This window comes from Caulobacter sp. FWC2, assembly GCF_002742625.1.
Classification (GTDB): domain Bacteria; phylum Pseudomonadota; class Alphaproteobacteria; order Caulobacterales; family Caulobacteraceae; genus Caulobacter.
Map to the genome: position 1 here is coordinate 4,212,839 of NZ_PEBF01000001.1, position 225,483 is coordinate 4,438,321.

Genomic DNA, 225,483 nt, shown 5'->3' on the forward strand with positions numbered 1-225,483 from the left:
TGAGGACAAGCCGACTTTCTCCTCCCTCGCTTGCGGGGGAGGTGGATCGGCGCCGATGGGCGACGAGACGGAGGGGGCGCTCTAAGCCGAGTCCGCCCTCAGCGCCGCCGCGATCTGCTCGTCCGTCCGGCGCAGCGCCATCATCAGCGCGCCGGCCACGATCAGCGGCAGCACAGCCCAGACCAGCCAGCCGGCCACGGCCAGCGCCGTTGACACGCCGATCAGGGCGGCGATGAACAGCTCGGCGAGGGTCGCCAGCAGCGAGCCCCCGCGCCGACGGCGAAAGTCGGATCGCTTGCCGGGCTTCTGATACCAGACGCCGATCAGGCCCGTGGTCCAGGCCGACAGCGCCGCGCCGATCGCGGTCCATAGTCCGGCCAGCGGCGCGTACCAGGCCAGCACGGCGATCGGCACGGCCAGCAGCACGGCCACGGGCAAGAGAGCGGCAGTCAGCTTGGCCTGGCGCAGCACGCTCATGGGCGCGGGCGCGATGGCCAAGAGGTCGGGCGTGTCCTCGGCCGAGACGGTGATCCAGACCAGGCTCCCGGCCACCTGCCCGGCAAGGAAGGTCACGGCGGCGGCCGGCCCGGCCAGGGCCCAGACCGGCATGTGCGAGGCGCTGCGGGCCAGCACCAGAGCCAGGGGCAGCATGTACAATACTCGCAGCAGCACCTGCGACAGCAGGGCCGCGTCTCGACTGATCAGGCGCAGCTCCTTGCGAACCGTGGCCTGGAACGGCCCTGCGGCGAAGGCTCGCGTCGGCCCCTTGGCGCCCTTGCGGGTCTCGGCCCCTTGCGTAGCGGCGGCCGCGTCGGCGAAGCTGCGGCCCAGGGTCTGGGCGGCGAACAGGAAGATCCCCGCGCCCAGCACGACCAAGATCAGCAGCGGGACCGGCTCGCCCAGCGCCGCGCGCAGCGGCAGGTCGGCGAACGGCGGCGGCTGGATGCGGCCCTCGCGGGCCTCGGTGGCGACGCGGGCGAACAGGCTCTCGCTGGCCTGCTGGCCCATCAGGTTGCGGTACTGGCTGGCCAGGAAGAAGGCCGCGCCGATCAGGGCCGCCATCACCTGGGCCACCGTGCGCGTGCGGCGCGGACCGATCAAGGCGAACAGCGCCATGGCCAGCAGCAGCCCGACACCCGAAGCGCCGAGAGCCGCGGCGGCCAGCACCACGAACACGCCCAGCCAGGCCGGATGTCCCAGCACGATCGACGGCGTCAGCAGCAGCACCGCCGGGATCATGAACCAGAGGCCGGCATTGACCGCCAGCCCCAAGGCCCGGACAAACAGCACCTTGCGCGGAGCCAGCGGCGAGGAGAACAGCAGATCCAGATCGCCGCGCTCGTAGAGGGCGTCGGCCGAGGCGGCCAGGGTGGTCGACAGCATCAGCGTAAGGATCACCGCCAGCGCCAGGTCGACAATGACCACCGCCAGCGGGACCACCGGAACCGCCTGGCCGCGCAGGGCCAGGCCCATGGCCACGCCGCCGGCCACGATCAGGCCGCCCAGGATCACGAAGGCGATCAGCGCGCCGGGGCCCCGCCCCTTGCGGCCGGCGCGAAAGCCCCGCCAGGCCAGGCGCAGCTCGTGGGCCAGCAGCCACAGCGTGCTGGCGGGCTTGAACGGCAGGCTCACGCGCCGATCCTCGCGGGGGCCGCTTCCGAGGTCAGTTGCAGGAAGACGTCTTCCAGGGTGCGGCCGCTAGCCTCGCCGGCCTTGCCGCGCAGCTCGTCCAGCGTGCCCTCGGCCAGCAGGCGGCCGCCGGCGATGATGCCGATACGGTCGGACATGCGCTCGGCGACTTCGAGAATGTGGGTGGTCAGGATCACCGTGCCGCCGGCGTCGACACGGGCCTGCAGCATGTCCTTGACCAGGCGCGCGGCGGCGGCGTCCAGGCCGGTCAGCGGCTCGTCCAGGATCAGCAGCTTGGGATCGTGGATCAGCGCCCCGGCCAGGGCGACCTTCTGCTTCATGCCGCGCGAGAAGCCTTCGCACCGCCGCCGCGCCTCGCTGGTCAGGCCCAGGGTCTCCAGCAACTGCTCGGCCTTCGCCTTCGCCGCCTTGGGCTCTATGTTCCAGAGGCCCGCGACGAACTCCAGATATTCAAGCGGGCTGAGCTTGTCGTAGATCATCGCCTCGTCCGGCGCCCAGGCCAGCAGGGCCTTGGCCCCCGCCGGATCCTTGCGGGCGTCGACGCCGAAGATCGCCACCTCGCCGCTATCGGGCTGGGTCAGGCCGGCGACCATCCGCAAGGTGGTGGTCTTGCCGGCCCCATTGGGTCCCAGCAGCGCATAGAGCTCGCCCGCGTGGACCGTCAGGTCGAGGTCGGACACCGCGGGCTTGGCGAACGTCTTGTTCAACCCGCGAACGATCAAGGCTTCCGTCAAATCCGCCCCCAAAACACGCAATACGGCGGCATGTGACGCGATCGTCCGGGCGGTGACAAGTCTTGCTAGGCGCCGCCGAAGATGAAGTCGGCCTTGTAGTAGCCGTTGGCCGGATCGAGGATATTGATCGCGAAAGGCGCCGAGCCGTCCGACAGATCGGTCAACCAGGCGTCGTTGGACTTGGCCATGACGCCAACATCCTCGGTCGCGGCGGCCGCCAGCAGGAACCCGACCATCGCCGCCTTGGTACCGACGCCGTTCGGGCCATCGCCGCCGTAGTACGCCAGGTAGTCGATCCGCCCATCGATCAGAGCGTGAGCCTTGGCGTCGGTCGGGCTCGCGCCGAAGATCGTCTTATAGGCCTCCTTGGTCGCATCGATCAGGCTGAGCGATCCGTACTTGGCCGCGAAGCTGTCCTTGGCCTCGCCATTCTTGCCCAGGTTCACCGCGAAGTTGATGTAGCGGTTCACCGTGTCGAACTGGGCGTAGTAGACGCTGTTGAGGTTCGTCGCGTTGGGCCCGGTCGGCGAGATCAGGAAGTCGATGCCGCCAAGGCTCGGAACCTTACCGGTGAAGAACTGGTAGTTGATTGACGCCACCGAAGTCGTAGAGTCGGCCGTCGCGAGGATTTGGCCCATCGCCTGCGCGCTGTTGATCTGGCCTTTGCCGACGCGCAGCGAAAGGTCGGCGATCGCCAGGTGCGTCATCTCCACCCCGGCGGTGCGCAGGAGGGATCCGTAAGCGACCTTCAAGGCCGGGAAGGCGCTCAGGTACGCCTTCTGCTCAAAGCTGTAGAGGCTGTTGGCGAACTCGGCGAACTCGACGTTCTGGAAACCCCAGAACTGGCTCTTGCCGTCGGCGCCCACGCCGTTGTTCACCCACGTCGTGATCGTGCCATCCGTGTTGTTAGAGGTCGAGAACGCGGAAGCCGGCGCCCCGGTCGTGGCGATAATCACGATGTCCGCGCCGGCGCCGGTGGTGAAATAGGCGTTTTTGCCGCTGGTGAAGACCAACTCCGCGCCCTTGCCGCCGTACACGTTTGTGTCGCCAGCCGAGACGATGATGTTCGTCCCCAGCGCATTGCCTCCGACGAAGGAGCCACCGGCCCCGAAGGTGAAATGGCTGGTCTGATCGGTCTTGAGGCCTCCCAGGGTGGTAGTGATAACGAAAACGGACGAGCCGTCCCCCACCTTCACGTCGGCGAGGCCCGCATTGACGTTCACCGAAGCCTTCGCGCCGGCCGTGATCTCCAGGCCATGGATGTAGTTGTCGGCGTAGATCTTGGCTAAGTCGCCCGCCGTCACAGTCGACTTGATCAAGGCGTTCGGCGTTGCGTCCTTAAGGAAAGGTAGGAATATCTGCGCGTTGGCGCCCGCCGTGATCGAAAGTGCATTGGCGTATGTATTGCCGTTGACCTTCCCGTCCGCCCCGATCGTGATCTTCACCGACGCATCGGGATTGGGCGCTGCGGTGGTCGAGGCAGCGGGTAGGAAAATGTCGGCGCGATCGCCGGCGGTGATCCTCAGGGAGCCGTTATAGTTGGCGGTGTTGATCTTGGCGTCCGCGCCCATGGTGACGACGCTGCTCGCCCTCTTGGCATCGGTGTTCCACTGAAAATCGACCGTGCCCTTCTGCCCGGTCGCAATGACGTTGGCTCCCGAGCCGGCGGCCACGACGGCCTCGTCGCCGACGGTGATCACATTGTTTAGGCCAATCCCATGTATTGCGGCGTTCGCGGCGGTGTTGGTCTGGGTCATGGTCAGGGTGACCGCATCCCACGACCAGCTCCAGGGGACCGGCGCGCCCGGCGCCCCGTAGAGATAGGCGATGGCAGCCCGGTCGATATCGCCCAGCACCGAACCGTTCGAGCCGCCCGAGGTGTAGCTCATGACCGTGTGGCTGTAGTTGTCGAGCGCGGTCTCAAGGGTGGGGTCGCCGTCGAACGGATGCTTCAGGCCCAGCGCGTGTCCAATCTCGTGCAGAAACAACTGCATGCTCTCGTAGCTGGCCTTGCCGACGAAGACGTCGCCGCCCAGACCGCCGCCAGGGCCGTGGGCGTAAGCGGCCGCGTGCTTCGAATCGTTAGGTCCGCCAACGTCGAAGTCGTAGACGCCGAAGCGGATGTCGCCGACACCGCTGGGGACCTCGATGAAGACAAGACCGCTGGCCGCCGCCCAGGCGTCGAGGGCGGCTTTGGCGGCGGCCTTCTGCTTGTCCGTCAGCGGCTGGAAACTATCCCAGAACGCCTGGTTGAAGTTGCCGATCGCCCGGACGTCCGGTGACGGCCAAGTCTCGAACGAATAGGTGACGATGGTAGGCAGACTCGCTGGCTTGAAAGTCTGATTGGTGTTGGACCAGTTCCAACTGCCGGACGCTAGCGCCCTGTAGTCGTTCACGACCGTCATTGTCGGATCTCCAGGACGCACAGCCCGACGACTATCCAGCGAAGACGGGCCGACATGTCAATCTCAGGAGGACGATGATCCACGTCACAGCCATTCCGTGCGGCGGACTTAAGCGCCCTACTCCGCCGCGATCGGGGCGCGGAGGGCCTCGACGTCGCGGGCTGGGGGTAGGCCGTAGAGGCGGCGGTACTCGCGGCTGAACTGCGAGGGGCTCTGGTAGCCGACCGCGAAGCCGGCCGCGCCGACGTCCAGGCCCTCGACCAGCATCAGGCGGCGGGCCTCGTAGAGGCGCAGCTGCTTCTGGTACTGCATCGGCGTCATGTTGGTGACGGCCTTGAAGTGGTGGTGCAGCGAGCTTTCGCTCATGCCCACATGGTCGGCCAGCGCCTCGATGCGCAGGGTCTCGGCGAAGTGCTCGCGCAGCCAGGCGACGGCGCGCGTGACGCGATGGCCCTGTCCCTCGGCCCAGGCGATGTGCAGCAAGCGAGCGCCACAGGGGCCGCTCAGCAGATGATACAGAATCTCCTGCTCGATCAGGGGGGCCAGGGCGGCCACGTCCTTGGGACGATCCAGCAGGCGCAGCAGCCGCAAGGTGGCGTCCACCAACTGTGGCGCGGCGCGCGCGACGGCGACCCCGCGCACCCCGTCGGTCGGAGCGGCCGTCTCGGGCGGCAGCCGGCCCATTAGTTCGGCCAGCCGGGTCGGATTGATCTCCACGCCGACGCACAGGTGAGGCTCGGTTTCGCTGGCGTGGGTGATGCGCGAGGTCATCGGCATGTCCAGGGCGACCAGCAGGCAGTCGCCGACGCCGTAGTGCAGTTCCTCCTCGCCGACCGTCACGCACTTGCGGCCCTGGGCCACCAGCCAGAAAGACGGTCTCTGATGGGCGTGCAGCGGCAGGGTCGGCGAGGTGCGCTTGACGATGAAGAGGCCGTCGATCGGCGACTCGATGGCCTCGTCCTTGGCGTAACGGGCGACGATCCGCGTGATCTCGGCATAGGCCTCGGAGAGGGTGGAAGCGCTCAAGGGTCTGGTTTCCAAGGCTTTCGGAACACCGAAGTTCTACGCCCGCGCGCGCGCGGCGAAAACCGCCCCAGCCCCTTTTTGCAGGATCGTGCAGGAGCTTTGCAGGATCGGTGTAACGCCCTCGCGCCGGCGCGTGGCAAACCTCCGGCTGTTCGATCCTCCCCCGATCGCCCCCACAATCAAGGACATATCCCCATGGCCACCGCTAAAGGCTATGCGGCTCCCGCCGCTGGCGCGCCGCTCGCGCCGTTCACCTTCGACCGCCGCGAGCCCAATGCCGACGACGTCGTCATCGCGATCAAGCACTGCGGCGTCTGCCACTCCGACATCCACATGGTCGACAACGGCTGGGGCCAAAGCGTCTATCCGATCGTGCCGGGCCACGAGATCACCGGCGTGGTCACCGCCGTCGGCGCCAGCGTCACCAAGTTCAAGGAAGGCGACCGCGTCGGCGTCGGCTGCTTCGTCGACAGCTGCACCACCTGCGCCGCCCGCGACCTGGACCGCGAGCAGTACATGCCCGGCCTGGTCCAGACCTACAGCAGCCCGCAGCCGGGCAGCGACCTGCCGACCTATGGCGGCTATTCCGACCACATGGTGGTCAAGGAAGGCTACGTCCTGTCGATCCCCGACAACCTGGCCCTGGACGCCGCCGCGCCGCTGCTGTGCGCGGGCATCACGCTCTATTCGCCGCTGCGCCACTGGAACGCCGGTCCGGGCAAGAAGGTCGCCATCCTGGGCATGGGCGGCCTGGGCCACATGGGCGTCAAGATCGCCCACGCCATGGGCGCGGAAGTCACGGTGCTGAGCCAGACCCTGTCCAAGCAGGCCGACGGCCTGAAGATGGGCGCCGACCATTACTACGCCACCAATGACCCGAAGACCTTCGAGACCCTGGCGGGGACGCTGGACCTGATCGTCTGCACGGTCTCGGCCGGCATCGACTGGGGCGGCTATCTGAACCTGCTAAAGGTCGACGGGACCATGGTGCTGGTCGGCGCGCCGGAAGAGCCGGTGTCGCTGAACGCCTTCGCCCTGATCCCTGGCCGCCGCACCCTGGCCGGCTCGATGATCGGCTCGATCAAGGAGACCCAGGAGATGCTCGACTTCTGCGGCCAGCACGAGATCGTCGCCGACATCGAGACCATCGCGATCGACCAGATCAACGAGGCCTACAAGCGCATGCACAAGAGCGACGTGCGCTACCGCTTCGTGATCGACATGGCGACGCTGTAGGGGAAATTCCCTCTCCCCTTGCGGGAGAGGGAAAATCTCTAGAACCGCGTCTTGCAGCCCTGGCGCAGGTGCACGCCGCGCAGGAAACCGCGACGGGCCAGGCCGGCGTCGACCACCGCGTTCATGTGGCGGTCGGCGGGCGCCGCGCCCGTCATTTCCCGGACCAGGCCGCGGAACGGGATGATGCTGTTGATGATCGTCTTGCCGCCGGCCTCGGCCAGCTTGCCGGCGCGGTTCTCGGTATACTCGTTGCCGACCGAGTAGTCGGCGCCCAGCACGGCGTTCAGCTCGGTGACCTCGCCGGCGATCGCCTTGCAGGTCTTCAGGCCTTTAAGGCTGTAGGGGTCGTTGAAGGCCTTCTCCAGGATCGGCGGGATTTCGCGCTTGGACGCGCCGATGTCGCGCGCCGGCTGGCTGCCGATGTCGACGGCCTTCTTCTTGGCCTCGCCCCAGCGACCGCCGGGCTCGTCCGGCTTGGACGGCGGCTTCATCTGGGCATGGGCCGCCGGCGCGATCGCCAGGGCGACCACAGCTCCGATCATGACCAATAGCTTCCGAGACATGGCAACGCCCTCCAACCGCGAGTGAACACCGATCAGGAACGACAAGCTTGGCCGGTGGTTCCCTTCAGCCGCGAGACTTCCGTCCTAGTTAGGCGGCGTCGCCGCTTCCAGGTCGAACGCGGCGTCGAAGGCGTCGTCATTGGGCACCACACCCTCAAGCGCGCTCTCGAACAGGCCCTCCAGCGCGTCCCAGATGAAGGTCATCTGCTCCAGCACGGCCGGGACCTTGGCGGGGTCGAAGCCCGGATAGAGGTCCTCGACCAGCCACAGGCCGGTTTCGATGTCATAGCCGAACCGGCAGCCGATCAGGCGGAACTGGGCCTTGGCCACCGTCTCGAACAGCGCCGTCAGGTCACGGGCCTCGGCAAGGTCGTCGGGATCCAGCACCAGGCAGCGCGTCTGCAGCCAGCCATGATCGGGCAGCAGGTAGTAGGCGCCCTCATCCTCGCCGCCGGACACTTCCAGCCCGCGATCGATCGCCTCGACCACATAGCCGGCGTCGCGGCAGGTCTTTGTGAGGTCGGCCAGCAGGGCGGCTTCCTGGTCGGGGGTGAGGTTGGTCATGGGGGGCTCCGTACTTGCGCGAGGCGGTTCTAACATGAACGAGCGCCGTACTTCTCCCCTCGCGGGAGAAGGAAGCGCTTTTCGACAAGCGCCGCGCCTAAAGCCCCGCTAAACTCGGCGCACCCTTGCCGGAGCGCCCCATGATCGACCTCGTCTTCGAAGCCCGTCGCCGTGATCTCGGCAATTTCGAAGTGGGCCGCATCCTGCCCTTCCACGCGCACCGCATGGTCGGGCCGTTCACCTTCCTCGACCACATGGGTCCGGCGGCCTTCCAGCCTGGCTTCGCCAAGAACGCCGACGTGCGCCCGCACCCGCATATCGGCCTGTCGACCCTGACCTATCTGTTCGAGGGCGAGATCACCCACCGCGACAGCGTCGGCTCGCTGGCGGTGATCAAGCCCAACGAGGTCAACTGGATGACCGCCGGCTCGGGGATCACCCACTCCGAACGCTTCGAGGGCCTGCGCGAGCACGGCGGGCGCATGGACGGCATGCAGGCCTGGATCGCCCTGCCCAAGGAATATGAGGAGATCGACCCCAGCTTCACCCACCACGAAGGGCCCGCGGACCTTCCATACTACGAGGAAGGCGGCCTGAAGGCGCGGCTGATCGCCGGCGAGGCGTTCGGCGCAAAGTCGAACGTTCCGGTCTATTCGCCGCTCTTCTATGTTCACTGGGAGCTGGAGCCGGGGACCACCGCCGCCCTGCCCGCCGAATATGCCGAACGCGCCGCCTATATCGCCGCCGGCCGGGTCGAGGTCGCCGGCCGCGAACTGGTAGAGACCCAGATGGCGGTGTTCGCGCCGGGCGACACCATCGTCTTCAAGGCCATCGAGCGCTCGACTGTCATGCTGATGGGCGGCGAGCCGGTCGGTCCGCGCTTCATCGAGTGGAACTTCGTCTCCTCGTCCAAGGACCGCATCGAGCAGGCCAAGGCCGACTGGAAGGCCGGCCGCATGAAGCTGCCCGACCTGGACCACGACGAGTTCATCCCCCTGCCAGAAGGCCCGCCGCCTCCGCCGCAGCCGCTGTAGCGCGCGCGCAACCGAACGCCACCATTCGGATTATCTCCTGACCCGGCGCCAAGGCCGGAGAGGGAGAAGACGCTCATGCGTATCGTGACGATCGCGGCCGTGGCGCTCTGGGCCTGACGGTCATGGCCTGCGAGAACAAGGCCGAGAAGGCCCAGGAAGCGACCACCGAAAGCGCCGCCGCCGCCAACCAGGCCGCCGCCGCCTCGCAAGCCGCGACCGACGCCGCCAACGCCACGGCCGACGCCGCCGCCGCGCCGACTGAAGCTTCCAAGGAAGCCGCCGGCGATGCGGCAGCTGCCGCCGGCGAAGCCGCCGAAAAGGCTGGCGACGAAGCCAAGAAGGCCGCCGACAAGGCCAAGGACGCCGCGCACTAGATGACGTGACCGCCGGCCGTCCTACTGGGCGGCCGGCGGCTACATCGCCCGATGCCTGGCCTTGGTCGCCTCGTCCAGTCGCAGGAAGCGGGCGGCGTTGTTGTACAGAATGTCCCGCTTCTGCTGCGCGGACAGGAAGGGTGCTTCCTCGATCACCGCGATGGAACGCTCTATGGCCTCTGGCCAGACCATCTGGTCCGATCCGAACATGACCCGTTCGCCGAACCCTGCGTCCACCAGCGCCTGCAGGTAGCGATAGAAGGCCGGGCGGGGCTGGGTATAGACGATCACGCCGGTGTCCAAATAGACCTGCGGATGGGCGTAGAGCAGGGCCAGGGTGTCGTCCAGCATCGGAAAGCCGGCGTGCATGACGTTGATGCGCAGCTTGGGATGCTTGACCAGCACATCCTCCAGCAAGAGCGGACTGCTGAGCCGCGCGCGATAGCCGGCGCCCGGGACATAGGCCATGCCAGGCGGGCCGGGTCCGACGTGGATGGCTACCGGGATATCCAGTTGCTCGGCGGCGGCCCAGAGGTTTTCCAGGCGCGGATCGTTGGGCGCGACGCCCTCGTACTGGAAGCCCAGCTCGCCGATCACCGCCAGCTTGCCGGCCGCCTTGGCCTGGGCGAACTCGTCAAGCATCACCTTGGGCTTGGAGAGCTCGGCGTCGGCCGGGATCAGGCCCGGCAGCACCCGGTCGGGCGCCAACGCCTGCCACGCCATCACGCGCTTATAGGAGCCGCTGACCACCCCGATGATGTTGCGCTTGCGCATGATAGCCAGGGTCTTGTCGCGGATCTCATCCTCGCTAGTCGGCGACCAGATCGGGTCGGCGCACGTCGGGTGCTTGAACATGCCCATCAGGCCGTCCGTCCAGGGCTGGCGCTGGTCCCAGGTCGGCATGGGATTGATCGGCGTGCACATGGCCAGCGGCGGCGGCCCTTGGTCGTCGGCGGCCATGGCATGCAGGTGCATGTCGATGATCGGGTCGGCGGCGCGGGCGGGAGCGGCCAGCAGGACGACGCCGGCCAGCGCCATCAGCATGGATATGAAGCGCATCGCCCCCCCCGAAACGGCGCGAACGGGTCGCGCTCCGATCTGGAGGAACACCGTTCGACGAACCAGTCGCCAATGAAGCCGAACCGCGCGCCGCTGTAAATCCCACCGTCCATGGCGTGGACATCCGCCCGAGACCGCGCCAGCCTGGCCATCACCGCCTTGACCCCGCCGCGCGCACGCCCGATGACATCCCAATGACCGACACCGCCTCCACCGACTTCGCCTTCACCGAATTTGTCCGCGGCCTGCCCAAGGCCGAGCTGCACATGCACATCGAGGGCAGCCTCGAGCCCGAGCTGATGTTCGAGCTGGCCCAGCGCAACGGCGTCACCCTGCCCTTCGCCTCGGTCGAGGCCATCCGCGCGGCCTACGCCTTCTCCAACCTGCAGGACTTCCTGGACATCTATTACCAGGGCGCGGGCGTGCTGCAGACGGCCGAGGACTTCAAGGACCTGGCCCTGGCCTATTTCAAGCGCCTGGCGGCGGATGGCGGCACCCACGCCGAGATCTTCTTCGATCCCCAGACCCACACCGACCGCGGCGTCGCCTTCGGCGTGGTGATGCAAGGCCTGCTGGCCGGCATGGACGAGGCCGAGAAGACGCTGGGCGTCACCAGCAAGCTGATCCTCTGCTTCCTGCGCCACCTGTCGGAAGAGGCCGCCTTCGAGACGCTGGAACTGGCCAAGCCCTGGCTGGACAAGATCGCCGGCGTCGGCCTCGACAGCTCGGAAGTCGGCCACCCGCCGGCCAAGTTCGCTCGCGTGTTCCAGGCCGCCCGCGACCTGGGCCTGAAGATCGTCGCCCACGCCGGCGAGGAAGGCCCGCCGGAATATGTCTGGGAAGCCATCGACCTGGTGAAGGTCGACCGCATCGACCACGGCAACCGCGCCCTGGAAGACGAGGCCCTGACGGCGCGCCTGATCGCCGACGGGACCACCCTGACGGTCTGCCCCTTGTCGAACCTGAAGCTGTGCGGCGTGCCCAGCCTGGACGTCCACCCGCTGAAGAAGATGCTCTCCCTGGGCCTGAAGGCGACCGTGAACTCCGACGACCCGGCCTATTTCGGCGGCTACCTGTTGGAGAACTACATGGCCACCGCCGGCGCCGTGGGCCTGACCCGCGAGGAGATCGTCACCCTGGCCAAGAACAGCTTCACCGGCTCCTTCCTCGACGCGGCCGAGAAGGCCCGGCGCGTGGCGCAGGTCGAGGCCTACGCGGCCAGCCACTGACCGCGTGAGCCTCTCCGTATGAGCGTCGTCGCCGCCAGCGCCTATATCGACGGCCAGGTCGTTCGTCCGCTCAGCCTGGACGATCCGGACAGCCTGCAACCGCGCGAAGGCGAATTCGTCTGGATCGGCCTTGTCGAGCCCGACGAGGCCGAGCTGCGCGTGCTGCAGCAGGCCTTCCGCCTGCACCCGCTGGCGGTCGAAGACGCGCTGAGCGCCCGCCAGACGCCCAAAGTCGACGTCTATGGCGACCAGCTGTTCGTCGTCGCCAAGACCGCGCGGCTCGACAACGATCGGATCGAATATGGCGAGACCGACTTCTTCGTCGGCCGCCAGCACCTGATCACCGTCCGCCACGGCTCGGCCCGGGCCCACAGCGAGCTGCGCGCCCAGCTGGAGGCCGCGCCGGGCCTGCTGTCGCACGGCGTCGACTATGTGCTGCACGCGGTGCTGGACTTCATCGTCGACGGCTACATGCCCGTCGTCGACGCCATCGAGGAGGAGCTGATCAGCTTCGAGCGGCGGGCGCTGGACGCCTTTCTCAGCCGCGCCGAGATCGCCCGCATCTTCAATCTTCGCCGGGCGCTGATGAAGTTCAAGAAGCTGCTGGGTCCCATGATCCAGGTGGTCAGCGCGCTGGAGCATCACGACCTGCCCTGTATCGACAGCGAGGTCCGGCCCTATTTCCGCGACGTCCGCGACCACATCCAGCGCACCGAGATCCTGGTCGACAGCCTGCGCGAGGTGCTGACCTTCGTGTTCGAGATCAGCAGCCTGCTGGAACAGCAGCGCCAGGGCGTCATCACCCGCCAGCTGGCCGCCTGGGCCGCCATCCTGGCCGTACCGACGGCCGTGGCCGGCATCTACGGCATGAACTTCGAGCACATGCCCGAGCTGAAGTGGGAATACGGCTACTACGGCGTACTGGCCGTGATCGTCGGGGTCTGCGCCGTGCTGTACCGGCGCTTCCGCAAGACGGGCTGGCTTTAGGACCAAACCCCTCTCCTTTAGGGAGAGGGCGGGGCCCGCCGCGAAGCGGCGGGAGGGTGAGGGGTTACGAGGTCCGACGGCGTGCCGGCACTCCGTCGAGGCTGTAACCCCTCACCCCAACCCTCTCCCTATGGGAGAGGGAGCGTCTCCAGGATCTCCCGGTGCCGCGCGGTGTCGATGCCGTCGCGCTGGTCCTGGGCCAGGCGGCTCTTGTCGCCATCGAGGAGGATCAGGGTCGGGCGCTCGTCGGGGGTCTGGAACTGGATCAGCAGGCGGGTGCCCAGCGTCGTGCCCGGATAGGGCGCGAGGCGGTTGGCCAGTTTCGCCGGGTGCGGCGGCTCCTCGCGGCCGTCGGCGTCATAGAGGTCGAGATAGCGCTCGAAGACCTCGGCCTCGACCTCGGCCCAGGCGCCCCAGCCGAAATAGTCGTCCGTCCCCTTCAGCGGCGTGGGCAGGATGCAGCGGATGAAGACGCGGTCGCCCCACTGGCAGAGGTCGTCGTTGTAGCGGGCTTGCGCGTCGCGCTCTTCCTCGGGGATCGCCCAGACCTCGTCGGGCAAGGTGAAGCCCCAGTCGAGGGACAGGGATTCCAGGGACTGGGGCTCTTGAGACTCTTCGGCCATCGCAACCTTCGGCGTGAATACGCTCCGATGCTTAGGCCAAGTCGCCGACCGGCTCTAGGCCACCGCGTCGCGCAGGACGTCGCAGAGATGGTCCAGGCCCTCGATGTCGAGGTCGGGGTCCAGGGCGATGACCACGGTCGAGGCCGCCAGGTGGTCGGCGGTCGGGGTGTCGTCGGCGGCCAGGGCGCGGTCGCGAACCGAGCAGCTGGCGGCGATCCCGGCCGCCTGGAGCTTCCAAGCCACGGCCCCGGCGTCGTCGGTCGGCAGGGACAGCGCGCAGGTCCGCGAGATCCAGCTCATGCCCCAGCCCGGCTGGAAGCCGACGCCGCTGTCCAGCAGCAGGACGCGCAGCTGCTGGGCCGCGCCGCACAGGCGCTGGCGCAGGCCCGGCCAGGCGGCGAGGCCGTCGTCGCCCGTGAACGGCGCGGCGTCGATGGCGTTGATCGGGGTGGCGTCCTCGCAGGCGACGAAAACGCCCGACCCAGCGGGGAGGCCCACGAGAACAGGAACAGGCGCGGCGATCACCACGTCGAAGGCGCCGGCCGCGTCGATCAGGATCGGCAGGCCGGTCTCGGCGCGGAAGGCGGCCCAGGCCCGCATGTCGGGGGCGCGGCCGTGGGCGGCGGCGGGCACGATCGCTTCCAGCGGCCCCGGCGCGTCGGGCAGGCGCTCGCGCAGGTGGCCGGTGTCGAACATGGCGCTGAACGGGTCGACATCGACCAGCCAGGGCTTGAGGCCCGCGGCGGCGATGCCGGCCAGGGTCTCCGGATCGGCCAGGGCCGAGACGACGCAGACGCCGCCTTGGCGCACGCCCAGGGCCTTCAGCGCGCCGGCCGTGGCCTCGACGCGGTCGGCGAAGGCGCGCACGGCGACGGGACGGGCGAAGCGGGCGGCCAGGCGCTGCTGAAGGTCCGCGCCGTGTCCGACGGTGTTCAAAGCGGCGGCGACGGCGTCGAAATCGATCGGCGCGCCCGAAGCACGGAGGAACGGCTTCGCCCCATTCCCTTCTTGAGTGGGAGCGGCGATCGGAGCGGCGGCGGCGGGCTTCGGGAGCATGGGTCTAGAACGCATTCCACGACGAACCGGGCGACCTCAATGGCCGCACCATATGGTTAAGCAACCGTATCCATCGATTCCGGCAGGCCTAATGCGGCGCGCCGTCGCGGCAAAAAGTTCAGTGACTAGGCGAAACTTGCCCCTAAACCTGCCCAGCACCTTGCCATGAGTCGCGCAGTTCGCGCTTCAGCACCTTGCCGATGTGGCTGCGCGGCAGGCTGTCTACGATCTTCACGTCGGCCAGCCGCTGGGTCTTGCCGACCTGGCCGTTGACGAAGGTCTTGATCGCCTCGGCGTCGGCGTCGCCCTTCACGGCCACGAAGGCCACCGGGGTCTCGCCCCAGGCGTCCGACGGCACGCCAACCACCGCCGCCTCGACCACCGCGGGATGCTGCACCAGCACCGCTTCCAGGTCGGACGGATAGATGTTGAAGCCGCCGCTGATGATCATGTCCTTCTTGCGATCCATCAGGGTCAGGAAGCCCTGCTCGTCGAAGCGGCCGACATCGCCGGTGCGGATGAAGGTCCAGCCCTCGGGCGAGGTCCAGATGGCCTCGGCTGTCTTGTCCGGACGGCCGTGATAGCCGTTCATGGTCGCGGCCGAGCGGCCGACGATCTCGCCGACCACGCCGGGGCCGACCTGGACGCCGTCCTCGTCGATCAGGCGGATGTCGTGGCCGGGCGCGGGCTGGCCGACCGTGTGCAGCTTGTCCGGATGCTCGTGGGCGATGAGGATGCAGGTGCCGCCGCCCTCGGTCATGCCGAAATACTCGACCAGGCCGCCGGGCCAGCGCCGCAGCACCTCCCCCTTCAGTTCAGCCGCGAACGGGGCGCTGGTGCAGAACTTCAGATGGGTCGAGGACAGGTCGTAGGTGTCGAAGTCCGGCCGCTCCATCAGGCGGCGGTACTGCACCGGCACCAGCATGGTGTGGGTCATGCGGTGCTTCTGGGCCAGTTCCAGATATTTGCCGGCGTCGAACTTCTTCATCAGCACGACGGTCCCGCCGCCGGCCAGGGTGGGGAAGAAGCAGACGAGCGTGGTGTTCGAATAGAGCGGCGTCGACAGCACCGACACCGCATTGGGGCCGTAGCCGACCGCGTCGCCCCGGAAGACGTGCTTCCAGCGCATGCCGTGCGACTGGACGATGCCCTTGGGCGTGCCGGTCGTGCCGCTGGAATAGATGATGTTGAACGGGTGGTCAGGCGTGATCGTAACCGGGCGCGGCGTCGCGTGTTCCGGGGCCAGCCAGGCGTCGAAGGCGTCGCCAGCCGAGGAGCCGTCCAAGGCGATGTGGCGCACGGCGATCGGCGCGGGCGCCTGCGCTTCGGCCACGCCGGCGTCGAGGAAGAACACCTTGGCCCCGCAGTCGGCGACCATGCCGGCGATGGCCTCGGGCGTCGAGGACGGGGCGATCGGGGCCACGGCGATGCCGGCCCTCAAGCCGCCAAGGAACACCGCCGCGTAAGCGATGGACGACAGGGCGCAGACCGCGACGGCCTCGCCGGGGGCGATCCCGTCACGCTGCAGGGCGGCGGCGACGCGGTCGACCAGGGCGTCGAACTCCGCGTAGGTCACCGCCTCGCCGGTCTCCATGATCACGGCCGGATGGTTGGGGCCTTCCTGGGCGCGCTGGCGCAGGATGTCGCCCATCACGCCGTAGTCGGCGGACATCATGGCGGCGATGGTGGTCATGGGGACGCCTTCTTCTCCCTTCCCCCTTGGATGGGGAAAGGGTCGGGGATGGGGGTGACAGCGTCGGACGTGGGAGCGGGGCGTTGCCGCCGCATCACCCCCACCCCTGCCCCTCCCCCATCAAGGGGGAGGGAAGAGTTCTAAGCGTCCTTGAAGCCCTTGCCCTCGGCCACCAGGCGCTCCAGCAGGGCCGACGGCTTGAAGTCGTCGCCGTGCTGGGCGTGGAACTCCTGCATCTTGGCCAGGATCTTATCCAGACCGACCAGCTCGCCCCAGAACATCGGGCCGCCGCGATAGACCGGCCAGCCGTAGCCGTTGATCCAGACGATATCGATGTCGGACGCCCGGATGGCCTTGCCCTCTTCCAGGATCTTCGCGCCCTCGTTGACCATCGGATACAGGCAGCGCTCCAGGATCTCCTGGTCCGTGATCTCCCGGCGCTGGATCTGGCGCTTCTCGGCGAAGTCGCGGATCACCTGCTCGACCTCGGCCGACGGCTTGGCGTTGCGGTTCTCGTCGTAGTCGTAGAAGCCCTTGCCGTTCTTCTGGCCGCGCCGGTCCATCTCGCACAGCACTTCGCGCACGGTGGACGAGCTGGTCTTGGCCGGGTCCCAGCCGATGTCGAGACCGGCCAGGTCGCTCATGGCGAACGGGCCCATCGGCAGGCCGAAGTCGTACAGCACCCGGTCGACGTCCCAGGGCATGGCGCCTTCCAGGATCAGCTTCTGGGCCTCGCGCTGGCGCTGGGCCAGCATGCGGTTGCCGACGAAGCCGTGGCAGTTGCCGACCAGCACCGCGACCTTGCCGATCTTCTTGCCGATCTGCATCGAAGTGGCGATCACCGACTTGTCGGTCTTGGCGCCCCGGACGATCTCCAGCAGGCGCATGACATTGGCCGGCGAGAAGAAGTGCAGGCCGATCACGCTCTCGGGCCGGCTGGTGCTGGCGGCGATCACGTCGATGTCCAGGTACGATGTGTTCGAGGCCAGGATCGCGCCCGGCTTGGCGATCTTGTCCAGCTTGCCGAAGACCTCCTTCTTGATCTCCATAAGCTCGAACACGGCCTCGATGATCAGGTCGCAGTCGGCCAGATCCTCGAGGTTCATCGAGGGCGTCAGCAGCGCCATGCGCTTTTCGACGTCGTCCTGGGTCAGACGACCCTTCTTGGCGGTGTTCTCATAGTTCTTGCGGATGATCCCGACGCCGCGCTCCAGGTTCTCCTGTTTGGCCTCGATGATCGTCACCGGGATGCCGGCGTTGAGGAAGTTCATCGAGATGCCGCCGCCCATGGTGCCGGCGCCGATGACGCCGACCTTCTTGACGGGTATCAGCGGGGTGTCGTCCGGCACGTCGGGGATCTTGGCGGCCTGGCGTTCGGCGAAGAACACATAGCGCTGCGCGGCCGACTGGCTGCCGGTCATCAGCTCCATGAACAGCCGGCGCTCTTCCTTCAGCCCGTCCTCGAAGGGCAGGTTCACCGCCGCCTCGATGCACTTGATGTTGTTCTCCGGGGCCATGAAGCCGCGGAACTTCTTGGCGTTGGCCTTGCGGAAGTCGGCGAAGATCTCGGGCTTGCCGCGCGCGGCCTCGACCTTGTCGTTCAGCTCGCGGACCTTGTTCAGCGGCCGGCCCTCGGCCAGCACCACGCGGGCGAAGGCGATGGCCCCGTCGCGCAGGGCGCCTTCCTCGACCAGGGAGTCGAACAGGCCCATCGCAAGAGCCGCTTTCGCCGGCACATGCTGGCCGCTGGTGACCATCTCCAGCGCCTTCTCGACGCCGACGATGCGCGGCAGGCGCTGGGTGCCGCCGGCGCCGGGCAGCAGGCCGATGTTCACTTCCGGCAGGCCAGCCTTGGCCGAGGGCACGGCGACGCGGTAGTGGGCGACCAGCGCCACTTCCAGGCCGCCGCCCAGGGCGGTGCCGTGGATCGCCGCCACGACGGGCTTGGGCGAGTTCTCGATCACCGCCTGCACGTCCTGCAGGGACGGGCCGGTCATGGCCTTGCCGAACTCGGTGATGTCGGCCCCGGCGATGAAGGTCTTGCCTTCGCAGATCAGCACGATCGCCTGCACGGCCGGATCGGCGATGGCCGCGTCGAACGCGCCCTTCAGCCCCTCGCGGACGGCGGCCGACAGCGCGTTGACCGGCGGCGAGTTCAGCGTGACGACGCCAATGTCGCCTTCGACGGAAAGATCGGTGACGGCGTTGATCGCGGCCATGGCGTTTCGACCCCTATTTTCGTTTGAACGGTTGTTTGAAGCCAGCCTGCACGCTCCCGCGAAGATGTCCAGACCTCCGCGACGGCACGAGCTTTCCCGGCGCTTCGAGACAGGGCGCCGTTGACGAATTTCGCCGCATACTACAAATTCGAACTCACGGTTTCAGCCGAGATCATCCGTGGGGGTGGATGCGGCGTCGAGGGGCTGATCGACGCCGCATTTACCTGAAATCCAGAGAAAATGATCCGTGCTGGGGAGGGCGTTCGCGGGAAATCACAGTCTTCGGATGCGCCTTGCACGCGTCCCGATAGTTCGAAGCCGGTGAAATCCGCGAGCGTGGCGCGTTGCCCGCAATGCGTCGGACTTTGGTAAAGCGCAACTCGGCGCGGGAGCTGTCTCCCGCGCCGCTTTCTTTGGGGGAGGCCCTCCCCGCGTCGCGCGAACAGCGCCCGAGGATCGTGCAACCCGCATGACAACATGGCTGCTCGGTCGCGGCGTTTATCCTCGGTACGACCTTCGGTCGGTCCTGGAGGGCCAGCCACCTCCGATGCGGAGGAGCACCTTCGCGCCCCGCACCCGCCTTCTTGCGCGCCTGGCCAACTTGCCCTCGACAAGCGGGGATTAACGCCACAAACATCCCGGCTTCTCGTCGCGGGAGCACGCCCGCGCGCCGCATTGGGGTGTTTCGTGAAAGCGCTGTTCTTCTCGGTCTCCGTCCTGTCCCTGGTCGCCACGGCGGCCATGGCGCAGACTTCTCCGCCGCCGGAGTCCGCGCCGCCCACCCCGCCGATCGAAGCCCCGCGCGATGTCCCCTACGCCGCCGGCACGCTGAAGGTCGCCGTCGACGCCACCGACCTCGACCGCAAGATCTGGAACGTCACCACGACCATGCCGGTCAGCAAGGCCGGCGACTTCGTGTTCCTGTATCCGCAGTGGGTTCCGGGCGGTCACTCGCCGCGCAACGACCTGGACAAGGTGGCCGGCCTGGTGGTCACGGCCAATGGCAAGCGCATCCCGTGGACCCGTGACGTGGTCAGCGTCCACGCCTTCCACGTCGACGTCCCGGCCGGCGTCACCGAGCTTCAGATCAGCTACCAGTTCCTGACCGCCGTCGAGGGCAAGGTCGGCCGCATCGAGGTCACGCCCGAGATGCTGAACCTGCAGTGGCTGCAGGTGACCATGTATCCGGCCGGCTACTACACCCGCCAGATCCCGATCGAGGCCAGCGTCAAGCTGCCGGAAGGCTGGAAGTTCGCCACCGCCCTGGAGACCGCCAAGACCGACGGCCAGGTCACCACCTTCAAGCCGACCACTGTCGAGATCCTGGTCGACTCGCCGATGATGGCCGGCAAGTACTTCAAGTCGATCGAGCTGGACCCGACCGGCCCCGCCCCGGTGCGCCTGAACCTGATCGCCGACCGCCCTGAGAACCTCGAGGCCAAGCCGGAACACATCCAGATCCACAAGGATCTCGTCCAACAGGCCTACAAGCTCTACGGCTCGCACCACTACGACCACTATGACTTCCTGGTCGCCATGTCCGACAACCTGGGCGGCATCGGCCTGGAGCACCACCGGTCGAGCGAAAACCGCGTCGCCCCGAAATACTTCAACGAGTGGGACAAGAACTTCGTCGGCCGCGACCTGCTGAGCCACGAATACACCCACTCGTGGAACGGCAAGTTCCGGCGCGCCGCCGACCTGTGGACCCCGAACCTGAACGTGCCGATGCGCGACAGCATGATGTGGGTCTATGAGGGCCAGACGCAGTACTGGGGCAACGTCCTGGCCGCCCGCTCGGGCCTCCTGACCAAGCAGCAGGCGATGGAATCGCTGGCCGCCACGGCCGCCGTCTACGACAACCGTCGCGGCCGCGACTGGCGTCCGGTGCAGGACACCACCAACGACCCGATCATCGCCAACCGCAAGCCTCTGTCGTGGCTCTCGTGGCAGCGCAGCGAGGACTACTATTCCGAAGGCCTGCTGGTCTGGCTCGACGCCGACACCCTGATCCGCGAGAAGACCGGCGGCAAGAAGTCGCTGGACGACTTCGCCAAGGCCTTCTTCGGCGTCGACAACGGCTCGTACAGCGAGAAGACCTATGTGTTCGACGACGTGGTCAGCACGCTGAACGGCGTCTACGCCTATGACTGGGCGACCTTCCTGAAGACCCGCATCCAGGAGGTCCAGGAGAAGGGTCCCCTCGATGGCTTCGAGCGCGGCGGCTACAAGGTCGTCTATACCGACACCCCCACCGAGTTCATGAAGTCGGCCGAGACCCGGGCCAAGAACACTCCGCTCAGCTACTCGCTGGGCCTGACGGTGGGCGCGGACGGCGTGCTCACCGACGTGCAGTGGGGCGGCCCGGCGTTCAAGGCCGGCTTGACCCAGGGCCTGACGGTCGTGGCGGTCAATGGCGAGCAGTTCGACGGCGACAAGCTGAAGACCGCCGTCAAGGCCGCCGCCAAGCCGGACGGCCAGCTGGTCGAGCTGCTGATCAAGGACGGCGGCCGCTACAAGATGGTCAAGATCGACTATCGCGGCGGCCTGCGCTACCCGCGCCTGGAGCGGATCGCCGGGACGCCGGACCGCCTCGGGGACATTCTGACGCCGCGCAAATAGTTAACCAAGTTCGCCGCCAGGTTGCGACCCGCTCGCAGCCTGCGACGATTTGGGGAAGAGCGGGAAGGCGACGCTTGTGTCACCTTCTGATCGTTCAATCCCTCTGAACGCGTACCGAAAAGGGCCCGCCCCCTCTCCCAAGCGGGCCCTTTTTTGCGTCTGGTTTGGACCTGCCCCATTTTTTCGCTCCGACATTGACGCTCGCGTGACAGCGAGGGAACGATGCGACCCGCCGGGCTTGGGGGCCGCGGCGTTTCAGCGTCAGGGATCGCCATGCTCGACCGTCGTCAGATCATGATGGGGACGGCCGCCGCCGCCCTTACCACCGGCTATGGGGCGACCGCTCTTCCGGCTTCGGCCGCGACGCCCAAGGAACAGCTCTACGCGCTGTTCGACGCCTTCTTCGACCAGGACCTGAGCGACAGTCCCGAGCAGGCCACGAACCTGGGCCTCGACAACGGCAAGCACGCCGACGCCCGGTCGAAACTCTCGGACCGCTCGATCGCCGCCTGGAAGCGCGACCGCGCCGAGCCCGCCCAGCGCATCGCCCGCCTCAAGAAGATCGACCGCAAGGCCCTGACCGGCGAAGACGCCATCAACTACGACACCGCCCTGTTCAACTACGAGGCCCGCGAAGGAACCTCGCGGTTCGACTATGGCGGCGGCTCGCGACCGTTCGTGCTGACCCAGTACTACGGGGCCTATATCTCGACGCCCAACTTCCTGGACAGCAAGCACAAGATCGAGTCGGCCGCCGACGCCGACAGCTACATCGCCCGCATGAAGGCCTTCGCGGTCGTGCTCGACCAGGAGACCGAACGGGCCAGCAGCGATGCGGCCAAGGGCGTGATCCCGTCGGACTTCATGGTCGACAAGGCCATCGCCCAGTTGCAGCAGTTCCGCGCCATCCCGACCGACAAGAACGTCATGGTCGCCTCGGCCGCCCGCCGCGCCAAGCAATACGGCGACTATGACGTCCAGGCGGCAAAGGTCCTGACCGGCGAGATCCAGCCCGCCCTCGACCGCCAGATCGCCGCCTTGCAGGCCATGCGGCCCAAGGCCGTCCACGACGCCGGCATCGGCCGACTGAAGGACGGCGACGCCTTCTACGCCGCCCTGCTGAAGATCTACACGACCACCAACAAGACCCCTGACGAGGTCCACCGCCTGGGCCTGGACGAAGGCGCCGAGATCCAGGCGCGCATGGACGAGATCCTCAAGAAGCGCGGCCTGACCCAAGGCAGCGTCGGCGCGCGAATGGCCAGCCTGGGAACCCAGCCCGACCAGGTGTTCCCCAACACCGACGAGGGCCGCGCCCAGATCCTGGACTATTGCCGCGGGCGGCTGGCCAAGCTGCAGCCCGAGCTGCCCAAGTGGTTTGGCCTGATGCCCCAGATCCCGGTCGAGGTCCGCCGCGTGCCGACCTACACCGAGGCGGGTTCGTCGGGCGCCTATTACGAGCGCCCGGCCCTGGACGGCTCGCGCCCCGGCGCGGTCTATATCAACCTCAAGGACACGGCCGAGTGGCCCCGCCTGTCGCTGGCGACGCTGATCCACCACGAGGGCGCGCCCGGGCACCACTTCCAGCTGGCCCTGGTCGCCCAGAGCAACCTGCCCAAGCTGCGCCAGAACATGGGCTTCTCGGCCAATACCGAGGGCTGGGCGCTGTATGCCGAGCAGGTGGCCATGGAAATGGGCATGTACGAGGGCGATGACCTGAGCTTGCTGGGCATGTACCAGGCCCGCCTGTTCCGCGCCTCGCGTTGCGTCGTGGACACCGGCATCCACGCCAAGGGCTGGAGCCGCGAGAAGGCCATCGCCTACATGGTCGACACCGGCGGCGACTCCCTCGGCAAGATCTCGCGCGAGGTCGACCGCTACTGCGCCAACCCCGGCCAGGCCTGCTCCTACAAGGTCGGCCACACCGTCTGGGCGGCGTCGCGCGAGCGCGCCAAGACGCGCCTGGGAAGCAAGTTCGACATCAAGCGCTTCCACGACACCGCGCTGATGGTGGGCCCCGCGCCGCTGACGGTGCTGGAGGGCGTCATCGACCGCTGGCAGGGGTGAGGGAACACCTAAATAACTCCGTCATTCCCGCCCTTGTGGCGGGAACCCCTGGGTCAGCTAACACGTGAGACGCAAGCGGACTGCTCAGCAGTCCGCCCCCTCCGCACCTGCGTGCGGATAGAGGGGTTCCCGCCGCTAAGGCGTGACCAACCAAACAGATAACTGCTGCTAGTTTTTGAGCCCCCGAGGAGCGAGCGCTCGCAGCGCGTTACAAAAGTGGGCGCGCGGCGCGGATATAATAGCGCTTGCTCTCCCAAACGCCATCGAACTGGTAAGCGTGACCATCTCGAACCGTAACGCCATGTGCGAGCTGGAGCGGATTGAGGACTCCCCCCTCGCCCTCCAACCGAACGTACCACTCGCCCTTCACGTCAAAGACTGTTCCAAACTTCCCTTCGAGCGTCAGCAGATTTGGTGACGAAGGCCTAGCAGCGATAGCTTTTTCGTCTAGTGACCTATAGGACGCCTCAAAAGCATCACGCTGTTTCTGGTCGCGATGTGTCTGCATGAGTTGGATCGCATCGCGGTCAATGTTCACGACATTACCATCGCCAACAATGTACAGATTCACCTGCTGAGCACCGCCCTTGGCGATGGGCTTTTGTATAGCCTCAATCAAACGCAGGTCGCTCGGCTTAGCCTTACCCTCTGAGAGGCCTTTCGCGATCGATAACGTGTCGGCGATGAACCCAATGAAGTCGTACAGCACTTGCCGATGAAGAAACGCCGCCTGCGCAGATGCGACCCCCATCACAACTAAGTCGGCGACTAGGCTGCTAACCTCGACGCTTGCCACTGCAAGCCTCAGCGTTCGATAGCGCGGTTGTGGCTTCACGTATCGCTCGAAGGCTGTTGCGACCTCCTTGAGCATTGCCGCAACATCGACGGCCGGTATCAGTCCATCGATCTCATACTTAATCCGGAGAGTAGCTGTTTCGTCCGTCGACACCGGCACCATAGCGAACCTATCGGTTAGAGCTGAGCTATTATGCAGGGGCTTTGGGTTGCAGCTAGTGGGCAGGACGACCATAGCGGCGACGCCTCAGGCTGGAGCGACGGCCACTCAGGATAATGAGACCGGTACCATTTCTGACTTGAGTGGTCAGACAACCGCCTCCATAGTGCCTTGACGAAGGCGGCCCCAGAGCTGCCGGCCATTGCGCACCTTCGGGGAAACAAACGGATGACCACCACCCTCACCCGCCGCCTGTTCGGCGCGAGCCTCGCGGCGCTGTCGGCCGCCGCCATGCCTGGCCTGGCGCAGGCCGCCGACAAGGTCGCCAAAAAGTCCGGCGACAAGCCGCTCTACAAGGACGCCGCCCAGCCGATCGACGCCCGGGTCAAGGACCTGCTGGCGCGCATGACGCTGGAAGAGAAGGCCGCCCAGCTGATCGGCATCTGGCTGACCAAGAACAAGATCCAGACCCCCGAGGGCGAGTTCTCGCCGGAGGAGGCCAGCAAGAACTTCCCCAACGGCCTGGGCCAGATCTCGCGTCCGTCCGATCGCAAGGGCGCCAAGCCGGCCACGGTGATCGACGCGGCGGCCGGCGCCGACGACGGCGCGGTCAACCGCAACGCCGTCCAGACCGCCCGCTACACCAACGCCGCCCAGAAGTGGGCCGTGGAAAAGACGCGCCTGGGCATTCCGCTGCTGATGCACGACGAGGCGCTGCACGGCTATGTCGCCCGTGACGCGACCAGCTTCCCGCAGGCCATCGCCCTGGCCTCGACCTTCGACACGGACCTGACCGAGAAGATCTTCGCCGTCGCCGCCCGCGAGATGCGCGCCCGCGGATCGAACCTCGCTTTGGCGCCGGTGGTCGACGTGGCCCGCGACCCGCGCTGGGGCCGCATCGAGGAGACCTATGGCGAGGACCCGCACGTCTGCGCCGAGATCGGCCTGGCCGCCATCCGAGGCTTCCAGGGGTCGACCCTGCCGCTGGCCAAGGACAAGGTCTTCGTCACCCTCAAGCACATGACCGGCCACGGCCAGCCCGAGAACGGCACCAATGTCGGCCCGGCCCAGATCGCCGAGCGCACCCTGCGCGAGAACTTCTTCCCGCCGTTCGAGCGCGCGGTGAAGGAACTGCCGGTGCGGGCGGTCATGCCATCGTACAACGAGATCGACGGCGTCCCGTCGCACGCCAACCACTGGCTGCTGACCAAGATCCTGCGCGAGGAGTGGGGCTACAAGGGCTCGGTCCAGTCGGACTACTTCGCGATCAAGGAGCTGATCGCCCGCCACAAGCTGACCACCGACCTTGGCCAGACGGCCGTGATGGCCATGCACGCCGGCGTCGATGTCGAACTGCCCGACGGCGAGGCCTACGCCCTGATCCCGCAACTGGTGAAGGACGGCCGCATTCCGCAGTTCGAGGTCGACGCCGCCGTCGCCCGCGTCCTGACCATGAAGTTCGAAGGCGGGCTGTTCGAGAACCCCTACTGCGACGAGAAGACGGCCGACGCCAAGACCGCCACGCCGGACGCCGTCGCCCTGGCCCGCGAGGCCGCTCGCAAGGCCGCCGTGCTGCTGAAGAACGACAAGGGTCTGCTGCCGCTGGACGGCAAGAAGATCAAGCGCCTGGCGCTGCTGGGCACCCACGCCAAGGACACGCCGATCGGCGGCTATTCCGACATTCCGCGCCACGTGGTCTCGATCCACGAGGGCCTGACGGCTGAAGCGAAGGCCCAGGGCTTCACGCTGGACTACGCCGAGGCCGTGCGGATCACCGAAAAGCGCATCTGGGCCGCCGACGAGGTCAAGCTGGTCGACCCGGCCATTAACGCCAAGCTGATCGCCGAGGCCGTCGAGGTCGCCAGGAAGGCCGACGTCGTGGTCATGGTGCTGGGCGACAACGAGCAGACCAGCCGCGAGGCCTGGGGCGACAACCACCTGGGCGACCGCGACAGCCTGGACCTGATCGGCCAGCAGAACGACCTGGCCAAGGCGATCTTCGACCTTAACAAGCCGACGGTGGTGTTCCTGCTGAACGGCCGCCCGCTGTCGATCAACCTGCTGGCCCAGCGCGCCGACGCCATCGTCGAGGGCTGGTATCTGGGCCAGGAGACCGGCAACGCCGCCGCCGACATCCTGTTCGGCCGCGCCAATCCGGGCGGCAAGCTGCCGGTCAGCATCGCCCGCGACGTCGGCCAACTCCCGATCTACTACAACCGCAAGCCCACCGCCCGCCGCGGCTATCTGCTGGGCGACACCAGCCCGCTGTATCCGTTCGGCTTCGGTCTCTCGTACACCACCTTCGACATCTCGGCCCCGCGCCTGGCGAAAGCGAAGATCGGCCAGGGCGAGAGCGTCAAGGTCGAGATCGACGTGGCCAACACCGGCAAGGTCGCTGGCGACGAAGTGGTCCAGCTCTACATCCACGACGAGCAGGCCTCGGTCACCCGTCCGGTGCTGGAGCTGAAGCACTTCAAGCGCGTCACCCTGGCGGCGGGCGCCAAGACGACGGTGAGCTTCGAGATCAAGCCGTCGGACCTGTGGTTCTGGAACCTCGACATGCAGCGCGTCGTCGAGCCGGGGGACTTCTCGATCCTGGTCGGCCCGAACTCGGTGGACCTTAAGAAGGCGACGCTGACGGTGGCTTAGGTCAGTTGAACGCCCCCTCCGTCACGATGCTGCGCATCGCGCCACCTCCCCCGTTTCACGGGTGAGGAGATCGTCTCCTCCCCTGCGAAGCGGGGGAGGTGGATCGGCGCGAATACGCGGCGAGACGGAGGGGGCGCACTGCCCCCTGTAAGACTCCGAAGTCAATCTTTACCGCAGCGGGACTTCAGTCGCGGCGTGTAAAAGCCCATGTTCCCCGCCATGGCCGCACCGCCCCCACAGTTCACCGACGCCGAGATCGACGCCCTGGTCGAGACCTTCTACGCCCGCGTTCGTCGCCACCATCGCCTGGGCCCGATCTTCGAGACGGCCGTAGGCCCGGACGGCTGGCCCGCGCACATGGCGACGCTGAAGGACTTCTGGTCGTCGGTGCTGAACACCACCGGTCGCTACAAGGGCCAGCCGGTGACCGTCCATCAGCACGTCGAGGGCCTGACAGAGGGCCTGTTCATGCCGTGGCTGAACCTGTTCCATCAGACCTGCGTCGAGCTGTTCGACGCCCCGCGCGCCGCCATCGTCGGCCAGAAGGCCGAGCGCATCGCCCGCAGCCTGAAGCTCGGCGTGTTCTTCAAGCCGGACGCGGTCGCTTGAGCGGCCTGGCCGCCGAGGGTTTCGTTCGCTTCGAGGCTGGCGAGACCCACACCCTGCTTGGCGACGAGGCCGTGGCCCAGTGGCCGACCTTCGCCGACAGCTGGAACGACCTGCCCCTCGACGGCTTCATGGCCGACGGCGGACGCTATCGTCGCCGCCGGTTCGCGGCCTTCTCCGCACTCCCGCGCCATGTCGAACGCAAGCCGCACCAGCCGCACTGGCAGAGCCGCGACTACAACCCGCTGAACGGCGGCGTGCAGCGCTGGTTCGAGCCCGTCACCGACGCGATCGCCGCGCACCCGGTGACGCAGGGCGTGATCCGCGCCGGCCTGGAGCTTTTCCACCCGTTGTCGGGATCTCCCGCCTCGCCGTGGCATGTCGAACTGCACCAGTTCCGCATCGAGGCGCGGGCCGACGAGGCGGGTCAGCCGACGCCCGAGGGCGCGCACCGCGACGGCGTCGACTGGGTGATCGTCATGCTGGTGGACCGCCAGAACGTCGACAGCGGCGTCACCGACATCTACGCGCCGGACGGAACCAGCCTGGGCTCGTTCACCCTGACCACCCCGGGCGACGCGGTGTTCCTGGACGACCACCGCGTGCTGCACGGCGTCACCCCGATCCAGCCGCACGACCCGGAGCAGCCAGCCCTGCGCGATGTGCTGGTCGTCACATACCGACAGGAAGAGGTTGCGTAGCGATGTGATCGTCGCATGAGCTGCACATGCGACCGTTTGCCTCACCGCGCCCTGGTTTAGACCACAGTCGCGACGTGACACGGTGAGGCTTGGCCCTTCGACAGGATTGAGCGTCCGCGTATGTCTCAAGACGACCAAGGCCTGCCAAGCTATCCGCCGCAGGCCAAAGCGCTAGGGGAAAGACGCGCCGTCCTGTCCAGCGCGATGGCCGACGCCGTCCCGATCCTGATCAGCTATGTCGACCGAGAGCAGCGCTATCGCTTCGTCAATCGCGCCTACGAGCACTGGTTCGGGGTCGATCGCTCGCAAATCGAGGGCAAGACCCTGGAGGAGGTGCTCGGGGCGGAAGGCTATGGCCGGGTGCGCGACCATGCGGCCCGCGCCCTGTCCGGCGAGAGCGTCACCTTCGAGGCCGAGTACGACTATCAGGGCGCGGGGCCCCGGCACATAGAGGCCCAGTACGTGCCCGACATCGCCCGCGACGGCGACATCCCCGGCTATTACGTCCTGGTCAATGACATCACCGACCGCAGGCGGGCCGCCGCCGAGCTGGAGCGGGCGCTGGCCGGCGAGCGGCGGCGCGGCGCGTTGCTGGACCTGGGCCAGAAGCTGCGCGACGAGGCCGATCCTGTCGCCATCGCCCGCATCGCGGCGCGCACCCTGGCCGAGCAGTTGAGCGTGGCCCGCGCCGGCTATGCGGAGATGGACGCCGATGTCGATGTCGCCGAGATCGTGGCCGACGACGGCGCGCTGGCGGTCGGCATCATCCCTCTGAACGGCCAGCGGTTCCGCATCGACGACTTCGGGGCCTCGATGAGCGCCGACATGCGCGCGGGCCGCACGGTGGCCGTCGGCGACGTGGCGCTGGACCCCCGCACCAACGCCCCGGAACCTCTGGAGGCCTACGCCGAGATCGGCATCCGCGCTTTCGTCACCGTCTCACTGATCAAGACCGGCCGCCTGTCGGCCTATGTGTTCCTGGCCCACGACGAGCCGCGCGCCTTCTCGGTCGACGAGCTGGCTTTCGTCGCCGATGTCGCCGAGCTGATCTGGATCTCCCGGGAGCGGGCTCGCTCGGACCAGGCCCTCCAGCGCGCCGCCGAGACCGAGCGCCTGTTGATCCGTGAGGTCGACCACCGCGCCAAGAACGTGCTGGCCGTCGTCCAGTCGCTGGCTCAGCTGACCCCGTTCCACAGCAAGGCGCAGTATGTCGAGGCGCTGTCGGGCCGCATCGACTCGCTGGCCCGCGCCCACAGCCTGCTGTCGAACGCCCGCTGGAGCGGCGTCGACCTGCATGACCTGCTGCGGCTGGAGCTGGACCCCTATCGCAGCGCCGATGGCGTGGAGGGCGCCGAGCAGCTGGTCATCGACGGCCCGCCGGCCCTGATCGACGCCCAGAGCGCCCAGTCCCTGGCCCTGGTGCTGCACGAGCTGGCCACCAACGCCTCGAAGTACGGCGCGCTCGCCCGGCCGGAGGGCCGGCTCTCGGTGACCTGGCGCTGGAACCAGGACGGCGCTCTGCATCTGGTCTGGCGCGAGGCGGCCGGCGTCCGGATCGCCCCGCCCGAGCGGCGCGGCTTCGGATCGACACTGATCGAAAACGCCGTCAAGCAGGCGGCCGCCCACGTGGCCCTGGACTGGCGCCCCGAGGGCCTGGAGGTCCGCCTCGACATCCCGACCGGCGCCCAGCCGCGCGCGGCCGAGAGCGTTCCGGCCTACCGTCCCGGCCTCGCCATCGACAACGCTCTGACTCTCCGCGGCCAGCGCGTGCTGATCGTCGAGGACGAGGCCGTGGTCGCCATGGAGCTGGCCCGCGTCCTGACCGAGGCCGGGGCCACGGTCGTGGGTCCTGTCGGCGCCATCGAGGCGGCGCTCGACCTGCTGGACAGAGGCCAGCCGATCGACCGCGCCGTGCTGGACGTCAATCTGGGCGGTCGCCTGATCACGCCGGTGGCCAGGGCCCTGGCCGATCGACGCATCCCGTTCGTCTACCTGACCGGCTATCAGGAGCCCGATGTCGACGGCGGCCCTGTTCTGAGGAAGCCCGTCGCCCCCAGCGCCCTGCTGGGCGCCCTGGCCCGGGGCGCGCCGACCTTGATGCGGTGAGGTCTCCGCTTTCTTTTGAACGCCCCGCCGAGTCTTGTGGCTTGAAATTGCAATTCGTTCTCAAGTAAGGACGAGCCTCCATCGCCAAGGTTCGTCAGGACGCCGTGAAATCCGCCGCCGATCAGCATCGCCGATCCTTCTGGCTGAAGCAGTTGCACCAGTGGCACTGGATCAGCGCGGCCCTCAGCTTAATGGGCATGCTGCTGTTCGCGATCACCGGCTTCACCCTGAACCATGCCGGCCAGATCGAGGCCAAGCCCGTGGTGGTGAGCCGCAAGGCCACCCTGCCGCCCGAGCTGCTGGCCTTGCTGGCCAAGGGCCCCGAAGAGGGCAAGCGCCCCCTGCCCATCGCCCTTGAGCCCTTCCTGGACAAGGCCGTCGGCGCCGAGGTGGCGGGCCGCGAGGGCGAATGGTCGGCCGACGAGGTCTATGTCGCCCTGGCCCGGCCGGGCGGCGACGCCTGGGTCTCGATCGACCGCGAGACCGGCGCCGTCGAGCACGAAAAGACCACGCGCGGCGCGATCTCGCTGCTCAACGACCTGCACAAGGGCCGCAACGCCGGCAAGGCCTGGGGCTGGTTCATCGACATCTTCGCCGGCGCCTGCGTGATCTTCACGGTCACCGGCCTGATCCTGCTGCAGTTCCACGCCCGCGCCAGGCCCCTGACCTGGCCGCTGGTCGGGCTGGGCCTGGTCGTCCCCGTCATTCTCGTCATCCTTTTCGTCCACCTTTAGAGGCAGACCCCGTGAAGCGTTCGATCTCCCTTCTGACTTTCGCTGGCGCCGCCGTTGGCGCCGCGCCGGCCCTGGCCGCCGACCTCAACGTCACGGTCGAGGTGCCGAAGCTCACCGTCGCCGAGTACCACAAGCCCTACGTCGCGATCTGGATCGAGAACCCGGCCGACAGCGCCGCCGCCGGCACCCTGGCCGTCTGGTACGACGCCGACTCTAAGGAAGACAAAGGCGTCAAGTGGCTGAAGGACATGCGCCAGTGGTGGCGCAAGGCCGGCCGCGAAATGAGCTTCCCGGCCGACGGCGTCTCGGGCGCGACCCGCGCTCCCGGCCCGCAGAAGGTCGTGTTCTCCGCCGCCAAGGGCCCGCTGAAGGACCTCAAGCCCGGCGCCTATAACCTGGTCGTCGAGGCCGCACGCGAAGTCGGCGGCCACGAGGCCGTCCGCGTTCCGTTCGTCTGGGGCAAGCCGGGCAAGCCCGCCACGGTCAAGGGTTCTTCGGAACTCGGCGCCGTCACTGTTTCCGTGAAGTGAGAAAAGCCATGACCTTCAAGAAGCGCCTTCTGGCCGCCGCGCTGGGCGTCGCCGCCCTCGCCCTGCCCCTCACCGCCTCGGCCCACCGCGGCTGGATTGTGCCGTCCGCCACCGTGCTGTCGGGCGACGTCTGGGTGACGTTCGACGCGGCCATCTCCAACGAGCTGTTCTATCCCGACCACAACGCCATGCGCCTCGACGGCCTGGTCGTCACCGCGCCGGACGGCGCGATCGACAAGGTCCAGAACGGCGCGACCGGCAAGTACCGCTCGACCTTCGACGTGGCCCTGACCAAGCCGGGCACCTGGAAGATCGGCTCGGCCAGCCAGAGCGTGATGGCCAGCTACACAGAGAACGGCGAAGTGAAGCGCTTCCGGGGCTCGCCCGAGGACTTCGCCAAGCAGGTTCCGGCCGGCGCCGCCGACCTGAAGACCATCAAAAGCTTCAACCGCAACGAGGCCTTCGTCACCCGCGACAAGCCGACGACCGAGGTCTTCAAGCCGACCGGCAAGGGCCTGGAACTCGTGCCGATCACCCATCCCAACGACCTGGTCGCCGGCGAGGCCGCCAGCTTCAAGTTCCTGGTCGACGGCAAACCCGCCGCCGATCTGGAAGTGACGATCGCCGAAGGCGGCTCGCGCTACAGCCCGCGTCCCGACATGAAGGTGAAGACCGGCGCCGACGGCGTCGTGAAGTTCACCCTGCCGGAAGCCGGCATGTACTGGATCAACGCCACGGTCCGCACCGGCGCGACGCCGGGTCGTGGTCCCGGTCCGGGCGGCCCCGGCGGTGGGATGGGCGGCGGCCAGCAGGGTCCGGCCACGCCGCTGGCCGGCGACGGCTACAGCGCCAGCTACACCGCCACGATCGAAGCCCAGCGGCCGTAAGGTCGACGGCTGAATGCTCCCTTCCCCCTTGGATGGGGGAAGGGTCGGGGATGGGGGTGGCGCCACGTCAGGACTAGCGACGTCGCGTCAGCCCCACCGCCGCATCACCCCCAACCCTGCCCTTCCCCCATCAAGGGGGAAGGGCTCGACCTGAATGGCCATGCCCCGCGTCCTCGTCCCCGCCATGACCACGCCGCCCGCCCGTCCCGTCGGCGGGAGCGTGCGCGCGTTCGGCGGCGCGACCATGGGGACGAGCTGGGCGGTCAAGGCAGTGCTGCCAGCCACCACCGACCTCCCCGCGCTCGAGGCCATGGTCCAGCGCGCCCTCGACGCCGTCGTCGCGCAGATGAGCCCGTGGGAGCCGGTGTCGGACCTGTGCCGCTACAACCGCGCCGCCGCCGCAAGCTGGACGACGCTGCCGGCCGCGACCGCCACCGTCCTGCGCCGCGCGATCGCGGTGGCGCAGCAGTCGAACGGCGCCTTCGACCCGACCCTGGGCGCCCTGACCGACCTGTGGGGCTTTGGCCCGCGTCCCTTTTCCGGAGGGCCGCCGCTGGAGGGTGACATTGCCCCACTGCTTGGCGCCGCCGGCTGGACGCGCCTGACGCTGGACGGCGACGCCCTGTTCCAGCCGGGCGGACTGAAACTCGACCTCAACGGCATCGCCAAGGGCTTCGGCGTCGACCAGGCCGCCGCCGCCCTCGATCGAGCCGGCGTGAAGAGCTATCTGGTCGAGGTCGGCGGCGAGCTGCGCGGCGTCGGCGCCAAGCCCGACGGCCAGCCCTGGTGGGTCGAGCTGGAACGCCCGCCCATAGCCAACGATACGGACAAGACCCTCGTCGCCCTGCACGACCTGGCCGTCGCCACGTCAGGCGACTACCGCCGGTTCTTTGACCACGACGGCCGCCGCTACGCCCACACCCTGGACCCCGCCACCGGCGCGCCGACCACCCACGCGACCGTCAGCGTCACGGTGCTGGCCAAGGACTGCATGAGCGCCGACGCCTGGGCCACGGCCCTGACCGTCATGGCCCCCGAGGCGGCCCTGGCCTTCGCGGCCGCGCATGACCTGGCCGCCCTGATCGTCAGCCGTGGCGCCGGCGGCCTGGAAGAACGCCTGTCCCCCGCGCTGCAGGCGATGCTGGACTGATGCTCGACCTCTCAGCCTTCGCGCCCGAGACCCGCCGCCTGATCGAGGCCGGCGCCGTGGCCGGCGTCTACGCCCTGTTCTGCGCCGGCGTCGCCCTGCGCGAGGCCCTGCGCCGCCGCGCCACGCGCAAGGCGGCCCAGGCCCTGTCGGAAGGCGCCGGAGAGCCGGTGCTGGTCGCCTATGCCAGCCAGACCGGCTTCGCCGAGGAACTGGCCAACGCCACCGCCCAGGCCCTGGCCGAGGCCGGCGCGCCGGTGACCCTGCGCGAGCTTTCCGCAGTCACCGCCGCCGACCTGACCGGCCGCGCCCTGTTCGTGGTCAGCACAACCGGCGAGGGCGACGCGCCCGATCCCGCCCGCGCCTTCATCCGCGACGTCATGAAGGACGGGCTCGACCTGCCCGACCTGCGCTACGGCATGCTGGCCCTGGGGGACTCGACCTATGCCGAGTTCTGCGCTTTCGGGCGTTCGCTGGACGGCTGGCTGGCGCGGTCCGGCGCCGCGCCGCTGTTCGACCGGGTGGAGGTCGACGACAGCGATCCGGCCGCCCTGCGCCACTGGCAGGGGCAGCTCAGCCTGCTCACCGGCGTCACTGACGCGCCCGACTGGAGCCGTCCCACCTATGGCCGCTGGACCCTGGCCGAGCGGACCTTGCTCAACCCCGGCAGTCCCGGCGGCGAGGCCTGGCATGTGCGCCTGGTCCCAACAGACGGCGCGACGTGGGAAGCGGGCGACATCCTGGAGATCGGCCCGCGCAACAACCCGGCCGAGGTCGCCGCGCTCACGGGTTCGTTGGACCTGCCCGCGTCGCTCGCCGACACCCTGTCGGGCCTGCGCCTGCCGCACGAGCCCGCCGAGATCGAAGCCCTGCGCGGCCTGTCGGCCGAGGCCCTCGCTGAGCGCCTGACGCCGCTGCCGCATCGCGAATATTCGATCGCCTCCCTGCCCTCCGCCGGCGGCGTCGAACTGATCGTCCGGCTCCAGCCGCGCGCCGACGGCCAGCCGGGCCTGGGCTCGGGCTGGCTGTGCCGCTTCGCCGAGGTCGGCGAAACGGTCGAGGCCCGCGTACGGACCAACCGCAGCTTCCACGCCCCCGAGACCTCGCGCCCGTTGATCCTGATCGGGTCGGGCACGGGCCTGGCCGGCCTGCGCGCCCACCTGAAGGCGCGGGCGGCCCTGGGCGTCCGCTGGAACTGGCTGGTCTTTGGCGAGCGCACGGCCGCCCACGACTACTTCCATCGCGAGGAAATCGAGGGCTGGAAAGCTTCGGGCCTGCTGGACCGCGCGGACCTGGCCTTCTCCCGCGACCAGGCCGAGCGCGTCTACGTTCAGCACCGCCTGCGCGAGGCCGCCGACGTGCTGCGCCGCTGGGTGGCCAATGGCGCGGCGATCTATATCTGCGGGTCGCTGGAAGGCATGTCGCGCGACGTCCACGCGGCCCTGGTCGAGGTGCTGGGCGCCGAGATGCTGGAGCGCCTGACGGACGAAGGGCGCTATCGGCGGGACGTGTACTGAGCCTCCAAGGGAGATGGGGCCTGGAGAGCCCTAGACCCGCCGATACCCCAGCACCCCGCCCGTGGGCGTCGCCTCGATCCGGGTGATCGCTTCGGCCAAGGGCTCGATCGCCGTGGCCATGTGGTGGGCGTTGGCGTGGAGGATGGTGTCGGGGTCGAGCAGGATGGCCACGTGGCCCTTCCAGAATACCAGGTCGCCGCGCCGGCGGTCGGCCTCGGCGATCTCCGGGAAGAAGCCGCGCTGCATGTCGGTATCGCGCGGACAGGCCCGGGCGCAGGCGTAGAGCGCCTGTTGCACCAAGCCCGAACAGTCCAGGCCCAGGCTCTCGCGGCCGCCCCACTGGTAGGGCGCGCCGAGGAAGCGTTGGGCGACGGACACGTAGTCCCTCTCGCCCCGGCCGATCGGCGTCAGGTGCCCCTCGACGAACCAGCCCGTGCCGACGCCCTTGGCGAAGCGGCCTTCGCGCGCCTCGATCGTCACGAGGCTGTTGAGGCTGTAGAGCCCCTCCGGCCGCGACTTGATGTCGGGCTTGCTGAAGGCGTAGGTGCGGATCGCCGACACCGCGTGGGTCGGCGGGTGGCCCTGCTCGACCAGGTCGCCGGTCGCGACATAGCCGACATAGCCGTCGCGCGGGGCCTGGCCCCAGGCGAAGCCGTCCTTCTCCTCCAGCACCCGGAAGACCTCGCCAAACAGCAGTTGGTCCCACTGCTCGGCGTCGGGCGCGGCGGCGGCGCGGATAGCGGCGGCGGGCGCGGCGCAGACCATAACGCGGCTGGCGGCGTAACGCTCGGCCGGGACCAGGCCTTCCAGGCGCTGGTCGGCCAAGTCGGGCCGGGCCAGGGTGATGCGTGTATCGAACGTCATGCGAAACGGCCCTTGAGCATGGCGAAGGCGGCGCGGATGGCCTGGACTTCACCGCCTACCGGGAATCCAGGGCGTCCCTTGGGGTTCCAGGCGAAGACGTCGAAGTGGACCCAGGGTCCCACACCTTCACCGCTCTCTTTGTCAGACTTGGGGGCGAAGCGTTGCAGGAACAAGGCCGCCGTGGTCGCGCCGGCCTGGGCCCAGCCGTCAGGATCATTCTTCAGGTCGGCGATGTCGCTGTCCAGGGCCTCGCGATAGGCCTCGGTCAGGGGCATCCGCCACAGGGCGTCGGCGACGGTCTTCGAGGCTGCCTCGAGCTGGACAGCCAGCTTGTCGTCGGGGGTCCAGAACGGGATCACGAACGGCCCCATGGCCATGCGCGCCGCGCCGGTCAGGGTGGCGAAGTCCAGGGTCAGGGCGGGCTTGAGCTCGGCGGCGCGGGTCAGGGCGTCGGCCAGGATCAGCCGGCCCTCGGCGTCGGTATTGCCCACTTCCACGGTCAGGCCGGCGCGGGTCTGCAGCACGTCGCCCGGGCGCATGGCGTCGCCGGCGATGGCGTTCTCGACCACCGGGGTCAGCACGACCAGCCGCACCGGCAGCTTGGCCTCCATGACCATCCGGGCGAGGGCCAGGGCGTGGGCGGCGCCGCCCATGTCCTTTTTCATCAGCCGCATGCCGGCCGAGGGCTTGATGTCGAGGCCGCCGGTGTCGAAAACCACGCCCTTGCCGACGAGGGCCACGACCGGGTGCGACGCATCGCCCCAGCTCAGTTCTATCATCCGGGGCGCGCGCGCCTCGACGGCCGCGCGGCCCACGGCGTGGACGGCGGGATAGCCCTCGGTCAGCAACGCATCGCCCGTGATCACCGAGAACGCCGCGCCGTAATGCTCGGCGATCTCGCGGGCGATGGTCTCGATCTGCAGCGGCCCCATGTCGTTGGCCGGGGTGTTGACCATGTCGCGGGCCAGGGCGCAGGCGTGGGCCGTGGCCGTGACGGCGGCGGCGTCGACGCCCTTGGGCGCCACGAGCCGGGCGATCGGCTCGCCGCGCTTCTTGTAGCGGTCAAAGCGGTAGGTCCCGAGGGCGAAGGCCAGGGCCGCCTGCTCCGGATCGACGCCGCGCGGCAGCTTCGACAGCGCGTACTCGCCGGCCGGCAGCTTGCCCGCCAGCGTGCGGAACAGCGACAGATCACCGCGCCCCGCTCCTGTGCCCAGCAGTACCTGCTCGACCGCGCCGTTGGATCCGGGGACCGCCAGCACCTGGCCGGCCTTGCCTGAGAACGTGTTGGCGGCGGCGTAAGTCCTGACCGGCCCGCGCTTTCGGGCCAGGAAGGCCTCAAGCTCGGCCTCGCTGACCGGATGGACCGGGATCGCCTGCCCCTTGGCCTCGGCCAGGATCGGATGCGTCGCGTCGGACATCGACGAAGTCCTTTAAAATTATGCTTAACGATTCCTTGAGGGCCGCGCCCGGACAATGGGCGAACCTTCTGGAGACATGTCTTTCATGTGTCGCAAGCGCGCGCTCGTCGCAACCCTGCTCGCCCCGGCCATCCTGCTGGGCGCCCCCGCCGCCTTCGCCGCCGACGCGGTCAAGCCCGCCCAGGTCGAGGCTCAAAAGGCCGCCGCCGCGCCGGTGAAGGCCTCGCCGCAGCAGCGCGCCGAGGCCCGGCGCCTGGACCCGCTGGCCCGCGCGGCCTTCTGGGGCGCCGAGTTCGACACTGATCCGGCCGACGCCGAGGCCGGCGCCGCCCTGGCCCAATCCCTGCGCGCCCTGGGCCGCAACGACGACGCCGCCGAGGCCGCGACCAAGGGCCTGGTCTCCCGTCCCGACGACGAGGCCCTGCTGCTGGAACTGGCCCGCGCCCATATCGCGCGCGGCCAGGGCTTCTACGCCATCGAGCCGGCCCGCAAGGCCGCCGCCCTCAATCCCCGCGACTGGCGTCCGCTGACCCTGCTGGGCGTGGCCTATGAGCAGGCCGAGCGCGACGACGAGTCCGAGGCCGCCCACCGTCAGGCCCTGGCGCTGGCGCCGACCGAGGCCGCGCCGCTGGCCAACTACGCCATGCACCTGGCCGCCAAGGGTGACCTGACCGGCGCCGAGGCCCAGCTGCGCCGCGCCGCCGCCCTGCCCACAGCCAGCATCCAGGTGCGCCAGAACCTGGCCCTGGTGGTCGGCCTGCAAGGCCGTCTGCCGGAAGCCGAGAAACTGGCCCGCGCCGACCTGCCGCCCGATCAGGTGAGCAACAACCTGGCCTATCTGCGCGCCGCCCTCGGCCAGGCCGGGTCCGGCCGCAGCTGGGACGCGATGAAGGCCGGCGGCGGGCAATAGCCCCCGCTCAGAGCTTTCCGCTCTCAAAATACGCCGTCAGCAGCAGCACCAGCTGTCCCTGCAGCCGCGCCTCGAAGGCCGAGGTGGCCTGGCCGTCGAGGATCGAGCGCACCGGCCCGACCAGGGCGTTCAAGGCGATCGACGCGGTCATGGCCGGGTCCTCGAACCTCGCATCGGGCGCGGTAGCCAGCAGGGCCGTGACCGCTGTCTCGATGCGCTTGTAGACGCGGGCCGCCAGCTCGAACCCGCCGCGCTCGCCCGCCACCGCGTAGAGCGCCTTGGACTCGCCGGCGTCGCGCAGCTTGGCGGCCATGTAGCCCTCGACCAGAGCCTCGGCCATTTGGGCGACCGGCAGGCCCCGGCTGTCGAGACAGACCTGCTCCATCGCGTCGGCGATATCGCCGAGGTGCCGCTCCAGCACCGCAGCCAGCAGGGCGTCGCGGTTGGGGTAGTATTGATAGACGCTGCCGACCGACATGCCCGCCCGCTCGGCGATCCGGGTGGTGGTGCAGCGGCTGAGCCCCTCGCGGGTCAGAACCTGAATCACGGCGGTGTGCAGGGCCTCGATCGTGGCGGCCGACCGGGCCTGGACCGGTTGTTTCCTGGGCTTCAGGGGCGCTGCGAGGGCGGTCATCGAAAGCGAATTCCAAAACTGAAGGATTCTTCAGATGCTCTGTCTCGCGTTCAGACGCAAGCCAGGGAAATCAGCATGACCAGCATAGATCGAGCCGGAACCTTCAAACTCGGCGACCGCGCCGTCCGGCGCCTGGGCTACGGGGCCATGCAGCTGGCCGGCCCGCACGTGTTCGGCCCGCCCAAGGACCGCGCCGCCGCGGTGGCCGTGCTGCGCGAGGCCGTCGCCCTGGGGGTCAACCACATCGACACCAGCGACTACTACGGCCCGTTCGTCACCAACGAGATCATCCGCGAGGCGCTGCATCCCTATGCCGACGACCTGGTGATCGTCACCAAGATCGGCGCGCGGCGGGGCGACGACGCTTCGTGGCTGCCCGCGACCTCGCCCGCCGAGCTGCGGTCGGCGGTGCACGACAACCTGCGCCGCCTGGGCCTGGAGGCGCTGGACGTGGTCAACTTCCGCGCCATGTTCGGCATGATGGCCCCGGCCGAGGGCTCGATCGCCGAGCATGTGGGCGTGCTGGCCGACCTGAAGCGCGAGGGCCTGGTGCGCCACATCGGCGTCAGCAGCGTCACAAGCGCCCAGATCGCCGAGGCGCGGAGCATCACCGACATCGTCTGCGTCCAGAACATGTACAATCTGGCGCACCGCGAGGACGACGCGATGGTCGACGACCTGGCCAAGGCCGGGATCGCCTATACGCCGTTCTTCCCGCTGGGCGGCTTCTCGCCTCTGCAATCCTCGGCCCTGTCGGCCGTGGCCGAGCGGCTGGGCGCGACGCCGATGCAGGTCGCCCTGGCCTGGCTGCTGCGCCGCTCGCCCAACATCCTGCTGATCCCGGGGACGTCCTCGGTCGCTCACCTGCGCGAGAACCTGGCGGCGGCGGCGCTGGAGCTGTCGGACGAGGTGATGGCGGAGCTGGAGGGTGTGGCGGGCTAAAAATACCACTCATTCCCGCGAAAGCGGGGACCCAAGCCGAGTCAGCGGATTTGATTCCGGCCCTGGCTCACCCTAAACGCCGCTTGGGTCCCCGCTTTCGCGGGGATGAGCGGAATATGGACAGGCCTTGCCTTCGCCCAAATGGTGGCGCTGAAACCTCCACCGTGATCGTCCTCCCCGTCCCCATCCCCGACCCGATCGTCGTCGACCTCTCGGCCGGCAAGCCGTTGAACGTCTTCCGGCCGGATGAGGCGTTCGGCGGCGGGCTGGACGGGATGGGCCGGGACGAGGTGGCGGCGACCTATACGCCGCGCAACATCAAGGCCATGCGCCAAGCGGGCCTGCGCAAAATCACCTATCGCCTACGAACCGAGCTGGGCAACCAGGTCTGGCACTGGAACCCTGACGGGCGGTGGAGCGATCCGGCCCACGCCCAGGGCTACTGGACGTCCAGTGACAAACCCGGCGCGCCGATCCGGCTGTCGCACGGCTATGACCTGCCCCGGCGCGGCATGACCAACGACAACGCCAACAACGCCGGCTATTCGCGGCTGGACGACGGCGACGCCAGCACGTTCTGGAAGTCCAACCCCTATCTCGACACCCGCTACACCCACGCCCCGGCGCGGCCGCAGTGGCTGGCGGCGGAGCTGGGCGAGACCAAGGCGATCGACGCCGCCCGCCTGACCTGGGCCACGCCCTACGCGGTCGACTACAAGGTGCAATACTGGACCGGTCACGACGACTGGGACCCAGACGGCCGCTGGGTGACCTTCCCGCACGGCGACGTCACCGGAGCGACCGGCGGCGTCGCGACGCTGAAGCTGGCCGACGCGCCGATTTCCACCGTGATGGTGCGGGTGCTGATGAGCCGGTCGTCTGGGACCGCGCCGAAGGGCTCGACCGACGTCCGCGACGGCCTGGGCTATGCGCTCGCCGAGGTCGGGTTCGGGACGCTGGACGCGAACGGCTTCCACGACGAGATCCGCAAGGGTCGTTCGCGCACGACCCAGAGCGTCATGCACGTCTCCTCGACCGATCCCTGGCACCGGGCCGTCGACAGAGATCCCGAGCTGGAACAGCCCGGCCTGGATCTGGTCTATCGCAGCGGCCTGACCAGCGGCCTGCCGATGATGGTCCCGGTCGGGGCGCTGTTCGATACGCCCGACAATGTCGCGGCCGAGATCCGCTGGCTGAAGCGGCGCGGCTATCCCGTCGACCAGGTCGAGATCGGCGAGGAGGCCGACGGCCAGTACAACGCCCCCGAGGACTACGCCGCCCTCTATGAGCAGATGGCCGACGCCGTCCACGCCGTGGATCCGAAGATCGTCACCGGCGGCCCAAGCCTGCAGAACGCCGTCGCCGACATGTGGGGGCCGGACGCCGGCGAGGACCGCTCGTGGACCCGCCGGCTCATTGACGCCCTGGCCGCTCACGATCGCCTGAAGGACCTGGGCTTCGTCTCGTTCGAGCACTATCCGTTCGACGACGTCTGCGGGCCGGTCGAGGACAAGCTGCTGGACCACGACGCCCTGCTGGACGCCGACCTGCAACGGCTGCGCGATGACCACGTGCCGGCCGCGACGCCGCTGGTGATCAGCGAGTACGGCTTCTCGGCCTATTCGGGACGGGTGATGTCGGAAATGCCGGCGGCGCTGCTGAACGCCGACATCGTCGGGCGCTTCATGGCCAGGGGCGGCAAGCAGGCCTTCCTGTTCGGCTACACGCCGAACCAGCCGATCAACCAGCACCAGGCCTGCGCCGGCTACGGCAACATGATGACCTGGCAGACGGATGAGAACGGGTCAGCCAAATGGCCCAGTCCGACTTTCTACGCCGCCCGCCTGCTGACCCAGGCCTGGAGCCAGCCGGGCCACGGCCAGCACGGGGTCTGGCCGGCGGCCTCCAGCGTCCGCGACGCCAAGGGCCGGGCGCTGGTCAGCGCCTACGCCGTCCATCGCCCCGACGGCGCCTGGGCCCTGATGCTGGTCAACCGCGACGCCAAGGCCGCCCACGCGGCCGCGATGACGTTCAAGGGCGCGGACGGTCACACGCAAGGCTTCGCCGGCCCGGTCGAGGTCTGGCGCTACGACCGCTCGCGCTACGCCTGGAAGGACGCCGGCGAGAAGAGCCGGCCGGTCCGCGACCTGCCGCCGCTCAGGCTGCGCCAGGACGGGACGAAGTCGGTGCTTCTGCCGCCCTGGTCGGTGGTCGTCGTGCGCGGCGTGATCAGCCCGCCAGCGCCTGGCTGAGCACCTTGCTGGCCTTGGTGAAGACGCTAAGCAGCGGCATGGCCAGCATCTCCTTCATGGTCAGCGCCAGGATCGCCGCCAGGCCCGCCACCACCGCCAGCTCGATGGCCGCGTTGCCTTCCTCGTCCGCCGCGAACGCGCGGATCGGAGGGTCTTCGCCGATGTTCTGATCCATCCCACTGTCCCAAACCGATACTGAACGGCCGGGTGCGCGCAAGCCGCGCGCCAATCATGCGTGGGTTGAGCACGCGAGGCTGGGAAGCCTCAGTGCTTGCCGACGATGTCCTGCACCCGCATGACCGCCGGGCCCAGGATCATGACGAACAGCACCGGCAGGAAGAACAGGATCATCGGCACGGTCAGCTGGGCCGGCAGGGCCGCGGCCTTCTTCTCGGCGGCCGAGAGGCGCAGGTCGCGGTTTTCCTTGGCCATGACCCGCAGGGCCGCGCCCAGGGGCGTGCCGTAGCGCTCGGCCTGGATCATGGCGGTGGCCACGGACTTGATGCCCGGATGGTTGGTGCGGCGGGCGAAGTTCTCATAGGCCAGGCGGCGGTCGGGCAAGTACGACAGCTCGGCGGTGAGCAGCGACATTTCCTCGGCCAGCTCCATCGAGCTGGAGCCGACCTCGGCCCCGACCTTCTGGATGGCGGCCTCGATCGACATGCCGCTTTCCACGCAGATCAGCAGCAGGTCCAGCGAGTCCGGGAAGGCCGCCACGATCGACTCGCGGCGCTTCTGGGCGATGTTGGAGATGTAGACATTGGGCGCGTAGTAGCCGAGCACCAGGGCGGCCATGCAGGCGCACAGCTTCTGGATCGGCAGGAGGCCGAAGTCGTTGACGACGTTGAGGTACAAACCCACCACGGCGGCGAAGACGAACGGCGCCACGAAGCGGAAGAAGTAGAAGGTGCTGACCGGGCGCGGGCCTCGGAAGCCGGCCTGGGCCAGGTTTTCGACAACCTTGGGATCTTCCAGCAGCCGTGACAGCTGCAGCCGCTCGACGACGTTCTTGTAGAGGCCCTCGTCCTGGTGACGCAGGGTGCTGGCGCCGCTGGTCGCTCCGCCGCGCTGGGCGATGTTCTGGCGCGCGCGACGCCGCAGTTCCTCGCGGCGGTTGGCCACCGACTTCAGGCGGCCCTCGAGGTTGTTGTCGCGCAGCGCCGGCGAGGCCAGGGTGATGATCGTGGCGAACGTCACCAGGGCGATGAACGCCGTCAGGATGTTGGAGGGATTGGTGAGGGTGGCGACAATGCCCATGGCGGCGCGCCCCTAAAACTTGAAGTTGATCATCTTGCGCATCACCACGATGCCCAAGGTCATCCACACCGCGCCGGCCAGAAGCATCAGGTGCCCGCGCGGATCGGTGAACATCGGCTTCATGTAGGACGGCGAGGTGACGCTGATCAGGGTGACGACGCCGGGCGGCAGGCACCCGATGATCGAGGCCGAGGCGACCGCTTCGGCCGACAGCGCCTTGATCTTCTCCTTCATCAGCTTGCGCGCGCGCAGGACGGTGGAGAGGTTGCCCAGCGCCTCGGCCAGGTTGCCGCCGGTCTTGGCCTGGATGCCCAGCACGATCGCGAAGAAGCGCAGCTCGCTGGTCGGCATGCGCTCGTACATCTTCTCCAGCGCCGCTTCGACCGGCACGCCCATGGCGATGTTCTCGGTCAGGGTGCGGAACTCGCCGCCCAGGGGCTCGGGGCTCTCCTTGCCGATGATCTTCAGGCAGTCGTGGACCGGCAGGCCCGACTTGATGCCGCGCACGATGATGTCGATGGCGTCCGAGAAGGCCTCGGTGAACTTCTTGGTGCGGCTCTTGGCCAGGAAGCCCAGGACCCAACGCGGCAGGCCCAGGCCGGCGGCGAAACCGCCCCCCAGCGCGATCAGCGGATTCTGGCTCAGCACCAGCAGCACCAGGGCGACGATCAAGGCCAGCGCGCCGCTGACGATCCAGAACATCTTGACGTTCTCGCCCAGGCCGGCGGCCAGCATCCGCGCGCTGATGCTCAGCGTGGCCTTCTTCTGCTTGCGCTCCTGCTCCTTGAGCGCCTTGAGGATGTTCTGTCGGCGGGCGTCGGGGGTGTTGGCGGCGGCCTTGGCGCGCACGGCGACCTGGCGCTCGCCGCCCCCGGCGATCATCTGGGCGCGCTTGGCGGCCTTGGCCTGGCCGCTGTCCCCGCCGGCGAAGGCGAAGCCCAGGCCCGCGATGGTGATGAAGCCCAGGATGCCGGCGATCACGAACAGCATCGTCTACTCCGCCGCGTCGAGGGCTTCGGCCAGCTCGCGCTCCAGGCCGTAATAGCGGGCGCGGTCCCAGAAGCGCGGGCGGGCGATACCGGTCGAGCGGTGCTTGCCCACGACCTTGCCGTGCTCGTCCTCGCCGGTGATCTCGTAGACGAACAGGTCCTGGGTGACGATCACGTCGCCTTCCAGGCCGACCACCTCGGTGATGTGGGTGATGCGGCGACTACCATCGCGCAAGCGCGCCGCCTGGACGATGACGTCGACCGAGCCGACGATCATCTCCTTGATGGTCTTCGAGGGCAGGCCGTAGCCGCCCATGGTGATCATGCTTTCGATACGGCTGATGGCTTCGCGCGGGCTGTTGGCGTGCAGCGTGCCCATCGAGCCGTCGTGGCCGGTGTTCATGGCCTGAAGCAGGTCGAACGCCTCCGGGCCGCGGACTTCGCCGACGATGATGCGTTCGGGACGCATCCGCAGGCAGTTCTTGACCAGGTCCCGCATGGTCACCGAGCCGGAGCCTTCCAGGTTCGGCGGACGGGTTTCCAGGCGCACCACGTGCGGCTGCTGCAGCTGCAGTTCGGCGGCGTCCTCGCAGGTCACGACCCGTTCGGTGGGGTCGATGAAGGCGGTCATGGTGTTGAGCAGGGTGGTCTTGCCCGAACCCGTACCGCCCGAGATGACGATGTTGCAGCGACAGGCGCCGATGACGCCCAGAACCCGCGCCCCTTCCGGGCTGATGGAGGCGTACTCCACCAGGTTCTTCATGGTCAGCTTGTCCTTCTTGAACTTCCGGATGGTCAGGGTCGGACCATCTAGAGCCAAGGGGGGCGCGATGACGTTGACGCGGCTGCCGTCGGGCAGACGGGCGTCGCAGATCGGCGAGCTTTCGTCGACGCGGCGGCCGACCTGGCTGACGATCCGCTGGCAGATGTTCATCAACTGCATGTTGTCGCGGAAGCGGACATTGGTCAGCTGGACCTTGCCGCCCACTTCGATGAACACGCGGTGGGCGCCGTTGACCATGATGTCGGCGATGTCGTCGCGGGCCAGCAGGGGCTCCAGCGGACCGTAGCCGAGGACGTCGTTGATGATGTCCTGGACCAGCGTCTCCTGCTCGGCCACCGACATCGAGACGTTCTTGATCGCCACCAGCTCGGCGACGATGTCGCGGATCTCCTCGGCGGCCTGCTTCTGGTCGAGCTGGGCCAGCTGGCTCAGGTCGATGGTGTTCAGCAGAGCGTTGAAGATAACGGTCTTGGTGGCGTGGTAGTAGTCGCTCTGCTCACGGACGATGTTGGTCGTCTGGGCGGCGGCGACCCCTTGCGCGGCGCGCAGCTGGTCCAGGCCTGGCGTCGCCTTGGGGGCGGGGCCGGCTTTGGCGGGGCTGACGACCTTGGGCGGAGGCGCGGTCGGAGCGGCGGCGGGCTCGACCCGCTGCGGACGCGTGGCGATGGCCGCGCCGCCTGTCGGAGCGGGGGGCGGTGCCTTCTGTTCGGCGGGGGATGACCGATCACGCTTGCCGAACATCTACTTCTTCTTGAACAGGCCCGAGAGCATGGAAGACTTCTGCGAGGGCGGCGGCTCGCGGCGGCTGATCAGGCGGGCCAGGTGCTCCAGGCCCTCGGCGGCCTTCGACTTGGGCGCCACCTCGGCCAGCATCTGGCCGTTGTTGGCCGCTTGGCCGTAGGGCTTGGGATCGAACGGCAGCACCAGCGAGGGCTGGATGCCCAGGGCCTCGCCGAAGTCCTTCACGGGGATCTCGGGACGACCGGGCACGCCGACCTGGTTCAGAACCAGGCGCGGCGGCGCGTCGTTGGGACGCGAGCCCCTGACCAGGTCGATGATGTTCTTGGCGTTGCGCAGGGACGCCAGGTCCGGCGTCGCCACCACGACCAGATCGTCCGAACCGACCAGCACCCGGCGCGTGGCGGCGTTCCAGGTGTGCGGGATATCCAGCACCACGAAGGGCGCGGCGCCGCGAATCTTCTGGGTCGCCTCCTCATAGGCGTCGGCGCCGATGTCGTAGTCGTCGTCCAGCGTGGCCGGGGCGGCAAACAGGCTCAGGCGATCGCCGCAGCGGACCATCATGCGGTCCATCAGCACCGGGTCCAGGCGATCGGGCTGGGTCAGGGCGTCCAGGACGCCTTGCAGCGGATCCTGGTTGAAGTCGAGGCCGGCGGTGCCGAAGGCCAGGTCCAGGTCGACCAGCACCGTGGCCGTCTGCATCTTCTCGGCCATGGCCCAGGCGAAGTTGTGCGAGAGCGTCGAGGCGCCCACGCCGCCCTTGGCGCCGACGAAGGCGATCTGGCGGCCGATGAACGGCGCAGATGGATCGGCGTAGAGGCCGCCGACGGCGCGGATCATCTGCAGCGGCGAGAGCGGCTGGGTCAGGTACTCGCTGACCCCGCGGCGCATCAGCTCGCGATAGAGGGCGATGTCGTTGGTCTGGCCCAGCACGACCACCTTGGTGCCCGGGTCGCAGACCTGGGCCAGGCTGTCGAGCAGGTGCAGCAGGCGCTGGGCGCCGTCGATCGCCTCGACCATGACCAGCGAGGGGGTCGGCTGGTTCTGGTAGTAGTCGACGGCCGCTTCCAGCCCGCCGTCGCGGACGATGGTCGAGGTCCGGGCCATCCGACGGTCGGCGGCGGCGTGCTCGACCATGGCCGCCGTTTCCGGCCGGGCGCAGAAGGCGTGGATGGTGATCCGCGGAATCGTCGCGTCACCCAGGCCGCCGTCCGAGATCGGCTCGTGATAGACCGGCGCGGCCGGCGGCGCGATCTCGGCGATGCCGAGGTCGTCGTCTTCAAAGGCGGCGACGGCCGGTTGCGGCGCGCGCGGCGGCGCGGACGGGCGCGGCTGTTGCTGAGGCGGCGGGGCGGCGCGTTGCGCTTGCGGCTGGGCCTGCGGGGTCGGACGCGTGGCCTGGGGCGCACGCGGCTGCGCGGGCTCGGGGCGGGCCGGCGGGAAGTCGGCGAACGGGTCGTCGAAACCACCCACCGTCGGGTTCAGCGACGGCGGCGCGGACGCGCGCCAGGGATCGGACGCCCCGGTGGTGAACTCGTCCGCGGCGTCAAAGCCCAGGTCGAAGGGATCGTTGTCGGACGGCCGCATTACGGGATCGCCTTCGAGATCGAGCCGCTGGCCTGCTCGTCCTTCTTGGAGCTCGTCACATCGCCCTTGCGATAGAGCCCGAGCACGGTCTCGCGACGGCCGTTGTCGATCGGCGTGGTGTCGCGCGGGCGGATCAGGTCCTCGGGATTGGCGACCTGGGCGGCCAGGTTGGCGGCCAGGGCGCAACCGAAGTTGTCATACGGCTGGTTGTTGCGGGTGGCGGCCAGGTTTTCCCAATGCTGGCCGCACTTCAGCTTCTCGGCCTCGTAGCGCAGGAAGCCGACGCGGATGGTGTCGTCGTCGGGACCGGTCGGGTTGAAACCGACGACCCGCACGCGCGAGCCCGGCGCGCCGAGGGTGACCAGGCGGTCGCGGATCTGGGTCGCCATGGCGCCGGCGGTGTTGGGCGAGGTCACCACCAGCTCGCGCGCCTCGGCCTGCAGCCAGCGGCCCATCAGGGCTTCCAGCGCGGCGGACTGATTGGACGACAGGCCCGTGGCGTGGGGAGCCAGCACGATCTCGTCCGGCGCGGAGGTGACCTTGATGCGGTCCATCCACTGCTGGGTATCTGTGGCGGCGGTCTTCGACGGGCCCTGGTCGGGCGGCGTCGAGGCGCAGGCGGCCAGGCCGGACAGGGCCAGGACCATCAGGACGGATTTGACGGAGAGGTTAAGCGTCATGGCTGCGTCCTACTCGATCACATAGCCGACGGGGCCCTGGTACGCGCGCCCCGCGTTCGCGCCGACCGGCGCCTTGACCACCTTGTTGAGACGACCCAGCAGGACCGTGCTCATGTCGTTGGCGAACTCCAGGCCGTCGGCCGGCGTCTGCAGGTTCTGCGGACGGGTCGGGTCGACGATGTACGGGGTGACGATGATCACCAGCTCGGTCTGGCCGTTCTGGAAGTCGCGCGACCGGAACAGCGTGCCCAGGATCGGCATCGAGGTCATGCCCGGGATCGAGTCGATCGTCTGCTTGGTCGTCTGCTGCAGCAGGCCGGCGATCATCAGCGAGCCGCCCGACGGGATCTCGACGGTCGTCTCGGCGCGGCGCACCGACAAGCCGGGAACGACCAGGGCCGCGGAACTTCCGCTGCTCAGCGAGAACGCGCCCAGGCTGGACAGCTCGGAGACCTCGGTCGAGATCTTCAGCGAGATGCGGCCGCCCGACAGCACCACCGGGGTGTAGCCCAGGCCCACGCCATACGGCTTGAACTCAATGGCGATCCGGCCGGTCTGGTCGCTGCCGGTCGGGACCGGGAATTCGCCGCCGACCAGGAAGTGGCCGGCCTCGCCGGACACGGCCGTCAGGTTCGGCTCGGCCAGGGTGCGCACCAGGCCCACACGCTCGAACGCCTGGACCATGCTCTTGGCCTGGTTCAGGCCGGTGCTGCCAGCGACGTTCCGGATCGTCGACAGCGGATCCTTGGGGTCGACGAAGTCGTAGGCCTTCAGCGTTTCGGAGGTCGTGCAGACCCCGTTCGAACAGCTGGTCAGCGGCACCTTCACGTCGCGCGAGATCACCGGCGCCTTGGTGGTGTCGCGGCTGTAGCCGCCGGTGACGCCGCCCAGCAGGCTGCCGTTGACGCCATAGGTCGGCGTGATGCCGAACGAGAACTGGTCCTGGCCCAGCTGGCCCATGATCGCGTTGAGGTCGAAGCCCAGCTGCTTGATGACGTTGCGCTGCACCTCGATGATGCGAACCTGCAGCATCACCTGGTCCTTGCCAGCGATGGTCAGCATGTTCAGGACGTTTTCCGGCTTGCCGGCGAACTGGGTGGCGATGCGCGTGACCGCGTCGGACTCCGCGGCGTTGCGCACGGTGCCGGTCAGGATGACGCTGTCGCGGATCGGCTGCACCTGGATCCGGGCGTCGGGCAGGACCCGCGCCAGGGTGGCGGAAAGCTGCTCGACCGGCTGGCTGACGCGGATGTTCAGCGACACGATCCGGCGGCCGGCGGCGTCGAAGAAGGCCGCGTCGGTGACGCCCTCGGTCAGGCCGACCACATAGATGCGGCGCTTGTCGCGCAGGACGGCGTCGGCCACGATCGGGTTGGTGACCAGCAGGTCGCGGACGTCGCTGGGCAGCTCGATGACCGCCGACTTGCCCCGGGCCAGTTCGACCGTCGCGGCGCTCTGATCGGCGGTCAGGACGATGCGGGTCACCTGCTCGCCGGCCGGCGCGGGGGCCAGCGGCATGACCGGCGGCGGCAGCGGAGCCGGACGCGAGACGCGCGCGGCGGGGCGATAGACGTGCGAGCCGCCGATCGGACCGTCGGCGAAGGCCGGCGCGGTCGAGGACAGGCCCAGCAGGACGGCCAGGTGGACCGTCGCGATACGACGCTTCAGGGACATTTCTGCTTTCACCGGGCGGCTCACGGGCGCACCGAGACGTTGGAGGTCTGGCCGCCCCGATTGATGCGGACGGTGGAGTCCACGGCCGTCCTGCCGACGACGCCCGAGGGGCCGCCGAGATCGGTATAGGCGCGCAGGGCCAGGGTCACCGGACCGCCGGCCTTGGCGCGGGTCAGGGCCTCGGCCTCGGCCGGGCCGACCTCCAGGGTGGCGGTGGCCGCGACGATCGACTTGGCGTCCTTGTCGGCGGACGTGGACTGGTCGAGGGCCAGGACGCGGATGTTCTGCAGGACCGTCTCGGCCACGACGACGCGAGTGCCGGCGCCACTGTCGCCCGGAGCGGCGGCGGGGCCATCGTGGGTCACCAGCACGTCGACGCGGTCGCCGGGCAGGACGAAGCCGCCGGCCGCGGTCTCGGACGTGACCGGCACGGCCATGGCGCGCTTGCCGGGGGTCAGGACGACGGACAGGTAACCGCCCTCGCCGCCCCGCACGATCTTGCGGTTGGTGATCGGTTCGCTGGCCAGGATCGGGTCGCGAACGATCGCGCCCTCGACGATCTTGGCGGGGTCGCCGCCGATCATCTGGTCGGCGGCGCCGCTGACGGCGGCCTTGGCGGCCTCGACCTTGCCGTTCGGCGCGGTCGGAGCGGCGCCGTTGGTGATGAAGGCGGGGCTGATGGAGTCCGAAGGCCAGGCCTGCCAGGCGACGTCGGCGGCCACCAGGCGCGTGCCGATCGGCAGGTCGCGCTTGGCCACCAGGACCTGGGTCATCGGCTTGCCCGGCGCGGCGGGCGCGGCCACGGCGGCCGGAACGACCGGCTTGCCGCCCAGCGCGCGCTGCAGGACCACGGCCAGGCCAATGGCCGAGACGGCGGCGATCAGGACGATCAGGAGGCGAACGGGGCTCATGCGCGGGCTGGAACTCTAGGGTGAGCCGCACGGCCGCCGGTCCGGCGAGCACGCACGATTCGTCAGTCAGCCTTTCTGGCCACGCTCCATGCTCACCCGCGCATGGTTAACGGCTGCTAAAAGTTTTCACCGTTCGGTAGGGACTGCGCGTGGCAGGGTGTCGCGGGATGAGTCAGCGCGCGGCGCGGCTCAACCCGAACGAGTCTCAGGTGAGGGCGGCGGCGGCCAGGGCGCCATGCGGAAACGCCCACAGGGCGCCGGCGGCGATGGCGACGCCATACGGCAGGTCGCCGTCCTTGGCCGCCAGCTTGCGCAGCCAGGCGGGCCCGCCGGCCACGGCCGGGACCAGATAGCCCGAGCGCAGGGTCAGGATGGCCAGGGTCAGGACCCCGCCCGCCAGGCCGGTATAGACCAGGAACATGAAGGCTCCGGGCCAGCCCATCCACAAGGCGCAGACGGCGAACAGCTTGCCGTCGCCCCCGCCGATCCAGCCGGCGGCGAACATACCCATTCCGAGGACGAGAGCGCCGAGGCCCACGGCCAGGCAAAGGCCGATCTGGGCCAGGGGCGCGCCGCTGACCAGGGCGGCCGGAACGAAGGCCGCGATCAGGGCCAGCGAGATCCAGTTGGGGATCGTGTAGCTGATCAGGTCCTTCAGGCCGCCGATAATGGCCAGGACCGGAAAGATCAGCAGCAGCGGGATCTGGATAGCTTGCATGCTCTGGCGCCTTCTCGAATCCCCGTGGGGGACCCCTTCCGTACGGTTCATTCTGGGACGGACGGATGAAGCAATCGTTTCCCGCGAACCCGACCTTCCAAACAAAGAAAAGGGCCGAGGCTTGCGCCTCGACCCTCTTCTTTTCGAGTGTGTAGCTAAGGATCAGGTGCCGCCGGCGGCCGAGACCTTGTCGGCCACGCTCTTGAACTTCGAGTTCAGGTTGGTGCCGAGGACGCTGACGCCCGAGATGATCACGACGGCGATCAGGGCAGCGATCAGGCCGTATTCGATGGCCGTGGCGCCCGATTCATCCTTCAGAAAGCGAGTGACAAACTTGGTCATGAGTAGATCTCCTAAAGTCAGAGCTGGTTGATTTGAGGCTTCAAGCCGGCTCGACTTGCTAACCCCCGAAAACACGATCAATTTGGCCCACCTCACTTAATGGCCAGTAAACACCGAATAGTTTTCAGAGATTTTCTTTTGGTTTATTTGTATTTACCGTTATCTGCTCTTAACCATGGACGCGGCAAACGCGATCAAACCCTTCTGAATCAATGACTTTCTCAAGCGACGCTTGGACGCGGACGGCCCGGCTTTAGTCTTTTGTTGACCAAACTGACCGATGTTGAGGGACGTTCGGATCCCAGATCGGAAACCTCATGCGCCGCCTATCCCTCGCCATCGCCGCCGTCCTGACCCTCGCGGGCGGGGTCGCCAGCGCCCAGACGGGCCTCCTGCCAGTGAAGGCGACCTCGGCCGACCTGTCGCTGGCGGCGGGTGAAGCCACCTCCATGAGCGTGGGCGGGGTGGTGCGTGACGTGGTGATCGCCGATCCCACCATCGCCGATGTCAGCATCGTCAACGAGCGCACCCTGGTCGTGATGGGCAAGCGCCCGGGCGTCACCACCGTGATGGCTTTCGGAGCCGGCGGCGCGACCCTGACCAGCCGCCATGTGGTCGTCTCGGAGATCGGCGACGGCGGCGTGACGGTCTATCGCGGCGCAGCGGCCAACAACTACGCCTGCGGCGCGGCCCGCTGCACGCGTGTCGGCGGCGCTAGCGCCTCGGGCCCGACCTCGGGCACGCCGTAAGCCCCCTCACGTACGCGGGCGCGCGCTCTAACCAGTTGGTAGGATCGTTCGGCTAGGGTGGCGGACGATTGTTTCGAGGTCCGCGCGCCGCATGGCCCACCACCACATCCTCGCTCGCGCCCGACGCCGGCTGGCCCGCTTCGCCAGCCGCTTCACGCGCGCCGAGCAAGGAGCCACGGCGGTCGAGTTCGCCCTGGTCTTCATGCCGTTCCTGATGCTCATCTTCGCGATGATCGAGCTGGGACTGGTGTTCCTGGTCTCATTGCTGCTCGAGAACGCCATCATCGACGTGGGCCGCACCATCCGCACCGGCGAGCTCCAGACCACCGGCGGCACGGCGGCCACCTTCAAGACCGCCGTGTGCAACAAGATCGGCGCGATCGGCTCGACCAGCTGCGCCAGCGCCCTGCAGCTCGACGTGCGCACCTACGCCGATTACTCCACCAGCAGCACCTCGGGCCTGGCCACCGCCACGGTGCCCACCACCATGCAGTGGAATCCCGGAACCTCCGGCTCGATCGTCCTGATCCGCGCCTACTACACCTGGCCGCTGGTCACGCCGCTGCTGCAGACCGGCCTGCAGAACGCCAACGGCAGGCGGATCATCTACGCCGCCACCGCCTTCACCAACGAGCCGTACGAACCATGACCCGGCGTCCGCCCCGTTTCCGGAAGACGGTCTCCCTGGGGAGCTTCTCCCTGAAGTCCTTCTGGCGCGACCGCCGCGGCGTCTCGGCCATCGAGTTCGCACTGATCGCCCCGGTGCTGGTCCTGATGTACTGCGGCTTCGCCGAAACGACCCAGGCGATGATGGCCCAGCGCCGGCTGTCGAACATCACCTCGCAGATCGGCGACCTGGTGGCCCAGGGCACCCAGACCGGTCCGTTGAAGATGACCGACATCTTCAACATCGGGAACCTGATCATGGCCCCCTACCCGACGGCCTCGCTTAAGATGTGCGTCTACAGCGTCATCTCCGACGCGACCGGCAAGGACACGGTCGACTGGGTCCAGACCAATCCGGCCGGCGTCGGCATGACCAATTGCCCGGCCAAGAACGCCATCGTCACCAATATCGACGTCGGCGTGCTGCCGGCCAGCCAGAGCGTCATCGTCGCGCGCGCCAGCTACGACTACACCTCGCCGATCAAGCTGGTCATGCCCACCACCATGACCTTCAAGCGCAGCTACTATCTGCGTCCGCGCCGAACCGACTCGGTCTCCTGGGTCAGCACACTGTAGCGAACCGCTCGACCTGCAGGTTGGGCGCGAAGACACGGTCACCCAGCCGCGAGAGCGGGCGCACGCCGATCAGGCTGTTGGTCAGGAAAACCGCCTCGGCCCGGTCCAGCGCCTCGATCCCGACGGCGACCTCCTCCACAGCCTCCAGCGCCATCACACGCGCCCGGGTGATCCCGGCCAGCACGCCGCAGTCCAGGCGCGGGGTGAACAGACGCCCGTCTTCTATCCAGAACAGGTTGGCCGCCCCGGCGCAGGCGATCTCGCCGCGATTGTTCAGCATCACCGCCTCGTCGGCGCCGGCGGCCTTGGCCTCGGCCCGGGCCAGGACATTGTCGAGATAGCTCAAGGTCTTCAGGCGCGAGGCGGGCGAGCCCTCGTTGCGGCGCGTGGCGGCGACGATGGCGCTGGCCGGCGCAGCGGGCGGCGTCGAGGGCGCGGCCGCGGCGAACAGGCGCGGCAGCGGCGCGGCCGGGCGATCCAGCCCCCGGCCGCCAGAACCGGCGGTCAGGGTCAGCCGCACGGCGAACCGGCCAGCGGCCGGAGCCGCCTCGCGAACACACCGCTCAGCCTCGTCGCGGTCGAACGGCAGGCCCAGCACGGCGCAGCCGGCGGCCATGCGGTCGAGATGGGCGGCCGGATGCAGCAGCGCGCCGTTAAGAGCCAGCATTGTCTCGAACAGGCCATCGCCCAGCAGCAGACCGCGATCATCTAGAGGCAGGGCGTTTTGGGGGATCATTCCGTCAGGGCCCTCTTCAACGCGGCGATCTTGGCCTCGGTCTCCAGGCGCTCGCCGCGCGGGTCGCTGTCGGCGACGATCCCCGCCCCCGCGCGCGCCTCCAGGGTCCAGCCTCCGCCGTCCTCGACCAGGCCGACCGTACGGATCAGCACGCTGGAGTCGAACGCCCCGTCGAAGCCGGCCCAGAACAGGCTCCCGCAATAGGGTCCGCGCGGCGGCTCCAGGCCGGCGATGACCTTCATCGCCTGGACCTTGGGCGCCCCGGTGATCGAGCCCGGCGGGAAGCTGGCGCGCAGCAGGTCGGCGACCGTGCGTCCGCCGGCCAGCTGGCCGGTCACCGTCGAGACCAGATGGTGCACGTTGGCGAAGCTTTCGACCTTGAACAGCTCCGGCGCGCGGACGCTGCCTGGCGGGCTGACCCGGGCCAGGTCGTTGCGCATCAGGTCGACGATCATCAGGTTCTCGGCCCGGTCCTTGTCGCTGGCCAGCAGCTCGGCGACCAGGGCCTTGTCTTGGGCGGCGTCGCGGCCACGCGGACGTGTGCCCTTGATCGGCTGGGTCAGGATCGCGCCGTCCGCCCCGACCTTCAGAAAGCGCTCCGGCGAGTTGGAGACCAGCGCCCGGCCCGGCTGGCGCAGATAGGCCGAGAACGGAGCCGGGCTCTGGCTCCGCAGCCGCGTGAACAGGTCGAACGGATCGGCGCCGGCGGCGAGCAGTCCGGTCCAGGCGCGGGCGATATTGGCCTGGAAGATCTCGCCGGAGAGCACGCGCGAAACCACCTCGGCCACAGCGGCCTCATAGGCGTCGCCGTCGGAGGCGGTGAGGTCGGGGCACAGCGGCCCTTCGAACGGCGGACGATCGGCCGACGCGTCCAGCCAGGCCAGGGCCTCACGGGCGCGGGCGCGCGCCTCGGCGTCCGTCTCGCCCCGGCCGACGGCGACGACCTGCCGGGCGTGATGATCGAAGGCCAGCAGGGCCGGATAGCGGGCGCAGCTCAGGTCCGGCCAGGCGGAGCGGGAAAGGCCCAGGCGCTCAACGCGGTCGCCCAGTTCGTAGGACGCCAGGCCGACGACGCCGCCCTGGAACGGCGGGCCGTCAGGGTCGCTCGGCTGGCGGGGACCGGTCAGGTCGGCGAGCGCCGCGAACGGGTCGGCGGCGTCTTTGGCGGTAAGCTCGAAGGTCGCGTCGGGCTGGCGCAGCAGATACGACCACCGCCCCGCTCCGCCCGTGATCAGCGCACAGGCGTATGGCTCATCCCGGAACGGGGCCAGCGCCCACACCGGCTCGCGCCAGGGGGCGGTGATGAGGGCGACGCGGCGCATGGAGGCGGTTTAGCGGCGCCGCGCAGCGCTGGCCAGATGCTCCCCCACATCGTGGGGGAGCCCCCTACTCCCGCTCCCCGCCCTTCACCGTGAACAGCCCGACCAGCCCCAGGGCCAGCAGCCCGGCGATCGGGATGAAGCCCGCCACCTGGCTGGCGAACACCTTGGTCGCCAGGGCCACCAGCAGCGAGCCCAGCCACATGGTCGCCGTGCCCGACAGCGAGAACAGTCCGAAGAAGGCGGCCATGCGGTCCGGCGGGGCCAGGCGCACCAGCAGGGTGCGGCTCGAGGCGTACTGGGCGGTGACGAAGACCGCGATCAACAGGCCCAGGGCCAGATAGATGATCTCCGGCAGGGTGCGGAACAGCGGACCGTTCCACACGGCCGGATGGGTCGCCGCGTCCCAGGTCCAGAAGTACAGGATCTTCTCGCGGCCCATGCCCAGGGTGCCCAGCAGCACCAGGATGCAGATGCCGACCTCGACCTGGATCGCCCGCCGGGGACCCAGGGTCCTGTCCAGCCACGGCGCGATCAGGCCGCCCAGCACGCCGAAGATCGACAGCGAGATGCCGTAGGCCAGCATCTCCAGCTCGCCCCATTTCATCAGCCCGGCCGCGAACAGGCCGCCGAAGATCAGCAGGGCGGTCATGCCGTCGCAATAGAGCATCCGCGCGCCCAGGAACTTGGCGACGTCGGCATGGCCCTTGAGGTTGCCGAAGGTGTCGAGGATCAGCTTGATCCCCTCCTTGATGGCGGCGAGCAGCGAGACGCCGGTGCGCGGGGCGTCGCGGGTCCACAGGAAGAACGGGATCGCGCCCAGCAACATGACCGCCGCCGACAGCGGGCCGACGATGCGGCTGGGCTCGTGCTCGACCTGGCTGAGGCCGAACAGCGGCGCGGACGGCACGAACGACCACGGCACCACGCCCGGCAGCACGAAGGCCCACATGACGAAGATCAACAAAGACACCGACAGGCCGTTGGCCAGGGCGTAGCCGAGGCCGGACAGCAACGGCTCCTGGCCCTTCTCGGACGCGCGGGCCAGCAGCGAATTGTTGAGCACGTCGCCGCAGTTATAGGCCACGCCGAGGATGATCAGAACCACGCCGACCAGGTCGATCGGCAGGCCGCCGGGCTTGGCCAGCCACAGGAGAAACAGCAGCGGCGCCATGATCGCCAGGATGCCGGCCATGAACGGCTTGCGCGGCCCGAACCGCTCGATCGAGGCGCCCAGGATCGGCGCCAGGGCGGCGGTCAGCAGGCCATAGACGGTGGAAATGTCGGCGACGGTCGCCTGGCCCCGGACCGGATCCCCGACCAGCACCCGCGAGAAATAGGGCGAAAAGACATAGATGGTGACCAGGATCACATAGGGGTCGCGCGAGCCCTGGTGCAGGATCCAGCTGAGGGCGCTTCGCGAGAGCTTCTGCTTGGGGGCGGGGACGAGGGTGTCATCACCCGCGACGTCGCTCATGCCCGGAGGCCCACCCGCCAACTCACTCATACCGCACCCTGATGACGCTCGGCCCTCTGTTGGGACCGTAGGGTGAGGCTGGACCTTAAACGAGCGTTTGTCACCTTACGGATTGAGCGGGGGAGCAAACGCAAATCCAACCGTCATTCCCGCTCTTGTGGCGGGAATGACGGAAGTTGGGGATGGGATAGTGCAAAGACCCTACAGCAGAATATGAGCCCGCACCTGCTCCCGCGTATCCGCGTCGATCCCCACCGCCTGCTCCAGATACCCGTCCAGGCTCCCGTGCTCGGCCTTGATCACCTCGAACGCCGCCGCGAGATACCGCGCCTCGACGCCCATGGCCGCGCGCATGGCGGCTTCGTCCGGACGCCGGCCGGTGATCCCCTCGATGTGGTCCATGAACATCGCCCCGCGCCGGTCGAAGCGGGTCGGGTCGTTGGTCAGCAGGTAGTCGTCGATGACGTCGTCATCGGCCACGCCGGCGATGTGGTGGGTCAGGGCCGCCAGCACGCCGGTGCGGTCCTTGCCGGCCGCGCAGTGGATCAGGGCGGGGCCCTTACCTTCGGCGAGCGCCAGGAAGAAGCGGCGGAATAGGTCGATGTGCCGTTCCTTGAACGGCAGGCGGCGGTAGTACTCGTCCATGTAGTCGTGGACGGTTTCGACGGTGAGGTCGGTGCTGGTGATGAACTCCAGCCACGGATCCGTGCCGGTGACGCCCAGGTCGTTGTCGATCACCTGGGCGGAAAAGCCCGTCCAGCGGCGCGAGGGCGAGCGCTCGCGCTCATTGGGCCGGCGCAGGTCGACCAGGGTGACGATGCCCATCGCCGCCAGGGTCTCCAGGTCGGCGTCGGTGGCCTCGGCCTGGTGGGCGGCGCGGAACAGCACGCCCCGCTTCAGCCGCCCCGCCCCCGCGGCGTAGTCGCCGAAGTCGCGGAAGTTCTCGACGCCTTGCAGCGGGATGTGGCGGGTCATTCTACTTCCTCAGCAGCGGCTGGATGCGATCCTGCAGCGGTTGGTCGACATAGGTGTGAAACAGCCACGCGAATCCGTAGGCGATTGGGAAGCCGGCCAGCCACATCAGCCACTGCCAGCCGATGCCGATCGGCACCGTCTCGATCAGCTTGTGGACCGCGCTCCAATAGATCACGCCGACGAAGATGTGGGTGATGAACAGGGCGAAGGACAGCTTGGCGCCCTCCTCGATCCAGGCCTTCGGGCGCTTGACCGGCAGACGGCCGGCGCCCAGCACGATCATGGCGATGGCCAGCAGCGAGGGGCCGTCGAACAGCCAGGTATCGGGCAGGGCGTAGCGGTCCAGCGGCTGGGTGACGACCAGCAGCGCCACGCCGCTCCACAGCAGGATCTTGGCCGCCTTTTCCGAGGGCCAGCGCATGTCGACGGCGCGCGCCAGGCAGACGCCCAGGATGAACAGCGGCAGGGCCCGCATGACGCCGTACTGGAACTGCAGGTCCGGCAGGGCGTGGTGGAAGACGTGGCGGGCGATCACCTCGAACACGCCCAGGATCGCGGCCGCGCCCAGCGGTAGGATCCAGGCGTGGCGCACCTTGCTGACCGTCTTCCAGAAGAACGGGAACAGGGCGTAGCAGACGATCAGCGCCGACAGCGACCAGCTGGGCAGGTTCCAGCCGTCGCTGGTGAAGCCCCAGGCGTGGACCAGGAAGGCCTGGGCCGGCAACTGGTCCCAGGCGAAGCGGCTGGGCTTGTGGGCGTCGGTGCCGACGGTGTTGAGCAGCAGCACCAGCACGGCCAGGAAGCCCAGCACCACCAGGTGCCCCGGCCACACCCGCGCCGCTCGGCGGGCCCAGAAACGCGCGGGCGAAAGGCGCCCGGTCAGCACCGAGCCGCCATAGGCCCGGCCCAGCACATAGCCCGATAGCATCAGGAAGAAGTCGGTCGCCAGAAAGCCGCGCGAGAACACCTGGCCGAAGCGCTCGATCCGCATCGGGCTCTCGGCGCCGTAGTGGTAGACGACGATCAGCAGCGAGGCGAGGAAGCGCAGAAAATCCAGCGCGCCGCCCCGCACGTTCTCCTTGCCGGGACGGACGGTGTCCGAAGCGGGCGTTTCGGCCGAGACGGGGGTCTCATCCGAGGGATTCGGAGAAAGCAGAACGGTCACAGGGGCCGCCATACCAAAGGCCGTCCGTCGGTTAAAGCCGTACAAACAAGGTCGTCTTGCGGTATGGCGTCGCGGCCACTATCTGTAACTCCTGTTGTATCTAATGGGTTCAATCATGTCCCGCATGCCCGTCCTGTTCGTCGGCCACGGCTCGCCGATGAACGCCATCGAGGACAATGCCTGGAGCCACGACTGGCGCCGGCTGGGCGAGACCTTGCCGCGTCCCAAGGCGGTGCTGATGGTCAGCGCCCACTGGGAGACGCGCGGCGCCTCGGCGGTCAGCGCCTCGCCCGCGCCCGAGACCATCCACGATTTCGGCGGCTTCCCGCAGGCGCTGTTTGACGTCCAGTACCGCGCGCCGGGCGATCCGGCCCTGGCGGCGCGGGTCGCCGAACGCCTCTCCCCCGACGTCGTGGTCCAGCACCCGACGCGCGGCTTGGACCACGGCGCCTGGGGCGTGCTTAAGCCGATGTACCCGGACGCAGACGTGCCCGTCGTTCAGCTCAGCATCGACCGGGGACGGCCGGACCACTGGCACTACGAAGCCGGCCGGCGCCTCGCGGCCCTGCGCGACGAGGGCGTGCTGATCATGGGCAGCGGCGACATCGTCCACAATCTGCGCGCGGCCGACTTCCGCCGGCCCGAGGCGCCGGAATGGGCGGATCGCTTCAACGAGACGGCCAAGGCGCTGATCCTGGCGGGCGACCATGATCCGCTGATCGACTGGCGGAGCCTTGGGCCGGACGCGGAGATCTCGATCAACAGCGCCGAGCATTATCTGCCGCTGCTCTATGTGCTGGGCGCCCAGACGCCGGGCGAGCCAGTGAGCTTCTTCACAGATGATGTGTTCGCGGCGATTTCCATGACGGGGGTCCGGGTGGGGTGATTTCTCCCTTCCCCCTTGATGGGGGAAGGGTCGGGGATGGGGGTGACGCGGCGGTTCCGCCTGCACGGCTCTGCTCACCCCCACCCAACCCTCCCCCATCAAGGGGGAGGGCTCCTATAAAGCCGCCGCCGCCTTCTCCGCCGCCGCCAGCCGCTCCTCCATCCCCTTGCCGTACATCCCCGAAATCCGCCGCAGCACCTCCGGCGGCGCGGTCTCTGGCCGTCCCGCATCGAACGGCGGGGCCGGCGCGTATTCGACCGCCAGCTGGATGCCCTGCGCCACCGCCTCCCCGGCCAGCTCAGCCACCACGGTCAGGGCGAAGTCGATGCCCGCCGTCACCCCGCCGCCGGTGATGTAGCGCCCGTCGCGCGCCACCCGCGAGGGATCCGGGATTGCGCCGAACAGCGCCAGTTGATCCCGCCAGGCCCAGTGGCACGCCGCCCGCTTGCCCTTCAGCAGCCCCGCCGCGCCCAGCACCAGCGAGCCGGTGCAGACCGAGGTTACGTACCGCGCCCCATCGGCCAGCCGCCGGATCTCCGCGATGAAGTCCCTGTCGCCCATGGCCTGCGTCGTCCCGAACCCGCCCGGCACCAGCAGCACGTCGCAGGCCTCGATGTCCGACAGCTTGGGCAGGCGCGCGAACACCAGGCCGTCGGCCTCGATCTCGCCGCCAGCCAGGCTGGCCACGGTCACCTTGGCGCCGGGCAGGCGGCACAGGATCTGGTGCGGGCCGGTGAAGTCCAGGTGCGTGACGCCCGGGAAGATGGCGATCACGATTTGCAAAGAAGGGCTTTGGGACTGGCTCATGCGATGGTCTCCGTCATGATTGCGTGGAGACCATGGTTCGGTTAGCGTCTGGCTGAAATGACATAGTTCCCACGGTTTCAGCCAAGGCCTTCGTCATGCCACGCGCGATCGGCTTCCTGGTCTATCCCGGCTTCCAGCTGCTGGACGCCACCGGCCCCATCGCGGCCTTCGAGATCGCCGGGCGGTTCTCGCCGGGCGCTTACAGCCTGCATTTCCTGTCGCTGCGCGGCGAGCCGACGCCCAGCTCGTCGGGCGTGACCATCCACACCACCGCCCTGGCCGCCGCGCCGCGCCTCGACACCCTGCTGATCTCGGGCGGTGACGGGGTGAAGGTCCCAGCGACCTGCCCCGAGACCCTGACCTTCGTGCGCGAGGCCAGCCGCACCGCGCGCCGCGTCGCCTCGGTCTGCTCGGGGGCCTATGTCCTGGCCGAGGCGGGCCTGCTGGACGGCAAGCGCGCCACCACCCACTGGAGCCGGACAAAGGACTTCCAGCGCCGTTATCCGAACGTGCGGCTGGAGCCCGACCGCATCTGGATCCAGGACGGGGCGGTGTGGAGCTCGGCCGGCATCACCGCCGGCATCGACCTGTCCCTGGCCCTGATCGGCGCAGACGAGGGCGAGGCCATCGCCCGCCGCACGGCCCAGCAGTTGGTCGTCTATCACCACCGCCCGGGCGGCCAGTCGCAGTTCTCGGCCCTGATCGACCTGCGCCCCGGACGGTTCGACGCCCTGCTCTCGTGGGCGCGGCAGAACCTGGCCCAGGCCCTGTCGGTCGAGCAGCTGGCCGAGCGCGCCGCCATGAGCCCGCGCAACTTCGCCCGCCTGTTCGCCCAGGAGACCGGCGTCACCCCCGCCAAGGCCGTCGAGCGCCTGCGGGTCGAGGCCGCCCGCGCCCTGCTGGACAGCCAGCCGCTGCAGGTCGAGGACGTGGCGCTGGAGACCGGGTTCGGCGACTCTGAGCGGATGCGCCGGGCCTTCATCCGCGCCTTCGGCCAGCCGCCCCAGGCGCTGCGTCGCTCGGCCAAGACCGTGTGAACACAAAGCCCCTCCCGCTCGGGCGCGACCAAGCAGGGCCGTACATTCGGGACATCGCCCCGCAACATCGGGGCCGCATCGTGCGTTTCGGGATCGAGGGACTATTCGATCTTGGAGCCCATCATGCCCGTCGCGAAACTGCTAGGCGTTACCGCCCTGGCGGCCGCCACCCTGGCCCTGACCGTCCCGTCGACGGCCGGCGCCTTCGACCGCTACGATCGTCATGATCGCTATGACTATCGCTACGACCGCCAGCACGCGCGCCACGACCGCGTGCGCTACGATCGCGGTCGCCACTATCGTCCCCACAAGGTGCGGGTGTGCCGCCCCGAGTGGCGTCACCACCACCGGGTGACCATCTGCCGCTACGTCTGGCGTTAGGGTCGAGAGCCGCCCGCCTCATCGGCGGGCGGCTTCGCTCTTCCTCAGTCTGGCGCGCCCTGCGCCTTTTCCAGGGCCTCATCGACGCGATGGGCGGCCGCCGTGCCGCCCGCGTCGTCGGCGGCGATGTCGCCCTGGTCGTTCAGGTCGGTATTGGCCTTGGTGATAGCCTCAGCGGCCTTCTCTTCGGAAATCTTGTCGGTATCGGGCATCGGGACACTCCTGCGGGGGTGTCCGGACTCAACCCCAGCCGCGCGGGCCTGTTCCGACGGTCAAGCCTTCGCTCCTGGCCGGCTCGCCCTTGGCCCGGGCGCCGGATCGGTCCAGGCTGGACGACATGCTTTATCTCGTCATCAAGGCCGCCGTTTCGGGGGTAATCGTCGCCGCCGTCTCGGAGATCGCCAAGCGCTATCCCGGCCTGGGCGGGCTGGTCGCCTCGCTGCCGCTGGTCTCGGTGCTGGGGATGATCTGGCTGTGGCGCGACACCCACGATCCGGTGCGATTGGCGGCCCATGCCAGCGGCACGTTCTGGTTCGTCCTGCCCTCGCTGCCGATGTTCCTGCTGATCCCGGCGATGCTGAAGCGCGGCGCGCCGTTCTGGGCCGCGCTCGTCACAGGGTGCGTGCTGACCATGGCGCTGTACGCGGCGATGGTCTGGGCCGGGCCGAAGCTGGGCCTGAAGCTTTAGCTCAACCTCTGGACGCGCTGGACGCTCGTCTATAGCCTTTCTCCGTTCGCGGAGGGGTCATGCGCGGTCAGAAACACTTCCTACCGGCGCTGGCGGCGCTGGCCCTGCTGTCGCTCGGCGGCCTGGCGCGCGCCGCGCCGTGCGAGCAGCGCTCGCCGACCGTGTTCGTCCTGAGCGGCGAGACCACCCAGGTCATGGCCGATTGCGTGGCCGCCAAGCTGCAACCGACCACGACCGAGTTGGTCGTCGACAGCCCAGGCGGTCCCAGCGGCGCGGCCATGGACATCGCCGAGCGCCTCTCGGGCCTGCGTGATCTGACGATCCGGGTCGACGGCGAATGCACCTCGTCCTGCGCCAACTATTTCTTGCCGCTGGGCCGCCGCCTGCTGGTCGGGCGCCAGGCGATCATCATGGTCCATGGCGGCATGGATCCCGCCCAGGTCGCCAAGGTCGCGCCGAGCGAAAAGGCCGCGATCCGGGCCCTGGCCGACAAGCAGTTGGCCTTCGCGCTCAAGCACAAGATCCCGCCTGGCTGGCTGCTCTACCGCACGGCGGCGGCGCCCACGCGGGTCGACGGCCTGGACGGCGCCTATCGCTGGCGCACCAAGCCGGAGGCCGAACTCTATCTGGTCGAGGCGCCGATGCTGCGCTCGTGCCTGCCGGGCCTGGACGTCACCGCCTACGAGACCTGGCTGAACGGCCAGCTGTCCCCGGAACGGATCGCGCGCCTCAAGAATAGCCGCATCGCCGCCACCGGCACGGTCTTTTGCAACGGGCAGGGGTGGTAGGCGGCTAGAGCCCCGTCCGGTCCTTCGACCTTGGATCATCCACCAAGACCCCCGAGTGCAGCACCCCGTCGACGGCCCGGTCGCGCCAGGCCAGCGTGCTGTCGTAGATGTCGGCGGTCAGGTCGACCTCGGACAGCAGCAGGCCTTCGGTCTCGGCCTCCAGGGCCCCGGTGATCACCCCGTCGGGCCGGACGAAGAACGACGGCCAGCAGCTTCTCGGCGCCGATGAATTGGGACAGCTGATCCACAGGTTGTTGTTCGAGGCGGCCGCGATCATCCCGGCCGGCATGGTGATGGCCGGCAAGGTGGTCCCGCCGGTCAGGTGATGGACGCCGACGCCGGCCTCCATCTCTGCGAACCGCTCCACGGACAGACCGCCCGCGTGGAAGCCGTGGAACATCATCCGCGCGCCCAGGCGATGATAGGCGCGATAGAGCTCCGGATAGCGGTAGTCGTGGCAGACGAGCACCCCGCAGCGCACGCCGGCGATCTCGAACACCGCGAAGTGGTCGCCGGGCGTGTAGTGGGCGAGATCCCCGGTCAGCCCCGCAGCGTCGCCGGCGCAGAAACGCTTGTCGTAACGGTCGACCAGGGCGCCCGAGGCGTCGATGACATGGACGCAGTTGTGAGGCTTGCGGCCCTGCGACAAGCGATGGGCCGAGCCGAGCACGGTCCAGAGATCCAGCGCGCCGGCCAGCGCCATGACCCGCCGCGTGGCGGTCTCCAGCCCCGCCCAGTCGAAGCCGTCGAAACCCGCGAAGTCGACGCCGGCATAGCCCGACAGCGCCGCCTCGCAGAAATGCACGACATCGGCGCCCGCCGCCCGCGCCTGGCGCATCAGCCGCTCGACCGCCGCAAGGTTGGCGGCGATGTCGGACGAGACGGCGAACTGGGCGGTGGCGACCTTCAGAACCATGCCGCCTACCCCTTGGCCTCCAGCCGCGCCGTCAGCGCGGTCATCTGGGCCTCGAGGCGGCCCAGCGCCTCGGCGTGCTGCTTGCCCAGCTCGACGATGTCGCGCTCGCGCAGGGCGTCCAGCTTGTCGTGCAGGTGCATGATCTCCAGCTCGGCCCGCAGGTTGACGACATAGTCGTGCTCGGCGTTCTGGCGATCCTTCAGCGCCTGGCGGTTCTGGCTCATCATGATCACCGGGGCCTGCAGCGCCGCCACCGTGGACAGCAGCAGGTTCAGGAAGATGAATGGATAGGGGTCGAAGGCCAGGTTCAGCGGCTTGAGCGCGACATTGACCGCCGTCCACACCAGCAAGGCCGCGCTGAAGCCGCCGATGAAGGCCCACGAGCCGCCGACCGCCGCCACCTTGTCGGCCAGCCGGTCCCAGAACGAGCGGTCGTCATTGACCAGGATCGCGTTCAGGCCGGTCGGCGCCTCAGCGCAGATCAGGTCGATGACGCTCCTCTGGACCTCGTTCAGCTGCCCATAGGGGACAGACAGAAGTTCGCGGGACAGCTGGTCGAGGCGTTCGTCGATATTCATGGGCGGACTCTTGGGCGGGTGATGGCCGGATCATCGGCTGGGCCGGCGTGCGACGCCAACTTAAGCGTCATGTCCCGGCGATTGACAGGCCCGCCTTGTTGAGGCGACGCTCAATCAGGTCGGGTGGGGCCGACTTCAAGTCAACCGATCGATGGAGACGACCGATGGCCCATAAGTTCGTGATCAAGAAGAACAAGGCGGGCGAGTTCGTCGCCTACTTCACCTACAACAGCGAAACCATCTTCTGGACGGAAGGCTATGCGTCCAAGGCCTCGGCCAAGAACGCGATCGAGTCGATCCTGAAGAACGGCCCGGGCGCCGAGATCGACGACCAGACGGACTGATAGATGCTCCCCCGCGATGCGGGGGAGATGTCGCGGAGCGACTGAGGGGGCCTTCACCGCGTAGGCCCAGTTCGCCCCCTCCGGCCCTCTGGGCCACCTCCCCCGCAGCGCGGGGGGGGATCTTTCAGAGACACCTTGACCCTTCCCGCTCCTGGCCTTCTGATCATTGATAACAATGATACGGGAGGGAGCCGTCATGCCGGCCAACGGGCGCAAGAGCATCTTCATCACCGGGGCCGCCAGCGGGATCGGCCTGGCCTGCGCCAAGCGCTTCGCCAGCGCCGGCTGGTTCATCGGGCTGTCGGACATCGACAAGACCGGGCTGAAGGCCGCCCTGCTGGCCATCGGACCGGACAACGGCTCCATCCATCCGCTGGACGTCCGCGACCGCGACGGCTGGGCCAACGCCCTGGGCGAATTCGGGCGGGAGACGGGCGGCAAGGCGGACGTGCTGCTCAACAACGCCGGGGTCGCGCGGTTCGGGGTGCTGGAGGATCTGTCCGACGCCGACTGCGACATCCAGATCGACGTCAACATCAAGGGCGTGATCAACGGCGCCCGCGCGGGCCTGCCGCTGCTGCAGGCGGCCGGCGGACGGCTGATCAATATCGCCTCGTGCGCCGGGCTCTACGGCTCGCCGAAGCTGGCGGTCTATTCGGCCACCAAGTTCGCGGTGCGCGGCCTGTCCGAAGCCCTCGACGTCGAATACGCCCGCCACGGGGTCAGCGTCGCCTGCGTCATGCCGTGGTTCGTCGAGACGCCGATCCTGAACGCCGGGGCCTCAGGCTCAAACGAGCACATGGCCGACGCCCTGCGGGCGGGCGGGATGGAGGTCTATCCCGTGGAGGACGCCGCCCAGGCGGTCTGGGACGCGGCGCACGGCAAGCTGCTGCACTACTTCGTGGGCAAGCGGGCGAAGCAGATGCGCTTCGCCACCAGCCACATGCCGAATGCGGTCAGGAAGCAGCTCCGCTCCCGGCCCCTACTGTCGTCTTGAGGCCTTCCAGCGGCGCGCGGTCGGACGAGACCGGGATCGCCTTGGTCGACGCCGGAGCCTTGGCCGACGTCGCCGAGGCCGGCGTCGTCTTGGCGGCCGTGGCGATCGGGGCCGAAGCCGGCTCGGTCACCGCCGCGCCGATCGGGCCGCCCATGCCCGGAGCGTTCGTCGAGGCGGGCTCGACGCGACCCAGGGCGCTAGCGGCGTAGACTACCGGCGGACGACCGTCAGCCGTCAGGCTGGCGATCTCGGACGGCGCGATGTCGTCGGCGCTCGGCAGGCGCGAGGGCGCGTAGTTGGAGACGCCGCCGCGACCGAAGCGATAGAAGATGTGCATGCCGACCTGGGCGACGCGCAACAGGCGCGGACCCCAGCCGGGCGAGACATTGGTCGTGTGGAAGTGCGTGGCCGAGCCGACCTCGCTGGGCATGGCGCCCGCCAGGGTGCGCGAGGCGATCTTGCGGGCCCGGGCCCAGGCGCCGACGTCGCGGGCGCGGCGCATCGAGCCGTCGCAGGCGAAGCTGAACTGGCAGCCGGTGCGGTTGACCGCGCCCTGGAAGACCACGCCGCAGATCGACTTCGGGAAGGCCGGATGGCGCACGCGGTTCATCACCACCTGGGCCACGGCCGCCTGGCCGCTGGGGGTCTCGCCCCGGGCTTCGTAGTAGACGGCGTCGGCCAGGCATTCGAGCTCGCGCGAGCTCTCCAGGGCGTTGCCCAGCTGGAACGGGGTGCTGCCGCCGACATTGAAGGCGGAGCCGAAGCTGGCGCGCAGCATCAGCGGACCGGTGCGGCCGCTCTGGCCGGGCATCAGGCCCGAGCCGGCGCCTTCGAGGCGGGCGGCCAGTTGCTGGGTCTGACGGTCGCTGCGTTCGACGGCGGCGAAGAGATAGGGATCATGACGCTTGGCCACGGCGAGGGCGCCGGGGTCCATACGCGTAGAAGCGCTGAGCATCGCCGCGTCGGAGAAGTTCCCCGAAGCGCCTTCCGCCAATCGGGCGACGCGGGCATGGGTTGAGGCCGATTGAGCCAGACCACCCAGAAGGTAAACACCGCCCAGAGCCAGACCCGTGATGGATCCGACCAATACGGCGCCGACCAGCCCGCGCGCATCCGCGCGCGTCTGCGACTTGATATACAAAACTCGTGTCCTGCGCGGCGAGGGCGCTCGGGCCCCCCGACAAAAACCGCCCCGAAACCCCCGGTAAATCCACTGCGGGGAACGCTTCGAAGCGGAGACCCGGCCGTATCACGATGTGGCCAAGGTCCTGCTTGTAGCGGCTTATGACGTATCCGTGACCGACTCGCAAGCACTTGCTGCGCTGCAACATGCCCGCTGCGCCCAGAAGTCGCACAGTTGAAAGGTTAACGCGTTGAATCATCGCGAAAAGCTGGACGATCAAGAGCGTCGTTTTTTTGGGGACCGAAACGCCGCGCCGCACCTGTGTTCGCCGATTTCTGAACCGTCTTCGGCGGCGCCGCATCGTTACTCGACGACGACATAAACCTTAATATTCGGGGCGAACGAAGACTCTGAACACGGAGCTTCGAAGGTGCGTGGCGGCGTTGAAGACGGGGGCTTCTCGCCGCCTCACCCAACCCGTCATCCCGCGCCTTGTGCGCGGGACCCATGGCTCAGCTTTCATGTGGGAACTTAGCTGAGCACTTCACTTGCGGCGGACAGATGGGTCCCGCGCACAAGGCGCGGGATGACGGTTGAGAGAGCGTGGGGATAGCAGCCAAGTGCGCGAACCGCCCCCTACTTCCCCCTGACCAGGCGCCGCCCGTCGACGAACAGCTTGATCAGATAGACGCCCGCCGCGACGACCATCATGACCTTGAACGTCAGATCGACGGTCCGCTGCAGATGGGCCAGATTTTCGCCCGGCGCATCGGGCAGCATCAGGGTGATCAGCGGCTGGGCCGGCCACAGGATGGCCACCAGGGCCAGGCCGCCCAGCGAACAGATCAGCTCCAGGCTGGCGCGCGGCCGCACCCAGCCCGGCTTGACCACCAAGATCAGGGACGAGAGGGCCTGCACCACCGATAAGGCCAGGATCGGCCAGTACAGCGTCGTCAGCACCGGGCTCAGCGCGATGCCGACGTCGCCGCCGTCATGGACGAGGGCGCCCATCGGGAACGGCAGCAGCCGGGTCCACCAGGCGATGAACAGCAGTGTGACGATCAGCTCGAACAGCCCTTCGAAGCGGCTCTTCACGAACAGCCCCTTGCCTTGCGGGATGTGCGGCAGGTCGCTGGCCTTCCACTGGCTGAAGTCGCCCAGCTTGATCCAGCCGCGCTCGACCGCCGCGCCGACCAGGGTGGCGCAGCCGATCAGGGTCAGCGCCGAGGCGATGAAGTCGTTGATCACGCCGCTGATCGTGTGCGGCCCGCCGTGGCCGGTGACCAGCAGGATCCCCGCCGGGACGATCGCGGCGATCGCGGCGATGGCCAGCAGCACCTTCACGCCGAATTCCCAGAACGGATACAGCTCCGGCCCGATCAGGGCGGTGCGCGGGCCATAGCGGCCGGCCACGGCGATCGGGTGGCCGATGTCGCGCAGCAGCGCCTCGATCTCGCGCTTGTCGAGCGGACGGCGAAGAACCGCCTCCTGCTCCTCGACGCGGTTCATGATCAGGTCGCGCAGCTCGGCGATGATGTCCTGGCGCTGGTCCTTGGGTAGCAGAGCGGCCACGGCCGCCAGATAACGATCGATCAGATCGCTCATGGTCTTGTCCCCTTGAGAGTGAGAAGCCGGCTTCACAGCAGCGGCTCGAGGGCGGCGTTGATCGCGCGCCATTCGTCGGCGAGGCGGGCCAGCACGCGCCTTCCCTCATCCGACAGTCGGTAGAAACGCTTCTTGCGCTTGTCTTCCTCGCGCCATTCGCTGGCCAGCAGCCCCTGGGTCTCCAGCCGACGCAGCATCGGATAGAGCGCGCCTTCGTCGATCTCCACGCCCACGCCCGAAAGCGCCTGGCGAAGGCTGTAGCCGTAACGCTCCTCCCGCAGCTGGGCGAGGACGGCCAGGATCAGGCTCCCCCGCCTCAGCTCCTGGCGGAGCGATTCAAAGATGTCGGTATCGGTGGGCATTGAGTGTGCGTCGCATAGTGTGTGGCACATGGTGTGCGATACACACTGTGTGACATACAGTATAAGCGGGAGTCAACCTCACGGAACGCCGGTCACGCTCGCGCTTTCTCTCCGGCGAACGAGACGGAGGTTCCATGCTGGGAGATCGCGACGCGCAGGCGACCGTGGCGGTGAAGGACCTGAAGGTCGCGCGGCCGTTCTACGAGGAGATCCTGGGCCTGACGCCCCTGCCCAGCGACACGCCCTCGGTGCAGGGCTTCAAGGCGGGCGCCTCGGTGGTGCTGGTCTACGAGTCCGACTTCGCCGGAAGCAACAAGGCCACGGTCCTGACCTGGTCGCTGGGCGAGGCGTTCGAGGACGCAGTCCAGGCGCTGAAGGCCAAGGGTATTGTGTTCGAAAGGTACGACCTGCCGGGCATGAGCCGCGACGGCGACGTCCATGTGTCCGGCGGGATGCGGGTGGTCTGGTTCAAGGATCCGGACGGCAACATCCTTAGCCTCGGCAACTACTGAGCTCCGCTATGACGGACCTCGGCCGCTTCGTCGAAGCCCAGACCGCCGTCTATGACACCGCCCTGGCCGAGTTGAAGCGCGGCCGGAAGGCCAGCCACTGGATGTGGTTCGTGTTCCCGCAGATCGCCGGCCTGGGCCACAGCCCGACCGCCAGCTTCTACGCCATCGCCGATCTCGACGAGGCCCGCGCCTATCTGGCTCACCCCGTGCTGGGGCGCGCCTGATCGAGGCGGTCGAGGCCATCCTGGCCCTGCCCGGCCGCGACGCCCACGCCGTGTTCGGATCGCCCGACGACCTGAAGCTGTGCTCGTCCCTGACCTTGTTCCACGCCGCCGCCCCGCACGAGCCGAGCTTCCAGCAGGCGCTCGACAAGTACTTCCCCGGCGCGCCCGACCCGCTGACGTTGGAACGACTGCAAAAACATCTCTGAGTTGACACTCGAAGAAATTCGCGTCAGCTTCGAAACCGTACCGGGGGCGTAAATTCTGATGTGTCGACGGACGCACGACGTCCGCGCGCGCGCCTCTTCCCGCATGCCTCTTTGTCTTGTCGCGTAGGCCTTCAACCGGGGCGCACATGTCGCTGAAGCCGATCGCCGACTATGCCGAATACGGCCTGCTGATCTGGCTGGCCGTGATCGCGGGGGTGTTGCTGCTGAAGGGCTTCTCCGGGGGCGACATCCGGGGGCTGATCGTCAATCGCAAGACCGGCGGCGTCTCGCCCGCGCGCGTGCAGGCCCTGGGCGTCGTGGTCGCCTTCGCCGGCTGGTACGCGACCCTGGGACTGCAGGCGATCTCGGCCCACGCCGACAAGCTGCCCGAACTTCCGACCGAGGCGCTCTCGATCCTGGCCGCCAGCCTCGGCGTGCACATCGGCGGCAAGTTCTACGAACGCACCTGAGGGGGAAGCATCATGATCAACACGCCCTGGGGCCTCTTGGCCTACATCGTCGGCATCGGCGTCGTCGCCATCATCCTGGGCTTCGCGGCCGTGGTCGCCTGGCGGCTGGCCACCAAGCGCGGCGAGCTGGACGGACTGATCGCCGAGATCCCGTCGGAGACGGCGCTGAAGGCGGCCCTGGTCGCGGCCGTCACCGCCGCCGGCGGCCAGGCGCCGACCGCCGACGCCGTGGCCGCCGCCGTCCGCCGCGTGCCGGTCAAGGCCAGCCTGTCGCGCTTCCAGTTCCTGATCTTCACCTTCGTGGTAGCCGGGCTGTTCCTGCTGCTGTCGATCGAGGCCGGGGCCTTCGTCGAGGTGCCGCCGACCGTGCTGGGCCTGATCGGCATCAGCGGCGGCAGCTTCATCATCTCCAAGGGCATCTCCAGCAACAGCAGCGGCGGCACGGGCGGCCAGGCCAACCCCGGCGACACGACCCAGACCTGATCCCTCGAAGGGAGGAGACCGACATGATCCGCTCGCTCTTGGGCGCCGCGATCCTGGCGCTGGCGCCCGCCCTCGCCCTGACCCTCACCCTGGCCCCAAGCGCCGCGCGGGCCCAGGCCACGCCGCCGGGTACGCCGCAGAAGGGCGCCCGGGCCGATCCGGCCCCTGCGGCCTGCCTGGCCCGCTTCGCCCAGGTCGGCCTGCCCCGGCATCGCGGCGACGACGAACTGGCCAAGCAGATCCTGATCTGCCGCGACGGCTACGCCGTGTCGTTCAACAAGGAGACGCGCAATCCCGACTGGGTGATCGAGCGGCTGTCGCCCGCCGCCCTGACCGGAACCGCCAAGCGCGCCGACAACTTCCGCGCCGATCCAGACGCCAAGGGCTTCAGCCCGACGCCGCAGGACTATACCGACCCGGCCAATCCCCGCGACCGCGGCCACCAGGCCCCGGCGGCCGACTTCAAGTCCAGCCAGCCCCTGACCGACGACAGCTTCTATATGAGCAACATGTCGCCGCAGGTGGGAGCCGGCTTCAACCGCGCCCAGTGGCGGTTCCTGGAGGAGGACGTGCGCGCGGCCGTGCTGTGCGGCGGCCACCAGGACGTGATCGTGATCACCGGCCCGATCTACGGCTCCAGCGCGCTGTGGATCGGCAAGGGCCCGTACAAGATCCTGTCGCCGGCCGCCTATTTCAAGGTGCTGTACGACACGCAGCGCGGCCGGGCGATCGGCTTCCGCCTCGACAACAAGGCCTACAAGAAGACGCCGTCCGACAAGTTCATCGTCCCGATCAGCCAGCTCGAGGTCGAGACTGGCCTGGACTTCCTGACCGCCCTCCCCCGCCGCGACCAGAACATCCTGGAAAGCAGCAAGGGCAGCTTCTGGGGCCATGGGCAGGGCTGCGCGAACGCGGTGAAGGACTGACCCTTCCTGAACGGACAGAAACGCGCCGACGGCGCGGGAGACGACCATGATCCAGTTCGACATCAGCGTCAGCGGCGCGCCCCAGGTGAAGGGCAGCAAGTGGACCGCCAAGGTCCAGGGCTCGACCGAGCCGGCCTTCCTGGTGGGCCAGACCGTGGCGTTCCAGGACGGCGATGGACAGCATCGCGGCCTCCATCAGCCCAGCCTGAGCAAGCTGCCCAAGCTCTATTACGATCGTGAGGCGGCGGCGGCCTCGATCGGCCTCTGGGCGCACTTCATGTGGCCAACGGTCACCGCGGAGGGCGGCGGGCATCATCTGGTGCTCAACACCTATGACCGGGCCCGCTTCACCTTCGGCTTCTACCAACTGGCGGCGCACACGCCCAAGGACAACCTCATCCTGCTGTTCCGGGCTCTACTGAAGCTGCCCAAGGCGGCGGACTATTTCCCCGACCTGCATCTGCTCGACGGCAAGGTCTGGCGGACGGAAAACGGGACCTCCTATTCGCTCGAGACCGAGACCCAGGTCCATCGCCCCAACGGCAAGGTCGAGACCCAGCTGGTCGGGTTCATGAGCTATCTCAACCCCGACACCACCACGGCGGGCGAGGCCGAGGCCCGCAACGGCGCCAAGCTGATGCACTGGCTGCTGAACGACCCTCTGGCGATCGACGCCTCGGTCAAGGTCGCCTCAGGCATCATGCGCCGCAAGGTCCAGGCCGCGGCCAGCCGTTACGGCCTGGTCGGCAAGGACCCCCGGCTGGCCATCTGGACGTCCGACATCACCCACCAGGGCCGGGGCGTGGACAAGATCCCCGCCGCCCTGGCCAAACCCACCCTGGCGGCGCAGCTGACCGCCCTGTCGGTCATCGGCTCCGACACCTATCCGGCGCGCTGCACGACCGTCGCCGCCAAGATCGCCCAGTTGCACACGGAGGCGGTGTTCGACGGCGTCACCCTCGGCGACGCCCAGCTGCCGCTGAGGGACTAGGGAGGGACGAGGCTTGCGGCCTGGGGTGCTGACTTGGTTGCGCGAGGAGCCGACGTTGAGCTCACTCCAAAAACCTGAAGTTCGCCCGTGCGGCGGCGCTAATTGGCGTGGGCGCCGTCTGAACGGCTAAGAACGAACATCGCTGGACGACGACTGTGACGGCTGCGGGCCGCGCCACAGGTTGCGCCCGCCGATGAAGATGAGGACGCCGACCACGATCGGTATCCCCGCGACGACCGCCGCAATGACCAGCAGGCCGCCGGCGGAGCTCGGGTCGCTCTTGCCGGTCATGACCACGAAGCCGGCGGTGCATAGGCCGCACAAGCCAACGATCAGCCCGCCTACAGCCATCAACAGCGCCCCGAACAGTTTGGCGACCGGGCGTCCGCCGCCGCTCTCGTCCGTCATTCGGCCAGCTCCCCGCGACCGCGCCGCAGCGCTCCGTTCCCGGGCGCGCCGGGTCGATAGAAGGTGTTGTAGGTGTCGAACGGAATGATCCGCCCGTCCGGCTCGACGAAGTGGACGCACGAGCGCTTCACCGTGCCGAGGTCGAAATTGTAGCGGTCCAGGAACTGCGAGATCACCACGCGGAACGTGTTTTCGTATGATAGGTCCTTGGGAACCGCCGCCTCAGGCAGGCAGCAAAGCAGGCTGGCCAGCTTCTCGGAGGTGTCCACCTGCGCCGTCGACAGCGACATCAGCTCGAACATCCCTCGCCGCAGCTCCGGATAGGCCTCGAAGGTCACGGTATTGGGCACTGCTGCGACGAACAGCTCTCGTGGCAGCATGGCCGTGACAGGCATGACCTCGGCGCCGTTGCGCAGGCCGTAGCCGATACAGATCTGGTCTGGATTGCAGGGTAGCGGGATCAGGTCCTCCAGCGCAAAAACCCCCGCCTCAGCGATCCTCCGCCGGATCTGGGTCAGAACGATGCGGTCGCGTCGGGGCTCGAAGCCGTCGTTGCGGCCGGCGTCCTGGATCGGCTGGAAGGTGACGCCGCGAACGCAACGCCACGCCAAGGCGTGGCGCACGATGTCGGGGATCTCCTCATCATTGAGACCCTTCTTCAGGGTCACGACCAAGGTGGTGGAGATGTTGTTGCGTTCCAGCGCCTCCAGCGCCTCCTGGCGCACCCGAGTCAGGTCGGCGCCGCGCAAGGCCATCAGCGGCTCGCGCTTTAGACTGTCGAACTGCAGATAGACCTCGAAACGAGGCATGAACTTCGCCAGGCGCTCGGCGAAGCCTGGCTCGCGAGCGATGCGCAGGCCATTGGTGTTGATCATCAGGTGGCGGATCGGTCGCCGCCGCGCCGCCTCCAGAATCTCGAAGAACTGAGGGTGCAGAGTCGGCTCGCCGCCCGAGATCTGTACGAGGTCCGGCTCGCCCTCGGACTCTACCAGGATGTCCAGCATCCGCTCGATCTCAGCCAACGGGCGGTGGGCCTCGCGCTTGACCGAGGAGTCGGCGAAGCAAACCGGGCACGATAGATTGCAGGCCTCGTTCACCTCGATGATCGCCAAGCACGAGTGCTGCTCGTGATCGGGACATAGGCCGCAGTCGTAGGGACAGCCATGGTCGGTGCGGGTCTGCGCGTTCAGCGGCCGATCGCCAGGCTTCAGCCAGTCCTGCTGCGATTTCCAGTACGACAGGTCGTCGGCGATCAGGGTCTTCTGCACGCCGTGCTCGCGACAGCGCTTGAGGAGGAAGACCTCGTTATCCTCGGCGATGATCTTGGCCGGGACCAGGGCCAGGCAGTCTTCACACAGACTGGTGGTCTGGCCCAGAAACAGATACGGCGCCGACTTGCGCACGCTCGCGACGCCGCTCGCGCTGGTCGTAGATCCATCCATAAGCCAGCAACCCTAAGCACAACAGATGGAAGAGATTAAACGGCCCGATCAACTTGGGATAGGGCTTGAGGAACTCCCAGACGAACCTTTGCGCGCCGTAGGCCATGCACAGCGCGTAGAACCCGCGCCGCATCGCCCAGTCGGCGCGCACGGCCAGACCGCTGAGATAGGCGGCCAGAAAAAGCGCCATCGACAAGCTCTCGTACAGCTGCACGGGATGGCGCGAGACCTGGTCGCCTAGGTCCACGCCCCAGGGCAGACGCGTCGGCGAGCCATAGGTGCCGTCTGCGATCCCGGCGAAGAAGCAGCCCAGCCGCCCGACAACGACGCCTAGGGCGAAGGGGCCGGTGAAGACCCCGCCCGTCGAGCGTTTCACCCCTTTCACCGCCTTATAGATCTCCACCGCGACGATGGCGCCGACCAGCGCTCCGACGACGCTGTGCGACAGGGACGGATTGGGGCCTCGCAGGCTGTTCAGCGAACCCGCCATCCAGGCGCCCGGCAAGGCGCCCATTGCCAGGGCGACAAAGTAGCCGCCGCCCACACGGCCGGCCACGCTCTCGGCCAACGCCTTCAGGCGCCAGCGATACAGAACCACGCTCAGCGCCAACCCGCTCAGCCATCCGCTGAGATCGAACGCGACATGGGCGAAGGGCGAGGTCGAGACCGAAATCATGCAGCGACATGGCCACGTCCGATGCTCTTTCGCAATTTGGAGCACGAGCGCTGGCTACAAATAGGTCCGGAGCCATTCCGCGACGAGTCACGAGCCCCCTCCCGCCACTCTGCTGCCACTCCCCGTCAGCAGGCCCTCTAGCCGTGAGCCTCGCGGGTCCCTAACTTGGGGCCATGCCTCGCACCCCCAATAGCGGCGTTTCCGACGTCTCCACGCCCTTCGTCATGGACGTTGTCCAGGACGTCGCTGACGCGACCATGCCCATGCTGTGGACCCCGCACCGCCCCGCGCGGCCGGACAAGTCCGAGGGCGGCAAGAAATTCAAGCTCGTTTCCGACTACCAGCCGGCCGGCGACCAGCCGACGGCGATCAAGGAGCTGGTCGACGGCATCAACGCCCGCGACCAGGACCAGGTGCTGCTGGGCGTCACGGGCTCGGGCAAGACCTTCACCATGGCCCAGGTGATCGCCGCCACCCAGCGCCCGGCGCTGATCCTGGCCCCGAACAAGACCCTGGCCGCCCAGCTTTACAGCGAGATGAAGTCGTTCTTTCCGGAGAACGCGGTCGAGTACTTCGTCAGCTACTACGACTACTACCAGCCGGAGGCCTACGTCCCGCGCACCGACACCTATATCGAGAAGGACAGCTCCATCAACGAGCAGATCGACCGGATGCGCCACTCGGCCACCCGGGCGATCCTGGAGCGCGACGACGTCATCGTCGTGGCCTCGGTCAGCTGCATCTACGGCATCGGCTCGGTCGAGACCTATACGGCCATGACCTTCACCCTGACGGTCGGCGACCGGGTGGACGAGAAGCAGCTGATCGCCGACCTGGTGGCCCAGCAGTACAAGCGCAACGAGGTGGCCTTCGAGCGCGGCACCTTCCGCCGCCGGGGCGACACCATCGAGATCTTCCCCGCCCACTATGAGGACCGCGCCTGGCGCGTGACCCTGTTCGGCGACGAGGTCGAGGCGATCTCCGAGTTCGACACCATGACCGGCAAGAAGACCGCCGACATGGAGACCATCAAGGTCTACGCCAACAGCCACCACGTCACCCCGCGCCCGACCCTGCGCCAGGCGATCATCGCCATCCGCGCCGAACTGAAGGAGCGCCTGGCCTGGATGTACGAGAACGGCAAGCTGCTGGAGGCCCAGCGCCTGGAGCAGCGCACCAATTTCGACCTCGAGATGATCGAGACCACCGGCTCGTGCGCCGGCATCGAGAACTACAGCCGCTACCTGTCCGGCCGCCAGCCGGGCGAGCCGCCGCCGACCTTCTTCGAATATATCCCTGACAACGCCCTGCTGTTCACCGACGAGAGCCACCAGACGGTTCCGCAGATCGGCGCCATGTACAAGGGCGACCGCAACCGCAAATGGACGCTCGCCGAGTACGGCTTCCGCCTGCCCTCGGCGCTCGACAACCGCCCCCTCAAGTTCGAGGAGTGGGACGCCATGCGGCCGCAGACGGTGCACGTCAGCGCCACCCCCGCCTCGTGGGAAATGGAGCGGGCCGGCGGCGTCTTCGCCGAGCAGGTCATCCGCCCCACCGGCCTGATCGACCCGCCGGTCGAGGTGCGCCCGGTCGCCAAGGACGGGGCCAGCCAGGTCGACGACGTGGTCGACGAGATCCGCCAGACCATCAAGAAGGGCTACCGCACCCTGGTCACCGTCCTGACCAAGAAGATGGCCGAGGACCTGACCGAATATCTGACCGAACAGGGCATCCGCGTCCGCTACATGCACTCGGACGTCGACACCCTGGAGCGCATCGAGATCATCCGCGAGTTGCGGATGGGCAATATCGACGTGCTGGTCGGCATCAACCTGCTGCGCGAGGGCCTGGACATCCCCGAGTGCGGTTTCGTGGCCATTCTCGACGCCGACAAGGAAGGCTTCCTGCGCTCGGAGACCTCGCTGATCCAGACCATCGGCCGCGCCGCGCGCAACGTCGACGGTAAGGTCGTGCTCTATGCCGACAGGATCACCGGCTCGATGGAGCGGGCCATGGCCGAGACCTCGCGCCGCCGCGAGAAGCAGCACGCCTATAACCTCGAGCACGGCATCACGCCCGAGAGCGTCAAGCGCGACATCAAGGACATCCTCAACAGCCCCTACGAGCGCGGCGACCGCGTGCTGGTGCCGATGGGCATGTCCGAGACCGACGACCGCCCGTTCAGCGGCGACAACTTCAAGGCCGCGCTCAAGGACCTGGAGGCCAAGATGCGCGAGGCCGCCGCCAACCTGGAGTTCGAAACCGCCGCGAGACTGCGCGACGAGATCAAGCGCATGAAGCTGATGGACCTGGAATTCGCCAACGAGGTGCTGGCCGCGACGGGGGACGAGGTCGACAAATCAGCGCCGAAGCGCCTACGCGCGGAGATCCGCCAGGAGAAGGCGGAAGAGTTCCGGAAGAAGCGGAAGTAGGCGACCGCCCCTCCCCCCCTTTGGGGGAGGGGGACCGGCGAAGCCGGTGGAGGGGGTAAGCGCCCGCCTACCAGCCCTTCATCGTGTCGTAGTTGTCGCTGAAGATGATGTTGTAGACGATCCACTTCGCGCCATTGTCATAGGCCTGGAAGCGCATGAACAACGGCGCGCTCTCCAGCCGCGCCATATAGACCGCCACGACGAAGCCATCCGCCGGCCTGCTCGTCCCTACCAGCTGCCAGTCCCGCAGCGCCCCATAGTAGCGCAGGCCGTTCTCGGTCCCGGCGACGGCCTGCTCAAGCTCCGCCTGCTTCTTGCTCATCAGGGTGCCGGCGAAGGCCTGCGTGTAAGCCTCGGATACCTTGCCGGCCTTCAGCGACGTCATGAACGCATCGACCTTGGCCTGAACCGCAGCCGGCGGCGCGTCGGCGGCCTCGGCCGCCCGCGCGGCGACGGGCGCCATGCAGAGAACAGCGGCCGCGATCGCGGCGGCGGGGGAAACAAGACGAAACATGGATAGCGCCCTCGACTGAAGGCTCAGCTTAGGCGGCTTCGGGGGAGAGACGCAATCTTCGGAAGAGTCGACGCGACCGCCGACCCCTTCGGCGCTGGGGGTTAGGGGCGACCTAGCCCGCACGCCCGCGCTAACCGTCCCTCCGCCGGTGGCTAAAACTCATCCCAACCGGGATCCTGCTGCGACGCGCGACCTCCGCCCATGGCAGCGGCGACCCTGGCTTGCTGCCGCGCGACCGGGTTTTGGCCGGGGCGATCTCGTCCCGGCTGGGCCACCTGCGGTCGCCGCCCGCCGCGAGCGCTGGTCTCGAACTGGGCCACCAGCTGCGCGAGTTCCCGCGAGCCCGCCTTCAGATTGGCCGCGGCGGCAGTGGCTTCCTCGACCATGGCGGCGTTCTGCTGCGTGACCTGGTCCATCTGGTTGACGGCGGTGTTGACCTCGTGAAGGCCCGTGGCCTGCTCCTGCGAGGACTTGGCGATCTCCGAGATCAACCCATCGATCTGGGCCACCTTCTCCACGATGCCGGTGAGGACGCGCCCCGTCTCGCCGACAAGCTTCACGCCGCGTTCGACCTGGGCGCTGGAGGTGGCGATCAAGGCCTTGATCTCCTTGGCGGCGTCGGCCGAGCGTTGGGCCAGGGCGCGCACTTCCTGAGCGACAACCGCGAACCCGCGACCGGCGTCCCCCGCCCGCGCGGCTTCGACGCCGGCGTTGAGGGCCAGCAGGTTGGTCTGGAAGGCGATCTCGTCGATGACGCCGATGATCTGCGTGATCTGCCGTGAGGAGCTGTCGATTTCCCCCATCGCGGCGACAGCCTCGCCAACGACCTGGCCGGATGTCACCGCGTCCGCGCGCGCCGAGGAGGCGGCGACCGAGGCTTGCTTGGCGCCCTCGGCGCTGCGCCGCACCGTGGCGGTGATCTCGTCGAGCGCGGCGGCGGTCTCTTCCAGGCTTGCGGCCTGCTGCTCCGTGCGGCGTGACAGGTCGTCGGACGCCGCCGCGATCTCCTCCGCCCCGCTGCTGACGCCATCGGTCGACCCCGACACGGCGGTCATGGTCTCATCCAACATGCCCATGGCGGTGTTGAAGTCGTGGCGAACCTTTTCGAAGGCCGGGTCGATGGCCGCCTCGATCCGGTGCTTCAGATTGTTGCTCGCCAACTGCTCGAGTCCCTTGGCGACTTCCTCGACGGCGCGGACGCGGGGCGTGACGTCGGTCGCGAACTTGACCACCTTGATGACGCGCTTCTTGGCGTCGAAGATCGGGTTGTAGGACGCCTGGATCCAGACCTCACGGCCGCCCTTGCCGATGCGCTTGAACTCGGCGGCGACGAACTCACCATTGTTCAGCGTCTTCCAGAAGTCCTGGTATTCGGCCGACCGAGCCAGCGCCGGCTCGACGAACATACGATGGTGCTGGCCCTGAACCTCCGAAAGGGCATAGCCCAGAGCCTTCAGGAAGTTCTCGTTCGCGGTGACGACCTGTCCATCGGGCGTGAACTCGATCACCGCCTGTGCGCGTGAAATCGCCTCGATCTTTCCTTCGAACTCGGCGTTGCGCAGCTTCTCGGCCGTGATCACCGTCGCGACCTTGACCACCTTGGTCACGACGCCCTTCCCGTTCCGAACGGGATTGTAGGAAGCCTGAATCCAGACCTCCGCGCCGCCCTTGCCGATACGCAGGTACTCCCGCGCATCGAACTCTCCACGCCCGAGCTTGGCCCAGAAGGCCGTGTACTCCGCGCTGCGCGCATAGTCGGGCTCGACGAACAGGCTGTGATGCCGCCCTTTGATCTCGGACAAGGCGTAGCCCATGGCGGCGCAGAAATTCTCGTTCGCGGTGAGGATCTTGCCGGCGGTGTCGAACTCGATGATGGCCAGCGCCCGTCCGATCGCGGCGAGCGTTTGCGAAGATTCCGCGCCGGAAGAAGTTTGAATGCCGAACATGCTGCTCTCCGGGAGAGGGCGCGGCATCGCCTTGGCGTTGCTCGGCCTTCAAAGGTGGAAAATCTGCTAACTTTAATTTCCGCCGACCTTCGTACGCGCCCAGAATTAAGGTGATATTTATCCCAATTCGCCGCAATTGTTCCATAAGTGCAGATTCGTAGGCTCAGTTTGCAGCATAGGGCCTTTTGTCGCACATTCGGAACACGGATCAGCTTTAACGATTATTGTAAAAACACAATCCGGAATTGAGCTTTGAGCGATCTTCCACTTCTTGATCACGCCCTGCCACTGGCCTCGCATCTGATCCTGCGGACGACCGATCGCGACAGCTTGGCCGAGACCCTGAGCGACAAGTATGGCGCGGCGCTCACCAGCGCCGGTCAGGAGGACTCGCCCTTCTTCGCCCAGGCCAACCGCGTACAGGTGGGTGGCGTGACCCTGCACTACTGCCGCTATGACACGCCCGTCGATATCGCGTTCTCCGATATGGCCGGCGTCAGGCAATTGCTGTGCCTGACGAGCCAGGGGCGGATTTCATCCGGCGGCAGGCAGGCTCAAATCAATGCCGACGCGACGACGATCCTACCGCCGGACTCGTCGTTCCTGGCGTCCTACGGCGCTGGCTATCAGCATATCGTCACGCAGTTCGACGTCGAAGCGCTGCGCCGGAAGGCAGAGGCTATCGTCGGCTATCCGCAACACGGTCCGTTCGTCCTGCCCGTCCTGCAGGCGCTCGCGACCTCGACGCGCGTTCGCTCCCGGCAGATCTCCTTCGCCCTCGCGCGGATGCTGGCGACGGAGGCGGATATCGACATGCCGCTTATCGAGATGGGCCAGGCGCTGAGCAGCGCCTTCCTGTTGGAAAATCTCTCCGGCTTCGCCGATCGTCTCGCCGAGGAGCCGAAAAGCCCCTCGATCGCGGCCGTGAAGGTGCTTGAGGACTATATCCAGGCAAACTGGAACCGTCCGCTGACCGTCGAGGACATCGCCGCCGCCTGCGGGGTCAGCGTCAGGAGCGTCTTCGCCCGCTTCAAGCAGCACCGAGGGATCGCGCCGCTGACCTATCTGCGCGAGCTTCGCCTCGATCGCGCGCGTCACCTGCTGCTCCACGATCAAGACAACTCCGTCATCTCCATCGCCATGACCTGCGGCTTCTCCAGCTTCGGGCATTTCGCCCGCCGGTATCGGGAGCGGTTCGGCGAACTGCCCTCGACGACCCGCGCGCGCGGGCGGCCGGCCTAGGAGAAGGCGTTTCCGGGGAGAAGGCGTTTCCGGTTGGCGACCGAACGCGGCCAACCGGATGATCGTCAGCCCACCATCGCCGCCAGCCTGCCGCGAATGAGCGCCTCGGCCTCGGCGACGATGCGGTCGACCAGGTCCTTGACGGTCGGGATGTCGTGGATCAGGCCCTGGACCATGCCGGCGCTCCAGATGCCGCCGTCGGTGTCGCCCTTGGCCAGAGCATCGCGGCCGCGGGTTCCGGCGACCAGGTGGGCGACGTCCTCGAACTTGGCGCCGCCGGCCCGCTCGATCTGCACCACCTCCTGGCTGACGGCGTTGCGCATCACGCGGGCCGTATTGTGCAGGGTGCGGAAGATCAGGTCAGTCTGGCGCTCGTCATTGGCGACCATCTGTTCCTTGAAGGCCATCGGGATCGGGGCCTCCTGGGTGACGCAGAACCGGGTGCCCATGTTGACGCCGTCGGCGCCCAGGGCGAGGGCCGCCACCAGGCCGCGCGCATCGGCGATGCCGCCCGAGGCCAGCATCGGGATCTTCACCTTGTCGGCGGCGGCTGCGATCAGGATCAGGCCGGGGATGTCGTCCTCGCCCGGGTGGCCGGCGCACTCGAAGCCGTCGATCGAGATGGCGTCGACGCCCATCCGCTCGGCGCTCAGGGCGTGGCGGACGGCGGTGCACTTGTGGATGATCTTGACCCCGTGGGCCTTGAGGTCGTCGACATGTTCCTGCGGCTTGTAGCCGGCGGTCTCGACGATCTTGATCCCGCTCTCGATGATCGCGGCCCGGTACTCGGCATAGGGCGGCGGGGTCATGGCCGGCAGGATGGTCAGGTTGACGCCGAACGGCTTGTCGGTGAGGTCGCGGGTGCGGGCGATCTCCTTGGCCAGGGCTTCCGGCGTCGGCTGGGTCAGGGCGGTGAGGAAGCCCAGCGCCCCGGCGTTGGCGACGGCGCTGACCAGCTCGGCCTTGCCGACCCACTGCATGCCGCCCTGGGCGATCGGGTGCTCGACGCCGAACAGCTCGGTGAAACGGGTCTTGATGGCCATGATTGGGTCGCTCCCTCTAATTTTGGGAGACTATGCCGGAGTGACCTTAGGGGCAGGCAAGAGGGATCAGCGCCGCCCGATCCGCGCCAGCGCGTTGGCCCGGAGGATGGTGCGGTCAATGATGCATTCCTCGCCGTCCACCTTGCCCTGCTGGCCGTATTGCGTCTCGTCATAGTAGGGCAGGCACGCGGCGTCGCGGTCCTTGATCCAGGCGCGCTGCTCGTCGCGCAGGGCGAGCCTCTGGGCAGGCTTCAGCCGGGCCATCAGCGCCTTGTAGACGCGGTTGAGCCGGGCGTCCTCGGCGACGCGCGAGCCGGCGAAGCACTGCACCTGCTCCATGGTCGCCCCGCCCCGCCGGTCGCAGAGTTCGCGGGTGGTTTCGCCGTGCGCTTGGGAGGCGACGGGCGCGGCCAGCAGCAGCAGAGAGGCGATGGCGAGGACGCGGATCATCGGGGCAAGCTCCACCTAGGGAGCACCACCGTAGCCAGAGAACAGCGATCCGCAAACCTTGCCGACGGACGTCACATCCGCCGGATCAGGGCGCTAACAGGGCTTCCAGCGCCTGGGCCCGGCGGGCGGTGTGCTTGAGCTCGCAGGACGCGGCGTAGAACGGGGAGATTGTGCCGCCGGACAAGGCCCGGACGGTGGCGCAGTCGGCGTCGCGGAAGGCGATCCAGGCGCGCTGGGCCTTGAGCAGGGCGGCCTTGGCGTCGGGGTTCTGGGCCAGGCCGGCCATGTCCGCCGTGTAGGCCCGGTTCAGGCGCGCGTCCTGGACCTTGAGCTCGGCCAGGGCGCATTTGACGAGACCCGGCGTGTTCTGGCCGTCCGGCGAGTTCAGGCAGCGGTCGTAGCCGAGGCTGTAGCGGGGCTCGTCACCCGCCGCCGCCGCCGAAACCGGCGCGGCCATCAGTAGCGCCGCGATGATCAGTCCCGTCCGCCCCATGGCCGCCTCTCCCTCGCTATTGCAGGCCGGCGCGGCCGATGGCGTAGAAGCGCTCGGCGCGCTGGGTCTTCAGCTGGGCGGCGCTCATGTGCGCCATGGCCTTCAGCTCTTCCTCGACCGCGTCGCCGACGGCCTGGATGGCGACGTCCGCGTTCGAGTGGGCGCCGCCGGCGGGCTCGTCGACGATGCGGTCGACGATGCCCAGCTTGATCAGGTCCTGGGCGGTGATGCGCATGTTGGTCGCCGCGTCCTTGGCCCGGGCGCCGTCGCGCCACAGGATCGAGGCCGCGCCTTCCGGCGAGATCACCGAATAGATCGAGTGCTCCAGGATCAGCACGCGGTTGGCGCCAGCCAGGGCGATGGCCCCGCCGCTGCCGCCTTCGCCGACGATGGTGGCGACCATCGGCGTGCCCAGGGTCAAGCAGCGCTCGGTCGAGCGGGCGATGGCCTCGGCCTGGCCGCGCTCCTCGGCGCCCAGGCCCGGATAGGCGCCGGCGGTGTCGACAAAGGTGATGACCGGCAGGCTGAAGCGCTCGGCCATGTCCATCAGGCGCACGGCCTTGCGATAGCCCTCGGGGCGAGCCATGCCGAAATTGTGCTTCAGGCGCGTGGTCGTATCGTGGCCCTTCTCGTGGCCCATGACCACAACCGGCTGGCCCCGGAAGCGGCCGAGGCCCCCGACAATGGCCTGGTCGTCGGCGAACTTGCGGTCGCCGCGCAGCTCGACGAACTCGTCGATCAGGCCCGCGACATAGTCGCGCAGGTGCGGCCGCTGCGGGTGCCGGGCGACCATGGTCTTCTGCCAGGCGTCGAGATTGGCGTAGGCCTCCTTGCGAAGCGTCTGCGCACGGTCGCGCAGCGCCTGGATCTCGAGGTCGAACGCGCCTGGTCCAGCGGTCTCGGAGAGCTTGCTCAGCTCCTCGATCTTGCTTTCCAGATCAGCGATTGGGCGTTCGAAATCGAGATAATGGGCGGCCATGGACTCTTAAACGTCGCCGTTGATGAAAGGGTGCGAACCTAGTGGCGGAATGCCCGGAGGGAAAGAGGCCAGATTCCGGCGAGGAACCGCCGCGAATCCGACGTGTTTTATCCACAGGCTGACTAGTGCGGTTCACAGGTGAGTCTCGAATCGAGACTCTCTCCCCTGGTGAATCGCGACATAGAGTCCTATGTTCATATGTAGCAGGTCGCGGAAGACGACTTGCGCCCCGCGGCCCCCGCCATCGAACGTGCGCGGCCCCGCCTGTAGAGAGTGCGTAGCGCCCATGCAGGTGTTCACCTTTTTCTGTGTCGAATCCGACGGCTCTGTGCCGCGTTTCGACGTCACGCCCTGCGCCGACGACTCGGCGGCGCGCGCGAGAGCTTTCGAGCTACTCGACATGCACCACCGCTGTGACTTCGTGGAAGTCTGGCGCGGATCGCAGCGGGTGTTCGACGTCAGCCCCCTGCGCGCGGTGGCCGCCTAGGTCTCCCCAGATCAAATTCTTGGAGCGATGAATTATTGCATCGCAACTTGAGCGCGCCTAAGCTTCACGTCCGGTAGGGATCCAAAACGGACCCCGCTTACCGGAAGGCCGCTTCATGGACGCTATCGTCCGCCCCGCGCCGCTTATTCCCCCCGCCCCGAAGGTCCACGCCAAGCCGCTGGGCCTCACCCCGCTGGGACAGCTGCGCGTGGCCTGGGAAATGGGCCGCAGCCTGATCGGGGCCTATTGCGAAGAGGACTATGAGAGCCTCGCCGCGCCCTACATGTTCATGGGCCAGCCGGGCCTGTTCCTGAACGACCCCGCCGGCGTCCGCCACGTGCTGACCTCCCCGAAATACGCCCGCCCCGTGAAGGCCGCCCGCTCGCTGAAGCCGCTGGTCGGCGAGGGCGTGCTGATGTCCGAGGGCGAGACCTGGCGGCGGCAGCGCAAGAGCCTCGCGCCCGTCTTCACCCCGGCCGCGATCGGCGGCCTGCTGCCCCACTTCGTCGCCGCCGGCGCGGGTCTCGCGGAAGGGCTGGAGGGCCGTGACCGCGCCAACCTGGCCCAGGACTTCCACCGCGCCACCTTGGACGCGGTGCTGCGGGCCCTGTTTTCGCGCCGCGCCGACACGGAAGGCGCCGTGCTGGCGGATCTGGCCCGCCGCTACATGGAGGGGCCGGCCCACTTCAACCTGATGGACTTCGTCGCCAAGGGCGCCGACGACCTGCTGTTCATGGACGGCGCGCGCCATCGACTGGGCCGGCGCTGGTTCACGGCGGTCGACGCCCTGATCGAGGAGCGGCGGGCCGCGCCGCATCTGGACGTCCGCGACCTGCTCGACCGCCTGCTGGCCGCGCGGAACGAGGACGGCTCGCCCCTGCCCGACCAGGAGATCCGCGACCAGTGCAGCTCGATGCTGGCGGCCGGTTTCGAGACCACCTCGCGGCTGCTGTTCTGGGCGACCTATCTGCTGGCCCTGGATCCAGTCACCCAAGACCGCGTCCGCGCCGAGGTGCTGGCCTTCCCGGCCGAGCGAGTGGCCAGCCTGGACGACCTGAAGCATTGGCCGCTGCTGCGCTCGGTGCTGTTCGAGACCCTGCGGCTCTATCCGACCGCGCCGCTCATCGCCCGCCAGGCGCTGGAGGCCGACGTGGTCTCGGGCTGCGACGTCGTCCCCGGCTGCATGGTCACCATCAGCCCGTGGGTGGTGCACCGGCACCGCAGGCTGTGGGACGCCCCGACCGCCTTCAAGCCCGAGCGGTTCATCGACCAGGCCCACCCGTGGGGCCTGGAGGCCTTCCTGCCGTTCGGAGCCGGACCGCGCGTCTGTATCGGCGCGGGCTTCGCCCTGGCCGAGGCGCAGATCGTGCTGGCCAGCGTCCTGGCGCGGTTCAAGGTGTCGATGGCCAGCGACCGACCCGTCCTGCCCCGCGCCTCGATCACCCTGGGGCCGGACCACGAGCCGGACTTCCGCCTGGAGCGGATCGTACAAGCCCGGCCTTGATCGGCGGGGCAGGAAGCGCCAGCTTCCGACCACCGCTCTGCAAGGATCCCCACCATGACCGAAGTCGCCCAGACCCGCCCGTTCGCCACCGCCACGGACAGCGGCACGGGGGCCTTGCAGACCTTCGTCACCGCCGGCCCCTCGACCATTGTCGCGGATGTCTCGGCGGCTCAGGGCGGCCTGGACCTCGGTCCCGACCCGCACGAGCTGGTCGCCGCGGGCCTTGCGGCCTGCACCACCATGACCCTACGCCTCTACGCCAATCGCAAGAACTGGGAGGTCAGCGGCCTGCACGTCGAGGTGTTCTCGCACTACGACGCCGACAAGACCCCGCCGGAGCGCTTCGAGCGGGTGATCAGCCTGGAGGGCAACCTCAACGAAGAACAGCGCGAGCGCCTGTTCGAGATCGCCGAGAAGTGCCCCATCCACAAGCTGCTGACGGCCGGCGCGCGGGTGGTGACGACGGTGGCGGATCAGGACTGATTGCTTCTCCCTTCCCCCTTGATGGGGGAAGGGTCGGGGATGGGGGTGATGCTGAGCCGGATGCCGCGTCCGGCATCAGCCGCCGTAGTCACCCCCACCCCTGCCCCTCCCCCATCAAGGGGGAGGGAACGCGCTTTATCTAAAACCCGTACAGCGCCTTGTACTCCGGATCCTTGCCCGCGATCTGACGAGCGCAATCCACCATCACCTTGGCCTGCTTCCACGTCGCGTCGTCCTGCATCTTGCCGTCGATCATCGCCACGCCCGTGCCGTCGGGCATGGCCTCCAGGATCTTGCGCGCGAAGGCCACCTCGGCCGGATCCGGGCTGAACACCCGCTTGGCGACCTCGATCTGGCTGGGATGCAGGCTCCAGGCCCCGGCGCAGCCCATCAGGAAGGCGTTGCGGAACTGCTGCTCGCAGGCGACCGGATCGTCGATCGCCCCGAACGGGCCGTAGAACGGCTTGATGCCATGGGCCGCGCAGGCGTCGACCATCTTGGCGAAGGTGTAGTGCCACAGGTCCTGCTGCACCGAGGCGCGGACTGAACCATCCGTATGCGGATCCTCGATGACGCGGTAGCCGGGATGGCCCCCGCCGACCCGCGTCGTCTTCATCGCCCGGCTGGCCGCGAGGTCGGCCGGACCCAGCGAAATCCCCTGCATCCGAGGGCTGGCGGCGGCGATGGCTTCGACATTCATCACCCCCTCGGCCGTCTCCAGGATGGCGTGCAGCAGGATCGGCCGCGTGACGCCGTGCTTGGCCTCCAGCGAGGCCAGCAACTGGTCCATGTAGAAGATATCCCACGGCCCCTCGACCTTGGGGACCATGATCACGTCGATCTTGTCGCCGGCCTTCTCGACGATGGTGCTGATCTCGTCCAGGTGCCAGGGCGAGTTCAGGCAGTTGATCCGCGTCCAGAAGCCGACGCCCAGGGCCTTGAAGTCGACTTCGCGCGACATCGCCACCAGGCCTGCCAGGGCCGCGCCCTTGGCGTCGGCGGGGATGGCGTCTTCCAGATTGGCCAGGATGACGTCGACGGTGGGAGCGATCTCGGGGATCTTGGCCCGGACCTTGTCCAGGTGCGGCGGCACGAAGTGGATCATCCGCTCCACGCGGGCCGGCAACTCGCGATAGGGCGCGGGCGCGCCGATCGCCAAGGGTTTGAAAAAGCCGCGTGCGGTTTTCATCTGATCGCTCTTCCCTATCGCTCTCCCCTCCACCGCTCATCCCCGCGAAAGCGGGGACCCAAGCAGAGCTAGCCGAGCGTGAGCCTGACATTCAGCTTGGGTCCCCGCTTTCGCGGGGATGAGCGGAATGGGGGTACGCTTTTCGCGCTCGCGAAAGACACTGCTGCGATGCAGCATGTCCGTCAAGATTATCGCTGTTAAGTCTTGGCCGGCGGCGGCGGCGGCGGCTTGGGCATCTCGTCCGGATCCTCGCGCTCGAGGTCGGCGGCGGCGTCGTTGCTGGAGCCGGGCTTGGCCACCTTGGCGGCCTTGCGGCGGCGGGCGGCGGGTTCCAGCTTGAGGCTGGTCAGGGCGTCCTCGCCCTCCTCGCCGAACAGGCCCCGCACCCGGATGTCGCGCTGCGGATAGGGGATCTCGATCCCCGCCCCGCGCAGGGCGTCGTCGATCAGCCAGGTATAGGCCGCGTAGATCGCCGCCGGCCGACGCACGGCCTCGACGGTCGGCCAGACCACCAGCTCGAACTTCAGGCTGCTCTCGCCATAGCCGACCAGCCAGACCTGGGCCCGGCGCACGGCGTCGTCGGGCGAGGTGTAGGGCGCGGCCTTGGCGGCCTTCAGCACCGCCTCGCGCACCTTGTTCTTGTCCGACCCGAAGGCGGTCACGAACGGCACGCGCAGGCGGCGGTTGGTGTTGCGCAGGGTCCAGTTGATCACCTGGTCGTTCACCAGCACCGAGTTGGGCACGATGATGTCGGTGCTGTCGTTGGTGCGGATGCGGGTGGCGCGCGGGCCGATCTCGTGGACCACGCCGCGTCCGCCATTGGGCAGCTCGACGAAGTCGCCCACCGCCACCAGCCGTTCGAACACCAGGCTGACGCCCGAGGCGAAGTCCTTGATGATACCCTGCAGGCCCAGGCCGACGCCGACACCGACCGCGCCCGCGAACACGGCCAGGGAGGTCAGGTCCAGACCCATGGTCGACAGGCCGGCCGTGACCCCGATGATCACCAGGCCATAGGTCAGCACCTTCTCGACGATATAGAGCGAGGCCGCGTCGCCAGCCGCCCGCTCGCGCAGCCGCCGCAAGCCCGCCGAACTCAGCCGCGCGGCGAACAGCGCCACCGCCACGATCAGCACCCCGGCCGCGAGCCCGCCGACCGTGACCGAAGCCTTGCCCAGCTTCAGGAGTTCGAAGGAATCAAGCGTGCGGAGCGGGTTGGCGGCCATGGGGCGGAGTGTGGGCGGATAGGACGGGGCGGATCAAGCATAAGGATGCTCCCCCGTGATACGGGGGAGCTGTTGCGGAGCGACTGAGGGGGCCTTCACGGCCTAAGCCCAGCTAGCCCCCTCCGGCCCGGAGTTTATCCTCGGGCGCGCGCTTCGCGCGACCCGGGGAGGCCACCTCCCCCGCAGCGCGGGGGAGGATCTTGTTACCGCCCGACCATCGCCATGCCGGCCTTGGTGTAGCGCTCGCCCTCGATGGCGGTTTCCGGAACCGCTGCGGCGATGCGGGTCAGGTCGTCGGCCGAGAGGGTCACGTCGACGGCGCCGATGTTCTCTTCCAGGCGGGCGATCTTGGTCGTGCCAGGGATCGGGGCGATGTCCTGGCCCTGGTGCAGGATCCAGGCGAGCGCCAGCTGAGCCGGGGTGATTCCCTTTTCGCTGGCGATCGCCGTCAGGGCCTCGACCAGGCCGAGGTTCTTGGCCAGGGCCTCGCCCCGGAAGCGCGGCAGGTTGCTGCGGAAGTCGTCGGCGGCCAGGTCGCTCTTCAGCGCCCCGGTCAGGAAGCCCCGGCCCAGCGGGCTGTAGGGGACGAGACCGACGCCCAGTTCGCGCAGGGTCGGCAGGATCTCGGCCTCAAGCTCGCGGAACCACAGCGAATATTCGCTCTGCAGGGCCGCGACCGGCTGGACCGCGTGGGCCTTGCGGATGGTCGCCGCGCCGGCTTCGGAGAGGCCGAAATGCTTGACCTTGCCCTCGGCGATCAGGTCCTTGACCGCGCCCGCCACGTCCTCGATCGGCACATTGGGGTCGACGCGGTGCTGGTAGAAGAGGTCGATGACCTCGACGCCCAGGCGCTTCAGCGAGGCCTCGGCCACGGCGCGGATGTGCTCGGGACGACTGTTGACGCCGCGCATCCTCGCCATGCCCTGGCCCAGCGCCTCAGGTCCAATGTCGAAGCCAAACTTGGTGGCGATCACGATCTTGTCGCGGAACGGCTTGAGCCCCTCACCGACCAGGATCTCGTTCAGATAGGGGCCGTAGACCTCGGCGGTGTCAAAGAAGGTCACGCCCAGTTCGACGGCCTTGGCCAGCACCTTGTGGGCGTCGGCGCTGTCGAGGGCCGTGCCATAGACCTGGCCCATGCCCATGCAGCCGAGACCGATGGCCGAGACCTCGAGGCCGTCGCCGAGTTTGCGCGTCTTCATGGGATGCTCCTTGGGTGTGGGATGACGATGAAGATGGGACCCGCGCGCGGCAAGCTCTAGGGTCGTAGCCTCGATGTGGAGGATCAGGCAATCTTCCCGGCGCGACGGACAATCATTTTCTTCAGGCCGTGTCGGAACAACCCTCACCCAGCCGTCCTAGGCTTACAACGCCGGAGGAAGACCCCATGCCCAAGATCAGCCCGTTCCTGTGGTTCGACCACCAGGCCGAGGACGCGGCCAAGCTCTATGTCTCACTGTTCCCCAACTCCAGGATCAACCACATCGCCCGCTATCCCGGCGACGGTCCGAACGGCATCGGGGAAGGCAAGGTGATGGTGGTCCAGTTCGAGCTGGACGGCCAGAAGGTCGTCGCCATGAACGCGGGCCCGACCTTCAAGCTGAACGAGGCCTTCTCGTTCGTTATCGACTGCGACGGCCAGGCCGAGGTCGACCACTACTGGAACGCCCTCACGGCCGACGGCGGCCAGGAAAGCCAGTGCGGCTGGCTGAAGGACCGATTCGGCCTGTCGTGGCAGGTGACGCCCAGACAGCTGATCGAGGCCAACACCAGTTCGGACCGCGCGGCCGCCGGTCGGGCGTTCCAGGCGATGATGACGATGAAGAAGATCGACGTCGCGGCGATCCAGCGGGCGTTCAGGGGGGAATGAGGGCCCAGCGCCCCCTCCGTCTCGCTGCGTATCCGCAGCGATCCACCTCCCCCGTTTCACGGGTGAGGAGAAGACGCTCCCTCTCCTCCCTCGCCCGCGGGGGAGGTGGCGCGACGCGAATACGCGTCGTGACGGAGGGGGCGCTCCTCGCCTCCTAAGCCGCCAGCTTCATCAGGCTGCCCGGGGGCATATCCTGGCGGATCTGTCCGTCCAGGTCCTCGGTCATCTGGTCGAGCTCCTTGAGGCCGTCCTCGGCGTCCTTGACCTCGTCGGAGCGCTCGAACTTGCCCGGCTGGGTCAGGATCCCCTTGGTCTTGGCGGTCTGCAGTTCGTCCTTCAGGGCCTTGCTGAGTGAGCGGACCGACTTGATGAAGTCCATGTCGCCACTGGCCTCGCCCTTGGCCTCGTCTTCCAGGTCCTTGCGGGCGGCGGCCTGCTGGTCGGGCGTCAGCGAAGCGTCCGGAGCGGCGGCGAAGTCGGCCTTGAACATCTCGCCGGCGTCCTTGGCCGCCTTGCCGTAGTCCTTGACGGCGCCCTGCAGCTCCTTGGCCACGGCGGCCAGCGCCTTGGCCATGGCCTTGGGGTCGTTGGCGTAGAGCTTCTTCAGCAGCTTCATCTTCTCGATGACGCGATTCAGCTTCTCGCGGGCGCGGCCCTTGGCGTCGCCGATCTGGGTCTTGCGGTTGGTCCGCATGTCGCTTTTCAGGCGGTCGAGCGCCTCGGCCTCAGGGCTCTTGGCCGCCACGGGGGCGTCCTTGGACGCTTGCGGAGACGTCGCCCCGACCAGCCCCATCGTCTTGCCATAGGCGGCCAGGACCATCGGTCCCGCCTGCCCCGCCGTCGTCACCATGGCTTTCAGCCTCACCCGGCGGTTCTCCGCCCGTTCGACGGAGACCCTAGCGCGGGAGGGTTAAGCTAGGCCTTCTTCACGAACTCGGTGCGCAGGACCAGTCCCCGGACCTTGTCGACATTGGCCTCGATCTCCTCGGGATCGCCGGTCAGGCGGATCTTCTTGACCACCGTGCCGCGCTTCAGGGTCACGCCGCCCGAACCCTTGACCTTGAGGTCCTTGATCAGGGTGACGGTGTCGCCTTCGGCCAGCAGGGTTCCGTTGGAGTCGCGGGTCTCTTCCGACATGGTGAGCCTTTCGATAGGGGCGGCCAGAGAAGGCAAACCCGTAGATTTCGTGGGGGCTTTCCTAAGGGCTGGACCGCCCGCCCGTCAATGTGGCGTCTTCTTCCGCCCCAGCGGATGCTTGGTCTGGACGACGTGCTGCAGGTGCTCGCCGGCTACGTGGGTGTAGATCTGGGTGGTGGCGATATCGGCGTGGCCGAGCAGGGTCTGGATGACCCGCAGATCCGCGCCGCCTTCCAGCAGGTGGGTGGCGAAGGCGTGGCGCAGGACGTGCGGGCTGACCTTCTCGCGGTCGATGCCGGCGGCGATGGCGGCGTCCTCCAGCAGTTGCCCGACGCGGCGGGCGGTCAGGCGGCCGGACGCGCCGCGCGAGGGGAAGAGCCAGGGGCTGTCTTTCGCGGCCTTGGGAAAGAAGGCCGGACGCTCGACGAGATAGGCCTTCACCGCCGTCCGCGCGGCGTCGTTCAACGGGGCCAGCCGCTCCTTGCCGCCCTTGCCCTTGACGATCAGATAGGCCGGATCCCGCGCCAGAGCCGACAGCGGCAGGGCCAGCAGCTCGGAGATCCGCAGGCCCGAGGCGTAGATCAGCTCGATGATGCAGGACAGGCGCAGACCTTGCGCGCCGTCTTTCGCGATCGCAGCGGCCAGCAGGCGCTCGATCTCCTCGCGCTCCAGCACCTTGGGCAGGGGCCGGCCGGCCTTGGGCGCGGCGACCCGGCGGGACGGGTCATCGGTCCGCCAGGTCTCGCCCAGCACGAAGCGGTAGAACTGTCGCACGGCCGAGCGGCGGCGGGCGGCGGTGGCCGGCGACAGGCCCCGCGCGCCGAGGTCCTGGAAATAGGCCTCGATGGTCTCGGCGTCGGCGTCGTCCAGGTCATGACCCGAGCGGGCGAGATAGGCCCGGGCGTCCTCCAGGTCCTTGCCGTAGGCGGTCAGGGTGTTGCGGGCCGCGGCGCGCTCGACGGCCATCATCTCCAGGAAGGCGTCGACCCAGCCCGGGCCCTTACTGCTCATTTTGTGAAGGCGAGCGACAGCAGCCCCTCGACGACGATGGCGCGGGCGTCGGCGGTCAGGCCGGCGCGGTTCAGGGCGTGGGCGATGCGGGCGCGATCCACCGGCTGCGGCCCGGTCACTCCGGCGTCCAGCGCGATCGACAGGGCCAGCAGGCCCGCCTCGCCCTTGCGCTTGGCCCCGGCGGCGTCCTCCAGCACGATCACCCGCGCGGACGAAGCGGCCGGCTTGCCGAGATCGAAATTGGCGAACTGCGTGCGGGCGTCGGGGTCCATCGCCCCGCCCAGGCTGGCCAGCAGCACGGCGGCGGGCTGAGCCGGCGACTTCGGACCGCCCGACGCGCCTCGCGCCACCAGATTACCCAGCACCTGGTTGTCGACCTTGCCGGACGCGGCGGCGATCAGGGCGTCGAGAATGGCGAGATCGGCCGGGCCGGCGCCGGGGATGCTGTCCTGGACCAGATGGCCCCGGATGGTCCGGGCGCTGGCGACGTCGCCGGCCGCGACGGCGGCGCGGGCCATCAGCACCGGGTCCTGCAAGGGCGCGCCGGCGGCGGCCAGGGCGGCGATCGAGGCGGCCGAGGCGTGGGCGGCCTCGACGAAGGCCGGCACGGTCTTGGCCTGGCGCAGGAACGCGATGTCCGAGGCCTCCTGCGCCGTCAGGTCTGCACCGGGCGCGACGCCGGCCAGGTCGCCACCGGCGGGCTTCAGCACGGGCTTCAGCGCCGGCGAGGCCGAAGCGATGGCCGCCGCTGATTGCAGGTCGAGGTTCAGGCGGCGCGACAGGGCGTAGTTGACCCCGTTCTTCAGACTGGCCGCGCCCGGCGCCGTTCCGCCCAGGGCCGCGCCCATCAGCCGGGCGTAGTCCGTATCCTTGGTGGCGTTCTGGGCCAGTTGGAAGGTCAGCTGGGCGGCGTCCGCCTGGCCGGCCTTCAGCTGGCAGAAGGCCCGCAGGCGCAGCCAATAGGCGGCGCCGCGATCGACGGTCAGGGCGTCCTGTGTCCGGCAGGCCTTGTCGTCGTCGCCGGTGATCAGGGCCGCCTCGGCGGTGGCCAGCGACAGCTGCGCGCTGCCCGCCGCGCCGGTCGCGCGGTCCAGGATGGCGTTGGCGCCCTTGGCCTCGCCCAGCGCCACCAGGGCCATGGCCCGCGCGGCGCCCATGTCGACATTGTCGCCGACTCCGGCCGGACCGTTGGCGCCGGTCGACAACATGCGCTTGGCCAGGCTGGCGAAGGCGGGCGACAGCGGCTTGTTCCCGGCCAGCTTCGGCACGACGTCGCGCATGATATCGGGCGCGGTGTCCTTCCACAGATCACCGGGAAGGCCGGTGTCGGCCACGGGGCTGGAGAAGTAGTCGGGCGCGGCCAGGCTCTTGACCTTGACCTCCTCCTGGGCCGCCGCGAAGGCCGGCGTGAGCAGGAGCGCGGAGAGCGCGACGGCGCCGAGAGTCTTTGGCGTATGACGCTTCGAAAGGACCATGGACCGGTTATGACGCATCGCGACGTTCTCGCAAACTTGGCGGTTTGGCCAAGCCTCGTGTAAACCCGCGACCGCATCATGACCGCCATCGTCCTTTCCCCCGAAGAACTCGCCGCCCTGCGCCAGCGGACCATCGTGCTGGTGGGCCTGATGGGCGTGGGCAAGTCCAGCGTCGGACGACGCCTGGCGACCGTGCTGGACCTGCCGTTCCGCGACGCCGACAACGAGGTCGAGGCCGCCGCCGGCCGCTCGGTCTCCGAGATCTTCGCCGAACTGGGCGAGGCCGCCTTCCGCGATGGCGAGCGCCGGGTGATCGGTCGCCTGCTGGACGAGCCGCCGCACGTGCTGGCCACCGGCGGCGGCGCCTTCGTCAGCCCCGAGACCCGCGAGCTGATCAACGCCAAGGCCGTCTCGGTCTGGCTGAAGGCCGATGTCGAGCTGCTGGCCCGCCGCGTCTCGCGCAAGGACAACCGCCCGCTGGTGCGCGGCAAGGATCCGGTGGTGGTCCTGACCGAACTGGCGAAGGCGCGCAATCCCGCCTATGCCGAGGCTCAGGTGCACGTCGAGACCGGCGACACCCCGCACGGGGTGGCGGTCGACGCCATCCTGACCGCGCTGCTGGCCCACACGTCCGCCCAATAGGAGTATCGCCATGATCCGCACCGTTTCCGTGGGCCTGGGCGATCGCGCCTATGACGTCGTCATCGGTCCGGGCCTGATCGACAAGGCGGGCGAGCGGATCGCTCCGGTGCTGGGCAAACGCAAGCGCGTGGCCATCGTCACCGACGCCAATGTCGGCGAGCATCACGGCGAGCGGCTGGCGGTGTCGCTGGAAAAGGCCGGCGTCGCGGTCGACGTCATCACCATCCCGCCCGGCGAGGAGAGCAAGAGCTTCGAGGGCCTGGCCGATCTCTCCGACCGCCTGCTGGCGCTCGGCCTGGAGCGCGGCGACCAGATCGTGGCCTTCGGCGGCGGCGTGGTCGGCGACCTGGCCGGCTTCGCGGCGGCGATCTACAAGCGCGGTATCGACTTCGTGCAGGTCCCCACGACCCTGCTGGCCCAGGTCGACAGCTCGGTCGGCGGCAAGACCGCCATCGACACGCCGCGCGGCAAGAACCTGATCGGCGCCTTCCACCAGCCGCGCCTCGTGCTGGCCGACCTCGACGTGCTGGCCACCCTGCCCGCCCGCGAACTGGCTTGTGGTTACGCCGAGATCGTCAAGTACGGCCTGCTGGGCGACTTCGCCTTCTTCGAGTGGCTGGAGGCCAATGTCGGCAAGGTGCTGGAGCGCGATGTCGACGCCCTGGTCCGCGCCGTCGGCCGCTCGGTCGAGATGAAGGCGCAGATCGTCGAGGAGGACGAAAAGGAAGCCGGCCGCCGCGCCCTGCTGAACCTGGGCCACACCTTCGGCCACGCGATCGAGGCCGAGATGGGCTTTGGCGACGCGCTGAAGCACGGCGAGGCCGTCGGCGTCGGCATGGCCCAGGCGTTCCGGTTCTCGGCCAAGCTGGGTCTCTGCCCCAGCCAGGACGCGGTCCGCGCCGAAGCCGCGATCAAGGCGGCGGGGCTGCCCACGACCATGATCGAGGTCCGCCCCGACCCGTTCAACGCCGACGCGCTCGTCGCCCACTGCGGCCAGGACAAGAAAGCCGAGGGCGGCGCGCTGACCTTCGTCCTGGTGCGCGGCATCGGGGAAGCGTTCGTGGCCAAGGACGTGGACCGGGCGGCGCTGAAAGCGTTCCTGATCGAGGAAGGCGCGGTCTAGTCTAGCGTCTCCTCCCCCGCGTCGCGGGGGAGGTGTCGGCGGAGCCGACGGAGGGGGCGCACGCGGCCGACCTCCAGCTCGCCCCCTCCGGCCCTCCGGGCCACCTCCCCCGTTTTACGGTGGAGGAGAAAGGATCGACATGCTCACCGCCCTGCTCGGCCTCGCGCCCATCGTCATCGCCCTGCTGGCCCTGTCAGCGATCTTCTCGGCCGCCGAGACGTCGATGACGGGGGCCAGCCGTTCGCGGATGCACCAGCTGGAGCGCGAGGGCGACGCGCCGGCGCGGCGGGTCAACAAGCTGCTGTCCGACCAGGAGACGATGATCGGGGCGGTGCTGCTGGGCAACAACCTGATCAACATTCTGGCCTCGGCCCTGGCGACCCAGGTGCTGACCCGCCTGATCCCCGGCCCCTGGGGCGTGGCCGTGGCCACCGCCGCCATGACCGTACTGGTTCTGGTGTTCGCTGAGGTGCTGCCCAAGACCGTGGCCATCGTCCGTCCGGACGACACCGCCCGAGCCCTGTCGGGCCCGACCCTCTTCATCGTCCGGGCGTTCGGCCCGGTCATCTACGTGATCCAGTGGATCGTCCGCCGCGCCCTGCGGGTGTTCGGGGTCAAGCTGGACATGGCCGTCGACGTACTGGCCGCTCACGAGGAGATCCGCGGCGCGGTCGACTACCACCATTCCGAAGGCCTCGTTGAGACCGACGACCGGCGGATGCTGGGCGGGGTGCTGGACCTGTCGGACATGGACGTCTCGGAGATCATGGTCCACCGCAAGTCGATGGTGCTGCTGGACGCCGACCAGCCCGCTCGGGAGCTGGTGGACGAGGTGCTGGAGGCTCAGCACACCCGCATCCCGCTCTATCGCGACGAGCCCGACAACATCATCGGCGTGCTGCACGCCCGCGACCTGCTGAAGGCCCTGGCTCAATCGCCGACCGGGGTCGAGGGCCTGGACATCGCCGCCATCCTGCGCGAGCCGTGGTTCATCCCCGACACCACCAACCTGAAGGACCAGCTCAACGCCTTCCTCAAGCGCAAGAGCCACTTCGCCCTGGTCGTCGACGAGTACGGCGCCCTGCAGGGCCTGGTGACGCTGGAGGACATCCTCGAGGAGATCGTCGGCGAGATCGACGACGAGCACGACACCGCGCTGGAAGGCGTGCGCCGCCAGCAGGACGGCTCGGTCTATGTCGATGGCCACGTCACGGTGCGCGACCTGAACCGCGCCATGGACTGGCGCCTGCCCGAAGGCGACGCCGTCACCATCGCCGGCCTAGTTATCCACGAAGCCCAGATGATCCCGGAGCCGGGCCAGACCTTCATCTTCCACCACCACCGCTTCCAGGTCTTCCGCCGACAGAGAAACCAGATCACCGCCCTGCGGATCAGCGCCCCTCTGGACGAAGACGCCGAACTCTGAACCTCTAAGGTCAAGGTCGCCCCTTTCGATATTTGGGAACCGGATCGAAAGGGGCGCGTTTTGGCTCCTTACCGACCCGGGGGGCGGTCTGGGGTCTAGGGGGCGTGTTTTGGCCAGCTCGATGGCTGAGAGCAGGTTTCGCGAGGGCGACGAGCCGGATGCGCGCACGCGTCTGGTCGAGCTTGAAGCCGCCCTCGCCGATGAAATTCGCAAGTCCGAGACCCTGGCTCAGGTTGGAGAGGCCATAGCGTCCAGCGTCGATATCGACGCCTGCGTCCAGGTCGCTCTCGATGGCGCCCGCGAAATCAGCGGCGCATCATTCGGCGCGTTCTTCTACAACGTCGTCGAGCCGGACGGAGAGTCCTACGCCCTCTACCGCCTGTCGGGCGCGCCACGCGAAGCGTTCGCCGACTTCCCCAAGGTGCGCCGAACCGAAGTCTTCGCGCCCACCTTCGACAATCTGGGCGTGGTGCTGTCGGACGACATCACCCAGGACCCGCGCTATGGCCGCAACGCCCCGCGCAAGGGGATGCCCGAAGGCCACCTGCCCGTGCGCAGCTACCTGGCCATTCCGGTCGCGACGCGGCGGGGCGAGGTACTGGGCGGCCTGTTCTTTGGTCACCCCGAGGCCAGGCGCTTCACGCCGCGCGATGCGGCGCTGCTGACCGGCCTGGGCGCCCAGGTGGCGGCCACCATCGAGTCGCTCAAGCTCACGAGCGCCGCCGTGGCCGAGCTGGCCCAGCGCCGCCGGGCCGAGGAGCGGCTGAAGTTCGCGCTGGAAAGCGGCCGCATGGGCTCGTGGGACCTGGACGTGGCGACCAAGACCTATGAGGCCTCGGATCTCTGCAAGCTCAACTACGGCCGCCAGCCGGATGAGAGTCTCACCTTCGCCGACCTGATCGAGACCATCCATCCCGATGATCGCCCGCGCATCCTGGCGGCGATCGAGAACGCCATCCGGAACGGGGCCGAGTACGACGTCGAATACCGCGTGGTGCACCGGACCGGCGAACTGCGCTGGCTGCAGGCCCGGGGCCGCGCCGCCGCGAGCGCCGACGACGGCGGCGTGCGGCGCCTGGCCGGCGTCTCGCTGGACATCACCGAGCGCAAGCGCGCCGAGGAACGCCAGAAGCTGCTGGTCAACGAGCTGAACCACCGGGTCAAGAACAGCCTGGCGACCGTGCAGTCGATCGCCGCCCAGACCCTGCGTTCGGTCGCCTCGCCGGAGTTCTTCCGCGACGCCTTCGAGACCCGGCTGATCGCCCTGTCGCACACCCACGACCTGCTGACCCGCGAAAGCTGGGCCGGGGCCAGCCTGCGCGAAGTGTTCGACGTCGAGCTGCACGCCATGGCCGGCGAGGACCGCGTCAGCTTCACCTATCCCGGCGATGTCCGCCTGAACCCGAAGGCCGCGGTGGCCTTAGGCATGGGCATCCACGAACTGGCCACCAACGCGGCCAAGTACGGCGCCCTCTCGACCCCGGACGGCCACGTGGCCGTGGACTGGACCATTGAGGACGGCGTTTTGCGTCTCACCTGGACCGAAAGCCGCGGTCCGTCCGTCGCCCCGCCGGACCGTCGCGGCTTTGGCGTCCGCCTTCTGGAGCGCGGTCTTGCGGCCGAGCTATCCGGCGGGGTCGAGCTGACCTATGATGCCGCCGGTCTCGTCTGTCTAATGGCGTTGCCGCTGCGCGCGCTGGAGCCCTAGAACATGAAGACTCTGAACTCCCTGAAGGTCCTGGTCGTCGAGGACGAGGCGCTGGTCTCGATGCTGGTCGAGGACATGCTGACCGATCTCGGCTGCACGATCGTCGGCCCTGCGGCCGAGATCGAGGAGGCCCTGCGCCTGGCGGGATCGGCCGACATCGACGCGGCCCTGCTGGACGTCAATCTGGGCGGCCGGCCGATCTTCCCGGTCGCCGACGCCCTGAAGGCGCGCGGCGTGCCCTTCGCCTTCGCCAGCGGCTATGGCGAGGCGGGCCTGACCGAAGACCACCGCGGCGCCACCGTGCTGCAGAAACCCTTCCGCGAGGCCGACCTGCGCCGCGTGCTGGAAACCCTGGTCGGGCAGATCGCGTAAGGCTGAAGAAGCCGGCCCTCGCGACGCGGGGGCGGATCTAGAGATAAAGAAAAAGGAGCGCCGGATCACTCCGGCGCTCCTTCTTTTTGGCCTATCGACCGGTCGGCGAACCGACCGGTCGAGACACCATCAGCTTACCACTTCTTCGTGACGGCCACGAAGATGCGGCGACCGATCATGTCGTAGTTGCCGATCTGGGCGGTGCCCGTACGGGTCTGACCCGACGAGGCGGCCGGCGGCCGCTCGTCGAAGGCGTTGTTGACGCCGATCTGGGTCGACATGTCGCCGAAGTCCTTCTTCACCGAGAACGTGTGGTACGACATGAACTCGGAGTGGATCTTGTAGTAGGCGCAGGCATTCACGGCGGCGGCGCAGTTGGTGGTCACGCCGTTGGCGAGATCCGTGTACTTCGTCACCGGGAACACGTCGCCCAGGTTGCCCGGCTGACTGACGTCCGAACCCTTGCCGATCATGTTGACGCCCCAATAGAGCGTCCAATCGTCCTTCTTCCAGCTGGCCGACAGGTTACCCGAGAAGCCCGGACCGTCGTAGCTGTAGGTGGTGCCCAGATAGTCCAGCGGCGTCGCGCCACCCAGCAGGGTGGTGACGTTCTTGGTCATCCAGGTGAACTGCGAGTTCACCGACAGCTTGCCGCCGAACAGCGACTGACCGTAGTGGGTGGTCAGGTCGATGCCGTGGTTCACCTGGGTGGCGACGTTCACGTAGCTGTTCTGCACCGTCAGGACGTAATATTTCGACGGATCACGCGTGAACAGCGAGCAGAAGGGGTTCGTCGGGAAGTCCGCCGAATTATAGCACTGCTTCAGGATGTTCGCCGCGCCGAACTGGCGGACTTCGTTGTCGATGTTGATCGTGAAGTAGTCGACCGCGACGTTCAGGTCCGCGAACTTCGGCGACCAGACGAAGCCGAAGGTGTTGGTCGCGGCCGTCTCGGCCTTCAGGTTACCCTGGCCTCCGGTCGAGTAGACCGTGGCGCTGGAGCCGCCCAGGGCGTTGTACGTGGTCGGGATGCCTTGCGCGGCGCAGTTGGTGCGGATCGTCTGCGTGGCCGTGGACGAGTTGCCCAGGTCGTAGCAGGGGTCGATCGCGCTCTGGCCCGAGTAGCCGATCTGGTTGCCCAGATACAGTTCATACAGCGACGGGGCGCGGAACGAAGTGCCGTGCGTGAAGCGCAGCGTCACCGACGGCAGGACCTGCCAGTTGGCGCCGACCTTCCACGTGGCGTCAGAGCCGTAGCTGTCATAGTCCGAGTAGCGGCCCGACAGGTTGACGTCGAAACGCTCCATCAGGAACTGGTCGCGGACCAGCGGCAGGTTCAGCTCGCCGAAGACTTCCTTCGAGCTGTCCGAACCCTTGGTCTGACCGGCCGAGCTGTAGAGCGCCATGTTGCGGTTGGCGGCCTGGTAGCCCGGCTTGTCGTTGATGCGCTCCTTGCGGACCTGGAAGCCGAAGGCGCCGGCGACGGGGCCGGTCGGCAGGCTGAACAGGTCGCCCGAGATCGAGCCTTCGACATAGGCGTGCGAGTACTCGGTCGTGCCCGTCTCGTTGAAGAACAGGAAGTCGCGCTCGGCCTGGGTGAACTGGCCCTGCAGGATGCGGGTCGAGGTCCACGGGATGCCGTTCGGCAGGGCCGAGCAGTTGAAGTTCGAGAAGTTGCCGCCGACCGGGTTGTTGGTGCAGGCGACGTTCGGGCTGTTCAGGGCGACGAGGCGGTCCAGATAGACGCGCGGGCCGAAGTCATAGGTCGCGTCCGACTTCGAATACTGGCCGAAGATGTCCCAGTCCCAGCCGCCGTTCCAGTCGATCGAGCCGCGCAGGCCCGCGACGGCGCGGTAGTACTTCACGTCCTGGTGGCCGTTCGACTCATAGGCCGTGACAGTCACGGCGTTCTGGCCGAGCGTGTTGTTCGGGTTCGAAGCCGGCAGGTAGTTCGGGGCGCCGTTGATCGTGTTGCGCTGGGCGAACGACTGGAACAGTTGGGCCGCGCCGATCTGGGCCGACTTGCGCTCACTGAACATCAGCTCGGTATAGGCTTCGACGTTCGGCGTGATCTGGTAGCCGCCGTTGAAGGTCACGGTCGAGCGGATTTCCGGCGAAACCGTGCTCGAGCGATCGTACAGCGGGGTCGTGGTCGGCGCGTAGGCGTAGGTGCCCGGATAGCCGATGCGGTTGAAGCGCGCGAAGCCGGCGATCGTCGAGTTGTTGCCCTGAGCCTCGGTCGGATAGGCAACGCCCGGGGTCGTCGGAACCAGGTTGACCGAGCCGGTGACCAGCTGGACGTAGCCATTGGTCAGGTTGTTGCACTTGAACTGGCCCGTGACCGAGTCGAGGTAGTCCTTGCGGGCGCCGGTCTTCGGGTCGAACAGGTAGTCGGCGGCGCAGGACGTGTCCTTGCGGTCCGAACGACGCAGGATCTCCTGGCGGAAATACTCGCCCGAGACGTTGAAGTAGCCCTTGTCGAAGGTCTTACCCCAGGCGGCGGTGGCGCGGTACGACTTGCCGCCGTGGTCCAGCGGGTTGCTGCCGTAGAGCTTGACCTCGCCGCCGTCCATCTTGGTGCGGGTGATGATGTTGACAACGCCGGCGACGGCGTCCGAACCGTAGACCGACGAGGCGCCGTCCTTCAGGATCTCGACGCGTTCAACGATCGATTCCGGAACGGTGCCCAGGTCGAACGGGCCCACTTGGCCGCGCACGCCGGCCGGACCGGCGCGACGGCCGTTCAGCAGGACCAGGGTGCGGTTGGCGCCGAGGCCGCGCAGCGAGATGGTGCTGACGCCCGGACCGCCGGTGACGTTGTAGCCGGTGTACTGGTTGTTGATCTGGGCCGTGCCGGCCGCGAGGGTCGAGTTCTGCAGAACGGCCGACAGGGTCGCCGAGCCTTCCATTTCCGCGCGCTCGGCCGTCAGCACCTGGATCGGCGCGGCGGCGGTGAATTCCGAACGACGGATGCGCGAACCGGTGACGGTGATCGCTTCGACTTCCTGCGCGTCTTGAGCGGCGGGAGCTTCAGCCGGGGCCGGAGCGGTCTGGGCATTGGCGATGGCGGCCAGCGACAGGACGCCGGTGATGACCGTCGTTCCCAGCAGCAGAGTCTTAGTCAACTTCAACAGGTAATCCCCCAAGGGCGGTACTAAAGGTGTCCCGACGGTCCTTGGCGAAAAACGCCCCCTGAACGTCGGGGCGCGCCCTGTAGCAGCTTGGTTCGGAAGCCCAACATTACGGAAAGTAAATCTGCCTGTATTTAGGCATAACGTGGCTATATGAACACGCTTTTGACCAAAATCGGGGATCTTCGTTCGCTCAACGCCGCTATAACGGCATTATTTTCCAGTTTTCGAATGAGCGGAATTCACCCAACAGAAATCGATATTTTCAAAAAATCTTGCGCGCCCCACAGAATGCCGGGCCGTTCGTTGCACAAATTTCAGGCAGACGACCAATCCAGGTCGCGCGGCCCGCAGGAATGGGGCGGGAGGGACCAGAAAGCCGTTCGCTGGGGACGATCTCGCAGGTTGCTGCGGAAACCCAGGCCCCAGCCACCGATCAGACACCGCCGCGGCGGCGTCTGGACCCCATACAAGAAAAGGCTCCCGCCTCGCGACGGGAGCCTTCTTTTTGGTCTTGATACCAGGTCCTCGGCCCCGGCTCCGAAAAGCCTGGTCCGAGCGCTGGCTTAGAACTTGGCGTTGGCCGAGAACTGCCAGGTGCGACCAGCCGAGCTGTAGATCGTGCCGTCGCGCTCGTCTTCGAAGCGCTTGTCGGCCACGTTGTTGACGTTGAAGCGCAGCTGGAGCTTCTCGGTCACGTCATAGCCGAAGAACAGGCTGTAGACCGCGTAGCCCTTGCGGTTGAGGTACGCGTTGTTCTCGATCGTGGCCGGCGTGGCGCCGCTGAAGCGGATCGTGTCGCTGACAGTGCTGATGTTCACGCTGGTCGAGAACTTCTTCAGGCTGTAGGCGACGGTCGTGTTGCTCTGCCAGCGGGGAACCGAGGCGCCCGTGTTGTTGCTCGGGTTGAAGGAGCCCAGATAGTACTCGTTGTCGGCGGCCAGGCCCGTGGCGCTGAAGGTCGACTCCAGGGTCCGGAAGACGTTGCTGTTGACCGACACGCGGCCCCAGTCGCCGTCTTGGCCGATCAGTTGCGCAAGGTTCTTGCGATAGCTGATGACGGCGTTGACCGAGCGGATGGTGGTCTGACCCAGGTTCAGATAGGTCGAGCTCCAGCCGTCCTTCATCGCGAACTTCAACGTCGACGTCGGTTCAGTGCCCGAGGCGTAACGCGCGAAGGATTCGCAGGTGTTGGTGCCGAACTGGGCCTTGTTGTCCGGATAGACGGCCGAGTCGTAGCAGTAGGCCGACAGCTGATCCAGCGACACGCGGCTCAGCTGGTCCTTCAGCTGGATGTCGGCATAGTCGAACGACATCCGCAGACCCGGGACGAAGCGCGGCTCAAGCACGACGCCTGCGGTCCAGCTTTCGCCACGCTCGGGCTTCAGGCCCATATTGCCGAAGCGGGCGCCCAGCAGCGACAGCGACGGCGGAGTATAGCTGTTCAGGAAGTTCAGGGCGTCGGCGTCGTTGGTCGCGTAGCCGGCGGCCTTGACGGCGGCGACACAGTTGGCCTTGCGGTTGGCCGGGTTCGAACCCCCGCCGATGTTGGCCGTCGAGCAGGGATCCGCAGGCGTCGTGAACGCCGGCTGGCCGCCGAGGAACAGTTCCACGCCGTCCGGCTGGCGGATCGAGCGGGTCACGTTACCGCGGAACGAGATGTCCTTGATCGGCTGGAAGGTGCCGGCCAGCGACCAGATCTTGGCGGTTTCGCCGTCATAGGTCGGGTTGATGGTCTTGCCCAGCGCGTTGACGAAGGTCGGCGCATTACCGCTTTGCTTCGACCAGCGCACCGCCGGGTTGATTTCCAGGCGCTTGGCGAACGGCAGGCTGAAGTCGCCGCCCAGCAGCGGGATGTTCAGTTCGACGCCGTACTCTTCGGCGGTCGTCTCGTAGTCGGTGCGCGCGATAGCGGCCGACCGCGTGCGGCCATATTGCGAGACATTGTCGACCCAGTAGTCGTTGTTGGTCGTCCGGCGCTCGCCCGAGAGGGCCGCGCCGACAGCGCCGGCCGGCAGGTTGAACAGGTCGCCGCTGATCGAACCTTGCAGGAAGGTCTGGGTGTTCTCGAACGCGTAGAACTGCTGGGCGGTCACGTAGGCCTTGGCCGCGGCCGACATGTTGCCATAGCCGAACGGATTCAGCGGCTGGCAGCTGTCGATCATCGACTGGGTGACAACCGGGGTGAACGACTGCTTGGCGATCATGCCGTTCGCCTGGGGTTGATCGACCAGATTGGCGGACAAGCCGGACGTGGACTTGCCCAGATAGGCGCTGGGGTTGGTCTTGGCGCGGCAGACGATGGCGCCGCTGGCGTCCAGCGTGGTGTCGATGGCGAGGTTGTACTCGAGGTCGCGCAGGCCGGTGAAGTCGACGCGGCCGCTCGAACGGCCCCAGGTGTAAGAGGCGTCCCAGGTCCAGTTGCGGCCCAGCAGGTCGAAGTCGCCCTTCAGGCCGTTCACCAGGTTGCTGGTGTCGGTCTTACCCCACAGCGGGTTGTCGCCCACGATGTCCTGGTTGGTCCGCGACAGGAGGAAGTTGCCGGCGGTGTTGACGGCGCCGGAGTCGCGCAGCACCTGACGCGAGGTCGCGCTCAGATACGGGTTGTTGATGCTGACATACAGACCCGACGTCTCAACGCCCGTGCCGGTCACGTTGTTCGTCGAGACCGCGTTGCGCGGCAGGCGCGTCGAGACGGACGAGAAGATGTTCTGGCTGTAGTAGACCAGGTGGTCGGTGACGTCGAAGGTGGCGAACAGCGTGCCGACCTTACGCTTTTGCGCGTTCTGGATCAGGCTGTAGCGGCTGCTGTCGTAGCCCTTGGTGCCCGGCGCGGCGCTGATCGTGCCTTGATCGTTCGGGCCGATGTTGGCGAACGACCAGTTCACGGCTTCGCCGTTGTCGTTGAAGCGGACCGGACGGGCGATGAACGGGAACAGGTCGCGGGTGGCCGGGTCGGAGTTGGCGACGCGCGGCATGTTCGCATACAGCGAGCCGACGATCAGGTTGATGTCGGTGTTGGGGTTCTTGGCCAGGTATTCCCGCAACGTCGGCAGCTTGCTCTGCAGAACGTTGAGGGCCAGCGTGTTCAACTGGGTCGTCGTCAGGCCGGTCGGCGCCGTGACGCCGTACTTGGCGAACACCTGGGCCGCAGTGATGCTCGACGGCAGCGAGGCCGGGGCGAAGTTCGGGAACGCGCCCGCGGCGAGGGTGGCCGTGTAGATGCCGTTGCCGGTCGGAATACCGGGCGCCAGTTGCAGGTTCGAGGTGATCAGGCCCGCGCCGGACACGCAGGCGGTGACGCCCACGATGCTCTGCGGGCACGCGCTCGTGCCCGAGGTCGGGGCGAAGGCGACGCCCGACGGCCACTGCATGCCCGTACGGGCGTTATAGGTGTAGGCCGTCGACGGAATGCCGTCGTCCGAAGTGCGCAGGAACGCGCCGTTGTTGAGGTTGGCCACGTCGATGGCCGTGGTCGGCGAGAAGTTCGGGTTGCGCTTGGAACCGTTGAAGGCGTTGGTCACCGAGGTGGCCGTATCGATGATCCATGGACGCTCGTCGGCATAGAGGGCGTCGGTCTTGGTATACTCGAACGACACGACGAGGTTGGCGCGGTCGTTGAGCAGGTTCGAACCGTAGATGGCGTTGAAGCTGTAGCGGTTGGCGTCGCCCTTGTCGGTCGTACGGAACGCGACGCGGCCCTCGGCGCCGACGTAGCGGTCCTTGATGATGTAGTTGATGACGCCGGCGATGGCGTCGGAACCGTAAGCGGCCGCGCCGCCGACGGTCAGGGTGTCGACGTGGTCGATCATCTGGGCCGGGATGACGCTGACATCGACTTGCGAACCGGCGTAGTTACCCGACACGAACAGGGTGGAGGCGTTGCTCGACACCATGCGACGGCTGTTGACCAGCGTCAGGGTGCGCTGCGGGCCGAGGTTCAGAAGGTCGGCATAGGCCACGCCGAGGCTCGAGGTCTGGCCGCCGTTGCTGCCGTACGGGCTGGCGCCCGAGCCGACCTGCGGCTGGCTCAGCACGATGTCGTAGGCGTTGTTGAAGCCGCGCTGGATGATTTCTTCCTTGGTGACCTGCACCCCGGGAACCGTCCCGTCGAACTGCGGACGCTTGATCCGCGAACCCGTGACCACGATCTCTGACACCGCGCCGGACGTGCTCGGAGCAGCCTCCTGGCCGTAAGCAACGCTACCGACGACAGCGCTGAGCGCCACACCCGCGAGCAAAGCAATCTTCATTTCTGGAACGCCCCTGAAAACCGGAATTCTCGCCCCCCGGGCGAAAACTGAGGCGAAAGGCGATCGCACAGCCCTGCGCGAATTTGGAGTTAAATATGGCGAAAAGGTGCTCGTTCGGTGACTTGTGTTACTTTTCGGCAATCCCCGCCCAAGAAAAGTCCCGTTTTCCGGCCCCTCGTCCAGCCAACCTTGAAAAATCGTCCGCCCCAATGCCTTTTTTCCGGAGGGCAAGCTCCACCGGTGGCGTCGTTCTAGGTCTCCAGGTCCCGCGGCCCGAATGAGTGCGGTAACAGTCCCCAGAAAGGCGTACGTTCGGTCGTTTCGCCGCCTTGGACCGAGACGATCTCGCAGGTCCGACCCGCAAACTCGGCGATCCGCTGGCGACAGGCGCCGCACGGCTGGACCACGGCGCCGGAGCCGGCCGCGATCAGCACCTTGTCGATCTTCCGCGAGCCCCCGGCCGTGATCATCGCGCCGATCGCCGTCTGTTCCGCGCACGTGCCCACCGGATAGGCAGCGTTCTCGACATTGACGCCGTAGTGAACACGGCCCTCGTCGTCTATCACCGCCGCGGCCACCGTGAAGTTCGAATAGCGGGCATAGGACCGCGACAGCAGGTCCGGCAGGATCCGAGCGGCGTCCTGTTCGAGAGATTCGGAGCTTTGGATTCCGGGGGGCGTGGAAATGTCGGCGCTCATGCGGATTCTGGCCTTCCGGCAGGATCGCGCCGGGAAGAGAGGCAATCAGCCGCACAGGCTTCAGGCAAGCAAAAAAGTAAGAGCCGTCTTACGCTTCGCCGGGCGCCTTGGCGACGATCGACAGGGCGTGGACAGGCCCCGCCAACTCTTCGGCCAACACCTTCATGACCATGCGCTGGCGCATCACCCGGGCCTTGCCGGCAAAGGCCTCGGCCTCGATTCGCAGATTGAAGTGGCTCTCGCCCGAACCGGTGTGGCCCGCGTGGCCGTGATGGCGGTCGCTGTCGTCGACCAATTCCAGCAGCGACGGCGAAAAAGCCGCGTTCAGCTTGCGAAGGAGGGTGTCTGTGACGTCGCCCATGTCAGTCTCTTGCTTGTCAATCCTTGAACGGAAATAGCGTGGGCTTACTCTAGACGCCATGAGCCGGCAGTTCGAATACCGTCCCAAATTCACCGACATCCGCGTCCGCCCTCCCAAGAAGGGCGAGGACGACGTGGTCAACGACGTCCTGGGCCTGAAGCCCGGCGAGAAGCGCTGCGATCATCCCGACTGTCGTCTGGCGGGATCGACCAAGGCGCCGAAGTCGCGCGACCTGCCGAACCAGCACTACTGGTTCTGTCAGCAGCACGCGGCCGAGTACAACAAGAACTGGAATTTCTACGCCGGCATGAGCGAGGCGCAGATCCGCGCCGCCCAGGAGGCCGAACGCCAGACCGGCGGCCGTCCGACCTGGAGCTTCAAGGCCGACGCCAACTCTCGGGAAGCCGCCGCCGCCGCCGCCCGCGACGCCCGCGCCTTCGCCGACCCGTTCGGCATCTTCCGCGCCCAGCAGCGCAAGGCCGAGTCGGCGCGCGACGCCGCCGAGCGCAGCCTGGGCAAGCTGGAACGCCAGGCCCTGGCCGACCTCGACCTGGAAGCCGGCGCCGACAGCGCGACGATCAAGGCCAAGTACAAGGAACTGCTCAAGCGCTGCCACCCCGACGTCAATGGCGGCGACCGCAGCGCCGAGCACAAGCTCCAGCGGGTCATCAAGGCCTACAAGACCCTGCAGAAGTCGGGAATGGTGAAGGCTTAGGCGACCTCCCCCAGCAGGGGCCGCGCCCCAAGGCTGGACGAGAAGGCCGGAGCCCGGGTCGAGATCGTTCTGTTGCGATTATAGTCCAGAACGTGGATCTTCCTCGCGATCCTCCGGTTGGCGCGGCCCGACGGGGGCAACATGAGACGCGCCGTGAAAGCCAGGCGTCGTGCGGAGCCATTGATGCGCCTGATACGCAACGTCATGATTTTGTGCGCGGTTCTCCTGACGGCGGCCTGTGGCCCCCAGGCGCCCGCCCCCCAGCCTAAAGAGAAGAAGGTCGTCGCGAGCGCCGCCGCGCCCGCATCCACCGCCAACGCCGCGAGCCCCGCCGCCGAGTCCGGCGAAGAGGAAGAACACGACGATGGCCGGCCTACGGATGAGCAGGGAATGTACGGCTTCTATGGTGAAGTCATGCCCTATCCCCCGCCCATGGGCATAAACGGCGAGACCACGCATTTCGAGCCGACGTCCACCACGGCGATCGGCTTTACGGGGCCCGTGGTGTTCAGCGGCATCCCCAAGGAGGGCGAACCCACCCAATGGCTGCATATGCAGGCGGCGAATGGCCTCGCCTATGATCTTCAGATTGTCGATGGCGGCGGCGTCGAAGCCATTGGAAAGCTCGACTGGAGCAAAATCATGATGCAGCCGGTCGGGATGGAGGATTACCTAAACGAAAAGGCCGATGACCGAGTCACGGTTGTTTTCGTCTACAAGGTCATGAACGAGCAAGTACCGCCAAAGGCTTTTAATGGCGGACTATGTAAGAAGAAGACGGGATATATTGCTCTAACCGCGAGCCATGCGGTCAACTATATCACTGTCGCCGCCTTTAGTCCGGGGCCGTGGCCCCCAAAGGACGATTCGACCCTTTGCGGCGCCTTTGCCTACGGCATGACGGAAAAGGACGCCGGGCTCCAAAACGGCATGCGTTGAGTCCGCTTCGCGGCCTGGCGCACGGCTGTGGCGCGCTCGACCGCTCATGCTGTCTGGCCGCTCGAGGCGGAGGCGAACAAGCGCTCGCTCTTGCGAAGCAGACCCCGCATGAGCCATGTTCACGGCCGCCTTGGGGCGCGAGGGAAGAGTAGTCCATGACCGTTAGCGACCCAGATTGGCGCGCGCCGGTCGATCCGCCGACGCCGGTGACCCCGGTTCCGTTCGGCAAGCCCTGGAGCATCTGGGCCTGGGGCGGCCTGATCTCAAGCGCGGGCCTGGCCCTGGCCGTGGCGCCGCGTCCGGTGCTGACCCTGCTGCACGCCCCTGTCGAGACCGCGTCCCTCCCCTGGGTGCGATTCGTCGGCCTCGTCCTGCTCGCCTACGCCATGGGCTATCATGTCGCCGGCTGGACCGGGCAGCGCACCTATATGCGAGCCTCGGTGGTGCTGCGGGTGTTCTCGGTGGTCGTAATCGGCGCCTTCGTCCTGCTGGACTGGCTGCCCAAGGCCTGGCTGGCGGTAGGCCTGGCCGACTTCGCCGGCGCGGTGTGGACGACGCTGGAACTGCGCTGGCGACCGAAGCCGAAGGCGGCGTAGGCGCGCCGCGCGCCTGGCATTAAAAATCCTTCAGTTGTGGTGATCGGCGCGGGACGCCATGGCTGCGCTATTCGAGGGGTGACGTCTTGCGTATTGTGTTCCTGCTTCTGGCGCTGCTCGGCGCCCCGTCCTTGGCGGCCGCCGACTCGAACTTCAAGCGCATCAATCCGCCGGGGCCGTACGCGGTCGGCCTGCGCGTCGTCGAGCAATATGACTTCGCCCGAGGCTATCGCGGGGCCACTGATCCGCTGACGGGCAAGCCCGTGACCGGCGAGCGGGCGCGGCCGATCCAGACCCTGATCTGGTATCCGGCGGCCAAGGGCTCGGGCCGCGGCGTGACGGTCGAGGACTACGTCAAGCTCGGCGCCACCGCCGACGACTTCGAACGCCCGCCCGCCGAGCGCGCGGCGCTGGAGGCCAAGTTCGTCCGCGCCCGCGTCGCAGTGCTGTCGCCGGAGCGAGCCAAGGCCGAGCTGGCCGCGCCGATGCGGGCCCGGCGCGACGCCACGGCCGCGGCGGGCAAGTTCCCGGTCGTGATCTACGCGCCCAGCTTCAACGCCGAGGCCTATGAGAACGCCGACCTCTGCGAATATCTGGCCAGCCAGGGCTATCTGGTCATCGCCAGCCCCAGCTTCGGCCAGGCCTCGCGCGGCATGACGACCGAGCTGGAGGGCGTCGAGACCCAGGTCGGCGATATCGAATTCCTGATCGGCTACGCCCACGGCCTGCCCCAGGCCGACATGAGTCGCCTGGCCGTGGCCGGCTACAGCTGGGGCGGCCTGGCCAATGTCATGGCCGCCGCCAAGGACAGCCGCATCGGCGCCCTGGTCGCGCTGGACGGCTCGGTGCGCTACTGGCCCGAGACCATCAAGCAGTCGCGGTTCCTGACCCCCGCGCGCGTCACCGCGCCCATGCTGTACGTCGCCGCCGCGCCCAAGCCGGTCGAGGAACAGGCGGTCGACGTGAACAAGGACACCAGCTTCCTCGCCAAGATGAAGTACGCCGACCTCTACAAGGTCACCCTCTATCCGTACGTCCATTCCAACTTCTCGGTGATGTTCGACCAGCGGCTGGCCGCCGAGTACGGCGACTACGACAAGGACGAGCTGTCGGTCGCCAACGGCTGGGTCGAGACCTATGTCCGCCGTTTCCTGGACGCCTATCTCAAGGGCGACGCCGCCGGCCGCGCCTTCCTGGACACCCCGGTCGCCAAGACCGGCGCGCCGCGCCACCTGCTGGCCCTCGACGTCGCCAAGGCCCAGGGCGCGCCGCCGACCCAGGCCGCCTTCGCCGCCGAGCTGAACCGCGTCGGCTTCGACAAGGCCCAGGCCACCTATCAGGCGTTCAGGAGCCGCGACGGCGACTTCGCCATCGACGAGACCGAGATGAACCGCTGGGGCTATCAGCTGCTGGGCAACGGCGACACCCGCGCGGCCGTGGCGATCCTGAAGTTGAACCAGGAACTGCACGCCGACAGCTGGAACGCGTCCGACAGCCTGGGCGAAGCCTACGCCGCCGCCGGCGACAAGACGCGCGCCATCGCGGCCTATCGCCAGTCGCTCGTGCTGAATCCCAAGAACACCAATGGTGTCACGCAGCTGAAGGCTCTGGGCGCGACGCCCTGAGCCCGAACCGCCGCTGCACGAAGAAGGCCGCCAGCCAGCAGGCCATGGCCCAGGCCGCGCCCATGCACCATCCGGCCAGGACGTCGCTGGCCCAGTGGACGCCCAGATAGACACGGCTGAGGCCGACCAGCAGGCTGACCAGCACGGCCGCGCCGATCGCCAGAACCTTGACCCGCCGCCGGTCGGCGAAGCGCGCGGCCAGCACGCCCAGGGTCAGGAACACCACGGCCGACAGCATGGCGTGGCCCGACGGGAAGCTGGCATTGACCGCCTCGACCGCGCGATAGACCAGATCCGGCCGCTCCCGCCCGAAGATCAGCTTCAGCGTCTGGCTGATCGCCAGTCCTCCGCCGGCGCCCGCGAGCAGCAGCAGCCCCTCGCTCCAGCGGCGCAGGGACGCCAGCAGGGCGAAGGCCAGCAGGATGATCAGGCCCAGCACCGTCACCGAGCCCAAGGCGGTGATGTCGGCGGCGGCGATGTGCAGCCATCCGGGTCCGACCAGTTCATGCGGCTGGCCATCGACGCGCAGGGCCTCCAGCACCGAAAGATCCAGCGCCCGGGTTTCGCCCTCCGCCACTTCATCGGCGATCGATAGGAAGCCCCAGGCGCCCAGCGCGGCCACCAGCAGAGCCGAGGTGGCGCCCAGCTCGCGGCGCGCGGCGGACAGCAAGGCGGCAAAGTCGATACGCATCAAACGGATAGCTCCTAACAACACCTTGGCGTCATAACATTTCCCAAATGAAACATGAACTTAAGCTGAGTGGAGCCGTTCATGCCGGGACTAGGTCGAGCAGCCTAGGCTGTTCTCACCTTCAAGGAGACCCGATATGAAACGTCTTATCACCGCTTCGCTCGCCGTTCTGATGCTGGCCGGCGGCGCCAGCGCCGCCTCGGCGCAGGACTATCGCCGCGACCACAATAACAATGGCCGCTATGACGCCCGCGACCGCTCCTACGAGCAAGGCCGCCACGATCAGGCCCGCGCCGAGGACCGTCGTGACCGCCGCGACGACCGCCGTGAGTACCGCCGCTGGGCCAAGGGCCAACGTCTGGACCAACGCTATCGCGGCAACACCTACTATGTCAGCGACTACCGCGCCCGCGGTCTGCGCCAGCCGCCGCGCGGCTATCGCTGGCAGCGCGTGAACGACCAATACGTCCTGGCCGCCGTCGCCACGGGCCTGATCGCCTCGGTGATCATCGCCAACCGCTAAAAAAATGGGTCTCGAGGGGGCGTCGCGTGGCGGCGCCCCCTTCCCCTACCCTACGTCATGGCGGTAATCGGGTGACATGCCCGAGTTCGCCGACACCAGCTCCGCCGCCGATCCGCTGATCACCCTGGTCCCCGACAAGTGGGTGACGCTCCGCGACGCGTTCGGCGTGGACAGCGACATGAAGGTTCCGGCCTTCTCGCACCGCGACCCGCACGTCCCCGAGATCGACACGGCCTACAAGTTCGATCCGCAGACGACGAAGGCCATCTGCGCCGGCTTCGCCAAGGATCGCCGCGTGATGGTCCAGGGCTATCACGGCACCGGCAAGTCGACCCACATCGAGCAGATCGCCGCGCGCCTGAACTGGCCGCTGGTCCGCGTGAACCTGGACAGCCACGTCTCGCGCATCGACTTGGTCGGCAAGGACGCGATCGTCCTGAAGGAAGGCAAGCAGGTCACCGAATTCCGCGAAGGGATCCTGCCCTGGGCCCTGCAGCGCCCGATCGCCCTGGTGTTCGACGAATATGACGCCGGCCGTCCGGACGTGATGTTCGTGATTCAGCGGGTGCTGGAAGCCGGCGGCAAGCTGACGCTGCTGGACCAGAACCGCGTCATCCGCGCCAATCCGTATTTCCGGCTGTTCTCGACGACCAACACCATCGGTCTGGGCGACACCACGGGCCTCTATCACGGCACCCAGCAGATCAACCAAGGACAGATGGACCGCTGGTCGATCGTGACGACGCTCAACTACCTGGAGCACGACGTCGAGGCCGCCATCGTGCTGGCCAAGAACCCGTCGTACGACACCGCCGAAGGCAAGCGCACCCTGGCCGCCATGGTCCGCGTCGCCGACATGACCCGCAACGCCTTCATGAACGGCGACATCTCGACCGTCATGAGCCCGCGCACGGTGATCACCTGGGCCCAGAACGCCGAGATCTTCGACAACGACGTGGCCCTGGCCTTCCGCCTGACCTTCCTGAACAAGTGCGACGAACTGGAACGCCCCACGGTGGCCGAGTTCTTCCAGCGCGCGTTCGGCACGGATCTCCCGGAAAGCGCGGCGCGGGTGAAGGTGGCCTGACGTGAATCTCCGATTCGCAGCGATGCTTATGCTCGCTGCGATCGGAGGTCTTGCTACCAACGCCCGGGCTTGCACGCCGGCCTATAAGCCGCCGCCGTCGGAGAAGGAGCAGCGCCGGATCAGCGCCGAGTACGCGCGACTGGCCGCCTCGCCGCGATTGGCGGCGCTGGTGGCCAAGGCCACGGACATCTCGGTCGCCCACGTGGCCAGCCGGTCCCGCGCTCCGCTGACGGACATTCCCAAGGGCTATAGGGACGGCGTGAAGTGGCGCGGCCCCGCACTGCTGCCCGTCCGCTACGTCTTCGCCGTGGATCGCGTCCTGAAGGGCCGCACCGGCAAGACCCTGGCCGCGAAGCCTCCCATCGAGTTGGCCGAGGATTTCCGGGTCCGGTCCTGGATGGTCAAGGCCACGGGCGAAGCCGAAGACATGTCCGCGCCAAGGAGCGCGCGCGATTTCTGGCACGACCTGTCGACGCCCTTCGCCCAGAATGAGGGCGGACCGGGCGATTGCAGCGTCCAATGGTCGTACGGGGTCCGAACCTCATACCTGATCGTACGCGACGCGCAGCAGCGCTTCCTGGCCGCCATTCCGCTAAAGTCGAAGGACATCTTGCCAGCCCTGGTAGCGCGCTTAGTCGCCGCGCCTGGCGAGCCTTATCCCTACAGGCCGGATCTCAAGACATATCTTCGCCTGGACGGCTCCCTGCTGCGCGTCCGCCTGACGGACTGCAGCCGCGAGCCCAAGGCCAGGGTGCTAGAGGTCCTATCCCCCTCCCGAGCGCCAGCCCGTTCGCCCGACAAGGACGAGGAGATCTGGCTCTTCAGCATCATACCCGCCATCGACGCCGCCGCCTGCCGGGCGGGCTCCGAGTACATCCTGGACGGGTGGCCCTACTCAGCGCGCTTGCATCGCATTGACCAGCAGACGGTCACGTTCGAGGATCACTGGATGCAGCTACGTATCGCCGGCGACAAGCGCGTTTCCCTCGACCATCTGCGCGCCCTGACCGCGAAGCCCTAAGCCGCCCGCGGCGTGATCTTATCCAACTCCGCGCCCATCTTCCGCTTCTGCTCCATTAGGTCGTAGCTATTCTGCAAACGCAGAAAGAACCCTTCCGACATCCCCCAATAGCGCGAAAGGCGCAGGTCAGTGTCGGCGGTGACGGCGCGCTTTCCGAGCACGATCTCGTTGATCCGTCGTGGCGGCACGCCAATAGCGCGCGCCAAGGCGTTCTGGCTCATGCCTATAGGCTTGAGAAACTCCTCCAGCAGGATGTCGCCAGCGGTCGGATTGGGCAGCCAATCTCTAGGATCGATCTCAATGGTAGTCGCAGATTTCGACATCGTAGGCATGTCCATCCATCCAGCGGAAACAAATCCGCCATTGATGATTGATCCGGATCGAGTGTTGCCCCTCGCGGTCTCCCAGCAACGCCTCCAACCGATTGCCGGGCGGCGAGCGCAAGTCCTCCACCAGCTCCGCCGCGTCCAGCGAACGCAGCTTCCGAAGAGCCGAGGCCTGGATCTCACCAGGCAACCGACGCGAACGCCCACCATCCCAGATGAGCTGGGTTTCGCGACTGGCGAAACTTCGGATCATTTCGAGCAACCATAACGCATAACGTTATGCGGATCAAACATGGGCAATTATGAAACTACCTCTATGATAGATTAACAATACTATAGCTTGCATATGGTGCGATAGACGCAGACGCCCGCTCGCTGCATGATCCGACAAGACTCGCGATCCGGAACCCCCTCCCCTGGCGGCCCGTTCACCTGCGACGCTTCACGGAGACGACCCATGACCGACCTCACCTACATCATCGTCGAGCACGACGGCGGCTGGGCCTACAAGGTGGGCGACACCTTCTCCGAGACCTTTCCCAGCCATGACGCGGCGCTGAAGGCGGCCCAGCGCGCGGCCGGCGAGCAACGCGCCCCGGGCGAGACCGAAGGCATCACTTACGAGGACAAGAACGCCGTCTGGCATCAGGAAGTGGCGTCGGGCGACGACCGGCCCACGACCCACGTCAAGGACAGCCAGTAGGCGCGACATCTCGTCACGGGCGCCCGTTTCGGCGGCCGTGACGACCCGGGCCAAGGCCCCGTTCTGAAATCGGCCCCGATCTTGCGGGATGGAGCTTCCTGAAGCCCATTTTGAGACAAAGGTCGCCGCCGATGTTCGCCAAGAAGAAAGAGACCGCCGCGCCGCTCGCCGTGGCTCCGCTGGATCAAGGCCGCGCCGCCGCGCCGCAGCCCCAGCCGCAACAGACGCAGGCCGCCCCTGCGCCGGTGCGTCCGAAGCCGATCTCGATGTTCGGCCAGGGCCTGACCATTCGTGGCGACGTGATCGGCGACATCGAGGTGCATCTCGACTGCGTGGTGCTGGGCGATGTGAAGGTGGGCAAGCTGATCGTGGGTCCGAACGCCCGCGTCGAGGGTTCGCTCGTCGCTCAGGCGATGGAGATCCACGGCCTGGTGATCGGCACGGTGACGGCCCAGTCCGTGCGCCTGCACGGCACCGCTCGCGTCGATGGCGACATCACCCACGAGCAACTGGCCATGGAGACCGGCGCCCAGTTCCAGGGCCGCAGCCTGAAGTTCCGCCGTCCGGCGCCGCCGCAGGCCCAGCCCGTCCAGGCTCAGCCCCCCCAAGCTCAGCCCCAAGCCTACGCGCAGCCGGCCCCGCAACCGGCGACGCCGCCGTCCGCCTCGCAGATGCCGTACAGCCAGGTCGCCCACTAGAGCCTGTCAGGTCCACCCCATCGACCGTCGCGCCGCCTGTGGCGCGTCGGTCACGCGGCCACGCTTTCGCGCCAAACCGTCGGAACGCTGACGCTAAGCCAGGCTTTGTATTCTCGTGGGCCGGCGCGAACCGGCCCGGATCGAGGAGCCCAAATCCATGGCCGGAAAGCCGTTGAAGATCGTGCCCACCGTCCCCGGCGTGGCGGAACTCTATGACCTGGGGCGCGGTCCCGAGACCACGGCCCAGCGCGTGAAGCGCCTGCAGAACGAAGCCCGCCTGCTGGCCCGCGAAGAGATCGAGCGGCTGGATCGCGACCTGCGCCGCCTGGCCGAGCAGGCCAAGACGATCGCTGACGGTGGCGAGGCCTATCCGGCCGGCATCCGTGACCTGGCGAGCCGCATCGGCGTCGACACGGCCCAGCGCGCCGACATCCTGCGCGCCTTGCTGGAACGCTCGCAGTAGGGCCTAGGCCCGAATTTCAGGCCGCAGCATTGGCCATCTTGCGCAGGCGGCGCGCCAGGTCCTCGGGCCGGTCGGCGATCTGATCGAACAGCGCCTGCACCTCGGCCTCGCCAAAACCCGCCGCGCGCAAGGTGCGCCAAGCCCCCGCCAGCACGGCCTCGGCGATGTCCAGCCGGTCGTCGGTCAGGCGCAGACCGGCGCCGAACGGGCTCTGGAAGACGGAAGTCTGATCGGCGAACGACATGGGCGACCCTCCTGCGGCGTGCAGTAATGTTCCTTTTTTGTTCCCATTATTCGCCGGAGTCGAGTCCTCCAATCCCCAAAACGAAAAAGCCTCGAAGCGGGGAGCCTCGGGCCATCTCCAGATAAGAAAAAGCCCCGAGGCGGGGGGGCCTCGGGGCTGGTCGGCGTGTCGGGGCGGACAGCGCCTATCGGATCGCCGGCTCACAACGGCGATCCAATTTCGGGACGTTTAGCGGCAGACGGTCCGCTCGTAGTAGGCGCCGTTCCAGCGGTCGTACTCGCGGGTCGTCCAGCAATCGCGACCACCGCCGCCGTAATACGGCCGGGGGGCGTAGCCGTAGCCATAACGCGGCGGGGGCGGCGGCGGGGCGTAGTAGCCCTGGTCGTAGTAGCCGCGGTCATAGCGATCATTGCGGTTGCCGTCGGAGATCGCCGCGCCGACCGCCAGGCCGACGATGCCGGCGGCGACGGCCACGGCGGCCGTGTCGTTGCCGCGGTGGCCGCGATAGTGGCCGTAGCGCGGGTCGGCCGAGGCCGTCGTCGCGGCGGCGACCAGAGAGAGCGCGGCGAGGCCGGCGGCGACCCGACCGACCGTGGTGATGATCTTGTTGGCCATGGTGGCCTCCTTTGGGTCTTTCGCTTCCCGGCGGCGCGGCGCGTCGTCTCAAGCGTCACGTGGACGATCGGACTTCGCGCCTGAACGGCGCCTGAACGGATTATTTCAACGGTCGTCGGAACCGGTTTGTTCACCTTTTTCCGGGAGTGTGGCGATCAACAGCTTCTCGCGACCTCCACGGAGACCGCCGCAATGACCGTCCAAGTGAACGACACCTTGTCCTACGCCCGGGGTCAGGCCCTGCAGGTCCTCTCGTTCGAGGTCGGGGCCCAGACCTATTGCGTCCCCGTCAGCGCGGTGCGCGAGATCCGTGGCGTCACGCCGCCGACCCCGCTGCCGGAGGCTCCGCCCTATGTGCGCGGCGTCATCAACCTGCGTGGCCAGGTCATGCCGGTCATCGACCTGTCGTGGCGCCTGGGCAAGGGCGCGGCCCAGGACGGCTCGCGCCAGGTGATCATCGTGGTCGAGAACCATGACGACGTCGCCGGCCTGCTGGTCGACGCCGTCTGCGACAGCTTCACCGTCGAAGCCGAGCACATCAATGCGCCGCCGTCCCTGGGCGACGGCGAGGACTCCCCGCTGGTCGCGGCCGTGATCACCAGCGGCGAGGGCGACATGACCGTCCTGCTGGCCGTCAGCCGCATCCTGCCGGAACGCCAGATCGCCCTGGCGGCTTAGGCTCACGGCCAGCCCACCTGCACGATAAGCGCCCCAGATCGAGGGGCAGGCGCCGCTCATCGCTGCGTTTGACGAGGCGGTCTCCAGAAAGGGACAACACCGATGTCGAACCCCGTGAAGATCGTGGCCATCCTGACCGCTCGCGCGGGAAAGGCCGAGGCCTTGCGGGCGCTGCTCGCCGGCATGGTCGCCCCCAGCCGCGCCGAGCCCGGGAACCTGCGCTGGGACATCTGGCAGGACCAGGCGGATGCCGCCCGCTTCGTGCTGGACGAGCTGTATGTCGACAACGCCGCCGTGGCCGCCCACCGCCAGACGCCTCACTTCCAGGACTATTTCGCGCGCATCAACGACCTGGCCGAACGCACCGCCCTGGTCGCCGATCCTGTCGAGGTCGCCTGACCCGCGCGCCAAACATTTGTTCGAATAACCTCTTTCGCTGCCCCCTCGCCGAACGCTAGTCTCCCCAAAAGTCAAAGGGAGACACGCATGAAGGCCGCTGTTCTGCGCGAGGTGGGCAAGCCCCTCGAGATCGAGACCGTGGCCATCGGCAAGCCGGGCCCGCGCGAGGTGCTGATCCGCACCAAGGCCGCCGGCGTCTGCCACTCCGACCTGCACTTCATCGAGGGCTCCTACAGCCACCCCCTGCCCGCCGTGCTGGGCCACGAGAGCGCCGGGATCGTCGAGGCGGTCGGCAGCGAGGTGCGGACGGTCAAGGTCGGCGACCACGTCATCACCTGCCTCAACCCCTATTGCGGCCACTGCGAGGTCTGCCTGACCGGCCACATGAACCTGTGCATCAGCCCGGAGACCAAGCGCCCCAAGGACGCCGAGCCCCGCCTGTTCAAGGAGGACCTTGGGGGCGGCGCCAACGGCAAGATGGCCCAGTTCCTGAACCTGTCGTCCTTCGCCGAGATGATGCTGGTCCACGAGCACGCGTGCGTCGCCATCCGCAAGGACATGCCGTTCGACCGCGCCGCCCTGATCGGCTGCTCGGTGATGACCGGGGTCGGGGCGGTGATGCACACCTCCAACGTCCGCCCGGGCGAGACCGTGGCCGTGATCGGCTGCGGCGGCGTGGGCCTGGCCACCATCAACGGCGCGGCCATCGCCGGCGCGGGCCGGATCATCGCCATCGACCGCGTCGCCTCGAAACTTGAGCTGGCCAAGACCTTCGGCGCCACCGACGTGATCGACGGCTCGGCCGTCGACGACATCGCCAAGGCCGTGGTCGAGCTGACCGGCGGCGGCGTCCACCACAGCTTCGAGGCCATCGGCCTGAAGGCCACGGCGGAAGCGTCGTTCAAGATGCTGCGCCGGGGCGGCACGGCCAATGTGATCGGCATGATCCCGGTGGGGACCAAGATCGAGCTGCACGGCGTCGACTTCCTGGGCGAGCGCCGGATCCAGGGCAGCTATATGGGCTCCAACCGCTTCCCGGTCGACATGCCGCGCCTGGTGGACTTCTACATGCAGGGCCGCCTGAAGCTGGACGAGCTGATCTCGCGCCGGATCAAGCTGGAGGACGTCAACAGCGCCTTCGACGAGCTGAAGCGCGGGGAACTGGCCCGGTCGGTGATCGTGTTTGAGTGAGGGGACCTCCCTTTTCATCATTTTAAACCACCGTCATTCCCGCCCTTGTGGCGGGAATGACGGGTGTTTTTTTGGGAACTCAGCCCGGGTCACCGTCCGGACCCCACGCGCCCGCCCCCGCATCTGGTCTAGTCCAATTGTCATACGGCTGACGAAGAAGCCGTGCTAACTCCGGCGAACCATCCTCCGGAGCCCGCCATGCCCCAGCTCGACCGCCGTAGTCTGCTCGCCGCGATCGGCGCCATGACCCTGCCGCCGGCCCTGGCCCGCGCGGCGGCGATCGACGCCGATGTGCGCACCGGTACGATCAAGGACGTCGAGCACGTGGTGATCCTGATGCAGGAGAACCGCGGCTTCGACCACTATTTCGGGACCATGGCCGGGGTGCGCGGCTTCGGCGACCGCTTCCCGGTTCCGGTGCGCGACACCGCCAAACGCAAGGATGGTTCGGTCTTCGTCCAGAGCTATGGCGAGCAGCTGCTGGCGCCCTTCCCGCTGGAAACCACCAAGACCTTCGCCCACATGCGGGTCGAGAGCACGCCGCACAGCTGGACCAACGCCCAGGACGCCTGGGACCAGGGCCGCATGGACCGCTGGCCGGACCACAAGCACCCCTGGTCGATGGGCTATTTCGAGCGCGCCGACATCCCGTTCCAGTTCGCCCTGGCCGAGACCTTCACCCTCTGCGACGCCTATCACTGCGCGACCCAGACCGGCACCAACACCAACCGCCTGTTCCTGTGGACCGGGACCAACGATCCCTCCGGCACGCAAGGCGGCCCGTCGATCTCGAACTCGCACGACGACTTCGCCGAAAAGGGCGGGGCGGCGGAATCCTACACCTGGACCACCTATCCCGAACGGCTGCTGAAGGCGGGCGTCTCCTGGCGGATCTACCAGGACATGGCCGACAACTTCACCGACAACCCGCTGGCCGGCTTCAAGGCCTATCGCGACGCCCACAAGGACGTTCCGGGTTCGGACAAGCGCCTAAAGGACCTGGCCCTCTCCACCTGGCATCTGGACAAGCTGCGCGAGGACGTCGTCGCCGGCCGCCTGCCCCAGGTGTCGTGGATCATCGCCCCGGCCGCCGACAGTGAGCACCCGGCCCCGTCCAGCCCGGCCCAGGGCGCCGACTACACCGCCCGGGTCATCGACGCCCTGACCGCCGATCCCAAGGTCTGGGCGCGGACGGTGCTGATCGTCAACTTCGACGAGAACGACGGCTTCTTCGACCACATGCCGCCGCCGTCGCCGCCGTCCAAGGACGCGGACGGCAAGCTGATCGGCGGCTCGACCGTGGACCTGACCGGCATGCACCACACGGTGCGCAACCCGACCGAGGCCAAGTCCGAGCGCGACGACCTGATGAACCGCCCCTATGGCCTGGGCCCGCGCGTGCCCCTCTACGCCATCTCGCCGTGGAGCCGGGGCGGCTGGGTCGACAGCCAGGTCTTCGACCACACCTCGGTGATCCGCTTCCTGGAGACGCGCTTCGGGGTGATGGAGCCCAATATCGCGCCCTGGCGGCGGGCGGTGTGCGGCGACCTGACCTCGTGCTTCGACTTCAAGACCCCGAACCACAAGCCGTTCGCCCCGCTGCCGCCGACCGCCGAAACAGCGGCCCGCGCGGCCAAGCTGAAGGAGATCAAGCCGCCGACGCCGACGACCGTGGTCGCGCCGGTCCAGGCCAAGGGGACCCGTCCCTCGCGCGCCCTGCCCTACGCCCTGGCCGTGGATGGTCGGGTGAAGGACGGGGCCATGACCCTGAGCCTGACCAATTTGGGCGCGCAGGCGGCGGTGCTGCACGTCTATGACCGCCTGCGACTGGACGCGGTTCCGCGCCGCTACACGATCGGTCCGAAGGCCTCGCTGGCGGACACCTGGCCGGCCGGTCCCCATGATCTGTGGGTGCTGGGTCCGAACGGCTTCCACCAGCGCTTCACCGGCGCCGCGACGGGGGTCGAGGTCACCGCGCGGGCCAGCGGCGGCGCGATGCGGCTGACCCTGACCAACACCGGCCCCGAACCGCGCATCGTCTCGGTCGAAGGCGGCGCCGAGCCGTGGCGCGTCAGCCTGGCGGCCGGCGCGACCCAGGCCAAGACCTTCGCCACCAAGCAGGGCTGGTACGACCTGACCGTCCGCGACGCCGCCGATCCGACGTGGCTGCGGCGGCAGGCGGGACGGATCGAGACCGGCAAGGATTCGATCAGCGATCCGCTGATGGGCGGCGCGGCGCGGCTTTCCGCATAACCATCCTTGTCATCCCGGAAAGCCCGCAGGGCTTGTCCGGGACCCAGGGGCAACTGCAATGCGCCGGCCCCTGGGTCCCGGCTCTCCGCTTCGCTACGGCCGGGATGACAAGCTGGGTTGGGTTACGCTGATATCGCAAGCTAGGGTGCCGGCGAGCCTCAAGGATTCGCCCATGACCCTCCGCCCCTCCTTCATCGCGCTGTCGCTGGCCCTCATCGCCACGCCGACGCTCGCCGCGCCAAAGGCCGACCCGACCAAGGCCGTCGCCAAGATGGTCGCGTCGCCCGCCTTCAAGACGGCGGCCGCCAAGCTCGACGCCGACTTCGACCGCACGGTCGCCGACATCGTCACCTTGACGCAGATCCCGGCCCCGCCGTTCAAGGAAGAGGCCCGCGCCAAGGCCTATCTCGAGATGCTCAAGGCCCACGGCCTGACGAACGTCGAGATGGACGCCGAGGGCAATGTCATGGGCGTGCGCCCGGGCACGGTGACCAAGGGCAAGGGTCCGTTCGTGGTCCTGGCCGCCCACCTCGACACCGTCTTTCCCGAAGGCACGGACGTGAAGGTCAGGCGCGAGGGGACCAAGCTGATGGCCCCCGGCATCGGCGACGACACCCGCTCGCTGGCCACCCTGCTGGCCTATATGCGCGCCCTGGACGCGGCCAAGATCTCGACCAAGGCCGACATCCTGTTCGTCGGCAATGTCGGCGAGGAAGGCCCCGGCGACCTGCGCGGCACGCGGTTCCTGTTCAACAAGGGTCCGTACAAGGGCCGGATCAGCGCCTTCTTCTCGATGGACGGCTCGGACCCGTCGCGGATCGTCGATCGCGGCGTCGGCTCCAAGCGCTATCGCGTGACCTTCAAGGGTCCGGGCGGCCACAGCTACGGCGCGTTCGGCCTCGTGAACCCGATGACGGCGATGAGCCAGGCCGTGGTCGACCTCTACGCCGTGCAGGCGCCCAAGGAGCCCAAGGTCACCTATTCGGCCAGCGTCACGGGCGGCGGCACCTCGGTCAATTCGATCCCCAACAGCGTGTTCATGGAGTTCGACATGCGCTCGGAAAGCGCCGCCGAACTGGCCAAGCTGGACCAGACCTTCATCGGCATCCTGGACAAAGCCGTCGCGGGCGAGAACGCCGCCCGCTCCACAGGGGCCGGCAAGATCAGCTACGACGCCAAGGTGATTGGCGAGCGCCCGGCGGGGACGACGCCCCAGACCTCCGACATCGTGGTGCTGACCGCCGCCGCGATCTCGGCCCTGGGCATGAAGCCCGAGCACCAGGACAGCTCGACCGACAGCAACGTACCGATGAGCTTAGGGATTCCCGCCGTCACCATCGGCTCGGGCGGCAAGGCGGGTCGCGCCCATGCGCTGGACGAATGGATCGACGTCGAGAAGGCGCCGAGCGTGCAAGGGATGCAGGTGGGCCTGGCCGCGCTACTGGCCGTGGCGGGGGTGAATTAGCCCGCTAGATCCTCCCCCGCGTCGCGGGGGAGGTGGCCCAGAGGGCCGGAGGGGGCGAGCCGTGCCTACGCGGTGAAGGCCCCCTCAGTCGCTCCGCGACAGCTCCCCCGCATCGCGGGGGAGCATCTTCTTCCGCGTCACCAGCCAGATCCCGCCGCACACCAGCGCCAGCGCCGCTGCGTTCTTCCAGGCCAGCACCGGCTCGTGCAGGAACAGCCCCGACAGCAGCACGCCGAACACCGGGATCAGGAAGCTGAACACCGCCAGCATCCCGACCGGGTTGTGCTTCATCAGCAGGCTCCACAGCGCGAAGGCCGCAGCCGACAGCCCGGCCATATAGGCCAGCAGCGCCAGTGACCGGACATCGAAGCCGGAGAGGTGGCCGCCCCCGATCTCGCCGATCGCCAGCAGTCCCGCGCCGCCGATGGCCAGCTGCCAGCCGGTCATCACCATCGGGTCCAGCTTCTGCGAGAGGGTCTTGCCCCAGATCGAGGCCGCCGCCAGCACGAAGGCGGCGATGACCACGAAGCCCTCGCCCAGCAGGGTGAACTCGAAGTCCAGGCCCTTGACGCCCTTTGATCCGCCCAAGTTCACCACCAAGACGCCGGCGAAGCCCAGCAGGCAGCCGGCGGCCTTGCGGACGGTGAGGCGGTCGTTGGCATAGAGGAGGTGCGCCAGGATCACGCTGAAGAACGCGCCCGTGCCGTTCATGATCGACGACTTCACGCCGCTGGCATGCGCCAGGCCCACATAGAAGAACACGTACTGCAGCGTGGTCTGGACGAAGCCCAGACCCACCACCGAGGCGATCCGTTCGCGCGGCAAGGCGATCGAGCGCCGGCCCAGCACGGCCAAGACCAGAAGGATCAGACCCGCCCCCAGGAAGCGCCAGCCAGCGAACAGCATCTGCGTGGCCATGTCGGTCTTGGCCACATGCAGCAGGGCGTAACCCGCCTTCACCGCCGGAAAGGCGCTGCCCCAGAGCAGACAGCACAACACGGCGATCCCGACGACGAAGCGGCGGTCTTTGAAGAGGTCAACGCGGGAAGGGGTCAAGACAGGCTCGCTGCAGGCAAGCGGTGCTTCTAGGCCCTGGGGCGCCTGGCTTCAATCTCGGCAAATGTGCAAATAGTCACTGAGAGACGACGAAATAACCTCGTTCTTTAGACCGTCGCGTTGACTGATACGGGTGACCTATCGACGCATTAGACAAGTCTTTCCGAAAACCCCTCAAGGTTGTTCACATCTATCAATCGTCACTGATATCGATGTTTTACATCGGCGCTTCGGCGTTCCGGCGTCAGTAAGGATTTCGGTCGCCATGACCCAGACGACCCACCACGAGAGCCTGGCCGAGGATATCAGCGCCTTTTTCGACGTGTCCCTGGACCTTCTGGTGATCCGGGATATCGACGGCCGCGTGCTGAAGGCCAGCCGCTCCTGGTTCACCAAGCTGGGCCACCGCCCCGAGGACATGGAAGGCGGGCCGCTGCTGCGCCTGGTCCATCCCGACGACATGCCAGACACCCAGAAGAGCGTGCTCGAGGTCCAGAACCGTCGGGACGATGACCCGGTCATGGGCTTCACCAATCGCTATCGCCACGTCGAAGGACACTATCTGACCCTGGAATGGCGCGCCCAGCGCCTGGGCGACCGCATCTATGGCGTCGCGCGCGACGTGACCGAGCGCGTGGCCGCCGACCGGGCGCTGGTCGAGGCCAAGGCGGCCGCCGAAGCGGCCAACCGCGCCAAGACCGACTTTCTCGCCAATATCAGCCACGAGATCCGCACGCCGCTGAACGGCGTCATCGGCGTCGTCGACGCCCTGGCCCGCACCCCGCTGAGCCCCGATCAGGCCGAGATGATCGGCCTGATCCGGGACTCGGGCGCCACCCTGGAGCGGCTGGTGTCCGACTTCCTGGACGTAGCCAAGATCGAGGCCGGCCAACTGGAGCTGGAGCGGAGACCGTTCGACCTCGACCAGACGCTACGCGCCTGCATCGAGATCATGCGCCGCCGGGCCGTGGAAAAGGGCCTGACCCTGCGGGTGGAGGGCCTGGACGCGGCGGCCAGGGAAACGGGCGGCCGTTACCAGGGCGACGGCACGCGCATCAGCCAGGTGATCGGCAACCTGCTGTCGAACGCCATCAAGTTCACGGCGGCCGGCGCGGTGACCCTGCGGGTCCGCACCGAGCCGATTGGCGACGAGACCGCCATCACCTTCGAGATCGAGGACACCGGCATCGGCTTCGACGCCGACCACGCCGCCGGGCTGTTCAGTCGCTTCCACCAGGCCGACGCCTCGATCAGTCGCCGGTTCGGCGGCACGGGCCTGGGCCTGTCGATCTGTCGCTCGCTGGTCGAGATGATGGGCGGTGAGATCTCGGCCGCCTCGACCCCCGGGGTCGGCAGCCGCTTCACCGTGTCGCTGCGCCTGCCCCCTGCGCCGCTTGAGCCGGCCGATGAGCCGCGCGACATCCTGGCCGCGCCGATCGACAGCGACAGCGCCCCGCTGCGGGTTCTGCTGGTCGAGGACCACCCGACAAATCAGCGCGTGGCTCAGCTGATCCTGGCGACCCAGGGGGCCGAGGTCGTCACCGTCAATGACGGGCTGGAGGCCATCGACGCCTTCCGGGCCGCGACCTTCGACGTGGTGCTGATGGACATGCAGATGCCGCGCATGGACGGTCTGGCCGCAACCCGCGCCCTACGCGCGCTGGAGGCCCGGAGCGGCGCGGCCCGCACTCCGATCATCATGCTGAGCGCCAACGCCCTGACCGGCCATCGCGAACAGACCCTGGAAGCCGGCGCCGACCTGCACGTCGCCAAGCCGATCACGGCGGCGAACCTGCTGGCGGGGATCCAGGCGGCTGTCGGTTAGCGCAGCGAGGTCTTGGCCTTTTCAATATCCGCCAGGGCCAGTTTCGGGGTGTCGTCGCCGCTGACGGGTTGGCCGCCTTCGGCCAGCATCCGGTCGATGCGCGACTTCTGCGACTTGAACGAGGCCAGTTCCGAGCCGGCCAGGATCGTGCCCTGCGGGACCTTCGCGCCGATCGGATTGACCCGCTGGCCCTTCAGCCAGACCTCGTAGTGCAGGTGCGGACCGGACGCCAAACCGGTCGCGCCGACATAGGCGACCACCTGGCCCTGACGAACGCGCGAGCCGGCGTGGATGCCGGGCGCGTAGCGCGAGATGTGGCCGTAGCCGGTGTCCCACTGGCCCGCGTGGCGGATGCGCAGCCAGTTGCCATAGCCGCCCCAGCGCTTGGCCTCCAGCACGACGCCATCGCCGGCGGCCAGAATCGGCGTGCCGGTGCCCGCCCCAAAGTCGACGCCCTGGTGGGCGCGGGTGTAGCCCAGCACGGGGTGCTTGCGCATGCCGAACACCGAGGTGATCCGCGCGCCGTCCACGGGGGTGCGCAGCAGGAAGCCTTTGATGTTCTTGCCCAGTTCGTCGAAAAACTGCGGCTTGCCGTCGCTGTCGCGGCGGTCGAAGGCGTAGAACTTCTGGCCCTTGACCTCGGCATATTCCAGGTCGCCAGCCTCGATGGTGCGGCCGCTCTCGGTGACCTTGCGGTCGAACACCAGGCAGAAGCGGTCGCCCTCGTGGATGTCGCGCGAGAAGTCGATCTTGTGCGAAAACAGCTTGGCCGCCTCGCTGATCACGGCCGGCGTGCCGCCGACATTGGCCACGCTCTCGTAGAACGAGCCGTTCATCTCGCCGCAGGCGACCTTCTTCTCGTCCTTGATCTTCTCTTCCAGCTCGCGCAGGCGCAGGGCGCCGTCGAAGGTGCGCGAGACGGTCAGGGTCGAGTTGGGGCTGGTGCGCATCGACAGGCCGATCAGGCGGGCCGGGCCTCCCCCAATTCCTCCACGACCACTGCGGCGCTGGGCGATGGCGGCCTCGAAGGCCATGCCCGCCTTGATGTTGACGGTGTCGATGGCGCCCTGAAGCGTCGCGACGACCGCCTGGGCGTCCTCGGGGGCGACGCCGGCCCGTTGCACGGCGCCCTGCAGGGTCTCACCGGGACGAACCTTGACGGCGATGTTCTCGGGACGCTCGAACCCGGGCTGGGCCTCGGCGCTGGCGAAGGCCACGTGCTGCAGGGCCGCGAGGGCGGCAGGATCAAGGGGCGCGCGGACTGAGGCCGGCTTCACGTCGTCGGCGGTCAGCTTCCAGCCCAGCGCCAGGGCGGCCAGGCCAGCCACGGCGGTGAACACCCTCGGCGCCCAGCGCGTGGCGCTGCGTCGCGGATCAAATTCCTGCATCGTGCCCCCGTCGGTTCGATGCCGCGCAAGTCAAAATGACACGGCCGGGTAGCCCCCCAGCAATCGTCGGGCCGGACCATGCGCGAGGCGTGCTCTCGGCGGCAAGGACTATTTGGCGCTTCGGTCGTTTTGTCACGACATGGTTAATGCCAATTAAGACCCGAAGCGTAACCATATGATCTATAAAAGAAAACGCCCGCCGGTTCCGGCGGGCGTCTTGTCTTCGCGGTAGGATTACGCCTACCGAAATCGTCCTAATTAGGCGGCGTTAACCTGCTCGTTCGGGTCGCGCAGCACGTAGCCGCGGCCCCAGACCGTCTCGATGTGGTGCTTGCCGTGGGCCGAGGCCGCCAGCTTCTTGCGCAGCTTGCAGATGAAGACGTCGATGATCTTCAGTTCCGGCTCGTCCATGCCGCCGTACAGGTGGTTCAGGAACATTTCCTTGGTCAGGGTCGTGCCCTTGCGCAGGGAAAGCAGCTCCAGCATCTGGTATTCCTTGCCGGTCAGGTGAACGCGGTTGCTGTTCACTTCGACCGTCTTGGCGTCCAGGTTGACCACGATGTCGCCGGTCTTGATGACCGATTGGGCGTGACCCTTCGAACGACGAACCACCGCATGGATGCGGGCGATCATCTCGTCCTTGTGGAAGGGCTTGGTCATGTAGTCGTCGGCGCCGCCCGAGAAGGTCTTCACCTTCGTGTCGATCTCCGAAGAACCCGACAGGATCATGATCGGCGTGTTGATCTTCGCGACCCGCAAGGTGCGCAGAACATCGATGCCGCTCATGTCAGGAAGATTGAGATCGAGCAGGATGAGATCGTAGTCGTAGATCTTGCCCAGATCCACGCCTTCTTCACCCAGATCCGTCGTATAGACGTTGAAGCCTTCAGACTTCAGCATCAACTCGATGGTCTGCGCAGTCGCGCTGTCATCCTCGATCAACAGTACGCGCATGAGCCCCTCCACACCAAAACTGGCGTATTCGAACGTCTTAAGGCGGAAGTCCGCCGCAAAACCCTTCGGCCACTTTGCCGACGAGTTAATTTAAGACTGGTTAATGGTGAATGTTTCCGTTGGCCGAATGGTTAATCTGATTTGCGAATCGGGTGCAAGCCGTCGACGCACCCCCGGACACATTGGTCGCAGGCGTCGCAGGGCGCCTTTCCAGGTTGCTAATTCAGGTCGCGAAATCCCTAAAATCCGTGCATCCGCAATGATCCGAACACCGTTACGGCGTTAAGATCCGGGCTCGCCTTCGAGGCGAGATTGCGACGTTCCGTCGCGAGAATTTGAACGCCATGCCGGCGCTTCAAGGCGTCCGCCGACGGATCAGGGCTAATGCGAGCTTGGCGGGCCGGGATGGGCGCGACGCCTTGTCGCGGCGCTAGGTTGGATTTTCTTCGGCCAGCCAGCCGGCGGCGCGCAGCTTGGCGACCGAGGCGCGGCTGACGGGGGCGGTTTGCCCGTCGACGAGCCGCAGACGCAGGTTGCGGCCATCGCGTTCGACGCCTTCGATCGCGCGCCGGGCCACCCACCACGAGCGGTGGGTCTGCAGCCCCTCCACGCCCGAGAGCCCCGCCGTCACCCGCGCCAGGGGCCCGATCTCCAGCCGCGAGCCGCGCTCGGTGCGGATCCGGACATAGTGGTCCTCCATCCGCAGATAGAGCACCGCGCCGGGGTCGAGGGTCGCGGCGGGCGTCGCCACCGGGACCAACGCCTCGCGCGCGTGGGCCCGCACGAGCGGGCGGATGCGGATGAAATAGTAGGCCAGGACGATCGGCGTCGTGATCGCCACGCATTGGCCGTACCAGGCCAGCGGCGTGACCAGCCGGCCGATCTCCGGCCACAGGGCCACCGCGACGAGGCGCAGCGGCGCGCCTTGCAGCAAGGCGCCGATCAGCACCACCGCCGGCAGGATCAGCCAGAGCGGCCATCGCCGTCGCCAGGCCAGCGCCAGACCCAGCCGCGCCAGGCCGCTGATGACAGCCATGCCGGTGACGACGCTGCCCACCCAGTAGGCGATCCGGACCCCGGGCCCACCGTTGAAGAAGCTGCCGAACGGCCCCATCAGCCCCAGCAGCACGCCGATGCCCACGGCCACGACGAGGTCGACTGCCCATTCACGGGCGGTCCCCAGCAGCGGCGGGTTGGAGCGACGGGCGGTCATGCCCTTCCTATAGAGCGACGCTGCGCGGAGTCGCCAGCCTCTCCCCATCCGCCCACCCGCGAACCCGTTCGCCCATTCGCGCAAACGCCGTGGCGGGGCGGAGCTCCAACGACCACAGCGGCTTCATCGTCATTCGCTGAAGGGTCGCCATGTCGTTCCGTACTGTCCTGTTCGCCGTCCTGCTGACGGCCGCCGCCTCGTCCCAGGCGATCGCCGCCAACGCCGGGTTCATGGTGCTGCATGAGCCGCGCCCCGACGGACCGCCGGTCGAGGTCGGGGTCTGGTATCCCACCGACGCCTCGCCTGCCTTCATGCCCCTGGGCTCCTGGGGCCACACGGTGGCGGCCGGCGCGCCGATCGTTGGCGCGCACCTGCCGCTGATCGTCATGTCGCACGGCAATGGCGGCTTCTTCGGCGGTCATGCCGACACCGCCCAAGCCCTGGCCGAGGCCGGGTTCGTCGTCGCCGCCCTCACCCATCCCGGCGACAACTACAAGGACCAGAGCCGCGCCACCGCCATGGCCGACCGGCCCGCCGCGCTGTCGGCCCTGATCGGCTGGATGCTGGAAAGCTCGCCGCTGAAGGCCAGGATCGATCCGGACAAGGTCGGGGCGTTCGGCTTCTCGTCGGGCGGCTTCACGGTGCTGGCGGCGGCGGGCGGCGAGCCGCACCTGTCCCGCGTGCCCGGCCACTGCCTGGCCCATCCGAAGAACTTCGACTGCAAGCTGACCGCCGGCCATCCGATCCCGGCCGGCGCCCTGACCGCCAAGTGGGTTCACGACGATCGGATCAAGGCCGTGGTCTCAGCCGCCCCGGCCCTGGGCTTCACGTTCGGCAAAAGCGGACTGAAGGGGATCAAGGCCCCGATTCAGTTGTGGAAGGCCGCCGACGACGAGATCCTGCCCGGCGACGACTATGCCGAGGCCGTGCACCGCAACCTCGGCCGCCCGCACGACTATCACGTCGTCGAGGGCGCGCGGCACTTCGACTTCCTCACGCCCTGCGACACCGCTCCGCAGGGCGCGAGCCAAGCGCTGTGCGCCAGCGCCCCGAGCTTCGACCGCCGCGCCTTCCACCGCGATTTCAACGCCTCGGTGACCCGGTTCTTCACCGACCAATTGGTCGCACCGGCCAAGTCGCTTCCGAAGGGCTGAGTTCACACCCGATTAACCACGATGGTCGAGTCTGCGCCCACGAGCGTGACAGCCAAAAGTGTCTGCGGTTTTGGCGGCCGTCACGCTCGAAGGAATAGACGCCGAACCTGTCCGACGGACAGGTTCGGTGCTGTTTAGGAGCCGTCTTGCGTAGCCTCATCGCCGCTGTCGAACGTATCGATCCGCTGACCATCTTTGGCCGTGTGGCGGCCGTGAACGGCCTGCTGATCGAGGTTCGCGGCGGCCTGACCCGGCTGACGGTCGGGGCCCGGGTCGAGATCGAGCGGCCGGGCCAGAAGCCCCTGCCGGCCGAGGTCGTGGGCTTCCGCGAGACCCGCGCCCTGCTGATGCCGTTCGGTCCGGTCGAGGGCGTCGGCCCCGGCGCGGAAATCCGCTTCATGCCGGAAGGCGCGGTCGTCCGCCCGACCAAGGCTTGGCTGGGCCGCATCATCAACGCCTTCGGCGAGCCGATCGACGGTCTGGGTCCGTTGTCCCAGGGCGAGGTTCCCTATCCGCTGAAGACCTCGCCGCCGCCGGCCCACGCCCGGGGCCGCGTCGGCGAGCGCCTGGACCTGGGCGTGCGCTCGATGAACGTCTTCACCACCACCTGCCGGGGCCAGCGCCTGGGCATCTTCGCCGGCTCGGGCGTCGGCAAGTCTGTGCTGCTGTCGATGCTGGCCAAGGAGGCCACCTGCGACGCCGTCGTCGTCGGCCTGATCGGCGAGCGGGGCCGCGAGGTGCGCGAGTTCATCGAGGAGACCCTGGGCGAGGAGGGCCTCAAGCGCGCCATCGTCGTGGTCGCCACCTCGGACGAGCCGGCCCTGACCCGCCGCCAGGCCGCCTACATGACCCTGGCGATCTCCGAGTACCTGCGCGACCAGGACCTGGAAGTCCTGTGCCTGATGGACTCGGTAACCCGCTTCGCCATGGCCCAGCGCGAGATCGGCCTGGCCGCCGGCGAGCCGCCGACCACCAAGGGCTATACGCCCACCGTCTTCACCGAGCTGCCCAAGCTGCTGGAGCGCGCCGGCCCCGGCCCGATCCGCGCCGATGGCACCACGGCTGGCCCGATCACCGCCCTCTTCACCGTGCTGGTGGACGGCGACGACCACAACGAGCCGATCGCCGACGCGACGCGCGGTATCCTGGACGGCCACATCGTCATGGAGCGGGCCATCGCCGAGCGCGGCCGCTTCCCCGCCATCAACGTGCTGAAGTCGATCAGCCGGACCATGCCGGGCTGCCAGCACCCGCACGAGCGCGAGATCGTCAAGGGCGCGCGCCAGGTGATGGCCGCCTACGCCAACATGGAAGAACTGATCCGCATCGGCGCGTATCGCGCCGGGGCCGACCCCGTGGTCGACCGCGCGATCCGCCTAAATCCTGCGATTGAGGCTTTCCTCAGCCAGGATAAGGAAGAAGCAACGTCTCTGGACGACTCTTTCGGTCATCTGGGGCAGATCCTGGCGAGTGAGTACTGATGACCAAGTGGGCCGCCTCGCTGATCCGCATCTCGAACCACGAGGTCGAGACGCTGCAAAAACGCCTCGCCGACATCACCGAACGCCGCATGGCGGCTGAGCTGCGCATCGCCATGATGGATGCCGAAGCGGAAGCCGAGGCCAAGAGCGCCGAGGGCGACGCCAGCGCCGGCTGGTACATGATCGGCTATCGCGAGGGCCACAAGCGCCGCAAGGCCGACATGCTGGTGCAGATCGAGCAGTGCCTGCAGGAAGAGGTCGGCGCCCGCGACGCCCTCTCCGAGGCCTTCGAGAACCTCAAGAAATACGAGCACGTCGCCGACCAGGCCAAGATCCTCGCCGCCAAGAAGCTGGGCGCCTACGAGGCCGCCCAGATGGACGAGGTGAGCATCCGCCGCGCCGCCATGGGCGCGCGCTGACGTGAGGCGGCTCACGCGCCGCTCGGCCATCGCCTCGGCCTTCGCCGTCTCGGCGTGCGGACGCGAGGCCGCCAGCCAGCCCCCCGGGCGCCCGATCGTCGCCACGCCCTTGAAGTCGATCGCCGCGACGCCGGTCGGCGCCTGCGTGCAGCACGCCCAGATTCAGGACCCGGCCTATGCCGACCTGTTCGTCCGGAACTACGCCCAGCTCACCCCCGAGTGGGAGATGAAGATGGAGTACATCCTCCAGGACGACGGCAGCTTCCGCTTCGACCGACCCGACGCCATCGCCGCGTTCGCCCGAAGCAACGGGATCCGGCTCTATTGCACGACCCTGGTCTGGTACGCGCAGGCCATGCCCGCCTTCCTGAAGCTGGATGGCCAGGGCAAGCGGTTCGCCGATGCCTATCGCAACTATATCCTGGCCGTCGCCGGGCGCTATCGCGGCCAGGCGGTGGGCTGGGACGTGATTAACGAGACGGTGGACGACAACGGCGTGGACCTGCGCCAGTCGGTCTGGACGCGCAACCTGGGCGTCGACGAGCACATGGTCCTGGCCTTCCATCACGCCAAGGAAGCCGACCCGAACGCGGTTTTGTTCATCAACGACTACAATCTCGAAAATACGCCCAAAAAGCGCGCGACCTTCATGCGTACGGTCGAGCGCCTGCTTAAGGCCGGCGCGCCGATCGGCGGCATCGGAACCCAGAGCCATCTGGATATCGACGAGACCCGGCCAGGCCTGTGCCGCGCGGCCATGCGCGACCTGGCCAGTTTCGGCCTGCCGATCCACGTGTCCGAGCTGGACATCTCGCTGGGCGCCAAGCCCAACCTCTCGCGCCTGCCCGACCTTCTGAACCGCCAGGCCGATCTGACCCGCGAGCTGGCGGGGGCCTATATGGACCTGCCTCGGCAGCAGCGCTTCGCCTTCACCGTCTGGGGCCTGCGCGACAACGACAGCTGGCTGCACGCCCGGCTGTCGACCGAGCAGCCCCTCCCCTTCGACGGCGCGGGACGGCCGAAGCCAATGTTCCAGGCCCTGGCGGAGACGCTTTCCCGGTAGGGGCGTTTCCGCGAAAACACCAGTTTGCGTATACGAAATCTCAAGCGGCCCGAGACAAGGTGGCCGCATGAAACTGATCCACGCCCTCCAGGACATGGACAGCGACCAGTCGCTGTCGGCGCGCTTCCGCCGTGCCCGCGCCGCGCGCGTGGTCACCCTGATCGAGAAGACCTTCGCCGAGCGCGGCCAGTGCCGCATCGCCGATCTCGGGGGCGAGCCGACCTATTGGAACATCCTGTTCGACCGGAAATTTCTCGAGGCGAACAAGGTCCATATCAGCCTGTTCAATCCCCAGCCTTTCACCGTGGACGATCCGCTGTTCACGGCCGCGGTCGGCGACGCCTGCGACATGCGCGAGCACGCCGACCTGAGCTTTGACCTCGTGCACTCCAACTCGGTTGTCGAGCACGTGGGCGACTGGGTTCGGATGGAGGCCTTCGCCAAGGAAACCCGGCGCCTGGCGCCGCGCTACTATGTCCAGACGCCGTATTTCTGGTTCCCGATCGAGCCGCACTTCTCCAGCCCGTTCTTCCATTGGCGCTCCGAGCAGACGCGGGCCAAGCTGCTGATGAAGCGCCCGCACGGCTTCTCGCAAAAGGCGCCCGACATCGGCGCGGCCATGCGCGACGTCCAGCACGCGCGGCTGCTGGACAAGGCGCAGTTCAAATTCCTGTTCCCCGACGCGCGCCATGTCGACGAGACCTTCGTCGGCCTGACCAAGTCGCTGATCGCGATCCGCGACTAGGGCCATCGCCACGATGTGGGCCTCCGCCAGCGTCAAGGACATCCGAGCCAACGCCAAGCCCATAGCGCTGGTGTGCGCCTATGCGGCGGCCATGGCCTACAGTCTTTTCCTGGCCAGCTTCCTGCGCAACGTGCCGACGCTCTGGACCGCCAACGCGGTGGCGATCGCGGCCCTCATGGTGCTGCCGCGCCGCCAGGCGATCGGCTTCCTGATCGCCACCACGCTGGTGCATATCGGGCTGGAGCTGGCGCTCGGCGTGCCGTGGCGTTTCGTGGCCATCGTTTCGGTCCTGGATACGCCCCAGACCATCATCATCGCGCTCGTGATGCGGGCGATCGGCGTGCCGGCCAGGGTCCGAGACTCGCGCGGATTGCTGGCGGTGATCGCCTCCGCCTCGATCCTGACGGCCATCGGCTCGGCGCTGGTCAATGGCCTGCTGATGGCCAGCCGCGCGCGGCCGTTCTTCCACAACTGGAGCGAATGGACCGCCTCGAACGTGCTGGGGGCGGCCATCGCCCTGCCCGTCGTGCTGATCCTGGCGGACCGCCGCCATCGCGAGGGCTTCAAGGTCCGCCCGCTGGAAGGCCTGGCCACCCAGGGCCTGGTCCTGGCGACCTCGGCTGTCATCTTCGCCATCGACGGCGACTACCGGGTGATGCTGTTCGCCCCCGTCCTGCTGGCCGCCTTCCGGGGCGGACCGCGCGCCGTGGCGATCGCGGTGACCGGCTCGATGGCCGTGGCGATCCCGGCCGTGCTCCATCGCACAGGCATCGACATCAAGGCGGCGCTGGGTCCGCTGCGCCACGCCCTGATCTTCCACATCGTGCTCTACGCCGTCGGCCTGGTCTCCGCCCTGGCCCTGGGCCGCCAGGCGCGCCTTCAGGCCCTGCTGGTCCGCCGGACCGCCGCCGCCCGCGCCGCCCAGGCCAGGGCCCAGGCCGCCAACCGCGCCAAGTCCGACTTCGTGGCCACCATCAGCCACGAGATCCGCACGCCGCTGAACAGCATCCTGGGCTTCGCCGCGCTGGTGGCCGACGATCCGACCCTTTCGACCGAGAACCGTCGGCGCCTCGACCTGGTCGGTCGCGCCGGCCGCTCGCTGGCCGAGATCGTCGGCGACCTGCTGGACTTCGCCAAGGTCGAGGCCGGCCGCCTGGACCTGACCCTGACGCCCGTCTCGCCCGCCGCCCTGCTGCGCGACGCCGTGGACATCGTCACCCCCGAGGCGGCGGCCAAGGGCCTCTATCTGCGGACGATGTTCGAAGGCGACGTCGACGCGCCCCTGGCCCTCGACGAGACCCGCCTGCGCCAGGTGCTGCTGAACGTCCTGGCCAATGCCGTGAAGTTCACCCGCGAAGGCGGCGTGGTCGCGTGCCTGACCGCCGGCCCCGCCCCTGGCGCCTTGCGCTTCGAGATCACCGACACCGGCATCGGCATCGCCCCCGAGGTCCAGACCAAGCTCTTCCAGCGCTTCTCGCAAGGCGACAGCTCGATCAGCCGCAGCTATGGCGGCACCGGCCTGGGCCTGGCGATCAGCAAGGCCCTGGTCAGCGCCATGGATGGCGAGATCGGCGTCGAGAGCCAGTTGGACCACGGCGCCCGCTTCTGGATCACCCTGACCGCCCAGCCGGCCGTCGGGCCGGCCTCGGCCGCCTGCCCCGCGCCGGAGACCGCGCCCGAGCGCGCCGCCCGCGTGCTTCTGGTCGACGACCACCCGATGAACCGCGAGTTGGGCATGGCCCTGCTGACCCTGGCTGGCTGCGAGGTGACCACCGCCGAGGACGGGGCCCAGGCGCTCGAGGCGGTCAAGGCCGGCGGCTTCGATCTCGTCCTGATGGACGTACACATGCCGGGGATGGACGGCCTGACCGCCACGCGCGCCATCCGCGCCCTGCCCGGTCCCGTGTCGGCGATCCCGATCATCGCGCTCAGCGCCGATGCCCTGCCCGAGCAGATCGCCCGCTGTCGCGCCGCCGGCATGGACGACCACGTGCCCAAGCCAATCCGCCGCGAGGAGCTGTTCGCGGCCGTCGCCCGGGCGCTGGAAGGCCGGTCCGAACCCATCGACCACGCTGAGCAGGGCGACGCCGCGCACGCCTGAGTTTCATCGCCTGGTCTCATCCACGGCCCCGTCCGTCGCGCACGCCGCGACAGGCGCGCGGGTCGCGGCTAGCCCGCGCCCGTTACGTTCGCCAAGGTCAGGCAAGGTTCAGGGTGGTCCAGCTCAAGGTTAAATCGGCTTCATGACGGTCTTGTAAGTTGAGACTTACCCGGACCGCCCGTAAATCGCGCGGCCTCGGCGCGTAACGCCGATCAGTGAACAGCAAAAGGTGAGCTTAAATCCTGCGCGCGGCAGTCGTCGCGCGCCACGGGATCGGCTGCGCCTCGACAAAGGGAAAATGAAATGATCCATCATCTGTCCGTCGCCGCCGCCGATCCTCAAGGCGTGGGCCAGTTCTTCGCCGACATCATGAACGGGATCGTCGTCGACTTCCCGCCCAATCCCGGCAGTTGCATGGTGTTCAAGGCCGACGGCCATGGCACCGCCGTCGAGATCTATCCCGCCGGCAGCGTCATGATTCCGAACGGTGAGCCCGGCGCGATCTTCCTGCGGCAGCCGGAGGCCCTCGGCCGCTCGCCGACCCACTTCGCGCTGAGCGTCGCCATGAGCCAGGAAGACGTGCTGGCCCGCGCCCAGGCCAAGGGCTGGGACGCCTTCATCTGCGATCGCGGCGGCCACTTCCGCGTGGTCGAGGTGTGGATCGAGAACACCTGGCTGGTCGAACTGCTGCCCCCGACCTTCGCCGCCGAATATCTCGGCTTCGCCAATGCCGTCACCGAGATGGCCGACCCGAACATGGCCCTCGACGACCACCAGCCCCAGGCGAGAACCCTCGAAAACGCCTGACGGGGTGGTCCCCGAAAGGGGAGGATCAAACGAAAACGCCCCGGCCTTGCGACCGGGGCGTCTTCTGTATTCAGGCTGAGCCCGAACTCCTAGGAGTCCAGGAAGCTCCGCAGCTTCCGCGACCGCGAGGGGTGCTTCAGCTTGCGCAGGGCCTTGGCTTCGATCTGGCGGATGCGTTCGCGGGTGACCGAGAACTGCTGGCCGACTTCTTCCAGGGTGTGGTCGGTGTTCATGCCGATGCCGAAACGCATCCGCAGAACCCGTTCTTCCCGGGGGGTCAGCGAGGCCAGCACGCGGGTGGTGGTTTCCCGCAGGTTGCTCTGGATGGCCGCGTCGATCGGCAGGATGGCGTTCTTGTCCTCGATGAAGTCGCCCAGGTGGCTGTCTTCCTCGTCGCCGATCGGCGTTTCGAGCGAGATCGGCTCCTTGGCGATCTTCAGGACCTTGCGGACCTTTTCCAGCGGCATGGCCAGCTTTTCGGCCAGCTCTTCCGGGGTCGGCTCGCGACCGATCTCGTGCAGCATCTGGCGGCTGGTGCGGACGATCTTGTTAATCGTCTCGATCATGTGCACCGGGATGCGGATGGTGCGGGCCTGGTCGGCGATCGAGCGGGTGATGGCCTGACGGATCCACCAGGTGGCGTAGGTCGAGAACTTGTAGCCGCGACGATATTCGAACTTATCGACGGCCTTCATCAGGCCGATATTGCCTTCCTGGATCAGGTCCAGGAACTGCAGGCCGCGGTTGGTGTACTTCTTGGCGATCGAGATCACGAGACGCAGGTTGGCCTCGACCATTTCCTTCTTGGCCTGGCGGGCTTCACGCTCGCCCTTCTGGACCGTCTGGACGATGCGGCGATAGTCGTCGATCGGCACGCCGGTCTCGGTGGCCAGGGCGGCGATCTCGCCACGGATGTCGAGGACCGACTGGCTGTCGTTCTCGACGAACTTGGTCCAGCGCACGCCCATGGCCTTGACCTGATCCGACCAGGTCGGGTTCAGCTCCGAACCGAAATAGGCCTTCAGGAACTCGCCACGGCTGATGCCGTAGCTGTCGGCCAGGCGCAGCAGGCGGCCTTCCAGGCCGATCAGGCGCTTGTTGATCGCATAGAGCTGCTCGACCAGAGCCTCGATGCGGTTGTTGTTCAGCTTCAGCGTCTTCAGGTGCTGGATGATCGTCTGCGACAGGCCCTCATAGGCCTTGCGATCGGCGTCGGTCAGGTCCTCGCCCTTCAGGCGGCTGCCGACCAGCTTGTCCTGCAGCTTGCGGAAGTTCTCGAACTCGCTGGCGATGGCGTCCAGGATGGCCATCACGCCTTCGCGCAGCTCGCCTTCCATGGCGCTGACGGTCGGGCCGGCGCCGTCGTCGAAATCGTCGTCGTCGTCACCTTCGCCCTCGGGCTTGGGTTCGGCGCCGGCTTCCTGGTCGACGGGCTCGGCCGGTTCGGCTTCATCCTCGTCGGCGGCCGGCTGGGCCGCGACGCCGTTGATGGCGGCGTAGGTGCCTTCCAGGTCGATGACTTCGCGCAGCAGGATGCGGCCCGTGCCCAGTTCCTCGCGCCACACCATGATGGCTTCGAAGGTCAGGGCGGATTCGCACAGACCGCGGATCATGGTGTCGCGGCCGGCCTCGATGCGCTTGGCGATGGCGATTTCGCCCTCGCGCGACAGCAGCTCGACCGAACCCATTTCGCGCAGATACATGCGCACGGGGTCGTCGGTGCGGTCGTAGGCGGCCGGCTTCTCGCTGGTGATGACCGTGGTGTTCTCGTCGCGGGTGGCGACTTCGCCACCTTCCTGGCCCTCGGCGTCTTCTTCGGCCTCGACCACGTTGACGCCCATCTCGCTCAGCATGGCGAGGGTGTCTTCGATGGCGTCAGGGCTGACTTCCTCGGACGGCAGAACCTTGTTCAGCTCGTCCATCGTGACGTAGCCGCGGGCCTTGGCCTGCTTGATGAACTTCTTTACGCCGGCGTCGGTCAGGTCGAGCAGGGGGCCGTCACCGCCGTTGGTTTCGGGCGCTTCCGTCTCGGCCGAGGAATTGTTGCTCATCAAGCTCTCCGAAATCGACACCGCCGTCGTGCAAGAGCGGCGCCGAAAAAATCCGTATCGAAAAGGAGTCGCCTGCCCGTCGCGCGCTTCCCCCAGCAAGTCAGGGTTCTGAGTCAGCGCTTTCCCAGGGATCACGTTCCCGTCAGAATTCGCCAGACGCGCCCGGGCTGTCCATGTGGAAGCGCTCCGCGAGAGACCCGGCGGAGACCATATGGCGTGGGCGCGGCCTGACGCTTTCCCTGATCGGGTCGGCGACCGCTGGGGACCTGGGGCCGCGGCGAGGGTGACATCCTGTTTCGATGAGGGCGCGCGCAACGGCGGCCCGAGCGATGTCAATCAGCTGCTTGGCAAATCCTTGAGTCGGCAAATGGCTTTGGGTGACGCCGGTGTCAAGATGGCACGGCCCCGCTACTGCAAACATTTGCGACAACCCGACCCTGTCCGGGACGGACGGAGGCTAGTGCAAGACCTGCGAAACCATCTCCGGATCGGTCCATCCGCCGCTGTCGATCAGGCGCTTGACCGCGTCCCTTTCGGTCTTCAGGCGCAGCAGGGTCTGGAAATCGCTGTCATCGACCAGGTCGATCTTGGCGTCGTCGACCGCCCGCTCCAGGGCCGTCAGGCGGATCAGAAGGTCGAAGGCCTGCGACCAGAGGACGCGGATGGCTTCTTCCGGGTTCTGGGCGGCGCTTTGGCCGACATCCAGCGCCTTGACGCCGGAAGCGGAACGCTCCAGCAGCGCCAGGACCCCGGCGTCGTAGCCGACCGAGGCCAGGCGGCCGCGCAGCATGCCGGTCTCGACATGGTCGGCCTCCATGCGCAGGTTCACCAGCTCTTGGGCGATGCCGTCCAGGCGCGCGTCGCCCAGGCCCTGGTTCATCAGCACCTCGATGCGGTCGTCGACGACCTTGGGATCGCGGATGGCGGCGATCAGCAGGGCGGCCGAGAAGGGCTTGGGGGCGTGCTGCAGGGCCTGGGCGGCCGCGCGGCCCTCGGCCGTGGAGCCCTCGATCCGAGGCTTGCCCCAGCCGCCCTTGCGGGGCGTGTTGTCCCAGCGCTGGCGGGACAGCTGCCGGCCCGCGTCGCTGGCGTCGGTCTTGACCCGCCGCGCCGCCCGCATCTCGTCGAGGCGGTCCAGCAGCTCTTCCTTATAGGCGTGGGCCAGGTCCTTGTCGGCGATGGTCGCCGCCAGGGTGCGCAGGCGGACCTTGAGGTTTGTGCGCTGCTCGGGCGTGTCGAAGGGCTCGACGGCCTTCTCGCGGTCGAACAGGGCCTCGACGAAGGGCTTGGTGTCGGAAAGCTGGGCCTTCAGGGCCGCCGGCCCCTGCTCGCGCAGCACGTCGTCGGGGTCCTTGCCGCCCACGGGCATGGAGAACAGGAACGAGCGCCCGGGCTTGAGCAGCGGCAGGGCGCGGTCGATGGCGCGGTCGGCCGCCCGCTGCCCGGCCTTATCGCCGTCGAAGCACAGGGTGGGCGTCGGATGCAGGCGCCAGAGGCCCTCCATCTGCTCCTCGGTCAGGGCCGTGCCCATGGCCGCCACCGCCGGCACGCCCGCGCGCTGGCAGGCGATGACGTCCATATAGCCCTCGACCACCACCATCGGCGGCTTGCCGCCGCCGCTCTGGCCCTCGTGCAGGATCTTGCGGGCCTCGAACAGGCCGTACAGCACCCGCCCCTTGTGGAAGAGACCGGTCTCGGGACCGTTCAGGTATTTGGCGCGGGCGTTGGGATCCATGGCCCGCCCGCCGAACGACACCACCTTCCCCCGGCTGTCGGTGATCGGGAAGATGATCCGGTCGCGGAAGCGGTCATAGGGCTGGCCGCCGTCCTCGGGCGAGATCAGCACGCCGGCGTCGACCAGATCGCCCGGCTTGGCGCCCTTGGCGACCAGATAGTCCTTGAGGCCCGTGCGGGTGTTGGGCGCGAAGCCGATGCGGAAGCGGCTCCACTCGGTCTCGGGCAGGCCGCGCTTTTCCAGATAGGCGCGGGCGGCCTGGCCGACGGGCCGGCGCAGCTCGCTCTCGAACCAGGCGGTCGCCAGCTCCATCCAGTCGCCGAGAGACGAGCGCTTCTGTTCCTCGCGGGCGGCGTGCGGGTCGACGGCAGGCAGGCTCATGCCGGCCTCGGCCGCCAGGCGCTCCACCGCCTCGGCGAAGGTCAGCCGCTCGGTCTCCTGCAGGAAGCTGATGATGTCGCCGTGCTTGCCGCTGGAGAAGCAGTGATAGAAGCCCTTCTCGTCATTGACGAAGAACGACGGGCTCTTCTCCTTGGTGAACGGCGACAGCCCCGCATACTCACGCCCCTGCCGGCGCAGCTTCACCGTCTTGCCGACGACGTCGGACGGGCGAAGGCGGGACTTCAGTTCTTCGAGGAAGCGGTCGTCGAAACGCATTGAGGTGGGCGGTACTTCACGGGTTTGAACCCGACACCTTATCTGGCGAGCCGCCTCGCCAGAACCGGACGTGGGCGGGCGTCCATAGCCATATGGCGAGTCCCGCACAAGTTACCCACAGATTAACCGATCAAAGCTCGGCCCTAGGAACATAGCCCCCCTCGCTCGTGACAGCGCCCCCGCATTGCCGGGGAGCCCTCTACCCTGCCGCTTCGGTGAAGCTCGAATAGACCAGCGTCCGCAGCTCCCGGCGGATCGGGTACGAGGTCGACGGCATCAGTTGGGTCATGAACACCACCGCCAGGTCCTCGACCGGATCGATCCAGAACGCCGTCGAGGCCATGCCGCCCCAGAAATACTCGCCCAGCGAGCCCAGGTTCTTGGTCCGGGCCTGGTCGATGGTCATGGCGAAGCCGAGGCCGAAACCCAGGCCTTCGAACACCGCCTCGCTGAACAGCGACTTGGAGACCTGGACCAGCTCCTTGCCGCCCGGCAGGTGGTTCATGGTCATCAGCTTGATGGTCTTGGGGCTGAGCAGGCGCGCGCCGCCCAGCTCGCCGCCGTTCAGCAGCATCCGGCAGAAGCGCATGTAGTCGTCGGCCGTCGAGACCAGGCCGCCGCCGCCCGACTTCATCGACGGATCCTTGAAGTAGCGGCTCTTCTCCGGATCGTCCTGCAGCACCACCCGGCCCGAGGGGGTCAGGGCGTAGCAGGCGGTGAAGCGCTCGCGCTGGCTTTCAGGCACGAAGAAGCCGGTGTCGACCATCTTTAGCGGGTCGAAGATTCGGGTCTTCAGGAAGACGTCGAACGGCACCCCCGATATCTTCTCGACCAGATAGCCCAGCACGTCGGTCGAGACCGAATAGTTCCAGGCCTCGCCCGGCGAGAACTCCAGCGGCACCGTCCCCAGCGTGTCGACGAAGCCTTGCAGGCCGCCCTCGCTGTCGACGCCGTCCAGCTTCAGCTTGCGATAGGCCGCGTCGACATTGGTTCGCTGCTGGAAGCCATAGGTCAGGCCCGAGGTGTGCCGCAGCAGGTCGATCGTCCGCATCGGCTCGCTGGCGCGCTTCGATTGGAACGCGCCTTCGACTCCGGCGGCGAACACGCCCAGGTCGCGCCAGGCCGGGATGAAGCGGTGCACCGGATCGTCCAGCGACACCAGGCCGTCCTCGACCAGCATCATGAAGGCCACACTCGTGACCGGCTTTGTCATTGAGTAGATGCGGAACAGGCTGTCGGCCTTCAGCGGCTTTCCCCGCTCGACATCAGCGCTGCCCAGCACCGAGGTGTAGGCCAGTTGGCCGCGCCGCCAGACTTGGGTAAGGGCGCAGGGCAGTTTTCCGGTGTCGATATACTTGGACTGGATGAAGCTATCGATGCGCTTCAATCGCTCGCTCGATAGTCCGACGGCTTCTGGCGTGCTCAAAATCCTGGTCTCCCCTTCCGACCTGCTCTGGTCGTGTTTGCGTACCGCTAAATCGAAATCGAAGACGGGGCTTTTTGCCGCAACGTAAACTTTACCCGATCCTGCGAGTATCGATTGAAAACGAGGAAACGGGGATGGGCAAGGTCTTGGACGCCGAGGCTGCCTCCAGAATTGAAGCCGCGGCCGCCGACTGGTTCTTCCAGAGCAGCCTCGACATGTTCGTCGTCCTGGACGGCCGAACGATCGCCCGGGTCAATCCCGCCTGGGTGCAGCTGACCGGCTGGTCGCCCGCCGAGTCGGTCGGCCGGCACATGCACGACTTCTTCCACCTGCACGACAGGCCGGTCATCGAGGACATCGGGCGGGCGCTGGAGGCGACCGGCCAGGCGTCCGGCGAGCACCGCCTGGCCCGCAAGGGCGGCGGCTGGCTCTGGGTGCGCTCGAAGTCCAAGGTCTTGGAAGGCGGCGGCCTGATGATCGTCTACCAGGACTTCAGCGAGGAGCGCGCCCGCGAGATCGCCCGCCAGCAGGCCGAGCGCTCCAATGAACTGGTCCGCAGCGCCGCCGGCGTCTATGTCTGGCGCTTCGATCCGCGCAAGGGCGTCTACGTCTTCGAGCAGGACATCCCCACGCCCAGCGCGCCGCAAGGCGGGGTGCGGACCATGACCATCGCCGAGATGACGATGTCGATCCACGCCGAGGACCGCGAGCGTGTCTGGGAGGTCTTCTCCCATACCCTGCGCACCGGCGAGCATGTCGAGATCGACTACCGGTACCTGGATCCCGCGACCGACAACTGGGCGCACATGCACTGCGCCTGGCGCGGCGTGCGCGGCGCCAGTCCGAACGCCTGGGACGTCATCGGCATCAGCCAGGACGTCACCGAGCTGGTCGAGGCCCGCGACGCGGCCCTGGGCGCGGCCGAGGCCAAGAGCCAGTTCCTGGCCAATATGAGCCACGAGATCCGCACCCCCATGAACGGCGTGCTGGGCGTGCTGCACCTGTTGAAGACCGAGACGCTGACCGACGACGGCCGCCGGCTGCTGAACGAGGCGCTGGGCTGCGGTGAGATGCTGTCGGAGCTGCTCAACGACATCATCGACTTCTCGAAGATCGAGGCCGGCAAGCTGGAGCTGGGCTCCGAGCCGGTCGATCCGGCCGAGCTGCTGGCCGGCGTCGCCGACATGCTGCGGCCCCAGGCCGAGTCGAAGGGCCTCTATCTTCGCGTCGAGGCGCCGCGCCGAGGCGAGAAGGGCGAGCTGGGTTGGGCGGCCACCGATCCGCTGCGCCTGCGCCAGGCCCTGTTCAACCTGCTGGGCAACGCCGTGAAGTTCACGCTGGAGGGCGGCGTCGTCGCGCGCCTCTCGGGCCAGCGCGCTGAGGGCAAGCTGCGCCTGCGCTTCGAGATCACCGACACCGGCGTCGGCATCGACCAGGACTCCGGCAAGCGCCTGTTCGAACGCTTCCGGCAGGGCGACGGCTCGACCACCCGCCGTTTCGGCGGCTCGGGCCTGGGCCTGTCGATCTGCCGCCGCCTGGCCGAGATGATGGGCGGCGAGGTCGGCTTCACCAGCGAACAGGGCAAGGGCTCGACCTTCTGGCTGGAGGTCGAGGCCGACGCCTGCGCCGAACCGGCGGCGCATACCGACGAGCCCGACGCCGCGCTGTTCGAAGGCCTGAATGTGCTGCTGGTCGAGGACAACGCCACCAACCGCCTGATCGCCAGCCGCATGCTGGAGGCGTTGGGCGCCCGGGTGGCCACCGCCGAGGACGGGGTCCAGGGCGTGGCCGCGGCCCGCGCGGGCTTTGACCTGATCCTGATGGACATCCAGATGCCCGTCATGGACGGGATCGAGGCCACCCAGCGCATCCGCGCCCTGAAGGGCTCGGCCGGCAAGGTTCCCATCCTGGCCATGACCGCCAACGCCCTGGCCCACCAGCAGGCCAGCTATCTGGCGGCCGGCATGGACGGGGCGATCGCCAAGCCATTGTCGCCTCTGGCCCTGACCCAAGCCATCGTCCGGGCCCTGACCGCCGAACCCGCGGCGACGCTGAGAGCTTCTTGATCGGGATTACGGTCGTCCCCCTGTTCAAACCGCCGCGCCGCCGCTAACCCTCGCCCGGGAAGTCGAGCCGGGGGTCCATGCTCTTTTCGTCGCCGCTGTTCCTGTTCTTCGTTCTGCCGCCGGCGCTGCTGCTGTATGTCCTCGCGCCCCGGGTCCTGAAGAACGCCGTCCTCCTGGTCGCCAGCCTGCTGTTCTACGCGTGGGGCGAGCCGGTCGCGGTGCTCGTCGTCCTGGCCTCGGCGCTGCTGGACTATGGCCTTGGCCATAGGGTCACCCGGCCTGGACCGGAGGGCGGCCGCTGGCTGGCCGTCGGGGTCAGCGCCAACATCCTGCTGCTGTTCGTCTACAAGTACGCCGACTTTCTGATCGACTCCGTCCAGCCCCCCTCTCTTCCCTGGGCGTCGCACCGCTGCCGCACCTGAACCTCGCCCTGCCGCTGGGCGTGTCGTTCATCGTCTTCGAGAAGATCACCTATCTGGTCGACCTGCGCAGGGGCGAAAGCCAGCGGGTCCGGTCCTTGCGCGACTACCTGCTGTTCGTGTTCTTCTTTCCCAAGGTCCTGGCCGGGCCGATCATAAAATATCACGAGATCGACGACGCCCTGCGCGAACGCCGCGCGGACTGGGACGACCGAACCTGGGGCTTGCTGCGTTTCCTGTGGGGCTTGGCGCGAAAGGTGCTGATCGCCGACGTCTGCGGCCAGGTCGCCGACCGCGCCTTCGATCCCGCCAACGGTCCGATCGGTTTTGCCGGCGCCTGGATCGGCGTGCTGGCCTTTACCGTGCAGATCTATTTCGACTTCGCCGGCTATTCCGACATGGCGCTGGGCCTGGCGAGGATATTCGGCTTCCGCCTGCGAGAGAACTTCGCCCATCCCTATGGCGCGACGAGCTTCACCGAGTTCTGGAAGCGCTGGCACATCTCGCTGACCACCTGGATCCGCAGCTATCTGTACATCCCGCTGGGCGGCAACCGGCATGGGGCGGCGCGGACCTATCTGAACCTGTGGCTCTGCTTTCTGCTGTCGGGTCTGTGGCATGGGGCGGCCTGGACCTTCGTGCTGTGGGGCGTCTGGCATGGGGCGTTCATGGTGCTTGATCGCCAGAGCTGGTGGACATGGACCCAGCGCCTGCCCTCGCCGATGCGCGTGGCCGGCACGCTGGTGCTGGTCATGATCGGCTGGGCGATCTTCCGCAGCCACGGCCTGCCGCAGTTGGGCGCGGTGCTGGGCGCCATGGCGCGGCCGGGTCTGGAAGGCCAGTTCCTGGCGGTGCGCAGCCACGAGGCCGCGGCCATGGCCATCGGCCTGATCGGCGCCCTGGTCGCGGCGACGCCGCTGGTCCGCACCCTGACCGAGCGCGCCGCCGCGATCCCGGCCGCCCGGGCCGCCGCGTCGCTGGCCATCGTCCTGCTGGGCGTTCTGGCCATCGCCAAGGCCGTGACGACGACGTTCAACCCGTTCCTCTATTTCCGGTTCTAGGCCATGCGCGCTTTGCTCACCTGGACGCCCCGGATCCTGGCCCTGGCCGTGCTGGCCGGCCTCGGCGCGATCGGCGCCTCGGCCCTGAAGGAACGGCCCGCCGACACGAGCCTGCTGGGCATGCAGCTGCCGCCGGACAAGATCGCCCTGACGCCCGCCGCCCTTTGGCATGGCGAGTACCAGAAGGCCGCCGAGGCTCGCGCCGCCGCCGCCCTCCCGCCGCGCCCAGCCATCGTCCGCGCCTACAATCAGGCCCAATGGAACGCCTTCGGGACCTCGTCCATGGCCTCGGGCTCGATTATCCGGGGCCGCAAGGGCGCGCTGTTCGAGGAGAGCTATATCGAAGCCCATTGCGGGCTGAAGCTGAAGGTCGACGTCGCGGCCATGCCCGACTACGCCCGCCGCCTGCGCCGGGCCCAGGACTGGTTCGAGGCGCGCGGTCAGAAATTCGTCTACGTGCTGGCCCCGATCAAGACGACCTGGTTCCCGGACCTTGTTCCCGCCAGCTATCCCTGCGCGGCCAAGCGCGACAGCGTCTATCCCGCCGCCAGGCGAGCGCTGACCGAAGCGGGCATCCACTGGGTCGACGGCCGCGCCACCCTGGAGGCCCAGCGGGGCAAGCTCGGCTACGAGATGTTCCCCCGCAACGGCATCCACTGGAACCAGCTGGGCGTCGCCCTGGCCGCGCGCGCCTTCGTCGGCGAGCTGAACCGCCAGGGCCTGGCCACGCCGGCGCTGGACTGGGACATCGCCCAGGCGCCGGACGAGGTCGGCCTGGACCGCGATCTCTCGAGCCTGCTGAATCTGCGCCAGCCGCCGAAGGGCTGGAAAGCCCCGGCGGTCACCCCACGCCCCGTCGGGCCGCCCGGCTCGGGCGCGTTCACGGTCACCGCCGTCAATGACAGCTTCTTCGATCCTTTGGCCCTGTTCCTGACCCAGGCCCGACTGGCCCGGCGGGCGCGGAACTATGGCTACTTGACCCTGGCGCCCATCGAGTACCGCGACGGTGTCGCCTATCCGCTGACCGCGACGCCGGAAATCGTGCTGAACGACCTGATCGCCTCGGACGTCGTGGTGCTGGAACAGGTCGAGAGCCAGACCGGCGGCCTGGTCGGTCGCAGGTTCCTGGATCTGGTCGAAACCGAGATGGCCCGCGAAGCCGTGTCAAAACCCGCCGCGCTGAAACATTCCTGACAAACCCTGACGCTAGGTCAGCGCCAATTGTCCCTCGACGGACGGAGCGCCCTTTAAGCCGGCCCTCCTCGCGCCTAGATTGGACCGGACAGTCCAGTCACCGGCGCGGCCGCCGATTTTTGGTGACGGGACTTGGGGATGTGACGATGGATGACGGTCGGGTCGCGGGGGCGGCGACAGCGCGCTACGCCCGCAAGAAGGAGAGCATCCTGGCGGCGGCTACGGCCATCCTGAACCGCCAGGGCGTGCGCGGCATGACCCTGGCCGACGTCGCCGCCAATGTCGGGCTGAACACCACCAGCGTCACCTACTACTACCGCAAGAAGGACGACCTTGCCGCCGCCTGCTTCATGCGCGGCCTGGAACGCTTCGAGGCCATGGTCGAGGAGGCCGCCGCCGAGGCCGCGCCCGCCGCGCGCATCCTGAAGTTCCTGGACCTCTACCTCGATCTGAACCGCCGGGTCCGCCTGGGCGAGGCCACGCCCCTGACCAGCTTCGCCGAGATCAAGGCCCTGAAGGAGCCCCTGCGCGGCTCGGTGGTCAACGCCTTCAACGACCTGTTCCGCCGGGTGCGCGGCTTCTTCGACGATCCCAGCCTGGCCCACCTGGACAAGCGCCAGCGCACGGCCCGCACCCATCTGCTGATGGAGCAGGTGTTCTGGTCGGGCCGCTGGCTGCGCCGCTACGATGTCGACGACTATGGCCGCGTGCGCGACCGGATGGGCGACATCCTGCTGAACGGCCTGCCCGCCGCCGGCCAGGTCTGGGCCCCGCGCGCCCTGCCCGACCCGACCCCGGTGTCGCCCGAGGGCCTGGAGTGGCGCGAGACCTTCCTCGTGGCCGCCACCCGCCTGATCAACCAGCGCGGCTATCGCGGCGCCTCGGTCGAGGAAATCTCGGCGGCGCTGAACGTCACCAAGGGCTCGTTCTACCACCACCACGACGACAAGGACGCCCTGGTCGCCGAGTGCTTCGAGCGCACCTTCACCGTCACCCGCCGCTCGCAGCTGGACGCCCGCGACCTGCCGACCGACAACTGGACCCGACTGGTCTCGACCGCCGCCGGCCTGACCAGCTATCAGCTGTCCGAGCACGGGCCGCTGCTGCGGGCCTCGTCGCTGGGCGCCCTGCCCGACACCCTGCGCCACGACATGGCCGACGGCTACATGCGCGGCTGGCAGCGCTTCGCCTCGATCATCTCCGACGGCATCGCCGACGGCTCGGTCCGCCCGATCGACCCCAGCATCGCCGCCCACATGATCAACTCGATGCTGAACGCCGCCGCCAGCCTGGGCGCCTGGACGCCGGGGCTCGAACGAGAAGAAGCGGCCGAGCTGTTCGCCAGGCCGCTGCTGACGGGGGTCTTGAACTAAGCCGAGGAACCGAAAACCCCGTCCTTCGACAAGCTCAGGATGAGGTTTTCTCCGGCGACGGCGAGACAGTAGTCCTCATCCTGAGCCTGTCGAAGGACGAGGACGGACCAAAGGTTGCGACCTATTAACCATAGTCTCGCCTCCCCCCGCTGACGGCTGTACCCTGACGCGACTGAGTCGCTTCGAGCCCCGCCGTCATGACGACGATCAATCCGTATTCGTCGACCTACGCCCCTGGCCTGACCGCCGGGCAGACGGCCGCGCAGCGCGCCCAGCAGGCCGCCGCCAACGGCACGACCCGCGACCAGAGCCCGACAATCAACACGCCTGCGGTCAATGTCACCCTCTCGGCCGCCGCCCAGGCCGCGCTGAAGGCCCAGACCGACTCCCGCACCGTCGACACGGTGGTCTCCGACGCCCGCGCCCAGATCGCCAGCCTGCTGAAGGCGGCCGGAACCAAGAGCGCCCTGAACAACGGCGACGCGACCATCGACCTTTCCGGCATGGATCGCCGCAGCCTCTACGCCGTGGCCAGCAACAAAGGCGGCCAGTTCCCGATGGACCAGCAGGTCGTCGCGTCGCTCGCCTTGAAGGACCAGCACGACACCGCGCTCGCCAGCCCCGCCGCCCAGGCGCGGCTGACCGGCGACTATGCCAGCCTCTACCAGGCCGCCCTCGACCAGATGGACGCCGCCGGGCCGGAGGAGAAGGCCTCCACCGCCTGGACCACCGAGCGCGCCGCCCTGGTCGAAGGCCGCAAGCAGGCCATCGCCCGCCCGGGCCTGTCCCCCGCCGGCATCGAGAACGACAGCGTCGCCGCCTACATGAAGGAAACCGGCAGCATCGTCGCCGGGGCCAAGACCCGCGACTTCGGCAAGGTGGCCGGCGACGTCCGCACCGCGCTGGACAAGCAGTACGAACTGGCCGTCGCCCCCGACGCGGCCAAGGACGGCAGCAGCGGCGCGATCGACTTCCGCCGCTTCGACGACCGCTCGCTGTCGGCGGTGGCCCTGAACAAGGACGAGCAGTTCTCAGGCCACGAGATCGCCCAGGCCAAGGCCGAGATCCGCCAGCGCGACAGCGACGCCATCAAGGCCAGCTACCAGTCGGCCTCGGACGCGGACGGCGGCTTCGGCAAGGCGATGATCACCCGCTACGCCGGCATGACCACCGAGGAACGCGACGCCACCGGTTGGACCCCAGAGGTCTATTCCAAGCTGGTCGAGCTGCAGGCCGCGAGCGACAAGCTGGCGGAGATGTTCAACGCGGACGGCGAGGTGGCCGGCGCGCCGAGCATGTTGGATTATCTGTAGGGCGGATCGGCGGGGCCGACGCTAAAGTCGCCCCGATCCCCGCGCTTGCCTCGCCCAGCAAGAAACCGATCACGGCCGCACCCGGGAAACCGATGGACGCGCCTTAAGCTCAACCTTAAGGTCGGTCTGACGCTAGGTCGCGCCTTTCGATTGCGGATTGAGTATGGGTTACACACTAGGAGCATTCGTGCCGCTGGTTGGCGGCGGCTATGTGATCGCCAGTGAGCGATCCCAGACGTTCAACGGTAGCCCCAGCATAGAGCTTTCCGTCCAGCTATATGACGCCAATCGGCAACCGGTCGGTGAGCGTGTGGTTGTTGGCCGAGCGTTCTCGGATCCTATCACCGGCCGCTTCGCGACCATCAAGGGGTATGACCTGGCGGCCTCGCCGTTCGGCGGCTTCCACATCGTCTACATCGGCGACACCCGCCAAGCGTCATATTCGCCAGTTTTCAGCATCCAGTCCGGCGCCGTCTTCAACTCCAGCGGCCAGCTGATCAAGACCTTCGGCTATGACTATGCGGTCGACCTTCCGACAGCGCCTCACCTTATCCCTCTGATCAACGGCGGGGTGATCGTTCAGCAGGACTGGAGCAGCTGGTTCTACGACGCCAACGGCAAGCTACTGGCCCAACTCGCCAGCCCCGGGACCGGTGATTTTCACGACCTGGGGACGATCATTGCCCAGACGACGACCCGCGCCGACGGGACGGTTGACCAGTGGTTGATGGGCCTTGACGCCATGATCACCAGTACCGCCATCGTCAAGACCCTGGAGGGAACGGCCGGCGACGACAAGCTGGTTGGCTCGACGGGTCCGGATCGCGTCTCGGCCGGTGCGGGCAATGACACGCTCACGGGCGGCTTCGGCTTCGACGTTCTGACCGGCGGCGCCGGCGCCGATCGCTTCGTGTTCGGGCTGGACGGCAGTATCGACTGGGTGGCCGATTTCGACCCCACGCAGGACACGCTGCAGATCACCGACCTGCAGGGCGGCGCCTTGCCCGCCGTATCCGCCGGCCTGCTGACCTTCGACGGGCGCAGTCACATCCTCTACTGGGACGACGACGGCGCGGCGGGGGCGCACAGCCCCATCGCTGTGGCGTTGCTGGACGGTGTCGACCACCTCCGCCTGGCCAATATCCTGGGTGTCCAGCCGGCCCAGTTCGTCAACATCACAGGCCTGGGCGTCTATGAGATCGTCGGCTCCGGCGTCATCACGGGCGGCGCCCTGGCGGATACGCTGACCGGCGGAACCGGCGCCGACACATTGAGCGGCGGCGGCGGGGACGACGTGATCACCGGCGGCGAAGGATCCGACGTGATCGACGGCGGCGCGGGGGTCGACACGGCCCGCTACGCCGACAAGGCCTCGTCGTTCAAGATCACGATCGACGAGACCGGCTGGAAGATCGCCGACCTGCGGACGGGTCACACGACCGAGGTCGACACGCTGCGCAACGTCGAGTTCGCCGCCTTCGCGGACAAGACCCTGACCCTGGGGACCCAGAGCCTTGGCCTGGCTGTCGCCAGCGTCCTGCGCGCCCGGCCGGACGAGACCGCGGCCCAGGCCCTGCTCGCCGACCTGTATCCCAAGGTGTCGACGGGTCAGATGAGCCCAACGGCCCTGGATGCGGCCCTGACCAAGGCCGCGATCTCGACGACCTCGGTGGCGACCCTCAGCTACGAGTTTTTCACGGGAAAGATCCCGACCCAGGTCGGCGTCGACTTCCTGGTGTCGACAGCCGGCGGCAACGCCAACAACCTCAACAGCGCCTATTACGCCCCGTTCGACGCCGTGAATCGCTACATCAACTTCGCGATGAACCTGGGCAAGAACGGCGAGGGCCGGGCGGCGTTCGAGGCCAAGTACGGCGCGCTCAGTCTCTTCGACGCCACCAAGGAAGCCTACAGGACGATCTTCGGCGGGACGCCGACCGACGCCAAGGTTCACAGCCTGATCGACACGCGCGTCGACTACCTGGCCTATTACGGCGGTGACGGTCCCAGCGGAATTGGCACCAAGGCCGCCATGGTGGGTTTCCTGCTGGCGGCCGGCGCGACGGAGCATGTCGGCGTGATGGCCCGGTCCAACGACGCCTGGCTCGCCGATCTGTCGGATGGTTCGGCCCCGTTCGCGGTCGATATCATCGATCCGGCCAAGGGCTACTACAGGGCCGACTTCATCTTCGGGGGGTAGCCCACCCGAGGAGCCCCCCTACTTCCGCTCCCCCGCCGTCTCGGCGCGGATCGCTTTGAACTCCGACCCCGCCTTCCAGTCTGGCCAGTCGCGGGAATTGGCCAGGGCCTTGCCGGCTTCAAAGGTCAGGGCGACGTCCTGGGCGGCGCCGCGCAGGTCCCAGTCGGGGCTCCAGGCGTCGCAGGGCTGGTGGTAGCAGCGGCTGGTGTAGTCGGCGACCCAGGCGTCGCCGGCGGCGCGGCCGCCCTTGATCAGGTCCGCCCCGCCGCCCAGCCCCATCAGCAGCAGCACCGGCACGCCGCGACGGGCCAGCGAGAAGTGGTCGGCGCGGTAGAATAGCGCCCGCTCGGGCTTGGCGTCCGGGGTGATGGTCCGGCCCTGCCTGGCGGCCTGGGCGGCGAGGCCGTCCTCCAGCGCGTTCTGGCCCGCGCCCACCAGCACCACGTCGCGCGCCGGCCCCACGGTCTGCAGCACGTCGAAGGTGTAGTTGGCCACCGTCTTGCCCAGCGGCGCGGTCGGGTGGTTGGCGTAGTATTCCGAGCCCAGCAGGCCGCGCTCCTCGGCGGTCCAGGCGGCGAACAGGATCGAGCGCTCCGGGCGCGGGCCCTGGGTGAAGGCGCGGGCCGCCTCGATCACCGCGGCCACGCCGATGGCGTCGTCGGCCGCGCCCCTGCGGATGGTATTGCCCTGCGCATCCGGCGCGCCGACGCCGTAAGCGTCCCAGTGGGCGGCGTAGACCACCGTCTCGTCCGGATGCTTGGCGCCCGGCAGGCGCGCCAGGACATTGGCGCTGTCCATCGCCTGGTGGCTGACGGCGTAGTCGGCTGACAGGCTGGCGCCGGCCAGGACCACCGGCTTGAAAGCAGGGGTGCGGGCGATGCGTTTCAGCGCCTCGAAATCCAGGCCCGAACGCTTGAACAGATCGACCGCCACGTCGCGCTGGATCCAGCCTTGCAGCAGCAGCTTGTCCTTGGCGGGGTCTGCCCGGACGATGTCGTAGCCCTCGCCGTTCGAGGCCTTGACCGTCGTCCAGCCATAGCCGGCGCCCATGCTCTCGTGGACGATCAAGGCGCCGATCGCCCCGCGCCGCACGGCCTCCTCGTACTTGTAGGTCCAGCGGGCGTAGTAGGTGGCGGCCGAGCCGCCGAACTTGCCGGCCACGGGCTCGCCCGGCGCGGCCTCCAGGTCCGGGTCGCCGATCAGGAAGACGGCGATCTTTCCCTTCAGGTCGACGCCCTTGAAGTCGTCCCAAGCCCGCTCCGGCGCGGCGACGCCGTAGCCGACGAAGACCAGCGGAGCCTTGTCGATCCTGACCCTGTCGACGGGGCGCAGGGTCATGACCTGCGACTGCTCGCCCTGGTTCAGGGTCACAGGGCCGGTCTTGGTCGCTACCGTCAGGGTCGCCTGGCCATTGATCCGTGTACGGACTAGCGCCACCTTTTGCGTCCAGGCGCCGTTGTCGCCGGCCGGCTCCAGGCCCAGCGCCTTGAACTGGGCGCTGATGTACTCGATCGTCGGCGCCTCGCCCTCCCCGCCCGGCGCGCGCCCGGCGAAGCGGTCGGAGGCGAGCTCCCGCGTGATGTCCGACAGCCGCGCCGGATCGATCGGCCCGCTGTCTTGCGCGGCCGCGGCGCTGGCGAGGATCAGGCCCGAGGCCAGGGCGAGGAGAGCGGCTTTGGACATGGACGGACCTTCGATCGACGGGTGACGATTGGTAGCGTGATCGTAGGTCCACCCACAAGCAAACCGCCCGCCTCGACGCGATGAACCTGCGGCAAGCGCAAAGACGTAGCTATGCCTTACGTCTGCGCCTTTCCTTTACGACACAGATGACCTGAAACGCGAAATCGGTCATCACCAGTGCATTGAAGCTACTCTGCAATGTTGAGTATGAAATCAACCCATGTATTGCAGCATGTCGATTTGGTACTGGATCCAACCGCATCGAATCTAACGACACTGAATCTTCGGCGTTTTTGTAGAGCTGCCTCATCAGGCGCTTGGATAACTCCCATCCAACCATTCCAGGCGGAGCAACATCGCGAGGAAGAAGGTGTCCCAGCCAGGCCCTAAGTTCCCTCTGGCTTGCGAAGCTCCTTGGCGGAGCATCAGGAAATTCTATTCTTGAAACCCTTTCGATTTCAGGGAACAGCCTGCGCGGAACAGTCCGGTAGAGACCAATCTCATGAGCTTCTAACGCCTCACGAAACGTGGCTTTCGCCTCGCTATCAACTTCGCACTTATCGATCGACTCCTCAAAAAATCGACGGATGATTGACCAGTTCTCGCAGCAAAAGCGCGCCATAACGGCCGAAACTTCTGCTTCCGGCAGCTTTTCGATGATCCGCCATGGGGTAGAGCCATGCGGCAACCAGCCTAGCTGACTTAGCCGATGCTCTCGGTCCAGAGCACTCCACAGCCAGCTTAGAGCTTCGAAATCTGGGGCTAGTGGGTGCGGTGCCATTTATTTCGCCGTCTGCCCTCTAGACTTCTTATCGTCGCTCACATGTTTGAAAAACGCGAAATTTCTAACACGACAGATCGACGTGTTAAATTACCTCTCAATCGCGACCACAAGAAATCGGCGCGCCCCGCGAAGGGCGCGCCGCAAGTTACCCACGTGCTCGAGGGAGTTCGCTAGGACCTAGAACTTCTTGCGCAGACCGACCTTGTAGGTGCGGCCCAGCGGGTCGCCGGTGAACGGGTCGTAGCCCAGGTCGAGGCGGGCGTAGGACGGGTCCTTGTCGAACAGGTTGGTGATCGCCAGGGTCGCCGTCGTGTCCCAGGGCAGGAAGACTCGGTAGGCGAGATCCGTGAGGACCTGCTTCTTGATCGTCTTGCCTTCGCTGACCGTAACGCCCGCGCCGGTGGTGTCCTTGTAGGCGTTGGTCGCGAACGGGGCGGTGCGCTGGTCGGTGTAGGACCCGATGTAGTGGACCGACAGCCGCAGGTTATGCGGGCCCATGTTCCATTCGGCGAAGACGTCGCCCTTCCACTTGGGGATCGGCACGACCGTGGTCTGGTAGTTCAGCAGGCCCACGGCGTCGAAGGCCTTTTCGACCGTGATGCCTTCCACCACGGTGGCGCCGACCTTGTACTTCTGGATGTAGGTGGCGTTGCCGCCCAGGGTCAGGTCGCCGCCGACCACGTCCCGGAACCGGTAGTCGGCCGAGAAGTCGAAGCCGGCGTTCTTCACCGGCGCGCCGTTGATATAGGCGGTGCGCAGGCGGGCGATGCTGGTGGTCGGGGTCCCGCAGGCGCCATTGAAGGTGAAGCGCGAAACCAGGCCCGCATAGGCCGGGTCAGCGCAGTTGTTCGCCCCGGCCGCGCCGTTCGGATAGAGCGAGGCGACCATGCCCGCCACCGGCTCGGCGACGATCGGGTTTTTGAAGTCGAAGTAGAAGTAGTCGACGCTGGCCTTGAAATCCCCGGCCTTGAACAGCGTGCCGAAGTTGTAGGTCTTGGCCTTTTCCGGCTTCAGGTTCGGGTTGCCGAAGATGTCGACGGCCCGGAACACGCCCAGTATGCCCTGCAGCGAGGTCACCGAGGTGGTGGTGGTCAGCGGATCCGGCGGACCGCGGAAGGTCGAGCCGGCCGAGGCGCGGAACGCCAGCCACGGCAGGGCCTGCCAGCGCAGCGAGGCCTTGGGGTTGAAGGTCGAGCCGATGCCGTTGCCGTACTTCTCGTAGCGGGCCGCCAGTTGGGCCTGGAAGTCCTCGGTGATCGGGATCGACAGCTCGCCGAAGCCGGCCATCACGTCGCTCTGGTTATCGGCCTCGTTGCCGACGCCCAGGAACATGAACGGGCCGTTGCGGGCCGAGCCGGTGCAGGTGGTCACCCCGAAGTCGGGGGTGTTCACGCACGGATTGATCGCGGCGTTGCTGATGTCGTTGTAGTCGGCCTTGAAGTAGGTGCGGCGATACTGGACGCCGGCCGCCCAAGCCACGTCGCCGCCCGACAGGGTGATGTTGGTCTTGCCGTTCAGCACCGCCTCGCCGACGAACAGGCGCGAGGACTGCTTGGTCGACAGCTTCTTGAAGAACCAGTCGACCAGGTCCTTGTTGTTCTGCAGCGTGGCGTTGTAGCCCGGATTGGCCGTGCCGGTGATGACGTTGGACGGGATCGCGCTGGAGAAGGGGTTGTAATACATGCAGCCGCCGACGCCCGGCGTGCCCTGGATGCCGGGCGTGCTGGGGCTGGTGTCGCACAGCGGACCGCCAAGGCCTTGCAGGGCCAGGGCGAAGCGGTTGACCAGGGTGTCATAGCCAGTGCGGATGCCGACTTCCTGCGAGTAGGTCAGGGCGATGTCCCAGCCGATGCCGTTCTCGAACTCACCCGACAGGTCGCCCGAAACGCGGAAGGCGTCGAACGACCGCGCGCCGATCGAGGGGCCGTAGCCGAACTTCGGATTGCCGCCGATACCGAACGGCCGGTTGGCCACGTCCAGCGCCCCGCCGGCGAAGATGGCGCCCGGAACGGTGGTGACCGCCCCCGTCGCCAGGCTGTTCAGCTGCACCGTCGGATTGGCGGCGATGAAGGCCGCCAGCCCCGGATTGGTGGCGGGCACGAAATAGCGGCCGGCCAGGGCCGCGATCGGCGCCACTTCAGCGGTCGGCACGGCCAGGGCGGCGTAGGACGGCGAGGTGTTCCACTCGGGCACGTCGGTGTGGGAATACAGCACCTCGGCGTGGAACTTGGTCTTGGCCGACAGGTCGGTATTGACCTCGGCATAGGCCTGAACCGCGTTGGACTTCTCCACGACGTTGTCGAACGGCGTGTAGTGCCAGTAGCAGACCGGCGTCAGACCGCTGAAGCCCGCGAAGCCGCCCAGGCCCGAGCAGCCCGGGTCACGCATCGCGTTGGTGCTGCTAGCCAGGGGGATGAAGGTCGAGGGATTGCCCGCCGCCGACCAGCCCGCCTCGGGGTTGCTGAGGTAGGACCGGTTGGCCCAGTCGCGGTCGGCGACCGACAGCTTGGACCGGTGCTGCCAGCCCACGCTGGCCAGGACGTTGCCATTGTCCCAGGTCTGGCCCCAGGTCAGGCTGCCGCCGTAGTCGCCCTTCGAGCCGCTGATGTGGCGGTAGTCGGCGGCCGCTTCCAGGCCGTTGAAGTTCTTCTTGGTGATGAAGTTGACGACACCGGCGATGGCGTCGGAGCCGTAGGTCGCCGCGGCGCCGTCCTTCAGCACTTCCAGGCGGCCGATGGCGGCGGCGGGAATGATGTTGGTGTCGACGATGCCCGCCCCGGCCTGGCCGAACGGGTTGATCGCCAGGCGGCGGCCGTTCAGCAGCACCAGGGTGCGCTGCGAGCCCAGGCCGCGCAGGTTGACCGAACCCGAGCCCTCCGAGCCCTGGGCCCGGCTGTCGAACTGGTTGGTGTCGCCCAGCACGCCGTTCGAGATCGACAGGGCCTTCAGCAGCTCGACCGTCGAGGGCGAGCCGCGCTTCTGGAGCTCCTCGGCGCTCACGACGTCGACCGGCAGGGCGGCGTCCTCGGGCGTTCCCCGGATGAACGAGCCGGTGACGACGACTTCCTCGACCTCGGTCGGCGCGTCGTTGGGTTTCTGCTGGGCCGCCGCCGCGCCCGCCATGCCGCCGGATAGGGCGATGGCCAGCGCGAGGCAGGAGCCCCCGCGCAGGAAGCTGGTTCGTCTCATGGTTTCCCTCCCTCGATTGTTCTTTGATGGGCCGACCGTCTGCGCGGAGCCCTGGTGGGTAGTGGGGTCGTTTAGCTGGGCGGTTGTCTCCCGAGGTCGGCGCACGCGACCGCACGCACGCCAAGGCTGGCGCGCCGCGAAGAGCGTTCTTTTTCGAAACTTGGCGATGCGCCTTCTGGAGCCGACAAGCCTTGGTTCCCCCGGGGCCGGACGCTTGAAAAGCCACGCGTACTGCGCCGATTGGGTAACCGACGCGAATGCCGACGAATGAGGTCGAACACCTGTTTCAAGGATGCGGTATGTTTTTGCCTCGCGTCAACCGCCCTTCTCGAAGGACATACTTGGCGCGTCGAGACGCCGCACCGGCTATGGGTATGGGCGCGCAAGCGCGTGATGAAGCGTGCGTCGCAACATAAGCTTCGCTAAACTGTTTGCGTGGGGGTTTCCCATCGGCGCCGGGGCGCCTAAGTGGGAAACCATTGGTCGCCAAGTCCCGCCCGCGAGGCGAGAACAACCGGGTTCGAACTCTATGCGTTTCGCCAAGACCGGCGCTTCCGGGCGTCCAGGCCGGCCTTTCATTCTGCTCGCCTCGACGGCCGCGCTGGTCGGCGCGGGTCTGTCGGCCTGCACCACGCCCGCGCGTCAGGTCGACGTGAAGCTGCCGTCCGCCTTCGAAGCGCCGGCCGGATCGCCGCTGGCGTCGCAGGCCCTGGATCAATGGTGGACCGCCTTCAACGATCCGGTCTTGAACGATCTGATCACGACCGCCCTGGCCCAGGCTCCCGACGCCCGCCTCGCCGCCGCTCGCCTGGAAGAGGCCCGCGCCGTCCGTCAGGGCCAGATCCGCCAGATCTACATCCCGCAGACGCCGCTGACCGGCTCGGCCAAGCGCACCGACACCAACATCATCGACCAGAGCGGCGCCGGCGGCTTCACCCAGGGCGGGATCAGCAAGACCTATTCGGCCGATTTCGACGTCTCGTGGGAGCTGGACCTGATCGGCCGTCGCGGCGCCGCCCGCCGCGTGGTCGACAACGACCTGGCCGCCGCCCGCTTCGCCTACGAAGGCTCGCGCGCCGCCCTCGCCGCCAATGTCGCCCAAAGCTATTTCGAGGCGCGCGGCTACGCCGTGCAGCTGGAAGACGCCCGCCAGAACGCCCGCATCGCCGAGAGCCTCTACAAGGTCTCGGACGAACGGGGCCGCCGAGGCCTGTCCGCCACCTCGGAAGGCGACCGCACCGCCGCCGACCTCGCCCAGGCCCAGGCCCAGGCGGCCGCCCTGGAGGCCCAACTGCAGGCCTCGCGCCGCAGCCTGCTGATCCTGGTCGGCAAGGGCGTCGATCCGCTCGCCAGCCTGCCGGTCGAGCCGATCCTGGCCAAGGCCCCGCCGGTCCCGGCCGCCGCCCCGGCCGAACTGCTGGCCCGCCGCCCCGACATCCGCGAAGCCGCCGCCCGCCTGGCCTCGGCCTCGGGCAATCTGAACATCAGCGAGCTGGCCCTGTTCCCGACCCTGACCCTGACGCCCAGCCTCGGGATCTCCAAGTCGATCAATCCCAGCTTCCTGCAGACCGGCTCGGCCGTCTCGACCACCAGTTCGGCCTGGACCCTGGGGGCGAACCTGTCGATCCCGGTGCTGAACATCCCCAAGCTGATGTCCGACATCAAGGTCAGCGGCGCCCAGGTGGAACAGGCCGCCGTGACCTACGAACAGACCGTGCAGAGGGCCTTTGGCGAGACCGAAAGCGCCCTGGTGCAGCAGGAGGCCGACGAGCGCCGCGTGACCCTGCTGGCCGCCGGCGAGCGCCGCGCCGCCGTGGCCTATGAGGCCAGTCGCAAGGGCTACGCCATGGGCCTGACCGACCTGACCACGGCCTTGCAGGCCGAGCAGTCCTGGCGCGGGGCCCGCACGGCCCTGACCGGGGCCCAGACCCAGGCGCTGCAACGCGCCGTTCAGACCTACAAGGCGCTCGGCGGCGGCTGGTCGCCGCAAGCCGTTCCCAATAAGCCCTCCGCGCAATGAGACCCACCCCGATGACGACCCGTCACCTGATCGCCACCGCCCTGGTCTGCAGCGCCGTGGCCCTCACCGCCTGTGGCGGCAAGAAGGACAAGGAAGCCCCCGCAAAGACCGCCGCCGCCGCCTCCTCCTCCGCCCAGGCCCGCACGGTCAGCATCGGCAGCGTCGAGACCCGGCCGCTGGGCGGCGGGGTCGAGGCCTCGGGCCTGCTGGTCTCGCGCGAGGAAGCCGCCGTCGGCTCGGAGCTGACCGGCTACCGCGTCGCGCGGCTCTATGCCGACGAGGGCGACTGGGTCCGCGCCGGCCAGCCCCTGGTTCAGCTGGACGACACCCTGCTGCGGGCCCAGGTCGAGCAGCAGGCGGCCGTCACCGCCCAGTCCCAGGCCGAGGCCAAGCGCGTCGACGGCCTCGACGGCCAAGGCATCCTGTCCCAGGAGCAGATCGAGACCCGCCGCTATCAGGCCAAGGCGCAAGAGGCGGCGCTGAAGGAGCTGCGCACCCGCGCCGCGCGCATGACCATCACCTCGCCGGTCAGCGGCCGGGTGCTGTCGCGCGGCGTGCAGCCGGGCCAGATCGCCGGCGGCGGCGCGACGCCGTGGTTCACCATCGCTCGCGACGGCCTGGTCGAGCTGGACGCCGAGGTCAACGAGGCCGACCTGGCCGGCATCCGCGAAGGCCAGGCGGCTCAAGTGTCCCTGCCCGGCGGCCAGTCGATCTCGGGCGTGGTGCGCCTGATCAGCCCGCGCGTCGATAGCGGCAGCCGCCTGGGCAAGGTGCGCGTGCGCCTTCCCGTGCGTCCGGACCTGCGTCCCGGCGGCTTCGGTCGCGCCACCTTCGGGGCCTCGGGCGCGGCGGTCACCGCCATCCCGGAATCGGCCATCCGCTATGAGGCCGACGGCCTGTTCGTGATGACGGTCGACAGCAACAATCGCGCCCACATGGTCGGCGTGAAGGTCGGCCGAAAGGGCGGCGGCTGGGCTCAGCTGGTCCAGGGTCCGCCGGCCGGAACCCGCGTCGTCCTGGGCGGCGCGTCCTTCGTGACCGACGGCGACGTGGTGCGCCCGAATCCGCAGGCCGCCCGCTGATGGCTAGCCAGCAGAAGCCTCCGGAGCACAAGACCGGCGAGCTGCGGATCTCCGCCTGGGCGATCCGCAACCCGATCCCGGTGGCGGTGGTGTTCATCGCCCTGATGATCGCCGGCATCGGCTGCTATCTGGGCCTGCCGATCAAGCAGTTCCCGAACGTCGAGTTCCCGGCCGTGACCGTGACGGTGACCCAGAGCGGCGCCGCGCCCGGGGAGATGGAGACCCAGGTCACCCGCCCCATCGAGGACGCGGTGGCCAGCATCTCCAACGTCAAGACCATCCGCTCGTCGGTGGTGCAGGGCGCCTCGACCACGACGATCGAGTTCAACCTCGGCGAGGACCTGCAGAAGGTCACCGACGAGGTGCGTTCCAAGGTCGACCAGACCCGCTCGCTGCTGCCGCGCGAGGTGGACGAACCGATCGTCCAGCGGCTGGAGATCACCAGCGCCCCGATCATCACCTACGCCGTCTCGGCCCCGAACATGAGCGCGACCGAGCTGTCGTGGTTCATCGACGACACCGTCACCCGCGCCCTGCAGGGCGAAAAAGGCGTGGCCCAGGTTGCCCGCGTCGGCGGCGTCGATCGCGAGATCAATGTCATCCTCGATCCCGACCGCATGGCCTCGTTCGGGATCACCGCGCCGCAGCTGAACCAGGCCCTGGCCAGCTTCAGCGTCGACGCCCCCGGCGGTCGCGCCAATGTCGGCGGTCGCGAGCAGACCCTGCGGGTGCTGGGCGCGGCGACCACGGTCGAGCAACTGCGCCAGATCACCATCCCGATCGCCGGCGGCCGCTATGTGAAGCTGACCGACGTCGCCCAGGTCGGCCAGGGCGCCGAAGAGCAGCGCGGCTTCGCCCGCCTGGACGGCCGCCCCGTCGTCGCCTTCCAGGTGATGAAGACCCGCGACAGCAGCGACGTCGCCGTCGAGGACAACGTCAAGAAGGCCATCGACGCCCTCGCGACGAAGCAGGCCGGCGTGTCGTTCGTGAAGATCTTCTCGACCGTCGACGAGACCCGCGCCAGCTTCGCGGCCACCGAGCACACCCTGCTGGAAGGCATGCTGCTGGCCTCGCTGGTGGTGTTCCTGTTCCTGCGCGAGTGGCGCGCCACCCTAATCACCGCCATCGCCATGCCGGTGTCGCTGGTGCCCACCTTCGCCTTCATGGCGATCATGGGCTTCTCGCTGAATGTCGTGACCCTGCTGGCCCTGACCCTGGTCATCGGCATCCTGGTCGACGACGCCGTGGTCGAGATCGAGAACATCGAAAAACGCGTGGCGCGCGGACAACGTCCGTTCCAGGCCGCCATCGAGGGCGCCGACGCCATCGGCCTGGCGGTCGTGGCCACCACCTTCACCATCGTCGCGGTGTTCGTGCCGGTGTCCTACATGCCCGGCACGCCCGGCCAGTTTTTCAAGGAGTTCGGCCTGACGGTGGCCGTGGCCGTGCTGTTCTCGCTGGTCGTGGCCCGCCTGCTGACGCCGCTGCTGGCCGCCTATTTCCTCAAGCCCGCCAAGAACCCGCACCCGCGCAAGGAGTTCAGCGGCTTCTATCGCCGCGTACTGGACTGGTCGCTGGACCACCGGATCCTGGCCTGCGTCATCGGCGGCCTGATCTTCATCGGCTCGATCATGCTGGCTGGCCTGTTGCCCACGGCCTTCCAGCCGGCCGCCAACAACAACTACTATTATCTCAAGGTCCAGGGTCCGCCCGGCGCGACCGTCGCCGACATGGAGCGCACGGTGCAGTCGGTGACGACCCTGTTCCGCAAGCGCCCGGAAGTGGCCCACGTCTTCGCCCAGGTCGGTTCGAACATCGGCAGCGGCTGGGGCGGCCAGAGCGGCGCCGACATCCGCGACGCCACCATCACCATCGTGCTGAACGGCGATCGCGAGCAGACGGTCACCGAGATCAAGCAGGCGGTGCGGAGCAGCCTGCACGACATCCCCGACGCCCGCGTCAACCTGCTGGGCGACTGGGGCACGTCCGAGGTCCAGACCATCCTGATCGCCGAGGACGGCCCGCTGCTGGAACGCACCGCAGCCCAGATCGAGAAGGAGATGCAGAAGCTCTCCACGGTCGCCGATCCGCGTCCCTCCTCGCCGCCCAGCGGTCCTGAGATCCTGATCCGGCCCAAGGCCGACGAGGCCGCGCGCCTCGGGGTGAACTCGGCCGACATCGCCGCCATCGCCCGCGTGGCCACGGTCGGCGACATCGACGCCAATGTCGCCAAGATGACCCAGGGCGAACGGCGGATCCCGATCCGCGTGCGCCTGCCGGCCGACAGCCGCCGCGACCTCGACGCCCTGGGCGCCCTGCGCGTGCCGACCGCCAACGGCGGCACGACGCGGCTCGACACCGTGGCCGACCTGTCGTTCCAGGCCGGTCCCGCCAAGATCGACCGCTTCGCCCGCAAGCGGCAGGTGACCATCGAGGCCGACCTGAACAATGGCGCCCAGCTGGGCCAGGCCATGACGGACGTCGCCAAGCTGCCGACCATGGCGAAGCTGCCCGACGGCGTAGGCCCCGCCTCTGCCGGTGACCAGGAAGCGTTCGTCGAGCTGTTCACCGGCTTCGCGGTGGCGCTGCTGTCGGCGGTGGGCCTGGTGTTCGGCGTGCTGATCCTGCTGTTCCGCAGCTTCTTCAAGCCGATCACCATCCTGTCGGCCCTGCCCCTGGCGATCGGCGGCGCGTTCTTCGCCCTGCTGATCACCGGCCAGTCGCTGTCGATGCCGTCGCTGATCGGCTTCCTGATGCTGATGGGCCTGGCGGCCAAGAACTCGATCCTGCTGGTCGAGTACGCCATCGAGCAGGAGCGCGACGGCATGACCCAGCGCGAGGCCATTCTCGACGCCTGTCACGAGCGCGCGCGCCCGATCGTCATGACCACCCTGGCCATGATGGCCGGCATGTTGCCGACCGCCATGGGCATCGGCACCGGCTCGGAATTCCGCCAGCCCATGGCCGTGGCTGTGATCGGCGGCCTGATCACCTCGACCGTGCTGTCGCTGGTGCTGGTGCCGGTGGTCTACGAGATCGTCGACGACATCGAGATGTGGCTGAAGCCCAAGCTCGGCCGGATGATCACGCCGCGTGAGGCGGCTGAGGGCCACTAAGCGGCGCGTCCTCTCCTCCCCCTTTGGGGAGGGGGACCGCCGAACGGCGGTGGAGGGGGACAGCGCCGCGCTATTGAGGCCTGCGCCAACCCCCTCCGTCTCGCCGCGTATCCGCAGCGATCCACCTCCCCCAAGAGGGGGAGGAGAGGCCCGCGCCGCCTACTCCGCCCTCGGCGCGTAGCTCAGGCGGCAGACGGTCCACGCCCCCTCGCGCGTCATCTCGAACTTGCCGTTCAGCTGCTGGGCCATGGCGCGGACGATGCGCAGGCCGAGACTCTTGGATTGGGTCGGATCGAAGCCGTCGGGGGGGCCAGCGCCGTCGTCGCGGACCGTCAGGACGTGAGTCTCACCGGACTGGTCGAGATCGACGCGCACCTGGCCCGAGCGAGCTTCCCCGAAGCCGTGCTCGAGCGCGTTGTTGAAGCTCTCCAGCATGACCAGGGTGACGGGCGTGGCCTGGTCGGGGTGCAGGGGCTGGTCGCCGCCGTCGATGGTCAGGAGGACCCTCGCGCCGGCCGCCTGCGAGGCCTCGTTCAGGACACCCTCGGCGAAGGCGCGGAAGGGCGCGGGTTCGCCGACGGCGTTGTGCAGTTCGCGCTGGATGCTGGCGATCAGGGCGATCCGACCGCCGGCCTCGTTCAGGGCGTGGCGGGCGTCCTCGTCGGCCATGCCGGCGGCCTGCAGCCGCAGCAGCGAACCCACGACCTGGATGTTGTTGCTGACCCGATGGTGCAGCTCGCGATACAGCAGGTCCCGGCTCTCGGCCAAGGCGGCGTAGCGCGCCCGCTCCTCCTCCAGAAGGCGCAGCGCCCGGCGCATGCCGTCGATGAAGAAGATGTCGATCACCACGACGAAGGCGTAGAACGCCAGGGCGACGCTGGTCGAAAAGTTGATGTGGAACGTACGGTAAGGCGGGATGAAATAGTACCAGGCCGCCACGCCGGACAGGACCGCGCACAGGATCGCCGGCCGCAGGCCCGCGAAATAGGCGGTGATGACCACGGCCGGAAAGAAGGTCAGATACGGAAAGCCGGGCGGGAACCAGTCGTTCAGCATCAGGCGCAGCGCCCACGCCGCCAGGGCCGCGAGCACCGCGATCCCATAGCCCGCTGGCTTGCTGCGAATGAAGGCTCCCATCGCCAAGCCGTCCCCCCCTGCTGACGGACTCGGATGCGACAAAGCTCGCGGCGCGTCAAGCGAGACGACCCGACGTAGGGGCCTCATCGCCCTGTGGCCCAAGCAAAAGGCCCCGGAGATTGCTCTCCGGGGCCTTCGCTTAGTTCAGTTCAGCGCGTGCTGAAGACGGTCGATTACTCAACGATCTTCGCAACCACGCCGGCGCCGACCGTGCGGCCGCCTTCGCGGATGGCGAAGCGCAGGCCTTGGTCCATGGCGATCGGGGTGATCAGCTCGACGTCCAGCTCGGCGTTGTCGCCCGGCATGATCATTTCCACGCCTTCCTTCAGCTTGATGATGCCGGTGACATCGGTCGTGCGGAAGTAGAACTGCGGACGGTAGTTGGTGAAGAACGGGGTGTGACGGCCGCCTTCTTCCTTGTTCAGGATGTAGGCCTCGGCCACGAACTTCGTGTGCGGGGTGATCGAACCCGGCTTGCAGAGCACTTGGCCGCGCTCGACGTCTTCACGCTTGGTGCCGCGCAGCAGCACGCCCACGTTGTCGCCGGCTTGACCTTGGTCCAGCAGCTTGCGGAACATTTCGACGCCCGTGCAGGTCGTCTTCTGGACCGGACGGATGCCGACGATTTCGACTTCTTCGCCGACCTTCACGATGCCCTTTTCGATACGGCCGGTCACGACCGTGCCGCGGCCCGAGATCGAGAACACGTCTTCGACCGGCATCAGGAACGGCAGGTCAACGGGGCGTTCCGGCTGCGGGATGTAGGCGTCGACCGAAGCCATCAGCGCCAGGATCGCCTCTTCGCCGATCTTGGCGTCGCGGTTTTCCACGGCGGCCAGGGCCGAACCCTTGGTGATCGGAATGTCGTCGCCCGGGAACTGGTAGCTGCTCAGCAGCTCGCGCACTTCCATTTCGACGAGCTCCAGCAGCTCTTCGTCGTCGACCATGTCGACCTTGTTCATGAACACGACCAGCGCCGGAACGCCAACCTGACGGGCCAGCAGGATGTGCTCGCGGGTCTGCGGCATCGGGCCGTCGGCGGCCGACACGACCAGGATCGCGCCGTCCATCTGGGCGGCGCCCGTGATCATGTTCTTCACGTAGTCGGCGTGGCCGGGGCAGTCGACGTGAGCATAGTGACGGTTGGCCGTCTCATACTCGACGTGAGCCGTGTTGATCGTGATGCCGCGGGCCTTTTCTTCCGGCGCGGCGTCGATGTCGGCGTAGTTCTTGGCGGTCGCGCCGCCCGACTTCGCCAGCGTGATCGTGATCGCCGCCGTCAGCGTCGTCTTGCCATGGTCAACGTGACCGATGGTGCCGATGTTGCAGTGCGGCTTAGTGCGTTCGAACTTTTCCTTGGCCATTTTTCTCTACCTTGGGACCCCAGAGGGGCCTGCAATTAAAGGGGAATATCTGGGGTTAGGTTTAGGCGTACTTCTTGATCACTTCGTCGGCGACGTGTTGCGGCACCGGATCGTAGTGGTCGTAGACCATGCTGAACTGGGCGCGGCCTTGCGACATGCCCCGCAGGGTGTTCACGTAACCGAACATGTTGGCCAGCGGCACGTAGGCGTTCACGACAGTCGCGTTACCGCGCATGTCCTGACCCTGGATCATGCCACGGCGGCTGTTCAGATCGCCGATGACCGAGCCCAGGTATTCTTCCGGCGTCACGACCTCGACCTTCATGATCGGCTCGAGCAGCTTCGGAGCGCCCTTTTCGCGCAGCTCCTTGAAGGCGGCGCGCGAGGCGATTTCGAAGGCCAGGACCGACGAGTCGACGTCGTGGAACTTGCCGTCCGTCAGGGTCGCCTTGAAGTCGATCAGCGGGAAGCCGGCCAGCAGGCCGTTGTCCTTGACCGATTCCAGGCCCTTTTGGACGCCCGGGATGTATTCCTTCGGCACAGCGCCGCCGACGATCGCGTTTTCGAACACGAAGCCCGAACCCGGCTCGCCCGGTTCGAAGGTGATCATGACGCGGGCGAACTGGCCCGTACCACCGGTCTGCTTCTTGTGCGTGTAGTCGATGTCGACCTTGCGGCCCAGCGATTCACGATAGGCGACCTGCGGCGCGCCGATGTTGGCTTCGACCTTGTAGGTGCGCTTCAGGATGTCGATCTTGATGTCGAGGTGCAGCTCGCCCATGCCCTTCAGGATCGTCTGGCCCGACTCGTGGTCGGTCGAGACGGTGAAGGACGGATCTTCGGCGGCCAGCTTCTGCAGGGCGACGCCCAGCTTTTCCTGGTCGGCCTTCGACTTGGGCTCGACGGCGATCTCGATGACGGGCGCCGGGAATTCCATGCGCTCGAGGATGACCGGCGACTTCAGCGGATCGCACAGGGTGTCACCCGTGCGGGTTTCCTTCAGGCCAGCCAGGGCGACGATGTCGCCGGCGAAGGCTTCCTTGATGTCTTCGCGGTTGTTCGAGTGCATGAGCAGCATGCGGCCGACGCGCTCGCGCTTGTCGCGCGTGGCGTTCAGCAGCGACATGCCGGTTTCCAGCTTGCCCGAATAGATGCGGCAGAAGGTCAGCGAACCGACGAAGGGGTCGTCCATGATCTTGAACGCCAGAACCGAAAGCGGCTCTTCGTCCGAGGCGTGACGCACGATCTCTTCTTCGGTCTTGAAGTCGATGCCCTTGGTCGGCGGGATGTCCAGCGGCGACGGCAGGTAGTCGACGACGGCGTCCAGCAGCGTCTGCACGCCCTTGTTCTTGAAGGCCGAACCGCAGAGGATCGGATAGAAGGCGCCGGTCAGAACGGCCTTGCGCAGGCACTTCTTGATGACTTCTTCCGAGGGCTCTTCGCCGCCCAGATAGGCTTCCATCGCTTCGTCGTCGAGTTCGACGGCGTTCTCGACCAGATAGGCGCGGGCTTCGATCGCCTTGTCCATCAGGTCGGCGGGGATTTCCTCGTCGCGGAAGTTCGCGCCCAGGGCGTCGTTGTCCCAGACCACGGCCTTCATGCGGACCAGGTCCACGAGGCCCTTAAGGTTCGTTTCCGAACCGATCGGGAATTGGATCGGCACGGCCTTGGCGCCCAGACGGTCACGGATCGATTCCACCGACTTGTCGAAGTCGGCGCCGATCTTGTCCATCTTGTTGACGAAGACGATGCGCGGAACCTTGTACTTGTCGGCCTGGCGCCAGACGGTTTCCGTCTGCGGCTCAACACCGGCGTTGCCGTCCAGCACCGTCACGGCGCCGTCGAGCACGCGCAAGCTGCGTTCGACTTCAATCGTGAAGTCGACGTGCCCGGGGGTGTCGATGATGTTCAGGCGCTTGCCGTTCCAGAAAGCGGTCGTCGCGGCCGACGTGATCGTGATGCCGCGTTCCTGCTCCTGCTCCATCCAGTCCATGGTGGCCGCGCCATCGTGGACTTCGCCGATCTTGTGCGACTTACCCGTGTAATACAGGATCCGCTCGGTCGTCGTGGTCTTACCGGCGTCGATGTGCGCCATGATGCCGAAGTTACGGTAATCTTCGATTTTATGCTGGCGGGCCATGATGGAGCTCTGCGTAGCGCTGCGGTGAGGCAGGGACATTTAAACGTGCGGCGCGGGCGGTTTATCGCAAACCGCCCGCGCCTGAAAGAGTGCTGGTCGCGAAAAGCTTACCAGCGATAGTGCGAGAACGCCCGGTTGGCTTCAGCCATCTTGTGGGTGTCTTCGCGCTTCTTCACGGCGGTGCCGCGGTTGTTCGAAGCGTCGAGCAGCTCGCCGGCCAGCTTTTCGGTCATGGTGTTCTCACCACGCTTGCGCGCGGCGGTCACCAGCCAACGGATGGCCAGGGCGCGGCGACGGTCCGGACGGACTTCAACCGGCACTTGGTAGGTGGCGCCGCCGACGCGGCGCGACCGGACTTCGATCGCCGGGGCGACGTTGTCCAGAGCGGAGTGGAAGGTCTCAAGCGGACCTTGGTCCTTGCGCTTGGATTCCAGGATGTCGAAAGCACCATAGATGATGTTTTCGGCGACGGCTTTTTTGCCCTCGTACATCACGTAGTTCATGAACTTCGTGACAATCAGGTCCCCAAACTTGGGATCCGGCAGGACTTGGCGTTTCTCGGCGCGACGGCGGCGGGACATCTTCTTCTATTCCTTACTTCGGACGCTTGGCGCCGTAGAGCGAACGACGCTGCTTACGATCCTTGACACCTTGGGTGTCGAGGACGCCGCGCAGGATGTGATAACGGACGCCGGGCAAATCCTTGACGCGGCCGCCGCGGATGAGCACCACCGAGTGCTCCTGCAGGTTGTGACCTTCGCCCGGGATGTAGCACACGGCTTCGATGCCGGTGGTCAGACGGACCTTGGCGACCTTACGCAGAGCCGAGTTCGGCTTCTTCGGGGTCGTGGTGTAGACGCGCGTGCAAACGCCGCGACGTTGGGGGCAGCCCTTCAGGGCCGGCACCTTGTTCCGGACCGGCTTCGGGGAGCGCGGCTTACGGATGAGCTGGTTAATGGTAGGCATTAAGTCTCTGCTCTGATGGAAGCGTGTGCCTTTCGGCCGGGGCGCTTCAGGTCCTTGTCTTTGTTGTTCTTGGTTCAAGGCTCCGCTTGGAGACCCGATAAACACGAAACTCGCCGGGGCGCGGATGCACACCGGCGGGTTCTCCGCTCACGAGGAGAGGAAGCTCATCGGAACGGACGCGAACGACCGCCTCGAAAAAGAGCGCGGTATGTACTCGCGAAGGGGGCCAACGTCAACCGCCTGTTCCTGCGCCGGTTAACGCCGCCTTAAGCGTCCCCGCGCGGTCAAGTTTTCGCCACCGCAGGCTGTGCAGTTTCGCGTCGGGATGGAGCGCCTTGCCTTGCCCGCCTTCCGCACCACGTGGGAAAAGCGCGGACGAGGTCAAGGGCGCCAGGTGGGGCGTCATGTGGGAGGGCGGGTGAGCGTCAGTGTCAGGAGCCGAATGGACAGCCGACGCCGGGCGACGATTCTCGTCGGCTCGCTGTTGCTGCACGTGGCGCTGCTGGCCTGGCTGGCGATTCCCGCCCGCCCCCTGCTGGAGACCATGATCGCCGACGACCTGTCGGTGATGACGCTGGACCTGCAGCGGCCCGTTCCCGAGACACGGCCGGAGCCCCGCCCCGCCCCCGCCTCGGCGGCGGCCGCCGCGGCCGCGCCCGTCCCGTCCCTCCAGGCGCGCGCGCCGGCCCGGCCCGCGCCGGCCGGGGTTCCCACCCTGTCGGTTCCGGCCACGGGGATCGCCCGCCCCGGAACCGCGATCCGCCCCGCGCCGCTGCCGGGCGAAGGCGCCGGCGACCTGCGCACGGCCCTGCGGGGCAGCGCCACGGGCTGCGTCAGCGCCGACGCCGTCGGCCTGAACCGCCGCGAACGCGAGAAGTGCGACGAGCGCTTCGGCGCCGCCCCGCCGCGCGGGACCTATGCCGGCCCGCTGAACGCGGCCAAGGCCCGCGAGTTCGAGGCGCAATCGATCATGCAGGAGCTGGCCCGCAAGTTCGACGAAGCGCCGATGGGTCCCGGCGTCGATCACCGCAGCAAGGACCAACCCGGCACGATGAAGGAGATCCCCTTCGTGCTGGGCGCCGAGCAGGACGGCCTGGGCCGCACCCGCAACGCCCAGCAGCAGCGGCTCAAGCAACTGCGCGACTACGACAAGGCCGACGCCCGCGAGAAGGAGCGCTCGCGCGACAACGATCAGCGCTGAGGTAGAGGGCGCTGAAAAAGGGGGTTTCCTCCGTACGCCCCCGGCATACCCTCCCCGCCAGGTTGGCGCGCGGACTCGAGAGACGCGCCGTGGTTGTGAGGGGACATCATGCGTTTTTCGGCTTCACTCTGTGCTGCGCTGATCCTGGCCACGTCGACGGCTCCGTCGGCGGTGATGGCCCAGGACTATTCGCAATTTTCCGACGCCGCGCTCGACAAGGAGCTGGCCGCCAAGGCCGACGTGCAACTGTACGTCATGGTGCCGATGCGCGACGGCGTGCGGCTGGCGACCCACGTCTATCGTCCCAAGGGCGTGACCGGGCCGCTGCCGACCATCCTGGTCAAGACGCCCTATAACGAGATGCCCTACAAGGCGGGGACCACGCGCAGCGCGCTGGACGCCATCAAGCACGGCTACGCCCTGGTGCTGCAGAACGAGCGCGGCCGTTACTACTCCGAAGGCGAGTGGGAGATCCTGGGCCATCCGCAGACGGACGGCTACGACACCCTGACCTGGATCGCCAAGCAGAGCTGGTCGAACGGCAAGGTCGGCACGCGCGGCTGCTCCTCGACGGCCGAATGGCAGCTGGCCCTGGCCGGCCAGAACCACCCGGCCCACGCCGCCATGGTCCCGCAATCCTCGGGCGCCGGCATCGGCAAGGTCGGCGAGTTCCAGGAGCAGGGCAACTGGTACACCGGCGGCGTGCCGCGCAACCTGTTCTTCGTGTGGCTGTACGGCGTCGACAACCCGCTGCGCGCCCAGCCGCCCAAGGGCCTGGACTCCAAGACCATCGCCCGCCTGGCCAGGTACAACGACCTGGAGGCCAAGAAGCCCGAGGTGAACTGGCCCACCCAGATCCGCCACCTGCCGGTCAACGAGATGCTGCAGGACCTGGGCGAGCCCAAGGGCACGTTCGAGGAGCTGATCAACCGCGACGGCCCGGCCGACCCCGCCTGGCGCAAGGGCGGGCTCTATCACGACGATAAGGGCTGGGGCGTCCCGGCCCTGTGGTTCAATTCCTGGTACGACGTGTCGATCGGCCCGAACATGGCGCTGTTCAACCATGCCCGCACGGTGAACTCGGACAAGGAAGCCAGCGACAACCAGTACGCCATCGTCACGCCCAGCAACCACTGCGGCTTCAACGCCCGCTCGCTGCAGGTCCCCTACAAGTCGGGCGACCGCGACATGGGGACGGTGAACTTCGACGCCGACAAGGAGGTCTACGCCTTCTTCGACCGCTGGCTGAAGGGCGACGTCAACGCCTTCCCGAAGACCACGCCGCCGGTCCGCTACTATTCGATGGGCGCCAACAGCTGGAAGCAGTCGGCCCAGTGGCCGCCGGAAGGCTCGGCCCCGATGAAGCTCTATCTGCGCTCCAGCGGCCGCGCCAACAGCCTGGCCGGCGACGGCAAGCTGACGGCCGTCGCGCCGGGCGCGGGGGAGCAGCCCGACCGCTACGCCTATGATCCGACCAATCCGGTCCAGACCGTGGGCGGCGGCGACTGCTGCAACGGCGGCCTGGTCATCGCCGGCGCCTTCGACCAACGCGGCGTCGAGAGCCGCGACGACGTACTCGTCTACACCAGCGAGCCGCTGACCGAACCGCTGGAGGTCTCGGGCTTCGTCCGCGCCTTCCTCAAGGTCTCGTCGGACGCCAAGGACACCGACTTCGCCGTCAAGCTGGTCGATGTCGGGCCGGACGGCACGGCCTATATCCTGGGCGACACCATCATGCGGGCCCGCTATCGCGACAGCTATGACAAGCCGGCGATGATGACGGCCGGCCAGACCTACACGGTCAAGCCGACGCCGATCACCACCAGCAACACCTTCCTGCCCGGCCACCGCATCCGGGTGGAGGTCACCTCGTCCAACTTCCCGAAGTTCGTCCGCAACCTGAACACCGGCGGCGACAACGAGAAGGAGACCAAGTTCGTGGTCGCCAACAACGCGCTGCACCACGCGGCCGGCGAGGAGTCGTACATCGAACTGCCGGTGGTGGGCCGGAAGTAGGCTGGGTCAGGCGGCGCTCCCGCGTCCCGGCCCGCCGGGACGCGGAAAAGCCTAGCTTTCGTCACAACTGGACCGTGTTCCGCGACAAGCCTGAGGCGTAGGTCATCCGAGGGGGCGGAACCGAGATGACGGCGGATCGCCCACGGCTGAGCCGGCTGTGGATCATCGCGGGCCTGTCGGTCGTGCTGCACGTCATCGTGCTGGCCTGGCTGGCCCGGCCTGCGGCGCCCGCGCGGCTCGATCTCGCGCCCGACCTGGCGCTGCTATCCGTCGAGCTGTTTCGGCCGGCGACGCCCGCTGTCCTCCGCCAAAAGCCCGCCTCACGCGTTCCAGCGCCGCCCGCCGCCGCGCAAGCGACCGCGCCCGTCTCGCCCGAAGGCGTGGTGTCGGCCGTCGCGCCCGGGCCAGCGGTCGGCGGAGAGGCTACCGCGCCCTCGCCCGCGCTCATGTCCGAAAATGTGCGCGCCGCGCTGCGCTCCGGCGCGGGGTGCGCTCGCCGGGCGCTGTCGCGGCAGGAGCGGGACAGGTGCGAGGAACAGTTCGGCCGGCTGACCGCAGCGACGCCCACCTATGACGCGCCGATGGATCCCGGCAAACGCGCCTATTACGACGAGGTCGCCGCCGCCGGGCCTTCGGGCCGGTCCTCGTCCGACCCGACGCCGGGGGCCGTGACGCCCGATCACGTTTACGTCCCGTTCCTCAAGTGCTCGGTCAAGTTCGGCGTCGGCCGCAAGCCCAAGGACACGCAAGGAACGGTGCGCCTGGGACGCTCTCCCTGCGCCATTCCCCTGCAAGGCAGCGTGTTTACGCCCGAGGCTTCGGTCCACAAACGCTAGCCCCTAGGCGCGTCGCGTCGCCTCCCGCCGATCATACGAAAAAGGCCCGGGATCGCTCCCGGGCCTTTCCGTATTCGCTCTAGGCTAAAAGGCCTATTCGGCTTCCCCGGATGCCGCCGGCATCCGAGTTACCGAGTGTCGCGGGCGCCTATTCGGCGTCCGCGAGCGCGATCTCGGCCGGCAGCGGCTCCATCGCTTCTTCGCGCTGCTGGGCCAGCTGCTCGTCGCGCTTGGCGGCGACGCGCTGCAGGCTGCGCAGGTAGGAACCCGTACCGGCGGGGATCAGACGACCCACGATGACGTTTTCCTTCAGGCCTTCCAGGGTGTCGGTCTTGCCGTGCACCGAGGCTTCGGTCAGGACGCGGGTCGTTTCCTGGAACGACGCGGCCGAGATGAAGCTCTTGGTCTGCAGCGAGGCCTTGGTGATGCCCAGCAGCACCGGCTGGGTCACAGCCGGACGACCGCCACGGGCGACAGCCTTGTCCTGTTCCTTGTCGAACTCCGGCTTATCAAGGTGGTCACCCTTGATCAGGCCGGTGTCGCCGGGCTCGAGGATCTCGACCTTCTGCAGCATCTGACGAACGATCGTCTCGATGTGCTTGTCGTTGATCGGCACGCCCTGCAGTCGATAGACCTCCTGGATCTCGTCGACGAGGAAGTTCGCCAGGGCCTCGACGCCCAGGATGCGCAGGATGTCGTGCGGATCCGGGTTGCCGTCGATGATGTACTCGCCCTTGGAGATGAAGTCCCCGTCGTGGACGGCAATGTGCTTGCCCTTCGGGATCAGGAACTCGACCGCCTCGGCCTGGTTGCCATCGGCGTCGACGTCCGGCGTGATCTTGATCCGGCGCTTGTTCTTGTAATCCTTGCCGAATTCGACACGGCCGTCCATTTCCGCGATGACCGCGCAGTCCTTGGGACGGCGGGCTTCGAAGAGTTCGGCGACGCGCGGCAGACCACCAGTGATGTCCCGGGTCTTGGCGCCTTCGGTCGGGATACGCGCGATCACTTCACCCGGCTTCACTTCGTCGCCATCGGCGACGGAGAGAATGGCGCCGGCCGACAGGAGGTAGCGAGCCTCGCCGCCGTTCGACAGGCGCTTGTACGAGCCGTCTTCCGACAGCACGCCCATGGCCGGACGCAGGTCCGAACCGCGGGCCGACGTACGCCAGTCGGCGATGACGCGCTGGGCGATGCCGGTCGCTTCGTCGACTTCCTCGCGGATGGACAGGCCATCCACCAGGTCTTCGGCGCGGATCTTGCCGGCCACTTCGGTGATGATCGGGGTGGTGTAGGGGTCCCAATCGCCGAGGCGCTGGCCGCGCTTGACCAGGTCGCCGTCCTTGACCCGCAGGCGGGCGCCGTACGGCGGCTTGTAGGTTTCGCGCTCCTTGCCGTCGACCAGCACGCTGACCGAGGTGTTGCGGCTCATGATGACCAGCGCGCCGTCGGCGCCAATAACGGTCGGGCCGATCACGCGGACCGTACCCTCGTTGGAGGCTTCGAAGAACGACTGCTCGGCCACCTGGGCGGTGCCGCCGATGTGGAACGTACGCATGGTCAGCTGCGTGCCGGGCTCACCGATCGACTGGGCGGCGATGACGCCGACCGCTTCGCCGATGTTCACCGGGGTGCCGCGGGCCAGGTCGCGACCATAGCAGGCGCCGCAGACGCCGACCTTGGCTTCGCAGGTCAGGACCGAGCGGACCTTCACCGACTGGACGACCGCCGCCTCGATGGCGTCGGCGATGTTCTCGTCGACATAGGTGTCGGCCGGAACCACCAGCTCGCCGGTGCTCGGGTTCTTGACGTCCTCGGCCGTGAAGCGACCCAGGACGCGCAGACCCAGCGAGACCAGGACGTCACCGCCCTCGACGACGGCGCGCAGGGTGATGCCCCGCGTGGTGCCGCAGTCTTCCTCGACGATGATGCAGTCCTGCGCGACGTCGACCAGACGACGGGTCAGGTAACCCGAGTTGGCCGTCTTCAGCGCGGTGTCGGCCAGACCCTTACGGGCGCCGTGGGTGGAGTTGAAGTACTCCTGAACGGTCAGGCCTTCCTTGAAGTTCGAGACGATCGGGGTCTCAATGATCTCGCCGGAGGGCTTGGCCATCAGGCCGCGCATGCCGCCCAGCTGCTTCATCTGAGCTTGCGAACCACGAGCGCCGGAGTGGGCCATCATGTAGATGGCGTTGATTTCCTTCTCGCGGCCGTTCTCGTCCTTATGCTTCGTCTGAAGCTCGGCCATCATCTCGTCGGCGACGCGGTCGGTCGCCTTGGCCCAGGCGTCAACGACCTTGTTGTACTTCTCACCCTTGGTGATCAGGCCGTCGGCGTACTGTTGCTCGTACTCTTCGGCCAGCGAGCGGGTTTCGGCGACGATCGCCTCCTTCCGCTTCGGGATGATGATGTCGTCCTTGCCGAAGGAGATGCCGGCCTTGGCGGCTTCCTTGAAGCCCAGACCCATGATCTTGTCGGCGAAGATGACCGTCGCCTTCTGACCGCAGTGGCGGTAGACGATGTCGATCAGATTGCCGATTTCCTTCTTGGTCAGCGCCTTTTCAATCAGGCGGTGGCCAATCTGCGGGTGGTGCGGCAGCAGGGCGGCGATCTTCATGCGGCCCGGCGTGGTGTCGATCACCTTGCGCAGCAGCTTGCCTTCCGGAGTCATCTCGGTGTGGCGCGCCTTGATCTTGGCGTGCAGCGAGACGACGCCGGCGTCCATGGCGGCTTCGATTTCACCCAGGTCGGCGAAGATCTTGCCTTCGCCCGGCTCACCCTCGCGGGCGACCGACAGGTAGTACAGACCCAGGACGATGTCCTGCGACGGCACGATGATCGGGCGACCGTTGGCGGGCGACAGGATGTTGTTGGTCGACATCATCAGGACGCGCGCTTCCAGCTGAGCTTCCAGGCTCAGCGGGACGTGCACGGCCATCTGGTCGCCGTCGAAGTCGGCGTTGAACGCGGCGCAGACCAGCGGGTGCAGCTGGATGGCCTTGCCCTCGATCAGCTTCGGCTCGAACGCCTGGATGCCCAGACGGTGAAGCGTCGGCGCGCGGTTCAGCATGACCGGGTGCTCGCGGATGACCTCTTCGAGGATGTCCCACACCTGCGGCTGCTCGCGCTCGACCATGCGCTTGGACTGCTTGACGGTGCCCGACAGGCCCTTGGCGTCCAGGCGCGCGTAGATGAACGGCTTGAACAGCTCCAGAGCCATCTTCTTGGGCAGGCCGCACTCGTGCAGCTTCAGCTCGGGACCGACCACGATGACCGAACGGCCCGAATAGTCGACGCGCTTGCCCAGCAGGTTCTGACGGAAGCGGCCTTGCTTACCCTTCAGCATGTCGGCCAGCGACTTCAGCGGGCGCTTGTTGGCGCCCGTGATGACGCGACCGCGACGGCCGTTGTCGAACAGGGCGTCGACCGACTCCTGCAGCATCCGCTTTTCGTTGCGGATGATGATGTCGGGGGCGCGCAGCTCGATCAGGCGCTTCAGGCGGTTGTTACGGTTGATGACCCGGCGATACAGGTCGTTCAGGTCCGAGGTCGCGAAGCGGCCGCCGTCCAGCGGCACCAGCGGACGCAGTTCCGGCGGGATGACCGGAACGACCGTCAGCACCATCCACTCGGGACGGTTGCCCGACTCCTGGAAGGCTTCCAGGATCTTCAGGCGCTTGCTGAACTTCTTCTGCTTCATGTCCGAGACGGTGCCGGACAGTTCCTCGCGCAGACGCTCGGCCTCTTTCTCGAGGTCGATGGCCTTCAGCAGGTTCTGAACCGCTTCAGCGCCGATTTCGGCGGTGAAGCTGTCGTCGCCGTACTCTTCCTGAGCGCGCATGTAGTCGTCTTCGCTGAGCAGCTGGTGCAGCTTCAGCGGGGTCAGGCCCGGCTCGGTGATGATGTAGTATTCGAAGTACAGGACGCGCTCGATGTCCTTCAGCGGCATGTCGAGCATCATGGCGATACGCGACGGCAGCGACTTCAGGAACCAGATGTGGGCGACCGGCGAGGCCAGTTCGATGTGGCCCATGCGCTCGCGACGGACGCGGGCCAGGGTGACTTCGACACCGCACTTTTCGCAGATGATGCCCTTGTACTTCATGCGCTTGTACTTGCCGCACAGGCATTCGTAATCCTTGGTCGGGCCAAAGATACGGGCGCAGAACAGGCCGTCACGCTCGGGCTTGAACGTGCGGTAGTTGATGGTTTCCGGCTTCTTGATCTCGCCGAACGACCACGAGCGGATCTTTTCCGGCGAGGCCAGCGAGATGCGGATCTGGTCGAAGGTCGGAGCGGCCTGGACCGGATTGAAGATGTTCAGGACTTCCTGGTTCATCTTGGTTCCTTCTGCGGGATCACCCGCGAAAAATTCTCTTTAGAGCGCTCCTCCCCCGCGTTGCGGGGGAGGTGGCGGCGAAGCCGACGGAGGGGGCTAGCTGGAGATCGGCCGAGTTGGCCCCCTCCGTCCCTCCGGGACACCTCCCCCGCATCGCGGGGGAGGATCCTCAATCGACTCAGCTGTTCTCCAGCTCGACGTTCAGGCCGAGCGAGCGCATTTCCTTGACCAGCACGTTGAAGCTTTCCGGGATACCGGCTTCGAACGTGTCGTCGCCACGGACGATCGACTCGTAGACCTTGGTCCGGCCGGCCACGTCGTCGGACTTCACCGTCAGCATTTCCTGCAGGGTGTAGGCCGCGCCGTAGGCTTCCAGAGCCCACACTTCCATTTCCCCGAAGCGCTGACCGCCGAACTGGGCCTTACCACCCAGCGGCTGTTGCGTGACGAGCGAGTACGGACCGATCGAACGAGCGTGGATCTTGTCGTCGACCAGGTGGTGCAGCTTCAGCATGTAGATGTAGCCGACCGTGACCGGACGCTTGAACTGCTCGCCGGTCAGACCGTCGTACAGGATCGACTGGCCCGACTTGTTGACGCCGGCCATTTCGAGGTGGTCCTCGATATCGCTCATGCGCGCGCCGTCGAACACGGGGGTGGCGATCGGAACGCCCTTGCCCAGGTTCTTGGCCAGCTCGATCAGACCCTCTTCGGTGTCCGGCAGTTCTTCGTCCGGGCCGTAGATGTCACGCAGGCGCGTCACCAGGGCTTCCTTCTGACCGCCGTGCTGCCAGTCTTCCAGCAGGTTGGTGATCTGCTTTCCGAGGTTGGCGCAGGCCCAGCCGAGGTGGGTCTCGAAGATCTGACCGACGTTCATGCGCGAAGGCACGCCCAGCGGGTTCAGAACGACGTCGACGTGCGTCCCGTCGGCGAGGAACGGCATGTCCTCGATCGGCAGGATGCGCGAGATGACGCCCTTGTTGCCGTGACGGCCGGCCATCTTGTCGCCCGGCTGAAGCTTGCGCTTCACGGCCACGAAGACCTTGACCATCTTCATGACGCCCGGAGGCAGTTCGTCGCCGCGCTGCAGCTTGTCGACCTTGTCTTCGAAACGACGGTCCAGGCGCTTGCGGTTCTCGTCGAACAGGCGGCGCAGGCTTTCCAGTTCGCCCATCGCCTTCTCGTCTTCGAGCGCGATCTGCCACCACAGGCCCGAAGCCACCTGGCTCAGGTTCTCGGCGGTGATCTCGCCGCGCGACAGGCCCTTGGGACCCGACAGCGCGACCTTGCCGATCAGCAGGTCCTTCAGGCGGCCCGAGATGTTGCGGTTCAGGATCGTGAACTCGTCGTCGCGGTCCTTGCCCAGACGGTCGATCTCGGCCCGTTCGATGGCCAGGGCGCGTTCGTCCTTGTCGACGCCGTGACGGTTGAACACGCGCACGTCGACGATCGTGCCGGCGACGCCCGGGGGCAGGCGCAGGCTGGTGTCGCGGACGTCCGAGGCCTTTTCGCCGAAGATGGCGCGCAGCAGCTTTTCTTCCGGCGTCATCGGGCTTTCGCCCTTCGGCGTGACCTTGCCGACCAGGATGTCGCCCGGCTGGACTTCGGCGCCGATCGCCACGATGCCGGCTTCGTCGAGGTTGCGCAGGGCTTCCTCGCCGACGTTCGGGATGTCGCGGGTGATTTCTTCCGGGCCGAGCTTCGTGTCGCGGGCCATGACTTCGAATTCCTCGATGTGGATCGAGGTGAAGACGTCGTCGCGGACGATGCGTTCGGAGATCAGGATCGAGTCTTCGAAGTTGTAGCCGTTCCAGGGCATGAACGCGACGAGCGCGTTGCGGCCCAGGGCCAGTTCGCCCAGCTCGGTCGAGGGACCGTCGGCGATGATGTCGCCGGTGTTGATCCGGTCGCCCACCTTCACCAGCGGGCGCTGGTTGATGCAGGTCGACTGGTTCGAACGCTGGAACTTCGACATCCGGTAGATGTCGACGCCCGAGCGGGCCGCGTCGGTCTCTTCGGTGGCGCGGATGACGATACGCGTACCGTCGATCTGCTCGACCACGCCGGTGCGCTTGGCGATGACGACGGCGCCCGAGTCACGGGCGACGACGGCTTCCATGCCGGTGCCGACCAGCGGGGCGTCCGACTGCACCAGCGGCACGGCCTGACGTTGCATGTTCGAGCCCATGAGGGCGCGGTTGGCGTCATCGTTTTCGAGGAACGGGATCAGGGCGGCGGCCACCGACACGACTTGGCGCGGCGACACGTCCATCAGGTCGACCGTTTCCTTTTGCAGGAGGGTCGGTTCGCCGTTGATGCGGCCCGGGACCAGGTCGTCGACGATCTCGCCTTCGAACACCGCGATGTTCGACTGGGCGATGACGTGCTTGGATTCCTCCATCGCCGACATGTAGACGACTTCGTCCTGCGGCTTGCCGTCCTTCACGCGACGGTACGGGCTCTCGATGAAGCCGTACTTGTTGACGCGGGCGTGGGTGGCCAGAGAGTTGATCAGACCGATGTTCGGGCCTTCCGGCGTTTCAATCGGGCAGATCCGGCCGTAGTGGGTCGGGTGAACGTCGCGGACTTCGAAGCCGGCGCGCTCACGGGTCAGACCGCCCGGGCCGAGGGCCGAGAGACGACGCTTGTGGGTGATTTCCGACAGCGGGTTCGTCTGGTCCATGAACTGCGACAGCTGCGAGGAGCCGAAGAATTCACGCACGGCGGCCGCGGCCGGCTTGGCGTTGATCAGGTCGTGCGGCATCACGGTGTCGATGTCGACGGACGACATGCGTTCCTTGATGGCGCGTTCCATGCGCAGCAGGCCGACGCGGTACTGGTTTTCCAGCAGCTCACCGACCGAGCGGACGCGACGGTTGCCCAGGTTGTCGATGTCGTCGATTTCGCCGCGACCGTCGCGCAGGCCCACCAGGACCTTCAGCACGGCCAGGACGTCGTCCTTGCGCAGGATGCGGACTTCGTCCGACACGTCCTGCTCCAGGCGCATGTTCATCTTCACGCGGCCCACCGACGACAGGTCGTAGCGCTCGGCGTCGAAGAACAGCGACTTGAACATCGCTTCGGCGGCTTCCACCGTCGGCGGCTCGCCCGGACGCATGACGCGATAGATGTCGAACAGCGCATCTTCGCGGACGGCGTTCTTGTCCACGCGCAGGGTGTTGCGCATGTAGGCGCCGACCGTGACGTGGTCGATGTCCAGCACGTCGATGGTGTCGAAGCCTTGGTCGGCCAGGGCCTGGATCGAGGTGACGTCCAGCTCGTCGCCGGCTTCGGCGTAGATTTCACCGGTCGAGAAGTTGACCGCGTCGCGCGCCAGGTAGCGGCCCGTCAGGGCTTCCGGCGCCAGCAGCAGGGTCTTCAGGCCGCCGTCGGCGAACTTCTTGGCCTGGCGAGCCGTGATCTTGGTGCCGGCCGGAGCGACTTCCTCGCCCGTGTCGGCGTCGACCAGCGGGAACTCCGGCTTCACGCCGCGCCAGCGCTCGGGCTTGTACGGGGTGGCCCAGCCGCCCGAACGCTTTTCGAACGGGACGACGTCGTAGAACGTGGTCAGGATCTCTTCGCCGTCCATGCCCAGGGCATAGAGGAAGGTCGTGGCCGGCAGCTTGCGGCGACGGTCGATGCGGACGTAGACGATGTCCTTGGCGTCGAACTCGAAGTCCAGCCACGAGCCGCGATACGGGATCACGCGGGCGGCGAACAGCAGCTTGCCCGAGGCGTGGGTCTTGCCCTTGTCGTGGTCGAAGAACACGCCCGGCGAGCGGTGCATCTGCGAGACGATGACGCGCTCGGTGCCGTTGACGATGAAGGTGCCCTTGTCCGTCATGAGCGGGATATCGCCCATGTAGACGTCCTGCTCCTTGATGTCCTTGACCGAGCGGGCGCCGGTTTCTTCTTCCGTTTCGAACACGATCAGGCGCAGCTTGACCTTCAGCGGCGCCGCGAAGGTCATGTCGCGCTGGATGCACTCTTCAACGTCGTACTTGGGCTCTTCGAATTCGTACGAAACGTATTCGAGCACCGCGCGCTCATTGAAGTCCTTGATCGGGAAAACCGACTTGAAGACCGCCTCGACGCCTTCGTCGCGGCGTTGGCCCGGACGGACCTCGCGCTGAAGGAACTGTTCGTAGGAAGAGCGCTGAACCTCGATCAGGTTCGGCATCTGCACAGCTTCGGGGATGCGGCCGAAAGACTTCCGGATCCGCTTCTTGCCGGTGAAGGATTGCGCCATGTTGTTTCCCTGCGGCGCGGACGGAATCCGCGCGTGAATTAGAATGTCCGTAGCGTCCACCCTCGCCGCTCGCCTTCTCAGGGAGCTGCGGACGCTGGAATTCCCCTATCGGGCGACCGGGATCGGAAGCCTGATGGGCGCCCCTTCGCGCGGATCGGAGGGCGGCTGATCGCGCCTCGGGGCGTAATACGGACGCGCCAAAGCGCTCCGCCGATGTAATCGTGAAGGCGGGGATATAGGGGAACAGAGCGCGGAAGAAAAGGGGGATTCGTAAACGGGCGTAAATGCGTTGGCTGAAGCCATCCCCAGCCAAGCTTCCCGCCCTTCACCCGATCTCCCTGGCGAATGCCGGGGCCCAGATACATCCTGAGTGGTTTGGGTGTTCGCGCTCGAAAGCATTGTCCAGGCGATGGGGACCCGCGGCTTCGATCTGGACCCCGGCATTCGCCGGGGAGATCGGAAAAATTAGGTCTTCTTCAGCATCTTCATCACCAGCGAGACGCCCAGGGCGATCAGGCAGACGAAGAACGCGACCTTGGTGATAGCGCCGGCCACGTTGGCGACGAAACCGAGGATCCCGAACAGGATCATCAGGACGAGCAGGACACCGGCGACCTTGAGCATGGCGAAGCTTCCTTGGTGATACCCGCGATTAGCGCACGGCGACGCTTGGCGTTCCCAGGTTCTAGTCTAGGCGCTGAAATCCACGAATTGCGGAACGGCCGTCCCGCCAGCGGCTGGCCCTTGCGCTTGGCTTCCTCGCGCGCCGCCTGCATCGCCTCGTCGATCTTGCGCCGCACATATTCGTCGATCTGCTGCATCGCCTTGGCCCGGTCCTCCGGCGACATGGCGTCCAGCCTTTCCTGCGTGAGGCCCATCGCCTTCATCGCCTCGTCGCGCCACTTCCGCACCTTCTCGGCCCAGGCCTCGGCCTTGGCCTGCTTGGCGAAGGCGGTGAGCCCCTTCTCGCGAACCTTGTCGACGTCGCTGCTGGACCCCGTGTCGGCACGGGCGGTCGCGGTCCCGCGCGTGCGATCAGCGCTCGCGGCGGCGTAGGCCGACCAGTTTCCGCTTCCGATACCCGAGACAGACATCCTGCCCTCCCAGGCGAACACGCCTGGAGGTTGCAAGAATCGCGCCGACGCGAGCGGCGTTGAAAAGCTTCAGTTTTCGCGGAAGCCAGCCGGCGCCTTCTGCCGCCTCAGGCCCGCCAGAGCCCGATCGCGCCCTTCGGCCCGCACAGCACGGCCGACTTTTCCGAGGAGAGCCGCACCGTGTTCATGGGCGCGCCCGAGACCCGCTGGAACGGCCCGCCCTTGCGGCTGACGATGGTCCCGGCCAGGCCGGTGGCCATGACGGTCGAGCCCTTGACCGAGATCCCCGACAGGTAGCCGGTCGGGGCGGCGACCGCCTCGAAGCTCACCCGGCCCGGATCCAGCCGCGCCAGGTTGACGCCCTCGGCGCGAGGCTTCTGGTAGTCGCCGCCGCAGACCCACAGCGCGCCGTGCTTGTCGTAGGCCACGGCGAAGGCGCCCTTGGACGGCGCGTCGGCCAGGATCGGCGTGTCCAGCGCCACGAAGACGCCGCTCCCGCCGCGCGAGACATAGACCCGCGCCTTGCCCGCCCCGCCGGAGCAGAAGGCGACCTGGCCGCGCGGGCCGATCGCCACGCAGCCATTGCTGGCGGCGAAGGCGCCCTCGTTCGACGCGGCCAGGGGCACGCCCTCGTCCTTGAGCCGCGTCCAGGTCTCGCCGCCGTCGGCGGTGTAGAGCACCGTGAACCGGCCCTTGGTCGGGTCGCCCAGGATGAAGCCGCGCCGGCTGTCGATAAAGGCGATCGAGTCCCAGAAGCCTTCCGGATCCGGGTTGGCGGCGATCCGCTTCCAGGTCTTGCCGCCGTCCTTGGTGCGCAACAGTTGCGAGGCCTCGCCGGGTCCGGCGCTCATGGCCAGGACGTGGTTGTCGTCGAAGGCGTGCAGACCCCGGAAGTCCAGCTTCTCGGCCCCGACGATCCGCATGGCGTCCTGCCGCTCGTCCTGCCCGCGGATCAGCCAGCCCTTGGAGCCCGAGGCCCAGTAGCGCTTGCCGCCGGTCGGCGAGAGGCCCCGCAGTTCGGTGTCGGCGACCGAGGTCGGCATGCGGATGCCGCCAACGCCCTGAGCGCGCTCGTCCCGCGCCAGGGCGGGCGTCGCGACCAGGCTGGGCGAGACCGTCAAGGCGGCGGCGGTGGCGAGGAAGTCTCTGCGCTTCAAGGTTCGGCTCCTGCGAATTCCGGCCATCAGGCGGGCAAATCGGCGTCGGCGCAAGCGATCGCGATGGGCGGCGAGGCGCGCGGCCCAGCGGAATCTCCGGTTTCAGCGGCAGTTAATATCTGGCGGTTAACAATGATCCTTTAGATTCACGGCCGGAGAGAGCGCTGAATGTCGACGCCCTACCGCCTGTATGCCGAAGAGGCGCCGCAGGCCTTAGACGCGGCGTTGGAGACGGCCCGGCCGCGGATCGACATCCCTTTCTGGACCTGCGTCTTCGCGACGCTGATCTTCAGTCAGTTCTACCTGATGCTGTTCACAGGCCCGGGCACCGGCGGGGCGACCCCGTCGTCGAGCGCGGCCAACAGCCAGTCCGCCGCCCTGCGGATGATCTTCTTTCCAGTCTATCTGGCTGTCCTGATCACCATCTGCGCGCGCCCCGCCCGCTTTCTCGCGGTCCTGGCGCGGTCCTGGCTGCTGCTGGGACTGCTGAGCATCGCGGCGGCCTCGGTGTTCTGGAGCCTGCAGCCCGACGTGACCCAGCGCCGACTGATCGCGGTCGTGTTCACCACCCTGGCCGGGGTGCTGCTGGCCGAGCGCTTCGAATGGCCCAAGACGCTGGAGGTCCTGGCCACGACGTTCGCCTTCGTCGTCGCCCTGTCGTTCGTCTTCGGCCTGCTCATGCCGGCCTATGGCGTGATGTCGGTGGACTTCCCCGGCGCGTGGCGCGGCGTCTACGGGTTCAAGAACCAGCTTGGCTACGCCATGTCGCTGGCGACGCCGACCTTCCTGGCCGCCGCCATCGCCAACCCGCAGCGACGCAAGCTGTGGCTGGGCTTCGCCGCCGGCGCCCTGGCGCTGATCCTGCTGTCGACGTCCAAGACCGCCCTGCTCTCGTGCCTGGCGGGCCTGGCCTTCGTGCCGTTGATCGCGCTGTGCCGGCGGGGGCCGGCGCTGGGCGCGCTGGCGATCCTGGCCGCCGTCAGCGCCCTCGCCCTCGGCGGCGCGGTCCTCTGGCTGGCGCCCGAGGCGGTCTTCGGCCTGATCGGCCGCGACGCCACCTTCACCGGCCGCACCCTGATCTGGGACGCCGTCCACCGGCAGATTCAGCACCAGCCGATGACCGGCTACGGCTACGGGGCCGTCTGGGACGACCAGTCGGGACGGGGGCCCGTCGCCTGGATCTCGCACGACCAGGGCTTCACGATCTTCTCCGCCCACAACACCATCCTCGGGGTCTGGCTGGAGCTGGGCTACATCGGCGTCGCCGCCTGGCTGATGCTGCTGGTCGGGGCCTGGCTGAAGGGACTGCTGCGGCTGGCGACCGCGCCGGCCTATTTCTTCCTGCCGTTCCTGGTGATCTTCACCCTGCACAGCCTGACCGAGGCCGACGCGCTGATCCAGAACGACCTGGGCTGGGTGATCTTCTCGATGACCGTGACCAAGCTGGCCCTGCCCTGGCGCTCGGCGGACTGACGCCCCGTGGAGCGGACGCTCCCGCACCGCCAAGCCCCAAAAGGAAACGGCCCCGGAGGTTTCCCTCCGAGGCCGCCCGGCAGTTCCAAAAGGAACCTGATCCCCGCGAAAGCGGGGGCCAGATTACTTGATTTGGACGGTGGCGCCGGCTTCCGTGAGCTTCTTCGCGACTTCGTCGGCTTGAGCCTTCGAGACGTTTTCGACGACGTTCTGCGGAGCGCCTTCGACCAGGTCCTTGGCTTCCTTCAGGCCGAGGTCCGGACGGACGCCGCGGACTTCCTTGATCACGTTGATCTTCTTGTCGCCACCGTTCGTCAGAACGACGGTGAACTCGGTTTGCTCTTCAGCGGCTTCAACCGGGGCGGCAGCGCCACCAGCGGCGGCGACGGCGACCGGAGCGGCGGCCGAGACGCCCCACTTTTCTTCCAGCAGCTTCGACAGTTCAGCGGCTTCCAGCACCGACAGGGTGGACAGTTCTTCGACCAGCTTTTCGAGCTTCGACATGTGTCAGTTCCTAAAGAGAGATTGGGATAGATATGCGGGGATGACCGTTACGCGGCGTCTTTGGTCGCGTAGGCATTGAAGACGCGAGCCAGCTGGGCGGCCGGAGCCTGCAGGACGCCAGCGATCTTGGTCGCCGGAGCCTGGATGAGGCCGATAAGCTTGCCACGCAGTTCGTCCAGCGACGGGAGGGTCGCCAGAGCGCGCACCGCGTTCTCGTCCAGCACGTTGGTCTGGTCCAGGACGCCACCGACAATCTTAAGCTTGTCGTTTTCCTTGGCGAACTGCACGGCGACCTTGGCGGCCGAAACAGCGTCCGGGCCGTAGGCGATGGCGACCGGGCCGGTGAACAGGGCGGAGCCCGTGTCACCAAGCTTGCCGTCCAGAGCCTTAAGGGCCAGGGTGTTCTTCACAACCTTGATCGCGGCGCCTTCCTTGCGGAGGCGAAGACGAAGGTCGGTCATTTCCGCAACGGTCAGACCCATGTAGTGGGTCACGACGACAGCGCCGGCGTCGTTGAACACGCTTTTCAGCGATTCAATCGACTCCTGCTTTTGAGCGCGGTCCATTGCGGTCTCCTACTCAGTTAGCAGCGGCCGGACCATTCCGGCAGCCAGATGCGGTCCCATGCGGAATTGCTCCCGCGTGCGAGTCGCATATGCCTGTTCCAAGGAAAGTCGGCCGCGCTCCGATCTCGGACATGCCTTCCGAAGAAGGGGCCTTCCGAAGAAGGCGTCACGAGCAGGAGACCTTGGCGTCTCTATCCCTGTCTCCCGACGGCGAGGAAGGGCTCTTCCTCAATTATGGCGTTGGTGACCCCACGCCCCGTAGTTCTCAAACAGGTTCTCCGTCGGACCGGAGTCCATCGAAGAGGCGGGCCGTATAGACGAAGTGGGGGAGGATATCAACACCCCTTCCCTCTCCCCCTGCGGGAGAGGGTGGCCCGCGAAGCGGGTCGGGTGAGGGGTCGCGCAGCGTTTTCGACAGGCCTTTCAACCCCTCATCCGTCTGGCTTCGCCAGCCACCTTCTCCCGCAAGGGGAGAAGGGTGATAGTGCGCCCAAGCTCCGATGGGGATCCGCCATGCACCGCACCGCCGCCGCGTTCACCGCGCTTCTGCTGGCCTTCGCCAGTTCCGCCTGGACCAGTCCTGCCTTCGCCGAGTTGAAGGCCCCGCCGACGCCCCGGGCCGTGGTCGCCGATCCGGCGCGCGACAAGGACCATCCGGCCGACATGGCCGCCTTCCAGGTCGACATCGCCGGGTCCAAGGTCAACGCCATCCTCTACACGGCCTCGGGGACGCAGCCGCATCCGACGATGCTGTTCCTGCACGGCTTCCCGGGCAATGAGACCAATATCGACCTGCTGCAGGCCGTGCGCCGCGCCGGCTGGAACGCCATGCGGATCAACTATCGCGGCTCGTGGGGCAGCCAGGGCCAGTTCAGCTTCGCCAACGCCCGCGCCGACGGCGAGGCGGCCGTGGCCTGGCTGCTGGACCCGGCCAATGTCGCCAAATACCACATCGATCCCAAGCGCATCGTCGTGGCCGGCCACAGCATGGGCGGCTTCATGGCCGCCGACGCCGTCGCCGCCGAACCGCGCGTGGCGGGCGCTGTGCTGATCGACGCCTGGGACATCGGTTCACGCAGCGAACGGATTACCTCGCCCGAGGCTCGCAAGGCCGTGATCGAGGCCATGCGCCCCGACACCGCGCCCCTGGCCGCCACGCCCGAAGCCCTGGTCGGCGAGATCGAGCGCGACGCGGCCAAGCTGGACCTCGAGAACCTCACCGCCAGGATCTCCGACCGTCCGGTGCTGCTGATCGGCGCCGAGTTCGCCGGCGCGCCCGGCACGCGTAAGCTGGCCGCCGCCGCCAAGGCCGCCGGGGCCCAAACCGGCGAAAAGGGGACTCTGACCGAGGCCTATTACCCCACCGACCACAGCTTCTCGGACTCCCGCATCGCCCTGGAGAGCGAGGTGATCCGCTGGCTGGCCCGGTTCGATCCGACGATCGCGCCGGCCGGGTCGCGCATTCCGCTGAAGGCCGCCTACGATCCGAACAACCCGTTCGCCAGGATCATCCGGGGCGAGCTGCCAGCCTGGAAGGTCTATGAGGACGCCGACGTCCTGGCCTTCATGGACCGCGCGCCGCTCGAGGCCGGCCACGTGCTGGTGATCTCCAAGACCTCCAAGGCCCGCAACCTGCTGGACATGGATCCCAAGGAACTCGCCAAGGTCATGGCCGTCGCCCAGAAGGTCGGCCAGGCGGAGGTGGACGCCCTGGGGCTGGAGGGCTTCATGCTGATCCAGAACAACGGCGTCGGCCAGAGCGTGCCGCACCTGCATGTCCACGTGATCCCGCGCATCGCTGGCAAGCCTGTCTACCTGGCCGAAAACGCGCCGGCCGATCCCAAGGACTTGGAGGCCATGGCCGCCAAGATCCGGGCGGCGATGAAACCCTAAAGCCTCGCCAGCGCCTGCTTCCCCGCCGCCACGCCGGTGGCGAAGCAGGCCTGCAGCAGGTAGCCGCCGGTCGGGGCCTCCCAGTCCAGCATCTCGCCGGCCAGGATGACGTCCGGGCGGCCCTTCAGCGCCAGGCCGTCCAGGCTCTCGAAGCGCACGCCGCCGGCGGCCGAGATGGCGCGGTCCAGCGGCTGGACGGCGGTCAGCACGATCGGCGCGGCCTTGATCGCCTGGGCGAGCGCCGCCGGTTCGGCGGGCAGGTCGAGGCCATGCGCCTCGCGTAGCAGGTTGACCTCGACCGGCGACAGCTTGAGCGCCTTGCGCAGGAAGTTGGCCAGGCTCTGGCCGCCGCGCGGCGCGCCCAGCCGGCGCGCCAGGGTCTCGACCGGCAGATCGGGCCGCAGGTCGAGGGTCAGAACCGCCCGCCCATCGGCCTCGATCGCATCGCGCAGGGACGCCGCCAGGGCATAGACCGCCCCGCCCTCCAGGCCGTAGCCGGCGACCATGGCGTCGCCCCGCGCGCTCGCCTCGCCATGGCGCAGGCCGATGTTCTTGAGCGGCTCGCCGGCGAAGCGCTCGCGGAAGATCGCGCTCCAGGCGACGTCGAAACCGCAGTTGGCGGCGCGGAACGGCGCGACGACCGCGCCCTGCCCCTCCAGCGCCGGAACCCAGGCCGCGTCGGAGCCGAGCTTGGCCCAGCTGGCCCCGCCCAGCGCCAGCACCACCGCCCGGGCGCGGACGACCTCGCCATTGATCAGCAGGCCGCCGTCGGCGCTCCAGCCGGTCCACGCCGCGCGCGTGCGCAAGGTGACGCCCAATCCCTCCAGACGCGCCAGCCAGGCCCGCAGCACCGGCGAGGCCTTCATCGCCTTCGGAAACACCCGGCCGCTGGCCCCGACGAAGGTCGGCTGGCCCAGCCCCTCGGCCCAGGCCGTCAGATCCTTGGGCGCGAACGCCTCCAGCATCGGGGCCAGGGCCGCCGACCGCGCGCCGTAGCGCTGGCCGAACCGCTCGAAGTGTTCAGAGTGGGTGAGATTGAGCCCGCCGCGCCCGGCCATCAGGAACTTGCGCCCGAAGGTCGGCATCTTCTCGAACACCGCCACGGACTTGCCGGCCCGCGCCACGGTCTCGGCCGCCATCAAGCCGGCCGGTCCGCCGCCGATCACGGCGACGTCAACGATTTGGTCGGTCACGTCAGGCCGCCTCGATATCGGTCAGGGCAAAGTCGTCGCCCTTGTAGAGCAGCGGCACGCCATGAACCTTGGCGCACGCATAGGCGAAGCAATCGCCCATGTTCAGCTTGGCGGGATGAACGCCCTTGCCGAAGCGGGCGAACGCATGGAGCGCCGTCGTCGCCTCGCGCAGGCCGATGTCGATCGTCACGACTTCCGCCGCCCCAATGTACTCGAGGACCTCGATTTCAGCCTGAGCTATGGTCAGGCCCTTGCCCCGTGAAAGCGTGCGAACCGTTTCCCTGACCGCGACCCCCGATGTGATCGCGCCGACGGCCTCCGCCAAACGCTCTTCGAGGGACTGTCCATCGGGCTCGCCGAGAAGAATGGCGCAGAATGCGGAAGCGTCGACAAACATCTAGTCGCCGGACATCTCGTCGAAAAACGCCTTGTCGACATTCAGCCCAGTGTCCGGAAGCTTGGCCAGACGGTCGCTGACAGCCCGCATTCTCGCCAGCTTCTCGGTCTTGGTTCTATCCTCGGCCTCGCGCGCCTTGGTCACGGCCAGCCTGATGGCTTCCGTGATGCCAACGCGCTTTTCCTCCGCATACCGGCGCACCAGATCGTCGGTCTCGGGATCGCGGACATGAAAAGACATCGGAACCTCCGGCTAGACGGAAGATAACATCGTCTAGCCGCCCCGCCAAACCACCGCCCCAAACGCAAGACGGGCGCTGGATCGCTCCAGCGCCCGCCCAGGTAACTTAAGCTTCGAACAGGGATTAGCCGACCGAGGCGACGTCCACCTTGAAGCCCGGACCCATCGTCGACGACAGGCCGATACGCTTCACGTAGACGCCCTTGGCGCCCGAGGGCTTCGAACGGTTCAGGGCTTCGATCAGCGCCTTGACGTTGATGACCAGGGCTTCGTCCGTGAACGAGGCCTTGCCGATGCCGGCGTGGACGATGCCCGCCTTCTCGACGCGGAACTCGACGGCGCCGCCCTTGGCGTCCTTGACGGCCTGAGCGACGTTCGGGGTCACGGTGCCGACCTTCGGGTTCGGCATCAGGCCGCGCGGGCCCAGCACCTTACCGAGGCGACCGACCAGGGCCATCATGTCCGGCGACGCGATGACGCGGTCGAAGTCCATGAAGCCGCCGGCGATCTTTTCGTACAGGTCTTCGGCGCCGACGTGCTCGGCGCCCGCCGCGGTCGCTTCAGCGGCCTTGGCGTCCTTGGCGAAGACGGCGACGCGGACGTCACGGCCGGTGCCCGACGGCAGGTTCACGACGCCACGGACCTGTTGGTCGGCGTGACGCGGATCGACGCCGAGGTTGACCGAGATTTCGATCGACTCGTCGAACTTGGCGGTCGCGTTGGCCTTGACCAGGGCGATGGCGGCTTCGACCGAGTGAGCGGCCTCACGGTCGCCGGTCCAGGCCTTGATGCGCTTGGGTTGCTTAGCCATGTGATTAGGCCTCCACGATCTTCAGGCCCATGGCCTTGGCGGAGCCTTCGATGATCTTGGCCGCGGCCTCGATGTCGTTGGCGTTCAGGTCCTTCATCTTCTTTTCGGCGATTTCGCGCAGTTGCGTGCGCGTCACTTCGCCGACGGTCTCGCGACCGGTCAGCTTCGCGCCCGACTTCAGACCGGTGATCTGCTTCAGGTAGTGCGTCGCCGGGGGCGTCTTGGTGATGAAGGTGAACGACTTGTCTTGGTAGACGGTGATCACGGTCGGCAGGGGCGTGCCCTTTTCGACGTTCTCGGTGCGCGCGTTGAACTCCTTACAGAAGCCCATGATGTTGACGCCGCGTTGACCCAGAGCCGGGCCGATGGGGGCGAAGGCGTGGCCGAGCCAGCCTTCACCTGGAGCTTGATGTAGCCCAGGATCTTCTTAGCCATAGTATCCTCTCGTGAGGGCCGGAGCCCTCGCTGGTGAGCCGTGGTGCGGGCTTGGCGGCCCTCCCACGGATTTGAGCCTGTCGCCAAAACGACAAGCACGCCCCCAAACCGGGTTCGGGAGCGAGGCGCGGCGTTTAGCAGGTGGTCAGGGGAGAGTCAAAGGGCGCGAGGCCCGTGCTCATGCCCCAGCTCAGGCCGCGTTCGGGCAGCGCAGCATGGCGTAGAGGTCCGCCGTCAGGCTTGGACGCGCCGCGTCGGTGGCGCAGGCGGCGGCCGGCGCCAGCACCGCGACCTGGCTGGTTTCCAGGAACACCTCGTCGCTGGCGTCGCCACAGGCCCAGTCGTAGATCGCGCCCAGATAGTTGGCGTAGATCACCCGCCCCAGCCGGTCGGGATCGACATGCGGCGCGATCTCGCCGGCGGCCTGGGCCTGGATCATCGCCTGGATGACGATCTGGGCGACGTCGCGGCCCAGGTGCGTGCCCTCGAACAGCACGCGCGGGATCCGCACCAGCACCTGCCGATAGAGGTGCGCGTCGTCGATATAGAGCTGGGCCGAAACGCGGGCCGCCTCCAGCGCGAAGGCGACGCCGGTCGAGGCGGATCGCGACAGCATCGACTCGACCCGGTTCATCGCCACGTTGATGACGGCCAGGCCCACGGCGTCCAAACCCCCGATCAGATTGTAGATGGTCTGGGGCGATACCTGGGCGGCTGCGGCAATTTGACTGAGTGAGACCTTGTCAAACCCGTGTTCACGCCACAGAAGGGCCGCCGCGCCGACGATCTCGGCATATCGGCGCGCCTTGCCCCGCTCCCGCAGAGCCATCCCAGAGTTTGGAATAGAATCCATTTTCATTGATACGTCTATTTTTAGACTGTATTCCATTTTCCGAACAAGCGGAACCTTACGACCACCACCCGCGCCGAATTTCAGAAAGCACGCACTTGGGACTCTTCGACAGCCACTCCGCCCTGGCCGCCCGTTACGAGACTGCTCGCGCTTCCGGCCAGATGCCGACCGGCGTGGTGATGGACCAGCTCCTCTCGGCCAGCGAGGCGATCATCAACGGCCGCAAGACCGTGACCGTGGGCACGCACAACTATCTGGGCCTGGCCTTCGACGAGGCCAGCATCGAGGCCGCGGTCGAGGCGGTGCGTCGCGAAGGCACGGGCACCTGCGGCTCGCGGATCGCCAACGGCTCGTTCTCGGACCACGTCGCGCTGGAGCGTGAACTGGCCGACCTGCACGGCATGGCCCACGCCATGGTGTTCTCGACCGGCTACCAGGCCAATCTGGGGATCATCTCGACCCTGGTCGGCGCGGGCGACTTCCTGCTGCTGGACGCCGACAGCCACGCCTCGATCTACGACGCCTGCAAGCAGACCCAAGCCAGCGCCATCCGCTTCAAGCACAACGACGCCGCCGACCTGGACAAGCGCCTGCGCCGCTTGGCTGGCGAGCCGGGCAACAAGCTGGTCGTCGTCGAAGGCATCTATTCGATGCTGGGCGACATGGCCCCGCTGAAGGCGATCGTCGAGGTCGCCAAGCGCCACGGCGCCTACATCCTGGTCGACGAGGCCCACTCGATGGGCGTGCTGGGCGACAACGGCTGCGGCCTGGCCGAGCAGGAAGGCCTGCTGGATCAGGTCGACTTCGTGGTCGGCACCTTCTCCAAGAGCCTGGGCGCCGTCGGCGGCTACTGCGTGTCGAACCACGAGCAGTTCGACCTCCTGCGCATCGCCTGCCGACCCTACATGTTCACCGCCTCGCTGCCGCCGGCGACCGTCGCCTCCGTGCGCGCCTCGCTGAAAGCCGTGAAGGAACGGCCGCACCTGCGGGCCAAGCTGTGGGCCAATGTCAGCCGCCTCTACAGCGCGCTGGAGACCGCCGGCTTCCAGCTGGGCTCGACGCCCAGCCCGATCGTCGCGGTCTGCTTGGAGTCGGACGCCACGACCCTGGGCATGTGGCGCGCGCTGCTGGAGGCCGGCTACTACGTCAATATCGGCCTGCCGCCGGCCACGCCGTCGGGCGAGAGCCTGCTGCGCTGCGCCATCTCGGCCGCTCACACCGAAGCGCAGATGGACGGCCTGGCCGAAGCCATGATCCGCCTGGGTCATGAGTTCGGCGTGCTGTCCGAGCCGCGCCTGATGGCGAAGGCTTAGGGGAAGCGAAAACCTCGTCCTTCGACAAGCTCAGGATGAGGTTTTCTACTGACATACGGCGCTGAAATTCGTCCTCATCCTGAGCTTGTCGAAGGACGAGGACGGCCCCGCTGATTTGCCCCCTACCCCTTCGCCAACTCCGCCTCGACCTGGCCGAGCCGCTCCTTGCCGAAGAACATCTCCCCGCCGACGAAGAAGGTCGGGATGCCGAACACGCCGCGCGCGACGGCGGCCTCGGTGTTGGCCATCAGCTGCCCCTTCACCGCCGGGTCGCTGGTCGCCGCCAGCAGGGCCGCGCCGTCCAGGCCGGCCGCGTTGGCCGTGACGACGAACACCTCCGGATCGTCCAGCTTGAGGCCCTGCTCCCACATGCCCTTCAGCATCGTGTCGAGATAGGCCTCGCCGACGCCCATTCGCTGGGCGGCGATCTGGCCGCGCATCAGCAGCAGGGTGTTGACCGGGAAGTGCGGATTGAACCGAAACGCCGAAAGCTCGTGCGCTTCGATGAAGCGGCGCATCTCCAGCATCTCGTAGTCCATCTTGCCCTTGACGCCGCCGAAGGCGATGGCCGGGGCCTGATTGCCGGTGGCCTTAAAGATGCCGCCCAGCAGGCATGGCAGAAGGCTCACGGTCGCGCCGTGGCGGGCGGCGATCTCCGGCAGCACCTTCCAGGCCAGGTAGGCGTTGGGGCTGCCGAAGTCGAAGATGAAGTCGACGGTCTTGCTCACCAGCTCTCTCCCTACCAAGTCTCGGAATGGGGCCGCAGGTCGATTTCGTGGGTCCAGGCCGAGCGCGGCTGGCGGTGCAGCCAGACATAGTTGGCGGCGATCTCGGCGGGTTTCAGGATCTCGTCGCGTTCCAGCAGGCCCTGGACGTCCTCGCGCATCGAGCGGGTGAAGACCCCGTCGATCGCCCCGTCGACCACCACATGGGCCACATGGATACCCTTGGGCCCCAGCTCCCGCGCCGCGCTCTGCGCCACCGCCCGCAGGCCGGCCTTCGCCGAGGCGAAGGCGCTGAAACCGTCCTTGCCGCGCAAGGACGCGCTGGCCCCGGTGAACAGGATCGTGCCGCGACCGCGCGGGACCATCACCCGCGCCGCCTCGCGAGCGGTGAGGAACCCTGCGAAGCAGGCCATCTCCCAGACCTTGCTGAACACCTGGGCCGTGGTCTCCGTGAGACCGAAGCGGACATTCGCGCCGATGTTGAAGACGACCACCTCCAGCGGCCCGACCTCGGCCTCGATCCGGTCGACCAGGGCGATCATCTCGGCCTCCTGGCGGGCGTCGACGCCGTAGGCGCGGGCCTGGCCGCCGCTCCCCTTCTCACTTAGGGCGCGGATCTCGGCGGCCAGGGCTTCCAGCTGGTCGAGGTGGCGCGGTCGACGGGTCATGCAGACCGTATAGCCTTCGGCCGCGAAGGCCTTGGCGATCGCGCCGCCGACCCCATCGCCGACACCCACCACCAGGCAGGCGCCCTTTGGACTGCTCATCGCCGCTTCCTCCGTTCACAAGGCGGCAGGTTCGTCTTGAATCGCTACGGAGTCGAGGGGCGCTGGTGCGCACGCCTTGATCGGATAACGTATCTGCGAAACAGCGCAGGGGCGCGGGGGAGTTTCCATGGATCGTCGTCAGTTTCTGCTGGGCGTCGCGCTGACGCCGCTGGCCGTCTCGCCCGCCCTCGCCGCGCCGGGCGCCCGCGACGCCGAGTTACGCACCCTGCTGGACCAGTTCTGGGAAGCCGACCTCGACGCCTCGCCCGAGACGGCGACCAGCAGGGGCCTGGACGTCGGGGCTCGCGCCGGCCAGCGCGCCCAGCTGAACGACGGCTCGCGCGCGGCCCGCACCGCCTGGGTCGCCCAGCGCAAGGACCGCGTCGCGGCCCTGGCCAGGATCGACCCGGCCCAGCTGTCGCAGGCCGCCCGCGTCGACCACGAGGTCACTACCTACACCTACAAGCGCATCGTCGAGGGCGGCGAAAAGTTCAGCTATGGCGAAGGCCCGGCCGGCTTCGGCTACGCCCCCTATTCGCCCTATGTGCTGAGCCAGCTGACCGGCCCGTATCAGGCCGTCCCGGACTTCCTCGACTCCCGCCACCCGGTGAAGACCAGGGAAGACGCCGAGGCCTATCTCTCGCGCCTGGAGGTCTATGCCAAGGTTCTCGACGACAACACCGCGTCGTTCAGAATGGACGCGGCCGCCGGCGTGCTGGCCCCCGACTTCGCCCTCGACGCGGGCCTGGCCCAACTGAAGCGCCAGCGCGCCCCGGCGCCGGAGCAGACCAGCATCGTCCAGTCCTTGGTGACGCGCGCGGCCAAGGCGGGCCTTTCCGGCGACTGGTCGGCCCGCGCCAGCGCCATCGTCGGCGGCAAGGTGCAGCCGGCCCTCGACCGCCAGATCGCCGCCTTGGAGGCCCTCCGCCCCAAGGCGACCGGCGACGCCGGGGCCTGGAAGCTGCCGATGGGCGAGGCCTTCTACGCCGGAGCCCTGGCCTTCCAGACCACCACCCGCCGCACGCCCGAGGAGGTCCACAAGCTGGGCCTCGACCAGGTGGCCGACCTGACCGCTCAGATCGACGTGCTGCTGAAGAAGCAGGGCCTGACCACCGGCACGGTCGCCGCGCGCCTGACGGCCCTGTCGGCCCGGCCGGACCAGCTCTACGCCAACACCGACGCCGGCCGCGCCACGCTGCTGGACGACCTCAACGCCCAGACCAAGGCCATCCGCGCCCAGCTGCCGACCCAGTTCCGCACCCTGCCCGCCGCCCCGGTCGAGATCGTCCGCGTGCCGCCCGAGATCGAGGACGGCGCCCCGAACGGCTACGCCCAGCCGCCGTCGCTGGACGGTTCGCGGCCGGGCCGTTTCTACATCAACCTCAAGGACACCACCGAGTGGCCGAAGTTCAGCCTGCCGACCCTGAGCTATCACGAGGCCCTGCCCGGCCACGTGTGGCAGGGCTCGATCGCCCTGGGCTCGCAGGAGATCCCGATGCTGCGCCGGGCCGGCATGGGCTTCGCCGCCTACAGCGAGGGCTGGGCGCTCTATGCCGAGCAGCTGGCCGCCGAGATGGGGGCCTATCACGACGACCCGCTGGGCGAGATCGGCTTCCTGCAGTCGCTGCAGTTCCGCGCCGTGCGCCTGGTGGTCGACACCGGCATGCACCACAAGCGCTGGAGCCGCGCCCAGGCCACCGACTACATGGTCGCGAGCACCGGCATGCCGCGCTCGCGGGTGCAGCGCGAGATCGACCGATACTGCATCTGGCCGGGCCAGGCCTGCAGCTACAAGATCGGCCACACCGAATGGGAGCGCCTGCGCGACGTGGCCAGGGCGAAGGCCGGCGCCAAGTTCGACCCCAAGGCTTTCCACGACGTGCTGCTGCGCGGAGCCATGCCGCTGGTGGTGCTGGAGCAGGTGCTGAGCACGATGTCCTTCACCGCCTGACCGCTCAATCTTGACGATCGCGCCGCCGCACCCACAGCTTGAGCAGACCTCGGGCGGATGCGGCGGCGATTGAAGACCGCCCGCGCGGACCTGGGGACGGGAGAGAAACTTGGCCGATCCGCGCGACTTCCACACGCCCAAGGACCACTACACCAAGGCCGACCTCCTGGAGTCGGGCTTGGGCGGCTATTTCGGGCCGGGCAACGCCCAGCTGCCCGCGCCGCCGATGCTGATGATGGACCGCATCACCGAGATCAGCCTGGACGGCGGCGACTTCGGCAAGGGCCACGTGGTCGCCGAGCTGGATATCACCCCGGACCTCTGGTTCTTCGACTGCCACTTCATCGGCGATCCGGTCATGCCGGGCTGCCTGGGGCTGGACGCCATGTGGCAGGTGATCGGCTACTGGCTGGGCTGGTCGGGCTCGCCTGGCAAGGGCCGCGCCCTTGGCGTCGGCGAGGTCAAGTTCCGCGGCGATATCACCCCGGCGTCCAAGCTGGTCCGCTACGAGATCAGCCTGCGCCAGGTCCGCCGGGGTAAGCTGGCCCTGGGTCTGGCCAACGGCCGCCTGCTCGTCGATGGCGAGTACGTCTACACGGCCACTGATCTGAAGGTGGGGATGATCGAGACGCGAGCCTAGGCCGCCATGGCCGCGTGAATGGCCGCCTGCAGTTGCTGATCCGACACCGGCTTGAACAGCACGCCCGCCGGATGGTCCAGATAGATGCGCTCGATCGTCGCCGGCTCGCGCGAGCCGGTGACGAAGATGACCTTCGAGCCCACGGTCTCGTAGATGGCGAGGGCGGCGTCGACGCCGTCCTTGTCGCCCAGCAGGCGCATGTCCATCAGGACCACCGCCGGACGATGCAGCTGGGCCATCGCCACGGCGGCGTCGGCGGTGGCCGCGGTGCCGCAGACGACGAGGCCCATGTCCTCCACCTGCATGGAAAGGCCCTGGGCGATCAGGAACTCGTCATCCACCACCAGAACGGTGTCACCAAGCGTCTTCATCATACAACAGGTCCAGGCAGATCGATTTCGGTGTGAAAACCCGGGCCGCGTCGGACGGTCAGGGTCCCGCCCAACTGCCGCACAAGGCCGTCGACGATCGTCACGCCCAGCGAAGCCGGCGCCGCTTCAGAACCGCTGCTCGCTGCGGCGGTTCCGTCGTCGGACACGATCAGCACGACCCTGTCGTCTTCGCCGCGCTTCAGCAAGACCTCGATGGCGCCCTCTCCGGAGGGAAAGGCGTGCTTCAGCGAGTTGGTCACCAGCTCCGTGACGATCAGGCCCAGGGGAATGGCGAAGTCCAACCCGACCTGCAGTGGCATGGCGTTGACGGACAGGCGGACGTCCTTGGTCGCCACGCCTTGCAGCAGGTTGCTGGACAGCTCTTCGAGGAAGGGCGCGGCGTCGAACGTCTTGAGATCCTGCGACCCCATCAGCTGATGATGCACCAGGCCCAGGGCGAAGACCCGGCCGCGCAGTCCCGCCAGGGCGGCGCGGGCCTCGGGATCGCTCAGCCGCCGCCGCTGCATCACCAGCAGGCTGTCGATGATCTGCAGGTTGTTCTTCACCCGGTGATAGACCTCCCGCAGCAGGAGGTCGCGCTGGGCGATGGTGGCCGCCTGCTCGGCCGACAGGATTTCCAGGTCTTGCTTGGCGTTGACCAGCGCCAGCCTTGACCGGTGCTGCTCGTCGATGTTCTCGACGACGGCGGCGGCCAGGATGGGGTGGCCCGTCTTGGGCGAGCGCGTGACGGTCGCCGACGCGCGCGCCCAGATCACCTCGCCGTCACGGCGCACATAGCGCTTTTCGCGAATATAGGCGGGCCGCTCGCCATCCAGCATCAGTTGATAGGCGTCTTGATCGGCCTCGCGATCGGCCTCCAGAGTCAGCTCCCAGCCGATGCGACCGACCAGCTCCTCGGGCCGGTAGCCCAGCATGGCGGCGAAGGCTTGGTTGACGCGAATGATGCGTCCCGAAACGGGTTCCGTCTGGACCTTGCCCACGGCCGCGTTCTCGAAGCTGGCGCGGAACTGCGCCTCGTTCAGGATCAGCGCATCCGCGACCTGCTCATGCTTTCGCAGCGCCGACCGCCGAAGACCGCAGACGCCGATGATCAGGCCGCCGACGATCGCGGCGGTGACCAGCGCGCGAGTCTCCTGGCCGTTGATGACGAACGAAAACGGCTGGCCCAGATAGACATACCAGGCGCCGAGCAGCCCGCCGACCAGACAAAGCCACCCCGCGACGGGCCCCAGGCGCAGGCATGTCACCAGCAGGATGGGAAAGACCGCCATCAGGGGCTCGCCGCCGCCGGCATGGGCCCGGAGCAAGGCCCCCAGGGCGACCGACAGTCCGGCCGCCAGGGCGCCGCCCACGACCTTGGCGGCCAAGCTGGCCGGACGCGCGTCGCCATGGATCCACGACATCACCGTGCTGAGATCTGGAACGGCCGCGCTCGACGGTCCAGGCGGTGACAAAGACATATGCGGCCCGACGTCAGAGGCAGAAAAGGGTAGTCCGATGATGACGCTATCACGACTTCCACGCGAACCAAGCCCCTTCCCTCGCGTGATACTTACGCAGAGAGGGCGGCGTGAGGGCGGCTCGGTCACGTCGGAGGGTCGAGATGTATGCCGCCGACGCTCGCGGATGTTGGCCGCCATTAGTCCTTGGGACAAAGGCCCTTGGGCGCCCACGCCGAGGTCAGCGTCGTTGGAGGGCTGCCTTCTCCATGCAGGATCAAAGCGAAGCCCTGCCGCGTATCTTGGCCGATCGCCATCAACAGCATGGGCGGCCCCTGCCGCACCAACAAGGAATGCCCAGCCCCGCGGGCGACCTGGACGCCCTCGGGCGTTTCCAGGCAGCTTGCGCCGCTGATCGCATAGAACGCCTCGGGGCCTGAGTGGACATGAACCGGCGCGGTCATGCCGGGCGCGAACGTCGATTTCAGGTACTCGGCGCTGAAGTCGCCCCGTGGGGCCTCGATCGGAAGCGGGCCGACGTCGGCGAGATGATCGCCGCCTGCGAGCCGACGCCCCTTGGCGCCCAGGTCGAACAGCCAGACCCGGCCAAAGGCCTGCACGACCGCGCCATGCGACGGCTTGGCCCGTTCGGCGGCCGCCACGTCGGCGAAGGTATAGATGCTCCAGTAGAGCGGCGTCTTTGGCAGCGCCCCAAGCTCCTGGTGCGCGACGAGGCAGGCCGGCCCCGGCGTCTCCCCAGCTTGCCCGGAACAGGTTCGCGACGTGGCCTGGGCGTGGACCGTCAAGGGCGCCAGGACGACCAGAGCAAGCGAACCGAGAAAGCGCGCCAACGCCTTTGCCGAAATCCAGTTCATGGACCGCCCCGTCACTGAAGACCCTCCGTGATGGTGCCCCATCTGGGAGCGGTTAACCACCCCTGGTAGACTACGGCCGTCCGCTCCACGCGAGTGAACGCCAGGTCTGCTGTCGGAGTCGGCGCCGATAGCCGCTTTCGACCCTTAGGCGATCTTGAGCCCCTCTCCTTTAGGGAGAGGGAGGGACCCGCCGCGAAGCGGTGGGAGGGTGAGGGGTTACGAGGTTTGACGGCGTGCCGGCACTCCGTCGAGCGCTGTAACCCCTCACCCCAGCCCTCTCCCTATGGGAGAGGGAGCATGTCCGCTCCCCACCCTCCCCTGTCTTTCGGAACGTCCGCTTTCGAGCGGTCTTCGGTCTTGCCTAGCGAGAGGGAAGGCCGCACGCTTTCACGACCCGCACTGGAGGCTTCGATGTCCGACTTCTCACCCGCGAGCTGGATCGCGGTCTTCGTGGCGGTCGGTGGGGCGCTCATCGTCGTCTTTGTGAAGCGCGGGCGCCGATAGCCGCCGTCTACCGCCCCTTTCGTCCCAGCTTCTGGAGCGCCGCGCGCATGGCGACGGCCTGGGCGGCGGGGGGCTTGGTTTGCGGCTCCGGCGCCTCGGGGACCAGGGCCTGGATCGCCGCCGCTTCGAGGCGTTCCAGGAGATCGTCCGGAATGGCCGGCTCGGGCCGCGCCTTGGCCGGTGCGGCCGCGCGGACCATGCCGGCGATCTTGCGGGCGTCGGCGGCCAGCTGGCCGCAGGCGCGGGCCTTGAGGCGGGCCTGGGCGACCACGGCGGGGTCGGGGCTGGCCTCGATCAGCGCCCAGGCGGCGTCGAGGGCGGCCATCAGCTTGGCCTGCAAGGCGGCGCACCAGGCGCTGGGGTCTCGGGTCGGGCTCATGACCCTAGCATGCGGCCGCCGCGAACGCCGATGACGAGAAACCGTCGTTTTTGGCCAAGCCCTTGAACGGTAACAGAAACGCTCATGACTGGCCGGGGATACAAGCCGGCCAATCCCCGTGTCCGCGCCGTCGCGACAGGCTCACGACGTCACGCCATCCGACGCCCCGATACCCCGCCGCGCTCACGGCAAGACGCGACGCCCTGTGGATAACTCATGCCGCCGACCACGAAAAAGCCCCGCGTCTGGCGACGCGGGGCTCTTTTGATTCGGCGCTGATCGCCAGCGGATCGAAGGATCAGGAGATCTTTTCGACCTGGGCGTATTCCAGCTCGACCGGGGTCGCGCGGCCGAAGATCGAGACGGTGACCCGCAGGCGGGCCTTTTCCTCGTCGACCTGCTCGACCGAGCCGTTGAAGCTGGCGAACGGGCCGTCGATGACGCGGACGTTCTCGCCGACTTCGTACAGGACGACGGTCTTGGGCTTCTCGACGCCTTCCTCGATGGCGCCGACGATGCGCTGGACTTCCTTTTCGGAGACCGGCATCGGCTTGGAGCCGCTGCCCAGGAAGCCCGTGACCTTCGGGGTGTTCTTGATCAGGTGGTAGGCTTCGTCCGAGAGGTTCATCTTCACCAGGACATAGCCCGGGAAGAACTTGCGCTCGGCGTTGACCTTGCGGCCGCGACGGATCTCGACGACCTCTTCGGTCGGCACGAGGATCTCGGAGAAGTTCTCTTCCAGGCCCTGGTTCTTGGCCTGCTCACGGATGCTCTCGGCCACCTTCTTCTCGAAGTTCGAGTAGGCGTGGACGATGTACCACTTGTGGTTCGGGTTGGACGCGGTTTCGGTGCTCATCGTCTCTATCTTATCCCGAGGTCGCCAGCTTCAGGAGCTGATTGATGGCGAAGCCCAGACCGCCGTCGACGGCCAGGAAGAACAACGACGCCAGAACCACCATGATGAAGACCATCACGGAGGTGATCCAGGTTTCCTTGCGGCTGGTCCAGGTGATCTTGCGGGCTTCGGCGCGCACTTCACGGAAGAACTGCGCCGGCGTGGTGCGCTTCTTGGGCGCCGCGGGCGCCACAACGGCGGCGGCGGCCCCGGCGGGCGCCATCGCCGCGGCCGTCTTGGCGGCGCGGTTCTTGATCGCTGACGGGCTGGATCCCGGTTTCCTGGCCATGCTCTAGAGGCTCACGACTTCCTAAACTGGACCCGGACCGACAAGCGGCCCGGTGGCCATAGCCGGGCCCGAAAGCGACCCGTCAAACATATATAGTGGCAGGAGTGGGGGGACTCGAACCCACGACTTTCGGTTTTGGAGACCGACGCTCTACCAGCTGAGCTACACTCCTGCAGACCGACCGCCCTTTCGGGCCGACGGACATCCGGAGACAGACAGCGCGCCGGGAGGCTGGGAAGCCTCGGCGCGCCACGTCCTGTCGCCAGAGCCGCGCCATTTAGCAGGGTCGCGTACGGCGGGCAAGCGGCGCGGAAAGGTTTGAGCGGCTTCGAAGGCCGGACAGCCGTTTTTGTCCTGGCCGGCGGGGCTCGACACGCGGATCAAAGCCGCGCCCGGGGCGTTGTTTCGCCATGCCCACGATCAGCAACCCCGGCTCGCCCTCCGATCGTCCGTCGAATCGCGAGGTCGAGAACGAGAACCAGAAATCCCCGTCCCGCGACGGCAAGCCACCGCGACCGGCCACCGAACCTCACGGCGCGGCCGACAGCACCCGTTCGCCGAAGACCGAGACGGATCCGGGCTCCGGCGAGGGTTGAGACGCCTGGCCCCGCTCGATCGGGACTGGCTCTGGATGTGACCTAGCCGGCCTTGGCCAGCTTGGCCTTGTCGCCCTTGGCGGCCGTGGTCGAGTCGCTGGCCGGCGTGGTCGCGCCGCACTGGATGCCCAGATACGACCACTTCACGTCCGTCAGCTCGCGGCCGCACTGGGTGTTCTTGCCCGCGTCCTTGCCGCGCAGCGAAACCGCGACGCCCTTCGACAGGTCCGGCGCCGGACTGGCGCTGCTGATGTCGTAATAGCCGCCGCCACGCCCCTTCACGACCAGACAGTTGGTCTTCTCGACGGGCCGAACGCAGCCCGACGCCGTGACAGAGGTGGATTCCACGACGACCTGATTGGCTTGCGCAAGTTTCGTCTTCGCGCCGCCGTCACTGCAACCAGCCAAACCAAACGCTAACAGACTGGCCGCCGCGGCGGCCTCTATGAACCTTACCCGCATACGTTCCTCCGTGTCGTTGGCTCCGCGAACGAAGCAAAAGGAAGCTTGCGCCTCGTCAGCGGCGCCGGCAATCACATTTTTGCCGCTTTCGAAAAACCGGTCCGCTGATTTGACGGTTGCGGACAAAGATTGTCGGCAACCTCACGACACGCGCATGGCTCTGCGAAGCTGAACGCCGAAGACGCAATCTGTTACCGTCGGCGGAGGATAACTCTTCTCATCTGAACATTTGTTCGCGAACCGAGACGCCGCTTTCTATCCCCTCGCGAATACTGCATTGATCTTTCGACTCCCCGACACACCGTCGCCGCCGAGGCCGCCACGAGTCGCTTGAGCGCGAACCCGGCGGCGAAGTTTTTCCGACGACGACTTTAGACAACCGGCGTTGACATCAAGACGGGCTTGCACAAATGAGACGGGCGTCGCCTCAGGGCCGTGGCGGCGCCCGTTTCTCTCAAGGATTTCAGAGCTCAGATGACGGCCACCGCGAGCGCTTCGCCCCCCATTGGCACGCCGGTTAAAGACGCCCCGTTCCACGTCGAGAAGGTGCTGTGGGTCAAGCACTGGACCGACCGCCTGTTCAGCTTCGGCATCACCCGGCCGGCGTCCTTGCGCTTCCGCTCCGGCGAGTTCGTGATGATCGGCCTGCCGCCGCGCGAGGAACTGGGCGAGAAGAAGCCGATCCTGCGGGCCTATTCGGTGGCCTCGCCGCACTTCGCTGAGGAACTGGAGTTCTTCTCGATCAAGGTGCCGGACGGTCCGCTGACCTCGCGCCTGCAGTTGATCCAGCCGGGCGACGAGATCCTGCTGGGCAAGAAGCCGACCGGCACCCTGGTTCTGGACGCCGTCCGCCCGGGCAAGCGCCTGTTCCTGTTCGGCACCGGCACGGGCCTGGCGCCCTGGCTGTCGGTGGCCCGCGACCCCGACGCCTACAGCCGCTTCGAGCGCGTGATCGTCGCCCACGGCGTGCGCGAGGTGAAGGAGCTGGCCTATCGCGACCTGTTCACCCACGACATCTTCGACGACCCGCTGGTCGGCGACGAGGCTCGCGCCCAGCTGACCTACTACCCGACCGTGACCCGCGAGCCGTTCGAACGCCAGGGCCGTTTCACCGACCTGATCGAGAGCGGCAAGCTGTTCAAGGACCTCGGCCTGGAGCAGACCAGGTTCGACCCCGAGAACGACCGCGCCATGCTGTGCGGCTCGATGGCCATGATCAAGGACACCGCCGCCCTGCTCGAGGCCCACGGCCTGAAGGAAGGCTCCAACGCCGATCCGGGCGACTTCGTGATCGAGCGGGCGTTCGTGGGGTAGAGGGGCCTTCTTCCCCTCCCTATTCTTCCGTCATTCCCGCCCTTGTGGCGGGAACCCCTCTATCCGCCGCAGGTGCGGAGGTGTGGCTGGCCGGCCCGCCAAGGCGTCTCACGTATCATCTGAACCAGGGGTTCCCGCCACTAGGGCGAATGACGGATGTATTTGAGAGATCGCTATAGTGCGTTCTCCAGCTCATTGAGGCGGCGCGTGACTCTCACCACTCTCAAGAACCTCACCGTCGAAGACGCCCGCGCCCGGATCCTGGACGGCGCGGTCCGCCTCGACGTCGAGACCGTGGCCCTCGCCGACAGCCTGGGCCGCGTGCTGGCGCAGAGCGTCACCGCCGCGCGCCCGCAGCCGCCTTTCGACGCCTCGGCCATGGACGGCTGGGCGATCCGGCGCGCCGACTACGCCCCCGGCAAGGCCTTCGCGATCGCCGGCGAAAGCGCCGCGGGCAAGGCCTATCCGCGCGCCGTGCAAGCCGATCAGGCCGTGCGCATCTTCACCGGCGCCCCGATCCCCGCCGGCGCCGATCTCGTCGTCATCCAGGAAGAGGCCGTCCGCGACGGCGACACGGTCCGCTTCGACGCGGGCGAGGCCCCCAAGTCCAACAGCCGCGCGGCCGGCGGCGACTTCCAGGCCGGCGACGTGCTGCTGGAGCCGGGCGTGGTCATCGACCCCTGGCGGCTCAGCCTGCTCGCCTCGGCCGGTCTCGGCGAGGTCGCCGTCGCTCGCCGTCCGCGCGTGGCGATCCTGGCCACCGGCGACGAGCTGGTCGCGCCCGGCGCCAGCCCGCGCCCGGACCAGATCTTCGAAAGCGGCTCATTCAGCCTGGTCGCCCTGGTCCAGGCCTGGGGCGGAGAGGCCTTCCGCCTGACCGCCGCGGCCGATGACGCGAACGCCATCGCGGCGGCCGTTCAGCCGGTGGACGTCGACCTGATCGTCACCATCGGCGGCGCCTCGGTCGGCGACCACGACCTGGTCAAGCCGGCCCTGAAGACCCTGGGTCTTGAGCTCTCCGTCGAGACGGTCGCCCTGCGTCCCGGCAAGCCGACCTGGTCCGGACACCTTACAGACGGCCGCCGCGTGCTGGGCCTGCCCGGCAACCCGGCCTCGGCCCTGGTCTGCGCCGAGCTGTTCCTGCGCCCGCTGCTGGCGGCCCTGGCCGGCGGCGACGCCGAGGTCCGCCTGGTCCCCGCCCGTCTGGCCGAGCCCCTGCCCTCGACCGGCCCGCGCGAGCACTGGATGCGCGCGGCCCTGTCCGTGGATCCTGAAGGGCGAACGATCGCCCGCCCGTTCCCCGATCAGGATTCCTCGCTGGTCGGCGTCTTCGCGCGGGCCGATGCTCTCCTGCGGCGACGGGCGGGGGCCGCCGCCGCCTCGGCGAACGACATCGTCGACGTTCTGCCCCTGCGTCGCGGCTGAAACCGCGACGGCGACAATTTCGCGTGCTAAGCCCGGACGAGTTTCACGGGCGCGACCCGACCTTCAGGCCGAGAGGTTCTATTCATGGGGCATGTTGGCAAGATCGCGGCCCACGTCCTGCTGGCCTCATTGGCCCTGCTGTTCGGTCGATACCTCGTCATCGACATGCCCTTCACGCCCGACACCCTGGTGCAGGCGGCGTACTACGGCCTGGGCGCGCTGATCGTCGAACTGCTGTTCCGCGTCGAGCGCGCGCCCTGGCGCTTCGTCTCGGCCAGCGACCACCTGCGCCTGTTCCGTTCGGCCGTGCTGACGGCGGCGACCTTCCTGGCCATCACCCGCCTGGTTCACCCGGGAATTGACGGCGGCCTGCGCATGGTCGCCGGCGCGGCCCTGATCCAGGCCACCTTCCTGTCGGCCCTGCGCGTCATCCGACGCAGCCTGCACGAGCGCCAGCTGTTCGATTCGGTCCTGCGCCTGGGTCCGGCCTCGATGCAGCCGGCCCTGCCGCGCCTGCTGATCATTGGTTCGGCCAACGAGGCCGAAGCTTTCCTGCGCGCCCCGGCCGGCCTGGGCGAACGCTACGCCCCGATCGGCGTGGTCTCGCCGCATGACCGCGAGATGGGCGACGAGCTGCGCGGCGTCTGCGTGCTGGGCTCCATCGCCGACTTCGACAGCGTGCTGGCCCGCCTGCGCGACAGCGGCCTCTCGCCGTCGGCCATCCTGTTCCTGACCGACAGCGCCATGAGCACCTTCGGCGCCGAGCGCCTGGGCCGGCTGAAGACCGAGGGCGTGCGCCTGCTGCGCCGTCACGGCGTGGTCGAGATGGGCGCCGACGCCGCCGCCGTCGCCTCCCTGCGCGAGATCAGCATCGAGGAACTGCTCAGCCGTCCGCCCGTGCGCCTCGACCCCGAACCCGTCCGCGCCCTGGTCGCCGGGCGCCGCGTGCTGGTTACCGGGGCCGGCGGCAGCATCGGCTCGGAGCTGTGCCGCCAGATCGCCGCCAGCGGCTGCGCCCACCTGACCATGGTCGACGCCTCCGAATACAACCTGTTCCACATCGACCGCGAAATGGCCCAGACCTGGCCGGGCATGCCGCGCCGCGAGATCCTGTGCGACGTCCGCGACGCCGCCCGGGTCCACCGCGTCTTCGCCGAGCAGCACCCGGACATCATCTTCCACGCCGCGGCGCTGAAGCATGTGACCCTGGTCGAGAACCATCCGTGCGAGGGCGTGCGCACCAATGTGCTGGGCACGCGCAATGTCGCCATCGCCGCCAAGGCCTGCGGCGCCGCGCACCTGGCCCTGATCTCCACCGACAAGGCCGTGGCCCCGACCAGCGTGATGGGCGCGGCCAAGCGCGTGGCCGAGGCGGTGGCGCGCCAGTACGGCGGCGGCGGCGACATGCGCGTCAGCATCGTCCGCTTCGGCAATGTGCTGGGCTCGGCCGGCTCGGTCGTGCCGATCTTCCAGAGCCAGATCGCGCGCGGCGGCCCGATCACCCTGACCGACGCCGCGGTCGAGCGCTACTTCATGACCATCCCCGAGGCCGTGCAACTGGTGCTGCGCGCCGTGGCCCTGTCACGCATCGCCTCCGAACCCGAAGCCGGCGTCCTGACCCTGGAGATGGGCGAGCCGGTCAAGATCATCGACCTGGCCCGCCGGATGATCGAGCTGCAGGGCCTGACGCCCGGCAAGGACATCGAGATCCTGATCACCGGCCTGCGTCCCGGCGAGAAGCTGACCGAGACCCTGGTCGACGTGAACGAGGTCGCACGCCCCAAGGCCCCGGGCATCATCGAAGCCCTGCGCCTGGCCGACGCCCCGGTCATCGAGCCCGAGCGCCTGCTGGCCCTCGACGCCCTGGCCGAGCTGGGCGACGAGCCCGCCGTCCGCGCCCACCTGTTCGAACTGGTCGAGGAGCTACGCCAGGTCGGCCCGTCGAAGGTGGTCAAGATCCGGGCCTCCTAGGCCCGCTTACCCCAGCTTGAACTTCGGCGGTGGCAGGGTCAGGCGGGTGTCGGCCACGGCCTCGCCCTTGAAGAACCGCACCAGCAGCGGCTGCACCTCGGGATGGGCCTCGAAGACGTTGTGGCCGGCGTTCTCGACGATCACCCGCGACTTGCGCTGGAACTGCGCCGCCACCTCGTCCTGCTCGGACATCGGCGTGCGGCCGTCCAGCGTGCCGGCGATCAGCAGGGCGGGATGGTCGATGCGGAACGGCGCCCGGAAGCCCTCGCCCAGATCGACGCCCGGGACGGCGCCCAGCAGTTGCGGCATCGGGAAGTTCAGCGCCGAGCCCACGACCGCGGTCTTGGCCTCGCGCCGCACCAGGGCCAGCCGGGCCGGCGAGATCCCTGACGCCAGGTCCGTGGCCTCGGGCATGCCGGCGATGCCGAGAAGGCCCGCGAATTCGCCGATGAACGGCGTCAGCACGTCCATCCGACCGGCGTCCAGCGCCAGGTACAGGTTCGGCAGCATGACCAGGGTCTGGGGATTGGCGATCAGGCTGCCGGCCATTAGCTGGATCGCGAAGCCACCCAGCTTCAGCTCGACCGGCGCGCCATTGAGCGTGGCGGCCATCGGCGCCGGCGACGCCTCCAGCCTGGCGTGGACCCGCCGCATCAGCGCCGGCAGGTCGGGGATCGCCGCCCGGACGGCGGGATCGGCGGCCAGCAGCCCATCCACCTGGCGCAGCAGGGCGTCGATCGCCGCCGGCCGCTTCACCGTCTGATCCTGGCCCTCCAGGCTGGCCAAGGCGACGCGGCCGACCCGGTCGCCATGCCGCTTGAGCATGCTGAGCGCCAGGTGCGTGCCGTAGCTGATGCCCCACAGGTCGACCTTCTCCGCGCCCAGGTGACGGCGCAGGTCGTCGATGTCGTCGGCGTTCTGCTCGGTATTGTAGCCGGTCATGGCCACACCGGCCTTGGTCCAGTCGGCCCAGGCCGCCTGGAAATCCTGGCGGACATAGGCCGTCAGCCCGGCCTCCGTGAACACCGGCGGCGGGCGCGTCGAGGTCGGGCGCTCCGGTATGGCGTTGGACAGGCCTGTGCCGCGCTGGTCGAAGGCGATGACGTCGGCCACGTCGCGCAGGGCCATCATGATCGGAAAGCGCGGCCCGGACAGGGCGCGCGTCGCCGTGCCGCCGGGACCACCGGCCAGGTAGACGATCGGCGGACCGGGCTTGGCCGCCGTCGAGGCGAACCGGACATAGTGCAGCCGGATCTTCCGCGAGCCCGGAATGCGGCGATCCTCGGGAACCTCCAGGAAGCCCCGCTCGGCGTCGGTGTCCTGGCCCTTCCAGCCCTTGAACTTGAAGGGGCCGGCCTGGAGCGGCGCCGTTGGCGGGGCGATAGCCTGGGCGAAGGCCAGGGTCGGGAGGGCGAGGCCGGCGGCGGTGAGCAGGGCGCGGCGGTTGAGTAAGGTGTGGGTCATGGCCCCAGCTGAGCTGTCCCGACCGCCCTTCGCCAGGCCGCTTCGGTCAATGGCGGCGCTGGATCGGCGAATGGCGGAGCGGCTCGGCGAGCGGCGCCGTATAGGATGAGGCCATGTGGCGAACCCTGCTTCTCGGCCTGCTCCTGACCGGCCTCACGACCTTGGCCCGCGCCGCCGACCTGCCGTGGGAGGCCTGTCAGGGCGCCATGGGTCCGGCCGGTCCCGTCTTGACCGACTGCCGTCCGGTCCAGGATTTCGTCGATCCCCAGGGTCGGGCGCTGTGGATCCGCGCGCGCCTCGCCGCGCCGACCGACACCCGGCCGCACGCGCTCTACGTGGCCGGCGTCGCCTCGTCCGAGGTCTGGCTGAACGGCCAGCGCCTGGGGGCCAATGGCCGCCCCGGCGATGCGGCGCGGGACGAGATCCCCGGGCGCTACCAGGCGGTGTTTCCGATCCGCGAGACCCTGTGGCGTCCCGGCGCCAACAGCCTGGTGCTGCGCCTGTCGTCGTTCCACGGCGGCCTGCGGTTCGACCGGCCGATGAGCGCTCTGAGGGTGATGCCCTATCCCTATCCGCGGCGCACCGCCCTGCTGGCGATCACCTTCGTGGCGGCCGGCGCCCTGCTGGCGGCGGCGTTCGGCTTTGGCGTCATCCACGCCATGCGCCGCACCGGGTCCAGCCTGATCCTGGCCGCGATGGCCGGGGTCGCGGCCTCCCAGGCCATCGTCGAGAGCCTGAGGTCGCTGTTCGACTATCCCTATCCGCTGCACGCCTGGCGGATGAGCGCCATCTGGGGGCTGGCCGCCGCCTTCGCGGTCCTGCTGGTGACCTATGTCGCCGGACGCTTCTTGCCCCGGGCGCGCGGCTTGATGATTGGCCTGGCCTTGGGCGTGGTCGGCGCCACGGCCCTGCTGCCGGGCTTCGACGTCAAGACGGCCTGGGCGCTGATCCTGGGCGTGGCGCTCGCCGCCGCGCCGGCCGCCGCGGGCGTGCGGGCGCGTCTGCCGGGCGCGCGGCTGACCCTGGCCTATCTGGCGCTGTTCCTGGCCCTGGCCCTGGGCTTCCCCGAATGGCTGGCCGACTTCTCCTACTTCCTGCTCGCCGCGGTGCTGGTGCTGCCCCTGCTGATGGTCGAGGTGGTGCGGCTGGGCCGCGACGACCGGGGCCGCGAGGCCGCCCTGACCCGCGCCGCCAGCCAGCCCGACCGCCTGACCGTGGCCTCGGCGCGTGGCGTCGAGCTGGCGCCGCTCGCCGAGATCCTCGCCGTGGTCGGGGCCGACGACTATGTCGAACTGCGGATGGCGGGCGGCCGCAGCCTGCTGCACGCCGCGCGCCTGGACGGCCTGACGAGCCAGCTGCCGGCCAATTTCCTGCGGATCCACCGGTCGGTGATCGCCAATCTGGCCCACGTCCAGCGGCTGGAACGCGACGGGGACCGGTGGCGGCTGCACCTGCGCGAAGGCCCGCCCCTGCCCGTCAGCCGCTCGCGCCAACCCGCCCTGCGCGAGGCCCTGGACGCGCCGCCGCCGACCGCCAAGGCGACGGTTTAGCCGACGACGGAGGATCGTCTTCGGTATCGCGCCCCGAAGACGACCTGCTAAAGCGGATCCATGGCCGAACTTCACGACACCTACGATCCCCTGACCCCCGTGCCGGAAGCGCGCCGGGTCTTCCGCGCCCAGGACGCCTTTTCGCTGTGGTTCAGCCTGGGCATCGGCCTGCTGGTGCTGCAGGCCGGCGCGTTCCTGGTTCCCGGCCTCAGCCTGGGCATGGCCCTGGCGGCGATCGTCACCGGCTCGGTGCTGGGCGCCCTGCTGCTGGCCGCCGCCGGCGTGGTCGGCAGTGATACCGGCCTCTCCGCCGTCGGCACGCTGCGGCTGGCTCTGGGCGCGCGCGGCGCGGCGGTTCCGGCCGCGCTCAACGCCATCCAGCTGACCGGCTGGGGCGCGTTCGAGATCATCGCCATGCGCGACAGCGCCGACGCCCTGGCCAAGCAGACCTTCGGCTTTTCCAACCCGATGATCTGGACCCTGGCGTTCGGGATCCTGGCGACCTTCCTGGCCATCCAGGGGCCGGTGTCGTTCGTGCGCCGCTTCCTGCGCGCCTGGGGCCTGTGGCTGCTGCTGGCCGGCGCCGGCTGGCTGAGCTGGCGGCTGCTGGCCGAGCACGACCTTTCCGCCCTGCTGGCCAAGGCCGGCACCGGCGAGATGAGCTTCGGGGCCGGGGTCGACCTGGTGGTGGCCATGCCGCTGTCGTGGCTGCCGCTGATCGCCGACTACACCCGTTTCGGCCGCACCAGCGGCGGCATGTTCAAGGGCGCGGCGGCCGGCTACGTCCTGGCCAATATCTGGTTCATGGCCCTGGGCGCAGCCTACGCTCTAGCCTCCGGCGGCGGCGAGAGCCTGCTGCTGACGGCCCTGGCGGCCAGCGGCGGCGGGATCGCCCTGCTGCTGATCGTCATCGACGAGACCGACAACACCTTCGCCGACATCCATTCGGCCGCCGTCTCGACCGCGACCCTGGTCCCCGCCAAGCCGGCCAACCTGGCCCTGGCTTTCGGCGCGCTGTGCACGACTATCGCCCTGTTCGCGCCGATCACCCAGTACGAGGGCTTCCTGCTGCTGATCGGCTCGGTGTTTGCCCCGCTGTTCGGCGTGCTGCTGACCGACCACTTCGTCCTGCGCCGCCGAGCGGTCTCCACGGCCCAGGGCGGCGTGAACCTGCCGGGCTTGCTGGCCTGGGCGATCGGCATCGCCGCCTATCAAGGCTTGAGCCGCCTGGCGCCGGACCTCGGCGCGACCCTGCCCAGCTTCGTGGCGGCGGGGGTGGTCTATCTGGGGCTGAAGCGGGTTTGGGGCGGTCAGGCGGGCTAGATCGTCACCTCTCTTTGACATGCCACAATGCGCTGCCGCCGCCGCCGCTCAAGGCTGTCCTGGACAGCGACGGCGAAGGACAAAGCGAATGACCATGCCGACCAGCCCGGTAAGAAGGTTGCCTCGGCATCCGGCCGCCCTGCAGATGCTTCTACGCAGGTGGCACGCCTACATAGGCATGATCATCGCGCCCACGGTCCTGCTCTTCGCGACGACGGGCGTGCTGCAGATTTACGAGTTGCACGAGGCCCATCCCGGCTATGCGCCGCCGGCGATCGTGGCCAAGCTGGGGGTGCTGCACAAGAAGCAGCTCTATCGCGAAGGGCGTCGTCCCCCGTCGAAGCCATCCACAAAGCCCGCGACGGGACTGGCCCCGGCCGCCTCGCCTCCGGTGGCCAAGGCTCAGCGGCTTCCGACAACCTTGCTGAAGGCCTTCTTCGCCCTGGCGTCGGTCGGCCTGGTCATCTCGACGATCACCGGCGTCTGGATGACCCTGCGCCAACCGTTGCGCCGCATGCGCCATGTCCTGCTGCTGGTGGCCGGGACGGTCGTTCCCCTAGTCCTGTCCTGCCTTAGCCGATAGGCGGCGACATCACCTGCCTCGGCTAATGGAAATCCCGGCTCCTCAATAACCGGCCCGACACCTTCTGCCGCACGCGCGGGGCCGGCGCGCCCGGCTCGTCGCGCAGGGTGGAGAGGTGCGCCGACAGGTCGGTGAAGCTCTCGGCCACCACGTGGATGACGTTCTCGGCCCTTTGCACCCGGCCATGGACGACCAGGAACGAGGCGGTCATCACCACATTGCGGTCGGCCTCGAAGCGGTCCTTCCAGACCACCGCATTGGCCACGCCGGTCTCGTCCTCCAGGGTGACGAACACCACGCCCTTGGCCGTGCCCGGCCGCTGGCGGATCAGGACCAGCCCCGCCACCGACACCTTGCGGCCGTCCTTCAGGGTCAGCAGCTGCTCGGCCGTGATCACCCCGCGCCGGGTCAGCATGGCGCGGTAGAAGCTCAACGGATGGTCCTTCAGCGACAGGCTGGTGGTGCGATAGTCCTCGGCCACCTCCTGCGGCTGGCCCATGACCGGCAGCGCCGCGCGCGCCTCGAACAGCGGTAGCCCGGCCAGCAAAGGCGCGCGCACAGGCGCCTTGTGCTCGCCCTTCAACCCCTTGACCGCCCACAGCGCCTCGCGGCGGGTCAGCCCGACCGAGGCGAAGGCGTCAGCCTCGGCCAGCAGCTCCAGCGCCCGTTGCGGCACGCCGCCCTGCGCGAACTCGCCGGGGGTGCGGGCGCCTTCGGTGCGGGCGTGAACCAGGGTTTCGATATCGGCCGCCTTCAGGCCCTTGATCTGGCGGAAGCCCAGGCGGACGGCCTTCCAGCGAGGGCGGTTCTGGTCGTTGGCGATCTTGTCGGCGCGCGGCCTGAACCGGCCAGCCCCCTCCACCGCTTCGCGGTCCCCCTCCCCCATGAAGGGGGAGGAAGACGTCTTGCGCGCCTCCAGCGTGCAGTCCCAGTCGCTGGCCAGGATGTCCGGCGCCAGCACCTCCACCCCATGCTCGCGCGCGTCGCGGACCAGCTGGGCCGGCTGGTAGAAGCCCATGGGCTGTGAGTTGATCAGCGCCGCGCAGAACACGTCCGGCCACGCCCATTTGATCCAGGCCGAGACGTAAACGAGCTTGGCGAAACTGGCCGCGTGGCTCTCCGGGAAGCCGTAGTGGCCGAAGCCCTCGATCTGCTTGAAGCACCGCTCGGCGAAGTCGCGCTGGTAGCCGCGCGCCGCCATGCCCTCGACGAACTTGTCGCGGTACTCGGCCGGCGTGCCCAGGTTGCGGAAGGTGGCCATGGCCTTGCGCAGGCCGTCGGCCTCGTCGGGCGTGAACTTGGCCGCCTCGATGGCCAGGCTCATGGCCTGCTCCTGGAACAGCGGCACGCCATAGGTGTTGCCGAGGATCTCCCTCAGCTCGTTCTCGGGGCCGTGCTCGGGCGAGGGCGCGGGCCATTCGACAGGCTCGATCCCGCTCCGGCGCTTCAGGTACGGATGGACCATGTCGCCCTGGATCGGACCGGGCCGGACGATCGCCACCTCGATCACCAGGTCGTAGAACCGCCGGGGTTTCAGGCGCGGCAGCATCGACATCTGGGCCCGGCTCTCCACCTGGAAGACGCCCACGCTGTCGGCGACGCACAGCATGTCATAGACGCCCGGCAGCTCGACCGGGACATCGGCCAGGTCGACGATCGGCTCGCCGTGATCGGCCCGCAGCATGCCGAAGGCCCGCTGGATGGCGGTCAGCATGCCCAGCGCCAGGATGTCGACCTTCATCAGCTTCAGGCTGTCGATGTCGTCCTTGTCCCACTCGATGAAGGTGCGGTCGGCCATGGCCGCATTGCCGATCGGCACGGTCTCGTCCAGCCGCCGCTTGGTCAGGACGAAGCCGCCGACGTGCTGCGACAGGTGGCGTGGGAAGCCCATCAGCTCGGTCGCCAGGGTCACCGCGCGGGCGATCTCCGGCGCTTCGGGGTCCAGACCCGCATTGCGCAGATGCTCCTCGGGCAGGCCCGAACCCCAGCTGCCCCAGACCGTGCCGGCCAGCAGGTTGGTGACGTCCTCGGTCAGGCCCAGGGCCTTGCCGACATCGCGGATGGCGCTGCGCGGGCGGTAGTGGATCACCGTCCCGCAGATGGCGGCGTACTCCCGGCCATAGCGACGGTAGATGTACTGCATCACCTCCTCGCGCCGCTCGTGCTCGAAGTCGACGTCGATGTCCGGCGGCTCGCCGCGGTTCTCGGAGATGAAGCGGGTGAACAGCAGCCGGTGCTCGGTCGGATCGATCGCCGTCACACCCAGGCAGAAGCAGACCGAGGAATTGGCCGCCGACCCGCGCCCCTGGCACAGGATGCCCATGCGACGGGCCTCGCGCACGATGTCGTGCACGGTGATGAAGTAGTTGGGATAGTCCATCTTGGCGATCAGCCGCAGCTCTTCCTTCAGCTGCAGGGCCACCTTCTCCGGCACGCCGGCGGGATAGCGCCAAGCCGCGCCGGACCAGGTGAGATCGCTCAGGTGCTCCATCGCCGTCTTGCCGGCCGGCACGGGCTCGTCGGGATATTCCTCGTCGAGCTGGCCGAGGTCGAAGCCGATCCGCTCGACGATCTCGACCGTCCGCTCGACCGCGCGCGGCCAGCGGTCGAACAGGCGCGCCATCTCGGCCGGCGACTTGATGTGGCGCTCGGCATTGGCCTCGAGGTGGAAGCCGGCCTGCTGGATCGTGCAGTGCTCGCGCACGCAGGTGATGACGTCCTGCAACGGCCGCCGCTCGGGGCCGTGGTAGAGAACGTCGTTGGTCGCCACGATCGGCGCGCCGGCCTCGCGGCCCAGATCGTCCAGGCGCGAGAGACGCTTGAGGTCCTGGGCGGCATAGGCCCGGCTGGCCGCCAGCCAGGATCGCCCGCGCAGGTCGCCGGCCATGCGGGAGAGGTCGCGCTCGAAGGCCGCGTTCAGATCCTTTGGCGGGATGAGCAGCCCGATCTGGCCGTCCGAATGGTCCAGGAAATCCGGCCAGGACAGGTGGCACTCACCCTTCCCGGCCCGTCGCTGGCCCAGCGTCAGCAGCCGCGTCAGCCGGCCGAAGGCCTCGCGGTCGGTCGGGTAGCAGAGCAGGCTGGGCATGCCGTCCATGAAGTCCAGTCGGCAGCCGCTCAGCACCCGGACATTGCGCGTCTTGGCCGCCGTCCAGGCGCGTACGATCCCGGCCAGGCTGTTGCGGTCGGTGACGCCGATGGCGGAAAGGCCCAGCGCCTCGGCGGCGATGACCAGCTCCTCTGCGTGCGAGGCGCCCCGCAGGAACGAGAAGTTGGTGGTGGTCTGGAGCTCGGCATAGGCCATCAGATCCTCCCCCGTATGCGGGGGAGGTGTCGGCGGAGCCGACGGAGGGGGCGAGCTGGAAGCCGGCCGCGCTGGCCCCCTCCGGCCCTCTGGGCCACCTCCCCCGCGAGCGGGGGAGGATCTTCCGGGACGCTATCCAAACAGGCCATGGATCCACCACTTCGGGGCCTCGTCGCCGCCGAACAGCCCTTGCCTGAAGATCCAGAAGCGCCCGCCCGCATCGTCCTCGACCCGGTAGTAGTCGCGGATCTTGCCGGGGCCGGTATCGGTCTCGCCGACGCCGGCGCGCCACCATTCCTGGCCGATGCGTTCGGGACCTTCGGCCCGGCGGACACGGTGCGGACGGCCGCGCCAGGTGAACAGGCGCGGCGGATAGTCAGGCAGTTCAGCGGCGATGGCGACGATCGCCTCCGGACGCTTGAACAGCCGCACCGGGCGTGGGCGGTCGGGGTCCCAGCCCGTCGCCGGCATCGGGTCGAGCGGGGCGTTGCGGATCACCGAGCGCTCGGGCACGTGGCTGGCATAGGGATCGGCGCGCCAGACGCGGGTCTCGCCCAGGCGATTGACGAGGCGGTCGACCAGGGGCGCCAGGGTCTCGTCGAGACTGGTCCCGGTCTCGGCGTCGAGCCGGTCCTGCGCCGCCGCCAGAGGCTCGACGGCGGCGGCGTGGACGGTGACCACCTCGATGCCGAAGCCGGGGTCGACCATGTCCAGCTTGGGAACCATCAGCTTGGTCAGCCGCCTGGCGTCGCGGCCGATGCGGGCCAGGCCTGCGCGGATCGGATAGGCCTGGCCGTCCAGGCGGTGGAACACGACCTCGAAGCGCTTGGCCCCGCGCCCCTCGGCCTCCAGCCGCTGACAGATCAGGGCCAGGGCGTCGCCGGTCACGCGGGCCAGATCCTCGGGCGCGCTGATCGGCTCGAAGAAGGCCAGGCGGTCGAACCACGGCGTGGCCGGGCGGCGGAAGCTCAGGGCCTCGGCCGCCATGCCCAGGGCCTGGTCGAGGCGCAGGGTCAAGGCGAGGCCAAAGCGCTTGGCCAGCTGGGCGCGCGGCAGGGCGAACAGCTGGCCGACCCGGTGCAGGCCCAGGCGGGGCAGCTGGGCCTCGGCGGCGTCCTCCAGCCGCAGGGCCGCGACGGGCAGGCCCGCAATCGCCGCGCGCTGCTCGCCCGGCGCGACGAGGGCCAGGTCGTCTCCGAAGCGGGCAAGAGCCCAGGCCGCCCCGGCCGTGTCGGCGATCGCGGCGCGGGCCGGCACGCCCCAGCGGGCCAGCCGGCCGACGAGGTCGACCAGCATGTCGCCCTCCCCGCCCCACAGGTGGTCGGTCCCGGTGATGTCCAGGAACAGGCCGTCGCTCCCGTCGATCGCCACGGCCGGCGAGAAGCGCACGCACCAGTCGCACAGGGCTTCCAGCGCCGCGCGGTCGGCGGCCGGGTCGTGGTCGAAGGTCACGAGGTTGGGCACGAGCGCCATGGCGTCGGCGGCCTTCTGGCCGGGGCCAAGGGCAAGGGCGCGGGCAGCCTCGTCGACGGCGACGAGGCGCCGGGTCCCGCCTTCCGTGGCCAGCAGGGCGAACGGGGGCGCTTCAGCCGACGTGTCGTAGCCCGGGTTCCGCCGGCGCCACGTCGTGATCGGCCAGTTGGGACACCAGACGGAAAGGATGCGGGCCATGGCCGGCCTCCTGTGCTTCCAAGATCCAGGCGCCGGGACGTCCGCCCCGGCACCGTTCCAGTTCGACCCGCCAGCGTGGAGGGCCAAGGCCGATGTCGTCCGCCGGCGGCGGGGTCGGCGACGGCCCGATCCGCCAGCGGCTGAACGAGGCCGAGCCGGACACCGCCTGGCCCTGCCCCGCCCGGCCGCCATACGGTCTTCGGTGCAGCACCACCCCGAGGCCGCCCCGCTTCTCGCAGGCCAGCTGCAGGCGGCGGCCGGCGGTCAGGTCCGGAGCCTCGGCCTCGCCGACAGCGGCGGCGACCCCTTGAGTGGACAGCGCGTCCTCCAGCACCGACAGGGTCTCGGCCTCGTCGCGGGTGCGGACCTGGATCAACCGCTCGGTCGGGAAGCCCAGGCCGAACAGACCGGGCGCGAACAGGTCGCTGCGCCGGGCGATCCAGACGATGGCGCCCGTCTTCACCAACGGCCGCAGCAGCAGGCCGACGAAGGCGGCGGGGGCCGCCCCGGTCTCGCTCTCCAGTCCCGCGCCCGTCACCTCGTGCCAACCGCCCAGCGGCAGGCCGCCGCCCGGAAAGCACCCGTCGATGGCCGGTTCCCCGAACGGCAGGACGGGATTCGGAGTCCGAGTCCCCGCTTCGATCGCGGCGATCCGGCCTCTGAGGGCCGCAAGACGCGCCTCGCGCGAGCCGGCCATTCCACACTCCTTGTTCCACTTTTGTTCTGATCTTGTGAAGGGGGAGAGTCAAGCCTTGGAGAGTCGGGCGGGACCGGCCAAAGTGTCTCAAACGGCCGTATGAAGAGAGCCTCCATGTCCTTGTCCCGCGTCCTGATCGCCAACCGTGGCGAGATCGCCGTCCGCATCGCCCGCGCGGCGGCGGAGGCGGGGCTTGCGAGCGTGGCGGTCTACGCGACCGACGACGCGGGCAGCCCCCACGTGACGGCCGCAGACCAGGCGGTCGCCCTGCCCGGTCCGGGCGCGCGGGCCTATCTCGACATCGCCGCGATCGTAGCGGCGGCGAAGGCGCAGGGCTGCGACGCCCTGCATCCCGGCTATGGCTTCCTGTCCGAGAACCCCGCCCTGGCGCGAGCGTGCGCGGAGGCCGGGATCGTCTTCGTCGGCCCTTCGCCCGAGCATCTGGAGACCTTCGGCGACAAGGCCGCCGCCCGCGCGCTGGCGTCCGAGCGCGGCGCGCCGCTGATCCCCGGAACCGGCGCGATCGACCTCGACGCCGCCCGCGCCTTCCAGGCCGAGCACGGCGCCATCATGCTGAAGGCCCGGGCCGGCGGCGGCGGGCGCGGCATGCGCGCGGTGCTGGATCCCGGCGAGCTGGACTCCGCCTTCGCCGCCTGCGCGCGCGAAGCCGAGGCGGCGTTCGGCGACGGGGGGCTCTATGCCGAGAAGCGGATCGAACGGGCGCGGCACATCGAGGTGCAGATCGTCGGCGACGGATCCCGTGTCCTGGCGATCGGCGACCGCGACTGCTCGCTGCAACGCCGGAACCAGAAGCTGGTCGAGATCGCCCCGGCCGTCCTGCCCGAGGCTCTGCGGACCGAGCTTTGGAAACATGCCGAGACGCTGTGCGCCGGCTACCGCGGCCTGGCGACCGTGGAGTTCCTGATCGACGCCGATAGCTATGAGGCCTTCTTCCTGGAGGTCAATCCGCGCCTGCAGGTCGAGCACACGGTGACGGAGGAGGTCACGGGGCTGGACCTGGTGCGGCTGCAGTTCGACCTGGCGGCCGGCCAGCCCCTGGACCTGGAGGCTCCCCCCGCCTTCGGCGTAGCCATCCAGGCGCGGATCAATGCCGAGACCCTGACCGCCGATGGCCTGGTGAAGCCTTCCAGCGGCACGATCGGCGTCTGGAGCCCGCCGGGCGGTCCGGGCGTGCGGGTCGACGCCGGCGTCGCGGCGGGGACGACGGTCGGCGGCGCTTACGACAGCCTGCTGGCCAAGGTCATCGCGCGCGGACGGACCCATGCCGAGGCCTCGGCGCGGCTCGACCGGGCGCTGGCGGAGTTCGCCATCACGGGCGTTTCGACCACCGCGCCGCTGGTGCAGGCGATCCTGGCGGCCGCGCCGGAGAGGCCGACCACGCGGTTCATTGAGGACCACGCCGCCGAGCTGGTCGCTGGCCTGCCGGAAGACAGCGCCGCCCAGACCTTCGAGACCCTGGACGGCGCGGTCACCGTCGCCGCGCCGCTTTCGGCCACGGTCGGTTCGATCGCGGTGGCCGAGGGCGATCTCGTCCGCCCCGGCCAGGCCCTCGCCGTGCTGGAGGCCATGAAGATGGAGCACCTGGTCCACGCCACGACCGGCGGACGGGTGCTGAAGATCGCCGCCGCGCCCGGCGCGACTGTCGCCGAGGGCCAGCCGCTGGTGTTCCTGGAGCCGGTCGAGATGGACGCGGCCGTCGCCGCCGAGGCCGTCGCCGAGGACCTCGACGCCATCCGCCCCGACCTCGCCGAGGTCATCGCCCGTCACCGCTACACCCTGGACGAGGCCCGTCCCGACGCCGTCGCCAAGCGCCGCAAGACCGGCCACCGCACGGCGCGGGAGAATATCGACGACCTGGTCGATCCCGGCAGCTTCCTGGAATACGGGGCCCTGGCCATCGCGGCCCAGAAGCGGCGGCGATCGACCGAGGACTTGATCGCGAGCACCCCCGCAGACGGGCTGATCACCGGCATCGGGACCGTCAATGGCGGCCTCTTCCCGGCGGACAAGGCGCGGACGGCGGCCCTGGCCTACGACTTCACGGTGCTGGCGGGCACGCAGGGGGCGATGAACCACCGCAAGTCCGACCGGCTGATGGCGGTGATCGCCGACCAGAAGCTGCCGGTCGTGTGGTTCGCGGAAGGCGGCGGCGGCCGGCCGGGCGACACCGACACCACGGCCGTGGCGGGGCTGGACGTGCCGACGTTCCGCAGCTTCGCCCAGCTGTCGGGCCTGGTCCCGAAGATCGCCATCGTCGCCGGCCGCTGCTTCGCCGGCAACGCCGCCATCGCCGGCCTGTCGGAGATCATCATCGCCACCCGCGACAGCAACCTCGGCATGGGCGGGCCGGCGATGATCGAGGGCGGCGGCCTGGGGGTCTTCAAGCCCGAGCAGATCGGCCCGTCGGCGCACCAGTGGGCCAATGGAGTCATCGATATCCTGGCCGACGACGAGGCCCACGCCACCCGGCTGGCCAAGCAGGCCCTGTCCTATTTCCAGGGAACGCTGGCGACCTGGACCGCGCCCGACCAGCGGCGGCTGCGCAATGCGATCCCGGAGAACCGGCTGCGGGTCTATGATGTCCGCGCTCTGATCGCCGGCCTGGTCGACGAAGGTTCGTTCCTGGAGCTGCGCGGCGGCTTCGCGGCCGGCATGGTCACCGGCCTGATCCGCATCGAGGGTCGGCCGATGGGCCTGATCGCCAACGACCCGCGCCATCTGGGCGGGGCCATCGACTGCGAGGGGGCCGAGAAGGCCGCGCGGTTCCTGCAGCTGTGCGACGCCTTCGCCCTGCCGGTGCTCAGCCTGTGCGACACCCCCGGCTTCATGGTGGGGCCGGACAACGAGGACGCCGCCGCCGTGCGCCGGGTCAGCCGCCAGT

General features: G+C 68.0%; 196 protein-coding genes, 1 tRNA gene and 10 pseudogenes (2 of these 207 only partly in view). 99 read left to right on the forward strand and 108 right to left on the reverse strand.

Translation table 11 applies throughout. The features are described 5' to 3' along the window. Positions 1–65, forward strand: a pseudogene (locus tag CSW62_RS26220) (hypothetical protein) (its annotated part extends 55 nt beyond the left edge of the window); the annotation flags it as partial. A gap of 16 nt (positions 66–81) precedes the next feature. Here the strand turns inward: CSW62_RS26220 and CSW62_RS20000 are convergent. From CSW62_RS20000 to CSW62_RS20015, 4 genes are all read right to left on the reverse strand, one after another. Further along, positions 82–1,632, reverse strand: coding sequence for a hypothetical protein (locus CSW62_RS20000; RefSeq protein ID WP_099580855.1), 1,551 nt, complete (start codon positions 1,630–1,632; stop codon positions 82–84). Beyond that, positions 1,629–2,396 carry an ABC transporter ATP-binding protein gene (locus CSW62_RS20005; protein WP_099580857.1) on the reverse strand — a complete coding sequence of 256 codons (768 nt, stop codon included), beginning with the start codon at positions 2,394–2,396 and terminating at the stop codon, positions 1,629–1,631. The genes CSW62_RS20000 and CSW62_RS20005 overlap by 4 nt, the downstream gene beginning before the upstream one ends. Before the next feature lie 53 nt (positions 2,397–2,449). Beyond that, positions 2,450–4,789: a matrixin family metalloprotease gene (locus CSW62_RS27290; RefSeq protein WP_143324432.1), complete on the reverse strand. Its 2,340-nt coding sequence runs from the start codon at positions 4,787–4,789 to the stop codon at positions 2,450–2,452. A gap of 117 nt (positions 4,790–4,906) precedes the next feature. Continuing rightward, positions 4,907–5,815 (reverse strand): AraC family transcriptional regulator, encoded by a 909-nt coding sequence (locus tag CSW62_RS20015; protein ID WP_099580859.1) that lies wholly within the window; start codon positions 5,813–5,815, stop codon positions 4,907–4,909. Between the two features lie 195 nt (positions 5,816–6,010). On the opposite strand from CSW62_RS20015, the gene CSW62_RS20020 reads away from it, so the two are divergent. Continuing rightward, positions 6,011–7,051: an NAD(P)-dependent alcohol dehydrogenase gene (locus CSW62_RS20020; protein ID WP_099580860.1), complete on the forward strand. Its 1,041-nt coding sequence runs from the start codon at positions 6,011–6,013 to the stop codon at positions 7,049–7,051. A 38-nt stretch (positions 7,052–7,089) separates the two neighbouring features. On the opposite strand, the gene CSW62_RS20025 is transcribed toward CSW62_RS20020, so the two are convergent. After that, complete coding sequence (locus CSW62_RS20025; RefSeq protein WP_099580862.1) at positions 7,090–7,614, reverse strand: hypothetical protein; 525 nt, start codon at positions 7,612–7,614, stop codon at positions 7,090–7,092. 84 nt (positions 7,615–7,698) lie between these two features. Then, positions 7,699–8,214: a hypothetical protein gene (locus CSW62_RS20030; protein WP_099580864.1), complete on the reverse strand. Its 516-nt coding sequence runs from the start codon at positions 8,212–8,214 to the stop codon at positions 7,699–7,701. A 104-nt stretch (positions 8,215–8,318) separates the two neighbouring features. Here CSW62_RS20030 and CSW62_RS20035 point away from each other — a divergent pair, with 104 nt between their 5' ends. Then, complete coding sequence (locus CSW62_RS20035) at positions 8,319–9,212, forward strand: pirin family protein (protein WP_099580866.1); 894 nt, start codon at positions 8,319–8,321, stop codon at positions 9,210–9,212. Between the two features lie 122 nt (positions 9,213–9,334). Beyond that, positions 9,335–9,586, forward strand: a complete 252-nt coding sequence (locus CSW62_RS20040; protein ID WP_099580869.1) for a hypothetical protein — start codon at positions 9,335–9,337, stop codon at positions 9,584–9,586. Positions 9,587–9,625: 39 nt separating this feature from the next. Here the strand turns inward: CSW62_RS20040 and CSW62_RS20045 are convergent, their stop codons facing one another. Then, positions 9,626–10,645 (reverse strand): amidohydrolase family protein, encoded by a 1,020-nt coding sequence (locus CSW62_RS20045; protein ID WP_099580871.1) that lies wholly within the window; start codon positions 10,643–10,645, stop codon positions 9,626–9,628. 194 nt (positions 10,646–10,839) lie between these two features. On the opposite strand from CSW62_RS20045, the gene CSW62_RS20050 reads away from it, so the two are divergent. Then, positions 10,840–11,874: an adenosine deaminase gene (locus CSW62_RS20050; protein WP_099580873.1), complete on the forward strand. Its 1,035-nt coding sequence runs from the start codon at positions 10,840–10,842 to the stop codon at positions 11,872–11,874. 18 nt (positions 11,875–11,892) lie between these two features. Then, positions 11,893–12,861, forward strand: a complete 969-nt coding sequence (gene corA / locus CSW62_RS20055) for a magnesium/cobalt transporter CorA (RefSeq protein ID WP_099580875.1) — start codon at positions 11,893–11,895, stop codon at positions 12,859–12,861. 17 nt (positions 12,862–12,878) lie between these two features. Here corA and CSW62_RS27085 read toward each other — a convergent pair. From CSW62_RS27085 to CSW62_RS20075, 5 genes and pseudogenes are all read right to left on the reverse strand, one after another. Then, positions 12,879–12,976 (reverse strand): annotated as a pseudogene (locus tag CSW62_RS27085) (hypothetical protein). 13 nt (positions 12,977–12,989) lie between these two features. Next, positions 12,990–13,484 carry a DUF2199 domain-containing protein gene (locus tag CSW62_RS20060; protein ID WP_099580877.1) on the reverse strand — a complete coding sequence of 165 codons (495 nt, stop codon included), beginning with the start codon at positions 13,482–13,484 and terminating at the stop codon, positions 12,990–12,992. A gap of 54 nt (positions 13,485–13,538) precedes the next feature. Continuing rightward, positions 13,539–14,540, reverse strand: coding sequence for a DegT/DnrJ/EryC1/StrS family aminotransferase (locus CSW62_RS20065; RefSeq protein WP_099580879.1), 1,002 nt, complete (start codon positions 14,538–14,540; stop codon positions 13,539–13,541). A gap of 142 nt (positions 14,541–14,682) precedes the next feature. After that, positions 14,683–16,233 (reverse strand): class I adenylate-forming enzyme family protein, encoded by a 1,551-nt coding sequence (locus CSW62_RS20070; protein WP_099580882.1) that lies wholly within the window; start codon positions 16,231–16,233, stop codon positions 14,683–14,685. Positions 16,234–16,373: 140 nt separating this feature from the next. Next, entirely contained in the window at positions 16,374–18,452 is a 2,079-nt protein-coding gene (locus CSW62_RS20075; RefSeq protein ID WP_099580884.1) for a 3-hydroxyacyl-CoA dehydrogenase NAD-binding domain-containing protein, read from the reverse strand. A gap of 675 nt (positions 18,453–19,127) precedes the next feature. On the opposite strand from CSW62_RS20075, the gene CSW62_RS20080 reads away from it, so the two are divergent. Next, entirely contained in the window at positions 19,128–21,074 is a 1,947-nt protein-coding gene (locus CSW62_RS20080) for a M61 family metallopeptidase (protein ID WP_099580886.1), read from the forward strand. Between the two features lie 267 nt (positions 21,075–21,341). Next, a complete protein-coding gene (locus CSW62_RS20085) occupies positions 21,342–23,141 on the forward strand; it encodes a DUF885 family protein (RefSeq protein ID WP_099582383.1) in 1,800 nt (599 codons plus the stop codon). A gap of 208 nt (positions 23,142–23,349) precedes the next feature. On the opposite strand, the gene CSW62_RS20090 is transcribed toward CSW62_RS20085, so the two are convergent. Further along, on the reverse strand, positions 23,350–24,171 hold the full coding sequence (locus tag CSW62_RS20090) for a hypothetical protein (protein ID WP_143324433.1): 822 nt from the start codon (positions 24,169–24,171) through the stop codon (positions 23,350–23,352). A 153-nt stretch (positions 24,172–24,324) separates the two neighbouring features. Here CSW62_RS20090 and CSW62_RS20095 point away from each other — a divergent pair, with 153 nt between their 5' ends. After that, positions 24,325–26,745: a glycoside hydrolase family 3 N-terminal domain-containing protein gene (locus CSW62_RS20095; protein ID WP_099580890.1), complete on the forward strand. Its 2,421-nt coding sequence runs from the start codon at positions 24,325–24,327 to the stop codon at positions 26,743–26,745. On the opposite strand, the pseudogene CSW62_RS27090 reads toward CSW62_RS20095, so the two are convergent. Next, positions 26,742–26,895, reverse strand: a pseudogene (locus CSW62_RS27090) (hypothetical protein); the annotation flags it as partial. The gene CSW62_RS20095 and the pseudogene CSW62_RS27090 overlap by 4 nt on opposite strands. 57 nt (positions 26,896–26,952) lie before the next feature. On the opposite strand from CSW62_RS27090, the gene CSW62_RS20100 reads away from it, so the two are divergent. From CSW62_RS20100 to CSW62_RS20135, 8 genes are all read left to right on the forward strand, one after another. Further along, positions 26,953–27,354: a group III truncated hemoglobin gene (locus tag CSW62_RS20100; protein WP_099580892.1), complete on the forward strand. Its 402-nt coding sequence runs from the start codon at positions 26,953–26,955 to the stop codon at positions 27,352–27,354. Next, positions 27,351–28,052: a 2OG-Fe dioxygenase family protein gene (locus CSW62_RS20105; protein WP_099580894.1), complete on the forward strand. Its 702-nt coding sequence runs from the start codon at positions 27,351–27,353 to the stop codon at positions 28,050–28,052. The genes CSW62_RS20100 and CSW62_RS20105 overlap by 4 nt, the downstream gene beginning before the upstream one ends. A gap of 120 nt (positions 28,053–28,172) precedes the next feature. After that, positions 28,173–30,158 (forward strand): HWE histidine kinase domain-containing protein, encoded by a 1,986-nt coding sequence (locus CSW62_RS20110; RefSeq protein WP_099580896.1) that lies wholly within the window; start codon positions 28,173–28,175, stop codon positions 30,156–30,158. A gap of 104 nt (positions 30,159–30,262) precedes the next feature. Continuing rightward, positions 30,263–30,892 (forward strand): PepSY-associated TM helix domain-containing protein, encoded by a 630-nt coding sequence (locus CSW62_RS20115; RefSeq protein WP_099580898.1) that lies wholly within the window; start codon positions 30,263–30,265, stop codon positions 30,890–30,892. An 11-nt stretch (positions 30,893–30,903) separates the two neighbouring features. Next, positions 30,904–31,422, forward strand: coding sequence for a DUF2271 domain-containing protein (locus tag CSW62_RS20120; protein ID WP_099580900.1), 519 nt, complete (start codon positions 30,904–30,906; stop codon positions 31,420–31,422). A gap of 8 nt (positions 31,423–31,430) precedes the next feature. After that, complete coding sequence (locus tag CSW62_RS20125; protein ID WP_099580902.1) at positions 31,431–32,309, forward strand: DUF4198 domain-containing protein; 879 nt, start codon at positions 31,431–31,433, stop codon at positions 32,307–32,309. A gap of 184 nt (positions 32,310–32,493) precedes the next feature. Continuing rightward, complete coding sequence (locus CSW62_RS20130; protein WP_199170733.1) at positions 32,494–33,459, forward strand: FAD:protein FMN transferase; 966 nt, start codon at positions 32,494–32,496, stop codon at positions 33,457–33,459. Further along, positions 33,459–34,973, forward strand: a complete 1,515-nt coding sequence (locus CSW62_RS20135; protein ID WP_099580906.1) for a sulfite reductase flavoprotein subunit alpha — start codon at positions 33,459–33,461, stop codon at positions 34,971–34,973. Before CSW62_RS20130 ends, CSW62_RS20135 begins: the two co-directional genes overlap by 1 nt. A 30-nt stretch (positions 34,974–35,003) precedes the next feature. On the opposite strand, the gene CSW62_RS20140 is transcribed toward CSW62_RS20135, so the two are convergent. Next, positions 35,004–35,837 (reverse strand): C40 family peptidase, encoded by an 834-nt coding sequence (locus CSW62_RS20140; RefSeq protein ID WP_099580908.1) that lies wholly within the window; start codon positions 35,835–35,837, stop codon positions 35,004–35,006. After that, positions 35,834–37,255, reverse strand: coding sequence for a M17 family metallopeptidase (locus CSW62_RS20145; RefSeq protein ID WP_099580909.1), 1,422 nt, complete (start codon positions 37,253–37,255; stop codon positions 35,834–35,836). The genes CSW62_RS20140 and CSW62_RS20145 overlap by 4 nt, the downstream gene beginning before the upstream one ends. Positions 37,256–37,340: 85 nt before the next feature. Between CSW62_RS20145 and CSW62_RS20150 the strand changes: the two genes are divergently transcribed. Next, on the forward strand, positions 37,341–38,165 hold the full coding sequence (locus tag CSW62_RS20150) for a pilus assembly protein TadD (protein ID WP_099582384.1): 825 nt from the start codon (positions 37,341–37,343) through the stop codon (positions 38,163–38,165). A gap of 7 nt (positions 38,166–38,172) precedes the next feature. Here the strand turns inward: CSW62_RS20150 and CSW62_RS20155 are convergent, their stop codons facing one another. After that, positions 38,173–38,799: a TetR/AcrR family transcriptional regulator gene (locus CSW62_RS20155; protein WP_099580911.1), complete on the reverse strand. Its 627-nt coding sequence runs from the start codon at positions 38,797–38,799 to the stop codon at positions 38,173–38,175. Between the two features lie 75 nt (positions 38,800–38,874). On the opposite strand from CSW62_RS20155, the gene CSW62_RS20160 reads away from it, so the two are divergent. Next, positions 38,875–39,741: an aldo/keto reductase family oxidoreductase gene (locus CSW62_RS20160; protein WP_099580913.1), complete on the forward strand. Its 867-nt coding sequence runs from the start codon at positions 38,875–38,877 to the stop codon at positions 39,739–39,741. A 164-nt stretch (positions 39,742–39,905) separates the two neighbouring features. Continuing rightward, positions 39,906–41,993 (forward strand): discoidin domain-containing protein, encoded by a 2,088-nt coding sequence (locus CSW62_RS20165; RefSeq protein WP_143324434.1) that lies wholly within the window; start codon positions 39,906–39,908, stop codon positions 41,991–41,993. On the opposite strand, the gene CSW62_RS20170 is transcribed toward CSW62_RS20165, so the two are convergent. From CSW62_RS20170 to CSW62_RS20215, 10 genes are all read right to left on the reverse strand, one after another. After that, entirely contained in the window at positions 41,971–42,168 is a 198-nt protein-coding gene (locus CSW62_RS20170) for a hypothetical protein (protein WP_099580917.1), read from the reverse strand. The genes CSW62_RS20165 and CSW62_RS20170 overlap by 23 nt on opposite strands. An 89-nt stretch (positions 42,169–42,257) precedes the next feature. Beyond that, positions 42,258–43,250, reverse strand: coding sequence for a type II secretion system F family protein (locus CSW62_RS20175; RefSeq protein ID WP_099580919.1), 993 nt, complete (start codon positions 43,248–43,250; stop codon positions 42,258–42,260). 12 nt (positions 43,251–43,262) lie between these two features. Next, entirely contained in the window at positions 43,263–44,240 is a 978-nt protein-coding gene (locus CSW62_RS20180; protein WP_099580921.1) for a type II secretion system F family protein, read from the reverse strand. Between the two features lie 3 nt (positions 44,241–44,243). Then, positions 44,244–45,764, reverse strand: a complete 1,521-nt coding sequence (locus tag CSW62_RS20185) for a CpaF family protein (protein ID WP_099580923.1) — start codon at positions 45,762–45,764, stop codon at positions 44,244–44,246. Then, positions 45,765–47,348 (reverse strand): CpaE family protein, encoded by a 1,584-nt coding sequence (locus tag CSW62_RS20190; RefSeq protein ID WP_099580926.1) that lies wholly within the window; start codon positions 47,346–47,348, stop codon positions 45,765–45,767. Next, positions 47,348–48,028, reverse strand: coding sequence for a CpaD family pilus assembly lipoprotein (locus CSW62_RS20195; protein ID WP_099580928.1), 681 nt, complete (start codon positions 48,026–48,028; stop codon positions 47,348–47,350). Before CSW62_RS20195 ends, CSW62_RS20190 begins: the two co-directional genes overlap by 1 nt. Positions 48,029–48,037: 9 nt before the next feature. Next, positions 48,038–49,702, reverse strand: a complete 1,665-nt coding sequence (locus tag CSW62_RS20200) for a type II and III secretion system protein family protein (protein WP_099580930.1) — start codon at positions 49,700–49,702, stop codon at positions 48,038–48,040. A 20-nt stretch (positions 49,703–49,722) separates the two neighbouring features. Beyond that, positions 49,723–50,613, reverse strand: a complete 891-nt coding sequence (gene cpaB, locus CSW62_RS20205; RefSeq protein WP_099580932.1) for a Flp pilus assembly protein CpaB — start codon at positions 50,611–50,613, stop codon at positions 49,723–49,725. Positions 50,614–50,818: 205 nt separating this feature from the next. Then, positions 50,819–51,331, reverse strand: a complete 513-nt coding sequence (locus CSW62_RS20210; protein ID WP_099580934.1) for a prepilin peptidase — start codon at positions 51,329–51,331, stop codon at positions 50,819–50,821. Positions 51,332–51,493: 162 nt separating this feature from the next. Continuing rightward, positions 51,494–51,673, reverse strand: a complete 180-nt coding sequence (locus tag CSW62_RS20215) for a Flp family type IVb pilin (RefSeq protein WP_099580936.1) — start codon at positions 51,671–51,673, stop codon at positions 51,494–51,496. Between the two features lie 317 nt (positions 51,674–51,990). Between CSW62_RS20215 and CSW62_RS20220 the strand changes: the two genes are divergently transcribed. From CSW62_RS20220 to CSW62_RS20230, 3 genes are all read left to right on the forward strand, one after another. Beyond that, positions 51,991–52,422: a pilus assembly protein N-terminal domain-containing protein gene (locus tag CSW62_RS20220; protein WP_099580938.1), complete on the forward strand. Its 432-nt coding sequence runs from the start codon at positions 51,991–51,993 to the stop codon at positions 52,420–52,422. 91 nt (positions 52,423–52,513) lie between these two features. Continuing rightward, positions 52,514–53,071: a TadE/TadG family type IV pilus assembly protein gene (locus tag CSW62_RS20225; RefSeq protein WP_099580940.1), complete on the forward strand. Its 558-nt coding sequence runs from the start codon at positions 52,514–52,516 to the stop codon at positions 53,069–53,071. Next, positions 53,068–53,664 (forward strand): TadE/TadG family type IV pilus assembly protein, encoded by a 597-nt coding sequence (locus tag CSW62_RS20230; protein ID WP_099580942.1) that lies wholly within the window; start codon positions 53,068–53,070, stop codon positions 53,662–53,664. The genes CSW62_RS20225 and CSW62_RS20230 overlap by 4 nt, the downstream gene beginning before the upstream one ends. On the opposite strand, the gene CSW62_RS20235 is transcribed toward CSW62_RS20230, so the two are convergent. From CSW62_RS20235 to CSW62_RS20255, 5 genes are all read right to left on the reverse strand, one after another. After that, complete coding sequence (locus CSW62_RS20235; protein WP_099580944.1) at positions 53,651–54,400, reverse strand: aminotransferase class IV; 750 nt, start codon at positions 54,398–54,400, stop codon at positions 53,651–53,653. The two genes, CSW62_RS20230 and CSW62_RS20235, sit on opposite strands and share 14 nt — an antisense overlap. Beyond that, positions 54,397–55,722 carry an aminodeoxychorismate synthase, component I gene (gene pabB, locus CSW62_RS20240; protein ID WP_099580946.1) on the reverse strand — a complete coding sequence of 442 codons (1,326 nt, stop codon included), beginning with the start codon at positions 55,720–55,722 and terminating at the stop codon, positions 54,397–54,399. The genes CSW62_RS20235 and pabB overlap by 4 nt, the downstream gene beginning before the upstream one ends. A 64-nt stretch (positions 55,723–55,786) precedes the next feature. Beyond that, on the reverse strand, positions 55,787–57,226 hold the full coding sequence (locus tag CSW62_RS20245) for an MFS transporter (RefSeq protein ID WP_099580948.1): 1,440 nt from the start codon (positions 57,224–57,226) through the stop codon (positions 55,787–55,789). A 171-nt stretch (positions 57,227–57,397) separates the two neighbouring features. Further along, positions 57,398–58,171, reverse strand: coding sequence for a tyrosine-protein phosphatase (locus tag CSW62_RS20250; RefSeq protein ID WP_099580950.1), 774 nt, complete (start codon positions 58,169–58,171; stop codon positions 57,398–57,400). 1 nt (position 58,172) lies between these two features. Beyond that, the gene (locus CSW62_RS20255; protein WP_099580952.1) at positions 58,173–59,348 is read right to left on the reverse strand and encodes an acyltransferase; all 1,176 of its coding nucleotides are present in this window, start codon (positions 59,346–59,348) and stop codon (positions 58,173–58,175) included. Positions 59,349–59,451: 103 nt separating this feature from the next. Here CSW62_RS20255 and ygiD point away from each other — a divergent pair, with 103 nt between their 5' ends. Continuing rightward, entirely contained in the window at positions 59,452–60,222 is a 771-nt protein-coding gene (gene ygiD, locus CSW62_RS20260) for a 4,5-DOPA dioxygenase extradiol (protein ID WP_099582385.1), read from the forward strand. 114 nt (positions 60,223–60,336) lie between these two features. Here the strand turns inward: ygiD and CSW62_RS20265 are convergent, their stop codons facing one another. Continuing rightward, the gene (locus CSW62_RS20265) at positions 60,337–61,029 is read right to left on the reverse strand and encodes a DJ-1/PfpI family protein (protein WP_099580954.1); all 693 of its coding nucleotides are present in this window, start codon (positions 61,027–61,029) and stop codon (positions 60,337–60,339) included. Positions 61,030–61,124: 95 nt separating this feature from the next. Here CSW62_RS20265 and CSW62_RS20270 point away from each other — a divergent pair, with 95 nt between their 5' ends. Together CSW62_RS20270 and CSW62_RS20275 are read left to right on the forward strand one after the other, a co-directional pair. Further along, positions 61,125–62,066 (forward strand): GlxA family transcriptional regulator, encoded by a 942-nt coding sequence (locus CSW62_RS20270; RefSeq protein WP_099580956.1) that lies wholly within the window; start codon positions 61,125–61,127, stop codon positions 62,064–62,066. A gap of 123 nt (positions 62,067–62,189) precedes the next feature. Beyond that, entirely contained in the window at positions 62,190–62,447 is a 258-nt protein-coding gene (locus CSW62_RS20275) for a hypothetical protein (protein ID WP_099580958.1), read from the forward strand. Positions 62,448–62,491: 44 nt separating this feature from the next. Here the strand turns inward: CSW62_RS20275 and CSW62_RS26465 are convergent, their stop codons facing one another. Then, complete coding sequence (locus tag CSW62_RS26465; protein ID WP_158235474.1) at positions 62,492–62,659, reverse strand: hypothetical protein; 168 nt, start codon at positions 62,657–62,659, stop codon at positions 62,492–62,494. 125 nt (positions 62,660–62,784) lie between these two features. On the opposite strand from CSW62_RS26465, the gene CSW62_RS20280 reads away from it, so the two are divergent. Then, positions 62,785–63,135 carry a DUF3147 family protein gene (locus CSW62_RS20280; RefSeq protein WP_099582386.1) on the forward strand — a complete coding sequence of 117 codons (351 nt, stop codon included), beginning with the start codon at positions 62,785–62,787 and terminating at the stop codon, positions 63,133–63,135. Positions 63,136–63,194: 59 nt separating this feature from the next. Beyond that, on the forward strand, positions 63,195–63,923 hold the full coding sequence (locus tag CSW62_RS20285; RefSeq protein WP_099580961.1) for a hypothetical protein: 729 nt from the start codon (positions 63,195–63,197) through the stop codon (positions 63,921–63,923). Positions 63,924–63,927: 4 nt separating this feature from the next. On the opposite strand, the gene CSW62_RS20290 is transcribed toward CSW62_RS20285, so the two are convergent. Together CSW62_RS20290 and CSW62_RS20295 are read right to left on the reverse strand one after the other, a co-directional pair. Beyond that, complete coding sequence (locus CSW62_RS20290) at positions 63,928–64,839, reverse strand: carbon-nitrogen hydrolase family protein (protein WP_099580963.1); 912 nt, start codon at positions 64,837–64,839, stop codon at positions 63,928–63,930. A gap of 5 nt (positions 64,840–64,844) precedes the next feature. Beyond that, positions 64,845–65,417, reverse strand: coding sequence for a DUF1003 domain-containing protein (locus tag CSW62_RS20295; RefSeq protein ID WP_099580965.1), 573 nt, complete (start codon positions 65,415–65,417; stop codon positions 64,845–64,847). Between the two features lie 164 nt (positions 65,418–65,581). On the opposite strand from CSW62_RS20295, the gene CSW62_RS20300 reads away from it, so the two are divergent. Further along, positions 65,582–65,761, forward strand: a complete 180-nt coding sequence (locus CSW62_RS20300) for a DUF1508 domain-containing protein (protein ID WP_099580967.1) — start codon at positions 65,582–65,584, stop codon at positions 65,759–65,761. Positions 65,762–65,927: 166 nt separating this feature from the next. Then, positions 65,928–66,758: an SDR family oxidoreductase gene (locus tag CSW62_RS20305; RefSeq protein WP_199170649.1), complete on the forward strand. Its 831-nt coding sequence runs from the start codon at positions 65,928–65,930 to the stop codon at positions 66,756–66,758. On the opposite strand, the gene CSW62_RS20310 is transcribed toward CSW62_RS20305, so the two are convergent. The 3 genes from CSW62_RS20310 to CSW62_RS20320 form a co-directional block, all read right to left on the reverse strand. Next, positions 66,718–67,899 (reverse strand): cell wall hydrolase, encoded by a 1,182-nt coding sequence (locus CSW62_RS20310; RefSeq protein ID WP_099580971.1) that lies wholly within the window; start codon positions 67,897–67,899, stop codon positions 66,718–66,720. The two genes, CSW62_RS20305 and CSW62_RS20310, sit on opposite strands and share 41 nt — an antisense overlap. A gap of 618 nt (positions 67,900–68,517) precedes the next feature. Next, positions 68,518–69,486, reverse strand: coding sequence for a hypothetical protein (locus CSW62_RS20315; protein WP_199170651.1), 969 nt, complete (start codon positions 69,484–69,486; stop codon positions 68,518–68,520). Positions 69,487–69,518: 32 nt separating this feature from the next. Next, positions 69,519–69,848 (reverse strand): PadR family transcriptional regulator, encoded by a 330-nt coding sequence (locus CSW62_RS20320; RefSeq protein WP_199170652.1) that lies wholly within the window; start codon positions 69,846–69,848, stop codon positions 69,519–69,521. A 134-nt stretch (positions 69,849–69,982) separates the two neighbouring features. Between CSW62_RS20320 and CSW62_RS20325 the strand changes: the two genes are divergently transcribed. From CSW62_RS20325 to CSW62_RS20350, 6 genes and pseudogenes are all read left to right on the forward strand, one after another. Continuing rightward, entirely contained in the window at positions 69,983–70,360 is a 378-nt protein-coding gene (locus tag CSW62_RS20325; protein WP_099580977.1) for a VOC family protein, read from the forward strand. Positions 70,361–70,368: 8 nt separating this feature from the next. Then, positions 70,369–70,790: pseudogene (locus tag CSW62_RS20330) on the forward strand (DUF1810 domain-containing protein). 146 nt (positions 70,791–70,936) lie between these two features. Beyond that, positions 70,937–71,260: a hypothetical protein gene (locus CSW62_RS20335; protein ID WP_099580979.1), complete on the forward strand. Its 324-nt coding sequence runs from the start codon at positions 70,937–70,939 to the stop codon at positions 71,258–71,260. A 12-nt stretch (positions 71,261–71,272) separates the two neighbouring features. Beyond that, positions 71,273–71,743 carry a hypothetical protein gene (locus tag CSW62_RS20340; protein ID WP_099580982.1) on the forward strand — a complete coding sequence of 157 codons (471 nt, stop codon included), beginning with the start codon at positions 71,273–71,275 and terminating at the stop codon, positions 71,741–71,743. 23 nt (positions 71,744–71,766) lie between these two features. Next, entirely contained in the window at positions 71,767–72,669 is a 903-nt protein-coding gene (locus tag CSW62_RS20345) for a DNA/RNA non-specific endonuclease (RefSeq protein ID WP_099580984.1), read from the forward strand. Between the two features lie 46 nt (positions 72,670–72,715). Next, complete coding sequence (locus tag CSW62_RS20350) at positions 72,716–73,660, forward strand: hypothetical protein (protein ID WP_099580986.1); 945 nt, start codon at positions 72,716–72,718, stop codon at positions 73,658–73,660. A 126-nt stretch (positions 73,661–73,786) separates the two neighbouring features. Here CSW62_RS20350 and CSW62_RS20355 read toward each other — a convergent pair whose 3' ends face one another. The 3 genes from CSW62_RS20355 to CSW62_RS20365 are packed head-to-tail and all read right to left on the reverse strand — an operon-like array spanning position 73,787 to position 76,186. After that, the gene (locus tag CSW62_RS20355) at positions 73,787–74,068 is read right to left on the reverse strand and encodes a hypothetical protein (protein ID WP_099580988.1); all 282 of its coding nucleotides are present in this window, start codon (positions 74,066–74,068) and stop codon (positions 73,787–73,789) included. After that, positions 74,065–75,471, reverse strand: coding sequence for a radical SAM protein (locus CSW62_RS20360; protein WP_233206736.1), 1,407 nt, complete (start codon positions 75,469–75,471; stop codon positions 74,065–74,067). Before CSW62_RS20360 ends, CSW62_RS20355 begins: the two co-directional genes overlap by 4 nt. Continuing rightward, the gene (locus CSW62_RS20365) at positions 75,419–76,186 is read right to left on the reverse strand and encodes a prolipoprotein diacylglyceryl transferase family protein (protein WP_099580992.1); all 768 of its coding nucleotides are present in this window, start codon (positions 76,184–76,186) and stop codon (positions 75,419–75,421) included. The genes CSW62_RS20360 and CSW62_RS20365 overlap by 53 nt, the downstream gene beginning before the upstream one ends. A gap of 173 nt (positions 76,187–76,359) precedes the next feature. Between CSW62_RS20365 and uvrB the strand changes: the two genes are divergently transcribed. Next, positions 76,360–78,618: an excinuclease ABC subunit UvrB gene (gene uvrB / locus CSW62_RS20370; protein ID WP_099580994.1), complete on the forward strand. Its 2,259-nt coding sequence runs from the start codon at positions 76,360–76,362 to the stop codon at positions 78,616–78,618. 67 nt (positions 78,619–78,685) lie between these two features. Here the strand turns inward: uvrB and CSW62_RS20375 are convergent, their stop codons facing one another. Continuing rightward, positions 78,686–79,132, reverse strand: coding sequence for a hypothetical protein (locus tag CSW62_RS20375; protein ID WP_099580996.1), 447 nt, complete (start codon positions 79,130–79,132; stop codon positions 78,686–78,688). 152 nt (positions 79,133–79,284) lie between these two features. After that, complete coding sequence (locus CSW62_RS20380; RefSeq protein WP_099580999.1) at positions 79,285–81,078, reverse strand: methyl-accepting chemotaxis protein; 1,794 nt, start codon at positions 81,076–81,078, stop codon at positions 79,285–79,287. A 252-nt stretch (positions 81,079–81,330) separates the two neighbouring features. Between CSW62_RS20380 and CSW62_RS20385 the strand changes: the two genes are divergently transcribed. Then, the gene (locus CSW62_RS20385) at positions 81,331–82,320 is read left to right on the forward strand and encodes an AraC family transcriptional regulator (protein WP_099581001.1); all 990 of its coding nucleotides are present in this window, start codon (positions 81,331–81,333) and stop codon (positions 82,318–82,320) included. A 65-nt stretch (positions 82,321–82,385) separates the two neighbouring features. Here CSW62_RS20385 and CSW62_RS20390 read toward each other — a convergent pair whose 3' ends face one another. The 4 genes from CSW62_RS20390 to CSW62_RS20405 form a co-directional block, all read right to left on the reverse strand. Then, on the reverse strand, positions 82,386–83,363 hold the full coding sequence (locus CSW62_RS20390; protein WP_099581003.1) for a nitronate monooxygenase family protein: 978 nt from the start codon (positions 83,361–83,363) through the stop codon (positions 82,386–82,388). Between the two features lie 66 nt (positions 83,364–83,429). After that, entirely contained in the window at positions 83,430–83,813 is a 384-nt protein-coding gene (locus CSW62_RS20395; RefSeq protein WP_199170653.1) for a lysozyme inhibitor LprI family protein, read from the reverse strand. 85 nt (positions 83,814–83,898) lie between these two features. Further along, positions 83,899–84,306, reverse strand: a complete 408-nt coding sequence (locus CSW62_RS20400; RefSeq protein ID WP_099581005.1) for a lysozyme inhibitor LprI family protein — start codon at positions 84,304–84,306, stop codon at positions 83,899–83,901. A gap of 16 nt (positions 84,307–84,322) precedes the next feature. Beyond that, positions 84,323–85,285 carry an acetyl-CoA carboxylase carboxyltransferase subunit alpha gene (locus CSW62_RS20405; protein WP_099581007.1) on the reverse strand — a complete coding sequence of 321 codons (963 nt, stop codon included), beginning with the start codon at positions 85,283–85,285 and terminating at the stop codon, positions 84,323–84,325. Between the two features lie 286 nt (positions 85,286–85,571). Between CSW62_RS20405 and CSW62_RS20410 the strand changes: the two genes are divergently transcribed. The 3 genes from CSW62_RS20410 to CSW62_RS20420 all read left to right on the forward strand — a co-directional run bounded on the left by CSW62_RS20410 (position 85,572) and on the right by CSW62_RS20420 (position 87,759). Further along, the gene (locus CSW62_RS20410) at positions 85,572–85,772 is read left to right on the forward strand and encodes a hypothetical protein (protein WP_099581009.1); all 201 of its coding nucleotides are present in this window, start codon (positions 85,572–85,574) and stop codon (positions 85,770–85,772) included. Between the two features lie 115 nt (positions 85,773–85,887). After that, positions 85,888–87,276: a cytochrome P450 gene (locus tag CSW62_RS20415; RefSeq protein WP_099581012.1), complete on the forward strand. Its 1,389-nt coding sequence runs from the start codon at positions 85,888–85,890 to the stop codon at positions 87,274–87,276. Between the two features lie 54 nt (positions 87,277–87,330). Then, positions 87,331–87,759, forward strand: a complete 429-nt coding sequence (locus CSW62_RS20420; protein ID WP_099581014.1) for an OsmC family protein — start codon at positions 87,331–87,333, stop codon at positions 87,757–87,759. A gap of 139 nt (positions 87,760–87,898) precedes the next feature. Here CSW62_RS20420 and CSW62_RS20425 read toward each other — a convergent pair whose 3' ends face one another. The 3 genes from CSW62_RS20425 to CSW62_RS20435 form a co-directional block, all read right to left on the reverse strand. Then, on the reverse strand, positions 87,899–88,948 hold the full coding sequence (locus CSW62_RS20425) for a CoA ester lyase (protein ID WP_099581016.1): 1,050 nt from the start codon (positions 88,946–88,948) through the stop codon (positions 87,899–87,901). Between the two features lie 197 nt (positions 88,949–89,145). Continuing rightward, on the reverse strand, positions 89,146–90,174 hold the full coding sequence (locus tag CSW62_RS20430) for a mechanosensitive ion channel family protein (protein WP_099581018.1): 1,029 nt from the start codon (positions 90,172–90,174) through the stop codon (positions 89,146–89,148). Positions 90,175–90,377: 203 nt separating this feature from the next. After that, positions 90,378–91,376 carry an aldo/keto reductase gene (locus tag CSW62_RS20435; protein ID WP_099581020.1) on the reverse strand — a complete coding sequence of 333 codons (999 nt, stop codon included), beginning with the start codon at positions 91,374–91,376 and terminating at the stop codon, positions 90,378–90,380. Positions 91,377–91,561: 185 nt separating this feature from the next. Between CSW62_RS20435 and CSW62_RS20440 the strand changes: the two genes are divergently transcribed. Then, positions 91,562–92,044, forward strand: a complete 483-nt coding sequence (locus CSW62_RS20440) for a VOC family protein (RefSeq protein ID WP_099581022.1) — start codon at positions 91,562–91,564, stop codon at positions 92,042–92,044. A gap of 154 nt (positions 92,045–92,198) precedes the next feature. Here the strand turns inward: CSW62_RS20440 and CSW62_RS20445 are convergent, their stop codons facing one another. The 4 genes from CSW62_RS20445 to CSW62_RS20460 all read right to left on the reverse strand — a co-directional run bounded on the left by CSW62_RS20445 (position 92,199) and on the right by CSW62_RS20460 (position 95,685). Further along, positions 92,199–92,909 carry a hypothetical protein gene (locus tag CSW62_RS20445; protein WP_233206737.1) on the reverse strand — a complete coding sequence of 237 codons (711 nt, stop codon included), beginning with the start codon at positions 92,907–92,909 and terminating at the stop codon, positions 92,199–92,201. 50 nt (positions 92,910–92,959) lie between these two features. After that, positions 92,960–93,181, reverse strand: a complete 222-nt coding sequence (locus tag CSW62_RS20450; protein ID WP_099581025.1) for an alkylphosphonate utilization protein — start codon at positions 93,179–93,181, stop codon at positions 92,960–92,962. A gap of 84 nt (positions 93,182–93,265) precedes the next feature. Continuing rightward, positions 93,266–94,192: a site-specific tyrosine recombinase XerD gene (locus CSW62_RS20455; RefSeq protein ID WP_099581027.1), complete on the reverse strand. Its 927-nt coding sequence runs from the start codon at positions 94,190–94,192 to the stop codon at positions 93,266–93,268. After that, on the reverse strand, positions 94,189–95,685 hold the full coding sequence (locus CSW62_RS20460; RefSeq protein ID WP_099581029.1) for a hypothetical protein: 1,497 nt from the start codon (positions 95,683–95,685) through the stop codon (positions 94,189–94,191). Before CSW62_RS20460 ends, CSW62_RS20455 begins: the two co-directional genes overlap by 4 nt. A 60-nt stretch (positions 95,686–95,745) precedes the next feature. Between CSW62_RS20460 and CSW62_RS20465 the strand changes: the two genes are divergently transcribed. The 6 genes and pseudogenes from CSW62_RS20465 (at position 95,746) to CSW62_RS20485 (ending at position 100,938) form a co-directional block, all read left to right on the forward strand. Next, positions 95,746–96,309 (forward strand): shikimate kinase, encoded by a 564-nt coding sequence (locus CSW62_RS20465; protein WP_099581031.1) that lies wholly within the window; start codon positions 95,746–95,748, stop codon positions 96,307–96,309. Between the two features lie 10 nt (positions 96,310–96,319). Then, positions 96,320–97,432: a 3-dehydroquinate synthase gene (aroB, locus tag CSW62_RS20470; RefSeq protein ID WP_099581033.1), complete on the forward strand. Its 1,113-nt coding sequence runs from the start codon at positions 96,320–96,322 to the stop codon at positions 97,430–97,432. A gap of 7 nt (positions 97,433–97,439) precedes the next feature. Continuing rightward, positions 97,440–97,581, forward strand: a pseudogene (locus tag CSW62_RS27525) (hypothetical protein); the annotation flags it as partial. Next, entirely contained in the window at positions 97,572–98,858 is a 1,287-nt protein-coding gene (locus CSW62_RS20475) for an HlyC/CorC family transporter (protein WP_099581035.1), read from the forward strand. The pseudogene CSW62_RS27525 and the gene CSW62_RS20475, both read left to right, overlap by 10 nt. 121 nt (positions 98,859–98,979) lie before the next feature. Continuing rightward, the gene (locus CSW62_RS20480; RefSeq protein WP_233206738.1) at positions 98,980–100,566 is read left to right on the forward strand and encodes a sensor histidine kinase; all 1,587 of its coding nucleotides are present in this window, start codon (positions 98,980–98,982) and stop codon (positions 100,564–100,566) included. Between the two features lie 3 nt (positions 100,567–100,569). Next, a complete protein-coding gene (locus CSW62_RS20485; protein WP_099581039.1) occupies positions 100,570–100,938 on the forward strand; it encodes a response regulator in 369 nt (122 codons plus the stop codon). Between the two features lie 134 nt (positions 100,939–101,072). On the opposite strand, the gene CSW62_RS20490 is transcribed toward CSW62_RS20485, so the two are convergent. From CSW62_RS20490 to CSW62_RS20505, 4 genes are all read right to left on the reverse strand, one after another. Continuing rightward, positions 101,073–104,069: a TonB-dependent siderophore receptor gene (locus tag CSW62_RS20490; protein WP_099581041.1), complete on the reverse strand. Its 2,997-nt coding sequence runs from the start codon at positions 104,067–104,069 to the stop codon at positions 101,073–101,075. 566 nt (positions 104,070–104,635) lie between these two features. Beyond that, positions 104,636–108,322, reverse strand: a complete 3,687-nt coding sequence (locus CSW62_RS20495) for a TonB-dependent receptor domain-containing protein (protein WP_099581043.1) — start codon at positions 108,320–108,322, stop codon at positions 104,636–104,638. A 251-nt stretch (positions 108,323–108,573) separates the two neighbouring features. Then, entirely contained in the window at positions 108,574–109,020 is a 447-nt protein-coding gene (gene cdd, locus CSW62_RS20500; protein WP_099581045.1) for a cytidine deaminase, read from the reverse strand. Positions 109,021–109,108: 88 nt separating this feature from the next. Then, a complete protein-coding gene (locus CSW62_RS20505; protein WP_099581047.1) occupies positions 109,109–109,381 on the reverse strand; it encodes a BolA family transcriptional regulator in 273 nt (90 codons plus the stop codon). A gap of 58 nt (positions 109,382–109,439) precedes the next feature. On the opposite strand from CSW62_RS20505, the gene CSW62_RS20510 reads away from it, so the two are divergent. The 4 genes from CSW62_RS20510 (at position 109,440) to CSW62_RS20525 (ending at position 113,256) form a co-directional block, all read left to right on the forward strand. Next, positions 109,440–110,096, forward strand: a complete 657-nt coding sequence (locus CSW62_RS20510; RefSeq protein ID WP_099581049.1) for a J domain-containing protein — start codon at positions 109,440–109,442, stop codon at positions 110,094–110,096. A 183-nt stretch (positions 110,097–110,279) separates the two neighbouring features. Further along, positions 110,280–111,035, forward strand: a complete 756-nt coding sequence (locus CSW62_RS20515) for a hypothetical protein (RefSeq protein WP_099581051.1) — start codon at positions 110,280–110,282, stop codon at positions 111,033–111,035. Positions 111,036–111,190: 155 nt separating this feature from the next. Next, positions 111,191–111,631 carry a hypothetical protein gene (locus CSW62_RS20520; protein WP_099581053.1) on the forward strand — a complete coding sequence of 147 codons (441 nt, stop codon included), beginning with the start codon at positions 111,191–111,193 and terminating at the stop codon, positions 111,629–111,631. A 95-nt stretch (positions 111,632–111,726) separates the two neighbouring features. Then, positions 111,727–113,256, forward strand: coding sequence for a dienelactone hydrolase family protein (locus CSW62_RS20525; protein WP_369827555.1), 1,530 nt, complete (start codon positions 111,727–111,729; stop codon positions 113,254–113,256). Here the strand turns inward: CSW62_RS20525 and CSW62_RS20530 are convergent. Then, positions 113,222–113,947, reverse strand: coding sequence for a phosphatase PAP2 family protein (locus CSW62_RS20530; RefSeq protein WP_099581057.1), 726 nt, complete (start codon positions 113,945–113,947; stop codon positions 113,222–113,224). The genes CSW62_RS20525 and CSW62_RS20530 overlap by 35 nt on opposite strands. Before the next feature lie 136 nt (positions 113,948–114,083). Here CSW62_RS20530 and CSW62_RS20535 point away from each other — a divergent pair, with 136 nt between their 5' ends. The 3 genes from CSW62_RS20535 to CSW62_RS20545 all read left to right on the forward strand — a co-directional run bounded on the left by CSW62_RS20535 (position 114,084) and on the right by CSW62_RS20545 (position 116,578). Further along, positions 114,084–114,470: an RcnB family protein gene (locus CSW62_RS20535; protein ID WP_099581059.1), complete on the forward strand. Its 387-nt coding sequence runs from the start codon at positions 114,084–114,086 to the stop codon at positions 114,468–114,470. 76 nt (positions 114,471–114,546) lie between these two features. After that, positions 114,547–115,557 carry a cobaltochelatase subunit CobS gene (cobS, locus tag CSW62_RS20540; RefSeq protein ID WP_099581061.1) on the forward strand — a complete coding sequence of 337 codons (1,011 nt, stop codon included), beginning with the start codon at positions 114,547–114,549 and terminating at the stop codon, positions 115,555–115,557. A 22-nt stretch (positions 115,558–115,579) separates the two neighbouring features. Next, positions 115,580–116,578 carry a hypothetical protein gene (locus CSW62_RS20545; protein WP_099581063.1) on the forward strand — a complete coding sequence of 333 codons (999 nt, stop codon included), beginning with the start codon at positions 115,580–115,582 and terminating at the stop codon, positions 116,576–116,578. Here CSW62_RS20545 and CSW62_RS20550 read toward each other — a convergent pair. Further along, positions 116,575–116,901, reverse strand: a complete 327-nt coding sequence (locus CSW62_RS20550; protein WP_099581065.1) for a HigA family addiction module antitoxin — start codon at positions 116,899–116,901, stop codon at positions 116,575–116,577. The genes CSW62_RS20545 and CSW62_RS20550 overlap by 4 nt on opposite strands. Next, positions 116,876–117,157, reverse strand: coding sequence for a type II toxin-antitoxin system RelE/ParE family toxin (locus CSW62_RS20555; protein ID WP_099581067.1), 282 nt, complete (start codon positions 117,155–117,157; stop codon positions 116,876–116,878). The genes CSW62_RS20550 and CSW62_RS20555 overlap by 26 nt, the downstream gene beginning before the upstream one ends. Before the next feature lie 204 nt (positions 117,158–117,361). Between CSW62_RS20555 and CSW62_RS20560 the strand changes: the two genes are divergently transcribed. From CSW62_RS20560 to CSW62_RS20570, 3 genes are all read left to right on the forward strand, one after another. After that, a complete protein-coding gene (locus CSW62_RS20560; RefSeq protein WP_099581069.1) occupies positions 117,362–117,607 on the forward strand; it encodes a DUF2188 domain-containing protein in 246 nt (81 codons plus the stop codon). Positions 117,608–117,738: 131 nt separating this feature from the next. Further along, positions 117,739–118,305: a polymer-forming cytoskeletal protein gene (locus tag CSW62_RS20565; protein WP_099581071.1), complete on the forward strand. Its 567-nt coding sequence runs from the start codon at positions 117,739–117,741 to the stop codon at positions 118,303–118,305. 157 nt (positions 118,306–118,462) lie between these two features. Next, positions 118,463–118,768, forward strand: coding sequence for a hypothetical protein (locus CSW62_RS20570; protein WP_099581073.1), 306 nt, complete (start codon positions 118,463–118,465; stop codon positions 118,766–118,768). 16 nt (positions 118,769–118,784) lie between these two features. On the opposite strand, the gene CSW62_RS20575 is transcribed toward CSW62_RS20570, so the two are convergent. Next, a complete protein-coding gene (locus tag CSW62_RS20575; protein WP_099581075.1) occupies positions 118,785–119,012 on the reverse strand; it encodes a hypothetical protein in 228 nt (75 codons plus the stop codon). 228 nt (positions 119,013–119,240) lie between these two features. Next, positions 119,241–119,627, reverse strand: coding sequence for a hypothetical protein (locus CSW62_RS20580; RefSeq protein ID WP_099581077.1), 387 nt, complete (start codon positions 119,625–119,627; stop codon positions 119,241–119,243). Between the two features lie 192 nt (positions 119,628–119,819). Between CSW62_RS20580 and CSW62_RS20585 the strand changes: the two genes are divergently transcribed. From CSW62_RS20585 to CSW62_RS20600, 4 genes are all read left to right on the forward strand, one after another. After that, positions 119,820–120,305, forward strand: coding sequence for a chemotaxis protein CheW (locus CSW62_RS20585; protein ID WP_369827509.1), 486 nt, complete (start codon positions 119,820–119,822; stop codon positions 120,303–120,305). 102 nt (positions 120,306–120,407) lie between these two features. Then, complete coding sequence (locus tag CSW62_RS20590; RefSeq protein WP_099581079.1) at positions 120,408–120,704, forward strand: putative quinol monooxygenase; 297 nt, start codon at positions 120,408–120,410, stop codon at positions 120,702–120,704. 87 nt (positions 120,705–120,791) lie between these two features. Beyond that, positions 120,792–121,895, forward strand: a complete 1,104-nt coding sequence (locus CSW62_RS20595; protein WP_099581081.1) for a Zn-dependent alcohol dehydrogenase — start codon at positions 120,792–120,794, stop codon at positions 121,893–121,895. Positions 121,896–122,093: 198 nt separating this feature from the next. Beyond that, entirely contained in the window at positions 122,094–124,148 is a 2,055-nt protein-coding gene (locus CSW62_RS20600; protein WP_099581083.1) for a phosphocholine-specific phospholipase C, read from the forward strand. A gap of 8 nt (positions 124,149–124,156) precedes the next feature. On the opposite strand, the pseudogene CSW62_RS27530 reads toward CSW62_RS20600, so the two are convergent. Beyond that, a pseudogene (locus CSW62_RS27530) lies at positions 124,157–124,261 on the reverse strand (hypothetical protein); the annotation flags it as partial. Between the two features lie 59 nt (positions 124,262–124,320). Between CSW62_RS27530 and CSW62_RS20605 the strand changes: the two are divergent. Beyond that, positions 124,321–125,613 (forward strand): M20/M25/M40 family metallo-hydrolase, encoded by a 1,293-nt coding sequence (locus tag CSW62_RS20605; RefSeq protein WP_099581085.1) that lies wholly within the window; start codon positions 124,321–124,323, stop codon positions 125,611–125,613. Between the two features lie 84 nt (positions 125,614–125,697). On the opposite strand, the gene CSW62_RS20610 is transcribed toward CSW62_RS20605, so the two are convergent. Beyond that, complete coding sequence (locus tag CSW62_RS20610; protein WP_099581087.1) at positions 125,698–126,669, reverse strand: DMT family transporter; 972 nt, start codon at positions 126,667–126,669, stop codon at positions 125,698–125,700. A gap of 265 nt (positions 126,670–126,934) precedes the next feature. Between CSW62_RS20610 and CSW62_RS20615 the strand changes: the two genes are divergently transcribed. Beyond that, complete coding sequence (locus tag CSW62_RS20615) at positions 126,935–128,494, forward strand: ATP-binding protein (RefSeq protein WP_099581089.1); 1,560 nt, start codon at positions 126,935–126,937, stop codon at positions 128,492–128,494. Here CSW62_RS20615 and CSW62_RS20620 read toward each other — a convergent pair. The 3 genes from CSW62_RS20620 to CSW62_RS20630 all read right to left on the reverse strand — a co-directional run bounded on the left by CSW62_RS20620 (position 128,491) and on the right by CSW62_RS20630 (position 132,049). Further along, on the reverse strand, positions 128,491–129,882 hold the full coding sequence (locus tag CSW62_RS20620; protein ID WP_099581091.1) for a peptidoglycan DD-metalloendopeptidase family protein: 1,392 nt from the start codon (positions 129,880–129,882) through the stop codon (positions 128,491–128,493). The genes CSW62_RS20615 and CSW62_RS20620 overlap by 4 nt on opposite strands. 258 nt (positions 129,883–130,140) lie before the next feature. Beyond that, positions 130,141–130,836: a response regulator transcription factor CtrA gene (gene ctrA, locus CSW62_RS20625; RefSeq protein WP_099581093.1), complete on the reverse strand. Its 696-nt coding sequence runs from the start codon at positions 130,834–130,836 to the stop codon at positions 130,141–130,143. Positions 130,837–131,266: 430 nt separating this feature from the next. Continuing rightward, the gene (locus CSW62_RS20630; RefSeq protein WP_099581095.1) at positions 131,267–132,049 is read right to left on the reverse strand and encodes a LytTR family DNA-binding domain-containing protein; all 783 of its coding nucleotides are present in this window, start codon (positions 132,047–132,049) and stop codon (positions 131,267–131,269) included. Between the two features lie 149 nt (positions 132,050–132,198). Here CSW62_RS20630 and CSW62_RS20635 point away from each other — a divergent pair, with 149 nt between their 5' ends. From CSW62_RS20635 to CSW62_RS20665, 7 genes are all read left to right on the forward strand, one after another. Then, positions 132,199–133,203 carry a CocE/NonD family hydrolase gene (locus CSW62_RS20635; protein WP_099581097.1) on the forward strand — a complete coding sequence of 335 codons (1,005 nt, stop codon included), beginning with the start codon at positions 132,199–132,201 and terminating at the stop codon, positions 133,201–133,203. A gap of 146 nt (positions 133,204–133,349) precedes the next feature. Further along, positions 133,350–134,684, forward strand: a complete 1,335-nt coding sequence (gene fliI, locus CSW62_RS20640) for a flagellar protein export ATPase FliI (protein WP_099581099.1) — start codon at positions 133,350–133,352, stop codon at positions 134,682–134,684. Continuing rightward, positions 134,684–135,103, forward strand: a complete 420-nt coding sequence (locus CSW62_RS20645; protein WP_099581101.1) for a flagellar export protein FliJ — start codon at positions 134,684–134,686, stop codon at positions 135,101–135,103. Before fliI ends, CSW62_RS20645 begins: the two co-directional genes overlap by 1 nt. A 1-nt stretch (position 135,104) precedes the next feature. After that, complete coding sequence (locus tag CSW62_RS20650) at positions 135,105–136,166, forward strand: endo-1,4-beta-xylanase (protein ID WP_099581103.1); 1,062 nt, start codon at positions 135,105–135,107, stop codon at positions 136,164–136,166. Between the two features lie 67 nt (positions 136,167–136,233). Continuing rightward, the gene (locus CSW62_RS20655) at positions 136,234–136,911 is read left to right on the forward strand and encodes a class I SAM-dependent methyltransferase (protein ID WP_099581105.1); all 678 of its coding nucleotides are present in this window, start codon (positions 136,234–136,236) and stop codon (positions 136,909–136,911) included. Positions 136,912–136,924: 13 nt separating this feature from the next. Next, positions 136,925–139,012 carry a response regulator gene (locus CSW62_RS20660; RefSeq protein WP_099581107.1) on the forward strand — a complete coding sequence of 696 codons (2,088 nt, stop codon included), beginning with the start codon at positions 136,925–136,927 and terminating at the stop codon, positions 139,010–139,012. Between the two features lie 303 nt (positions 139,013–139,315). Continuing rightward, positions 139,316–139,819: a VOC family protein gene (locus CSW62_RS20665; RefSeq protein ID WP_099581109.1), complete on the forward strand. Its 504-nt coding sequence runs from the start codon at positions 139,316–139,318 to the stop codon at positions 139,817–139,819. 89 nt (positions 139,820–139,908) lie between these two features. On the opposite strand, the gene rpoD is transcribed toward CSW62_RS20665, so the two are convergent. The 3 genes from rpoD to CSW62_RS20680 form a co-directional block, all read right to left on the reverse strand. After that, entirely contained in the window at positions 139,909–141,870 is a 1,962-nt protein-coding gene (rpoD, locus tag CSW62_RS20670) for an RNA polymerase sigma factor RpoD (RefSeq protein ID WP_099581111.1), read from the reverse strand. Positions 141,871–142,327: 457 nt separating this feature from the next. Then, positions 142,328–144,262 carry a DNA primase gene (gene dnaG, locus CSW62_RS20675; protein ID WP_099581114.1) on the reverse strand — a complete coding sequence of 645 codons (1,935 nt, stop codon included), beginning with the start codon at positions 144,260–144,262 and terminating at the stop codon, positions 142,328–142,330. Positions 144,263–144,461: 199 nt separating this feature from the next. Next, positions 144,462–145,688 (reverse strand): serine hydrolase, encoded by a 1,227-nt coding sequence (locus tag CSW62_RS20680; RefSeq protein WP_099581117.1) that lies wholly within the window; start codon positions 145,686–145,688, stop codon positions 144,462–144,464. A 134-nt stretch (positions 145,689–145,822) separates the two neighbouring features. Between CSW62_RS20680 and CSW62_RS20685 the strand changes: the two genes are divergently transcribed. The 7 genes from CSW62_RS20685 to CSW62_RS27335 all read left to right on the forward strand — a co-directional run bounded on the left by CSW62_RS20685 (position 145,823) and on the right by CSW62_RS27335 (position 155,314). Then, positions 145,823–147,754, forward strand: a complete 1,932-nt coding sequence (locus tag CSW62_RS20685) for a hybrid sensor histidine kinase/response regulator (protein WP_099581119.1) — start codon at positions 145,823–145,825, stop codon at positions 147,752–147,754. A 77-nt stretch (positions 147,755–147,831) separates the two neighbouring features. Beyond that, positions 147,832–148,176, forward strand: a complete 345-nt coding sequence (locus CSW62_RS26645) for a hypothetical protein (RefSeq protein ID WP_199170654.1) — start codon at positions 147,832–147,834, stop codon at positions 148,174–148,176. Positions 148,177–148,196: 20 nt separating this feature from the next. Beyond that, on the forward strand, positions 148,197–149,234 hold the full coding sequence (locus CSW62_RS20690) for an MBOAT family protein (protein WP_199170655.1): 1,038 nt from the start codon (positions 148,197–148,199) through the stop codon (positions 149,232–149,234). A 3-nt stretch (positions 149,235–149,237) separates the two neighbouring features. Next, positions 149,238–150,428 (forward strand): hypothetical protein, encoded by a 1,191-nt coding sequence (locus tag CSW62_RS20695; protein WP_099581121.1) that lies wholly within the window; start codon positions 149,238–149,240, stop codon positions 150,426–150,428. A 146-nt stretch (positions 150,429–150,574) separates the two neighbouring features. Next, on the forward strand, positions 150,575–151,801 hold the full coding sequence (locus CSW62_RS20700) for a TetR/AcrR family transcriptional regulator (protein WP_099581123.1): 1,227 nt from the start codon (positions 150,575–150,577) through the stop codon (positions 151,799–151,801). A 197-nt stretch (positions 151,802–151,998) separates the two neighbouring features. Next, complete coding sequence (locus CSW62_RS20705) at positions 151,999–153,114, forward strand: hypothetical protein (RefSeq protein WP_099581125.1); 1,116 nt, start codon at positions 151,999–152,001, stop codon at positions 153,112–153,114. Positions 153,115–153,301: 187 nt separating this feature from the next. Continuing rightward, on the forward strand, positions 153,302–155,314 hold the full coding sequence (locus CSW62_RS27335; protein WP_099581127.1) for a calcium-binding protein: 2,013 nt from the start codon (positions 153,302–153,304) through the stop codon (positions 155,312–155,314). An 18-nt stretch (positions 155,315–155,332) separates the two neighbouring features. Here CSW62_RS27335 and CSW62_RS20715 read toward each other — a convergent pair whose 3' ends face one another. From CSW62_RS20715 to CSW62_RS20720, 3 genes and pseudogenes are all read right to left on the reverse strand, one after another. Beyond that, on the reverse strand, positions 155,333–156,997 hold the full coding sequence (locus tag CSW62_RS20715) for a M20/M25/M40 family metallo-hydrolase (RefSeq protein ID WP_099581129.1): 1,665 nt from the start codon (positions 156,995–156,997) through the stop codon (positions 155,333–155,335). Positions 156,998–157,106: 109 nt separating this feature from the next. Then, complete coding sequence (locus CSW62_RS26230; protein ID WP_143324436.1) at positions 157,107–157,778, reverse strand: hypothetical protein; 672 nt, start codon at positions 157,776–157,778, stop codon at positions 157,107–157,109. 180 nt (positions 157,779–157,958) lie between these two features. Continuing rightward, positions 157,959–161,292: pseudogene (locus tag CSW62_RS20720) on the reverse strand (TonB-dependent receptor); the annotation flags it as partial. Positions 161,293–161,499: 207 nt separating this feature from the next. Here CSW62_RS20720 and CSW62_RS20725 point away from each other — a divergent pair. From CSW62_RS20725 to CSW62_RS20735, 3 genes are read left to right on the forward strand one after another with little or no spacing between them, the layout of a single operon-like run. Then, complete coding sequence (locus CSW62_RS20725) at positions 161,500–162,990, forward strand: efflux transporter outer membrane subunit (protein WP_099581133.1); 1,491 nt, start codon at positions 161,500–161,502, stop codon at positions 162,988–162,990. Continuing rightward, positions 162,987–164,072 carry an efflux RND transporter periplasmic adaptor subunit gene (locus CSW62_RS20730; protein WP_099581135.1) on the forward strand — a complete coding sequence of 362 codons (1,086 nt, stop codon included), beginning with the start codon at positions 162,987–162,989 and terminating at the stop codon, positions 164,070–164,072. The genes CSW62_RS20725 and CSW62_RS20730 overlap by 4 nt, the downstream gene beginning before the upstream one ends. Beyond that, the gene (locus CSW62_RS20735) at positions 164,072–167,188 is read left to right on the forward strand and encodes an efflux RND transporter permease subunit (protein ID WP_099581136.1); all 3,117 of its coding nucleotides are present in this window, start codon (positions 164,072–164,074) and stop codon (positions 167,186–167,188) included. The genes CSW62_RS20730 and CSW62_RS20735 overlap by 1 nt, the downstream gene beginning before the upstream one ends. Positions 167,189–167,347: 159 nt before the next feature. Here the strand turns inward: CSW62_RS20735 and CSW62_RS20740 are convergent, their stop codons facing one another. From CSW62_RS20740 to rpsL, 5 genes are all read right to left on the reverse strand, one after another. Then, the gene (locus CSW62_RS20740) at positions 167,348–168,325 is read right to left on the reverse strand and encodes a sensor histidine kinase (RefSeq protein WP_099581138.1); all 978 of its coding nucleotides are present in this window, start codon (positions 168,323–168,325) and stop codon (positions 167,348–167,350) included. A 173-nt stretch (positions 168,326–168,498) separates the two neighbouring features. Continuing rightward, positions 168,499–169,689: an elongation factor Tu gene (gene tuf, locus CSW62_RS20745; RefSeq protein WP_099579569.1), complete on the reverse strand. Its 1,191-nt coding sequence runs from the start codon at positions 169,687–169,689 to the stop codon at positions 168,499–168,501. 61 nt (positions 169,690–169,750) lie between these two features. After that, positions 169,751–171,829, reverse strand: coding sequence for an elongation factor G (gene fusA, locus CSW62_RS20750; RefSeq protein WP_099581140.1), 2,079 nt, complete (start codon positions 171,827–171,829; stop codon positions 169,751–169,753). 107 nt (positions 171,830–171,936) lie between these two features. Then, positions 171,937–172,410, reverse strand: coding sequence for a 30S ribosomal protein S7 (rpsG, locus tag CSW62_RS20755; protein WP_047403744.1), 474 nt, complete (start codon positions 172,408–172,410; stop codon positions 171,937–171,939). Positions 172,411–172,423: 13 nt separating this feature from the next. Further along, positions 172,424–172,795, reverse strand: a complete 372-nt coding sequence (gene rpsL, locus CSW62_RS20760) for a 30S ribosomal protein S12 (RefSeq protein ID WP_004624021.1) — start codon at positions 172,793–172,795, stop codon at positions 172,424–172,426. 23 nt (positions 172,796–172,818) lie between these two features. Between rpsL and CSW62_RS20765 the strand changes: the two are divergent. The 4 genes and pseudogenes from CSW62_RS20765 to CSW62_RS20780 all read left to right on the forward strand — a co-directional run bounded on the left by CSW62_RS20765 (position 172,819) and on the right by CSW62_RS20780 (position 176,848). Beyond that, positions 172,819–173,065, forward strand: a pseudogene (locus tag CSW62_RS20765) (hypothetical protein). A 172-nt stretch (positions 173,066–173,237) separates the two neighbouring features. Next, on the forward strand, positions 173,238–173,996 hold the full coding sequence (locus tag CSW62_RS20770) for a hypothetical protein (RefSeq protein WP_233206739.1): 759 nt from the start codon (positions 173,238–173,240) through the stop codon (positions 173,994–173,996). A 174-nt stretch (positions 173,997–174,170) separates the two neighbouring features. Beyond that, positions 174,171–176,012 carry a CocE/NonD family hydrolase gene (locus CSW62_RS20775; RefSeq protein ID WP_369827556.1) on the forward strand — a complete coding sequence of 614 codons (1,842 nt, stop codon included), beginning with the start codon at positions 174,171–174,173 and terminating at the stop codon, positions 176,010–176,012. Positions 176,013–176,137: 125 nt separating this feature from the next. Further along, positions 176,138–176,848 carry a hypothetical protein gene (locus CSW62_RS20780; RefSeq protein ID WP_099581146.1) on the forward strand — a complete coding sequence of 237 codons (711 nt, stop codon included), beginning with the start codon at positions 176,138–176,140 and terminating at the stop codon, positions 176,846–176,848. Positions 176,849–176,996: 148 nt separating this feature from the next. On the opposite strand, the gene rpoC is transcribed toward CSW62_RS20780, so the two are convergent. The 5 genes from rpoC to CSW62_RS20805 form a co-directional block, all read right to left on the reverse strand. Next, positions 176,997–181,187 (reverse strand): DNA-directed RNA polymerase subunit beta', encoded by a 4,191-nt coding sequence (gene rpoC / locus CSW62_RS20785; protein WP_099581149.1) that lies wholly within the window; start codon positions 181,185–181,187, stop codon positions 176,997–176,999. A gap of 178 nt (positions 181,188–181,365) precedes the next feature. After that, entirely contained in the window at positions 181,366–185,436 is a 4,071-nt protein-coding gene (gene rpoB / locus CSW62_RS20790; protein ID WP_099581151.1) for a DNA-directed RNA polymerase subunit beta, read from the reverse strand. 465 nt (positions 185,437–185,901) lie between these two features. Next, a complete protein-coding gene (locus CSW62_RS20795) occupies positions 185,902–186,060 on the reverse strand; it encodes a hypothetical protein (RefSeq protein ID WP_099581153.1) in 159 nt (52 codons plus the stop codon). Next, the gene (locus tag CSW62_RS20800; RefSeq protein ID WP_099581155.1) at positions 186,027–186,530 is read right to left on the reverse strand and encodes a hypothetical protein; all 504 of its coding nucleotides are present in this window, start codon (positions 186,528–186,530) and stop codon (positions 186,027–186,029) included. The genes CSW62_RS20795 and CSW62_RS20800 overlap by 34 nt, the downstream gene beginning before the upstream one ends. A gap of 107 nt (positions 186,531–186,637) precedes the next feature. After that, the gene (locus tag CSW62_RS20805; RefSeq protein WP_099581157.1) at positions 186,638–187,687 is read right to left on the reverse strand and encodes a YCF48-related protein; all 1,050 of its coding nucleotides are present in this window, start codon (positions 187,685–187,687) and stop codon (positions 186,638–186,640) included. 168 nt (positions 187,688–187,855) lie between these two features. Between CSW62_RS20805 and CSW62_RS20810 the strand changes: the two genes are divergently transcribed. Beyond that, positions 187,856–189,160 (forward strand): O-antigen ligase family protein, encoded by a 1,305-nt coding sequence (locus CSW62_RS20810; RefSeq protein ID WP_369827510.1) that lies wholly within the window; start codon positions 187,856–187,858, stop codon positions 189,158–189,160. A gap of 123 nt (positions 189,161–189,283) precedes the next feature. On the opposite strand, the gene rplL is transcribed toward CSW62_RS20810, so the two are convergent. After that, complete coding sequence (gene rplL, locus CSW62_RS20815; RefSeq protein ID WP_099581159.1) at positions 189,284–189,664, reverse strand: 50S ribosomal protein L7/L12; 381 nt, start codon at positions 189,662–189,664, stop codon at positions 189,284–189,286. A 47-nt stretch (positions 189,665–189,711) separates the two neighbouring features. Beyond that, positions 189,712–190,230 (reverse strand): 50S ribosomal protein L10, encoded by a 519-nt coding sequence (rplJ, locus tag CSW62_RS20820; protein ID WP_099581161.1) that lies wholly within the window; start codon positions 190,228–190,230, stop codon positions 189,712–189,714. Between the two features lie 513 nt (positions 190,231–190,743). On the opposite strand from rplJ, the gene CSW62_RS20825 reads away from it, so the two are divergent. Then, positions 190,744–192,123 (forward strand): alpha/beta fold hydrolase, encoded by a 1,380-nt coding sequence (locus CSW62_RS20825; protein ID WP_099581163.1) that lies wholly within the window; start codon positions 190,744–190,746, stop codon positions 192,121–192,123. Here CSW62_RS20825 and CSW62_RS20830 read toward each other — a convergent pair. The 6 genes and pseudogenes from CSW62_RS20830 to CSW62_RS20855 all read right to left on the reverse strand — a co-directional run bounded on the left by CSW62_RS20830 (position 192,120) and on the right by CSW62_RS20855 (position 196,028). Beyond that, positions 192,120–193,334: a TIGR03862 family flavoprotein gene (locus tag CSW62_RS20830; protein ID WP_255408398.1), complete on the reverse strand. Its 1,215-nt coding sequence runs from the start codon at positions 193,332–193,334 to the stop codon at positions 192,120–192,122. The two genes, CSW62_RS20825 and CSW62_RS20830, sit on opposite strands and share 4 nt — an antisense overlap. Beyond that, positions 193,318–193,713: a type II toxin-antitoxin system VapC family toxin gene (locus tag CSW62_RS20835; protein WP_099581165.1), complete on the reverse strand. Its 396-nt coding sequence runs from the start codon at positions 193,711–193,713 to the stop codon at positions 193,318–193,320. The genes CSW62_RS20830 and CSW62_RS20835 overlap by 17 nt, the downstream gene beginning before the upstream one ends. Further along, positions 193,714–193,953: a type II toxin-antitoxin system VapB family antitoxin gene (locus CSW62_RS20840; RefSeq protein WP_099581167.1), complete on the reverse strand. Its 240-nt coding sequence runs from the start codon at positions 193,951–193,953 to the stop codon at positions 193,714–193,716. 124 nt (positions 193,954–194,077) lie between these two features. Then, positions 194,078–194,764 carry a 50S ribosomal protein L1 gene (gene rplA / locus CSW62_RS20845; protein WP_099581169.1) on the reverse strand — a complete coding sequence of 229 codons (687 nt, stop codon included), beginning with the start codon at positions 194,762–194,764 and terminating at the stop codon, positions 194,078–194,080. 4 nt (positions 194,765–194,768) lie between these two features. Then, a pseudogene (gene rplK / locus CSW62_RS20850) lies at positions 194,769–195,199 on the reverse strand (50S ribosomal protein L11). A gap of 190 nt (positions 195,200–195,389) precedes the next feature. Further along, positions 195,390–196,028: a TetR/AcrR family transcriptional regulator gene (locus CSW62_RS20855; RefSeq protein ID WP_199170657.1), complete on the reverse strand. Its 639-nt coding sequence runs from the start codon at positions 196,026–196,028 to the stop codon at positions 195,390–195,392. 119 nt (positions 196,029–196,147) lie between these two features. Here CSW62_RS20855 and CSW62_RS20860 point away from each other — a divergent pair, with 119 nt between their 5' ends. Both CSW62_RS20860 and CSW62_RS27535 read left to right on the forward strand, forming a co-directional pair. Next, positions 196,148–197,365, forward strand: a complete 1,218-nt coding sequence (locus CSW62_RS20860; RefSeq protein ID WP_233206740.1) for an aminotransferase class I/II-fold pyridoxal phosphate-dependent enzyme — start codon at positions 196,148–196,150, stop codon at positions 197,363–197,365. Positions 197,366–197,372: 7 nt separating this feature from the next. Continuing rightward, positions 197,373–197,470: pseudogene (locus CSW62_RS27535) on the forward strand (hypothetical protein); the annotation flags it as partial. A gap of 17 nt (positions 197,471–197,487) precedes the next feature. Here CSW62_RS27535 and CSW62_RS20865 read toward each other — a convergent pair. Both CSW62_RS20865 and CSW62_RS20870 read right to left on the reverse strand, forming a co-directional pair. Beyond that, positions 197,488–198,111: a 2-hydroxychromene-2-carboxylate isomerase gene (locus tag CSW62_RS20865; protein WP_099581171.1), complete on the reverse strand. Its 624-nt coding sequence runs from the start codon at positions 198,109–198,111 to the stop codon at positions 197,488–197,490. Then, a complete protein-coding gene (locus tag CSW62_RS20870; RefSeq protein ID WP_099581173.1) occupies positions 198,105–198,857 on the reverse strand; it encodes an SDR family NAD(P)-dependent oxidoreductase in 753 nt (250 codons plus the stop codon). Before CSW62_RS20870 ends, CSW62_RS20865 begins: the two co-directional genes overlap by 7 nt. Before the next feature lie 127 nt (positions 198,858–198,984). Here CSW62_RS20870 and CSW62_RS20875 point away from each other — a divergent pair, with 127 nt between their 5' ends. Beyond that, positions 198,985–200,808, forward strand: coding sequence for a DUF885 family protein (locus CSW62_RS20875; RefSeq protein WP_099581175.1), 1,824 nt, complete (start codon positions 198,985–198,987; stop codon positions 200,806–200,808). A 109-nt stretch (positions 200,809–200,917) separates the two neighbouring features. Beyond that, on the forward strand, positions 200,918–201,448 hold the full coding sequence (gene fabA, locus CSW62_RS20880) for a bifunctional 3-hydroxydecanoyl-ACP dehydratase/trans-2-decenoyl-ACP isomerase (RefSeq protein ID WP_099581177.1): 531 nt from the start codon (positions 200,918–200,920) through the stop codon (positions 201,446–201,448). Here fabA and CSW62_RS20885 read toward each other — a convergent pair. From CSW62_RS20885 to CSW62_RS20915, 8 genes are all read right to left on the reverse strand, one after another. Further along, complete coding sequence (locus CSW62_RS20885) at positions 201,445–201,822, reverse strand: response regulator (protein ID WP_099581179.1); 378 nt, start codon at positions 201,820–201,822, stop codon at positions 201,445–201,447. The two genes, fabA and CSW62_RS20885, sit on opposite strands and share 4 nt — an antisense overlap. Next, on the reverse strand, positions 201,819–203,243 hold the full coding sequence (locus CSW62_RS27110; RefSeq protein WP_233206742.1) for a sensor histidine kinase: 1,425 nt from the start codon (positions 203,241–203,243) through the stop codon (positions 201,819–201,821). The genes CSW62_RS20885 and CSW62_RS27110 overlap by 4 nt, the downstream gene beginning before the upstream one ends. A 236-nt stretch (positions 203,244–203,479) precedes the next feature. Next, entirely contained in the window at positions 203,480–204,154 is a 675-nt protein-coding gene (locus CSW62_RS20895; protein WP_099581180.1) for a hypothetical protein, read from the reverse strand. A gap of 169 nt (positions 204,155–204,323) precedes the next feature. Next, complete coding sequence (locus CSW62_RS27115; protein ID WP_233206743.1) at positions 204,324–204,422, reverse strand: hypothetical protein; 99 nt, start codon at positions 204,420–204,422, stop codon at positions 204,324–204,326. Positions 204,423–204,665: 243 nt separating this feature from the next. Continuing rightward, on the reverse strand, positions 204,666–205,037 hold the full coding sequence (locus CSW62_RS20900) for a hypothetical protein (protein WP_099581182.1): 372 nt from the start codon (positions 205,035–205,037) through the stop codon (positions 204,666–204,668). A 298-nt stretch (positions 205,038–205,335) separates the two neighbouring features. After that, complete coding sequence (nusG, locus tag CSW62_RS20905; protein WP_099581184.1) at positions 205,336–205,893, reverse strand: transcription termination/antitermination protein NusG; 558 nt, start codon at positions 205,891–205,893, stop codon at positions 205,336–205,338. A 10-nt stretch (positions 205,894–205,903) separates the two neighbouring features. Next, a complete protein-coding gene (secE, locus tag CSW62_RS20910) occupies positions 205,904–206,221 on the reverse strand; it encodes a preprotein translocase subunit SecE (RefSeq protein ID WP_099581186.1) in 318 nt (105 codons plus the stop codon). Between the two features lie 96 nt (positions 206,222–206,317). Further along, a tRNA-Trp gene (locus CSW62_RS20915) sits at positions 206,318–206,393 on the reverse strand. Positions 206,394–206,631: 238 nt separating this feature from the next. Here CSW62_RS20915 and CSW62_RS20920 point away from each other — a divergent pair. After that, positions 206,632–206,817, forward strand: a complete 186-nt coding sequence (locus tag CSW62_RS20920) for a hypothetical protein (RefSeq protein ID WP_099581189.1) — start codon at positions 206,632–206,634, stop codon at positions 206,815–206,817. 42 nt (positions 206,818–206,859) lie between these two features. Here the strand turns inward: CSW62_RS20920 and CSW62_RS20925 are convergent, their stop codons facing one another. Then, a complete protein-coding gene (locus tag CSW62_RS20925; RefSeq protein WP_099581191.1) occupies positions 206,860–207,279 on the reverse strand; it encodes a hypothetical protein in 420 nt (139 codons plus the stop codon). A gap of 474 nt (positions 207,280–207,753) precedes the next feature. Here CSW62_RS20925 and CSW62_RS20930 point away from each other — a divergent pair, with 474 nt between their 5' ends. From CSW62_RS20930 to CSW62_RS20940, 3 genes are all read left to right on the forward strand, one after another. Further along, a complete protein-coding gene (locus CSW62_RS20930; RefSeq protein WP_099581193.1) occupies positions 207,754–208,593 on the forward strand; it encodes a ferredoxin--NADP reductase in 840 nt (279 codons plus the stop codon). Between the two features lie 207 nt (positions 208,594–208,800). Beyond that, positions 208,801–210,018 (forward strand): gephyrin-like molybdotransferase Glp, encoded by a 1,218-nt coding sequence (gene glp, locus CSW62_RS20935; RefSeq protein WP_233206744.1) that lies wholly within the window; start codon positions 208,801–208,803, stop codon positions 210,016–210,018. Positions 210,019–210,102: 84 nt separating this feature from the next. Next, positions 210,103–211,989, forward strand: coding sequence for a nucleoside-diphosphate sugar epimerase/dehydratase (locus tag CSW62_RS20940; protein ID WP_099581197.1), 1,887 nt, complete (start codon positions 210,103–210,105; stop codon positions 211,987–211,989). 6 nt (positions 211,990–211,995) lie between these two features. Here CSW62_RS20940 and CSW62_RS20945 read toward each other — a convergent pair whose 3' ends face one another. After that, complete coding sequence (locus CSW62_RS20945; RefSeq protein ID WP_099581199.1) at positions 211,996–213,453, reverse strand: alpha/beta fold hydrolase; 1,458 nt, start codon at positions 213,451–213,453, stop codon at positions 211,996–211,998. 113 nt (positions 213,454–213,566) lie between these two features. Between CSW62_RS20945 and CSW62_RS20950 the strand changes: the two genes are divergently transcribed. From CSW62_RS20950 to CSW62_RS20960, 3 genes are all read left to right on the forward strand, one after another. Next, positions 213,567–215,003, forward strand: coding sequence for a LytTR family DNA-binding domain-containing protein (locus tag CSW62_RS20950; RefSeq protein WP_099581201.1), 1,437 nt, complete (start codon positions 213,567–213,569; stop codon positions 215,001–215,003). Positions 215,004–215,063: 60 nt separating this feature from the next. Next, the gene (gene cytX, locus CSW62_RS20955) at positions 215,064–216,326 is read left to right on the forward strand and encodes a putative hydroxymethylpyrimidine transporter CytX (protein ID WP_099581203.1); all 1,263 of its coding nucleotides are present in this window, start codon (positions 215,064–215,066) and stop codon (positions 216,324–216,326) included. Positions 216,327–216,414: 88 nt separating this feature from the next. After that, positions 216,415–216,909 carry a PepSY domain-containing protein gene (locus CSW62_RS20960; RefSeq protein ID WP_143324438.1) on the forward strand — a complete coding sequence of 165 codons (495 nt, stop codon included), beginning with the start codon at positions 216,415–216,417 and terminating at the stop codon, positions 216,907–216,909. A 22-nt stretch (positions 216,910–216,931) separates the two neighbouring features. On the opposite strand, the gene CSW62_RS20965 is transcribed toward CSW62_RS20960, so the two are convergent. From CSW62_RS20965 to CSW62_RS20975, 3 genes are all read right to left on the reverse strand, one after another. Continuing rightward, entirely contained in the window at positions 216,932–220,213 is a 3,282-nt protein-coding gene (locus tag CSW62_RS20965) for an error-prone DNA polymerase (protein ID WP_099581207.1), read from the reverse strand. A 132-nt stretch (positions 220,214–220,345) separates the two neighbouring features. Further along, positions 220,346–221,884, reverse strand: a complete 1,539-nt coding sequence (locus tag CSW62_RS20970) for a DNA polymerase Y family protein (protein ID WP_099581209.1) — start codon at positions 221,882–221,884, stop codon at positions 220,346–220,348. Then, complete coding sequence (locus tag CSW62_RS20975; RefSeq protein ID WP_199170658.1) at positions 221,799–222,581, reverse strand: ImuA family protein; 783 nt, start codon at positions 222,579–222,581, stop codon at positions 221,799–221,801. Before CSW62_RS20975 ends, CSW62_RS20970 begins: the two co-directional genes overlap by 86 nt. Before the next feature lie 114 nt (positions 222,582–222,695). On the opposite strand from CSW62_RS20975, the gene CSW62_RS20980 reads away from it, so the two are divergent. Beyond that, positions 222,696–225,483 carry the 5' portion of a carboxyl transferase domain-containing protein gene (locus tag CSW62_RS20980; protein ID WP_099581211.1) on the forward strand. Its footprint extends 398 nt past the window's final position, so 2,788 of the gene's 3,186 nt are visible here — the first part of the coding sequence; the start codon lies at positions 222,696–222,698; its stop codon lies off the right edge, out of view.

Bases quoted from the DNA above. Each gene is read 5' to 3' on its own strand.
- CSW62_RS27290 (WP_143324432.1), bottom strand. From the start codon at position 4,789: ATGACGGTCGTGAACGACTACAGGGCGCTAGCGTCCGGCAGTTGGAAC.
- CSW62_RS20020 (WP_099580860.1), top strand. From the start codon at position 6,011: ATGGCCACCGCTAAAGGCTATGCGGCTCCCGCCGCTGGCGCGCCGCTC.
- CSW62_RS20025 (WP_099580862.1), bottom strand. From the start codon at position 7,614: ATGTCTCGGAAGCTATTGGTCATGATCGGAGCTGTGGTCGCCCTGGCG.
- CSW62_RS20030 (WP_099580864.1), bottom strand. From the start codon at position 8,214: ATGTTAGAACCGCCTCGCGCAAGTACGGAGCCCCCCATGACCAACCTC.
- CSW62_RS20035 (WP_099580866.1), top strand. From the start codon at position 8,319: ATGATCGACCTCGTCTTCGAAGCCCGTCGCCGTGATCTCGGCAATTTC.
- CSW62_RS20040 (WP_099580869.1), top strand. From the start codon at position 9,335: ATGGCCTGCGAGAACAAGGCCGAGAAGGCCCAGGAAGCGACCACCGAA.
- CSW62_RS20045 (WP_099580871.1), bottom strand. From the start codon at position 10,645: ATGCGCTTCATATCCATGCTGATGGCGCTGGCCGGCGTCGTCCTGCTG.
- CSW62_RS20050 (WP_099580873.1), top strand. From the start codon at position 10,840: ATGACCGACACCGCCTCCACCGACTTCGCCTTCACCGAATTTGTCCGC.
- corA (WP_099580875.1), top strand. From the start codon at position 11,893: ATGAGCGTCGTCGCCGCCAGCGCCTATATCGACGGCCAGGTCGTTCGT.
- CSW62_RS20060 (WP_099580877.1), bottom strand. From the start codon at position 13,484: ATGGCCGAAGAGTCTCAAGAGCCCCAGTCCCTGGAATCCCTGTCCCTC.
- CSW62_RS20065 (WP_099580879.1), bottom strand. From the start codon at position 14,540: ATGCTCCCGAAGCCCGCCGCCGCCGCTCCGATCGCCGCTCCCACTCAA.
- CSW62_RS20070 (WP_099580882.1), bottom strand. From the start codon at position 16,233: ATGACCACCATCGCCGCCATGATGTCCGCCGACTACGGCGTGATGGGC.
- CSW62_RS20075 (WP_099580884.1), bottom strand. From the start codon at position 18,452: ATGGCCGCGATCAACGCCGTCACCGATCTTTCCGTCGAAGGCGACATT.
- CSW62_RS20090 (WP_143324433.1), bottom strand. From the start codon at position 24,171: ATGGTCGTCCTGCCCACTAGCTGCAACCCAAAGCCCCTGCATAATAGC.
- CSW62_RS20095 (WP_099580890.1), top strand. From the start codon at position 24,325: ATGACCACCACCCTCACCCGCCGCCTGTTCGGCGCGAGCCTCGCGGCG.
- CSW62_RS20100 (WP_099580892.1), top strand. From the start codon at position 26,953: ATGTTCCCCGCCATGGCCGCACCGCCCCCACAGTTCACCGACGCCGAG.
- CSW62_RS20110 (WP_099580896.1), top strand. From the start codon at position 28,173: ATGTCTCAAGACGACCAAGGCCTGCCAAGCTATCCGCCGCAGGCCAAA.
- CSW62_RS20125 (WP_099580902.1), top strand. From the start codon at position 31,431: ATGACCTTCAAGAAGCGCCTTCTGGCCGCCGCGCTGGGCGTCGCCGCC.
- CSW62_RS20130 (WP_199170733.1), top strand. From the start codon at position 32,494: ATGACCACGCCGCCCGCCCGTCCCGTCGGCGGGAGCGTGCGCGCGTTC.
- CSW62_RS20135 (WP_099580906.1), top strand. From the start codon at position 33,459: ATGCTCGACCTCTCAGCCTTCGCGCCCGAGACCCGCCGCCTGATCGAG.
- CSW62_RS20140 (WP_099580908.1), bottom strand. From the start codon at position 35,837: ATGACGTTCGATACACGCATCACCCTGGCCCGGCCCGACTTGGCCGAC.
- CSW62_RS20145 (WP_099580909.1), bottom strand. From the start codon at position 37,255: ATGTCCGACGCGACGCATCCGATCCTGGCCGAGGCCAAGGGGCAGGCG.
- CSW62_RS20150 (WP_099582384.1), top strand. From the start codon at position 37,341: ATGTGTCGCAAGCGCGCGCTCGTCGCAACCCTGCTCGCCCCGGCCATC.
- CSW62_RS20155 (WP_099580911.1), bottom strand. From the start codon at position 38,799: ATGACCGCCCTCGCAGCGCCCCTGAAGCCCAGGAAACAACCGGTCCAG.
- CSW62_RS20160 (WP_099580913.1), top strand. From the start codon at position 38,875: ATGACCAGCATAGATCGAGCCGGAACCTTCAAACTCGGCGACCGCGCC.
- CSW62_RS20170 (WP_099580917.1), bottom strand. From the start codon at position 42,168: ATGGATCAGAACATCGGCGAAGACCCTCCGATCCGCGCGTTCGCGGCG.
- CSW62_RS20175 (WP_099580919.1), bottom strand. From the start codon at position 43,250: ATGGGCATTGTCGCCACCCTCACCAATCCCTCCAACATCCTGACGGCG.
- CSW62_RS20180 (WP_099580921.1), bottom strand. From the start codon at position 44,240: ATGCTGTTCGTGATCGCCGGCATCCTGGGCTTCATCACCATCGCGGGC.
- CSW62_RS20185 (WP_099580923.1), bottom strand. From the start codon at position 45,764: ATGTTCGGCAAGCGTGATCGGTCATCCCCCGCCGAACAGAAGGCACCG.
- CSW62_RS20190 (WP_099580926.1), bottom strand. From the start codon at position 47,348: ATGCGGCCGTCCGACAACGATCCCTTCGACCTGGGCTTTGACGCCGCG.
- CSW62_RS20195 (WP_099580928.1), bottom strand. From the start codon at position 48,028: ATGACGCTTAACCTCTCCGTCAAATCCGTCCTGATGGTCCTGGCCCTG.
- CSW62_RS20200 (WP_099580930.1), bottom strand. From the start codon at position 49,702: ATGTCCCTGAAGCGTCGTATCGCGACGGTCCACCTGGCCGTCCTGCTG.
- cpaB (WP_099580932.1), bottom strand. From the start codon at position 50,613: ATGAGCCCCGTTCGCCTCCTGATCGTCCTGATCGCCGCCGTCTCGGCC.
- CSW62_RS20210 (WP_099580934.1), bottom strand. From the start codon at position 51,331: ATGCAAGCTATCCAGATCCCGCTGCTGCTGATCTTTCCGGTCCTGGCC.
- CSW62_RS20215 (WP_099580936.1), bottom strand. From the start codon at position 51,673: ATGACCAAGTTTGTCACTCGCTTTCTGAAGGATGAATCGGGCGCCACG.
- CSW62_RS20220 (WP_099580938.1), top strand. From the start codon at position 51,991: ATGCGCCGCCTATCCCTCGCCATCGCCGCCGTCCTGACCCTCGCGGGC.
- CSW62_RS20225 (WP_099580940.1), top strand. From the start codon at position 52,514: ATGGCCCACCACCACATCCTCGCTCGCGCCCGACGCCGGCTGGCCCGC.
- CSW62_RS20230 (WP_099580942.1), top strand. From the start codon at position 53,068: ATGACCCGGCGTCCGCCCCGTTTCCGGAAGACGGTCTCCCTGGGGAGC.
- CSW62_RS20235 (WP_099580944.1), bottom strand. From the start codon at position 54,400: ATGATCCCCCAAAACGCCCTGCCTCTAGATGATCGCGGTCTGCTGCTG.
- pabB (WP_099580946.1), bottom strand. From the start codon at position 55,722: ATGCGCCGCGTCGCCCTCATCACCGCCCCCTGGCGCGAGCCGGTGTGG.
- CSW62_RS20245 (WP_099580948.1), bottom strand. From the start codon at position 57,226: ATGAGTGAGTTGGCGGGTGGGCCTCCGGGCATGAGCGACGTCGCGGGT.
- CSW62_RS20250 (WP_099580950.1), bottom strand. From the start codon at position 58,171: ATGACCCGCCACATCCCGCTGCAAGGCGTCGAGAACTTCCGCGACTTC.
- CSW62_RS20255 (WP_099580952.1), bottom strand. From the start codon at position 59,348: ATGGCGGCCCCTGTGACCGTTCTGCTTTCTCCGAATCCCTCGGATGAG.
- ygiD (WP_099582385.1), top strand. From the start codon at position 59,452: ATGTCCCGCATGCCCGTCCTGTTCGTCGGCCACGGCTCGCCGATGAAC.
- CSW62_RS20265 (WP_099580954.1), bottom strand. From the start codon at position 61,029: ATGAGCCAGTCCCAAAGCCCTTCTTTGCAAATCGTGATCGCCATCTTC.
- CSW62_RS20270 (WP_099580956.1), top strand. From the start codon at position 61,125: ATGCCACGCGCGATCGGCTTCCTGGTCTATCCCGGCTTCCAGCTGCTG.
- CSW62_RS20275 (WP_099580958.1), top strand. From the start codon at position 62,190: ATGCCCGTCGCGAAACTGCTAGGCGTTACCGCCCTGGCGGCCGCCACC.
- CSW62_RS26465 (WP_158235474.1), bottom strand. From the start codon at position 62,659: ATGCCCGATACCGACAAGATTTCCGAAGAGAAGGCCGCTGAGGCTATC.
- CSW62_RS20280 (WP_099582386.1), top strand. From the start codon at position 62,785: ATGCTTTATCTCGTCATCAAGGCCGCCGTTTCGGGGGTAATCGTCGCC.
- CSW62_RS20285 (WP_099580961.1), top strand. From the start codon at position 63,195: ATGCGCGGTCAGAAACACTTCCTACCGGCGCTGGCGGCGCTGGCCCTG.
- CSW62_RS20290 (WP_099580963.1), bottom strand. From the start codon at position 64,839: ATGGTTCTGAAGGTCGCCACCGCCCAGTTCGCCGTCTCGTCCGACATC.
- CSW62_RS20295 (WP_099580965.1), bottom strand. From the start codon at position 65,417: ATGAATATCGACGAACGCCTCGACCAGCTGTCCCGCGAACTTCTGTCT.
- CSW62_RS20300 (WP_099580967.1), top strand. From the start codon at position 65,582: ATGGCCCATAAGTTCGTGATCAAGAAGAACAAGGCGGGCGAGTTCGTC.
- CSW62_RS20315 (WP_199170651.1), bottom strand. From the start codon at position 69,486: ATGAGCGATCTGATCGATCGTTATCTGGCGGCCGTGGCCGCTCTGCTA.
- CSW62_RS20320 (WP_199170652.1), bottom strand. From the start codon at position 69,848: ATGCCCACCGATACCGACATCTTTGAATCGCTCCGCCAGGAGCTGAGG.
- CSW62_RS20325 (WP_099580977.1), top strand. From the start codon at position 69,983: ATGCTGGGAGATCGCGACGCGCAGGCGACCGTGGCGGTGAAGGACCTG.
- CSW62_RS20335 (WP_099580979.1), top strand. From the start codon at position 70,937: ATGTCGCTGAAGCCGATCGCCGACTATGCCGAATACGGCCTGCTGATC.
- CSW62_RS20340 (WP_099580982.1), top strand. From the start codon at position 71,273: ATGATCAACACGCCCTGGGGCCTCTTGGCCTACATCGTCGGCATCGGC.
- CSW62_RS20345 (WP_099580984.1), top strand. From the start codon at position 71,767: ATGATCCGCTCGCTCTTGGGCGCCGCGATCCTGGCGCTGGCGCCCGCC.
- CSW62_RS20350 (WP_099580986.1), top strand. From the start codon at position 72,716: ATGATCCAGTTCGACATCAGCGTCAGCGGCGCGCCCCAGGTGAAGGGC.
- CSW62_RS20355 (WP_099580988.1), bottom strand. From the start codon at position 74,068: ATGACGGACGAGAGCGGCGGCGGACGCCCGGTCGCCAAACTGTTCGGG.
- CSW62_RS20365 (WP_099580992.1), bottom strand. From the start codon at position 76,186: ATGATTTCGGTCTCGACCTCGCCCTTCGCCCATGTCGCGTTCGATCTC.
- uvrB (WP_099580994.1), top strand. From the start codon at position 76,360: ATGCCTCGCACCCCCAATAGCGGCGTTTCCGACGTCTCCACGCCCTTC.
- CSW62_RS20375 (WP_099580996.1), bottom strand. From the start codon at position 79,132: ATGTTTCGTCTTGTTTCCCCCGCCGCCGCGATCGCGGCCGCTGTTCTC.
- CSW62_RS20380 (WP_099580999.1), bottom strand. From the start codon at position 81,078: ATGTTCGGCATTCAAACTTCTTCCGGCGCGGAATCTTCGCAAACGCTC.
- CSW62_RS20390 (WP_099581003.1), bottom strand. From the start codon at position 83,363: ATGGCCATCAAGACCCGTTTCACCGAGCTGTTCGGCGTCGAGCACCCG.
- CSW62_RS20395 (WP_199170653.1), bottom strand. From the start codon at position 83,813: ATGATCCGCGTCCTCGCCATCGCCTCTCTGCTGCTGCTGGCCGCGCCC.
- CSW62_RS20400 (WP_099581005.1), bottom strand. From the start codon at position 84,306: ATGGGGCGGACGGGACTGATCATCGCGGCGCTACTGATGGCCGCGCCG.
- CSW62_RS20405 (WP_099581007.1), bottom strand. From the start codon at position 85,285: ATGGCCGCCCATTATCTCGATTTCGAACGCCCAATCGCTGATCTGGAA.
- CSW62_RS20410 (WP_099581009.1), top strand. From the start codon at position 85,572: ATGCAGGTGTTCACCTTTTTCTGTGTCGAATCCGACGGCTCTGTGCCG.
- CSW62_RS20415 (WP_099581012.1), top strand. From the start codon at position 85,888: ATGGACGCTATCGTCCGCCCCGCGCCGCTTATTCCCCCCGCCCCGAAG.
- CSW62_RS20420 (WP_099581014.1), top strand. From the start codon at position 87,331: ATGACCGAAGTCGCCCAGACCCGCCCGTTCGCCACCGCCACGGACAGC.
- CSW62_RS20425 (WP_099581016.1), bottom strand. From the start codon at position 88,948: ATGAAAACCGCACGCGGCTTTTTCAAACCCTTGGCGATCGGCGCGCCC.
- CSW62_RS20430 (WP_099581018.1), bottom strand. From the start codon at position 90,174: ATGGCCGCCAACCCGCTCCGCACGCTTGATTCCTTCGAACTCCTGAAG.
- CSW62_RS20435 (WP_099581020.1), bottom strand. From the start codon at position 91,376: ATGAAGACGCGCAAACTCGGCGACGGCCTCGAGGTCTCGGCCATCGGT.
- CSW62_RS20440 (WP_099581022.1), top strand. From the start codon at position 91,562: ATGCCCAAGATCAGCCCGTTCCTGTGGTTCGACCACCAGGCCGAGGAC.
- CSW62_RS20450 (WP_099581025.1), bottom strand. From the start codon at position 93,181: ATGTCGGAAGAGACCCGCGACTCCAACGGAACCCTGCTGGCCGAAGGC.
- CSW62_RS20455 (WP_099581027.1), bottom strand. From the start codon at position 94,192: ATGAGCAGTAAGGGCCCGGGCTGGGTCGACGCCTTCCTGGAGATGATG.
- CSW62_RS20460 (WP_099581029.1), bottom strand. From the start codon at position 95,685: ATGCGTCATAACCGGTCCATGGTCCTTTCGAAGCGTCATACGCCAAAG.
- CSW62_RS20465 (WP_099581031.1), top strand. From the start codon at position 95,746: ATGACCGCCATCGTCCTTTCCCCCGAAGAACTCGCCGCCCTGCGCCAG.
- aroB (WP_099581033.1), top strand. From the start codon at position 96,320: ATGATCCGCACCGTTTCCGTGGGCCTGGGCGATCGCGCCTATGACGTC.
- CSW62_RS20475 (WP_099581035.1), top strand. From the start codon at position 97,572: ATGCTCACCGCCCTGCTCGGCCTCGCGCCCATCGTCATCGCCCTGCTG.
- CSW62_RS20480 (WP_233206738.1), top strand. From the start codon at position 98,980: ATGGCTGAGAGCAGGTTTCGCGAGGGCGACGAGCCGGATGCGCGCACG.
- CSW62_RS20485 (WP_099581039.1), top strand. From the start codon at position 100,570: ATGAAGACTCTGAACTCCCTGAAGGTCCTGGTCGTCGAGGACGAGGCG.
- CSW62_RS20495 (WP_099581043.1), bottom strand. From the start codon at position 108,322: ATGAAGATTGCTTTGCTCGCGGGTGTGGCGCTCAGCGCTGTCGTCGGT.
- cdd (WP_099581045.1), bottom strand. From the start codon at position 109,020: ATGAGCGCCGACATTTCCACGCCCCCCGGAATCCAAAGCTCCGAATCT.
- CSW62_RS20505 (WP_099581047.1), bottom strand. From the start codon at position 109,381: ATGGGCGACGTCACAGACACCCTCCTTCGCAAGCTGAACGCGGCTTTT.
- CSW62_RS20510 (WP_099581049.1), top strand. From the start codon at position 109,440: ATGAGCCGGCAGTTCGAATACCGTCCCAAATTCACCGACATCCGCGTC.
- CSW62_RS20515 (WP_099581051.1), top strand. From the start codon at position 110,280: ATGCGCCTGATACGCAACGTCATGATTTTGTGCGCGGTTCTCCTGACG.
- CSW62_RS20520 (WP_099581053.1), top strand. From the start codon at position 111,191: ATGACCGTTAGCGACCCAGATTGGCGCGCGCCGGTCGATCCGCCGACG.
- CSW62_RS20530 (WP_099581057.1), bottom strand. From the start codon at position 113,947: ATGCGTATCGACTTTGCCGCCTTGCTGTCCGCCGCGCGCCGCGAGCTG.
- CSW62_RS20535 (WP_099581059.1), top strand. From the start codon at position 114,084: ATGAAACGTCTTATCACCGCTTCGCTCGCCGTTCTGATGCTGGCCGGC.
- cobS (WP_099581061.1), top strand. From the start codon at position 114,547: ATGCCCGAGTTCGCCGACACCAGCTCCGCCGCCGATCCGCTGATCACC.
- CSW62_RS20545 (WP_099581063.1), top strand. From the start codon at position 115,580: ATGCTTATGCTCGCTGCGATCGGAGGTCTTGCTACCAACGCCCGGGCT.
- CSW62_RS20550 (WP_099581065.1), bottom strand. From the start codon at position 116,901: ATGTCGAAATCTGCGACTACCATTGAGATCGATCCTAGAGATTGGCTG.
- CSW62_RS20555 (WP_099581067.1), bottom strand. From the start codon at position 117,157: ATGATCCGAAGTTTCGCCAGTCGCGAAACCCAGCTCATCTGGGATGGT.
- CSW62_RS20560 (WP_099581069.1), top strand. From the start codon at position 117,362: ATGACCGACCTCACCTACATCATCGTCGAGCACGACGGCGGCTGGGCC.
- CSW62_RS20565 (WP_099581071.1), top strand. From the start codon at position 117,739: ATGTTCGCCAAGAAGAAAGAGACCGCCGCGCCGCTCGCCGTGGCTCCG.
- CSW62_RS20570 (WP_099581073.1), top strand. From the start codon at position 118,463: ATGGCCGGAAAGCCGTTGAAGATCGTGCCCACCGTCCCCGGCGTGGCG.
- CSW62_RS20575 (WP_099581075.1), bottom strand. From the start codon at position 119,012: ATGTCGTTCGCCGATCAGACTTCCGTCTTCCAGAGCCCGTTCGGCGCC.
- CSW62_RS20580 (WP_099581077.1), bottom strand. From the start codon at position 119,627: ATGGCCAACAAGATCATCACCACGGTCGGTCGGGTCGCCGCCGGCCTC.
- CSW62_RS20585 (WP_369827509.1), top strand. From the start codon at position 119,820: ATGACCGTCCAAGTGAACGACACCTTGTCCTACGCCCGGGGTCAGGCC.
- CSW62_RS20590 (WP_099581079.1), top strand. From the start codon at position 120,408: ATGTCGAACCCCGTGAAGATCGTGGCCATCCTGACCGCTCGCGCGGGA.
- CSW62_RS20595 (WP_099581081.1), top strand. From the start codon at position 120,792: ATGAAGGCCGCTGTTCTGCGCGAGGTGGGCAAGCCCCTCGAGATCGAG.
- CSW62_RS20600 (WP_099581083.1), top strand. From the start codon at position 122,094: ATGCCCCAGCTCGACCGCCGTAGTCTGCTCGCCGCGATCGGCGCCATG.
- CSW62_RS20605 (WP_099581085.1), top strand. From the start codon at position 124,321: ATGACCCTCCGCCCCTCCTTCATCGCGCTGTCGCTGGCCCTCATCGCC.
- CSW62_RS20615 (WP_099581089.1), top strand. From the start codon at position 126,935: ATGACCCAGACGACCCACCACGAGAGCCTGGCCGAGGATATCAGCGCC.
- CSW62_RS20620 (WP_099581091.1), bottom strand. From the start codon at position 129,882: ATGCAGGAATTTGATCCGCGACGCAGCGCCACGCGCTGGGCGCCGAGG.
- ctrA (WP_099581093.1), bottom strand. From the start codon at position 130,836: ATGCGCGTACTGTTGATCGAGGATGACAGCGCGACTGCGCAGACCATC.
- CSW62_RS20630 (WP_099581095.1), bottom strand. From the start codon at position 132,049: ATGACCGCCCGTCGCTCCAACCCGCCGCTGCTGGGGACCGCCCGTGAA.
- CSW62_RS20635 (WP_099581097.1), top strand. From the start codon at position 132,199: ATGTCGTTCCGTACTGTCCTGTTCGCCGTCCTGCTGACGGCCGCCGCC.
- CSW62_RS20645 (WP_099581101.1), top strand. From the start codon at position 134,684: ATGACCAAGTGGGCCGCCTCGCTGATCCGCATCTCGAACCACGAGGTC.
- CSW62_RS20655 (WP_099581105.1), top strand. From the start codon at position 136,234: ATGAAACTGATCCACGCCCTCCAGGACATGGACAGCGACCAGTCGCTG.
- CSW62_RS20660 (WP_099581107.1), top strand. From the start codon at position 136,925: ATGTGGGCCTCCGCCAGCGTCAAGGACATCCGAGCCAACGCCAAGCCC.
- CSW62_RS20665 (WP_099581109.1), top strand. From the start codon at position 139,316: ATGATCCATCATCTGTCCGTCGCCGCCGCCGATCCTCAAGGCGTGGGC.
- rpoD (WP_099581111.1), bottom strand. From the start codon at position 141,870: ATGAGCAACAATTCCTCGGCCGAGACGGAAGCGCCCGAAACCAACGGC.
- dnaG (WP_099581114.1), bottom strand. From the start codon at position 144,262: ATGCGTTTCGACGACCGCTTCCTCGAAGAACTGAAGTCCCGCCTTCGC.
- CSW62_RS20685 (WP_099581119.1), top strand. From the start codon at position 145,823: ATGGGCAAGGTCTTGGACGCCGAGGCTGCCTCCAGAATTGAAGCCGCG.
- CSW62_RS26645 (WP_199170654.1), top strand. From the start codon at position 147,832: ATGCTCTTTTCGTCGCCGCTGTTCCTGTTCTTCGTTCTGCCGCCGGCG.
- CSW62_RS20695 (WP_099581121.1), top strand. From the start codon at position 149,238: ATGCGCGCTTTGCTCACCTGGACGCCCCGGATCCTGGCCCTGGCCGTG.
- CSW62_RS20700 (WP_099581123.1), top strand. From the start codon at position 150,575: ATGGATGACGGTCGGGTCGCGGGGGCGGCGACAGCGCGCTACGCCCGC.
- CSW62_RS20705 (WP_099581125.1), top strand. From the start codon at position 151,999: ATGACGACGATCAATCCGTATTCGTCGACCTACGCCCCTGGCCTGACC.
- CSW62_RS20715 (WP_099581129.1), bottom strand. From the start codon at position 156,997: ATGTCCAAAGCCGCTCTCCTCGCCCTGGCCTCGGGCCTGATCCTCGCC.
- CSW62_RS26230 (WP_143324436.1), bottom strand. From the start codon at position 157,778: ATGGCACCGCACCCACTAGCCCCAGATTTCGAAGCTCTAAGCTGGCTG.
- CSW62_RS20725 (WP_099581133.1), top strand. From the start codon at position 161,500: ATGCGTTTCGCCAAGACCGGCGCTTCCGGGCGTCCAGGCCGGCCTTTC.
- CSW62_RS20730 (WP_099581135.1), top strand. From the start codon at position 162,987: ATGAGACCCACCCCGATGACGACCCGTCACCTGATCGCCACCGCCCTG.
- CSW62_RS20735 (WP_099581136.1), top strand. From the start codon at position 164,072: ATGGCTAGCCAGCAGAAGCCTCCGGAGCACAAGACCGGCGAGCTGCGG.
- CSW62_RS20740 (WP_099581138.1), bottom strand. From the start codon at position 168,325: ATGGGAGCCTTCATTCGCAGCAAGCCAGCGGGCTATGGGATCGCGGTG.
- tuf (WP_099579569.1), bottom strand. From the start codon at position 169,689: ATGGCCAAGGAAAAGTTCGAACGCACTAAGCCGCACTGCAACATCGGC.
- fusA (WP_099581140.1), bottom strand. From the start codon at position 171,829: ATGGCCCGCCAGCATAAAATCGAAGATTACCGTAACTTCGGCATCATG.
- rpsG (WP_047403744.1), bottom strand. From the start codon at position 172,410: ATGTCCCGCCGCCGTCGCGCCGAGAAACGCCAAGTCCTGCCGGATCCC.
- rpsL (WP_004624021.1), bottom strand. From the start codon at position 172,795: ATGCCTACCATTAACCAGCTCATCCGTAAGCCGCGCTCCCCGAAGCCG.
- CSW62_RS20770 (WP_233206739.1), top strand. From the start codon at position 173,238: ATGGACAGCCGACGCCGGGCGACGATTCTCGTCGGCTCGCTGTTGCTG.
- CSW62_RS20775 (WP_369827556.1), top strand. From the start codon at position 174,171: ATGGCCCAGGACTATTCGCAATTTTCCGACGCCGCGCTCGACAAGGAG.
- CSW62_RS20780 (WP_099581146.1), top strand. From the start codon at position 176,138: ATGACGGCGGATCGCCCACGGCTGAGCCGGCTGTGGATCATCGCGGGC.
- rpoC (WP_099581149.1), bottom strand. From the start codon at position 181,187: ATGAACCAGGAAGTCCTGAACATCTTCAATCCGGTCCAGGCCGCTCCG.
- rpoB (WP_099581151.1), bottom strand. From the start codon at position 185,436: ATGGCGCAATCCTTCACCGGCAAGAAGCGGATCCGGAAGTCTTTCGGC.
- CSW62_RS20795 (WP_099581153.1), bottom strand. From the start codon at position 186,060: ATGCTCAAGGTCGCCGGTGTCCTGCTCGTCCTGATGATCCTGTTCGGG.
- CSW62_RS20800 (WP_099581155.1), bottom strand. From the start codon at position 186,530: ATGTCTGTCTCGGGTATCGGAAGCGGAAACTGGTCGGCCTACGCCGCC.
- CSW62_RS20810 (WP_369827510.1), top strand. From the start codon at position 187,856: ATGTCGACGCCCTACCGCCTGTATGCCGAAGAGGCGCCGCAGGCCTTA.
- rplL (WP_099581159.1), bottom strand. From the start codon at position 189,664: ATGTCGAAGCTCGAAAAGCTGGTCGAAGAACTGTCCACCCTGTCGGTG.
- rplJ (WP_099581161.1), bottom strand. From the start codon at position 190,230: ATGGACCGCGCTCAAAAGCAGGAGTCGATTGAATCGCTGAAAAGCGTG.
- CSW62_RS20825 (WP_099581163.1), top strand. From the start codon at position 190,744: ATGCACCGCACCGCCGCCGCGTTCACCGCGCTTCTGCTGGCCTTCGCC.
- CSW62_RS20835 (WP_099581165.1), bottom strand. From the start codon at position 193,713: ATGTTTGTCGACGCTTCCGCATTCTGCGCCATTCTTCTCGGCGAGCCC.
- CSW62_RS20840 (WP_099581167.1), bottom strand. From the start codon at position 193,953: ATGTCTTTTCATGTCCGCGATCCCGAGACCGACGATCTGGTGCGCCGG.
- rplA (WP_099581169.1), bottom strand. From the start codon at position 194,764: ATGGCTAAGCAACCCAAGCGCATCAAGGCCTGGACCGGCGACCGTGAG.
- CSW62_RS20855 (WP_199170657.1), bottom strand. From the start codon at position 196,028: ATGGCTCTGCGGGAGCGGGGCAAGGCGCGCCGATATGCCGAGATCGTC.
- CSW62_RS20870 (WP_099581173.1), bottom strand. From the start codon at position 198,857: ATGAGCAGTCCAAAGGGCGCCTGCCTGGTGGTGGGTGTCGGCGATGGG.
- CSW62_RS20875 (WP_099581175.1), top strand. From the start codon at position 198,985: ATGGATCGTCGTCAGTTTCTGCTGGGCGTCGCGCTGACGCCGCTGGCC.
- CSW62_RS20885 (WP_099581179.1), bottom strand. From the start codon at position 201,822: ATGATGAAGACGCTTGGTGACACCGTTCTGGTGGTGGATGACGAGTTC.
- CSW62_RS27110 (WP_233206742.1), bottom strand. From the start codon at position 203,243: ATGTCGTGGATCCATGGCGACGCGCGTCCGGCCAGCTTGGCCGCCAAG.
- CSW62_RS20895 (WP_099581180.1), bottom strand. From the start codon at position 204,154: ATGAACTGGATTTCGGCAAAGGCGTTGGCGCGCTTTCTCGGTTCGCTT.
- CSW62_RS20900 (WP_099581182.1), bottom strand. From the start codon at position 205,037: ATGAGCCCGACCCGAGACCCCAGCGCCTGGTGCGCCGCCTTGCAGGCC.
- nusG (WP_099581184.1), bottom strand. From the start codon at position 205,893: ATGAGCACCGAAACCGCGTCCAACCCGAACCACAAGTGGTACATCGTC.
- secE (WP_099581186.1), bottom strand. From the start codon at position 206,221: ATGGCCAGGAAACCGGGATCCAGCCCGTCAGCGATCAAGAACCGCGCC.
- CSW62_RS20920 (WP_099581189.1), top strand. From the start codon at position 206,632: ATGCCCACGATCAGCAACCCCGGCTCGCCCTCCGATCGTCCGTCGAAT.
- CSW62_RS20925 (WP_099581191.1), bottom strand. From the start codon at position 207,279: ATGCGGGTAAGGTTCATAGAGGCCGCCGCGGCGGCCAGTCTGTTAGCG.
- CSW62_RS20930 (WP_099581193.1), top strand. From the start codon at position 207,754: ATGACGGCCACCGCGAGCGCTTCGCCCCCCATTGGCACGCCGGTTAAA.
- CSW62_RS20940 (WP_099581197.1), top strand. From the start codon at position 210,103: ATGGGGCATGTTGGCAAGATCGCGGCCCACGTCCTGCTGGCCTCATTG.
- CSW62_RS20945 (WP_099581199.1), bottom strand. From the start codon at position 213,453: ATGACCCACACCTTACTCAACCGCCGCGCCCTGCTCACCGCCGCCGGC.
- CSW62_RS20950 (WP_099581201.1), top strand. From the start codon at position 213,567: ATGTGGCGAACCCTGCTTCTCGGCCTGCTCCTGACCGGCCTCACGACC.
- cytX (WP_099581203.1), top strand. From the start codon at position 215,064: ATGGCCGAACTTCACGACACCTACGATCCCCTGACCCCCGTGCCGGAA.
- CSW62_RS20960 (WP_143324438.1), top strand. From the start codon at position 216,415: ATGACCATGCCGACCAGCCCGGTAAGAAGGTTGCCTCGGCATCCGGCC.
- CSW62_RS20965 (WP_099581207.1), bottom strand. From the start codon at position 220,213: ATGGCCTATGCCGAGCTCCAGACCACCACCAACTTCTCGTTCCTGCGG.
- CSW62_RS20970 (WP_099581209.1), bottom strand. From the start codon at position 221,884: ATGGCCCGCATCCTTTCCGTCTGGTGTCCCAACTGGCCGATCACGACG.
- CSW62_RS20975 (WP_199170658.1), bottom strand. From the start codon at position 222,581: ATGGCCGGCTCGCGCGAGGCGCGTCTTGCGGCCCTCAGAGGCCGGATC.